Here is a 230686-nt window from a genome sequence, read left to right as displayed (position 1 = left end):
TCGTGTGAAGGATAGCTGACTCGTCCGCTTGATGTATCCATCATTGGACAAGGTGACGAGAACATCCTCGGCATTTACGATGACCTCAAGGTTCACCTTGATTTCCTCGACTTCCCCCTGCACGACTGAACGGCGATCAATTCCATATCGATCACGAATATCCGTCAGTTCCTTCTTAATTACCTTCATCAGCTTCTTGCTGCTCTCCAGAATCGAACGAAGGTCGGCAACCTTCTTGCGAATATCCTCTAATTCCTTCATCAATGAAGTCAATTCCAGATTCGTCAAGCGGTACAGTTGCAATGTCAAGATCGCATCAGCTTGACGTTCGGAGAAGCCAAATTGTTCAATCAAGTTATGTTGTGCATCCTGACGATTCTTCGAAGCTTTGATAGTCGCGATAACCGCATCTAATATATCAAGCGCCTTGACCAAGCCCTCCAACACATGTGCGCGGTCTTCTGCCTTCGACAAGTCATATTGGGTACGATTCGTGACAACTTCCTTCTGGTGTTCAATGTAGGCTTGGAGCATAGGCAAAATGCCCATTTGCATCGGAGCCTTGTTCACGATCGCTACCATGTTGAAGTTATAGGTCACTTGCAAGTCGGTCTTCTTGAACAAATAGTTCAAAATGCCGTTCGCATCCGCGTCCTTCTTCAGCTCAACGACGATACGCATCCCTTCGCGTCCACTTTCATCACGAACCTCTGCAATACCGTCTACTTTCTTCTCTAATCGGATGTTCTCCATTGCGGTAACGAGACGCGACTTCACGACCTGATACGGGATTTCGGTAACGACGATCTGCTGACGACCTCCGCGCATCTCCTCAATATCCGTCTTCGCGCGAATGTAAATGCGGCCCTTACCCGAACGATATGCATCGCGAATGCCTTCCGCACCCATGATGATTCCGCCTGTAGGGAAATCCGGACCTTGCACAATGTTAATAATCTCATCCAGATCAATCTCGGGCTTGTCGATCATGGCGATGCATGCCTCAATCACTTCCCGCAAATTATGTGTGGGGATTTCCGTTGCAAAGCCGGACGAAATCCCGCTAACACCATTTACGAGCAAGTTCGGGAAGCGCGAAGGCAGTACAACAGGCTCTTCTTCCGTATTATCAAAATTTGGACGGAACGGAACGGTGTCTTTCTCAATATCCCGAAGCAGCTCCATAGCAATGGAGGACAATCTGGCTTCTGTATAACGCATTGCAGCTGCTGGATCATCATCGATTGACCCCCAGTTGCCGTGACCGTCAATCAGGACATGCCCCATCTTCCATGGCTGCGCCATGCGCACCATGCCGTCATATATTGAAGAATCCCCGTGCGGGTGGTAATTACCCATGACGTCCCCGACCGTCTTGGCCGACTTACGGTATGGCTTTTCCGGTGTGTTGCCGGATTCATACATTGCATACAAGATGCGTCGCTGTACCGGCTTGAGACCGTCCCTGACATCGGGTATCGCACGATCTTGAATGATATATTTGGAATAGCGCCCGAACCGGTCGCCAACCACGTCTTCCAAGAACGCGGGTTTGAATTGTTCCGATACGCTCATGTGTCTCTCACCTTTCTATTCCTCGAACTCCGCAAAGTCAACGTTCTCTACGATCCAGCGCTTACGCGGCTCCACCTTGTCGCCCATTAATGTCGTCACACGGCGCTCTGCCTTGGCAGCGTCATCGATCTGCACCTGCAGCAGTGTTCTCGTCTCCGGATCCATCGTCGTTTCCCACAGTTGATCGGGATTCATTTCGCCAAGACCCTTATAGCGTTGAATTTCAGCGCTTTGTCCGAACTGCTTCACGTAGCTGGCAAGCTGCTCGTCCGTCCAAGCATAGCGAACCGTCGAGTGCTTGCCCTTCTTATGCGATATCTTATAGAGCGGAGGCTGTGCAATATATACCTTGCCCTTATCAATAAGCTGACGCATATAACGATAGAAGAACGTGAGCAGCAGCACCTGAATATGCGCACCGTCAGTATCGGCATCTGTCATAATAATGATCTTCGCGTAGTTGCTCTCATCCGCATCGAAGTCGGAGCCTACCCCTGCTCCGATTGCATGGATAATTGTCCGATATTCATCATTCTTCAAGATGTCGGCCAGCTTGGCCTTCTCCGGGTTCATCGGCTTTCCCTTCAGCGGCAGGATTGCCTGCGTCTTGGAATCGCGCCCTTGCTTCGCAGAACCGCCCGCCGAGTCCCCTTCGACGATAAAGAGCTCATTGCGTGTATAATCCTTAGACTGCGCTGGTGTCAGCTTGCCGTTAAGGTTTGAGCTCTCGCTGCGCTTCTTGCCTGAGCGCACATCCTCTCTCGCCTTACGTGCCGCTTCACGCGCCCTTGACGCCTGAATGGCCTTCTTGACTAACATCTGCGCAATTTGTGGGTTCTCCTCCAGGAAAATGCTCATATGCTCTGCTACGATTGTATCTACAGCACCCCTAGCCATGGCACTACCAAGCTGATCCTTCGTCTGACCGACAAATTCCACATCGGACATCTTCACATTAATGACCGACATCATGCCTTCCCGTAGGTCGTTGCCGTCTAGGTTTTTATCCTTTTCCTTCAACAAGCTGTTCTTGCGCGCATATTCATTCATCACACGCGTGTAGGCTGTCTTGAAGCCTGTCTCATGCGTACCGCCGCCACGAGTTGGGATCGAGTTTACAAACGATACGATTGTCTCCGTATACCCATCGTTATATTGAAGTGCAATCTCAACCTCAACATCATCCTTCTCAGCAGTGAAATGAATCACTTCATGCAGCACGTTTTTATCTTCATTTAAAAAGCGTACAAACTCGCTTGCTCCGCCTTCATAAAGGAAAGTTTCTTCCTTCCCTGTCCGCTCATCTTTCAATGTGACCCGTAAGCCAGAGTTCAAAAATGCAATCTCCTGCAATCGTTCAGCAAGATTGTCATAATTCAAATGAATATTGCCATGGAATACCTTCGCATCCGGCTTGAACGTTACCTTCGTGCCTGTGCGATTCGTATTACCGACAATCTCCAGCCCCGTTACCGGTTCGCCGACATGCTCTTTGCCTTTCTTATCCGTCCATGTCTCAAAGCGCATGCGATGAATCTTGCCGTCTCGACAAATCTCCACCTCAAGCCATTCCGATAACGCATTCGTGACTGAAGCGCCAACGCCGTGCAGACCGCCAGATTTCTTATAGCCTGCACCACCGAACTTACCACCCGCATGCAAGATCGTATAGACGACCTGCGGGGTCGGTACCCCTGTCTTATGCATACCTGTCGGAATTCCTCGTCCATTGTCTCGAACGGTGACCGACTGGTCCTTGTGAATTGTCACATCAATCTGAGAGCAAAATTTGGCGAGATGCTCGTCGACAGCGTTGTCTACGATTTCCCATACCAGATGATGCAGCCCCGAGGAGCTTGTACTGCCAATATACATCCCTGGCCGTTTGCGTACCGCGACAAGCCCTTCGAGCACTTGAATGTCGTCAGCCCCATACTCAGAATTGCGGTTGCCAGATGCCCCCCCATTCTCAGGCGACTGTCCGAACATATCGACTTGCTCGACCATTCATGCTCCTCCTTCAAAAATACATGTAGTGCATAATCAATAATCATGCGCGTTCCATACCATAATACGTGCTTCATACCAAATGCGTACTTCATAAATAAAATGCTACCTTATTAGCGTTCCAGCCTTCGTTGGCAAAAGAAAATCTGCCGCTGCCGGACGAGAGGAACAACAAAATGCCCCATTACTTATATCGTCCGGATGCAAACAGATGTTTCGCATTCTTGTATATTTTAATTCAAGATGTCCTGTTTCGTAAAGACACGGAATGCAATGAATAGGGAAATAATGCCCCATACACTTAATACAGCAAGCGAGAACGGCAAGCTCATCCCTTCTACAGGGGCCGGTGTACCCGCCATATAGTCCGTCAATTTCAAGTTAATCATGAACAGATATTTGGCAGTCGGCCAAGAAGAGGCCATATTATACAAGATGGTACCTGCAATCAGGGTTGCCATTAAGGTTACAATACTTGCTGCTGTGCTCCGGACGAGCACAGATATCATAAACCCAAGTGCTGCGACTACGATGCTGGAGAACCAGATAAGGCCACATTGCATAAGCAAGTACAGCCATGAGGGAAGCGTATGTACGGCATTGAAATCCACGTTCGTGCCCGCTACCGAGAATCCGGTAAATATCGGAAAAGACCAGCCTCCATACCCGAAGACCGCCCCTGAAATCAAATAAGCAAGCAGTGCTGTCATCACGACAATGATTCCGGTAAACATCATCAGGACAATCCATTTGCTCATTAACACCTTCCACCTGCGAACCGGCCTAGTCAGCAGCATCTTGATCGTGCCGGTAGACCGCTCCGATGAAACGATGTCCGAAGCAATCGCCATAACAAGCAGCGGAATGAACAGAGTTACTGCATTGTCCATAAAAGTACGGGTAAATGTCACCCCGTTCGGCTCACTCGGATTCACATCATGGTCCAAATAATATTGCAGCTGCTGCAGCATAATGAGCCGATACTTCTTCCACTCTTCGGGTATTCGGTCGCTTCCGAGCGAATTTTGAATATCGGTGATGCGCTGCTGCAACTCCAGTCTCCAGTCCTCTTTGAACTTCTCCCTACTATTTTCCGCCATCTTCATTTGCGCATATGTGAAGACAGGAATTAACACGATCAATATGAGCATGATGACATAAAATCGTTTTTTCTTCAACACTTTTAATGTCTCATTGTGGATAAGCGGCAGCAAGCTACTCAATGCGTTCACCCTCCGTTAATTCTAGAAATAGCTGTTCTAGGGTAGGCATAATATGCTGGATTCCTTCGATTTGGATGCCGGCATCCATCATCTTGCGATTCAGTTCTGGAATGATGTCCGGTGCAGTTTCCGTTACGATTGCGTAGTCAGGTATCCCGATCAAGGTGGACTCGTCAATCGGCGCTGTCTCTCGGCTATAGATTGTAACCCCGTCGTTTTCTGCTAACAGCTCCATAGCCCGCTCCGCAGGCTGTGCCTGCCATACTACAAACTGATTGCGTCCCGTAAGCAGCTGTTCGACATCATCTACAGCAAGCACTTCACCATGGCTGATAATCGCAACGCGATCACACATTAGTTGAATTTCACTTAACAAGTGACTCGAGACGAACACAGCCATACCACTGTCAGCCAGCGTACGGATAAATGATCGCAGCTCCTTAATGCCGAGTGGATCCAATCCATTCGTGGGTTCATCCAGAATGAGCAGCTTCGGTTCAGCAAGCAAAGCTTGCGCGATCCCAAGCCGTTGTCTCATCCCTAACGAATAGGTCTTCACTTTATCATGAATTCGATTCGACAACCCAACGATCTCGACAACTTCTTGAATGCGTTCTTGACCAATGCCGCTTACCATCCGCGCGAAATGTTCTAAATTTTCCCATCCTGTCAGAAAGTTATACATTTCCGGGTTCTCTACAATACAGCCAACATGCCGCAGGGCCCGCTCCGGATCTCGATTCACATCCAGACCACATACTTGAATCCGGCCTGAAGTGGGAGTAATCAAGTCCACCAGCATTCGAATAGTCGTTGTCTTGCCAGACCCATTCGGCCCGAGGAAGCCAAAAATTTCGCCTGCTCGAACCTCGAAAGTTACATCCTTGATAATCAGCTTAGAGCCTATTTTCTTCTTCACATGTTCTACTGATAATATAACTTCCTTCGCATGCTCCATCACTAAGCCACCTCCTGGCCGTCCTCTAGTGTCCTTCTATTATTGAATGCTCTGCACAATCCGCTTCGCAATGGCATCATATCCGTCTCCATTAGGATGAAAATGATCAGAAGATAAATATTTGCTGCTGTTCCGCTGGAACAAATCGTAGGTTGGAACCATCATCATATTCTTGTCCTTATTGATAAACGCATAAGCTGAATCGTTCCATTTCTGAACGACGGCATTTCCTATTTCACGCATCGCCTGCAGATCCGAGAATGGATTATACAGTCCTACATAGATGATAAGCGCATCCGGGTTCCATTTACGCAGTTGAGTCAGCACCTGTTTCAAGTGGACAATGCCAGCATCCACCTTGGCTATGAGTGTATCGAGCTGCATTTCCTTGGCGCTCATCTGTTCCGATTGAGCACCTTGGAATAAGTCATTGCCGCCAATCGTTAGTAGGATGACATTCGCTTGCTTCAATACATAACCCGCACTATCCTTCTCTATTCGTTCCACAAGCTGATCTGCACGAAGCCCGTTCACTGCCAGATTGTTCAGAAGCGTAACCGGCTTCTCCTTGCTCTTCTCAAGCGTACTCAACACACGTCGTACATATCCTTGTCCCGTCCCGTCGCCAGTACCTCTTGTCAAAGAATCCCCAAGAGCAGCGATCCGTATCTCTTGCTCCGAGTGAGTGGCGGTATCTGTTGTCGGTGAAGTCTTCACCCCAGGCGCATCCGCAAACGGAACAGAAGCAGGATAGATAATATCCGCAATTCCAAGTCCGAAGCCAACGAGCAAGAGCAGCGTACATCCCACGCCACATGAAGCAATCCATAACCATTGCCGCGATGCCGTTTTACGACTCATCCTAGTCCTCCTGTCTCAATCCCTGAACTCTGTTCTCCCTTTACATTACCTGTTCAGGTTCCTATTTGCAAACTGAGTCATCTGTTACCACGTTCCCTGGCAACAAGGGAGGCGACCGATCAATTCGGCCGCCTCTTTCATCAATTTCCTATACGATTGTACAAAACACAGAAGCAATTACAAACAGCAGAATCGCTCTATCGCTACACGCGGTGCGACTACATGTACTTATACTGAGCCGCTACTAGATTGTAATAAGTACCACGCAGGTTCATCAATTGATCATGCGTACCTTGTTCCTGAATAACCCCATGATCAAGCACAACGATATTGTCACAATTGCGAATCGTAGACAACCTGTGCGCAATAATGAAGGAGGTTCTACCCTGCAGCAACGTCTTCAATGCTTCTTGAATTTTCAATTCGGTCTCGGTATCAATACTTGCAGTCGCTTCATCAAGAATCAATATTCTAGGGTTTGCAAGCAAGGCACGTGCGAACGAGATAAGCTGACGCTGACCCATGGACAGCACATTCCCGCGTTCCTCGACCTCAGTGTCATAGCCATCTTTCATACTTGCAATGAAGTCATGCGCATACACGGCCCGTGCTGCCGCTTCTACCTCCGCATCCGTTGCATCGAGTCGACCGAAGCGAATATTATCTCGTATCGTCCCGGAGAAGATGAAGGTATCTTGCAATACAATACCAACCTGCGACCTCAGACTTTCAATTGTAACTTGCTTAATATCATGACCGTCAATAGTGACACGGCCTTCTGTCGTATCGTAAAATCGGCACAACAAATTGATAATCGTGCTCTTACCGGAACCTGTGTGTCCGACTAACGCGATGGACTCGCCTGCCTTGGCTGATAATGAAATGCCTTTCAACGCGGGACGTCCCTTCTCGTATTCGAACATTATGTTCTCGAATTCCACATCGCCATGGATTGGTGGAAGCACTTTTGATTTCGCTGTATCCTCAATAGATGGCTGTTCATCCATAAATTCAAAGATGCGTTCCGAAGAAGCCATAGCAATTAGCATTTGCGAATACATTTGCCCCAAGCGATTAATAGGTTCCCAGAAGTTCCCGATGTACTGAGCAAATGCGAATAGTACCCCAACTGTAATCACATGGCTCTGAATCAAATAGGAACCGTACATGAATAGAATAAATGCACCTACAGCACTTGTTATCTCGATAACAGGGCCGAACGATTGGTTCATGGCAGAAGCGCGATCCCAAGACTTCTTATTCACATTGTTCATATGATCGAAGAATTCCATGTTCTGCTTTTCTTGTGTATACGCTTGAGTGACACGAACGCCTTGGATCGCCTCGTTCAAGTGAGAATTAATCCGCGATTGCTTCATGCGGACGTCCTGCCAAGCGAAGCGGATCTTCTTCCGCAGCTTCGTCGACACTAAGAACATGATTGGAACCGTAATCATAACTGCCAGTGCAAGCTGAACATTTAAGAACAAGAGGATAATGATAATACCTGCCAGCTGCATGCAATCAATTAGAGTGTTGACAGCACCGTTCGTGAACAGTTCCTGCAAGGAGTTGACGTCGTTCGTCACGCGCACTAGCACGGAACCAGCTGGACGTTTGTCATAGAAATGGAATGACAGCTTCTGAATGTGCTTGAACAGATCCCCTCGCAAATCATGAATAATGCGCTGGCCAATCACATTCATAAATTTGATGCGGAACGCATTGGCGCCCCACTGCACAATATAAAGTCCAAACACCGTTCCCGCGATCATATACAGCATATGCAGCGATGGGTTTCCGTCAGCGGGCTGTATCGCATGGTCAATGGCATAGCTGATGAGAAATGGGATTGCCAGTTTCGTAAGCGTACCCAGAACCATCATTACCAACAATACCGGCAGCAGTTGGCGTTTATACGGCTTCATGTACACCAGCAGGCGACGCATCTGAGCCCAGTTGAACGGCTTTTCTATTGCTTCATCATCTTGATAGACGAATCGGGAACGCTTACGTTCTGCGTTCTCCGCAGCTGTGTTCTCGTCTTCATTCGCCGGGCTCGCCGCCGTGGATGCTGCTGTGAATCGTGCTCCACTCATACTCTCACCTGCTCTCTGTTCGACGTTCCATCGGTGGTAGAATCCATCTGATCTTCTGACTCAAACTTATCAGCATACTGAATACGATATACATCTTGATAGGTACCCGGCACCTCAATCAATTGCTCATGAGTACCTCTCTGCGCGATGCTCCCTTGATCCAATACCAGAATCTCATCTGCATGCCGCAGCGACGAGATACGGTGTGCGATTATAAATACCGTACGTCCACGCATAACCTCTTGGAAGCCAGCCTGAATCGCATGTTCAGTATCCATGTCAACGGCACTTGTTGCGTCATCCAAAATCAAAATCTTCGGATCCTTCAGCAGCGCGCGGGCAATCGCAATCCGCTGCTTCTGACCGCCTGAGAGTCCCATACCGCGTTCGCCCACAATCGTATCATAGCCAAGCGGCAGCTCCATAATGAAGTCGTGTGCTTGCGCAAGCTTCGCTGCTCGAACCACTTCTTCTTCGGTCACATCATCTCGTCCGTAAGCAATGTTGTTATAGATCGAAGATGAGAACAGGAATGTCTCTTGGAATACGGTAGCCATCTGACTGCGGAGACTCTTCACATCCAAGTCTCGAATATCATGACCATCCAGCATAATGCTACCTGACTTCACATCATACGCGCGCATGAGCAGTTGAATAATTGTTGACTTGCCCGCTCCTGTACCGCCAAGCAATCCAATCACCTTCCCAGGTGTTGCGTCTAGCGTAATGTGGCTAAGAGCGTTTACATCACCTTCATAGCGGAAGGTAACATCTTTGAATTGAACATGTCCCTTAACTTCTTCATCATTCAATACAACCGCACGATCATTGTTCGCAATGTCAATTGGGGTATCCAGCAGTTCCAGCACACGCTCTCCAGATGCCTTCGATTGCGTATAGTTATTGATATGGAAGCCAATTCCCCACATCGGGCCAATGATGTACCAGATCATACTGAAGAAGGCAACTAATTCACCAAGCGACAGCTCTTTGTTAATGACCTTCGTTCCGCCAAGCGCAAGCAGCATGACCACACAGCAGCAAGCAAGAAGTTCCATCACAGGGAAGTATCGTCCCCATAGTGTCGCAGCATGAATTTGATTTTCCTTATACGCTTCAGACCGTATAGAGAATTTATCAACTTCATGGCTTTCACGCGCGAAAGATTTGACTGTACGAACGCCCGTAATATTCTCCTGTACTGCCGTTGTCAGGCGGCTGAAGGCGACGCGCATTTCGCGGAAGGCCGGATGTATCTTAGATTCGAACCGAAGCGCGACTAGAATCAACAGCGGTATTGGGATAAGCGTTGTTAGCGTTAACTTCCAATCAATTGAGAACATCATTCCAGCGCCAAAAAGAACCATCAGCACCATATTCAAAATTTGTGCGAAGCCGAACCCAACAAAGTTGCGTATCCCTTCAAGATCTGCAGTCAAGCGGGACATCAAATCCCCTGTTCTTGCCTTGTCATAGTAGCGGAATGAAAGGAATTGCAGCTTGCGATAGCAGGCATTTCTCATTTCGTAGGCAACATAGTTGCCTAGACGACCGCCAAAATAGCCGTGTAAAAATGTGAGGGTGCCTTTGATGCTGACAACGACGACCACCGTCAATGACAGCCAAGGCACCCAATCGAATCGTTCTTTTGCTATGACGTCGTCAATCAAGATGCGCAGCATATTGGGATACACCAATCCGAGCGCTGTTGCCGCCATCAAGCAAAGTATAGATACGAATAGGTAGCCTTTTTTCGGCCAGTAAAAAGTGCTTAGCCGCTTGAAGACGTTCATGATTTCTCCTCCCCTTTTCTACGTTCTCGTGAGATGTAATGCAGTTTATCATCATGAAAACACAACAGCAAAACGCCAATTTCATCATAATGCCGTTTGTGCCCGATTTTTCCGAGCTTTGCAGTAACATATCCATTCATTTCTTTTAAATCGTCTGATTTACTGACTTGTCGTTCATTATTCAACAAAGAACGCTTACCGAGCATATGCCCAGTAAGCGTTTGAACGCAATTTATACGGTTTTGATATCGATTCCGCGTGAATTCATCTCTTGACTTGGATGCTTTTATGAATCTGTCGAAATAACCTCTTCCAAAGCACTAATCACAGCTTGAAGCAATTCTTCATCCACTTTTGCATGCAGCGCATTGTTCAATCTTTCCATATACAGATCCAACGCGTCTGACAGCTCCTTGTAGGACTTTTGAATGACCTTATTATAGTGAGTGAGGATATGTTCGATAAATTGTTCCCGATGAGCTTCTGTTACCCGCTTAACCGCCTGCATCGCCTGCAGCTCCAGCGCCTGTCTAAGTTCGCTGCGACCGCTGCCTTCGAAAAAGGCCTTACTATTGCGGAAATAACCACGAATCCACCGCGTTGTTACATTCGGCAAGTCCAGCTCACCTGATACCTCTGGCGTTGGCCAAGCCCCCATATCCACATCAGCCGGTGAGTATCCGGGCAGCTGCTCCGTTATGGCTTGCTGCAGACGATTGTGATAGCTCATCACCATCTTCTTGGCCCCTTGCTCCATCCGCAATGAGGTCGCATACAGTTCATTCGCAAGCTCTTTGCTAAATAGGCGAATCCATTCCACATAACAGCGCTGCAGCGCACTATCTATATCCCGATCATCTCTGCGCAGGGAAGCCGGATTGAAGGCGTGAGAGAACATATCACCGAAGCGGAATTGCAATCGTTGACCCACATGGTAGAGCAATTCATCTGCTTCCTGCTGGAATAGGCTTGATTCATCTCGCTCCAGCCACTCCGTGCAGCTGCGACGCGCTTGTTCGGCCAATGCTTGATAACGAATGACTTCCCGTTCACGCTCTGCTGCATCGGCATGTGAGGCATCCCACATCGCCTTCAGCTGTCTTGCTGCCCTATCCAGACTATTGTGAGCCGAATGAATACTGAGCTGAGTCAGCTCATTGCCTGCAAACTCTAGGAATGACTGCTCAAACTCACCAATACCCGACGTTCTAATCTTGTCCTTCTGTGCTTGCTGCTTGCCCTCCAATGCCTGCAAGCTCGAAATCGGAAATAGCCGCGGACTGCGCACACCGAATTCGCGCAGACGATCCTCCACATAATCCAGTACACTTGACAGCTCTTCAGGTGAGGCAGCAAGGTCAGATGCATTGACCACAAAGAACATTTTATCAAGCTCAAAGGCATCCTTCACCCGGCCCAGCTGCGTAAGGAACTGTCGATCAGCTTGGGAGAAGGCATGGTTATAGTACGTCACGAACAATATGATATCCGCCTGCTTCATGTATTCAAATGCAACACCCGTGTGCCTCGCGTTAATAGAATCCGCACCCGGAGTATCTACGAATACGAAGCCTTGTCTCGTAAGCTCACTGTCTATGAACAAATCAATGCGCTCTACGAACGCTGATCTTGATTCATCACTCACAAATAAGCGATACTGTGCCTCATCAACCATTAGCTCCTGACCTAATAGGCCTCGAGCCTCATCTATCCCACGATCCACAGCCTGAATGAATCGATAATATGGCCGCCCAGACGGATGAATTGTCTCTGGACGAATTCGCGCAAGCGAATGGAGCACTTCATCCATATCCATGGTGGATGCATTAGGCTCGCCCAAGGTCTCTAGCGCATAGCGAAGGTCATCAAGCAGCTTCGCTTCGCGCTTCATTGTTACGCGAGCCGTGCCATGCGGATGCTCATCTGTCGCTGCCTCGATCGTATTAATTGCGGCTGTTGTCGGGTTGGGTGATACTGGCAGTGCATCTTGCCCGATAAGGGCGTTCGCGAACGATGATTTGCCTGCACTGAACGCACCGAACAAGGCAACCGTAAAGCGATTCTCGTCAAGCCGCTTCGCCTTCTCCCGCATCTCTGCTGCGAGCATCTGCATCGATTCCAGCCGTTCAAGCACGCCTGCTGCTTGCTCCAGCTTCTGAGCTGTATGGATTAGCTTGCCCCGAACTTGGCTAGGAGCAGCAGCCTCTGACCGCTGTTCTGTTCCACTAGGAGCTGACCCATGATCAGTAGTGAGATTGCGCTCAGAGTCTTTTGCAAAAGATTGATCTTGGGCATGTCTATCCAGATTGCCGCTTGTCCCGAGCCCATCAGCCTCTGTAGACAACTCCAACCATGATTCAACGATTGCTTGCTTATCTGAACGTCTCTGCTGTACGTGATCAATTATGCCACTCTCGGCTGGAGCATTGCGAACGCGTTCCTGGTTCCTGGCCTCTGCAGCATGCTGCTGGCCTACTACCTTCTCCTTGCTGTTTGCTTGCTGCTTCAAGCTGTGAATATCGGGAAGAAGACCCATCCAGCCACATTCCAGCTTATCAGCAGGCAGCCATAATTGTATGGCTTGAACCAATTCCGATTCGATCCCTGTAGTAGCTTGTAGTCGATTCTCCACTTCCGAGAATTCGAGGGAGAGCTCGCTCATGGAAGCAAGCTTAGATTCTGCCCGCGTAAGCTCTTCACGATATTGACGGAGCTTGATCTCTAGTAATGGCTCTGCCACTGTCAAAGCGGCTCTACGCAGCATCGCGCGTGCTTCATCAGCTATTGATCTGCAATAATTCAAGGTATACTCAGGTGAACCGCTCGCTCCCTCTGACACCGAATCAGCAAGCCAGGAATCACCTAGATCAGGCATGGCTTGCTCCATCGCAGCCGATGCTTCCTGCTCGTTTGCTCCTACCTCTTCAGCCAGCGAGCGAATCATTTGGATGAGATGAACCTCAACATTTGCCCGCAACCCTTCCTTCCAGATGGATGTGAAGGACTGCAGTCGTTGCGTGCGTTCATTGTCTGTCTTCGCACTGGAGAATAAGAAACCGACCTTGAAGCCAGGCTTGCGGGATTCTAAATATCGCTGCGCCTGTTCACGCATTACTGCAGGCGTAACATTCGCATTACTAAGCAGCTGTTGCACTTTCTTCTGGAACGATGCATTTACTTCCTGCTCCTGGGCTGTAAGCTCTGCAATGCGCTGTTCCGTTAGATGCAGCTGTTCCTTCCAAGCAGCCAAAGAGGCTTCGTCGCCTATACGTTCCACTAGCTGTTCACGTTTACTTACAAACGGCTCCTTTAAAACCTTTGCATGGGCAGACACGAGCTCACGTGCCGCACGTAAGATACCATATCGAACGAGCGGCAGCCGTTCTCTCGCCGTCTGACGAACATAGGCTTCTAATGCATTCCATTCATTCAATGGATGTTCTGGCTGCCTTACAGAGATGTAGAATACGCCTTCGGGCTTCAACTGCCATGCATCAAGTGCACTTCGGACATCGCTCTGATACGATTCGAAGGTAAGCTCCTGCTCCCTGTGCTTGTCGATTTGATTCACAATCCAGATAAGCGGCTTACCTGCATCTGCAACCTCCTTCGCGAATGCGAAGTTCGTCTCCGACTGGACGTGATTATAGTCCGTCACATAGAACACAATGTCAGCCAGATGCATGGCTTCCTCCGTAGCTGCTCGATGTGCCGCATCTGTAGAATCTACTCCGGGTGTATCCAGCAGAGCAACGCCTTGCTTCATCCAATCAATTTCATCAAAAAGAACGACACGTTCTATACCAGCACCATCACGGCACACATCATCCAGCTGCTCGAATTGCACAGGCTCTTCAAGAACCGTTCCATCTTGTTCAGATCTGCGTAGAACCCGCGCCTGACGCTCTCCGTAGCGGAGCGTAACCACGTTCGCACTCGTTGGAATCGGACTCGACGGAAGCAGCTGCTTGCCGCATAATGCATTAATTACACTTGACTTGCCTGCCGAAAAGTGTCCACAAAACGTGACCATCACAATCGCTTCTTGCCACTTCTTCGCAAGCTCAATCATCTTCTCGGCGTGCTGCACATCTCCCCTATGCCGCATCTGATCCGCTGTATGCTTCAGCCATTTTCCGAGTTCATCGCTATCTCTTTCCACAATGGCCGAATTGGTGTGCAACCTCGCATTCATCTTCTCCATTCACGTCTCCCTCACCGCTTTTATCCTAACGGAACACGAATTGTCATTTTTGCGCATAGAAAAAACCGAGTAATCGGCTTCCTCTTTTTGCCTTATACTCGGTTTCTAGTGTACCATATTTTGCTGTTCGGGGAGAATGATTTCGAATTGTTCTCCGCGCTGTAAAATAGTAATGCCTGAATCTTTCACGCGCATTACGACAACATCACGTTTTTGACGCATACGTTCTACATACTGATCAGGAACTTGTCCAGCTGCATATACCGTAACGCCATCAATCTCACGTTCTTCATCCTCTTGCATAGGTGTTTGCATAATCTTTTCATAAATATTAGAGAATTGTTCAAAATCATTCGTGTATACCGAAATACATTTCATCACGACCGACTCCCATCCACGTTCTTATAGTTTCCAGTCTTTCTAGGTTTGGTCGCTTTCATACGTATTTTACCCTCTCGACAGCTATCTAACAGCGGACAAATGTCACATTTGGGGGATTGCGCTTTGCAATGATAACGTCCAAAAAAGATTAACCGGTGATGCGTATCTGTCCATTCCTCACGGGGAATTTTACGCATCAGCTTTTTCTCCACTTCCAACACACTATCGTCTTCGTTGGCAAGTCGCAAGCGCTTGGAGACGCGCTCGACATGTGTGTCCACTGCCATTGCAGGAACACCGAAGGCGTTGGATACGACCACATTGGCCGTCTTTCTGCCGACACCTGGAAGCTCTGTTAGCTGAGCATGCTCTCTTGGTACTTCACCCTCATATTTATCTATGAGCATGCGGCATAGTTTTTGAATATTTTTGGCCTTGTTGCGGAATAAGCCAATGCGCCGAATATCTGACTCCAGCTCTTCAAGCGGAACTGCTAGATAGTCTTCCGGTGTTTTATATTTCTGGAACAGCGTAGCTGTTACTTTGTTCACCGTCTCGTCCGTGCACTGCGCTGACAACAGGACTGCAATTGTCAATTCGAACGGATTGGCGTGAGTCAACTCGCAATGCGCGTCAGGGTACATTTGACCAATCGTATCGAGGATATGTCGGACGCGGGCACTTGTTGCCATCTGGAAGTCACCTCACCTTTCTATCCATTCTGCTTGACTATTCACATCTAAAAACCGTCTCACCCGCTAAGGTGAGACGGTTCGAAGTGAACCTAATCGTAGTTTAAGACACTTTCTCGATTTCAACAACCTGATCCTTAATGATATACAACATAATATCGGTATCTTCTTTAATGGAAGACAGGCTGATTTTCTCGCCCTTCGAATGAATAGATGCATTCGGATGAACTTTGAATATATAATTGTTTTCAGCCATCGTGCGCTTTACATACAATTCATTTGTATTTGAATTATAGCGCCAGAAGCTGCGCTTCATTCCGCTGACCAGCTTCACAGCTGAAAGATCGCTTGTGTCCTTGCGTACCTCTACGCGGTCTCCTTCTTTCAAAGCGCTCAAATTCGAAGTAGAAGAAGAATTATCAACCTGAATTTGCGCGTTCTTGCCTACTTGGTGCACAGATAAGGAGCCAGCATTGTCGCGTACTCGAATTGTTCCGTTGTTTGTATCCACAGACTCTACTCGGCCATAAGTAACTTGAACTTGACGCACTTCCACGATAGAACGTCCGTCCATTACAACGTTGACATAGTCATTATCCTTCAAGTCTGCAATCTTGATCTCTTTATTATTCAGATCATAGATCTTGGCATTTCCCACATAAAAGTCCTCAACCTTCGAGTCGCTCGAGCGCAGACGAAGGCGATACCCCGACGCATCCCGATACGCGATATCGAATTGTAGCGTTTGCCGAACAGCGAGAGACGATAGTGTGGATTGATCATCCGTGAAGTAGGCAACTATTGTATCACCATTATTCACATCATTCAAGGTCACATTGTTTTTCCCATACTTTTCTACGCTTAGCTCAGTCCCCTTATAAGGCAATGTTACCGTTTGTCCGTTCGCAAGCTTCATCGTCACTGTCTTCGCGGTAGAGCTTGCATAGACGAATGTTCCTTCGAATTTGTTGACGAGCTGCACCAGAAGCGCGTTTTTGGCCGTATGTTGCACATTCACCTTGCGTTTGCCATCCTTAAGCTGATTTGCGATATCCTCAAGTCCAACCTTGGAGCCGTTATTCTCAAAGCGAGTCTCGTATGTGAGCTTAAAGACGTGAGGTTCTTTGCGCTCGTCAGTTACCATTAACAGTTTGTTCGTTTTATCAAAATCTACAACTGTAGCTCCAATTATCATTTCCGCCTTGCGGTTCATTACTTTGATGTTGGCAACCTGATCCTCGCTGTTCATGGCCAGCTCGACGCGATCTCCGTATTCTCCTGCGACAATATCGTCGAACGTTGGATTGTTCATTCCGTCAATTTCAATCTTTACATCACGAGCAAGCAGCTTCGCCACGAGTTCATTGTTTTCTTTTCGGATCGTGATGCTCGTTTTCGTCGCACCTTTTTCGTACAGCGTACCAGAAATCGTAACTTGTTGGGCATTTGTCAATTCGATTTCCGTTACGACGCTATTTTTCACCGTATAATTGACGCTGTCATTTTCCTTGATACTGCTTAGACCGGATAACAATTGATCCTTATACCGAACGTATGCTCCCTCCAAAACCGTGTAGGTTTCACTCTCACCTTGTTCGTTCTTGATCGTCACGGAACGGTTTCTCACATCAATAGAAGTAATAGTACCTTTGGCCGATTTGTTGACAGGCCCAGACTTTACTTGAACCTCAATAATTTTGCGTTCATTCGTAAACGTTTCACGCTTGATGACAAGCTCACTGTCCGCCATCAGCTTAGAAGGATCGATCGTGTTGCCGCTGGCATCCTTGAATACAGTCGCGCTGTTGTCGTACACAATATCAGACAATGCATCAGTGCCATCCTTCGTGAAATACAGCTTCTTCTCTGAAGGCGCAACATACCTCAGCTTAACCGTTGAAGTTTCCACCTTCGGTTCAGCGTCTAATAATTCAACATATGCCGCGCTTCCCGATTGTCCAGCGACACGGATTTTCATGTATAGGCCAATATCGGAGGCATTGATCGCCTGCTCGCTGTCATTTTTGTAGTACATCGTGTTTTTATCGCGGCGGAAGGTTGCTGTCTTGCCCTCTTCCGTATACAAGCGAATCTCTTGATCCGTTAGGCTCATCACATAACCGAATGATTCGAATGCGTGCTTTACCTTAGATACTTTTTCTCCGCGACTGAAGAATGTTGCAAGCTGCGCGCGCGTTACTTTGCCTTGCGGCTCGAATTTGTTGCCGCTCATTCCCGTAGTCAATTCCAGATCAACAGCAGTGTTGACATATCCTAATGCAGACGCGCTAATCTTGCTATTATCGGCAAATGTCGTCTTCTTGTTCTTTGCACGCTCTGCATCTGCTTGTTTTCCTACAGCACGAACCAAAATTTTCGTCACCCATTCACGGGTTGCCTTTTGATCGCCCCATGCTTGCTTCGGATCCGGCTTCGCCATTTCTTCTTCTTTTTCCAACAGCCCTTTTTGGAATGCCAGAACAATATACGGCTTGAAGAAATTCCCGACCTTAAAATCAGCAGGTAGTGCTACGGAATCTGCAGCATTCAATTCACCCTCTAGTCCCATATAGCGAATTGCCATTGTGATGGCTTCCTGCTGCGTTACATCGTCACCAGGACGGAACTTGCCGTTATTCCCCTTTAAAATATCCAATGCTGCAAGCTTATGTATATGTTTCTCTGCCCAATAACCAAGCTTAACATCGCTGAATATCGGACTTGTACTCGAAGTTGATGTAACTTGATTTGTCTTTGTAGCGGTATTTGATTCAGCTGCCATCGCGAATTGCATAGACGTCAGCATCATGGATACGGCCAATAATGCACTTGTTAATGCTCGCGCTTTGCGCACACACGGTTTAGAATTTATTTGCATGATGCATCCCCTTCCACATATATTTCTTCGTAAGATGTTCTTTTTCGACAAGAACAGGGGCAATTCCTGCCCCTGTTCTTGAATAATTGTTGGTATTATTTTGTTCAATTACATGATTCGTGCAGATCTCTATGGACGCTTGATTGGATGTTTCAACGTAACATGGCCCATCAAGCTTTCATCTGACTTTCCATCTACCAGAATATCAATTGCCTTTACTTCATCGAATTGGAACAGCGTTTTAGTAAGAGCATCCAATGCAAAAGCCTCTCCGCCTGCTCCAAGATGACCCTCTTCCGGAATATGAATGTCAATGACTAGCGTTCCCTTATCCATTTTCACAGATTTGAAGTCGATCTTTTCCCACAACGGAATATCTTTATCATTGTCAGATGTCTTCAACGCTGAAAGTGCAGCTTCATATTTCTCGTCATCATTAGAGAACTGGATCATCTTCTTATACGACTTCAATTCCATCAGCTGATCATCAGAGACAAATACGTCAAGCGACTTTTCTTGCTTGTCAGACTTCGTTCCTTGACCTCTGTCAGTTGTTGGCTGCTCAGGCTTCGTTGTCTCGTCTGACGGCTTTTCCTCGTTCGGCTGCTCTGTTGTCGGCTGCTCCGTCGTAGGTTGTTCAGCTGTTGGCTGCTCAGATTGAGTAGCTCCATTTGTTGTCGGTTTAGCACCGCACGCACTTATAATTGTAATGGATAGAACTGCGGCAGCAAGTGCCCACCATTTTCGTGTCTTCATGAAGCACGACCTCCTTTACATCGTTCATAACGCAACAGATCGTCAAAGGTTGCATTTTTTATGGAATCAGGATACGCCCAAATATTCTTTAATCCCTTTGACAATGTTCTCCGCAACGCGCCATTGGAACTGGTCGTCATACATTTTTGGTTCGTCATTCGTGCTCGTCAAAAAGCCTATTTCGAGCAGAGCCGACGGCATCTTCGTTTCCCGAACGACATGGAGATCTCCAAATTTGATACCCCGATCCTTCAATTGCGTTCCATTCAATAAATTTTTGTGCAACGTCTTGGCAAATGCTTCGCTGCTCTTGTGATAATAGAACGTCTCCGTACCTGTTACGGAAGGGCTATTTTTCGCGCTGTTTCCATGTATCGATACGAATATATCCGCACCAATTTTGTTCGCAAGCGATGAACGATCCGATAATTCAGGGAATGAGTCGTCTTCGCGCGTCATAACAAGATTGATCTTATCTTCTTTACGAAGCAGTTCTCCGACTTTCAAGGAAAGTGACAAAGTAAAGTCCTTTTCCGTCTTCTTCGTCAAGCTAAGCGCACCGGAGTCCTTGCCTCCATGGCCTGCATCAATCACAACGGTATAAGTACCATTTGGTTTGTTTGGCGTTACAGGTGGTTTCGTTGTTCCGCCATTGCCGTTCCCATCGTCATTTCCACTCTTTTGATTCAGCGAAATGGTCGTCAAACCTTGATCATTCAGTGTGACTTCACCATTCAACGGGTAGTTCAAATCAATAACGAAGCGCGCTGTATTCGGCTTATCGCTGAACATTGCAAAGCGAATGCGCTGAACATCTGGGTAATCTGATACTACATATTCCCCTTGTCCATCTTTATTGAAACTATATTTTTCATAGAACTCGTCCGAGAACACTGCATTCGGCAAATCAATAACTACCCGGTTAGGGCTGTCCATCGTCATAATGCTCGGTCTTACATTACGATCTAAAGCAATATGTAATTGATTATTGTCAAAAGAAAAGTTCGTAACGACTGAAGTATTGTTATCTGGCTTTGCTTGGTCTCCACCATTACTGCCATTATCTCCATTGCCGTTGTCCGGCTTTGTCGGCTTGTCCTCATTGCCTTTATCAGGTGTTGGGGGCGTTACTTCGTCGGAAGTGAACATGTACACGGATTTGGTTGAGTTGTCCCAATCCACTTTCAACCCCATATTCTCCCCGATAAAACGAAGTGGGACTAGTGTAGTTTCGCCTTTAATAACCGGTGGTGCAACAAGTGTAACACTCTTGTTGTCAACTGTCGCCGTCTTCTGATTGACGGTGAGATTCATGCTTCTGCTATTATCATTTATAGCTACCGTCTTCGCCTTCTGATTCCAATCAACCTTATAACCCAACTCTTCAGAAACGACGCGAATCGGGACCATGACCGAATTGTTCAGCATCAAAATGTTCTCTGGCATCGCCAAAGAATTTCCATTCAAGTACAAGCTCGTATTAGGTGCAGCTTGTCCCAGCGTAGGAAACACTAAACACAACAGCATTAATAGCAATCCAACCGCAAATTTTTGTTTTTTCTGCATCTTCACCTCTACATCCTTTCGTCATGTTCCGCACTATTCTATTTGTCTATTAAGAACGGACGTATTATTAGACGTATAAAAAGTACAAAAGTTGCGTAGTTTCTACATTTTTTGGCTAAAATAAACCTGCTAAAATATCCCTTGTTTTCACTGTAAATCACCTACTCCCACATGGCAAGACAAAAATTGCGCATTTGAACATAAATATTGACAGGATATGTAACAACAACAAAAAGACCGTTCTCTATTTCGCACCTGATCATACAAAAAGTGCAAATAGAAAATGGTCTACCCTCTCTAAAAATATCAACTTCTAGTAGCAGAAATAATTAAGAACATGGGTCTGCGCAGTTCATCAGTCATCCCGGGTATTTCTCGCAGCATTTTCTCAGATGGAGTCGGCTCCTTCACTGCATGTATCGTAAATCCCGCATCAATCAAGTTACTCATATACGTAGCAAACGTTCGATGATACTTAACGACATCCTCCGTTAAGAAGGCCGTTTCACGCTTCCCTTCATCCTGATAGCCATCCACTGCCCAATGGAGGATATTCCCTTGCTCATCGTACACCCAATCTTGTTCATTGCGCGAAGTGAAGATCGGATGCTCCACCGAGAACAGAAACACGCCCCCTGGTTTTAAGCTGTGATAGACTTTGTCACAAATCGTATCGAACGACTCAATACAATGAAAGGCTAGCGAACTAATCACCACATCAAATTGCTCATCAGCAAACTGAATGTCTTCAAATCCCTGGAACGCCGAAGCGAATCCAGGGATTGTAATACCTTCTATTGTCAACGGTGCTTATACGACTGGGTAAGCGACACGCCCCGCATTCGCAGCTTCGTATGCAGTAATTGCATCTTCATGCTTCAGCGTCAATCCGATATCATCGAGACCTTGCAGCAAAAATTGGCGACGGTGCTCATCCAGATCGAAAGTGTAGTTCAATCCGTACTCATCCGTAATTGTCTTCTCTTCCAAATTCACGTCCAGACGATAGCCGTCCTTCTCCGCTGCACGACGGAATAGTTCATCAACTTGCTCTTCTGACAGCTTAATAGGAAGAATACCATTCTTGAAGCAGTTATTGTAGAAAATATCTGCGAATGATGGAGCAATAACACAGCGGAAGCCATAATCAAGAATCGCCCATGGTGCATGCTCACGTGAAGAACCGCAACCGAAATTCGCACGGGACAGTAATACGGAAGCTCCTTCATATTGCGGCTGGTTTAAGGTGAAGGAAGGAATAACGTTGCCCGCCTCGTCGAATCTCCACTCGTAGAACAAGAACTGGCCGAATCCGCTCCGTTCAATACGCTTCAAAAATTGCTTGGGAATGATTGCATCTGTATCCACGTTGACCCGATCAACTGGGGCAACAAGACCGTTCAATGATGTAAATGGTTGCATGATTCGTTCCTCCCTTAGTTCAATACTTCCGCTTTGATTTCCCAGTTGCGCACATCAACGAAATGACCCTTGATTGCCGCTGCTGCTGCCATTGCTGGCGATACCAAATGCGTACGTCCACCGCGGCCTTGACGTCCTTCGAAGTTACGGTTGGAAGTCGAAGCACATCGTTGTCCTGGCTGGAGCACATCCGGGTTCATGGCAAGGCACATACTGCATCCAGCATCACGCCATTCGAAGCCCGCTTCCACGAATACTTGATCCAAGCCTTCTTTCTCCGCCTGAAGCTTAACCCGACCAGAGCCTGGAACAACGATAGCCGTTACCTTATCGCTCACCTTGTAGCCTCTAGCTATCTCAGCCGCTGCACGCAAATCCTCGATACGGCCATTTGTACATGAGCCGATAAATACATAGTCGACAGCAATTTCAGTCATCGGCGTACCAGGTGTCAGATCCATATATTCAAGTGCTTTCTCAGCAGCTTTACGTTCATTTTCGGTTGTAAAATCAGCAGGGTTCGGTACATTCGACGTAATATCGGTACCCATACCTGGGCTCGTTCCCCAAGTCACCTGTGGGATAAGCTGATCCATATCCACTTCAACAACAACATCATAAGCAGCGCCCTCATCGGTTACATAGCTCTTCCACTCTGCAACAGCAGCATCGAAAGCTTCGCCTTGAGGCACATACTGACGATCACGCAAGTATTGGAATGTTGTCTCGTCTGGTGCGATTAGACCAGCACGTGCACCCGCTTCAATGGACATATTGCATACAGTCATTCTCTCTTCCATCGTCAATTCGCGGATGGATTCGCCTGTGTATTCAATGACATACCCAGTTGCAAAATCAGTGCCGTTCTGCGCAATGAAGCCCAAGATCATATCCTTCGCAGTAACGCCTGGCTTGCGCTTGCCAACGAAGCGCACTTCCATCGTCTTCGACTTCGCTTGCTGCAAGCATTGTGTAGCCATGACATGCTCAACTTCGCTTGTGCCAATTCCGAACGCAAGGGCGCCGAATGCACCGTGCGTCGACGTATGGCTGTCCCCACAGACAATTGTCTTCCCTGGATGAGTAAGACCAAGCTCAGGCCCCATAACGTGCACCACGCCTTGATCAATGCTGTCCAGGTCGAACAGCGTAACACCAAAGTCTGCACAGTTCTGTGATAATGTATCGATCTGCTGCTTCGAGATTGGATCTGTTATGTTGAACCGATCCTTCGTCGGTACATTATGATCCATTGTTGCAAATGTAAGGTCCGGACGTCTTACCTTGCGGCCGCTCAAGCGCAATCCTTCAAAAGCTTGCGGGGATGTTACCTCGTGCACCAAATGCAAATCAATGTATAAAATGCTTGGTTTGCCTTCTTCTTGCACGATGACGTGCCGATCCCAAATCTTCTCGTACATGGTCTTCTTTATCGTCATTTCCTTCACCTCTCCGCGATTTTACGCTTCTCTCTCTATTTCTCTTGCCACCAAATATAGCATTTCTTTCTTCATTGATCCAAGATATAATATCTATAATTACAATAGGTTTAACCTATAAGTTATACAGAGAAAGGATGAACGGACATGGAATTTAGACAGCTGCTCTATGCCGTCCAAATTGCACAGGAGAGGAACTTCTCCCGGGCTGCTGAGAAGCTGCACATCGCACAGCCTTCATTAAGCCAGCAGTTGTCGAAGCTAGAGAAGGAAATTGGCGTCCTCTTATTTCAACGAACGACCAATTCAGTGGAACTCACACATGCAGGAGAGGTATTCGTCGACCGCGCACAAAAGATGCTCGATGCGATGGAACAGCTGAAGAACGAAATGGCCGATATCAGCCAGACGAAGAGAGGAAAGGTGGTTATCGGGACAATGCCGATTACGGGATCCCATATCCTCCCCCATGTCCTTCCTCAATTCCATGAACGCTATCCAGCCATCGATCTGGTACTCGTAGAGGATACTTCGACGTCCAACCTGGAGCGAATGACGGCCCAAGGCAAGAATGATCTATGCCTGCTATCTCTGCCCTTAACGGATGATTCTCTTACCTATCGACCTGTCGTGGAAGAGGAGATTCTGCTGGCAATCCCCCCTCAGCATTCTCTTGCCAAGCAGCATTGCAAATGTTCTGAGCCAAGTCCGGTGTCCTTATCAGACCTCCGAGACGAGCCCTTCATTCTCTTGAAGCGTGGTCAAGGATTCCGGCAAATTACCGTACAATTGTGCCAGGAAGCCGGTTTTACCCCGAATGTCGTATTCGAGAGCACGAACATTGAGACCGTCCAGTCTCTCGTAGCAGCTGGTATGGGGGTTGCCTTAGTTCCTTCATTTATTGCGACTGCTCCTCGAAGCGAATTTGTTCCGTTATATCTTCCGCTGACAGGAAGACCTTCCCGTACGCTTGTTATCGCGTATCGTGAAGGCCGCTATATGTCCCATGCGGCAGAAGCCTTCATGCAGACACTGCAAGATACGATCACAGCCCGCTTCGGCTCGCGAGTTCGCGCCGGAGGAACGATGAATCAACCTAAGAAGTCTGAATGAGATCGTATCTCTATGTACGAATCAGCTCATCGATTCGCATTATGGCAATCCTGCAACCGCAACAGGGAATTGACCTAATGCAGCAGCGCGTCCAAACAATACTCGTGCTGCTGCCCGCATATTACTATCCGTTAGCCCATAAATCGCATAGCCGATTGGAATGTTAGCCAAAGCCTGAGCATCATAGGGAAGTCCTGCTGCAACGACTGCAACAGGCTTCTTCATTTGGTCAAGCTGAGCTACCAACTTGTTAAACAGTTTGGTTCTACGAGGCTGTCGGTATACATCGTTCGTCACGATAACGATGGCATCTGCGGCTCTGATTGCATCGGTCAATCCTGTATCTTCAAGCTTACTCACTCGAACGTCAATCTCAGCCGAACGCACCTTGTTGCGATTAGCTGCTGCATGAGCTTCCTTCTCCTCCGCCCCAACATCTCGTCTTCCCTTCACCTCAGCTACTAATGCACGCTGCATCGCTTCCAAGCTGGCGCTATCATGACCGACCAGAAGTACTTGGTTCATACTGGATGTAATCAGCTCACTGGGCTGATTAGCAATAGAATCTGTCCCCCAACGTGTAACAGCCTGTTCCGCTATGCGCTTCATTAATCCCTGCGCCTGATTGGAAGCAATAAATGATTGGGCTTTCCCAATCGCTTGTTCCACATTTAATTGAGAAGCCTGCTTTGCATTCGTCACCTTATACTTCAACTTTAAGTGCAAGATGCGACGCACACTCTCATCAATGCGCTGCTCGGTCAATGTCCCCTCTTCTATCGCTTTATGAATCGCAGATATTGCCTGATGCGGCTTAGGGGGCATCAAGAGCACATCTGCACCTGCTTGGATGGACATTACAGCAGCTTCATCCGAACCAAAATGATCCGCAATCGCCTTCATATTCAATGCATCCGTAATAATGGCCCCCTGAAAATGCAATTGATCACGTAAAATATCTGTAAGGACACGGGAAGATAGTGTAGCTGGAATCGTGATGAGTGAGCCATCTTTTTGAGAGGAGGTTGTCTTCGGCTCAAGTTGAGGAACCTGAATGTGAGCGGACATAATCATATCCACTCCTTCTTCAATGGCTGCCTTGAAGGGCAACCATTCTACTTGCTCGAACCGCTTCAAGTCATGAGTCAACTGAGGTAGTCCCACATGCGAATCAGTACGTGTCGAGCCGTGCCCAGGGAAGTGTTTCACAATGGCTGGCATGCCGCTATAATGTGCTCCCTGTACATAGGCGCGTACGTACGCAGACACCTGTTTAGGCTCAGAGCCAAATGAGCGAAGTCCGATGACGGGATTGTGCGGATCATCATTTACATCAGCAACAGGGGCAAAATTTAGGTTGAAGGAGAGCAACTGCATGAGGCTGCCCGTTTCAATAGCCGTTTCCTTCGCAAGCTGGGGTTGTCCAGTCGCAGCAATCGCCATATTTCCATTCCAATCGCCAGTGAACAGGATACGATTTACTACTCCCCCCTCCTGATCTACGCCAATCCAGAGTGGGATACGGGATGATCGGAGCATTTGGACATTGTCTTCAACCGTTTGCCCCACAGTCTTGATGTCATCTTTGAATAAAATAACGCCTCCAGGAGCCAGTTCATGAAGGATATTCGACAGCGCTTGGTTAGGCTTCTCAGCAGTAAGCGCAGATAAGTGAACCAAAAACATTTGGCCAATTTTCTCGTCTAAGGTGAGTGCTTGCAGCCATTTTTCCACTTGAATGTTGTCTTCTGCAGAGCCGTTTACAATTTTCTGGTCAAATGAAGAATCCGAACCCTTCAATTGGATCGCATCCGTACCGTTTTGATGAAGGACTCTACCATCACCATCTATACCCAGCACCCAATCTACCACATGAGCGCCATATCCAGACCAGACTAGAAGGAGCACACCTATTGTACATCCAATAATGAGAAAAAGAAGACGTGCTTGACGACGTTTACGAGATGTGTCTGCCCGCTTATGCCGCTCTTTTCTCGACATCATACACGATCAAGCAATGGAGCAGAACCATAGGAAGCCGTAGCAGATTGATAAAGCGATTCTCTACGATCAGCGAACACAGGAATTCGCCCCCGCACCTCCTGTACGAGCGACAGAGAGATCGGTGCCTGCACAAATGCCTCCTGTTCCCCTGATGAAGCAAGTGTATCCCCCCATGGATCAATAATTGCCGAATGTCCGAAGAAAGCTGTCTCTTGTCCGGAAGCCCCCTTGCTCGTACCGACTCGATTGCAGGCTACCACATACATTTGATTTTCAATGGCTCTCGCAGTCAACAGCGTCTTCCAATGATGAAGCCGTGGATGCGGCCACTCAGCTGGAACAAATAGAACTTCTGTACCTTGGAGCGCCATTGTTCGGGTCCATTCCGGGAAACGGAGATCATAACAAATAATAACCCCACACTTCACACCATCTAGGGTAAACGTCCCGAGCGCATTTCCGGAAGATAAATAAACATGTTCATCCATCAACTGGAACAAATGAACCTTGTCATAGGCGCCAACAATGTCGCCGTTACGATCTGCTGCATACACCCGGTTGTAGATCTGGTCGCCTTCACGAACCGATACGGAACCACCTACAATGTTTACACCATATCGTGCAGCAAGCATCGTGAGCATTTGCTTCGTCTGCTGTCCATTTACATCTGCTATTTCGTGAATCCGCTCAAGTGCATAACCTGTATTCCACATTTCTGGAAGCACAATGACGTCCGGCTTCGAATCTCTCTCCATTGCTTTGCCGATCCATTGAATAACGTTCTCCATATTTTTGTCCGGTTCGCCGATTGCAACATCCATTTGAATCGCACACACATTCCATAATTGTTCCATCGTATACACTCCTTCTCTCGGCTTTCAGCATGCATTTGTTCTTCGGTAGCACTTTCTACCATCCATCATACCTTTTCATGGATTGGAGTCAAGATGGGTACGTTAAGGAAGCAAGCGGAATCAAAAATAAACAACGAATAATCACCCACCGCGGTCTCGAAAGGATGAAAAGTAGCATGCGCAATCGTTGTATGGTCAAATGGGTCGTAGCTATTGCTCTCTTACTTGTATGCAGCACAAGTACACTGATGACGAATTCTGTATCCGCATGGGCACCGGGTGAAGGCAGCGATTCGGCTGCAAGTCCTCCGATCCAACTGTTCGATATTAAGGCACAACGGATTGTGAAGACGTTCCCTAACAGCAAGGAGTTCCAAGCAGTCGCTGCTTCTTGGCTCAAGTCGATAACCGGACTGTCCCCTCAGCTCACGATTGGGCATCAATGTGGATATATCGTACGTATCCCATTAACATCAGTGGCTGATGTGGTTCTTCCAAGAGAGACGGTGCAGATAAAAGACGTATTTCTTATCTATTGCCCAGATAAAGATCCGCTGCTGCTCGTATTCTCGAAGGAACGCAAGCCCTATTTGCTACGAATAAATTTAGATGTCAAACCATTTATGCAGCAGCTATTGACAACAGAACCGACAGGAAAGGCTGAAAAATCGAGCGGATAAGTTGTATTTAAAGAAAAACCGTATGTAAGCTACGGAAATCGATGAAAAAAAAGGGTATACACTTCAGTGGAAACATGCTAAATTATCGTTATTATTTTGATAACCGATAACGAATCCGGGTGCTGGAGTGGATAAGACATGTTAGAAGAAACATACCGTTCTATCTCGATCAAGCCGGCCGCACGCATGAACCGGCTTCCGAAGCAATTCTTTGCCCAGCTTGTGCAGCGGACGAACGCTCGCATCGCTGACGGTCATGATGTCATCAATCTTGGTCAGGGCAATCCTGACTTGCCAACTGCTCCTCATATTGTGACTGCGCTGCAGGAAGCAGCAACTGACCCAATCAATCATAAATACCCTCCATTCAGTGGACATCGCTACTTGAAGGAAGCGATAGCCAAGCGGTATAAGGAAGACTATAATGTGGATCTCGATCCCGATACAGAAGTAGCCGTATTGTTCGGAGGCAAGACGGGACTCGTTGAAATCAGTCAAATTCTGCTTAACGCAGGCGACGTCTGCCTCGTTCCAGATCCAGGCTATCCTGATTATTGGTCTGGCGTTGCCCTTGCTGGTGCTGACATGGTCATGATGCCATTGTTGGAAGAAAATCAATTCCTTCCAGATTATGAACGGATTACGAAGCAGCAGCTAGAACGGGCTAAGCTAATGTTCCTGAACTATCCGAACAATCCAACGGCAGCGACTGCAAGTTCTGATTTCTATGCGGACACCGTGCAATTTGCAGCGAAGCATAATATCGTCGTTGCCAGTGATTTCGCATATGGATCGATTGGATTTGATGGAAAACGGCCTGTGAGCTTCTTACAGACGCCTGGTGCGAAGGAAGTCGGTATCGAATTCTACACGATGTCCAAGACTTACAACATGGCCGGGTGGCGAGTTGCATTTGCTGTTGGCAATAAAGAGCTTATCCGCCTAATCAATCTGATGCAGGATCACATGTATGTTAGCCTATTCGGTGCTGTTCAGGCTGCCGCTGCCGCCGCATTGACCGGTTCGCAGCAACCAGTTCATGAACTGTGTGCGACATATGAACAGCGCAGGAATGTATTCTTCAAGGAGCTTCATCGCATTGGCTGGGAGGCCGTTCCATCGGCAGGATCCTTCTTCGCTTGGCTCCCAGTTCCTAAAAATTACAACTCTGCCCAATTCGCAGATTTACTACTGGAGCGTGCCAATGTTGTCACCGCGCCAGGCATCGGATTTGGTAAGCATGGAGAGGGCTACGTCCGGGTCGGACTGCTCGCGCCAGAGGCGCGATTATGCGAAGCTGCCGAGCGAATAGGAAGACTATCGCTATTCTAAGCTAGATTAGTGCAATGATGCTGTCTCGGTTTATAATCGGGCTTATCAACAATTTCATTGTGTTTCTAACTAAAGGAATCTTCTGTCACCTCCCTTTATACAGGGTTCGCCTTCTTTACTCCATTGGAATCACATGGTATTCTATTCGTAATACACTCATTGCTCTCATGGAGCAGCGGGTGCCAGAGTGAATACCCTTATCGTGATGACAGGACCAGTACGTAATGAAGGTCGCGTTCAGAGAGCGGAATGCCATAGGCTGCAAGCATCCGCCGCAGAGCCATTACAGAACCTATCCTTGAGCGGTCAGCATAAGCGTTACGCGTGAAGCTGAACGGCTGCCTCCGTTATAGGCGATCAAGTGGGATGGTTTCTGCATGATCATGAATCTGCGATCAACGCAGTTCAGGTATATGCTCTAGGAACCCTCAATGAAGGTGGTACCGCGGAAGTGTGACTTTCGTCCTTTAGAGGACGAGGGTCTTTTTTTATACCCATAATCCGTTTTCGCGACATCACTGTTCGGCATTCCCTTGATCCATTCACATCATCGTATTACAATCTGGCACCGGCAAATCGTGAGATGTATGATACTTATACTCATGAGAGTCAAAGAATCAGGAAGTGAATGAATGATGGAACAGTGTCAACGAATTGTAGTGAAAATTGGAAGCAGCTCGCTTACCTCTGAGCATGGCGGCTTAAATCGAGAACATATTGAATTCTACGTACGCGAGCTCGTCTCTCTTATGGAACGTGGTGCACATGTCGTGCTCGTCACCTCAGGTGCCGTTGCAGCCGGATTTCGACATATTGGATATATGACTCGTCCGAAGCTTCTCCATGAGAAGCAGGCTGCTGCTGCAGTCGGTCAGGCGCTGCTAATGCAGGCCTACCAAGAACAATTCCAGAAGTACAGCATTCCTTCAGCACAGCTGCTGTTAACTCGGCCAGACTTCGCCAATCGCAAGCGCGGCCATAATGCCCAGATGACAATGGAGGAACTGCTGAAGCAGCGTGTCGTCCCTATTATTAATGAGAATGACACCGTATCCGTTGAGGAACTCAAGTTTGGTGATAACGATACGCTCTCAGCACTGGTTGCGAATCTTGTTCATGCTGATCGGCTAGTGATTATTACGGATACGGACGGGTTGTATACGGCAGATCCCCGTTCCAATCCGAATGCGAAGCGGTTCGACAGAGTCGAGGAAATTAACGAGGAAATTTACGCATATGCTGGAGGAGCCGGCTCATCTGTCGGTACGGGCGGCATGCGTTCGAAGCTAGATGCAGCACGTATCGCCATGCGGGGTGGTGTGCCTGCCTTTGTTGGCCGAGTCAATGAGCCAGGTGATTTGCTCCTTGCTGTGGACGGTATTGGCAAGGGTACCTATTTCGATACTCACCTGCACGCATTGCCGATGAAGAAGCAATGGCTTGGCTTCCACTCTACCCCACATGGACAAATTATTGTCGATGAAGGCGCTGAACGGGCATTGATATCACGAGGATCAAGTCTGCTGCCTGCTGGTATTCGAGGAGTCGAAGGCGACTTCCACCCTGGAGATGTGGTTGAGGTGTCTGGTGAGGACGGACGTGTGATTGGCAGAGGCATCGTCAATTACGAAGCCGATCAATTAAAGATTGCAGCGGGCTGGTCTACGGATGAGGTTCTCAATCGCATCGAGGTTCCGCGCATTGAAGTGATACATCGAGATGAATGGGTCACACTACGATCATAGAGGGAGGCATGTACGATGAGTGAAGTACTTTCCAAGGCTACGTTAGCGAAAGAAGCAGCCGCAGTCATGAACCGACTGACAACCGATCAGAAGAATGAAGCATTATTGAGAATGGCGGATCTGCTTGTCCAACATGCAGATTCGATTATTGAAGCAAACGCAAAAGATCTAGAACGAGGGAAGCAGCAGGGAACATCAGATTCTCTATTGGATCGCCTTGCACTAAATGAGGCAAGAATTGAAGATATGGCAGAAGGATTGCGCCAGATCGCCGAACTGACAGATCCTGTTGGAGATGTTCTTGAGAAAATTGACCGTCCCAACGGCTTGCATATTGAGAAAATCCGTGTGCCACTAGGTGTAATTGGCATGATCTATGAAGCGCGTCCGAATGTCACCGTGGATGCGGCTGGCCTGTGTCTTAAGACAGGCAATGCGGTCGTACTGCGCGGAGGCTCTTCTGCGCTGGAATCTAACAAGCGCATTGTCGCTGTGCTGCATGAAGCGCTGAAGCTCACTTCTGTTCCAGTTGAAGCCTTGCAGCTAATCGAAGATGCGGATCGTGCTTCTGTTGACGAGATGTTGAAATGTAACGGCTTGCTGGATGTCGTCATTCCGCGCGGTGGCGCATCGCTCATTCAGAATGTCGTTCAAAATGCAACTGTACCCGTTATCGAGACCGGGGCAGGAATTTGTCACACCTATATTGACCAGTCCGCTGATCCGGAGATGGCCGAAGCAATTGCATTCAACGCGAAAGTGCAGCGCCCTTCCGTATGCAACTCTATGGAGACTCTGCTCGTACACGAGCAGTTTGCCGAGCGCCATCTGACAGGATTGCTTGAAGGATTTGACACACATCGTGTTGAACTGCGAGGCTGCGAGCGAACAATCGCCTATGCGCCATGGGCTAAGAAAGCATCCGAACAAGATTATGCAACAGAATATAACGACTATGTACTGAACGTGCGCGTCATTGACTCGCTTGATGAAGCACTTGAGCATATCGCTCACTATGGCACGAAGCACTCCGAATGTATCGTGACCGAGAACAAAGACCGTGCCAGCCGTTTCTTAAGGGAAGTTGATGCTGCTGCTGTCTACCATAATGCATCAACGCGGTTCACAGATGGGTTTGAATTCGGATTTGGTGCTGAGATCGGCATTAGCACACAGAAACTACACGCAAGAGGTCCAATGGGCCTACCTGCCCTAACGTCCACGAAGTATCGGATATATGGCAAAGGCCAAATTCGCGAGTAACATCGCACGCCAGTGCTATTTTCCATTTAAGTGTTGGCAAGAAGGGAGAGGAATGGACATCATGAATGAAATAAAAACACAAGAGAAGGACACATTCCGGTCTCTTCACTTTAGTATTTTCGGTGCAGGGTCTATTGCCGAAGCGATCGTTAGAGGAGTACTTGCGAAGCAGCTGACTGAGCCTTCGCAAATCTCCATGATCAATCGCAGCAATAACGAACGGCTTCTGCAGTTGAAGCGAAAGTATGGCGTCACGATAGAGCTCTCATCAGAAGGCAAACAGCAGCTCTTGCAGGAAGCAGATGTCATTGTATTGTGCATGAAGCCGAAGGATGCCGCAGGAGCACTTCATGAGTTGAAGCCGCTTCTCCGCTCCGGAACGCTTATCATTTCTGTGATTGCTGGTCTATCGCTTCATGCCATTGAGCATATTCTTGGTCCAGTTGCCGCTGTTCGAACCATGCCGAACACATCGAGCACGATTGGTCTCGGTGCGACTGCAATCTGCTGTTCGGATGCGGTCAATGACACACAGCGCGCCATCGCGATGGCGATGTTCGAAGCAGTCGGCATCGCAGTTGAAGTTGAAGAGCAGCACATGAATATCGTGACCGGATTATCTGGCAGCGGCCCTGCTTATTTGTACTACGTCATGGAAGCGATGATACAAGCAGCTGTAGATGGGGGACTTACAAAAGAGGATGCGCGGGATTTAACCGTTCAGACTGTTCTAGGTGCGGCTGAAATGGTACGGCTAACACAGGAAGAACCTGCTGAGCTGCGCCGCAAGGTGACCTCCCCTGGCGGCACGACACAAGCTGCAATAGACGTCATGAATACCCATCATGTAGGCAGAACCATCGTTTCTGCTGTGCACCGCGCTGCAGGACGATCTCAGGAAATGGAACACCAAATTGGGAGGGAAATCGAATGAAAGATCACTGCGTCGCCACCTATCGGCTGTTCGATGATCGTGCAGACTTTCATAAGAAGGCCGAAGGAATTGCCGTTGGATTGACGGTCGGGAGCTGGACCGAGCTCCCTGAGGCGAGAAAGGCCGAGATGTCGAAGCATCTCGGCAAGGTAATCTCGATTGAGGAACATCCATCAGATGTCCTTGGGGAGCGCTACGCGGATATTGCAATTGCTTATCCGGACATTAACTTTAGCCCTGACATTCCTGCCCTGCTCGTTACGGCCTTTGGAAAGCTGTCCATGGATGGTCGGATTAAACTTCTGGATATTGATTTTTCCGATGCATTTACAGCTTCATTTCAAGGACCTAAGTATGGAATCGATGGAGTTCGCGAACTGCTGGACGTCCATGACCGCCCACTGTTAATGAGCATTTTCAAGTCTGTCATCGGTCATAATCTAGCAGCTTTGAAGGAGCAGTTTTACCAGCAAGCACTTGGCGGAGTTGATTTGATCAAGGATGACGAGATTTTATTTGAAAATCCCCTCACACCGATCGACATGCGTGTCCGCGCATGTATGGAAGCTGCCGCTCGTGCCGAACAAGTGACGGGCAAGAAATTGCTATATGCCGTAAACTTAACAGGGTCTACGTTCTCCCTTCGTGAACAAGCACTCCGTGCAATCGAAGCTGGAGCAAATGCCCTGCTCTTCAACGTATTAAGCTACGGGTACGATGTCCTGCATGGATTGAGCCAAGATCCTGATATTACAGTTCCAATCGCCGCTCATCCTGCACTTGCCGGTGCCTACTACCCAGCGAGGGAGCATGGAATTGCCGCCCCACTTCTGCTTGGCAAACTCATGCGATTAGCTGGTGCTGATCTCGTACTCTTCCCATCCCCATATGGTTCGGTCACAATGCCGAAAGAAGAGACGCAAGGGATCCGTCACGCTCTTACCAGTGTAAATAATTCATTTGGAGCGATACATAAGAGAAGCTTCCCTGTGCCTTCCGCGGGTATACATCCTGGCTTGGTTCCGTTTATTATTCAAGATTTTGGCAACGATGTTGTCGTCAATGCAGGAGGCGGTATTCACGGCCATCCAATGGGAACAGCTTCAGGCGGACACGCATTTGTCGATGCCATTGATGCCGTCTTGAAGGGTGACACCTTAGAAGCAAGAGCCGCAATCTCTGAACCATTGGCTGCCGCAATTGGATTGTGGGGTGTGAAGAAGTGAGCATCGAGAAGAAGCTTCGAGTTGTCTTTTGTGATTTCGACGGAACGATAACTGAAAATGATAACATCGTCTCGATTATTAGATATTTCGAGCCGCCTGGATGGGACAAAATCGTACAGGACGTCATCCATGAACGCAAGTCGATTCGTCAAGGGGTCGGGGAAATGTTCGCCTTGCTCCCTTCTTCATTGCAAGAAGAGGTTATTCAATACGCCGTAACACAGGCACGTATTCGCCCTGGTTTCGAGCAATTTGTTCAGTTCTGCCAAGCAGAAGGGATCGAATTATATATTACAAGCGGCGGCATCGATTTCTTCGTGTATCCGCTGCTGAAGCCTTATCAAATACCTGCCGACAACATCTATTGCAATGGCAGTGACTTTCGTGGTGATAAGATTCAGATTACATGGCCGCATTATTGTCAGCCGCCATGTACGAATGATTGCGGGATGTGCAAAACAACTATCGTGCGCCGCTTCCCTAAGGATCAGTATGAGCGTATTGTCATTGGCGACAGCGTCACTGATTTTACTGCAGCCAAATTAGCTGATTTCGTGTTTGCCAGAGCTCAATTAATCGAACGATGCGATGAGCTTCAGCTTCCATATGCGCCGTTCCAGACGTTTTATGATATTATTGAACATTTGAGTCATTCCAATACACATATAACTCATCCGTAGATCGGCTGAGGAAGTGGAAAAGTGAAGGGAGCCAACCTATAGAATGAATACGCATACGCTCACTTTAGAGCAGAAGCAGTGGGCACTTGCCGAGCTGCGAACAATCAAAGAGCAATTTGCCAGCCGCCACTGGTTCCCAGGAACAAGCGGTAACCTCTCCGTTCGTGTTGGTGACATCCAGGAAGAACACTTCCAATTTGCCATCACAGCCAGCGGCAAAGACAAATCGATCCATACTCCCGAAGATTTCCTGTTCGTCGATGAGAATGGCCGTGCAACGGAAGCCACTCATCTCAAACCTAGTGCCGAGACCTTAATTCATTGTGAAATCTATCGACTCACTGGATGTGGTGCCATCTTCCACGTACATACGGTATTCAACACGATCGTATCTGATTTATATGGAGATCGTGGTGCTGTACCCGTCGAAGGCGTGGAATTAATTAAAGCGTTTAATATTTGGGAGGAAGACGCAAAAATTCACATCCCTGTTGTACCTAACTACGCTGATATCCCCCGTATCGTACCCTGTGTTACAGCGTCTCTTGACCCCTGTATTCCGGGTATTCTTCTGCGAAAGCACGGTATATATGCTTGGGGTGCCAATGCCTTTGAGGCCAAACGTCATCTGGAGGCATTCGAATTTTTGTTCGAATATGTATACCGCAAACAAGCACTTCATCAATAAATTCTAGCTATTGTTCCATAAAACTGATAAGGCCCTCAGTCACAATAGACAGAGGGCTTTTAAAATTCATGTGTAGGAATGACAACTCCTATATGCAAGGAAACCACATATCCCAATAGGGTTGATACGTTGGAAATAAATCCAGCGTATCTGGTTGATAACCACGATAATGACGCATGTAGCCCGCTAAATATGAAAAGGATGAGGAATGTGGCCCAATAAAATAAGGAGCATGAATACATACGAGCCAATCGACCAAAGCTTGTTCCTCTAGACATAAGGAATCAAATTTCTGCTTCAGATTTGGGCTCCCTTCTAACACTATTTTTTTATTATAAATCATAATATCCCCGTTTTTTTCCTGTATCCCTTTTGCTATCGCTGCATACTCTTCATCCAATAAACCGGATGCTAAATATATGGCTGATACCTTTTGCTTAGCCTCCATACAAGCATAAATACAGTGAAGCTGACTTTCCGCATAATGTTCTAGGCCCATACTTTTTATATCGGAAATTAGCAATAAATCTTTTTCAATTCTTAGATGAGCCGCTATCCACTGATGCTTCTCGGACATGGAAGCGATAATGAAATTAGATAATTCTACGATGTGCTTAGCGAAAGGAAAGGCATTGGCAATGAACAATCCGCTATTTTTATTTTCGATTTCTGACATCTGCCGGATCGGGTACCTTTTACAGATAACCGCTTGATTACGTACTTCTGCTTGTACTTCTTCAGCGCGTTTCACATCAATCTGTCGACTTGACAGTAATTTCCGCAAAACATGTACATCAACGAAGCAATCGATTGCTATGCTTCGAAAATACGGAGTAACATCAAAATCAATCGAGGTTCTCGTTTGAACATTCTGTAAAAGGATTCCTGTAGGAGAGCCCTCGTTCGCATGATATAGTGCTTCACCAACAGCACGAAAAACGGACATTAACTGATTGCAAAGTCCTTCTGATCCTTCTGCACTATTTTGAAAATAAATCATGCGTTGTTCCTCCATAGCGATCTAACAAAACTCACATATAAGCTGAATGAGAGCTCCAGATTGAATATATCGTCGTTTCGAATAACTAAAGGAAAGTCAACAAATAAAGGTAAAGATCCAGATAAGAACAATATATGTAGAGGCTAAATCAAATGAGAAGTAAAAGGCGGAGATTTTTTAAACATTTCCATATCAAGGTCAATATCAAGCTATCAGTGTTCGTCCATTGATACATGATCGTAGAACCAGAACCGAATAAGATTATTATCTGAGATTGCCGCCGAAACACCATTACAGCCTCTCTGCAGCAACCTCAAAATTATTTTCCCATGCAAACTTACAGGAGCTCATACCTCATCTTCCACTAGAACGGAATTTCTGTGTATAAGCCTTCGCATCTTCAATCGAACGAACGCGGTTGCGGCTCCATTCCAGCAGGATGCGATCCACATAACGGAAGTGCACCTTGCCTGCAAAGACGGCTTCCTTCAACGCCAATAAGATCAGTTCCTCTGGATAGTGATCCTGGTCAATCCACCCAGCTATCGTCTCACATTCCATTGGTGAAAGAGGACGACCGAATTCCTTCTCGAATATATTGAACAGATTCGGCTGATCCGAATCCGTTAAGGCAGATGATTGTCTGAGTCGCTGACGTTCCGTTCGTATCTCTTCCGTCACGATCACAGCCATTTTCTCCCATAATCCAGTCAGATTATAACGCTCATATTGAATATCCGTAGCCGCATCGATCTCCTCATCAATGCTGATAAAGCCATCTTTCAACAGGCGCTGAAGTGATTTGATCACAAGTTCTGGAGCTGTTCCCATTCGTTCCTGCAGCTCATCAATCGTCGGAAAGTCCTTCATTTCCTGCTGCTTAAAGCCTATAAGCTGAATGAGCAGCATAGCCTCCGTATCGTTCAGCTTCAACTGTCGATAACAGCGCAGCAGATGGTACGGCACACTGATGCTGCCTGATTGCATGCCTAGCGCCATCCCTTTAGCAAAGGTGCGAAAAGCGTCTCCACTCATACAATAAATCCCCTCTCCGCTTCACTACCCCTCTATTGTCTCATACGAACGGCTATTTGATAAGCACTAAATTGGCAACGTTTTCAAACAGTAGAAATAGGGCTTTGTCACTAGTGAAAAAAACGCCCCGCATCGCTGTTGCGATACGGGACGATCTTCATAATCTGTAAATCCAAGCAATATGCTTATGGGTACAAGCGATACAGCAAGCGAGGGAACGGAATTGTCTCACGGACATGATCCAACCCACAGATCCAAGCTACTGTACGTTCCAACCCGAGTCCAAATCCGGAATGTGGAACTGTACCGTATTTGCGCAAGTCCATATACCATTGGTACGCTTCTGGAGACAGTTCATGCTCCTTGAAGCGTTCTTCCATTAAGGCAGGATCATCAATACGCTGAGATCCACCAATGATCTCTCCGTAACCTTCTGGAGCGATCATATCCGCACACAGAACAACTTCTGGACGGTTCGGATCCGGTTTCATGTAGAACGCCTTGATGTTCGTTGGATAATGCGTGATGAATACAGGCGTCTCATACTTCTCAGCGATTGCCGTTTCATGCGGTGCACCGAAGTCCTCACCCCAAGGAATATCGTATCCTTGCTCTTGCAAGAATTTGATTGCTTCATCATACGTAATGCGTGGGAATGGCGCTACACATTTCTCCAGCTTGGAAGTGTCGCGGCCAAGCGTCTCCAGCTCTGGACGGCAGTTCTTCAGTACAGATTGTACGATATGCGATACGAATTGCTCCTGTACCTTCAGGTTCTGTTCATGATCGACGAACGCCATTTCCGGCTCGATCATCCAGAACTCGATCAGGTGACGGCGCGTCTTCGACTTCTCAGCACGGAACGTCGGTCCGAACGAGTATACCTTACCGAGTGCCATAGCAGCAGCTTCCATGTACAACTGACCACTCTGTGTCAAGAATGCATCTTCTTCGAAGTATTTGGTATGGAACAACTCTGTCGTCCCTTCACAAGAAGAAGGCGTCAGGATCGGAGGATCCACCAGTGTGAAGCCCTTCTCATCGAAGAATTGCTGTACCGCGCGAATGATTTCTCCACGGATCGTCAAGATGGCATGCTGCTTCGGTGCACGCAGCCACAAATGACGGTGATCCATCAAGAAATCAACACCGTGTTCCTTCGGTGTAATTGGATAATTCTCTGTAATCTGAATGATTTCCACATTCGTTACAGTCATTTCAAAACCAGACTTGGAACGTGGCTCTTCACGAACTGTCCCGGTTACATACAAGGAACTCTCTTGTGTTAAGCTCTTCGCCGCTTCCCAGACTTCCTCCGGCACTTCACTTTTCACTACAACACCCTGGATAAATCCAGTACCGTCACGCAGCTGCAGGAATTGAATCTTGCCACTGGAACGCTTGTTGTGCAGCCAGCACCCCATGCGGACTTCTTCGCCCACATGACGGCTAACTTCGCGGATGACACAAGTCGTCGTCATCGATCGCTCTCTCCCTTACGCATTAATTATTTCGATTCTTGTACAAGGCGGTAAGTATCCCGTGCAATCATAAGCTCCTCGTTCGTAGGAACGACAAGAACTTGAACCTTGGAATTCGGAGTCGAAATGAGACGCGGTTCTTTCGAACGAATCTTATTCAGCTCCGGATCAATTTCAACGCCCAAGAACGTCAGCTTCTCGCATGTTGCTTCACGGATTACGATGGAGTTCTCACCCACACCTGCCGTAAATACGATCACATCTACGCCGTCCATCGCTGCAGCATATGAACCGATGTACTTGCGCAGGCGATATACATACATTTCGAATGCCAAAGTAGCATTTGGTTCGCCCTCAGCCATTGCATCCGTAATTTCACGCATGTCGCTGGACAAGCCAGAGATTGCAAGCAAGCCGCTATGCTTGTTCAACATGGAGTTGACTTCGTTGACCGTCAAGTCTTCCTTCATCATTGTGAATGGTACGACAGCTGGATCCAAGTCACCGCTGCGCGTACCCATCATCAAGCCTTCAAGCGGAGTCATCCCCATCGAAGTATCGATCGATTTGCCGCCTTCAACCGCTGTCAAGCTGCCGCCATTACCGATATGGCAAGTAATGATCTTCAAGTCTTCGAGCGGGCGTCCAACAACTTCAGCCGCACGTTGGCTTACATAGTTGTGGGAAGTCCCGTGGAAGCCGTAGCGACGAACTTTGTGCTTCTTATAGAGCACCTTCGGGATCGCATACATGTATGCCTTCTTAGGCATCGTTTGATGGAAAGCAGTATCGAATACAACTGCTTGCGGTACGTCCGGCAAGTTCGTTTCTACTGCCTTAATTCCCATCATGTGAGCAGGGTTATGCAGTGGAGCCAAATCGAACAGACGACGGATTTCCGCTTTGACTTCGGAGTCAACCAATACGGAATTGCTGAACGATTCACCGCCGTGAACGACACGGTGTCCAACAGCTTCAATCTCATTGATCGTCTTAACTACGCCAACCTTAGCATCTGTCAGCTTGTCCAATACTTTACGAATCGCAATCGTATGGTCAAGAATTTCGCTTACTTCTGTAATTTCATCCGTGTGATGCGGTTCGTGAATGAGAATGGAGGAATCCATTCCGATACGTTCTACACGGCCTGCTGCCAGTACCGATTCGTCCTGCATATCATACAGCTGATATTTAAGTGAGGAGCTGCCTGCATTGATTACGAGTATTTTCATAGTCTATCCCCATCCTTATCATACTTGAAAAATCCGACGCCCGATTTCACGCCGAGGTGGCCTGCGCGCACCATTTTTTTCAGCAATACGGACGGACGATATTTAATATCGCCGAACTCGCGGAACATGCGCTCCAACGCTGCAAGTATGGAATCCAAGCCGAAACGGTCAGCCATTTCAAGCGGCCCGTATTGGAAATTATATCCGATTCTCATCGCGCTGTCGATATCTTCTGCAGAAGCGACGCCTTCTTGCAATTCATGCAATGCCTCATTGATGAGAAGGCAGATCATGCGTGAAGTCACAAAGCCTGGCGACTCATATACCATGATGCCTTTCTTTTGCACAACTTCTTCAACGAAACGTTTTGTTTCATTGAAAGTAGTGTCAGAAGTTTTCAACCCGCGGATAATTTCCACGAGATCGACTTTGGAGACCGGATGAATAAAGTGCATGCCAATAACACGCTCAGGATACTTCGTTGAGCTTGCCATTTCTGTCAAGGACAGTGTTGATGTGTTGCTCGCCAAGATAATGCTGCTTGGACATACGCGATCCAGTTCAGCGAAGACCAATTTCTTCGCTTCCAGATCTTCAGATATTGTTTCAATTACCATATCGCATGCACTTAGTTCCGCCAGATGCGTCACTTTATGTATGCGCGAAAGAATTAATTTTTTTTCGGCCTGTGTGATTGCCCATTTTTCAAGCTGCTTATCCAGGCTCGTTTCAATCATTTCATACGCGTGATCCAGCTTCTCCGGCGATTGCTCCACCAACAGCACGTCCAAGCCTTTGACAGCAAGCATTTCTGCAATGCCTTGGCCCATTGTACCGCCGCCGATGACGCCGATCTTTTTGAAAAACATGGTTTCTTCCACCTTTCCTGTTGCTATGCTCTGCATAGTGTACCCGAGATGATGGTTTCGTTATCAGTGCATAGGTACCTCACCTTATCTTATCATGAATATGAGAGCAAAAAAGAAAAACCAGCGTGAAATCACGCTGGTAATTGTTTCTTGTCACATAACAGACACCGGAACGTATCTCCGTTCACCAATTCCTCTTCCAACAGACGCTGCAAACATCGCTCAAAAGCATCTCGGTGCTGTTCCAACAATTCACGCGTTCGATAGGTCAAATCTACCATAATCGTCTGCGTTTCTTTTGTCAAGACATCTGGTGAGAGATGTTTCAAACGTACAATGCCGAGATCCGTCAATCCTGCATTCACCATCGTCTCTACAATGTTGAGTGCTTGATCGAAGTCCCCCTGTGAGCCCGTACTACGGTTGCCGTAGAACAACTCCTCTGCTACCGATCCGCCCAGCGCAATGATGATTTGCTCCTCAAGAAACGGCTTTGTATACAGGTAGCGATCTCCCTGTGGTTGATGTCGAACATAGCCTAATGCTTGGCCGCGAGGGCTTAACGCAACTTGAGATACGCTTCCCGGCCGGACAAGCTCTGCGGCTATCGCATGTCCAAGTTCATGAATCGCCACCCGGCGTCGTTCTTCCTCATTCGTCTCTCGATCACTCTTCTCTCCCATTAACGTCTTATCAATCGCAAGCGAGAGATGCTCCATCGTAATCGCCTCTTGCTCCTGACGCATTGCATAAATAGCCGCCTCATTCAGGACGCTCTCTAATTGAGCGCCTGAGAAGCCGAACGTTTCTTCTGCGATTTGCTCCAGACTTACTTCTTCCGCCAGTGGCTTATTCGTAGCATGCAGCTCCAAAATATGCTTGCGTCCCTTCTTATCCGGCATATCTACTTGGATATGACGATCAAAACGGCCTGGGCGCAGCAATGCACTGTCCAGCATCTCTTTACGGTTCGTGGCCGCCATTACCAGAATACGCGGTGACTCATCTGCGTACAGTCCATCCATCTCCGTCAACAGCTGGTTGAGCGTTTGATCATACTCTTTTTGTTGCCCACCTTCACGCTTGCCGCCGATCACATCAATTTCATCAATGAAGATAACTGCATTTTGTTTTTTCTCTTTCTCTGCACGCTGTCTTGCTTCCTTGAACAGCTCTCGTACACGTCCCGCTCCGACACCGACATACATCTCAACAAACTCACTGCCTGACACACCAATAAATATCGCGTCTGCATAATGAGCAGATGCTTTCGCCATTAACGTTTTCCCCGTTCCTGGGGGGCCAGTTAACAATATCCCTTTCATTGGACGAATCCCGAATTTACGAATGTCATCTGGCCGTACCAGAAAATCAAGAGCTTCAATCAATTCATTCTTGGCTCTATCCTGCCCGCCAATACGCTCGAAGCTCATTTCACTAATCTGATTATTGCCTGACTTCGCACGCCCTGACGAACGCGCCAAGCCAGCTTGTCCTCTGCGATTTACAAACAGCAGAAGAGCACTAATCGCGGCAACTGCCGCGATGACCGGCCATATATTAACTCCAAGATAACTGACAAATAATATTGCTGGGATTACGATCCCTAATGCCAATTCCCAACTACGAACGGATTGCCGTTGCTTTTTCATTAGGCCATACCCCCACAGGCGATGCTTGCAAAGGAAGCAATACGGTCTTGCTTCCTTTCTCATCCTTGAGTTGAATATACACATATCGTGAATCCATTTCAGTTTGGATCTGAATACCTGGATTTTGCTGTTGCAGTTCCTTCAACCTAACAGGAATATCGCTGTATTTCTGATGTACCATTGCATCTGCAATGTCAAACATTGCACGTGACCATAACTTATCGATAAGCGGCGTGCTCTCATCATTCAAGTATTCCAATTGTACTTTTTTCCCGCTCGAATTCTGTTGCAGCTCGTCCGACACTCTTTCAATCAGGCTGCTAATATTGGTGCCATCCTTGCTCTTCAGTTTCACTTGCAGCGCATCAGGATACCATTGAACATCATACTGCGTAATTTCAGCATGCTGCTTCAATACTCGTTCCACAGGCTGCTTCACGAAATTATGTTCATACAGTGTCCAACCTCCAAATAGTACAACAGCTGTCGTGACCATAATGAGCAAAGTAGGCATGATTCGAATCTTTTTCGCCATGCTGAAACCTCCTGTTGCAAATATATATCAATACCCCTAGTAATCTCTTTCTGATATATCAAGAGTATATCACATATGTCACTTCAACTATGGATGTAATGTGTACCATGATTGCCATCGAAATGGAGTTACTCCAATACAAAAAGCGCTGCTGCTTCGTATAGCGTACAATATGTACGTCATATGCAAAGCAGCAGCGCCGCAAAATCGCCTATTAATCGTTATTGGCTAACATTGAATACGTTATTTATTAGGCAGCGTATAGACATCCCCTATTGAGGAACCATTCGCAAATGAATAGAAATGATAGAAGTAATGAACAACCCCTTGTTCATCCTTGCGTTTGACCAATGCCTGCCATACATATTGATCATCCTTAAATGCTGGCGTAATGCGGATTACATCCGCATCTGGATATTGGGCTTCTATCTGGGCTTGAATCGTCTCTTTAGAGGTTGATTCCGCCATAGGAGTTACCTTATCAGGGAGTACCCACACGGTCTGCTCCTTACCATGTTCGTCAGTTCCCCGCACCATGTATACGACTTGATCCCATACACCCTTCTCCACTTCTGTCACATTTACGAGCTTCACTGCTTCATTCGCCCGCTTTATTATTTCCGCTTCCTTGACCCGTTCGTCCTTATTGATGTATTGCACATACTGATAAGTGGCGAAGAACAATCCGACTAGAAATAAGAGAACGAGTACCGGAATCAACCACTTCCAATGCGACCTCCGGCGTACGCGTCTTCTCTGCATGAATTCTCCTCCTGCCTATCTTGCCAGCAAGCCATCAAAGCATTGCTGCGCCTCGCGAAGGATTCGTTCTTCATCCATCGTCAAACATTCCCCATTCTTCACAACCTGCTTGCCGTCAACCCATACATGCTTGACATCTTTCGCAGACGCTGAATATACCATGTGGGATACCAAGTCGGTATGTGGCAGGAAATGAGGCTGATCAATATCTACCGCAACGAAGTCAGCCTTCATGCCTACTTCAAGCGCTCCAATATCGTCAAGACGAATGGTCTGCGCGCCATAGATCGTACCCATGCGCAGCGCCTCTGCAGCAGGAACTGCAGTTGGATCGCCGGACACCCCTTTATGAATCAAGGCCGTAAGGCGAATTTCTTCGAACATATCCAGATTGTTGTTGCTTGCTGCACCGTCCGTACCCAAGGATACAACAACACCCGCACGCAGCATCTCAGGAACACGAGCGACACCGCTCGCAAGCTTAAGGTTGCTTCCTGGATTGTGGGATACCGCAACTTGATACTTCGCAAGCGTCTCAATCTCTTCGTCCGTCAAATGAACAGCATGCGCAACGAAGGAAGGACGGGAGAAGAATCCGAGCTTCTCCAAATGCGCAACCGGACGCATTCCATAATCCTTCACATTCTGTTCAACTTCTGCCTTTGTCTCTGACATATGCGTGTGCAATGGCAAATCCAGATCATGAGCAGCCTGTACGAAGCTCTCAATAAAGGCTGGAGGACAAGTATACGGAGCATGCGGCGCCATAATCGTACGAATGCGGCCATCTGCCTTCCCATTCCAATCCTTCGCGAATTGAATCGCCTCGTTCAGCTTCTCGCGCTGTACATCCTCTGGGCATAAGCCAATCGCACCGCGCATAAGCGATGCACGGATACCGGATTGCTCACATACCTTCGCTACTTCGTCCATGTAGTCATACATATCTACGAAGGTTGTTGTACCGCCCTTCAGCATTTCGATCACAGACAGAGCTGTTCCCCAATAGACATCATTGGCCGTGAACTTGCCTTCCATTGGCCACATTTTCTCCTGCAGCCATGTCTGAAGCGCCAAGTCATCCCCATACCCACGAAGCAGAGACATTGCAGCATGCCCGTGTGTATTAATAAGGCCTGGAATGAAGAATAGACCTTTGCCATCGATGATTTCAGCATCAGCTGCTGCATATTGCTCTGGCAGCTCCGATCCAATATGAACGATGCGATCATTCTCAACAACCATGAACCCATGGAATGAGGACTGCTTCGCAGTTGGAGACAAATCGGCGAACATGCCGTTTTTAATAATGATTCGGTGTGTCATTCGGCGGGTACTTCCTTTCCATTATCAGATAAATAATAGGCCAAACTGAACAAATCCGTTGTAAAATCGGCAGTATGCACACGGATATTCGAAGGAACCCTCAAAATGACAGGCGCAAAGTTCAAGATCGCTTCTACTCCCGCCTCTACAAATTGATCAGCTACATACTGAGCTTCTGTAGCAGGAACCGTGATAATCCCGATACGGATTTGCTTCTCGCGTACCGTCGTAATTAGGTCAGACATCGGCTGAACTTTCAGGTTATTTATCTCGGTATTGATTTTGGATTCCTGTGCATCGAACACTGCAACGATCTTCATATTATCTTTCAAGTATACGGTGTAGTTACAGAGTGCGTGACCTAATTTACCTGCACCGACCAATCCAACATGGATAACTTGATCCAGTTTCAAAATATGTCTGATTTGTTGAATCAAATACGATACATCATACCCAATGCCCTTGCGGCCGAAGTCGCCGAAATACGCTAGATCCTTCCGAATTTGCGCAGGATTCAAGTTCAGCTTCTGTCCCAAATCTTGAGAAGAAACTGTGAGCACTTCTCGCTGCTTCAATTCCAATAGATGACGTAAATACACGGGTAATCGCCGAACGACAGCTTCTGATATCTTTAGTGCTTTCATTCTGAACAAGCCCCTCTCATCGCTCTCCAATACCTCTTTGATTATGGTCTAGCCACGTATCAATACGTGGTACAAGTTGTTCTGTTGCCATATGCTCCATTTTTGGGCCAGGCAGCGAGTAAAGAAAATGTTTGCCGTAGCTTGTCTCTATTACACGAGTGTCATAAATGATGACAATTCCCTTATCCTGCGTCGTACGCACAAGGCGGCCGAATCCTTGCTTGAAGCGAATTACAGCCTGTGGGACGGAATATTTGCGGAATGGATTCTGATTCATCCGCTTCAGCCGATCGCACTTCGCTTCCACGAGTGGATGATTCGGTGGCTGGAATGGCAGTCGTACAATCGCAAGACATGTCAACGCATCTCCTGGAATATCAACGCCTTCCCAGAAGCTGCTCGTTCCTAGCAGGACTGAATTCGGCTGATCTCGGAATCGGCGTGTCAGCTTGCTTCGGTTGCCGCTGTCAATCCCTTGTCCCAGCACTTGAATGCCATGCAGGCTAAGCGCCTCCTTCAGCGGTTCATACACATCCCGCAGCATGCGGTATGACGTGAATAAGACAAGCATACGTCCTTCTGTTACCTTGGCTACATCAGCCAAGGACTGCATCAGCGTCGAGTTAAACTTGGCATCTGATGCTCCCTTCACACTAGGGAAGTCACGCGGGATGACAACAAGTGCTTGTTCCCGGTAGTTGAACGGCGACGGAAGTATGACCGTATTTAGACGACCATCCCGCTGCGCATCCTTCAAGCCAAGTTGTTCAGCTACGAATTGGAATGATTTATCAACGGACAATGTAGCCGAAGTTAAGATTACGCTCTTCTTCGGCTCGAAGAAGTATCGCTTCAGCGCTTCGCTTACATCGACAGGGACCGCATACATTTGCATTGATTTATGCTTGTATTGGAGATTGCCTTCCATCCAGTACACGGTATCCGCATCCTTGCCTTGCATAAATTCACGGAATTCATCGCGAAGCTGCCCTATGTCCTTGAATAAACCTGTCACATCAGCCGTGACGCCCTGCACTTCATCATCATCATAATCCTTCCATTCATTGACGAGCTTCTCCCCCGAACGAACAATATCACTTAAACGCGTGTGAATATCGCCTTCGAGCTCCGATACGGAGCTCCATCCATCAGGACGATTGCCAGATGGCAGCCGGAGAACAGCTTGCCCGCCTTCCGCCTGCCCCGCTTCATTCATGGAAGGAAGCATTTGATAGAGCAGCTCATGCAGCCGATCCCATTGATCCTTAACATCGACAAGCTGTGTTAACAGCTTCTCGATCCCTTCAGCCCATACGAGCGCTTTTTCATTGCCTGACAAGCGAAGACGCTGCTGCAGCAATACAAGCGCACCATTCTTGCTGTCTTTGAACAATTGGGTCAGCGGATGAATGAGTGAAAAATATTGCAAGTGAATGCCTAAATGTTTGCCTGCCGTTTCTTCGAAGTGATGTGCTTCGTCTACGACAAGCTGCTCGTATGCGGGGAGCAAACGATGCTCCGCAATTACGTCCGTAAACAATAGGGAATGATTCGTTATAATAATGTCCGATAAATTCGCATCATTCTTCGCCCGGTGGTAGAAGCACCGACGGAACCAAGGACATGCGCGATTCAGACAGGAATCACTATCACTGGCAACGGTATCCCAGAAGTCTGCACCCTTATGAACGAAATGCAGTTCTTCGTCATCTCCATGCTCCGTCTGACTGAGCCACACCAGCATTTGGGCAGCTGTCAAACTATCATCGCGTGCATGTACATACTCTCTATTACTTATTTTATGTTCAAATTTTCTCAAACACAAATAGTGACTGCGGCCTTTTAATACGGATGCCTTAAATGGAACCGGCACAATCTTCTCCAAGAGCGGCAAATCACGCTGTCTCAGCTGTTCTTGCAGATTGATTGTGTGAGTGCTAACAATCACTTTGCTCTCTTGAGAAACACTCTGATATATGGATGGCAGCAAGTACCCAAGCGACTTGCCGGTACCAGTACCTGCTTCGATTAGCAGGTGATGTTCTTGTTCGAAGCACTCCATCACTTCATTGAACATCTGCTCCTGCGATTCGCGCGGCTCATAATTATCCAAACGGCTTGCCAGATTCGTCTTAACCTGATCTAGGAACTGAGCGAAGGTTACTCCCTTAAGTGGGTTCTCTGCTGAAGAATCACGCGGCGCCTCCGTCTCTGTCCAATCCGCTTGCTTCAACGTCAATTGGCGGAACGGATGATACCCTTCTTCTTCTGTCCAATCAGACACCTCGCGCTCCTGAAGCTTCTCTGCAAGCAGCCATTTCAAATCCCGCTCCTCTTGATCGCCAAACACATCAACGACGCGCTGTAGCGTCAATAACGGAAGCTGGTCAATCGCTTCTAAGCAGCGAATAAATATATCTGCTGTCGCCCTCGCATCACTATCTGCTTGGTGCGGGCGATCATGAACAATCCCCATTTCATGTGACACAGATCCAAGCTGGAAGGAAGGCAGCGATGGAAAGAGGATGCGAAGCAGTTCAATTGTATCTAATATACGACCTGTGAACGGCAAATATCCTGTCTGTTCCAGAGCCCTGCATAGGAATTGATAATCGAAGGCAACATTATGGCCGACCAGTACGACATCCCCTAGCAAAGGGACAAGCCCCGTCATGGCATCATCAATATCCGGAGCATCCTTCACATCTTCCCCGGTAATGCCAGTGAGCTGCGATATAAATTCCGGTATGGGAACAGTTGGCCGCACAAGCGTATGATATTCGCGTTCTATCTTCAAATCATGGCCAAGAATAACCAAACCAATTTGAATTATTTCATCGTTCGGCTGACTGCCGGTCGTCTCAAAATCCAAAACAGCAAATCTCATCTCAATAGCTTTCCTCTCACAATTTCTGTTCTTAGCATAACAGATGTTCAGGCGTTTGGAAATGACTAGAGGGAAACATCTGTGCGTATTTTTTCCACACAGTCGTTCCCCTCCGATGTCATGAATCATTGATATTACTTGCATGTTATTGGATATGCATCATGTGCTCGCCGCCGAGTTCAAAATGACCGCTTTTGGACTGGCATACCTTCAAATTCATAATCGGTTCCGGCAGAGCTGGATCCCATTCATGCGCCTTCAGGAAGCATGCTTCTGCCTGTGCAAACTGATGCTGCTTCGCATGAATGCAGCCAAGCGCATTGCAGGCAATGGCCTTCATGCTGTTGTTGTCAGTCAAAGGTATGATAAGTTGAAAATGATGTCCTGCTTCCTGACAATTCCCTAAATGCAAGTGCGACATCGCCAAATACGCGCGCACCTCGATATTCTCTGGCTGAATCTTAGCCGCCTGTTCCAAAAACATAACTGCTTCCTTATACATCATGAGCAAATAATACCCCTGACCCCGCTGATAGGGATCCCCATAGTCCGGAATAGCTATTTTGCTCTCCTTCACTGGGCATGGCTGTACGGGTACTGAGCTTCCCTTGCCTGCTTTGGGCCTTAACAATGACAGACGCTCTTCAAAGCGCAGCCATTCCTCCACAATATGGTCACTCATGGAGCGAAGCAGCGACACTTGATGATCGAGTTCCTGTTTTTGCTTTCCCTTCGCATGCGGGTATTGAGCAATCACTTCATCCAACAGTTCATTCATGGTCTCGAATACATGTTGCAGCACGATTCCATCCCACCTTCACAAGTGTTGCGTATCGTTGTCTTATCGGCTCACGTTCATTGTGTGTCTCACAGCTAAGTTTCATTCGGTGCTCCAACGATTCCCGTGCGCTGGCTTCCGTTGTCAGCGAAGCAGAGCAGCAATACGTCCTGCATGGTAGCGCAAGCAAGCAATTCGGCCATAAATCATGCCCCTAATCGAAATGCATTAACGAATGGTTGAATGCTCTTCTGTTAGATTCATTACTTCAACAGGCTTGTTATCTCCATCAACAAAAACAATATTCGGCTTGTATTGACGTGCCTCTTCATTCGTCATGGATGCGTAAGAAATAATAATGACATTGTCCCCTGGTTGTACCAATCGAGCTGCCGCACCATTCAAGCAAATCACCCCTGAATGCTTAGGCCCTGGAATCACGTAAGTTTCTAAGCGAGCTCCATTATAATTGTTTACGATCTGAACTTTTTCATTCGCCCAAATATCAGCCAGCTCCATTAAATGCTCATCGATCGTAATACTGCCAACATAGTTCAGATTTGCTTCTGTCACCGTAGCACGGTGAATTTTGGATTTCATCATTTCGCGCATCATTTAGTTCACCCTACTCTCCATGAGTTAACATACGATTATCAATTAATCTTGTCCGACCGAATTTGACTGCAAGTGCAATCAAAATATTGGTGTTTCGCTGATTTAGCGACATCTCCGGCGCCAGTGGCTCCAAATCTGGGAAGCTCAATACTTCAACATAGTCGATGTCTGCCAGCGGCTGCTGTGATATCATATCCTTCATCTTCTGCTGAAGCATTGGGGCTGTCAGCTGCGGATTCTCTTCAAGCCAGACGTCAACTTGACGCAGTGAGCGGGATAGTACGAGCGCTTGCGCCCGTTCTCCCTCAGACAAATACACATTGCGCGAGCTCATTGCCAGACCATCTGCTTCGCGTACAATCGGACATGGAACAATCTCAACTGGGAAATTCAAGTCCTCCACCATACGCTGAATGACAGCAACCTGCTGTGCATCCTTCATACCGAAGAAGGCTTGATCTGGCTGCACGAGGTGGAACAGCTTCGTAACAACGGTTGTCACACCGTCAAAGTGAACCGGACGCGTAGCACCACACAGCGGACTTGTAATGTCATCCACATGCACTTTGGTTTTGGTAGGTGTAGGATACATCATGTCCGGTGTTGGCATGAATACGATATCCGCACCATGCTTCTTCGCTACCGCCAGATCCCGTTCTTCGTCACGAGGGTACTTCTCATAATCTTCGTTCGGCCCGAACTGTATCGGATTGACGAATATACTTAGGACTACAATATCGCATTGACTGCGAGCCTTGCTTAACAAGCTCGCATGCCCATCATGCAAATACCCCATCGTCGGAACGAAGCCAATGGTTGGGTCTCCGTCCGGACGTCTATGTTCAAGCTTCATGCGACGCAGCGCGTCTCTCAGCTCTTGTATGGAATGTACTGTGATCATGGTGTCTGCACCTTCCCACTTCCGTATAATTGTCCTACCAATTCCTCATCTGCAGCGAATACATGCTCCTGGGCTGGGAATGTGCGCTGCTTCACTTCTTCTACATAAGAAGCAAACGCTTCACGAATGGTCGTTCCTACATCCGCATATGTTTTTACGAACCGCTTAGGACGATAGTCTGCATCATATCGTACGATATCATGGAATACGAGCACCTGCCCATCACATTTGACACCGGCTCCGATTCCGATTGTCGGAATCTCTAGCCGTTCTGAGATATATGCAGCCACCTCATCCGTCACAAGTTCTAGTACAACACCGAAGGCTCCCGCCTCCTGCAGTGCTAGGGCATCTTCAAGCAATCGCTGTGCATCTTCCATCGTCTTGCCTTGGATTCGATAGCCTCCAATTTGATGTACCGATTGCGGTGTCAAGCCGATATGTCCGAGTACCGGCACACCTGCCTGCACACAAGCCTTGACCATAGGTGCAATCTCCGCTCCGCCTTCCATTTTCACAGCTGTTGCGTGTCCTTCTTGCATAATGCGGCGAACCCCATTCAGCGTCTCAGCCACCGTGCTGTGGTAAGTCATGAATGGCATATCAGTCACAATAAACGTGTTCGGCGCTCCCCGGCGCACTGCGCGGGAGTGGTATACCATATCATCGATCGTAACCGGCAATGTAGAATCATAGCCTAGCACGACATTGCCCAAGGAATCACCGACGAGGATAATATCGACGCCCGCTTCCTCTGCCAATCGAGCAGTAGGATAATCATAGGCTGTCACCATGGCAATGGGTTCGTTTTGTTTTTTCATCGTTTTCATTTTGACAATACTTAGCGGCTGCTTCGGTTTGTTCATTCTTTCTTCATCTCCTTCAACGTCTCTTTGGCGCATTTCAACACAATCTTCCATCATCTCTCTTACCTTATAGTGTTGTTGTGCGCATTTTTCTTAGTGTGTGCAAAACAAAAAACCTTTTAGCATTTCCACTAAAAGGGTCCATAAGAAAAAAAGAGGTCGCAAGCGGACGTCCTTCTGTCTCGGTCCCTTCGGCTCAGAGCAGAAACGTGCTACACGTTCGTCAAGGAATATGCACTTAACTTCAATCTTCCTTGCTGTGTGTGGCCGGTGCGGTTCCGTGAGGATACCGCCAAGCCGACACTTATTATACCAGAGTTTATTCCTACTTACATCACGTAAAGTGTACATCCCCGGAAAAAATTTTCCGGTAACAACCATCCTCGCCCAGCACGATAAGCGCTCCGGAGTCATCAAGTCCCTGTGCAACCCCAGATACAATTCCGTTCGGGGTCGTCACCGACAGACTGCGTCCAATGGTTACGCTTTGCGCTTCCCATAGCGTACGGATCGGTGCAAATCCTTGCTCAACATACAGCTTGTATAGCTGCTCTAATTCAAATAAGCACTCTGCAAGCAGTGAGGCACGATCAATTTCCTTACCCGAAGCAATTTTGAGCGATGTCACTTTAGACCTCAACTCCTCTGGGTAGTCATGCTCTTCCAAATTTACACTGATGCCAATCCCCGCAATAACATGAACAAGTCGCTCATCCTCAGCTGAAGATTCTGTCAGTATTCCGCATACTTTTTTATCTTCATACAAAATATCATTGGGCCACTTTATTCCTAAATCCACGTCCGTCATACGCTTCATTGCGCGGCATAGCGCAACTGCGGAAAGCAGTGTCAACTGCGGCGTGAATTGTAGCGGAATTTGCGGGCGGAGGATCAGGCTCATCCATATTCCCTTGCCTGCGGGAGAGTGAAAGCTTTTTCCCTGTCTACCTCTCCCCCCTGTCTGTTCCTCCGCGATTATGACCGCACCGTCTGCTGCTCCTTCCAGTGCCCACACAGCCGCTTCGTTCTGCGTCGATTCCGTACGGGCAATGATACGAAGCTGGTGACCCAGCTTGCTCGTCTTCAGTTTCTCAAGCAGAGACAATTCATCCAGCTGCGTTGGCATTTGAACGAGTCGATAGCCCAGCTTCGGCACAGCTTCGAATTCGTAGCCCTTCGAACGAAGACGATTGATTTGCTTCCACACGGCGGTACGTGATATATCAAGTCTCCGGCTAATCTCTTCACCGGATATAAACTCTCCTGGATGCTCTTTGAACCATGCTAGTAATTGGTCACTCATTGTTCATTCCACGCTTTCCTTACATAGTCAAGCAGAGCCTCGCGCTCATTTGCAAGTTCCCCTAATGCTACGGAGAGCCATACCTGCTCCAAGCATTGGCGTAGCCATGGCCCTGCCATCCGTTCTGTGGCTTGCAACACATCCGAGCCCGTCAGGGCAATATCTCGCAAGTCCCGGACGGGAATGTCCTCCAGCCAAGCCTCGCCGTGCTGGAGGAACGGCTGCATTGCAGCCGCATACTCGCGCGCCGCCCCAACGCCCAGTAGGGCGCGGCGGCACGCGAGTGCATCGCGGAGACCTTGTTCGCCGACAGCGAACAGGGTCTCCGCGAAGGTGCGGCGCCACGCGTCCAAGGCGCCGCTATCTTCCCCGGCCGCGGCCAAGGCGGCAGTACCGCCAGCCGCGAGCCGGGCGTCCGCGCGCAGGACGGCCAGCATGGCGTCCTGCTGCGCGCCCGAGCAGCGCAGCGCCTGCACAATGCGCTGCGCCTCCGCTTCGTCTACCTCATGCCCAAGCAGCAGCAGCGCCATGCGCTTCTCGGCCGTATCCACCTGGCCGAGCGCGCACAGCAGCGGCTGCCACCGGGCACAATCGGTCAACGCAAGTGCTCCCAGCGGCTCCTTCGTATGACCCAGGAGACCGCTGCGTACGAGCAGCCCCCATCCGCGCGCCGGATTCGGTCCTGATGTAAGCTTCCACAGCTCGTCCCGCACGCGTTCCATCGCAACGAACGCGAGCGTCTCCCTATTGACCCGCAGCGCCTTCCAAGTCGACTTGGCGAACACGCCGCCAAGCAAAGACGCAAAGCGCACACCCCGCATCATTCGCAGCGCATCCTCGCGGAAACGCTCCTCGGCTGTGCCGACACAACGAATGATGAGCCTTCTTAGATCGGCTTGTCCACCAAATGGATCATGAATGCACCCGTTCACATCCTTAGCCATCGCATTAATCGTGAAGTCCCGTCTTCTTAGATCCTCATCTAGATCATCAATAAATTCGACTTCCTCTGGCCGACGGTGCCCCTCATACGCCGCTTCCTTGCGAAAGGTGGTCACCTCATAGGTATTCTGCGGCATCACAACAGTTACCGTCCCATGCTGCAGCCCTGTTGGAATCACCTTTGGAAACAAAGCCACTACCTGTTCTGGGTGGGCGGATGTCGCGATATCCACATCATAGATCGGCCGCCCGATCAGCGGATCGCGGACACAGCCCCCAACCATATAAGCACTGAACCCCGCTTCCAGGAGACAGTTCATCACTTGTTCCGCTTCCCGGAACAGCGAGTTATCGGTCAAGCCGCCCCTGCTTCCATATTCATCGCCCATCGTCAGGTCTCCTCCCATCAATACATACAAGAGCGCGCAACGGAGTTGGCCATTGCGCGCATTCGACGTGTGGTTGTATTGGGTACGGTGTACAGCAGATCATCCTCAGCACACCGGCTTTGGATCCAACGCTTCCTTCCCAAGCACACGATAATAAATTTGTTCATATTGCCACGTAATGAGATCGTTGCAGAATACATGTCGTGCCCGATGCAGACATGCCTCATGCATTTTCTGCGACAATTGCGAATCAGACAGCAGTCGAATCGCATAATTGGCCATCGCCGCTGTATCTCCTGTTGGCGCTAAAAAACCCGTCTCTCCATGGCTCACCAGCTCTGGTATGCCCCCTGCTTCGGAGCCGATCGTAGGTACTCCGCAAGCCATTGCTTCCAGGGCCACTAACCCGAAGCTCTCCTTCTCGGATGGGAGCAGCAGCACATCTGCCAGCGAAATCACCTGTGCGATTTCATCCTGCTTGCCGAGGAAATGTACCCGATCTTCCAGTCCTAACTCTCGGATGCGGCACTGAACCTTCGGCATGTCAGGCCCTTCTCCGACGAAGACGAGGCGTGACGGAACTTGCTCCTGAACCTGATTAAAAATATCCACCACATCACTCACCCGCTTAACAGGGCGGAAGTTCGAGATATGCATCAATATTTTCTCATTCGGATAGGCGAAGTCGGCACGGAATTGAGCAACTTCCCTTGGATAGTACACGCGCTTATCAACAAAATTGTACGTAAGATCAATCGGACGTGTAATATCAAGCAATTCTCTTGTTTCTTTAATTAAATCATTCGATACAGCCGTAACCGCATCACTCTCATTAATGGCGAAGCGAATCATATCCTTAAGCGATTCGTCCTGAGCCAATACCGTTATATCGGTTCCATGCAGGGTAGTGACTACCTTCAGCCCTGGGTGGGCCATTTGCTTTGCCAAATAAGCGCATACCGCATGCGGAACCGCATAATGAACATGCAGCAAGTCAAGCTGTTGCATATTTGCCACTTGTGCCATCTTGCTTGCCAGAGATAAATCGTAAGGAGGATAACGAAAGACATAATAATCGTTAACATCGACCTCGTGATAATGAATATTCTTCTGAAAGCTTGCACCTAAGCGAAACGGAATATTATGTGTAATAAAATGAACCTGATGTCCCCGCTCAGCCAATAGCTTGCCAAGCTCCGTCGCCACAACACCAGAGCCACCGAGCGACGGATAACACGTAATGCCGATTTTAAGACCTTCGTTCATAGCTGTCCCCCCCTTTTCGCCATTCCCTCACACGGATCACTATAAAGGTTGTTCAAAAAGTCCGCTTTTGATCACGAAGTAAATCATGAAGTGGACTCGGCATCGAATCTTGAATTCAGCCGAGCCTAAGCAGATGCTTACGAAGTATGTTTCCTGCGGAAACATCCCAGGTGCTCATGTACCCAAAACGTACGCTCCGCTCCTCAGGCCCTAGCTTCATCCAACTGAAGCGTTTTGAAAAAACGCACATCGGAAGCATATGCTTCGGTGCTGAAAACCGGCCTTTTTGAACACGCACTACAAGAAAAGAGATACCGCAAAAGGGCCTTTCACGACAAACCCTTCCGCATACTCAAATCCGCGAGTCTGACCAAGCAGCGAATCTCGTGCAGCAACCCGCTCCACATAATTCTGATTCAATGGAGTTGCGACGAAGTCATTGTCGCCATCTGGCTTCATAAACTGAGAGCGATATGCTTGAAGCGACTTCCGCTTCTGATCATATACATCAGACACATCAACCAGAACTTGAGAAGCAGCAACATCATTAATAAAATAATAATAGACTTGCTCAACCGTATGCGCAGGCAGCTCTGGCATATAACGCCGCAGCTTTGCATTGAACACTGCCTCCTGAACAATGCGGCTGCAGGCAATATGATCAGGATGGCGATCCTCCCAGTAAGGCATGAAGACAATACGAGGACGATGATTACGAATAGCGGTTACCACCGCATCGATATGCTCCTTGCTTACCTGTAAACCGCGATCAGGAAAGCACAAATTACCGCGTGCCGAGAGCCGCAAGATTTCTCCTGCTTCCCTCGCTTCCTCTCTGCGCAGCTCTACCGTACCATTCGAGGACATCTCCGCTTCAGTCAAATCGCAAATGCCGACACGATACCCTTCCTTCGTATGCTTGGCAATCGTGCCCGCCATGCCGATCTCGACATCATCAGGATGCGCTCCGAATGCAAGAATGTCGAGAGTATTCATCATTCTTCCGTTCCCGGCTTATATTTATGTGTCAGTTCACGCCATGCGAAGTCGCCGCGTTCAAGCGCCTTAACAAGAATTTCTGCTGTCGCAATATTCGTTGCAACTGGAATGCCCTGCACGTCGCATAGGCGAAGAAGAGCAATAATATCCGGCTCGTGAGGCTGAGCCATTAATGGATCGCGCAAGAAGATAATAAAGTCCATTTCATTTTGCGCAACAAGTGCGCCGATCTGCTGATCGCCGCCGAGCGGGCCAGACTGGAAGCGATGAATATCCAGGCTTGTCTGCTCCATAATGCGCAGCCCTGTCGTACCCGTTGAATATAATTTATGACCTTGGAACACTTTTTCATATGCGATAACAAAATTAACGATTTCATCTTTTTTGCGATCATGTGCAATAAATGCGATATTTAGCATGTCTATCCCTCCGTTGTGTGTCCCCTGCTCACATTCATTTCGAGCTATCTAAAATACAAATGCATACAGCATTAAGCGAAATCGAAGTCAATTGATCAGTCATCAAGCAGGTGCTCGAAGCCGTATACCAATTGCTCCAGATTCATTACCTTCTTGACTGCCATATTCACACCCGGCATATACCCTGAACGCTCATAGGAGTCGTGACGGATTTTAAGAGATTGCCCATAGCCCCCGAAGATAACTTCCTGCTGAGCAAAGACCCCTGGCAAGCGAACACTATGAATACGGAATCCGTTGTAATATCCGCCGCGGGAACCTTCGATCTTCTCTTCTTCATTCGGATTGCCTTGGCGATGTTCCGCTCTTACCTGAGAGATTAATTCTGCTGTCTTTACAGCAGTTCCAGAAGGAGCATCAAGCTTCTGATCTCCGTGATATTCAATGATCTCGAGATCTGGGAAATACTTGGCCGCTTGCTGTGCAAATTGCATCATAAGAATGGCCCCAATAGAGAAATTCGGCGCAATCAGACCACCAAGCTTCTTCTCTTGGCAAAGTTGCGTCAATTGCTCAATCTCTTCCGGCTGGAAGCCTGTTGCCCCAATAACAGGGCGAACTCCATACTCAATTGCAAGCATCGTATTCTTCATTACGGCCTGCGGGATCGAGAAATCAACCATGACATCTGCTTCTACCTTCTGCAGTGTCTCTTCAACATCTGCTGTAGTTGTAACACCGCATGCAGGTAGTCCTACTAGCGTGCCCGCATCGACAGCGCCCGCTGACGGTGCAATTGCTGCAACCAGTTCCAAGGACTCGTCCTGCAGTACCATTTTCACAACTTCTCTTCCCATGCGTCCGCTTGCACCCGAGACGGCTACGCGAATTCGTTCCATTTTATGTCCCCCCAACTGCTCCAATAACGATATGTTTTTTTCGATTATGATTCGTTTGATGTCTGTTCATCAATCCGTGTCCATCGATTCGCGTCACGTGTATTGAACTTGTGCATGCAGGCATCATGAGCCTTCGTCAAGTCGATACCGAGCGAGTTCGAGAAGCACAACAGAATGAACAATATATCTCCAAGCTCCATCTCAATGGAGTTGTCTTCTTCTGAAGCCTTCTTCGGCTTCTCCCCATAGCGATGATTCACTTCACGCGCCAATTCCCCTACTTCTTCAGACAATCGGGCAAGCATCGCAAGGGGGCTGAAGTAGCCTTCCTTAAACTGTGATATGTAGTCATCAACTTCCTGCTGCATTTGCGCGAGTGGCTTGCTGCGCAGGGAAGTGAGGAAAGACTTCATCTCTGGATTTGTCATACGATCCCCTTCTTTATTCATGCAAAAGTGGTTTGAAATAAATGAAATCTGCTCCCTATATTGAGGGTAACGAATTCGTTACTTTCTGCTACTATGTTATCGTATCACCGTCTGGAAAACAAATGCTTTTTATCTGCTTCGTAATCCGATATACTAATGAACGAATTAGCATCTTCCTGCCTAAAGGAGCCTGAATACTTGTGAAATCGACCATTGTTCAACGCATTTGGAATACGTTTCTCCCGATAACGGTTGGAACCGCGATTTTTGCATTTGGATTAATTTACTTCATCATGCCTAACCAGTTGATGGAAGGCGGCGTTACAGGAATTACCGTTCTATTGAATTATGCAGCAGGTATTCATCCATCAATCTCTACGCTAGTTTTGAACATCCCACTGTTCATCATCGGATGGAGAGCACTTGGCATGAAGCAGCTGGCACTTAGTTTTTACGGTGTTCTTAACCTCACATTCTTCCTATGGTTGTTCGAGCGTGCGGTCTCCATGCATTGGATTTTACCATTTCAAACTTCGAATGACTTCATTTTGGCCACCTTGTACGCTGGCGTTACCGTAGGAACAGGACTCGGTATTGTCTTTCGATTCGGCGGTACTACAGGTGGCGTCGACATCATCGCCCGGATTGCGAACCGTAAATTCGGTATCAGCATGGGGCAATTCATCCTTATCCTCGATATATTCATCATAGGGGCTGCTTTGTTCTATATTCCGAAGGAAAAAATTCTATATACGCTCGTTGCTGTATTCATTTCCTCTAAAGTCATCGATTTTATTCAAGAGGGAGCATATGCAGCCAAAGCATTCACCGTTGTCTCTGATCATTCGCAGGAGATTGCGGATGCGATTACAAAAGAAATGGAACGCGGGGTCACACTTATTCCAGCAGTAGGAGCATATTCCCGCTCCCAGAAGCAAATGGTGTACTGTGTCGTTAGCCGCACAGAAATTCGCCGCTTCAAAACGATCGTAAAAACAATCGATCCACGGGCATTTATTGTTGTGAACGATGTTCATGATGTGCTTGGTGAAGGATTTCGAGAGGAGTAAGTAAAAGAAGCTCTGCCTTCGCGAACGCTGGGAATTCCCATCCCACTGCTTGCACAGCGTTCTACTGAAATCATATTTTAGCCCCAAATAAACAGACCTCGAAGCAAGCCTGCTGTCGCTGGCCTATATCGAGGTCTACTGTAAGATAGGCATTCATAAAAGAATGAAGAATTCGCCCATCCCATCCTTCATTCTATTTTTCAATCCTTGCCTGTCCGAACGAGATACTGATAAAACTGACTTCTACCTCTTACTGTTGCGGAAGTTCCCTGGACGAATAGCATATTGTTCATAGCGATACTTCTGAAAACCTACATAAGCCAACATCATGCATACGATAAAGGCCAGCATAAAAATCCATTGAAACGGCATCGGTGAATAAGCAAGCGGCCCTAATGTCGGATTCGCCTTACTCGAACCAAATAACTGGATCAGCACCGAGTCTCCATATTTATTTAATGCCTGATTTGCTTCCTTAGGACTGTGTTTTCCCATTATTGACTCACGGATAAGCTGGCTTAACGACTCCATCATCTCAATCGTCTGCACATCTCGCTGGATGGTCGCAGCAGGACGAATCCGATCAATATGTTCCAACCAGCGGTTGGCATAGGGAATCCATTCTCTCTTATTATCCGTAGCAAGCAATCGTGCCATATCATCACGCAGCACCTGCTCGTATTGAAGCCACATCGGTTGCTTCGGATTGGTTAATGCATCCGTAGCAAGGCGCAATCTGGCCGATGCACTCATCAATTCCTCTTGCTTCAATTGAATGGAAGGCAATATCCGCTTCACTTGTACGATTGCATCGCTAAGTGCACGCACACCTTCAACACTTGTCGCATCATTAAATGTTGTCTCCGTGAACAGCTTCCCCATAGCCTGAACCGCTTGTTGTATCTTCTCGATCTCTCCTGCAACGCTCGCCCGATAAATCTGTTCTGCATACTGATCTAGCTGCTTCCACTTCTCGCTCGCCGTCTGACCCGGTTCAGCAGCAAGTCGAGATCCCGCATATGTAAAATCGGGCAGTCCTAGGAATACGAGCATACATATCACAACCATTACCGCACGCATGTACATCCCTCCCCCATCATCGTATGGGAGGATGTCCACATTTAGAACAAAGCTTACTTCGGTAAATTCGTTCGTTGGTCTCGATAGCGCATTGCTAGCCAAGTCATAACGACACTAATCCCTGTCCATGTAAAAGTAAAAATACACACTGCAGACAGTTCATTTGCCAGTGTATTCGGAAGCCATGGGTATACCCCCGCACTGTAATCAACGGTATCATTAAGCCACGTCCAACACGCAGCCAGCGTTAGTGCTGCACTGCCAAATGCAAATAAGCGGACAAATAACAGCCCTTCAACCGCCATCGCCAAATGTGAACCGATTAGCATCCAATCCTGCCACACCATTGGGGAGCCCAAATAAGCTCCAGCTACTATCATGACGCATGCCCAAATCCCATATTTAATCGACGTAACAACGCCTAACGCTTCAATAATACGTTTTGCAATCGTGCCAAATATGGTTCGAGGCTGCGGACGAAACAGCAAAAATCCAATACTGATCGTAAAGAATAGACTTGCCGTAGGACTATCTGGAACGAAAATCAATTGCCAAGCAGGGTTGTGCTCCCACGTGTAGATTAACTGATTTTTATACCAATAGTAACCATAAATCGTTCCAAGAAGATTGCTCCAAAATAATAACCATAATACCCATCGCTGCGAAAGAAAACGTGTGCTGATCAATGATAACAAGTTCATATTTGCTCCAGTTCCATTTCTTTAAGATATCGTCTATTCACTATCATACAAAATGTAAGATTTCAAAACAAACCAAAATGAGAAAGAAGACCTGACTGCTCGAATGCAATCAGGTCTGTAACGTTTGGATCTATTGTTTTGCTGCCTTCTGCTTCGAGAGCCAGTCGGCAATATGTTCGATATCTTGGTCATTCAGGCCTTCCTTCTTGGCTGCTTCCACCATAGAAGGCATTCCGCCTTTACCATCCTTAATGACCGTTAAGATCTCATCCTTGCTGAGCTTGTCACCAATGCCAACGAGGGCAGGGCCCGCAGCACCCTTCATATCAACTGCGTGACAGCTTAAGCAGCCAACCTTCTTCATGTTCGCAAATGCCGGATCGTCCTTTTCAACGATGGCGATGCCTTTGCTTGGTTTTGGCTGGTTAGAAGCCTCACCCTTCTCAGCAGCCTCACGTGCCTTTTCCTCACGCTCGACATGCTCTGGTATCATATTCTTCTCAGCCATCTCGGCCTCATAGTGAACCCAAGCGACTCTTGTCAAATATACACATGCGATCAATGTCAAAATCATCATTGAGGATGCGATTGGGCGGCGATAGAATCTGCGTTCCTTCCCTGTATCAAGGAATGGGGCAAGCAGCAGGCCTCCGAATGCAAGACCAGGGACTAACACCGTACCAATAACAACATAACTGCCTGATGCATATGGATACTTCAAGAATTGATAGAGAAATAAGAAATACCAGTCTGGAATCGGAACGAACGCCGCGTTATTCGGGTTCGCCGGATAACCGAGCGGTGCAGCTTCCGAGATCGTTAATACTAGAAAAGCGACCAGTGCCACACAGCCAACCATCCACTCTTTCAACAAGAAGTTTGGAATGAAGGCTTCGGATTTCCCCGGAAATGAGGTGTAATCCGGTTGTTTGATTGTGGTTGTTCTCTTCTTAACACGAGAGTCGCCAACAAAGACGACTTTTTCTTCTTTGGAATTCCCATGTGCCATCTCGTTTCCTCCTCCCTTATAGCGGTCCCGAAATGCCTTGGCGTCTAATCATGAAGAAATGCGCTCCAAGCAAGGCAAGAAGTGCCCCTGGCAGGAAGAACACATGAATCGCGAAGAATCGCGTCAATGTCTGCGCCCCGACGACCGTTCCGCCCTGCAGCAATTCTTTCAAATACGGACCGATATATGGTACGGTATCCGCGATCTCCATGCCGACCTTAGTTGCAAAGTAAGCTTTGTTGTCCCAAGGCAGCAAATATCCCGTGAAACCGAGTCCTAGCATGACGAAGAAGATAAGCATGCCGACTACCCAGTTCATCTCGCGTGGGGCCTTATAGGAACCAGTAAAGAATACACGGAGCGTATGTAATAACATCATAACGATTACTAAACTTGCTCCCCAGTGGTGCATACCGCGAACAATTTGTCCGAAAGCAACCTTCGTCTGCAAATATTCGACACTGTAGTATGCGTTCACAATATCAGGGACATAATACATGGTCAGGAACATGCCTGACAGAATTTGAATGACTGTAATAAAAAACGTCAAGCCACCGAAACAGTACACGAACGCAGAAAAATGGTGTGCAGGGTTAACATGCTCAGGCACCTCATGATCCGCCACATCGCGCCACATCGGCGTTATATCCAGACGTTCGTCAATCCAGTTATAAACACCTTTAAACATCTGTTATTTACGCCTCCTCGTTATTGCACGTGTTGGTTCGCAATGATATCGCCCAAATATACAAAGCCATCCTTAACCTGCACTTTGTATTCGTCGAGCGGTGCACGAGCAACTGCTAACTGCTTGCCTTCTTTCGTATAGTGCGCACCATGGCACGGGCAGAAATATTGATCCTTGTATGCCGGATTCTTATTCCAGTCAACCGTACATCCTAAGTGCTTACACACCGGAGACAATGCAAATATATTGCCTTCCTTATCCTTGCTTATCCATGCCGTGAGCGTTGGAGTACTCTCATACCAGCCATCGACTTGCTTGATTTCGAAGGTAAATTCAGTAGGAGATTCTGAAATCTTGCTCAATTCAGCAACCTTAATGTAATCGCCTTCTGACTTCTTCTGAAGCAACGGATCAACTGCAAACCGGACCATCGGCAGAGTAGGACCAACAAACATGAATGCACTTGCCCCACCCAGCGTGTATGTAAGAAATTGTCGACGGGACATTTCTTTTCGCTGCTTTTGAGGTGGATGCTCGTTATTCTGCGGTTTACTCATATACTGTCTAACCCCCCTTTACACAACCGTTCTGAGAGCTTGCTATGACGATAATCACATTCTAACTAGGACATCACTATAATATCCCAGCACTATGAAAGCGTCAAGAATTTACCAATATAATTACCAGAATGAACCTTTTTCTTATGTAAAATGTTTGAATATTGTCACATTTATCCTTGAGTTTGTGTGACGCTCCACATATTTTGCACACATATCTTCATCGCAGAACGTACTTGCCCAGCCTCTTCTTCCATCAGCTCAGCTGGAGTAATGACTAAATCCGCGGCCGGAAGCTTGTCTGAAGTAAGCGGCAGTTGTGCCGATACGACGACAATATACGCAAATCCCTGGCGTCGGAGTCTGGTGCACAATCCATTCAATAGCCTCAGCTCATCATCATCAAGCTGCTCAGATACGAAATGGTATGCAGGATAGGTTACCGTTCTTCCTCGGAAAGGTATCTCAATGCCATCCAGCCAGTCGCGCAGCTTCTCCAGACGATACCCAGCTTCGACTGGGGATTCAGTCCCGTTCAGCCCTGTAACTGGCAATATGCACGTGTCCAGATACGGCCCCCATTCTTCCCATTGTTCTTCGGTCAGTTCACTGAATTTCACGACGTCTCCCCCATCTTTTTCCTTGTCATTACTCCCCATTATACTGAAATGAACAAAAAAATGAAGAACCGCAAAATTGCGCTCTTCATTCATAACGATTTGTAAGGCATCCTTTTGGACAAGTTCTTAGAAGCTACTGCAATGTTTTCAATTCGTCCGTCAAGGTTCGGAACGAGGATTCATCCCCTGTTGCGAGTGCTTTGTCGATTTGTTCATATATTTTTTCCGTACGGTATTTCCGTATGGCATCGTCCCATATCATCTCCGCTGTTAAACTTAACATCGCCTCATACGATACCTTCATTTTATCCATAGGATACACCTCCAACCAACACGATTAAGAGATCCTATATTCCTTTCCTTTCACCACATAGTTCTGAGTTGTCCGTTTCATTCGCTCTACATCTTCATCTGTCAGTTCGCGTATGACTTTTGCGGGTGAACCTAGAGAAAGAGTATAGGCCGGTACTTTTTTATTTTCTGTTACGACAGAACCTGCTCCTATTAAAGCATATTCACCAATGTCAGCGCCGTTCAGTACAATAGCCCCCATGCCAATCAATGTACCGTTGCCTATCCGGCAGCCATGTATAATTGCACCGTGGCCTACCGATACATCATCTTCAACGATTAGCGGCTGATTGGCATTCACATGTCCGATAACACCATCCTGGATATTCGCTCGCTTGCCAATCCGTATGGGTGCCATGTCTCCACGAAGCACCGCATTGAACCACACACTGGATTCAGCGCCAATCGTCACGTCTCCAATCAGCTTAGCGCCTTCTGCCACATATACGGAAGCATCAACAACTGGCAATATGCCTTGATAAGGTATGTACATTCGATAACATCCTCCCGATCGACCATTCCCACATCGCTCTAGCTGCAAATTCACTAGGCATAGGAAATTTTTGGCCCCATCGTATCAATGAGAATGCTTCTTGTCAACATCTAGCTGAATTTTGTCCTCATGCGCGACATAAACACTATCAATAATAAGCTGCCCTCTGCGAGTCGTCTGTATGACCGAACCATACTGCTCATCTTCACCGAATCGAATGACGCCTAGATGAACCAGCATCATAATAATTCGCTGTCTGAATACGGCCTGTGACGAATCAAAGAAGAATGGCCGCACGAACGGGAGTAGAGCCCGCTCCAAGGAATCTAACGTTGTCCACTGCTTGGTACATAACTGAATCCAATGCACGATGGATAACAAATTCGGAATCGCATTCTTGTACAGCTTCAACCAAAATCGATACAACGAAGCAGACGACTCTATCCCCCCGTTAGCAATACGCTCAATCCCCTTCGGTGTACAGCTTAACCGTCCATCGCCCTCCTCCAGCCACCCTTGATAAAAGGCGTAGTCATATAAAAGCGACATACGGTTCGGATAATCATGGAATCTTCTCCCGTATCCAAATCTCCATTCACCACGGGCAATAGGGGCTTCTTGTACGCCAAAGTAATCGAGAAGCTGCTGCTGCGTTTTTTTGTACATAACACCTTCCGCATTCAGCAATACATTTCCGTCCACGATGAATTTCAGAAGCTGTAACACGTCCTCCGCCATTCTTCCATCTTCATCCCGATAAGAGGAAGGGGTATCCGTTTCTGTCAAATGCATCGCGAATGACTGCCTGAGTACATCAATTAATCTCATCTTCAAATCGCTCGGCACTTGGAACAAATACTTGGTTTGATGCGAGCAGCCATTGAACAGCCATCCACTATGCTTAAATTTAGATATCGTTTCACGTGGATGCGGCATTGACGTCACCGCCTGCTGTTCAGCACCAGCATGTTCTAAATCGAACTTTGTCTGCTGCACTCGAGCGATCAATTCCTCCAAGCTAAATGAAGCACGCTTATCAAACAAAATGGAGTTAAGGAACCTAAGCTCTTCAAGCGTCATCTCGTTCACATGCTGTTCGAACACATCCCTTCTGCCTAACACTGACAGAATGGACTGAATCAGCTCGTGCTTGGAATGTTCATTGCAGACGCACCCATAACGCTGAGCAATTCGAGTTAGTTGATTAATATCCGCGTAACTGAGCATATCCGCTAAATTCATGCATGACCTCCGTTTCCGTCAGACGTAATGTGCCGAATCCTCGATGTCCATTACTCATTATTGGAATATTTATCACATTTATTCACATTGTCGTAGAAAACATCGAATATTATATAACGGGGAGATTCTCCTCATAGCCCTTAGGCATTTGATCATGCAAACACAAAAAAGCAGTTCGCTTCACTTCACGTGAAGTCGAACTGCTTATTATGATAGCTTTCATTATCGCGGTTTCGCTGTCAGATCCAGATGGCGAATATGCTCCATGCAATTATAGAGCAGCGGATACCAGCCTTCCGAACGTTTTTCTAATATTGAGTAGGATAAGTTCCCAATGTGTCCTTGTCTGTCGCTTCCAAATAGAGCAATGTACAATTGAGCCAGCCAGCTCCCATGAGTGACTACTAAGAGATTAGATCCCATATGCTGATTCGCGATATGCTCTAGCGTTTGAACTGCGCGGTACTGAAGTTCTTCATCTTTTTCCTGGCCGAGATCCATCTTACGCCACCCTGAACCCCAGCGCTGCTCTCGCTCTTCCGGCGTCGTGCCCTCTACGAGACCATAGGCTCGCTCACGCAGACCCTCTGCGGGTGACAGTAATGGAATTTGGAGTGCATCTGCCAGAATCGATGCAGTCTCTTCTGCTCGCTGTAATCCGCTGGATATGACATAATCGAATGGTGCAGTCTCTTGGACGAGGCGCTCTGCCAGCAGCCTTGCCTGTTCACGACCTGTTACATTCAACGGTATATCCGTCTGTCCTTGTATTTTCCCCTGCGCATTCCAATCGGTTAACCCATGGCGTACCAAACCAATATGTTGTTTCATTGTTACTCCTTCTTAGTCATCCGTTATTGACGCACTCGTGTCAACCAGTTCAACAGCAGTAATGCAAACGTCACCCCAAACAATGACAATGCAATCCAATAATGAGGAATCGTTGGAACAACCCGCAATATTGTCGGTTCACTTACATTGCTTGCAACCGGCAATTCAATATCAAATGCATCAAGGCCAGAATGATCACTGCCTGCCAACGCAGTCGGCAGTATCCCACTAACTGCATGAATATTAGACTGTTCATTGCGAATAAGAAGGAAAACAAGAGCACAGAGGAACATGGCCATACAAAAAGCGATTATCCCCGCAATCACTTGACGTGAGCGCAGGGATAACGCATGAGAACGTCTATGTACAGGCATCAGCCAATCTTGTTCCTCATATATGCGATCCATAACGCGACTCGCTGCTGAGCTGCTCGCTTGTTCCGCATCAAGCTCCAACTCAACTTCATCTTCCATCCAATCCATGCTCGCAGACCATACTGCGAACTGCTCCGCACACGCTTCGCATCCTTCCAGATGTCGATCGATAGCTTCACGTTGCGGATCGTCAATAGGCATATCGACATAATCCGATATCCATTCGAGCGCTTCCGCACATTTCATGTTAGTTCATCCCTTCAAGACCAGGCTCCCTTATGTATGGTTCTAACTGGATCTTTACACTAGCTCGAGCCCGGAACAACAACGATTTAACCGAACTTACGGTTTGCCCTAATACTTGGGCAATTTCTTGATAGTCCAGTTGGTCGTATTCTCGAAGAATGAGAGCGGAGCGTTGTTTGTCAGGCAACTTGCTGATTGCCTCACGCACCAATTCTACCTTCTCATGCCGCAGCAATGCATATTCAGGCGCCGCTTCCTTCGGCGCTTCCGGAACGATTCCTTGCTCTTCATCAAGTGATACTTGAATGCTTCTCTGCTTACGAAGTTCGCTTAACACGGTGTTGCGCGCAATCGTATACAGCCAAGTCGAGAAAGAGGCATCTGATTCCCTGAACGTATGCAGGCTTCGGTATGCCTTGTAAAATGTCTCTGCACACAAATCTTCTGCCAACAGCTCCAACTGGGAATTTTTCAACATATGATAAATAAATGATAGCAATTTGCGTTGATAACGATTCATCAATTCCGCGAAACAGTCTGTGTTGCCGTCCTTGATCTCACGGATGATTTGGGAATCGGTCATGGATTCAAGTCCTCCTTGCTTTCCATATCCATCCCGATGCGCTACCTGAATGGTTATACTCTTGAAGTTAAAAAAAGTTGCGAATCGGAGAAAAATGTTATAAAAGCCTCTATAGGCCTAATGATACGTACTATGGGTATGATCTGTGCCATGAAAACATGACACTCAAGCTTTATCATTTCAAGTCGTATTTTAGCATAATAAAGTCGAAAATTGCTTAAAAATTTTTTAAGATTCAGATTTCATAAAAAAATCACCCCCTCAGGAGTGATTCAAGCCAGCCTTACAACGCCGTATTCCGCTGTTTCATCGATTGATAAGTCATACTAACAAAAATGATACAAGCTATTGCAATTACGAGTAATGAAATAAATTGAGAAGTCGAGAGCATGCCGACACTTCCACGAATAATATCACCACGGTAGAATTCGATGATAAATCGGCCAAGACTGTAGAGCAGCAGATACAGACTCGCAATGACACCAGCCGTCTTACTGCGCTTCGCTGCATAAAGTAAAAGGAAAAAGAGCGCAAAACTAAATCCACTTTCCATGAGCTGTGTAGGAATCAGTTTCACACCATTAGGCGCGATTTCGGATTCGTGAAACGTAATGCCGAACCATCCATTTGTCTCCTCTCCATAGCAGCACCCTGCCAAAAAGCATCCGATTCTGCCAAAGCCCTGTGCCAAGGCAATGGAAGGAACAAACAGATCAAGATGCTCCATGAAGGACAGACCCTTCACCTTACAATACACAAAGCCTGCAAGCACGCCTCCAATAATCCCGCCATAGACGACGAACCCCGATGACAAATCCCATATCATCTCGGGATGATCAATGAGATTATTGCCTTGGGTTATCCAGAATAAGAGCTTAGCTCCCATAAACCCGCCAAGCAGCCCCCAGAGCGTAATCGAAGATATATGGGAGCGCTCTATGCGCTTCTTCTCTGCTCGCCTAACCAATACTTGATATGCAGTAAAAATTCCAATTGCAATCATTAGTCCATATCCATATATGGTGATTGGGCCAATATGGAGCAGATCATTCTTCATCGCAACCCTCTTCCTTTCCCCTTCATTCAAGCATATTTGTTGAGACAGACATACATGTTATATCAGTGATGCTGCTCCCACTGCATTACTGGTACTTTTACACAATTATAGAGAGCCGAACACCTACCTGTCAAAAACCTAAACGAAGCTGTTTTCCAGCTGTTTATCCTTAGTTCATACCTTACTGCTCGCAGGACGCTTAGCGCCAATTCCATTTCAATACAAAAAAAATACCACTCCGATTGGAGTGGCTGCACACTTGTGCAATTCTATTGGATAGGAGTGGAGAGAAACCATACTGTACTGCTATTATAATGTATACGTTTTCATGACGTCAATAGGTTTTCGTAAAAAATTTTCTTCAATTCACAAATTTTTCCGTTAGATGAATATTTCATAACCTTTCGATTTTAACAGCTCCCTCGCACGATCCCAGTCATCCTGCTGCCGGAACGATAATCGGAGCACACCTGGCACATCTTCACGACTTTCAATAATTTGAACATTGCTCAAGTTAATGTGATGATTTCCCAACTCTGTCGCAATGCTGCCAATAATACCCGGATGGTCAGGAACATTCACGTACAGTTCATAAAGCGATTGAATAACACCTTTGCGGCGTTCCGGCATGCGACTGCGGAACTCGCCAGCCACAGTGAACTGCTGGATAATCCCTTCACCATCCTGACGCTGTAACATATCAATAAATCGTTCCGTAGATGCTTTCCAGTCCTGAAGTAAATGGAGAACAACATCCCTATTGTTAATCAAAATATCTCTCCAGATGACTGGATCGCTTGATGCAATGCGGGTAATATCCCGGAACCCGCCGGCAGCGAGCAGTTCGTACAGCTCATTGCTCTCATTATAGGATCGTACTTGATTAACCAATGCTACAGCCACTACATGCGGCAAATGGCTGATTGCGCCAACCACTTCATCATGTTCCTCTGGATTCATCCGAATAATGTGCGCTTTCGTATAGCGGAGCAGAGATACAAGTCTGCTGTATGCTTCTTCATCCGCCGAATCGTCAGGAGTGAGCACGTAGTAAGCATTTTCGAACAACAATGTCGTTGCCGCTTCAACCCCTGAACGCTCCGAGCCTGCCATTGGATGCCCGCCTATAAAATGCACATCGTCCCATGAAAGAGAACGTGCGCAGCGTGCGACCGAAGCCTTGGTACTCCCCACATCAGTTACGATACAGCCTGCCTTAAGCGGTAAATTCCGCAAATCACTCAGCATCGATTCCAGCATTCCAACCGGACAGCATACGAATATGTAGTCCGCATCCTCTACCGCTTCGTGCAAGGAAGTCGTCGCTTCGTCTACAACGCCGCGCTGCACATACTTCTCTGTTGAAGACGGGCTCGGAGAGTAACCAACTACATGCATGCCAGGTCTATTTTTGAAACAGAGGGCGAGGGAGCCTCCGATTAGTCCCACGCCCAATATAGCTATCTTAGTTCTCATGAAGTCACCTTAATCTCGGCCAGCGCTTCTTCCAAGGCTTGAATCATTGCCTCATTTTCTTCTTGGCTGCCAATTGTAATACGTAAATGATTTGGGTATTTATGATGCCCCGCACGCGCTATAACGCCACGACGCAGGAGCGCGTTAAAGACTTCAAATGCAGAAAAGCCTACGTCAACCATAATGAAGTTGCCGTGAGCCGGGAAGCTCTCCAAATTCATACGCGCAAATTGCTGCTCTACATATTGAATGCCCGCTGCATTCTTCTGTCTGCAATCTTCAATGAACCCTTGGTCTTGAACGGCAGCCAATGCTGCTGCTTGTGCGAAGCGAGTCGTATTGAACGGTTCACGCACTTGATTAATCGTACGGATCACGTCAGCATGTCCAACCCCGTAGCCGATACGTAGGGACGCAAGTCCATAAATTTTCGAGAACGTGCGCAAGGACACGACATTGGGATAACGACGAACCAGATCTAATCCATCACGGAAGGAAGGATCTGTCACGTACTCACAGTAAGCTTCATCCAATACAACCATGACATTTGCAGGCACTTGTGCAACAAACTGCTCCAATTCTTCCGCACTTACGATTGTGCCTGTCGGATTGTTCGGATTGCAGATCCATACGATCTTCGTCCGCTCGTTTACGGCAGCAAGCATTGCTTCCAGATCATGCGCTCCTTCTTTCAAAGGAATCTCTACTGTGACAGCCCCTTCAATCTCTGCATTATGCTTGTATTGAGGAAACGTCTGATCTGCGATGACAATCTCATCACCTGGAATCAGGTACGCACGGCATATCATTAATATAACTTCATCGGAACCTGCGCCGAAAATCAATTGATTGTGCTCAACGCTCAAGTGTGCCGCAACAGCATCTGTCAGTGCTCTAGCCGCTCCATCGGGATAAATGCTCGTATTGTTCACTTCATTCAATATTGCTTGCTTCGCATGCTCAGAGGATCCGAACGGATTCTCGTTGGAAGCCAGCTTGATAATACAATCCAAGCCAAGCTCCCGCTTCACTTCATCAACAGATTTGCCTGGCTGGTATACAGGCAGGTGTACAACACTGTTCTTCGGCTGCATATGGGTACCACCTTTCTCATCTACATAGATCATTGCAAAAAAATTAATGTTTTAATTGTCGCACAAAATCACAAATTTGCAAGATCCCTTCTTCAGATGAATCAGGATGCTCCAGAAGCGGCAGAGCTTCTTCAATGCGCCTTACAATGGCACTACCTACAATCACACCGTCGCAGCGTTTCGCAAAATGCTTCACATGCTCTGCTGTAGAAATGCCGAATCCGATCGCAATAGGAAGCTCTGTACTGCGTCGCACCAGTTCAATAAACGCATCTACTTGTGAGTCGAAAGTGTCTCTTACACCCGTAACGCCAAGCGAGGATACACAATAGATAAAGCCTCTTCCTTCTGCCACAATGGAGCTAACCCGAGATTCCGAAGTCGGCGCAACGAGTGGAATGAGATGAATGCCCATTCGGTCAGCAGCTTCACGGACTTCATGACTCTCTTCATAGGGCAGATCAGGAATGATTATGCCGCTAATTCCGGCATCCCTAGCCTGGTGTAAGAAGCTGTCCTGTCCAAATTGCAGCACTGGATTATAATAAGTAAACAATACATAAGGAATTTGTGCACCTTGTTTCCTAGCCTGAGCTGCAATGCGCAGTCCATCAGCGATCGATACATGATTGCGCAACGCGCGTGCCGATGCTCGCTCAATAACCGGACCGTCAGCCAGCGGATCGGAATACGGTATGCCAAGTTCAATAATGTCTGCACCGGCTTGCTCCATCTGCAGAAGAAGCCGAAGAGTGATTTCACAGGTTGGATCACCTAGCGTTATAAATGGCATCAATGCGGACTTGCCCTGTTCTTGTAAAGTACGGAATGTATCATCCAGTAAATTGCGGCTCGCTAGTGTCTGACTCATAGCAGTTCCTCCCCCAATCTCTCCATAATGGTGGCAACGTCTTTGTCCCCACGGCCTGACAAGCAAATCACAATTAGATCATCCTTATTCATGCCAGGTGCTGATTTGATCGCCTGCGCAATCGCGTGTGACGATTCCAGTGCGGGTATAATGCCTTCTGTACGGGTAAGAAGCTGCAGCGCATCCATGGCTTCATCATCTGTAATAGGCACATACGATGCTCGTTCCGAATATTTCAAATAGGCATGTTCTGGCCCTACTCCCGGATAATCCAATCCAGCGGAGATGGAATGTGCCGGCTGAACTTGACCAAACTGATCTTGAAGCAGATAGCTCATCGATCCTTGGAATACCCCTGGTGTCCCAAGTGTCATCGTAGCCGCATGATAAGGGGTATCAATTCCTTTGCCTGCTGCCTCAACCCCAAGAAGTTGAACCGACTCATCCTGCAAAAACGGATAGAACATCCCCATAGAATTGCTCCCTCCGCCAACAGCAGCGATCAGCAGATTCGGCAAACGTCCTTCTAATTCAAGGATTTGCTTGCGTGTCTCATCTCCAATAATTCGTTGGAAATCCCGCACAATCATCGGATACGGATGCGGCCCCACAACGGAGCCGAGAATGTAGAATGTGTCCTGCACATTGCTGACCCAGTAACGCAGCGTTTCATTCCCTGCATCCTTCAACGTTCTTGTACCTGACATCACAGGCACAACCTCTGCACCGAGCAGCTTCATACGGAACACATTCAGGCTTTGACGCTTCATGTCCTCTTCACCCATAAATACTTTGCACTCCATGCCCAGCAGCGCTGCTACTGTTGCGGTGGCAACACCATGCTGTCCCGCCCCTGTCTCAGCAATCACCTTCGTCTTGCCCATACGCTTGGCTAATAATGCTTGACCGATGGTGTTGTTGATTTTATGGGCACCGGTGTGGTTCAAATCCTCACGCTTCAAATAAATCTTGGCTCCGCCCAGCTTCGCAGTAAACCGCTCTGCATAATAAAGTGAAGTAGGTCGCCCTGAGTACTGAGTCAGCAGCTTGATCAATTCTGCTTGAAATTCTGGATCCTTCACATGTGTACGATAAGCCTCTTCCAGTTCCAGAAGCGCACTCATCAATGTCTCGGGCACAAAACGGCCCCCAAATGGTCCGAATCTGCCTTTTTCGTCTGGTAGAACCGTTGTCGCTGCTGCTGTTGCTGTTGCTGTCGCACTACTCTTTTCCATGCTCATTTCCCCTCACCCTTTCGATAAACTCCTCAACCTTGGATATATCTTTTACTCCATTTGTTTCAACACCACTCGATACATCAACGCCATCTATATCGTACTCTCTCACAACTAAACCGACATTATCAGCAGACAATCCGCCAGCAATATAGAGAGGGAGCCTTAATGAAGCCAATTGGTCTGCATAAGATGGTATTACTGTCCAGTCGAACACTTTGCCAGAACCACCGCCCTGAATCGGACAATGTGTATCTAGCAGGATAACATCTGCATATTGGACATCCAACTCATATGCCGCCGCAGCTGCTGCTATAGACTGGCGAGGTTGGCGCTCGTCATCACGAATGATAGGAACCGTCCTCCATATTTGAACATCATAGTGATCCTTTATCCATTTCAACAATGCCGTATCGCCCTTCCCATGGAGCTGAACACTTGTTAGCGGCACTTCATCCAGCACTTGCTTCAGCTCTTCACGAGTTGGATTCGCGAACACACCTACAAGGTCTGGAAGTGCTTCTCCTTCCTCCCTCAGCTTCAACAGCCACTGCTTAACGTGAGACGGCTGCACCTGTCTTCGACTCGGTGCGAAGACAAATCCAATATGATCTGGTCTCAGCTTGACAATTCGACGTGTCATCACGAGATCCGTTAGGCCGCATATTTTCACTTTCGTTGCACGAGCAGCACATGAACGTGGACTCGCTGTAGATGACGCTTGTTCCCTCGATGCTTCAACTTCCATAATCTTCTTCACTCCTTACGTCTGTCTACGAAGCAGTGTTCGAATTTAGAAGACCGCTCATCAAGTGCTCTACTGCATCCTTTACATTGTCTCGTCTCATGAAATGTTCCCCTACCAGCACCGCATCGACATGCAGCTCATCCATGCGACGGAGATGCTCCGGAAGATGGATACCGCTCTCGCTGACTAAGATACAATCTGACGGAGCCAAATGACGAATACGATGGGTCTGCTCGATATCGGTCTCGAACGTATGCAAGTTTCGATTGTTGATGCCGACTAACTTAATTCCTTCAATTCTGACTACACGCTCCATTTCAACTTCATCATGGACTTCCACGAGAACGTCCATGCCAAGTTGTCTAGCTGTTCCGTGCAGATGCTGCAATTGGTCGTCACTCAAAATCGCTGCGATCAGCAGGATTGCATCCGCACCTATTAATCTTGCTTCAAGCACTTGAAGCTCATCGATAATAAATTCCTTCCGCAAAATCGGCAGTTCTGTCAGTGCTCGCACCTGCTGCAGAATGTCATTGCCGCCTTGAAAATATACGCGATCTGTAAGTACAGACAATGCATCAGCACCTGCCGCCTCATATCCAGCTGCAATCTCTGCGGGATTGAAATGCTCGCGAATCAGCCCTTTGGATGGCGATGCCTTCTTTACTTCAGCAATCAAGGCAACCGAACGGTTCTTATTTACGGTAAGTGCCCCAATGAAGGAGCGGCAAGGTGAGAGCGCTGCTGCCTCTAGAATTGCCTCATTCCGATTCATCACTCGTCTGAGCGCTTGTATCTCTTCTTCCTTCGTTCGTACAATCCGTTCAAGAAACATGACTTAGCCCTCCTGTTGCTGCGATCCATTGCTCCAGCTTCTGATTCGCCAGCCCATTATCGATTGCATCAGCTGCAATCCGCACGCCTTCTGCAATGGAGCTCGATTGTCCCGCAACGTAAATACATGCGCCCGCATTTGCAAGAACAATATCGCGATGTGCGCCTTGCTCTCCGCAAAGCAGACCTCTTATAATTTGCGCGTTCGTTGCGGCGTCTCCACCCAGCACACTAGTCAACGGCTGCGTGTGTAGACCAAGTGTTTCCGGTGTAATGGTATATGTGAATACTTCTCCATTTTTCAGTTCACTAACTTGAGTTGGTGCCGACAGGCTGATCTCATCCAATCCATCTTCGCTCGCAACAACGAGCGCACGCTTCAACCCCAATTCACGTAATACAGATGCGATAATACCCGTCTTGGTGCGATCATAGATCCCAAGGACTTGTCGATCAGCTCCCGCTGGATTCGTCAACGGGCCAAGCATGTTGAATACGGTGCGTATCCCTAGTTCCTTGCGTGGTGCAGCCGCATGTTTCATTGCAGGATGATAGACTTGCGCGAACATAAAGCAGATGCCGATTCGTTCCAAACACTGTGCAGCTTCCTCGCTCGTCAGCTGAATATTTACACCCAGCGCCTCCAGTACATCCGCACTCCCCGAGCGACTGGAAGCCGATCGGTTGCCATGCTTCGCAACCCGCACGGATGCGGATGAGGCGATGATGGCAGCAACTGTGGAGACATTCAACTTATGAATGCCCGATCCGCCTGTTCCACATGTATCAAGCAGGCGCTCATGCGAAGTGACCACTTGATGGGCGCGGCTGCGCATCGCTTCAGCAAAGCCCGCAATCTCATCAACTGTCTCCCCCTTCAAACGTAGACCTGCAAGCAGTGCTCCAATCTGAGCCGAAGTCGCATGGCCATCCATAACATCTGCCATTACATCCCTCGCTTCTGAGCGGCTTAAGTGATGCCCTGACAGCACTTGAGCAAGCGCCTCCTTCATGAGTGCACTTCCGATTACAAGTTGGCTCGTCATCCTAAATTCCTCCCTTCGGCGACGGGAATCGAAGCAGCCCGTTCTTCCGTTCCGATATAATAGTCCCAGTTCGCCGGCATCATCGAAGTATAGGATGCCGCGTATCCAGCCGTACTTCCCTCAGCTGCGTTCGTTAGCTTGCTCTCATTGACACTGTCCTCTTGCCCTTCAGCGTCACCTTCGCGGCTGAACATCTCTTCTGTCATCCGAATCGCCAGCAGCAGTGCTTTCGCCTTGTTAATCGTTTCTTCGTATTCCATCTCCGGAACCGAATCCCATACAACACCAGCACCTGCCTGTACGTAAGCATGGCCTCCTCGGAAAATAATTGTACGTATCGTAATACAGGAATCCATATTCCCATTGAATCCTAAATATCCGATAGCGCCCCCATATATCCCACGTGACTCTTCTTCCAACTCTGCAATAATCTCCATTGCACGAAGCTTCGGCGCTCCGGACAATGTACCTGCTGGCAAGCAGGAGAGGAAGGCATCGAAGAAATCCTTGTTCTTGCGAAGCTTGCCAGAAACGTTCGATACGATATGCATGACATGGGAATAACGCTCAACATTCATGTACGTATCACAGCGCACGCTGCCGAACTCGCATACGCGGCCGAGATCATTCCGCCCGAGATCAACAAGCATCACATGCTCGGCCCGCTCTTTCTCATCCTGCATCAGATCTGCTTCCAGCGCTGCATCTGCTTCAGCAGTGACGCCCCGTGGTCTTGTTCCCGCAATCGGCCGCGTCTCTACCCGCTCGTCTTTAATGCGCACAAGCATCTCTGGAGAAGTGCCAACAATCATGTCGTCCTCTGTCTTGAGCACATACATATACGGGGAAGGATTCGTCATTCTCAGCACCCGATACACATCAAGCGGGTCTGCTTGTGTCTGCCGTTCGAAGCGCTGTGACAGCACCACTTGAAAGATATCTCCTGACCGAATATATTCCTTGGATCGATTCACCTTCGCAACGAATGATTCCTTCGTCTCCGAGGATCGAACCCCCTGCAGTACCTCTTCAGCCGCAGATGCTGTTGTTGCTTGCTGTACCGGTCGGGTGTTGCTCACTAGAGGTGCTGTCAGCTTCATTTGCAGGCTGCGCAGTTTCTTTCTCGCTTGCTCGTAGCGATGCCGTATCACATCTGCCGAACTTCCTGGTTCCACATGAATGTTCACAATAAACTGCATTTGCTGCTTCATATGATCGAAGGCAACAAGCTGATCGCAGAACATAAATCGGATGTCGTCCATTTGCAGCGTGTCGTACTTATGACGCGGCAGGCGTTCATACTGCTGAACCAAATCGTAGCCGAAGCAGCCAATTGCCCCTCCTGTCATTGGAGGAAGTCCATCTAGCGCAGGGCTTCTATATTTATGCATCAATTGCTTCATCATCTCGATTGGGCGCTCTCGCACCTCGGTGATATGGCCATGCTCTATCTTCCGCAATCGTCCACTCTTCCCTTGAAGGAGCAAGAACGGATCCGTTCCGATAAAGGAATAGCGGGCCCATTGGACGCCACCCTCCACACTCTCCAACAAAAAAGCATATGGTTCATTGCGCAATCTTTGAAATAATCGAATTGGGGTTTCGGTATCAGCCATCATCGTCTCGGCAACAGGTATGACATTATACTGCCGGGCGAGATGGATTACTTCGTCCAATTGGGGATACATCGCTTTCCACTCCTTTCAACTTCGTTATGCAGCCGTTACGACGATTACATACCGCGTGATGAACGAGAGCGTCTACCAACCATTTCTTATTCACTTGTTTACGCTTGTTGCAGTGCCTTATCGGAATCAGGCGAATCACGAATGAAAGGCACTACTGAAAAATAACGTGTACGAATAAAAAAAGCCTCTGCGCAAGGCAGAGGCTTGTTGGTATACGATGAAATTGTGGATGAGTAATTCAATTCATGAGGATATGGATCGCCTTATATAAGGCCCCCCATTGTGCCGCTGCAATAAATCAATGTACAGCAAATACAATAGGCGCTAGCCTATATAGACATGATGTCCATATTCTATCTCGTCTCAGCTCAACTCATCTCAATCTCAAACTCAACTCTGCTCAACTATGCTGATATCAATATAACCGGAAATGTCGGCTTCGTCAATCCAGCAAACTAAATTTCAGACATAAACGATCTTCAGACTGGGTTTCCCACATCTCTATTTACTAGACAAATCAGGTCTCAGAGCTATCGCCTCATTCAAGTAGACATGGCGAATCTCGTGCTGCTCCTTGTCCGTGTTGATCGTTACCATTAGGCGGATGCACAATGGCAGACTGCCCTTCACTGGAATTTCAATGGCACACATGAGTGGCACTAGATCCCAGCCTTCCATGGCACGTATCGCACGTGCTGGAAAAGTAGCATTCAAATCCTCTGTCATCGTGATCCAAATATTTGCGATCTGTTCAGGTTGAACCGTATTTTGGGCAACTATCTCCTGGAGCAGCTTCGTAGTCGCATGCAGAATCTCTTCTGCATCATTGCGGGTTACTGTAGTCGCTCCGCGAATTCCTCTTGCATACATGGTCACGCCTTCTCTCCTTTCAACTCCTCGATGATATCTCGTACTAGGCTGACCGGTACATCCTTGCGAATTTCTACATGTCCGATTGCAGTAGGCACAATAAATACGGTGTGCCCTTCCTTAAATTTCTTGTCATGCATCATGGCTTGAATAATATCATCCGAATTCATATGCTGTGGCACTGCCACCGGCAGGCCGTATTTCGTCAATATCGCTTCTGTTCGAACAGCAATCTGCTTATCTTCACCCAATCGCTCTGCAAGACGCGCAGAACCAACCATTCCAATTGAGATGGCTTCGCCATGCAGCAATTCTCCGTAGCCGGCAACCGCCTCTAGAGCATGGCCAATCGTATGTCCCAAATTCAATATCGCTCTTAGATCATGCTCACGTTCATCCTGAGAGACGACCTGCGCTTTAATCGCGCAGCCCTTAAGCAGTCCATACGTGAGTGCTTCCTCATCCTTAGCCAGCAAGCGTTCAGCTTGTGCTTCGCACCATGCTGTAAACTCTTCATCCCAGATAAGGCCATGCTTAATCATTTCAGCCAGTCCTGCGCGGACTTCCCGATCAGGAAGCGTAAGCAAGGTCGCTGTATCGTACAGCACCATTTCTGGTTGATGGAAAGCCCCGATAATATTCTTGGCGAACGGATGGTTAACCGCAACCTTGCCACCGACACTGCTGTCATGAGCCAATATCGTCGTAGGCACCTGAATGAAGCGAATTCCTCGCATGTAAGTTGCCGCCACATAACCTGCCAAATCCCCGACTACGCCACCGCCGAGGGCGACGATGGAAGAATGGCGATCACAGCCCGCATCAAGTACTGCAGTGATGCACTGTTCGTACACCTGCAGCGACTTGGAGGATTCACCAGCTGCTACTACAAAGGAAGAAACCTGATAGCCAGCCTCACGCAGTGCTGCTTCCGTGCGCTCTAAATATAGCGGAGCCACATGATCATCCGTGATGATCACAATTGGACTGCGAGTGGGAATGCTGCGCATTTGAAATGCCTCACCGATTCGACCGAGAAGACCACTGCCAATCCAAATTGGATAAGAGCGTTCTCCTAGTTCAACAGTAAGCTCTGCTGCATCTAAAGTGAGATTCTTGCTCATGACGTTCCCCCCTTTTAATATCGGGACACTTGTTCCAAATAGTGCTCATAGTTGGCGCGGATCTCTTCCATCGAATCGCCGCCGAACTTCTCCAGGAACGCCTTCGCAACTTCCCAAGCGACTACATGCTCCATGACAACACTCGCAGCCGGCACTGCACACGCATCTGAGCGTTCCACTTGTGCAGTGAACGGCTCCTTCGTATCGATATCAACACTGCGCAATGGCTTATAAAGGGTCGGAATAGGTTTCATAACCCCACGCACGACGATTGGCATTCCGTTCGTCATACCGCCTTCGAAACCGCCAAGTCGGTTGCTAGCTCGTGTATATCCCGTTTCCTCGCTATATAGAATTTCATCATGAACTTGTGATCCGCGCAGTTGACCTGCCTCGAAGCCAATACCGATCTCAACACCTTTGAAAGCATTGATCGACATCACTGCTTGCGCAATGCGTCCATCCAGCTTGCGATCATATTGCACATGGCTCCCAAGTCCAACCGGCAGTCCCTCCACGATACACTCGACAATACCGCCGATCGAGTCGCCTTCGCCTTTGATTTGATCGATGTACGCTTCCATCTTCTTCTCCGTATCGGTATCGACCACACGAACAGAAGAAGCCTCCGTACGTTCAATAATCTCGTCAACTGACAAATTGTGATCAGGAGCTTCGATTTCACCAATGCGAATAACTTGTCCTGCAATCTTGACGCCGAATGCTGCAAGGAACTGGCGCGCTACTGCACCCACAGCTACGCGAGCAGCTGTCTCCCTAGCGCTTGAACGTTCCAGTACATTGCGCAGATCCTTCAATTGATATTTCAAGCCTCCGTTCAGATCCGCATGACCTGGACGCGGGCGATGAACACGTCGCTTCTCTTCATCTGTCCCTTCAATCGGCTCCACATTCATAATATTCGTCCAATGCTTCCAATCGTTGTTCTCCACTACAATAGCAATTGGAGCACCTGTCGTACGTCCATGACGCACACCGCCGACGATCGTTGCTGTATCTTTCTCAATTTGCATACGTCTGCCGCGGCCATACCCCTTCTGGCGGCGATGAAGTTGGAAATTGAGTTGCTCGAAATCAATAACCATGTTGCTAGGCATCCCTTCAACAATGGCAGTTAGCTGCGGTCCGTGTGTTTCTCCTGCAGTCAAATAACGTAGACTCACAAGTTGCTCCCCCTTTAACTGTGATGCTGTAAATGGCTAAAACCCTTAACTTTTTTCTCATTATAGTATAGGAGGCAACGTTTGACAAGAAAACAAAACGCGCCCTTGCCGCTTTGTTTCAAGCATTAGGGCGCATCTTTCGTTATCGACGTGTAGTCTGTCTATGTTCAATTTAGCCATTCGATGGTATGTAATTCCAGTATGACTGAAATAGTCGAATACACTCTTTAAGTTCGAACAGCTATAATTTTCGATAAAAGAACGTCTCCATCGTTTCAAGCTGATACTGTTGTGGATTGAATATTTGCTCTGTGCTTCCGACGAACAATACCCCACCCGGCTTAAGCGCATTGGCAAACTTTCGATACAACTCATGCTTCGCTTCTTCCGTAAAGTAAATCATCACATTACGGCAAATAATCAAATCATGCTGAGTAGCAAAAGTATCGGTTAATAAGTTCTGCTTGCGGAATCGAATCGATTTCTTCAAGCGATCAATGATATGAAAACTGTTCGACTGCTGCATAAAGTACTTTGACTTGAATGATGGGGGAACGTCTTTCAAAGAGCGCTCAATATAGGAAGCTTGCTGTGCTCTTGCAAGTGCATTCTCGTCAATATCCGTAGCAGAGAGTTCTGTCCGATCAAGCAAGCTCATATCATCGAGAATCATCGCTAGTGTGTAAGGCTCCTCACCTGTCGAGCAAGCGGCACTCCAGCACTTCAGCTGGCGCGTTCGCTGCGACAGCTCTGGAAGCACACGAGTGCGCAGGGTATCCCAACGCAGCGGATTACGCCAAAATTCAGATACATTGATCGTCATGCGATCCAGCATTTCATCAAATAACGAAGAATTAGCACTCATCGCCTTGGCATAGGAGGCAAATGTCGAGTAGCCATTCTTCATTCGTAACGTAGACAAGCGTCTACGCATCTGGGTCTCCTTATACTGTGATAAATCGATGCCTGTAGTTGATCGGAAATATTGGACAAAATCCGCATAATCTTGATCATCTCCATGATCCACGGCTGTCCCTTGGCCGAATCCATTAGCAGCAGGGAAAATGGTGGCTGCATCCCATAAGGTCGTCTTGCGCTCTGACAATTGTGCTCACACCTTCTAAGTTCGTATATATGCTGCAACTGAGTTCCTGATCGACAACAAGCATAGCCCAAGATCGCTCAGCAACACCGCAACATAAAAAAACACGGTCGAATATTACTATTCGCCGCGTTCTTCCATAGTCCTGCCCTATGTAAGCTCTTACATCAGAAATCAAAAAAATAATTATTATGTTTCTGCGTGTGTGAGCCGCGCTCATGGCTGCCGATTAAATCCATGGCTCCAATGCCCGCTCGTAACGAAATGAATCCACTTCTGAGAATAAGTTTGCGATTTCACGTTCAGCACTCTCTGGTGAATCCGAACCGTGAACCACATTGAAGTTCGTATGACTTGCATAATCTCCGCGTATCGTCCCTGGTGCAGCTTCAGTCACTTTCGTCTTGCCGATCATCAAGCGTGACAAGCTGATAACATCGTCACCTTCCCATATCATAGCGAATACTGGACCAGAGGTAATAAAGTCGACCAGTTCGCCAAAGAAAGGCTTTTGTGCATGTTCTGCATAATGATGTTCAGCTTGTTCACGCGAGACTTGCATCAATTTTCCAGCTACAAGTTTAAAGCCCTTCCGCTCAAAGCGACCTACTATATCTCCTATGAGGCCTCTTTGTACTCCGTCAGGTTTGACCATGATGAATGTGCGTTCCATACGATCACTCCTACTCAAATGTGAAGTCGTCCAACACACGCATTATACCAGATTTTTCTTCAAATGGCACTCGATTTTTTCACCATAGTTCAAATCAATGATTACGATTCGCAATAAAGTAAGCAATATCGCGCAGATTGCGGCGAGCACGGATGTTAGGCAGATGCTCTAATACCGCAAGCGCCTTCTCGATATACCGATTTGCTATCTCTTCAGCCCGCTTAATACCATCACTTTGGCGAATCATATCGAGCGCAGCAGATACATCTGTATCTCCATTTCGCTCACGGATACGTTCAATTTCACGAAGAAGAGACTCGCGAAGCTCCGTGTCCTGCAGCGCAAATATTACTGGAAGCGTCAAATTCCCTTGACGAATATCATTCCCTGGCGGCTTGCCTATTTGCTCTTCAGTACCGGTTAAGTCAAGCACATCATCTCGAATTTGAAATGCCATGCCCACATTGTAGCCAAAGCGATACAGCGCATAACCAATCTTCGGCTCTGCATGTGCGGCAATCGCCCCCAACTGACAGCTAATCGCAATCAGCAACGCTGTCTTTCGACGGATCCGAAGCATATATTGACGGATCGTCTGCTTTGTATTGAAGAAGTCACGAATTTGCTCCATTTCACCGATGCACATTTCAACCATTGCTTTGGAAAATATGCGATGAATCTCTGGCTGCTTCAATTCTGTAGCTACAACCAGCGCTTGGCCATACATATAATCGCCGGCATACATAGCAACGCGATTATCCCATTTGGCCTTAACTGTCAGTTGCCCTCTCCGAGTTTCAGCGTCATCAATGACATCATCATGCACGAGTGAGGCCATATGAATTAATTCCAGGGGAACAGCAACGCGCTTCAACTGTTCTATATCGTATGTACCGAATTTCCCTGCAAGCAGAACGAATACCGGACGTATTCGCTTCCCGCCCGCCTTCAGCAGATGCAGCGACGCTTCCGTAAGGAGCTCGTGATCGGAGCGGATGTTCCGCTCCAATTCACGTTCAATATACGCTACATCTTGTTTCATTGTCGCATAAATGTCCCACAGTTTCATGCCTTCACCTAACCAACTGTATTTTCCGACCCAAGTTCCAAGTGAACCTCAAGATCAATAAGTCCCAACTCAAATGCAATTTAAAAATACAGACACGAAAAGATAAAAGATCGGCCACATGTTTGTGTTATCCATTCGGCCGATCCGAATCTTCGGCAGTCTGTACTTCCGAATTCCCCCACCTTGTAAACAACTGGTGATCGATATCCATGCAGTCCAACACCTTGCCGACAAGGAAATTAATGATGTCATCCAGAGTCTGCGGATGATAATAAAATGCAGGCATCGCCGGCACAATACGTACACCCATTTTCGCAAGCTTCAGCATATTTTCCAAATGAATCGCATGCATCGGCGTCTCGCGCGGAACGATTAGAAGCGGACGGCCTTCCTTCATCATAACGTCAGCAGCTCGCCCCATCAAATTATCGGAAGCGCCGTGTGCAATCGATGATAAGGTTCCCATGGAGCACGGCATGATCACCATGCCGTGCACCCGAAATGAACCGCTTGCTATGCTTGCCCCAATATCCTGGTTCGGATGATACGTAACCCGATCCGCCAAATCGCCGAATGCCAGCTCAATCGCTTGCTGACGCTTCGTAACATTCCATCCGAGTTCTTCCTTTAGTACGCGCCATCCAGCATCTGATACGATGAGATGAACCTCATAATCGGCTTCCAACAGACATTGAATCAATCGGACACCGTATATAGCACCACTTGCCCCTGTAATACCAACTACGTAATGCTTGCGAGATGCAGCACTCATTACTTCATCACCACCATGTCAATAAGCGTGAAGCAAAATACAACGATGCTGAGCACACCGTTCATCGTGAAGAAGGCTGTATTCAGCTTGCTCAAATCGTACGGCTTCACAAGCATATGCTCATAAATAAGCAGGGCACTTGCAATAACCGTACCTATGATATACCACCAGCTTAATTGAGTTAAAAATAATAGCAGTATAAATCCAAACGCTGTAGCAATATGGAAGCCTCTTGCAATCCAGAGTGACTTCGCAATTCCGAAACGTACCGGAATCGACTTCAAGCCTTCCTTCTTATCGAACTCATAATCCTGGCATGCATAAATAATATCGAACCCGGTAGTCCAAAACGCAACGGTTAAATAAAAGGTGAGAGCTGCCCAATCGATTCCATTCGTTACAGCCACCCATCCTCCGAGCGGTGCCAATGCAATCGTAAGTCCCAGCACAACGTGGCATAGCCATGTGAAGCGCTTGGTAAACGAATAAAATACTAACATAAAGACGGCAACCGGAAGCAAGTATACAGATAATGGCTCCAGATTTGCCGCTGCCCAAAATAAAAGACCGAACGACACGGCCGTAAATAACAGTACTTCTCCTGCCTTCAGCAATCCTGCGGGTATTGCTCGATTTGCAGTTCTTGGGTTCTTCGCGTCGATGGCAGCGTCAATTAACCGATTGAGCGCCATTGCCGCGCTTCGAGCTCCGAACATCGCCATGAGGATCCATCCCCATTCAGGGAGCGTTGGGAAGCGTTGATGAACAACCATTCCTCCCAGCAGTGCGCCCATAAACGCAAATGGAAGAGCAAATATTGTATGCTCGAACTTAATCATTTCTAAGAAGATACGTACTTTTTTAAGCATGACCATTCCCCTTCGTCCCGATGTGAAGAGCGGCAATGCCACCGAAGAACGAATACGCTTGTACGCGATCAAGTCCATTAACTCTAAACATCTGTTCTAGCTCCTTGCGGCCCGGGAACGTAACAAGCGACTCTGGAAGCCACTTATACTGCTCATACCGCTTCGCAATCAGCTTGCCAAGCAATGGCAGCACATGGCGGAAGTAGAAATAATAAATGCCCTTGAACGGCTGCCATGTTGGCTTGCTCAGTTCAAGACACACAACTTGTCCACCCGGCTTGACCACTCTGCGCATTTCACGAATGACTTGCTCAAAATCCGGAACATTGCGCAAACCGAAACCAATCGTCACATAGTCAAAGCTGTTGTCGGGGAATGGAAGCTCCATTGCATTTCCTTCAACAAGCTCAATTTGGCTGTGCAGGCCTGTTTGATCCACCTTCTTCTGACCTACCGCCAGCATATTCGAACTGAAGTCCAGCCCTGTAATCTTGCCTGTGCCGCTCGCTTGCGCCAACTGAATCGTCCAGTCACAAGTTCCACAGCACAGATCAAGCGCTGTCTCCCCCTGCTTCATGTCCATCTTGCGCATCGTGAAGTTGCGCCAAGCCTTGTGACGCCTGAAGCTCAGTATATCATTCATAATATCGTACTTCGGAGCTATGCTCTGAAATACTTCTTGAACATAATGTTCTTTGGTCTTGCCAGTCTTAGGCGAATGTGTCTCCACGATCTGTCACCTATTCCTTTCTTCGCCGAACGTATCGTCGATCTATTGGAGGTTGAACGCTCACTATCATTTACAGACGAGGTAAGGCAAGAAATGTGTCAAGACGTTGTCTGGTGCTCTCATCAAGCGGCAATGTCACCGCTAGCGTATGCAATTTATCCCGTGATACACGAACTTGATAAGCCAGCTGCTCCCTCACCTCATACTTGGACATGAGCGCATTCCAGAGCATCTCGTCAACCAATTTCTGCTTCAATTTTCTTCGTTCCTCATCTGTGCCTTGCTGCCATACATGCCAGTAAGACCAGCTGCCTTCGAATCGTTCGAAATGATCCGCTCGCTCTTGTTCTCTTTCTAGTACTTCGAGCTCTGTCAACGAATCAAGCAGTTCCTCCCATGTGGAGATGTCTTCTTGATTCATCTGAGCGTTGAAGGACTGGAACAACGACTTCTTCAGCGTAACGCTCGCCCGCAAATATTCTTCTGCGGTCATTGTCCAATGCTTCATCTTGTCCACCATCGTCATCTTCAGACGATTAATATCGCATACGGATTGGCTCAAAGCCCTTACCGTATCAATCTGACCTTGCTGCGCAAGCAGGTTATAGAAGCGACTGCTGAAATAGTCTCCAGCTAATACCTTCAGCTGCCTTGAACGCAAGTTGCGGTCGTTATGCTGCACCGCTGCCAGTTCAATCGTATCATGCGTGTCTAATCCAACCTGCACGAGCGATGTAACTAGCGCAAATAATTCACTATGTTCCGCTATTGGCTTACTGCGGTTTAAAAAGGCGAACATCAGCTCCACTCTTGCGTTAGGAAACGCAGGCAGTTCCGTGTGCGCCTGGATCATGTCATGTTCAACATACCGCTTAGCCAATTGCGAGATATGATAACCATTCATCTGCTGCCTCCGACTGTACCGGTTAGTCATCCTTACGGATGTCGCAATCTAAATCATTATAGCATATGTTTAAAGTGATAGGACAACATTTCTTCGTTCTCCTATTTCTTATGACCAAGACCCTTACTCTCATCTGACTGCCGGAAACTGACGCTCCCAGTGCGGTGTATAAATAATCCGCCATGCCTCTTCAAGCTCCTTCGGCATTGTTCCTTTCGATTTCTGGAGAAGCTTCAAACTTTCCACGTCTACTTGAGAACGCTGCGCATCCATACCAAGCAATACATATCTCTTTTTAGCCATGTCATCCTGTATAACGACACGAAGCTGCAGACGTTCGACATTGCTTGTTTGTATGAAGGCGAAGCGAAGAAGCTCATGGATATCATGATAAATAATTTCTGGATGGACAATCGTTGCAGCCACTTTTACATCAATCACCAGTTTATCTGACTCCCAAGTAACCCGACTAAACTTCAATTGAAGTGGAAGCTCTGATAAATAATCCACGATCTCCTCGGAAGTGAGCTTGACCATGCGTGGTGAAGGGGTAAATACAGCCACATCTTTATTGGCGTCCGGCTTCTGCTCACCCAGTGAATACAATAGCCCTAATCCTAGCGGAAGCATAATCGTAACGCAAAGCACGATGACCAGAGTTCTATAGCGATGCATATTCTTCATTCTGAACCTTGCACCTCCACATATTGTAGATCAAGTCAACACTCCAGATAACAGACAGTGTCGACGTTCCAGAGTATGTCCATACCTCATGTCTATAATGAAAAAAAGCAGGCTATGCCTGCTTCCCTCATGAAAACAAAAAATTTCATTCCTATTCGTCTGTATCGGTATGAATTACACCGTGTTTTGTCATAACAACTGCTTTGCCGCGAATTTTAATTGCGGACGTATGATCCGTGAACTGGGCGACAAGCACTTCATTCTTGTCCAGCTTCTCCGTATGATGAAACTTCGTATCTGTTCCGCGTGTCAGACCGATCACCTGAACTCCCTGATCTTTGGCCTTTATTACGATAAAGTCATTTTGTGTTTCCAACTGCTTGACCTCCTTGCATATGTATTGGCTTCCTTGCAGCGTCAACCATGTGAATCACCATTCTTCGGGCATACTACTAGTGTAGCACGTTTCATCTAAAAGGAGCTAATGCGATGCACCCAGCACATTTACAATCTAACCAGCTACAGCTGCTTCAGCAGTGGGAAGAGCAATTAAGTCAAGTAAGTGGTCAGCGTATTGTACTGGTCGCCTACAGCGGCAGTGCACAGAGCACTAGAGCAGCTAAGAGTAATCTAGAGTATCCTACTCCACAACTTCCCCTCTGAAAAGGAGCAGAAGCCGCGACATTCATGTCGCGGCTTCTACCTCACTTGCGTTCTCCTATTAGACAAAAGTATGTAAGTTCACTTATTTGATGCCATCTTTAAGTGCTTTGCCTGGTTTGAACGCAGGGATTTTGCTTGCAGGAATTTCAATCTCCTCGCCCGTTTGCGGGTTACGGCCTTTGCGTGCGGAACGTTCGCGCACTTCAAAGTTACCGAAGCCTACCAATTGGACTTTGTCGCCGTTCTGAAGTGCAGTCGATATCGCTTCGAATACAGCATCAACTACTTTCGTCACATCTTTCTTCGACAATTCCGTAGCCTCAGCCACTTCAGTTACCAATTCAGATTTATTCATTCTGTTCACCTCCTGATTCAAGTATGCATCGTTATCCATTTTCTTTACTGTTTCTCTAGAATTTATACCTTATCATCAGCAAAACAGTTCAATACGATATCCAATCTGCTTCCAAATGGGTTCACAGAACAAATTTATAGTAATATACCGTTGTTACAAATGCAAGTAGGGACTGAAGAACAACGATAAGCTTATGTGTTTCCCCTACTGTTTATCTGATATTCCCTTCACTCTATCTTCAACATCTTGCAGCCTGCCACCAGCTGAAGCATAGAACAATAACTGCTCTTCCGAAGCCTCTCCTCGCTCAAATAGCCGCACCATTTCCCCGTCATACATAACAACAATGCGGTCGCCAACCATTGACGCTTCATACATGTCGCTAGTGAAGTAAATGATTCCTCTTCCTTCCTCTGACAATTGTCCAATGATGCGGAAAATCTCATTTTTCGCACCGACATCGATCCCATTCATAGGTTCATCTAAGACAAATACATGCGCATCAGTGCCAAGCCATTTCCCTATGGCAACCTTCTGCTGGTTGCCTCCACTTAAATGTCTCACTTTCTGCTTCACAGAAGCGGTCTTGATATTAAGCCGCTCGATCACGCTCTCTGCTGACAGCCGCTCTCGCGTGGTTGATACGAAACCCGCTGTGCAGTACTTTGGCAATGTAGAGATACATAAATTGCTCTGTAACGACTCATCCATAAATAAGCTATATTTGCGTCGCTCCTCGGGAACAAGCACGATGCCCGCACGAATCGCATCACGAATAGAACGCGGCTGAAGCACTTCTCCATTCAACGTTATCTCTCCACCATCGCACAGCTCCGCCCCTCCAAGAATCCGAGCCAGCTTCGTCTTCCCTGCTCCTATCAGCCCCACAAATACAAGAATTTCCCCGCGTCTCAATTCGAAGTTTACATTTTTAAGCTTCTGTCCGCAAGAGATTCCCTTCACAGTAAGCAGAACCTCTTCACGAACAGAGGAATGTACACCGGGTTCTTCTTCTATGGTTTTATCCAGCATATATTGAATTGCTTCCTTGGGGCAAATATCAGAGATTAGCGAACTGTGAACCAATTCACCGTCACGCAAGATAGAGATACGATCACAATGATGAAACACTTCAGCCAGGCGATGAGTAATAAATAGAACGATAACTCCTTGATCTCGAAGTGTATGCATAATCGTAAATAACCGCTCTGACTCCTCAAAGCTAAGGGATGCAGTTGGTTCGTCAAATATGACAATCTTAGCTTCATTCAATAATATTCGCGATATAAGCACCATCTGCTTCTCCGCTAATGTGCACTCCTCCATACGCAGCGAAGGCGAGATCGACAGGCCGATAGCATCCATGATGCTCTCAGCCCTCTTCTTCAGATGTGCAGGGCGAATCCAGCAAGAACTTCTCCCCATGCTAAAGTCATCCATCATAATATTCTCTGCTACTGTAAGCTTGGGAACAAGTGCCACATCTACCTCTTGATATACACAATGAATTCCCTGTTTCTTCGCATCAGCAGGTGAATGAATTGATAATTGCTCGCTTCCTAACTGGATGACTCCGACATCGGATCGGCATGCGCCTGACAATATATTCATCAACGTACTCTTCCCCGCTCCATTAGAGCCAACAAGAGCGTGAATTTCTCCGCTAGATGCAGTAAAGTTGACTTGCTTCAGAACAGATAGCCCGTTATACGATTTTGTAATTCCAAGCATGTACAAATTTGAATCCGCTTCAAATTGACAATCGCCTGCCGCTTCCGTATCGGAGACATGCGCGGAACGTAAGTTTGATACTCCTTGCGTTTTCCATACGCTGCTCATCTCTATCCCGCCTCTTAACTTTACTGATCCATTCGATTTCTCCATGACGAATAAATCCCACTTTTTACCGTTACCGGCATTATTCTTAAATATACCCGCTTCCTTCGAGTCTGTAAATTGATTTAGCAATAAAAGATCGATGAATTTTTACAGGAACATACAAAAAGCCTAAGTGGCTAATCCAATCTGGAATAGCGACTTAGGCTTCCTTGCAATCCGATTACAATATGATGGCGATTAATCCACCTGAGCCTTCGTTGATGATCCGACCCAATGTCTCTTGAAGCTTGTAGCGAGCGTTGTCTGGCATCATGGCGATTTTGCCTTGTATGCCTTCGCGAACGATGGAATGCAGGGATCTGCCGAAAATATCAGATTCCCAAATCTTCGTTGGATCGTTTTCAAAGTCCTGCATCAAGTAGCGCATCAGCTCTTCGCTCTGCTTCTCCGTTCCGATAATCGGAGCGAATTCCGATTCAACATCGACACGAATCATATGAATGGAAGGAGCAGTTGCTTTGAGCCGTACCCCGAAGCGTGAGCCTTGTCTAATCAGCTCAGGCTCATCGAGAGCCATTTCGTTCAAGGTAGGCGCTGCAATGCCATAGCCAGTTGTCTTCACCATTTCAAGCGCATCCGCGAATCGGTCATATTCCCGCTTCGCATGTGCGAATTCCTGCATCAACTGAAGCAAGTGATCCTTGCCTCGTATTTCTACCCCGACCACTTCCATCAGAATTTGGTCGTACAATTCGTCCGGCGCGTACAAATCAATCTCAGCAACACCTTGACCCATGTCCATGCCGCTCAAACCAGCTCGGGCAATAAAGTCGTACTCCATAAATTGCTGCACAACACGATCAACATCCCGCAGGCGTCTAATATCTTTGACTGTATCCCGTACCGACGACTCATAGCTGGAGCGCAGCCAATGAGTATCGTTCAGAACCATAACCCAGCTCGGAAGATTCACGTTGACTTCATGTACTGGGAATTCATACAGAACTTCACGAAGAACGCCCATTACATCTTCTTCGCCCATCGTCGCTGCACTGAGCGCCATTACTGGGATGTCATATTTAATCTGCAGCTCATTGCGGAGTGCAATCGTCTCATCACTGCGAGGCTTCGTCGAGTTAATAATCAGTACGAATGGCTTGCCAACTTCCTTTAACTCTTGAATGACGCGCTCCTCGGATTCGATATACGAGCTTCGAGGAATCTCAGCAATCGTACCATCAGTCGTCACAACAACGCCCAATGTGGAGTGCTCTTGAATGACTTTGCGTGTCCCGATTTCGGCCGCTTCCTGGAATGGAATCGGCTCCTCGAACCACGGCGTATTAATCATGCGCGGGCCATTCTCATCCTCGTAGCCTTTGGCTCCGGTTACCGCATAGCCAACACAATCCACTAGACGAACGTTAACATCCAAGCCTTCCGCTACTTTAATTTGAACTGCATTATTCGGAACGAATTTGGGTTCGGTCGTCATAATGGTCTTACCTGCTGCGCTTTGCGGCAATTCGTCAACTGCGCGAATGCGGTCGGATTCATTCGTGATATTAGGCAATACGACCGTTTCCATAAATCGTTTGATGAACGTCGATTTCCCTGTGCGGACCGCACCGACGACCCCGAGGTAAATATCCCCGCCGGTACGCTCGGCTATGTCCTTAAAAATGTCCACTTTCTCCAATTGATATCCCCTCCTCAAATTTTTCCGACGGACTACGAGACAACATTCGCCTCTCGCCCTTCAGAAACGATTGGCACCGTTGCTAGGATTGAGCTGTTGCCGTTGTCGCCAGTGTTCGCCGCCGAGATTTCACGTCGTACAAGGGCATTTCGACGCAACTCGTACATGCTTTTGGACTAGTAACATCTTATTTGCTAGATGGCATAAATATGCCCCTCACACAAAACATTTTTCGTAAATGATTCAGTTCTAGTAGATAGTGATGCTCATCCGTGAGTGACCCCCCACTTGGGCACGAACGCAAAAGGTCGTATCAACAAACGCCTTCCAAATCAGATATATGAAGTTAGAAATGAAGTATGACATTATCTTGCATATCGATGAGTAAATCGTCTTTTCTATTTCTGTACCAACCTGTCATCCATGTTCGCATGCAAAAAAGACCAGTCGAACATATCGACCGGCCTTCCTTTCATTCCATTTGTCTATTTGGAAGTCTCTTCTTGAGGTACAGGCGCACCGTTGCTCCATTTGTACGCGACTGACTTCACCGGCACAAAGAAGGAGGCATCCGCAAGCATGGGCCTCAGATCCTTCTCTTGACCTGTAGGCTGCTTCCCAGAGGTTTCCACAAGCTGCATAATATCCTGCGCATAATCTGCGTATACCCTTCCTTGCTCATCCATCATGAACGACAGTACACTTCGGCTGAACGGACTTCGAACTTCTACAGGCTGTATGCCTATCAGCTTCTCATCAATTCGATAGAATCCAGGATATACTTCCTCCTGCTTCGGCAACGCACCCTTAGCCCGTATATGCGCATCAACAGCACGAGCAAGATCATTGACCCGCTGTGAAGTAAGTAAATCCATCACCTTCACTTTCGGAATCGTCTCTTCATCAATAATCAGATACACACCCGAGCCACCTGATTCAAATGCACTCCCGGGAATTGCGCTAAGCAGATCTTTTCGCTTGAGCAATTCAAAGTTCACACGGAACTTCTCATATCGTGGAACACTCTCATCGCTGCTTACTAGCGGAAGCAGACCTGTATCCTTCTGATACTGATCCACAGCATTTTGGACAAGAAGTACGCCCTCACGAACCGATTGTTGGCTTTCCTTGCGCATCTCCTTCGGATATAAGCATCCTTGAAGTGTCATGCTCATGATAACGAATAGCACGATACAACAGATTTGTCTCCCCGACCTCAACTACTTCTCCTCCTCAGTCACAATCACAATTCCACACTTGAAGATAGAGCTGTTCATTCTATTCTGGCATTACCACAAGCTGTCATCTTCCTGTTCCGCTAGCTTGCGTCGAATAATGGCTTTCAGAGGATCTTCTGGGACTTCCACCGTAACCGTACCTGGATTCCCTGTCAGCAGTGTCTGGCACGATAAACGAAGCCCAGTTGCTGAATGGATACCTAGCTTGCTGCTCTCTGCTAAAGTGGGCTCTCCAATTAGTCCTTCTTTATCCGCTGATACCTGTACTTTACACATCAAGCAGCCCGCCTTCCCGCTGCATCTTGTGCGTATCGGAACACCTGCGCGTTGCGCGGCATCCAATAACGACATCGAGCGCTTAGCCCCCCATACCTTGCCAGAAGGCTCGAACCGCACGTTTGTCCCCATACTAGCCAGCCCCTTTCCTCAACGTTGGTAGGGCTACATGCGACTCCACCTTTATTTACAACAAATCATTTACATTAGACAAATAAAAAAGACATCATTTTCGGACACCTTTCATTCACGATGGAACGTATATACGCAGGTTCCGAGCAATTTGCCAATACCGTATTCATAGCAGCAATATGCTGCTCAGGAGCAGCATTGATTACCTGTGCGATCGAAGCTGTACGATCTTCCCGCTGACGCAATATATTGAAGACCAATTCATGAGCTAGCGGCATTAACGCGATGCGAAATCTGTCAATATTATAGATGATGCGATGATTCCATAAGGCATCACGAATGATTGTGTTGTATTGGCATTGCGGTGTAGTCACAATGAATTGACCAACCAATTCAATGGGAACTCCGCATATTTGATAATGACTTAATAAGGAATGATAAGTACTCGTTGCATTCCATTCGGGCGCATCGGTTGCATATGGATTCCATTGCTCCTGTAGATGCTTTGCATCGGGCTCATCCGCATAGATATCCACATCACGAGGCTCCCGGCCAAGCGGTACCCCTTGTAGAACTAATCCACAGCTCCCACCTAGCATCCAGTGCTTCATATCGTTGTTCGCTGATGCTACTAATTGTTCAATTGTCCCCATTATTGGTTCGGATAATGATATCATGCCATTTGCTCCATTCACATTTGAATCCATACTGCATTATTCAGGCTGCCAGTCACCAGTCAGACCTATGATCAAAAATACGGCTTGTGAACTGCACGAATGAAGCCATCCGCTTCTGCAACGACCTGACAAGAGAGCCGATAACCCTGCTCGAATTCTTCTTCCTCCATACGGTTCCACTCTGCATCAGTCACTTCGGATACATATTCTTGTCCTTCTTCGATTAAGCAGCGACATCTCGCACATGTTCCGCGCGTGCAAGCATAATTCCAATCTACTCCAGATTCCTTTGCGGCATCCAGCAGAGTAGTACCTACAGGTACAGATATACTCGCTTGCTTCGTCTTGCCTCTGAATAGGATGTCCACCATCCTCAATCACACTCCTTCGACCGTCTTATCGTCAATGACGATATGTATTGAGTAAAGTGTTAATTACGCCTACAAGATGGAGAAAAATCCATATACCATACCTGCAAGCAGCATAATGAACGCAATAAGCGAAAGAATACCTCGTACCCAGCCTCTCGTCTTACTTCTGGCAAAAGCAATGAGCAGTGCAGAAAAGGCCATTAGGCCTATTCCTATAAAGGATACCCACATTTTTGTCATACTGTCCATTTTCCCGATTCTCCCATTCGTTCAAACTGCTCTCATTATACCATTCGATGAAATAGAAGAGAAACGTTTTGCACGAACATGCACAAAAAAACGACACAATCAGCTACTCGCTGTCGTGTCGTCTTCTTTTTACATCATATCGATTGTGCCTGCTACTTCTTCATCAACTTCATCAATGCTTCCAGGTTGTTTGCGTTAACTCCGCTCTTCTTCACGGTGCTGACAATGTCATTTATTGTCGACTCTGAGACAGGTAGTTTGGCCATTGAAGCAACTTGCTTAATCAACTGCCGCAACTGCGCCTCATTCTGCATCGTCGAAGGCTTCACCGTACCTGCAAGCTTCTTGATTTGATTCTCCGTTATGTTCTTGCCAGACTTCTTATTGATTGCATTCAATGCATCCTTCGGAAATTTATTCGACATATCGCCCCTCCTCGGGTCTGTACTCTATACAGTGTATGTCGACGAATAAATGAAGGTGATAAGGATACTAGCCAATAATAGAGTCCGTGCAAGCCCATCAATATCTAGGATGACCAATCCGATGTGGCCACTTCTTCAATTTCGTTCTTACGAACTCGACCCATTAAGCATTCAACTGCTGTCTTTGGATCACGAGATTCGAATAATACTCGATATAACTGCTCTGTAATCGGCATTTGGACGTCATATCGATCAGCCAAGAAATGAGCCGCCTTCGTTGTACGGATACCTTCAACGACCATCCCCATATGAGCCAACACCTCATCAACCGCCATACCTTGACCTATCAGCGAGCCAGCTCTCCAGTTCCGGCTATGTCTGCTCGTACAAGTTACAACTAGATCGCCAACGCCCGCAAGGCCGGCAAATGTCATCGCATTCGCTCCCATCACAACTCCGAGCCGAGCAATCTCAGCCAAGCCGCGTGTTAATAAAGCAGCCTTGCCATTATCTCCGAACTCCAGTCCATCGGATAAGCCTGCGCCTAATGCAATTATATTTTTGAGCGCTCCTGCAAGTTCCACACCAATCACATCTGGATTGGTATAGACACGAAAGAAGGATTCGTTCATAAATAAATCCTGTGCTTGTTCAGCAGCCTTCGTACTGGTTGATGCAACGACTACCGTTGTTGGACATTGCTTCACAACCTCTTCGGCATGGCTCGGACCTGACAGCACAGCTATTCGATCTGAGCTGCATCCAAGCTCCTCTACAAGCACCTCTGACATGCGCTTTAACGTTTCGGTTTCAAATCCCTTCGTCGCATGTACGACAACCATCTCGTCCGTTAAATACGGCTTCATCATTCCCGCAACTTGGCGCATCGCAGCAGATGGTGCTACAACAACGCAAGCCTTCGCACCGCTCATAGCCTCTTCGACGGAATTGGTTGCCCGAATGCCGGGATGCAAGGTAACGTTCGGCAGATATTTCCCGTTCGTATGCACCGTATTGATCTCTTCTGCCTGCTGTTCATTTCTCGTCCATAGATACACATCGTGTCCATTATGGGCGAGAACCTCGCTTAGGGCAGTCCCCCAGCTTCCGGCTACGAATACAGCAACTTTAACGGACACGGGACACGCCCCCTTTGCTCGCGCCAAGCCGGTTCTCAGTCCCTTGAACCAGCTTAACGATATTGCTCCGATGACGATAGAATGCAAATAGGCATAACAGCAAACTGCCCCAGAAAATGCTCCAATCATATTGGAATACCAAAATAAATATCGGAGTCAGTCCAGCAAAAAGCAATGATCCTAACGAAACATAACGTTTCCAAGCAATTGAAGCAATCGCGATAATGCCAGCACATAGGGCTGGCCAAAAAGCTAGAACGGCCAGCACCCCAATTGTGGTAGCAATCCCCTTCCCCCCGCGGAAGCGAAAATAAACGGGCCAGTTATGACCAACGATGGCTGCAATCCCGCTTAGCACCATGACCCATGTGTAATCCGATAGCAAATACCCCATAAGAACGGCTACCATTCCTTTGGCCGCATCAAGCAGGAGAACCCCAGCCGCTGGCCCTTTGCCTAATACGCGCAACGTATTGGTCGCGCCCGCATTACCGCTCCCGTGTTGACGGATATCAATACCACGAAGCCACTTTCCAATCAGAAGACTAAAGCTGACTGAACCAAGAAGGTAACTCGCTACAATTGCGATAATAGATAGCGTCAATTCCGCTCGCTCCTAACTTTCGTCGGATTTCCGGCGTGTGAATATCCGGATCGGTGTCCCTTCAAAGTCGAACGCTGCACGGATACGATTATCTAAATATCGCTCATAGGAGAAGTGCATCAGTTCAGGATCATTAACGAATACGACAATCGTTGGCGGTTTAACCGCAACTTGCGTCGCATAATTGATTCTGAGACGTCTTCCCTTATCCGTTGGCGGCGGATTATAGGCGACTGCATCAGTTACAACGTCATTTAACAAATGTGTTGGAATGCGTTTGGCATGCTGCTGAGCAACATGCTGTACGACAGGAAGCAGTTTATGTAAACGCTGCTTAGTCTTCGCAGACAAGAACACAATCGGTGCGTACGTCATAAATAAGAAATGGTCGCGAATCTTGGTTTCGAATTGCTGCATAGTCTTATCATCTTTATTAACGATATCCCATTTATTGACGACGAACAGCACCGCCTTGCCTGCCTCATGCGCATAGCCTGCAATATGCTTGTCTTGTTCAATAATGCCTTCTTCACCATTAATGACGACGAGTACGACATCTGCTCGCTCGATTGCCTTCATCGAACGCATGACACTGTACTTTTCAGTCGTCTCATATACCTTGCCACGCTTGCGCATACCCGCCGTATCGATGAGCACGAACCTCTGATCGTCCTTCTCGAACGGTGTATCGATTGCATCGCGTGTTGTCCCCGCTACATCACTGACGATAACGCGCTCTTCGCCGAGTATTGCGTTAACCAGAGAAGACTTACCTACGTTCGGTCGGCCGATCAAGGCTACCTTAATGACATCTTCATCATATTCTTCATCCGATAAATCCGGGAGATTATTTACGACTTCATCCAGCAAATCACCAATCCCTGTACCGTGAGATCCTGAAATCGGAACTGGATCCCCAAAGCCAAGGCTGTAGAATTCATAAATGTCATCCATACGACTCATGTTGTCGACTTTATTTACCGCTAGAACAATCGGCTTGCCTGAGCGGAATAACATCTGTGCCACTTCTTCATCCGCTTGCGTTACGCCGGACTTCGCTTCGCACATAAATACAATTACATCTGCTTCCTCTATCGCAAGCTCCGCTTGCACGCGGATGGAACGCAGCATTTCATCTTCACCATAAACTTCGATTCCGCCTGTGTCGATAATATTGAACGGCTTGCCAATCCACTCTCCCGTTCCGTATATACGGTCACGAGTTACACCAGGCTTGTCCTCCACTATAGCCAATCGGTCGCCGATGATTCGGTTGAAAATGGTGGACTTGCCGACATTCGGCCGCCCGACAATGGCAACAATGGGTTTTGCCATGCAGTTCACTCCTTCATATTTTGCAACTATACACGTACATCATCATATCAAAAAAAGCGGGTCTTGGCTAACGTAAATGGTTGAAATACTCGAAGAAAGCGCATTCCCCACTATTGTTCGGAGCCAAGAAACCCTTTCAAAAACCGTTCTTTCATCCACACCATCATAATTGACATCAAACGAACAAGCAGAAACGACAGCCACCATACATCCTGAACTTGCCCTTCTCCAGCAGTGATTAACGTATGCAGACGCAGATGAATGAGAACTTCTCCTAAGGTTAACCCAAGTGTCAAAATGATCCATTGCAGCTGCCAATTCGTTGTAAACAACAGGATATAGCACGAGAAGATGCCTGATATCAGCCAAATGTTTGTTTGAGAATTCGACATTTGCATGGAAAATCGGCTTAATAGCTCGAGCCACATCCAAATTGCAGCTAGCATGGCGACATGGCCGCATACGGCAATGAGCTTGCCACCTGACTGTTGCCCAAGGAAAAATACAGCCAACACCATCCATAGCACCCATGCACCATTTATTTGATTGCCGTATGACAACGCTATCGTCCAATTGTGAAGAAGCAGCCAGCTAAGTCCGACAATAATCACCTGTGACCGCGTAACAGCCGCGAATAGGGGCGTACGCCAACCGCTTGCTATCAAGATTGCAAAGCAAACCCACACCGCTACTGATAACACACCTGATGAAGTCATCGAGACCGCGCCCCCTTCCTTGTCTGATGCTATTATTTGATGCACAGTACAAAAATAAACGGCAGACTCTAAAGAGTCCGCCGTTATTTGCATTTATGAATAGATTAGTTTTTGAACTTATTCAACATATCGCCAAAACGCTCAGCAAGCGTAACGCTCATTGCTTGGTTCGTAAGGGATACATTTGGGTTGTTCAATTCTTCTTTTACTTTTTTCTCAGCCTTCGGTGCTGGTGCTGCAGGAGCTTCTTCTGTTTCCTTGATGCTGAGGCTTACTCTCTTATCAGCAGGGTTGAAATCAAGCACTTTTACTTGTACAGATTGACCTTGCTTCAATACTTCGTAAGGTGTAGCAACGTGACGATGAGCGATTTGGGAAACGTGAACCAAACCTTCTACGCCAGGAGCCACTTCAACGAATGCACCAAAATCAACCAAACGCTTCACTTCACCCGTCAGGATATCGCCTGTCTTGATGTTGTTGCCCGCTTGTTCCCAAGGGCCTGGTTGAGTTGCTTTCATGCTTAGGCTGATTTTGCCGTTGGCAGGATCAACCTTCAGTACTTTTACTTTTACCTTTTGACCTTCGGATACAACATCAGAAGGCTTCTCAACATGGCTCCATGCCAATTCAGACACATGAACAAGTCCATCAACACCGCCAACATCAACGAATGCACCAAATTGAGTCAAGCGTTGAACTGTTCCTTCGAGCTCTTGGCCTTCAGTCAAGCCTTCCATAACGCGAATTTTATTAGCTTCAAATTCCGCTTCCAATACATCCTTTTGAGAGAGGATAAGCTTGTTGTTCTCGCGGTCAATTTCTTTTACTTTCACGCGGAGCGTACGGCCTTTGTATTCGCTGAAATCTTCAACGAAATGACGTTCAACCATGGATGCAGGGATGAATGCACGAACGCCAACATCAGCTACAACGCCGCCTTTTACAACATCAGCGACTGTTACTTCGAACACATCCTGTGCTTCAAAGTGCTTCTGCATGTCGTCCCAAGCCTGTTCGCTGTCAACTTGACGCTTGGACAGAACAAGACGTTCCTTCTCATCGTCAATGCTAACAACCTTGCATTCAACTTCTTGGCCCACTTCAACCACATCTGCAGCATTGTCAACCGATACCGCAGTTAGCTCGCGTACAGGAATGATGCCATCGTATTTATAGCCAATGCTTACTACTGCTTGATTGTCATCGATTTTGACGATTGTGCCTTTTACGGTGTCACCTTTCTTCAAGGAAACGATGTTCTCCAACGCTTCTTGGCTTGCCGTTTCGGCAGTTTCGTTAACTTTTGTTTCTTCAGACATGTGAAATACCTCCTCGATTGAACCCCATTTATTCAAAACCCGCTCCACGAATGAAGCAGAGTTCCTTACCAACTATTGGTCACTGCATACCAGAAAAATAATACCTGTAGTATCATACCATCGAAGCAAAAACATGCATGAATTACGATGCAGCCTTTTCCTCAAGTATAATGCGATGGATATGCTCCATAATGCGTTCAGTCGCTAGCTCAAGTGCGCCGCTTCCATGCTCCAATAAGTCAGACATATCAATCGGCGGACCATATACGACCTTCGTCTTGCGGAACAGCTTATATTCCCCAATTACGGCAACAGGAACAACGGCAGCCCCGCTCTTCAAGGCAATCATCGCTGCACCTTTCTTCGCTGCGACAGCACCATCTGTATTGCGTGTGCCTTCCGGGAAGATCCCCATAATGTCTCCGTCGCGAAGCAGGTTAAAAGCAGTTCGGATGGTTTCTTTGCCCACTCCGCCGCGCTTAACCGGAAAGGCTCCGAGACCGTTTATAATCTTACCCAGCACGGGGACGTCGAATAGTTCAGCCTTCGCCATAAAACGAACCTTACGATCCAACATAATCCCGATTGCTGGAGGGTCTAATAAGCTTATATGATTGGAGCAGAGGACTACACCGCCCTCTTTAGGAACGTAATCCTTCCTCTTCGCTTCAAGTCGGAACAAGAACCGGTATAATACTCGAAGCAATGCTCTTGCAAACGTATAGAACATAATTGTTACAGCTCACCAACTCTTTTGTAAATTAGCACGCTCAACGATCGTCGAAACAACATCAGCAATTGCCATTCCTGTCGTATCAAGCAGAACGGCATCTTCAGCTTGACGAAGTGGGGACACCTCACGCGTCTCATCCTGACGATCCCGATCCGCAATCTCTTGGATAAACGTCTCAAGAGAAGCGTTCTCCTTGTCCTTCCATTCTGCATAACGTCTGCGGGCTCGTTCCTCCACAGAGGCTGTGATGAACCACTTCAATTCTGCATCAGGAAGTACATGTGTACCGATGTCTCGTCCATCCATAACGACACCTTTGCGTGTTGCCATTTGACGCTGCATATGTACTAACTGCTCACGAACGACTTGGGATTTGGCATAATCAGATGCCAAGCGGCTGATCTCAGACGTACGAATTGCATCCGTAACATCTTCACCATTCAAAATAACAAATTGCCGCTCGCCTTCCGGCTTCAGTTCCAAGGTGACTCGTTTCAGTTCTTCAGAGAGCGCTGCTGCCTCATCGGGTTGAATGCCAGCTCGTGACATGTGAAGAGATATCGCCCGGTACATCGCACCGGTATCTATGTATACATACCCAAGCTCTTGCGCAACTAGGCGTGCAACCGTACTCTTACCAGCTCCCGCAGGCCCGTCGATGGCAATATTTATGTGATGTCTGCTGTGATCTGACTGTGTCAACGGGGCTGACTCCCTTCGTAGAAAAACATTTCATGCACCATTCAAGAAAAAAGCAGGCGTTGCCTGCGACGTGAAAATTATACCACACATAGAATAGGGATGCAAAAAGGGAATCGCAGTCACCTCTTCTGCAAGCCTCTATCGAATGATAGATTCTCTTCCTCAAAAAAAGGCTGAAAAGGAACCCCTTCCAGCCTATCCACAGGCGATACCCACGGTCGAAACGTATCAACAAGCAGTAAGGATTGGGCGGCTACAACACAGAGTACGAACCATAATAACGAGCGAACTAGCCATTTCGATAATAAGCCGCATAGCTCAGGATGTGTGATATGTTTTGAATAAGTGCGCCATGCTATTTTACGGTTTGGTTTCTTCTTCAATCGTCTGTGCATAAGAAGTCACCCCTTCGTTTTGGAAGTAGTATGGCAACCCTGCAATCAAGCTATGCACAGTTTCAACACATATGTATGTTATTTCCGTAAATCCAACTGCCGTTCAAAACAATAACGAATCAGTTTCTGCTGTTCTACATTCGCAATCTGGTCAAACTTAAGCATGATTAACTGGCGCTCATCATTGAGAGGCTGAACACGAACAATCTGCCCAGTAAAGAAAACATGCTCGATAGTACCGCTGCGGAACGGTACTGCAACCCAGCTTTGGATGATTTGTGATTCGCGCAGCCCCCATTTGGACTCGGTAACAAAGGAGAGGCCACCACCGCTAATATCCTCTGTCAATGCTAGAAATTTCACACCATCCAACGTACTGATTGCCATCTCCAACGACGCTTGTACACGCAAATAGTTGCGTCTCTGCATTCGTGATACCCAATGGGGCTCAGGCTTCCGAATTGACATCATCGGAATGGTTTCATTGCGCCTGCCCATTACCTGTGTACGAAAATGCCACTTTACCCCATCTGATTGCGAGAAGTAGACATTCAGCTCCTCTCCATTGGAGAACAAGCCGTATTTACCCGTCTGTTCCGACAGCGGGATTTCCATCCAGATCAGCTGTTCATTTATCTCCGTTACTCTCGCCTTATAGGCAAACCCGTCCACTTCTTCCCGAACTGGCTGCACGTACAAGGTGTCACTGACATTCGGTAACATATGCTTCCCCTCCATGAAGATTATACCATGATACCAATATGCCAAAAAGAAAAAGGTTCCAATTCCCTTGCTAGGAATTGGAACCTTTATTTAGCCTTCATTTATGATTTGAGAAGCTTCATCTCTTCAATCTGTTCTTCTGTTCCATTGTCGGCATTAATGTACACACGGTAAGCACCGCCATTAATTTTGCCTCCGAACTCATAACAGAGCACTTCTTCAGACAGATCATTTTTAATAAGCGACATGCGGTCATACAGAACGTCCATGTCAGGATTCAGCATTGCTTGCGCCTCTTTTTTGCCCAACTTCGGCTTGCCAACCTTGCGCTCCTTGCCTTCATAGACGAAATCAGCTGCCTGCAGCCCGGTAACTTCGCCATTGTCCAATGCTACGCGAGCTGTCACCTGCTGCGGATATAGATATACGCCATCAGCAACCGGAACTAGTGTAAGACTGCCTGTATTATTATACTCATCATAACGAACTGCAGCCATGTCAGGATAGTCATTCTTCTTCAGGAATCGCTTCGCTGACTCTTCGGCTTGCGCCATCGTCAACTTTTTCTTGCCAACGGGACGCGTGTCCATATATGACATCAGAAAGCCTTGTTTCGTGTAGTCCAAAGTGAGTGCACTGCCATCGTTCTTATATTTCGTGAAGACGGTATACGACTCATATTCGGTACCTTTGCCGTTCTTTCTAACTTGAACGGGTTCATTTGGCTTCTTAATTAGGAATTTCTCTGCTTTTTCTTTAATTTGCTGCTCTGATAGTGGATTTCCCTTCAGCATCTTCACGGAGCGCTTCGTATACACGCTTGATATAGAAGGTCCCCAGTTCAGCTCTGGGTACTCGCTAACCTTTTTATCCACCGTTTTGAAGCCGTCGATAATTGTATTATCCATCGTCTTCTTCTCGGAGGCCATTGCCGTCTCAACATCCATCCAGCGCAAACTTTGACTGATGACTTTATTCTGAACCTTCTGCAAGTCTTGTGAGATTTGAGCAGCATTCTGGTGCAGTGTCTTCAGAATTTTCACCTCATCATCACTAAGAGGCTGCTTCGTCATATCTCTTACAGCAGCTCGATATGAGAAGTTTGAGATCCGTGATAAGAAGTCTTCTGTCTTGTTAAATGGCAGCAGCGTCAACGGCAGCTGATTAATTTCATTTTGCGCCTGGCTTGTAATTCTCCATACATTCACAAGGCCTTTGCGGTGCATCGCTTGCGATTTGGAGTTAACTGCAAGTGTCTGTCCCAGTTCAGAATGCAGTTTATCAACATGATACGTCAAATCATGAAAGGCACGCTGATATTGGTTCTCTGCCTTAATCAATATAGAGTTCTTCTCTTGATGCTCTTGATATCCCCATACAATCGCCCCAATAAATAAGAGCGCAAAAATCGGAAACATCACTGCACTTAATCGTTTATACATGGTACAAACGTCTCCCTTCACAGCTACTTATACATCATAGTGATGTTAGTTTGCTGGATATCAGGGAGGTTTATGCATCGATTCCCATTATTGCACTCTTATTACGATACTTATATTGGCTCTTCATCAATATGAAATGCATCTCGATTATCACAGATGCATTGTTTGAAGCCCGTTTCAATTCGACCCTTTTCCCGTTTGCCACGTAGAATGAATTTTTCGCCGCAGCATTGGCAGCGAATGGTTACCTTCACCCTCACATGAGCCCTCCTTGCTACCATGTACTGCGCCCGTTCGTGCGGTGCACAACTTGAGCATGTACATATAGCATTCCCATTATTGCTCCATATTAACCTCATCTTCCGGATTCATTAATCGGAGCGGAGATCGGGCATTGGCACGACGTACTTTCCCCATGCCGTAATACCAGAGAAACAGCATCAGCGGCACGATGAACCACAGCCAGTAACGGGTGGACATCATTAGGATAAGATCATACACTCCATGCCAGAACAACGGTAATCCAATCGAGTACATTAAATATTTACGTGATCGACCGCCAAGGAATTTTGCCTTTCCCATGTAATAGCCCATGATGACACCAAATAAGGCATGTCCGGATACAGGCAGCAAGGCACGCATGAGCATTTGAGAGAATGACGTCTGATTAAGCCATGCGTACATGACATTCTCTATGGTCGCAAATCCGAGCGACACCGCAACTGCATACAGAATCCCATCATAGTGTTCATCGAACTCTACATGATTGTAAATCATGTGGTACAGCACGAACCATTTGACAAATTCCTCTACACCGGACGAGATTAGAAAAGAATACACATACGGATTGTTTCCCCACCACAACACAAGGCCATGTTGAATAATCATGATTGGGAATACAATAAGAAACCCCAGTAGAAAGACACGAATGACCATATGAATCGGTTCATAGTCATATCGATCCTTCAAGTAGAAATATGCCAGCAATGCAATTCCTGGAGCGATTGCTGCTGTAAGCAAAGGCAATATAGGCGTCGAAGCTTCACCAGATTGTGCCGCCATCTGAGAAGTGTCTGCGACTAGCATGCCGATAGCAGTTAGCAAAGTCACCTTCACATCCTCCTTTGGCGGCTATACATAAAAATTATGATCATTTGGATAACAGTAAGTATACCATACGTTTGCAATGTACGCTTACCCTGTCGAATGCTAGGGAATAATGATGGTTTCAAATGAAGATATCGAAACGGGCAGTGTCCAAATCATTGGAAAATGCATATATTGGTTGACGTAGCCATCTGCTGGAAAAACACGAAACAGGGAGCCCGAATTTTTCACTTGCCATGAAAAATCTCAAGCCCCCCTGTTCACGGACGCATATTAAACTGTCCTACGCGCGACGCGGACTGAAATGTGTACAAGTAACGTCGATGGCATCCTCTGCAATGATACACTTCCCATACTCCTCCAGAACAGCTGTCGTCACTGACGCCGCTTCTCCATACTCAGCCATGATTGCAATGAAGGCTTGCAATCGCTGAGGATCCGTATTTGCCGGCTCCGCATGGAAAATCCACTGTCCATTATATTGGTAGAGCGCACCTGGTACGGTAAAATTGCCATGAACCGTATGTGCCGCCTCGATGAAGTCTTCAAAATCTCGAAATGCGAATACGATCGTATCGCTCTCCTCAAGCGTTACTTCCATTTCATATACATCATCCAACTCGTCATCCTCAATGCCGTCACCATGACCTGAAGCATGGTTCCACTGCGTTCGCGTTACGATAACTACCATACCTTGTGCAGGCATTGCGAATACTTCTACGGCTAATGGTCCCGTCGCATCAAATCCGAGTTCGGTATACGCCTGATCCATCATTTCCGCGAACAGTTCCTGCAGCTTAGACATTTCCCGCCACAGATCGTCGCGTTTGATCCCGCGCTCAGACAAATCGTCGAACGTAAGGAAAATTCGAATCTTGTCTTGACTGATACGTTCGATCTTCATGACAGGACCCTCCTTTGCAACTTCGGTTATAACAGATTATGAAGCAACATATAATATGTGCTGAAAATGGTTCTATGTAATTCATGTTATCATTTCTTGTATGGATTTGCACTACATAAAATAGTTGTCAGAGAGTAAATGTACCAAACATTGAAGAAGCTGCCGAAGAAATTCGGCAGCTTTTAAGATAAAATTTCCTCAGCTATCAGTGAGTGGACTGTTGTTCTTCGAACGGCTTGCTGCGTGGAGCAGCTTGCGTTTTGGAAACGCTAGATACTGTTGTAGTAGACGTTTCTGTTTTCACAGCTGACAAATCGGATGGCGTCGGAGCCAGCCCATTTTCACGCAAAATCGCATCCACCTTGCGCTTCACTTCTGGATCGCGCTCAATCAGTTCCTTGACGCGATCCAAGCTGAATGAGTCCGACTTAGATGCCTCTTTGGACAACTTCTTCATGTCAAGCAAGGAAGCAATATCCGGCATATTGGACGTCGTCACATCCATAACCTTATCCTTCGCTTTGCCAACCACATCCTGGACGACATTGCCTGCAACATGCAATTTAGATTGCAAATTAGCCAGCGAACGTCTGTCAGCCAAGTACATACCAGCCAGAACGCCAATGGCTGCACCAGAAATGAACGATGTCACTTTCACTGTTGTTCCCTCCTTCAATTCGTTAGGATCAATTGTAGTGTGAGCGCAACTGTATCGAACCATCCGGTAAAAAATCAGGAAATCTGGCCATCAATGCCCGAACGAAGCGTAATAAAATGTGCCTCAGGCTTACATAATAAACGAAAAGGAACATGCGAGGTGCCGAACCCCTTCGTGATAAACAATGTTGTAGAACCTTGTCCAAGAAAATTATGCCAGCCACATAGATATTTGCGGTAAAACTTAGAGGTGCGAAGCGGCCCGTATCCAGGCAGGTAAATTTGCCCTCCGTGCGTATGTCCTGACAATACGAGATCAATCCCTTGCAGCTCAGCCTTGCGCAAGGACAGCGGATCATGTGTTAGAACAATGGTACAGCTAGGCTCTTGTTCTGGCTCACTCATAGCAAGCTTCACATTCGTTCGCTTCGAGCTATAGTCATCCCAACCAACAAGCCATATAAATTGACCATTCTGCTCCAACCGCATTGCTTCATTGTCCAGCACCTTAACACCTAGCTGATTCAGCTTATCATCTAACTCCCGAACATCGGCCTTATAATCATGATTGCCATGTACAGCCGTCACAGGCCCTAATTGGCGCAGCTTCGCTATATTCTCCACACTGGATTCCAGATGAGCACCTTGATCAGTCATATCCCCACCGACAAGAAACAAAGAAGCCTGTTGATGACCCAAAATCTGCTCAATATGTCTGACAGTCAATTGCCTTCGATGAAAGTCACTTATAAAAAACAAGCGGACCCCGTCGAATGTCGACGGCAACCGCTTCAGCACCACTTCTTCTTCTGTAATTGTAAACCCCCGTGCTTCCCATAACATATAAACAACAAGCATTCCGGCTGCTGCCAGCAAGCCTGCAATGACAGTAAAAGCAACCATCATCGATTACCCCTCCAGCCCCAGCTTATGACGACCCCAAAATAGTAGTCCAATTAACAATCCTACAAATAATAAAAATAGAAAATTATAAAACCATTTTGTCAGTCTAACATAACTCGACGGAAATAACTTCTTGCGTGACGGCAATGAACGATCATCCATATCTTCATCTGATGCGGAGATATTCTCTGCAAGATGAAGCAGCTGTTCTTCCGATATCGCATGGTTGCTGTCTTGTTGCTCCGTATGTGTGTCTTTCTTCGATGAATTTTCTCTCAATGAACGTAAAGCATCTAGTGCCGGGCTATGTAGGTCTGGCTCTTGCTTGCGAGAGAACCCTCGAAATAAAGGGTGTGGGTGATTCTCGCTCATACTTCCCTCCGAAATCGTATAATGAGTCCCATAATGAGATCAATGATAAAATGTGCTAGTATAGGAGCCCACAGGGTTCCTGTCCACTCATAAATAGTACCCAAAGCAAAGCTAATTAGAAACACCATTCCAGTTGGTAACCAATGGCGCAAATAACGTACATGGATAGCTGCGAAAATAATACTCGTCCAATATGCACCAAATGCGTGCTGTATTGCCCCGCGAAAGAGCATCTCCTCACATACGCCAACGATAAAAGAGATAGCAATTATATGCCATATTGGACGATTGCGGAAGAGCTTTTCATTCACCCCACCGTCGTCCGTCATATCATCAGGAGCAAATCTAGAAACCGCGATGTCAACAACAATAACTAGAGCAGCCAATCCCGTTCCAAGCCATACCCATGACAGATTCGAGGTCTGTGTAGTTAGCAATAAGAAAGGATTTCTGCCTTGAAGCCAAATCCACACCAAACCGAGAATCAGTGTGATTCCCTGTGTTACATACAAATTAAGAAGAAGCACCTTATCATCTAACTGTTGTATGTCTACTTGTCGAGATTTGAAATCATTCCATTTCTGTTTCATTACATCCCTGCCTAACGAGTTAGCAATCCATATTATATCCCTCAATAGATGCATCATATCAGATTGAAGATGGTTCATTCAAGTTGAGGAATCTGCAAAATCTGCGATTGTATTGCCTAATGCGACACTGCCTTCTAAAATAAATGCACTTCACACGAAAGGAGACCGTTTTTTTTGCCTGCATCTATGCATTTCAATTGCACCTTCTATTTCGATGACGATCTGAGAGAGGTTCCGCACTCCCTCTCTGATATGTGTAATGCCATTGCTTATATAAAAGAACAGACCCAATCTGATCAGCAGAATCAAGAGGAATTAGGAAGACAATACGGAATGCTGGGTGTTTACAGCCGAATTGTCGGCAATTACGCGGACAGCATTACGTACTTAACTTCCGCAATCTCTATTCATTCTGCAATGAACAATGCTAAGCAGGTGTGGATCAATAAGCTCCGTCTCGCTCATACCTATCAATGGATGCGTGACTTCCACACATCGAACCGCATGTTCGACGATCTATTGGAACATGCGATTTCGAACGATCAACATTTCAATTTGCTTGACTTTCTCTATCAACATTATGGTAAAAATCTATATGACCAATACAAGTACGAATCAGCTCTCCCTTGGTTTGAAAAAGCATTAAAAATCCGAACAAAGTCCGAAAACGAAGAACTGATCCATTCTTCCCAAATCGCAATAGACGCCTGTATAAAACATATTCTTAAGGAATCCGGCAAATCATAATAATCCGTACAATTTACAAATATTCTACAGTTATGTTCGTATAAAAATCTATTGACACCCTAACATTTGCATGGTACATTAAGTAAAATTTCATGAGTCAAACGGTGAAGGAAACGAACATTCAGTGAAGCCTGCAGAGAGCCGATGGTCGGTGCGAATCGGTGGCGGATTGACTTGTTCCAGCGTTCCGGAGTTGTTGCGTCGAACCCTGATGGCAGTAGGCGTAACCGAATCGAACCCGTTAACGTTCGGCGTCTAGCATAGACGCGTAAGGCTGCTTGTGCGAATAAGCAGCGAATTAGGGTGGCACCACGAAGATGGAACTCTCGTCCCTTACTACGGTCGTAGTATGTGGACGGGAGTTTTTTGCTATATTCTGGATACATAACCAAGGCCTCATTTCAACAGCAAGATAACGGCATTGCCGTTTCTAATACAATATATAGCTATGCTCAGGAGGGAGAATTCCATGTTCAAAGTATTAGTATCAGACCCGATTAGCGATTTCGGGATTCAGAAGCTTGTTGACGCAGAGGATATTACAGTCGTGAAGCAAACAGGGTTGTCGGAGGACGAGCTGGTTGGCATTATCGCAGATTATGATGCTCTGCTCGTTCGCAGTCAGACTCGCGTTACAGCACGCGTCATGGAAGCAGGTAAGAATCTTAAAGTTGTGGGCCGTGCGGGAGTCGGTGTAGACAACATTGATCTGCAAGCAGCCACACAGCACGGAATTATCGTAATCAATGCTCCTGATGGGAATACGATTACAACTTGTGAGCATGCTTTTGCCATGATGATGGCATTATCTCGTCATATCCCTCAGGCTTATGCAAAGACAATCAATGGAGTATGGGATCGCAAGACTTTCCTAGGTGTCGAGCTGATGAACAAGACCCTTGGTGTTCTTGGTATGGGTCGTATCGGCAGCGAGGTTGCCAAGAGAGCGAAGGCATTTGGCATGGACATCATCGGATATGATCCATTCATGACAGAAGAGCGTGCTGAAAAATTAGGGGTTAAACTTGGCACAGTTGATGAGATTATTCGCGCAGCCGATTTCCTGACGGTTCATACACCATTGACGCCTGAGACGAAGCATATGATTGCTCGTCCACAATTCGAGGTCATGAAACGCGGTATGCGCATTATTAACTGCGCACGCGGTGGAATTATCGATGAAATGGCACTTGTCGAAGCAATCGATGAAGGCATTGTGGCAGGAGCCGCATTCGATGTATTCGAGGTTGAACCTCCACAACCGGATCACCCATTCTTGAGTCATCCGAAAATTATCGTCACACCTCACCTTGGCGCATCCACTGTTGAGGCGCAAGAGAACGTGGCTGTCGATGTTTCGGAGCAGGTGCTGCATATTCTACGCAATGAACCGTTCAAGAATGCAGTTAACATGCCGCCGGTTGCGCCGGCTGTATTGAATAAAATCCAACCTTACTTCACACTTGCGGAGAAGCTGGGGCAATTCGCTTCACAAATGACAAAGAGCCCAATTCTTGAAATCCTTGTTAACTACTCTGGTGATCTGGCTGAGGTCGATACGCAAACTATTACGAGACATATCGTGAAAGGCGTTCTCACCCAGCATTTTGGCTCAGATGTGAACATCGTCAACTCTGTTCACCTTGCCAAAACGCGCGATATTCATATTATCGTTCAGCAATCCCACGTTGCCAAAGGGTTTACAAATCTGTTGTCCGTAACTTTGAAGACGAACACAGAAGAACGACTCGTAGCTGGTACATTGTTGAACGGATATGGGGAACGTATCGTACAAATTGACAAGTACCCTGTAGACCTCTCGCCAGAAGGGCATCTGCTATTAATTTCGCATGATGATAAGCCTGGCGTAATTGGAATTGTCGGTACACTACTTGGATCAAATGGTGTTAACATCGCAACCATGCAAGTTGGTCGGAAAATTGTCGGAGGGTCTGCCATCATGGTGCTTTCCGTCGACAAAGCCATTCCAGAAGAGGTAATCGCAAAACTGAAAGAAACTACAGACATTAAAAAAGCCAAAGAAATTGTGCTGTAAACCGAACTTATCCTTCATCAGCTCGTGGAGTAGTGGAAACTGTTCCACGAGCATCAAGATTAATCGGAAAATTGTGCCCTCGTCTGACACATATTCCAATCGTCATTCTACAAAAAAACACCCTATTGCCGATGAACTGCGCAATAGGGTGTTTTGTGTCATATACTGGTTTGTGTTGGCTGTACGGGTAGAGCAATGGAGAATGTAGTTCCCTTCCCTAATATGCTGTCAACTCGGATATGACCCTGATGTGCTTCGATAATATTTTTGACAATCGCTAGACCTAGTCCTGTGCCGCCTGAAGGGCCGCGTTTGCGCGCCTTATCAGCCTTATAGAATCGTTCGAACACATACGGGACATCCTCTGACGGAATACCCTGACCATGATCCTCAATGTGAATCCACAACCACTCATTGTCCGTACGTTCCGTCCGAATATGAATCGGTTGTCCTTCAGAGGAGTGGCGTAGTGCATTGTCCAGCAAATTCGTCAACACTTGCTCTAACCGATCTTCATCCGCTTCAGGAAGAATTGGATCCATCGCATGAAGTTTCATTTCAATCGGTATATTACGTTCCTTCGCAAGTACTGTGAATTTACGATAGACTCGGGAAGCAAGTTCGTGAACATCCGTCTCTGCTTTGTGCATTGGCAGATGGCCCGCCTCCATGCGAGCTAGGTCGAGCAGATCCTTCACCAGCCTTCCCATACGCAAGGACTCGTCATGAATAACCTGAACAAGCTCTCTGCGTTCCTCTGGCGAAGCAGCTATATCATCCAATAATGCCTCACTATATCCTTGAAGCATGGACAGTGGCGTACGAATCTCGTGCGATACATTCGCGACGAAGTCTTTGCGCAGCTTCTCCAGCTGCACTTCTTCGGTCACATCCCGCAATACGGCTACGGCACCGCGTACGCGGCTGTCTGCATGCAGAGGCCCCATCACAACAGACCAAACCTGCTGCTTCACATGAACACGGGTCGTAACCTCCCGAGCTTCAGAAATAACGGTATGAAAAATGAGTCTTAACGGCTCCGGCACTCCGGATGCACCTGTCATATCTTCATCGATCGCCCAATCCATTCCATTCCAGCGGCTCATGACTGTTTCACCATGCGGGTTCGCGAGCAGCACCTGTCCCGATGCATCAAAGGTAATAACAGCATCCGTCATACTGCGCAAAATACTCGCTAGATGCTCCTTCTCATGCTGCAAATCCAAAATAGTGGAGTTCAGTTCCTCCGCCATATGATTAAACGTCTGGGACAACTCCCCGATTTCATCAGAGGAGCGAAGTGTTACTCGTGTGGAGTAATCGCCTTGACGAATCGTATCGGCCGCTTGCTTCAGCTTACGAAGCGGTTGCGTAATCTTCGTAAATAAGAAGAACGCAAAGAAAGTTGTAAGTGAAAATCCAATAATTCCTGTATATACGAACAACTGCTTGATATCGTTCGGATGCGCGAAATTGCTGTCAATGTAATGCAGCAAATACAGACCTAAAATGATAAGTACAAAAGCAACTAGACCAATAATGGTCATCCACAACTTGCCGACAATGCTTCGCCAAAATTTCACGTTATTTTGGCACCTCGAGCTTGTAGCCGACACCCCATACCGTAGTAATCATAGTAGCTGCTTCTGGCGAGACCTTATTCAACTTCTCACGCAGGCGCTTCACATGCGTATCTACAGTACGAAGGTCTCCAAAGAACTCGTAATTCCATACATCCTTCAGCAGCTCTTCTCTTGAGAACACCTTGTCCGGAGATACCGCCAAATAATGCAGCAGTTCATATTCCTTAGGCGTCAAGCTAATCTCTTGGCCCCCTGCTGTCACACGATGTGCATCATGTTCAATAATGAGATGCGGGAATACAATGTTGTTGCTCGCCTTCGGATCGCTTGTCAAAAAGGCTGTAGCCGAAGATCGTCTCAGGACTGCCTTCACCCGGTAGATGACCTCGCGCGGACTGAAGGGCTTGACAACATAATCATCTGCACCAACTTCGAAGCCCTGCACTCGGTTAATCTCTTCCCCCTTGGCTGTCAGCATTATGACTGGCGTCGCCTTCACTTGTCTTAAGCGCGTGCATACTTCTACACCGTCGATGCCTGGCAGCATCAAGTCAAGAAGAATGAGGTCATACTCTTCACTTACAGCCATTCGCAGCGCTGCTTCTCCATCTTCCGCCTCTTCAATTTCAAAACCTTCTTTTTCAAGGTACATTTTCAACAGTCGGCGTATCCGCTCTTCATCATCGACGATCAAGATTCGATTCACTTGCTCGGACATGTATGACTCCCCTTTCCACCATAAAAGAAAACCTCAAGCGAAGCCAAGTGCGGCTGCAATTGATGAGGTTGGTAGCTCTAGCTGTAATATAAGCAGGCAACTCGCAGGATGCTCCTCTCGCCGTCGCCTTGATACTTGGCTCTATTATAGCAAAAATGTGAACGACTGGGGTACTCCTTGTTCGTAATCCCAGTCGTTTCATCTTTTTGCCATTTGTTAACCTTTATTTTTATACCCCTGAGTAGGAATGCAGGCCTGATATCACCAAGTTCACCCCAACAAGTGTGAACATGACGATGATAAATCCAATTACCGACATCCAAGAAGACTTAGTTCCCTGCCAGCTGCGTGCTAGACGCAAGTGCAGGTAAGCGCTGTACGCAAGCCAAGTCACAAGCGCCCATACTTCCTTCGGATCCCAGCCCCAAAATCTTGACCATGCAACCTGGGCCCAGATCATTGCAAAAATAAGTGCGCCTAACGTAAAGATTGGGAATCCTATCGCAATTGAGCGATAGCTAATCTCATCCACAGTATCTGGATCAATCCCATGGAACAAGGGTTGGAGGGCCTTCGCGATTGGCTTGCGCAGCAGCAAGCGAATTAATCCGTACAAGATCAGTCCTGCGATGACCGACCATACTACCGTATTCAGCTTCCGACCCGCTTGAACTCCCTTCATCCAGCCCGGTGCTTCCATTAACGGCAGCTTCATGCCTAGGAAAGAGGGTAGTGATTGCAAGGTAGCTTCATCACTTAAATGCGGAGCCACAAGCGGCGGCATTGTATAGGTGACCATCTCCAAGCCTGTCTCGATCTCCCCTCCGGTCTTGACCGTTTCAACTTTCTGTCCTATAACCACCTCATAGCTTGCAGCACGAAAACTGTATACGACCACGATAAAGCCGATGAATACAACGATGCAGCCCATTGTGAACTCAAGCCAGCGCTGCGGCTTGCGCGAACTTCCAGCATCCCAACGGACGGTTCGCAATAAGTAGAGCAGTCCTGCAACAAAGGCTACCGCAAAGAAAGCATAGCTAAGTGCCGACATCGTCACATGAAGCTTCAGCCATACCGAGTTCAGCTGTGGAATAAGCGGCTGTACCTCGCTTGGAAAGACCGATGCATACGCCATCATCAAGAAGGCGAGCGGTACAGCAAGGAGCCCTAATACAGTGCTTCGATAAATAAGGTATACAACGATAAATGCACCGATAATCATCATCGACAAAAATGACATGAACTCATACATATTGCTGACAGGGATATGCCCAGCGTATGCCCAGCGCAATCCGAAATAAACGATCTGGCTAATAAATCCAAGTATCGTTACACCAAATGAAATTGCTCCCCATCTGCGTTCGAAGCGAACGGGATCGCGAGTTTTCATCTTCCGGCCAGCAACAGTCACGACGTACAAAATAAAGGAAAGACAAAACAAGAAAAACGCGATAATATATGCGTCCTGACTCCATTGCAAAGTCACGCCTTATTCCCCCCACGATCGATCGATTTGGCATCTACTTCTACGTGAACAGCTCCGAGTGCACCAGCCACCTCATTCCGAATTCCATACCAGTTCTTATTCGTATGGGCACCGAGCAGCAAGCGATTGCCGTCGATTCGAAGCCATATGCGGCGATGCTGCCAATAGAAGCCCATGACTAGACCGATCATACTGATACCAGCCCCAATCCAGATGAGCGGCAGCGCCGTCTCCTTACGCACGGTCATATAACTGATTGAATTCGTATAGATGATATCTTTCATGGATTCTAATCCGATGCGAAGATTGGGCATCGAGCCAGACCCTAAGCTCTCTCTCAGCTTGGCATTAATGTCATCCTGATGAAATTGATCTTTGTCCTTAGGCAGCGCGAAATACAAGTAAGGCAAGCCTTCACTTGGGAGATTCGGCCCCTTAATCAAGAAGCTGAATGCAGGTGCGTTCGGGTTTTGCGATTTTGTAGTCAGTTCTCCGTTTTTTCCAATTGCAAAATCCAAGTATTTCCCTGTCAGTTTCAGTGAATATGGACCAGCTTGAAACTCCGTAGCCGTATTCTGCACCCGAAGTTCAAACTTGCCGTATACCTCTCCTGTGTCCACATTGCTAAGTACAGGGCTTACCGCAACGAGACGCGATTCAAAGTCGCTCTGATAGACCATGAGCCCTTCATATTCAAGCGGTGAATTCAACTGTATATTGTGCCGAGCTACCTGTTCAAGCACAGGCTTCACACGCGCATCACCACACTTGTCCACACACTTGAACAGTGTCGCCTTCGTCTCGAACAGCTTCGGTATGACACGCCCTTCCTTCACGAACTGCTCAGGCATATCTTCCTTGCCGTAATATTCAACTGTAAATTTATCATTCTGCAAATAATAGGGAGTTCCAGGTATTTCACGGGCTTCTCCTTGCGGAAAGCCGTCATAATAATCGTAATGCCAGCCTGGGATGCTGCGTGCAAGTATAGCAAGCAAGAAGAGAATAAGTCCGATATGGTTGATGTACGGCCCCCAGCGGCTGAACCGGTTCTTCTCAGCTAATAGCGCCTCATTACCCTTAATAACTCGGTAGCCTTTCTTCTTGAGTACGTTCGACATGTTATCCAGCCAAGCTTCAGCATCTTGGTTTATTGATCCTTCATAGACAATCCGCTGTCTCGAAATAAACTGGACATGCTTACGTATCTTCTGCCGATGTAATGCACGATATAACGGAAGTACACGATCAATGCTGCAAATGACCAGTGAGGCGCCGATCATGACAAGCAATGTAATGAACCACCAGGATTCGTATGTATGAGACAAGCCAAGCATATAATAGATTTGTCCCAATGTACCGTACGTGCTCTTATAATATTGTGTCGGGTCTATGCTGAGAAATGAGCTTTCCTGTGGGTAGATGGTGCCGAGTGACGCACCAATTAATGTAATGACGATAAGAATAACCGCCACTTTTACTGAGGAGAAGAAATTCCAAATGCGATCAATCCATGACGGACTTGCCTTCTGTGACTTACGCGCAACCCCGTCATAACGCATTTCCAGTACGGAATCCACCTCATCCCCTTCAAATAGCGGCTTGCCGCAGGCCTCGCACAATACAGTTCCTACTGCATTCTGATGGCCGCATTCGCACTTCGTATTCTCAAACCGCACAGCCTAGTCCTCCTCCCCTTCAAGCCCTATTCTTTCGCCATTTGTTCCAAATAGGACTCTAGCTGGCTTGTAGTGACTTCCCCAGTATGAATAGCATGGACTTTGCCATCAGGCTTGATGAAGAATGTGGTCGGCAATGGACGGACACCGAAGGCTTTGGTTACACTCTTATTTGAATCGAGCAGCATCGTGAAATGAACATTTACCGCTTTCATATAATTGTCCACAACGATCGCATCTTCTCCATAGTTGATGCCGACGACTTCCACGTTGCGATCCTTCCAATCATCTGCTGCCTTCTGCAAGGTAGGCATCTCCCGCTCACACGGTTCGCACCAGGAGCCCCAGAAATTAAGCACCAGGGACTTTCCCTTGTAATCACTCAACTGCACAGTATCGCCCTTCAGCGTATGAAGCGACACATCTGGTATGCGGCTGCCAACCTCAGGGTATGTAGGCTTACTGTACGCATTGCTAATTGCAATCCCGCCAAGTATCGCAATGACAGCTAGTATGAGAATCTGGACTGTCTTGTTTCTCTTGCCCAATATCATCGCCCCTTCTTGATGTGGTTCAATTGATATAGATTGAACACTTGCTTTCTATGACATATTTCACATTCGGACGACATAAATGCAACAATTGCATTACACCATCCACGACTATTATAATTCATAGATTAGCGGACATATCTTCCTCAATATGAAAATTATGTGTCACCATATACTGGGCGGGGTGCAATAAAAGCGATTTACTGCTCTATCCGATTTTACGTATGCATGGTACGGTTGGATTTCATCTCCATACGGAGTTCGTTGACTTCCGACTTCGTCAGCACACGGTGTTTGCCACGGGGAATCCCTTGCAGCGTAATATTGCCGAACTTCACACGCTTCAGCTTGGTGACAGGATGGCCAATCACCTCGAACATGCGGCGAACTTGACGATTGCGACCCTCATGGATCGTTATACTGATGGTTGCAGTATTGCTCTCCAAGTCAACATCATGGTATTCCACCGCTGCTGGCTGAGTCATACCATCCTCAAGTTTAACCCCTTTTCTCAGTTGCTCCAGCTTATCCCCATGAGGTACGCCTTTCACGGTTGCATGATAGGTCTTCTCCACATGATGGCGCGGATGCATGAGCATATTGGCTAACTCACCATCATTTGTAAACAGCAGCAGCCCCTCTGTTTCATAATCGAGGCGTCCTACCGGATATACTCGTGCCTTTACACCCTTCATGAAATCCATGACTGTCTTGCGGCCTTCTGGATCTGATGTACTTGTAATAACGCCTTTTGGCTTATGGAAGGCTAATACTATTTTGTCGGACTTAACCGATATCGTTCTCCCACTAACAGTAATCACATCGCTTGACGGATCTGCCTTTACGCCTAGAGTTGTTACGACTTCTCCGTTAACTTCTACCTTACCTGCCTTAATAAGCTCTTCACACTTTCGACGCGATGCGACGCCCGCGTTCGCCAAAATCTTCTGTAAACGTTCTTCCATGAATGTCTGTCACCTCAAACTATTAGTATCCTCATTGAAGAGAAAAGCCCGCTGCCAAGAGGGCGCGAGCTTGTCATTAACTTACATTATTCAAGCTATTATGATATTACCCTGTAATGAAACCAAATACAAGGAAACAGACGACAATTGCTGCAATAAATCCGACCAAATCAGAGAATAGGCCAACTTTTAGTGCATACCGGCCTTTCTTAATCCCAACAGCGCCGAAATATACGGTCAACACATAGATCGTTGTATCAGTGCTCCCCTGTATCGTTGAAGCAATTCTTCCAATCATGGAATCAGGCCCGTACATCTTAATCAGATCGGTAGTAAAGGCAAGAGAGCCAGCTCCTGTAATGGGCCGCAAGAAAGCGAGCGGCATCACCTCACCAGGAATGCCTATCCAATCGAGTATCGGACGCAGCAGCCCCACCATCCAATCCATCGCACCAGATGCACGGAATACACTGATCGCAACCATCATGCCTACTAAGGTTGGAATGATGTTGATTGAAGTTTGGAATCCATCCTTCGCCCCTTCAACGAAGGTCTCATATACGGGCACACGCCGAAAATAGGCAAACAGCGGAATAAAAACGATAATGGCCGGTATGGCCCATGCGGATATAGAGGAAACAAATGCATACATAACCGGACCATCCTTTCTACTTCATTTCGAGGCTGGAAGTAAGGTCATGATGCCATAATCATCAAATCATTGTTCAACTAGCCGGTGTATGATATCCCGCTCCCTGAGATTCCGTATACCGCCCTTTGTCAGACTTTAATTGTTGCGGGGGCGGACGCTTCGCATCCTTTCTTCGGTACCATCGATCCGCGAAGATCGCTGCAAATGTTGCTACAATGGTCGCAAGCAGCGTAGTACCTACAATCTCGGCAGGATTAGCAGAGTTGAAATTCATCCTTATCGCAATCAATGTTGTTGGGATTAGGGTTATACTTGACGTATTGATTGCAAGCAGCGTACACATGGCAGGTGTAGCCGTATCTTTATTCGGATTTAATTTCTGGAGCTCCTGCATAGCTCTTATCCCCATCGGTGTAGCTGCATTGCCTAGCCCAAGCAAATTCGCGCTCATATTCGACATAATGAAGCCGAGAGCAGGATGGTTGCGAGGTACATCGGGAAACAAATACCTGACGACTGGACCAAGAGCCTTGGCAAGCCGCTTCAGCAGCCCTGCATCCTCTGCAATCCGCATGATCCCTAGCCAGAACACCATCACACTGATGAGTCCAAAGCTTACAGATACTCCTGTCTTCGCTCCCTCGAACACGGCTTCCGTCACTACGTCAATCTTTCCCTGAGCGGCAGCAGCGATGAATCCCACAAGCAGCATGAACATCCATATCGCATTTACAATGACAACCGTCTCCCTTCCCATGGGCGATCAAGCTGCGCCAAATAGTCTGCCTGTTACACGTTTTAGTACCAGCATCCATTCACTGAGTACGTTGCCGCTCTTACTTTCTCTTGGAACTGCAGAAGTGTGTTCGGCTGAACCACCTCGAGTTGGCGCAGATTCGTCTGGAGAAATTCTTCGAACATCTACACTGGCTATCGGTTCATTGTCCACATACATCGTCAAGCGTCCCTGATGACCTAACCTTGCTTCGAGACTACCGTTAGCCGGTACGACGAGCTTGGCAGACAATTTCGATTGCTCCCCATATCCAAGCGGATACGTCAGCGATCTAGAAGCTTCGAATGGCTGACCCTCAATATGTTGGCCTTCCTCTACAATCTTCGCTTGCGGAAACGCTTGAAAGCCGTAATCGAGCATCCTTCTATGGTCTTCCCAATCTCTGGAGTCATTCAGCGTTACAGCAACAAGCTGCTGGCCATTCCGTGTGGCAGAACTGACTAGACACCGCAATGCACCTTTCGTGTAACCTGTCTTCACACCATCTGCTCCTTCATACAAGTGAAGCATTTTATTCTTATTGCCCCACACATAATCCCAATTGTCGATTGTATTAGGCGCCTTCTTCGTACGGGTGCGCACGATTTCACGGAAGGTTGCATTATGCAGTGCATATGCTGATATACGAGCTAGATCTTCCGCAGTCGTATAGTGACCCTTCTGATCCAAACCATGAGGATTGCGGAACTGGGTATGCTCCAACCCGAGCAGCTTCGCCTTCTCATTCATTAAGTGGACGAAGCCTTCTTCCGAGCCTCCAACGTGCTCAGCAATCGCCACCGCAGCATCGTTGCCTGAACGAAGCATAAGGCCATACAACAAATGGTTGAGACTCATCTCTTCTCCAAGTCTCAAGTAAATGGAGGAGCCTTCCTTGCCTACAGCACGAGAAGTCGCCTTTACTTTATCCTCCAGCCGGCCATGCTCAATTGCCACAATCGCGGTCATCACTTTCGTCGTACTCGCCATTGGAAGCTCCTGCTTCCCGTTATGGCTGTACAGCACTCTTCCAGATGCTACATCTATTAAGGCTGCTGCTCTTGCCGCAGTAGATGGAGGCGCCATTCGAGCCGAAGCAGTTGCATTCGATGGCTCAACCTGCAGCGGGACAGACCATTCCTGTACAGCCTCACGCTGTGTGCGACTTGTGTCCACGGATGGATCAGCTGACGCGGCACGTCCATACAAATCATATGCCAGAACCGAGCCCAACAGTGCACACAACGCAATCATCTTTCCAACTTGTCCTACGTATGGATGCTTGCTCATACGTTCCTCCTTAATCTGTATACCGGTCAAGTTGTTCCATATGTATGCTTGTTCGAGACCGAGTATGTCCATCACTTACGATTACTTAAGCAAGCAGGAGTTGTTCTAATGAAAAATAGCGTCAAGCTCCCGTTGACTGCATCGCCATTTTACCGGCAATAACGGCAGCAACAATCAAGCCTGACGCCATATTCCTACCGATCCGATATAATAATATCCTCGGCCGTCGTTGATTCCTGCTTCTTGAACATCGAACTGATTTGATCCAGCACATTAGGTGCGGCATCAATAATTTTCTCCAGCAAATGCGTCTGATTGTCGAGCGACACGACATCAATGCCCCGCCTGCCAACGACGAGAAAGGCAATCGGTGTTATGTAGACGCCACCGCCGCTACCTCCTCCAAATGGCTTAGAACCATAGGCATAGGCTGCAGGAACTGTACGGGCCTCACCACGTTCTGAGGCTGGTCTGTCATGTCTGTCGTGCCTGTCGTGTCTCTCATCCAACCGGAAGTCGCTGCCTCCTGCCGCAAAGCCAAATGCAACACGGCTTATCGGCAAAATGACACTGCCGTCAGGTGTTTGGACAGGATCGCCCACGATTGCATTTACATCTACCATAGCCTTAATATTGTTAAAGGCTGCATGCATTAAGCCCTCGATAGGATGTTCCGCCATGTTCGTATTCCTCCTTCTGCGCGAACGATGCGAATAATCAACTTGATTACAGCAGTTATAGCGTGCACGATGCGAATTTTGGTTATACAAACGATCCTAGTGGAAAAAAAAGGGGTGTGAAATTGCGGATTCACTTCCATCTGAGGATGTCTTCGAAATCGAATATGGTGAGACAATGCTCCTACCAGCATGCTCTTCACTGACCATGATGCCCCTGTCAATAGACAAGCTGTTGCTGGATTAAGCAGTCCAATCTCCGTATCCCAAGTAAACATGCTGCACTGTACCCGCTGGAGAGTTTCTTTGAGCCATAGAATGATGCAACGCGTATGACGTAGAAGTCGCCGCACGTTGTGCTTATATCTCTCTATCAATTTTTTATCGACCTGAGTTTCATCTCGACTTGCATGACCTGTTCCGACATTATCCTTAGCTTTTACATGCAGGTGAACCCCTGTTTCCATGTTAATAAATCGAATGGATCGCCATTCATATTTCCAACGAAGCAGTCCATAGCATGCCCGAATCAATAGAACAACTCGCTCATGTTTTCCTGATTTGTGAATGATGATTTTGCACTCAATGGACGAAAAGACAATGAGGGCAAGCAAGACAACTACTATCCCTCCAGCAATCGCCCATCCTATCATGTCATGCGCCTCCATTTCCTAAACTATCCGTATTATGGCCTTTTATCCAAACTAGCATGCACGAGGAGCATAATTCCGAGTGACCTTACCAAATAAAAAAACCCGGCAGCTCGTATTATCGCATACGAAGCTGACGGGCAAGCATTAGAACATATTGATGCTCCTCGTTCAAGCAAGTTTCTTTGAATGTTAGGGACAAGCGCCTCTTTACAGCATCAGCTTGGAATGATCAATAGATTGACCAGGCAAAAGTTCCAGTCCTTGAATTCCAAGCTCCTGTAACTTCGTCACAAATGCTGCCCCATCCTGTTGAATAGGAGGAAATGTATTGTAGTGCACGGGGATGACAACTTTAGCCTGTACCCACTGCGCAGCTAGCAATGCATCTTCCGGGTCCATCGTGAAGAAGCTGCCAATTGGCAAGAAGGCGATATCTGGCTTGTAGCGATCGCCAATGAGCTTCATATCGCTGAACAATGCAGTGTCTCCGGCATGATAAATCGTTAGCCCTTCTGTTTGCAGGACAATCCCTGCAGGGTTGCCCATATAAATATCCTGACCATTGACTGTAACGGAGGAACTGTGCAGGGCAGGCACTAGCGCAACCGATCCAAATTCGAATGGAGCTGGTCCACCTAGGTTCATGCCTATAGCTTGCGCACCTTGCGATTCCATGTAGTTCGTAAGCTCTACCATGCCAATAATAGGCGCATTGCAGCGCTTGGAGATGGATACCGCATCACCAATATGATCGCCATGTCCATGTGTGAGCAGCACATAGTCCGCATGAATCTCTTCTGAGCGTGTGACTGCTGCAGGGTTGCCAGTCAAGAAAGGATCAATGATAATACTATGCTGTTCGGTAACAAGCTGAATGCAGGAATGACCGTGGAAATGAATGTTCAAAGCAGTTCCTCCTCATATTTGCATATTCAACAGCTTCATACGCAGAAGTTCTTATCGTATCTCTTCCTCGTGCTCATGTTGAACTCCTGCTTCCAATTGTTCTTCAACTTCCTTCACGTCTTCAATCGTCAATTGGCGTCCATCTAACTTCTCGAACAAGAGCTGCGTTTCCTCTTCTAACCCATCCATTTGTTCAAAAGCAGAGGAATCCGGCAGTTCTTTAATTGTTGCTAATCCGAAATAATCTAAGAATGATTTCGTTGTGCCATACAAAATCGGCCTTCCGATCGCTTCTGCTCGTCCAACTTCTTCGATCAAACCCTTGTTCGTTAGCGTCTGAATCGCACGATCCGATTTTACGCCGCGGATTTCTTCGATCTCAACACGGGTAATCGGCTGTCGATAGGCAACGATAGACAAGGTCTCTAGGGCTGCTTGCGACAGAGAAGAACGCGATGGCGAATATGCCATCTTCTCAAAATACGGGGCATGTTCTGGCAATGTAGCTAGCTCGTACATCCCTGCGATTGCAACAATTTGCAGACCACGTTTCGAGCGCTCGAAGTCCGCGCGCAGATCGTTCATCGCTTCCTCTATAACCTCTGGGCGCTGTTCTGTAATTTCTGAGATTTGCTTAATGTTCAAGCCTTCATCTCCAGCCATAAACAACAACCCCTCAATAATCGACTTCAGCATCTGAAAGTCCATCTTCCGTGTCCACCTCCCCACTCCATTGAATCACGATGTCCTCAAAGAGGCTATCCTGGTAGCAGCGAACTTGCTTCATCTTCATCAGCTCCAGCAGCGCGAGAAAGGAAACGACAATTTCCGAACGCGTGAGATGCTCGCTAAGCAAGTTAGAGAACATCATCTTACCTCCCTTGCCAAATGGACGCAGCGTGTCGATAATGCTCTTAATCCGATCCTTCACCGATATTTCATCCCGGTGAATTGTTGCGACCTGCATTCTGCGCGACGCTTTGCTAAGTGCCTTGCGGAATGCTGCGATCAAGTCTGTGACATGTAATCCATCCACTGGATTATCAGGAGCTGTTGGCATAAATGGCGTTAAGTCCTCTGGTTCCTTGGAAAAAATCATGCTTCGTTCTGTCTCGCGTTCCCGGAGATGCTCCGCAATTCCCTTGTACTTTCGGTATTCGATCAACTTGCGTATAAGCTCTGCCCGCGGATCAGGCTCATCATCCACATAATCTTCATAGTCGTCCCATTCCATGACCGGAGGCTTGGGAAGCAGCTGCTGTGATTTCATGGACAGCAACGTTGCCGCCATAACGAGAAACTCGCTCGTAATCTCCAGCTCCAATTCCTGCATGTTGTGCAAATATTCCATATATTGATCGGTAATCTCACTAATCGATATATCTTGAATATTAATTTCCGCTTGGTCGATTAAATGCAGGAGCAAATCGAGCGGTCCTTCAAACTGTTCCAGCTTATACGTTACGGTCACCCCGTGATAACCTCCTGAGCAATAAAAACAAATGTAGCGCCCTTGCAAAAAGGGCACTACATTAAATAAGCACTATTTTAACTGATTCGTCAAGTTCGCCATTTCAATTGCAGTAGACGCAGCTTCCCAACCCTTGTTGCCTGCCTTCGTTCCTGCACGTTCAATTGCCTGCTCGATGGAGTCTGTTGTCAGCACTCCGAATATGGTCGGAACCCCTGTCTTCATATTCACTTGCGCAACGCCTTTAGCCGCTTCACTGCACACATAATCGAAATGCGGAGTGGAGCCGCGAATAACTGCGCCAAGTGTGATCACGGCATCATATTTCCCGCTCTCCGCCATTTTCTGCGCAATAAGTGGAATTTCAAATGCACCCGGAACCCAGGCAATATCTACCTCTTCATCTTTAACCCCGTGGCGCTTCAGCGCATCAAGTGCTCCCGAAACAAGCTTGCTGACAATAAATTCATTGAATCGACCAGCAACAATTCCATATTTTAATCCTTCGGAAACTAAGTGTCCTTCAAATACATGTGGCATAAGTAAAGTCCTCCTCTGTGATAAATAACTGAATCATAACGATAAGGTTATCGCACGCTTGCGGTACTTCATTTCCTTCAGGGCTTATCTGCGTGCTTGTTCATCCTGTTCAATATCGTCGAATACGAGCATATGCCCGAGCTTCGCAGCCTTCGTATGCAAATATTTTGTGTTGTCTTCATTCTCCTGCATTTGGATCGGGACGCGCTCAACGACCTCCAGACCATAGCCTTCCAACCCTTTAATTTTGCGAGGATTATTTGTAAGAAGGCGAATTTGACATATGCCGAGATCTTTCAAGATTTGAGCTCCAATGCCGTAATCCCGCAGATCCGCTGGGAATCCAAGCTCCAAGTTGGCATCCACCGTGTCTAGCCCTTGCTCCTGAAGCTTATAAGCTTTGAGCTTATTAATAAGTCCAATCCCGCGGCCTTCCTGGCGCATATAGAGCAGGACGCCATTGCCTTCCTTGTCTATTTGTGAAAGCGCAGCGGCGAATTGAGGGCCACAGTCACAGCGATGTGAATGAAATACATCCCCGGTTAAGCATTCCGAATGAACGCGAACAAGAACTGGCTGAGTTCCATCAATGTCGCCCTTCACTAAGGCAACATGTTCCTTATTGTCTACACCATTCGTATAGGCAATAGCTCGGAATATGCCGAAGTCAGTAGGCATGTTCACCTCGACCTCACGTTGAACCAGCTTCTCCTTCTCATTACGGTAATGAATGAGATCCTTGATGCTGATGAGCTTCAAGTCCCATTGCCCCTTCAGTTCCATCAAGTCGGGCAGTCTAGCCATCGTGCCATCTTCCTTAATCACTTCGCAGATGACACTAGCAGGTGCAGATCCGCTTAACCGGGCGAGATCAACCGCTGCTTCCGTATGCCCTGCACGGCGCAACACACCACCACTCTTCGCTATTAACGGGAAGATATGACCCGGGCGGCGGAAATCTTCTGCCTTGGCGTCCGCATCCAGCATCTTCTGGATCGTTAGTGAGCGTTCGTGCGCTGAAATGCCAGTAGTCGTATCTACGTGATCAATGGATACGGTAAATGCCGTACCGTGATTGTCCGTATTGTGTGCAACCATTGGGTGAAGCTCAAGCTCCTCGGCACGCTCCTGCGTAATAGGTACGCATACCAATCCTCGGCCTTCTGTAATCATGAAGTTAATAACTTCCGGTGTTGCCTTGTCGGCTAACGCGATAAAGTCGCCTTCATTTTCCCGATCTTCGTCATCAACCACAATGATGACCTTGCCCTGCTTCAAATCTGCAATTGCGTCTTCTATCGAATCAAAGTGAAATGCTTCCTTCATGTTGTTCCTCCCCTTTCACCATTACATAAAACCATGCTCTGCCAAAAACGCTGCATTAAGACCTCCAGAACCAGAACGATCCGAATCCTTTGTCTCGTTCTCCGGCCCTGATCTACCATACCGGAGCAAATGATCCACATACTTGCCAAGCACATCACATTCAATGTTGACGGTATCACCCGGCTGCTTGCGCTGAAGAGCGGTTTGCGCCAACGTATGTGGAATAATCGATACGGCAAACTCTCCATGCTCTGCTCGTGTTAGGGTTAAGCTGATGCCGTCAATGGTGACAGAACCTTGTGGAATCATATATTTCGCCATCTCAGGCCGACTCGCCCGACATTCGATGACAACAGCATTCGCATCTCTTGTTCGTCCCACAATCGTTGCAAGACCATCTACATGTCCTTGTACAATATGACCGCCGAATCGTCCGCCTGCTGTCATTGCACGCTCTAGATTGACCGGATCGCCCGGCCTTAAATCCTTCAAATTCGTATGGCGGAACGTCTGCGGCATCACATCCGCCATGAAGGAGCTGCCATCATAGGACGTTGAGGTCAGACAAACACCATTGACGGCGATGCTATCCCCCAGCTTCATGCCTTCTAGAACCTTAGATGCTCGGATATGAAGCACCATCGCCTCGCCCCGATTCATCACAGACTGCAGTGAGCCCACTTCTTCAATGAGTCCGGTGAACATTGCTATGCTCCTCCTTTATGCTGAAATGAGTCAAATTCTCCACCTCACGCTTGCCGAACGGATATCCAGTGATGCAGATATTATCTCCGAGCTTCTCAACCTCCACATGCTGAAGCCGGTATGCATCCTGCATCCGCTCTACACCTTCAAACACAAAACTACCAGGCGCATGCTGACCGCCGACGACAATCGGAGCCATAAATATTGCAACTTTGTCGACCAGCTTCTTCTCTAGCATCGCCCCATTCAATCGACCTCCACCTTCAAGGAGTATGGATCCGATCTCATGTTGGCCGCACCATTCCATCATCTGCTGAAGGTCTACCTTCTCGCTTTCTCCGCACTCGAAGACCTCTACGCCTCGGGACACCAATTCACGCCGCTTCTCCCCGCTTGCCCGTGCAGTTGTGAAGATGCAGGTTCGTGCAGCTTGATCGGTTACGACCTTGGCGTCCATAGGGATCCGAAGCTTCGAGTCTACAATCAATCGCACTGGGTTTACCCCAGGGACTGACAGACGTGTTGTCAGCGATGGATCATCCGCAAGCACAGTGCCTATGCCTACCATAATCGCTTGATGACGGTGCCTCATCGAATGAACGAGTTCACGACTTCGCTCATTCGAGATCCACTTGCTGTCACCAGTCGAAGTGGCGATCTTGCCGTCCAGCGTACTTGCTGTCTTGAGGGTAACGAACGGAATGCCGGTCGTAATATGCTTAGCGAACATTTCAATCAGTGCGAGACCTCTCTCCCGAAGCACATCCAACGTTATCCCAATTCCATGATCCTTCAGTAGAGCAATTCCTCTCCCTGCAACCGCTGGATTCGGATCGACGCAAGCGATCACGACACGGGCGATTCCCGCTTCAATCAATCGCAGGCTGCAAGGCGGTGTTCTCCCATAGTGGCTGCATGGCTCAAGGGTCACATACGCAGTCGCTCCTCTGGCCGCTTCACCAGCCATCTGTAAAGCATGGACTTCCGCATGGCCTTCACCACGCCTCAAATGAGCTCCAAGACCGACGATTCGTCCCTCGTTCACAATGACACAGCCAACTGCAGGGTTCACATCGGTCTGTCCAAGCACCTGCTCTGCCATGTTCACAGCGAGCTGCATGTACAGTTCATCATTGATAACAGCAGACATTGGGTATCCTCCTTTCCACAAACAGATCAAGGCTAACGCAAAAAAGCCCTTCGGATCCTCCGAAGGGCATGATTGATTGAGCTTACAGGTATGTACTTAATTTCACAATAGTCGAACATAAGCATAATTTCCATTTGTATATGACAAATAAAACCGACAACAAGGATGTTCTCAGCAAACTGCATCGATTTCGCATATGTCAAATACGACGATAGATGAATAGAAAACCTCGCGCTTACGCAGGTATTCGCCGTCCATTTCGCCTGGAATGCTCATGAAATTGTGAAAATAAGAACTTGAAAGAACTAATTATCGAGTTCTTCTCTCCTGACGCCCCTTCTCCCATCCAGACTATACTGTCGGCTCTGGAGTTGCACCAGATCCACCGTGTGGACGAATCCACCCGGGTCACGGACTAAGAACACCTTGCACACGCAAGAATAGGTTCATCACCGCCGGTCGGGAATTTCACCCTGCCCTGAAGGTCTGTCATTCGTATTGCTATAAAATTAGTTTCTAAGATGTTGCACTTAGAAGTGTACCACCTGACCTGGTAAAATGCAACTTGTGTCGCTTCACCGCATGGAACCATTCAGATGCGTTCAAATAAAAAAGACGTGCAGCAGCCAAGCTGCATACACGCCTTCCCTCAATTATTTCTATTCTTCCACGATGGTAACTTGCTTCATCTTGTCGCCTTGCTTAACAGCATCTACATGCTCCATGCCCTCTACAATTTTGCCAAATACCGTATGCACGCCATCCAAGTGAGGGAATGCATCGTAAGTGATGTAGAATTGGGAACCGCCTGTATCCTTGCCGGCATGCGCCATCGCAAGTACACCACGCTCATGCTTGTGCGGGTTGCCTTTTGTCTCACATTTGATTGTGTAGCCTGGGCCGCCTGTACCTGTTCCGTGCGGGCAACCGCCTTGCGCTACAAAGCCCGGAATAACACGGTGGAATGTCAAGCCGTTATAGAAACCTTCGTTGGACAGCTTCTCAAAGTTTGCAACGGTACCTGGTGCCTCTTGCTCATGGAGCTGGATTTTCACCGTGCCGCCTTTTTCCAATTCAATCAATGCATATTTGCTCATCATGTATCGTCTCCTTCCATATGTACAATGCTCACGCTTGCTCATCCGATTATACGTTATTTCTTAACAAAAAGAAAACACCCGATTTCTGCCTCATCGTTATGCCACGACAAGACAGAAGATTGGGTGTTGTATTAATTTCCATATATGGTGTAACTTCGGATGTGAAATTCAACTGCTGCCGTGGAGCTTGCAATCGTCACATCCCGTACTATTTCAGCGCTGGCTCGTTGCGTAGACGAGCTGGAATGCAGTCATTGCGCACGATATCTTCATGCGACTCACGACGTACAACAATATCCGCTTCCCCCTTGTGCACGAACACGACAGCTGGTCTTGGAATACGGTTATAGTTGCTTGCCATCGAATAATTGTACGCACCTGTGCAGGACACAGCCAACAGATCGCCCTGCTGGACGGCAGGAAGCACAGCATCCCAAATCAGCATATCGCCGCTTTCGCAGCATTTTCCTGCTATCGACACTGTCTCCGTGGACTCATTAGTCGAACGGTTAGCAAGCAGTGCCTCATAACGAGACTCATACAGCGCTGGTCGAGGGTTGTCGGTCATCCCTCCATCAACAGCTACATATTTGCGCACTCCTGGAATATCCTTCACAGAGCCAACTGTATACAGTGTTGTTCCCGCTTCTCCAACAATACTGCGGCCTGGCTCTACCCAAATTTCAGGCAAACATTCTCCGATGTCAGCAAAATGCTGCTTTACAGCATCTGTAATGGCCTTTACATAATCGCGAACATGCAGAGGCGTATCCCCTTCTACATAGCGGATGCCGAAACCGCCGCCCAAGTTCACAACCCGGAATGCGATCCCTAGCTGTTCCTTCACCCCACGAGCAAATTGTGCAACGCGTTCAACCGCCATTTGGAATCCTTCAGTTTCGAAGATTTGAGATCCGATATGCGAGTGGATGCCCAGCAGCTCCAAATGAGTTGCATCCGCCGCATGACGCACAGCCTCAAGCGCCGTACCATTGCCGATGTCAAAGCCAAACTTCGAATCCGTCTGACCTGTCGAAATGTATTCATGCGTATGTGCCTCAACACCCGGTGTAACGCGGAGCAGCACAGGTACGGACTGATTGCGTTCTTGGCAAATCGCATTCAACAGCTTCAGCTCCGTGAAATTATCAACAACAAAGCAGCCGATGCGGGCATCAAGCGCCATTTCGATCTCCTCGGGCGTCTTATTATTCCCATGGAAGTGGATTCGCTGGGCCGGGAATCCAGCCTGCAAGGCTGTATACAATTCCCCTTCCGATACAACATCTAGCGACAGCCCCTCTTGGTCGACTAACCGGCACATTGCCGTTGTACAGAATGCTTTGCTTGCATATGCAACTTGAAAGGTTAACCCAGACTCACGAAATGCTTCCATGTATTGTCCACAGCGTTCTCTGACTAATGCTTCGTCAAAAATATAAAGCGGAGTACCAAATTGCTGCTTCAATTCGGTTACATCGCAACCGCCAATTTCTAAATGTCCATTCCCATTAATCTTGCTCGTTCCGTGTAAGTACATCGTCATTTCTCCCCACTCCCACTCGATCTTCTATGTCTATCCCCTCATGTTGTTCCAATTGTTGGTGAAAATATTACATCGAGTATATCAGCTTATTCGATCTTGAAAGAATGGATTTTTCCGTCCATCATTTGCATTATAGAGGTTGTCAAGGGACAAACACATTGCCTTCCAAACGTTGAAGCTATCGCTTCGTTCTTGGCGGCATCTTTGTATTATCTCGCGTCTGATTCAAGCTAGGGCGCGTCTTTATCAGCAAGAATGGCTGTCGCACGATGATATTGTACATCGCTTTGGCATTGAACGGAATGAACGGCCATAAGTATGATGCATTGTACGAGCGATGCAGGGTCAGCCAGAGCAGCCAAACGGTTGTACCAATGACGAGTCCGGGAACTCTGAATAGCGCAACCGAAACAAGCAGCACGAGCCTCACGATTCGATTGGCCAGCGCCAGCTCATAGCTCGGTGTCGCAAACATCCCTACGGCAGCAACAGCCATGTACAAAATAACCTCATTGACGAACACTCCTGTTTTGACCGCTATGTCACCTACGAGTATCGCAGCTAGCAAGCCCAATGCTATCGCAAGCGGCGACGGAGTATGAACAGCCGCCATTCGCATGAGATCCACGCCGAGCTCTGCGATGAGGAACTGGAAAATGAGCGGTATCTTCCCTGTCTCCTGCGGTCCAATAATTTGTAGGGCGGCAGGCTTTAATCCCGGCTCGATAACGAGCAGCAGCCACAATGGGAGAATGAAGAGCGATGCAAAAATACCGATGAAGCGCACACTCCGCAAATAGGTTCCCATAAATGCAGTTTGTCGATTCTCTTCTGCATGCTGACATAAGTCGAAAAACGTCGTCGGTAAAATGATGACAGATGGAGATGTGTCGACAAATATGACAATGCTGCCATCCATCAAATGGGAAGCGACAACATCTGGACGTTCCGAGTATCGTACTAGCGGATAAGGGTTCCACGCCTTATTGATAATCGCCTCCTCCAGTTGCTTGTCGGCCAGTGGCAGACCATCCACATTCACCGCTTTTATTTTATTACGAACCGACTCCACTTGACGCTTGTCAGCAATATCATCTATATAGGCAATACACACATCGGTACGGGTACGCCGTCCCACCTGCACCATTTCATACATAAGCCCCGGATCACGCAAGCGGCGTCGGACAAGGGTAACGTTCGTAAGCAGTGTCTCGCCGAATCCGTCACGTGCACCCCGAACCACCCGCTCGAGCGACGGTTCTTCAAGACCCCGCACAGGGAAAGTCTTGCAGTCCACAATAATCGCACTTGATTCATGATCAATAAAGAAAGCGCTGCTGCCAGCGAGCACTTTATTAATGACGCTGCTTAACTTATTCTCCCGCTCTACTTGAACATGAGGGATATAGCGTTCGAACAAGGATTTGAGTGCGTTCGGCGACATTTCTTCCTTATCCAAGTATGACATTCGGGACAAGATTAACGTCATCACTTCGTCCTTAGCAAAACCATTCACATAGAACAGACCTACCCGCCGCTCGCCGAAGACCATCTCGCGCAGCACGATATCGAACGACTCCCCAAGTCCAACTACCTGTTGCAGCGTTCGTTTCGTCTCGTCCAGCTTCTTGGAGATTTCGTCCTTGTCCTGCCAATAGATGATGGACTCTTCTATCGTATCGGACTTCTCACGCTGCTTTTTTCTGTCATGCAAGCTGCCTTGCTCAGATGCATGCTGATGATTGCCCCCATCCTCAGACTGCTCTTTCGGTGATTTCGAATGAGGAGGGGAAAGTACGTCCTTTTGCGACGATTCTTGTTCAGTTTGCTGCTCTGTCATTGGGCAATATCCTCCTTCTTATTGAATCTCCATATCTTGGCATATCCTTCATTGCGAGATTCTCATCATTCACACAGAAATTTCAATGCGGGTATTTAAAACAGTCGAACCAAGATCCAAGAACCTTGCCAATTACCATTGCGGTCAGTAGATGAGGGAGCGCATGTGTCATACCAAGCCGTTTCGCCAATATCGGAAAAACATTCAATACCTCCGTCAGCGCTGCAGCCAAGAGTCCCACGAATACCCCATCCAGCAGTCCGATGAATGGAGAGAACCATCCCGCATAGAAGAATCGGATACTCCATAAATCTGTTACGGTAAAGAACAGCGTGCCCGCAATAATGGCGTATTCAAACCAATACGAACAGTGGAAGGAGCGAGTAAGCTGTGCTAGCCGTGGAAGCATGTCAAGCACGACAAATAATGCCACCATCGCGCCCCCAACCGTAATCCCGCCAGCGATTCCCGCGAACGATGCCAGCAGCTGTGCAAGACCATACAGCCAAGTCTCAGTCACGCTTCAAATCCTCCTTGCGCAATCGCTTGTATTCCTCGGTTATCATGTACTGGTTCAAGTTTTCCTGATATAGGAACATCTCAACTTCAAGCGGTGTCGGCTCTTCATTGAACTTCTTGCGGAAAAAGTGATTAAAAAATACGACCATCCCAAGACCGATGCCAATGGAATAACAGGCTTGGAACCAAAATGGATTCGCATCCTTCCGACCCGTAAGCATTTCTACAATTCGTTTATGTACAGGGAGCATGCTTACATCGGCGTGAAAGTTCATGATCGCGAGGCCTGAACCGAAGAACAGCAGCAGCCAGACAAGAACAATTAGGGCGATATTTGGCTTCTTCACCTGCGTCACAACCTCAACTAATGTATGCGGCTGGCCGAAGCATTCTATGGTCATTCTCGGACACAGTTCCTTAATTGCCCTCGTAATGTGCATCATGTCAATCAATATCATGTTGCCGTCGCTTGTCTTTGGTTCCTTCAGCACAAGCTCTCTTAATTTCGTGTACCATGCATCGTCTGCAATGACCTCAGCTACATCCTTAAGTCGAATCGGATGATCTGGCTTGACCGAAGATTGCTTGCGCAGCCGGATATAGCAGGTACTGCCGGAATCAGGCAACTCATCCAAAGTCGCCATGTTCATCCCCCTCCTTCCTCCATAGTGTTAGTATGGTTGAATAGACAGCAAAAAAACCGCAAGGACATCTCCCTGCGGTTTGCTCCTCATACCCTCTCTGGCTCACTGAGCGATCTGGGCTTTGATGGATTGCAATATTTTCTTCTCCAGCCGTGACACTTGCACCTGCGATATTCCGAGGCGACTGGCAACCTCAGATTGCGTCTGATCCCGATAGTACCGCAAATAGACAATAAGCTGCTCCCGTTCACTCAAGCCTTCTATCGCTTCATTCAGCGCAAGCTTATCAAACCATTTGTCCTGCGTATCATCGGCAATTTGATCCATTAACGTAATTGGATCACCATCATTTTCGAATACCGTCTCATGAATGGATGTCGGTGGTTTATTCGCTTCTTGTGCGAACACAACATCCTCCGGTGATACCCCAAGCTCCGCTGCAACTTCCTTAATCGTTGGAAGCCGATTGAGCCGCTTGGACAACTCATCCTTCGTCTTGCGAACTTTGTTCGCCATCTCCTTCAGTGATCGACTCACCTTCAGCGTTCCATCATCACGCAGAAAACGCTGAATTTCACCGATGATCATCGGCACTGCGTAAGTCGAGAACTTCACGTCATATGATAAATCGAATTTATCAACAGATTTCAGCAATCCGATGCAACCAATCTGGAACAAATCATCTGGATCATATCCTCGATTCATAAAGCGCTGAACGACGGACCAGACAAGGCGTATGTTGCAATTGACAAGTGTTTCTCTCGCTAACGAGTCACCTGTCTGACTGAGTGCAATCAGACGCTTCACTTCCGCGTCATCCAAATAATTGGGCGACGACTGCTTCAAATCAGCTTCCATGGCTTCAACCCCTAATTATAGAGCGCTTTTTTCGATTCAATCCGCTTCTTCATGCGGATGCTCGTACCCACGCCCAGTTCGGTAGTTACTTCGCATTCATCCATGAAGTTCTCCATGATCGTGAAGCCCATGCCAGAGCGTTCCATGTCCGGCTTCGACGTATACAGCGGCTGTCTTGCAAGCTCAAGATCCTCAATGCCTCGTCCATTGTCTGATACGGTCAGCATAATCTCCTCACCGGAAATAACCGCTGAAATCGTAACCATCCCAGTAGGATCATTATCATATCCGTGGATGATACAATTCGTCACTGCCTCAGAGATTACGGTCTTCATATCTGTCAGCTCGTCCATTGTCGGATCCAGCTGCGATACAAAGGCTGCAACAGCCACACGGGCAAATGCTTCATTCTCGGAACGACTGGAAAATTGCAGCGTCATTACGTTCGTGTCTGATTGTACACTCATGATACGACCTCCAACCCATTAAGCGCTTTGCGCTCATTATCGTAAACATGCACAATTTTAAACAAGCCAGACAATTCGAACAGACGTCGTACCGCGGGATTCATATCGCATACCGCCATTTTTCCGCCTCGTCCCTTGATCTGCTTGTATCTTCCTAGAATGACCCCCAAACCCGAACTGTCCATAAACGTCAAATCACGAAGGCTTAGCACGACATGGTTCACTTGCTTGCGTTGAATCGCTTCGTCGAGCTGAATTCGTACGTACTCAGACGTATGATGATCCAGTTCCCCTCTCAGACGGGTAATCAATACGTTGCGCTGGTGTTCCAATTCCACCTGCAGATTCATGGCGCTTCACTCTCCTCCCCATGATGCCGATACAGTTCGTCAATGGGATAACCAATTCCTGCCTGACGACAAAACTAGAAGCTGCACGCCGTTAATTGACAAAAAACAACTTGCCGCACGTACGTTTAAAGAGTGTCCACCAGCCAGCTTTCGCAATTTCCTCGGTGGATTCGACAGGATATTCACGAACCTTCTTATCTCCCTGATAAACGACAAGTTTCCCAAGCGACTGACCCGCCGCTACTGGAGCCTTTACAGATTTCGGACCTTCCAGTTCGAAGCGAAGATTGTCAGTGCCCTCGCCTTTTTTGAGTAAAACATGATATGGACGCTGAGCCTTTAGCTCAATATTCTCGACCATCCCTTTCTCCACACGAATATCGCCAATCTTATCTCCGCTTTTCAGCAGCGGAACATTCGTATACTGAGCGAAGGCATAATCGAACATTTGCGTGACTTCTGCATTGCGTGTCTTCGTATTCGGCTCGCCAAGCACAACAGCTACCACACGCATATTATCCCGTTTCGCTGTCGCAGACAGGCAATAACGAGCTTCTGAAGTAAAGCCTGTTTTCAACCCATCTGCACCTTGGTAGAACCGTACAAGCTTATTCGTATTGACAAGCCAAAATTTCTTGCTGGTGTTCTGTCGCAAATAATCCTCATATGCACCTGTAAATTTCGTTACATACGGATATTTCAACAACGCTTGCGACATCAAGGCAATATCATGCGCTGACGTATAATGATTCTCAGCAGGGAGGCCATTGCAATTTACAAAATGTGTATCCTTCATGCCAAGCTCTGCAGCCTTATCGTTCATCATTTGTACGAACGCCTTCTCGGAGCCGCCGATCTTCTCAGCCATCGCAACCGATGCATCATTGCCTGAGGCCATTGCGATTCCCTTCATCATTTCCTCAACCGTCATCTCTTCGCCCGGTTCCAGAAAGATTTGCGATCCGCCCATAGACGCGGCATACTCGCTTGTTGCCACCTTGTCCGTCATCTTCAGCTTTCCTTTGTCAATGGCTTCCATGACAAGCAGCATCGTCATAATTTTCGTAATACTCGCTGGCGGAAGCCGATCGTGGCTATTTTTCTCGAAAATCACCGTTCCCGTGTCCGCATCCATAAGCACCGCTGAGCGCGCGTTATCCGCCAATTGGGCTTCCGGCGCAGCAGAGGATGTTGCTTGGCTTGGCGTTTCTGAATTTGTCCAAGGCGGCAAGTCTGCCCGTGCATAAGATGCGTTCGCCGAAGAAGGCAATATACAAGCGGCAGCGAATAAAAAGCTAAGGCTAGCACACAGCCATTTGTTCACAGATTGTCCCCTCCTATCTAAATAGCGTACATTCTGAGCGCATTAAATGCGCAGGATGCACTTTCTATCCAGTGTTACCTTTCAGAAGCAAAATATTCCACTCTTATCGAAAGATAGAGCAGATCTTGGAAGGTTTATCATGTCATGATGTCGAAAAAATTTGGGAAATAAATTTATGCCTATGAAAATGAAATGCAGTACACAACGAGAGAGGATGACATCATGCTTCAGTCGCAATTTGAACACAAAATGATCTCGCGGGGGTTGAATTTCCCGAATTTTGATTTTACTAAGGATAACCTTGATCGCATCTGTATCGGGCTGCATCTGGGCTATTCAGAGGAACAGCTAATGAAGGAGCTCTCTATTTCGCAAGCACAGTGGGAGAAGAGCATCGATCTGCTCTATGGTGAAGGTCTCGCCAAAAAAGTAGAGGGGCGATATGTTCCGACATTTCCGGTCATCTCACATGAGGCGGGGCAACAGTTCTACCAGCTTAGCATCGCAATCGGAAATGACATCGTATCTCTAATCAATCACAACGCGAATCGAATCCAGCAAGAGACTTTCAAGATCCCGGCATTGCACAATTTTGAATTTGCTGATCTCTCCCTATTTATAATGAGCGATGTATTATTAGATTTCGTGCAAATCGACTATGTGGAACAGTTATTCCTCAAGTCGACAGACCGTCTCGCAATGGAAAGAACTATTACTATGGTTTGTTGGAAAAACATGCTGATCAGCAGCTAGAGCCGTTCGGAATTTACGGAAACCACTGTGTTCCTATCGGTTCGGCGTACTATTGCGCGTATGGGAATAACAGATACAATCAGCCTCTTCTTCCCCTGTTCAGCAAGGAACAGGTATGTACTTTATTTGGCCCTGAATTATCAGAAAATAAGGCTGCAATTCCAACGATAATCGATCACATTATTCAAAGCTCATCTGGCAACGGTTCGATTGACAGTGAGATACGAAAGGGTTTGAAGCAGTTACATTTGTGGAAGAACGGCAAGCTGATGATCCCTGTACTGAACAACGAGGAATATCAAGCACTGCATCGCATTGCCAATCTTATTACGGCGGATTTGATCAGACTGTTCGAGGATTATCGTTCTATGCTAGTTCAAGCGTATCACGCCTCTCCTTTCGCTGAAGAAACTTCCTTCGAGGAGTATTTTATTTGGTATTATCATTTTTTATATACTTATGTGACTAACCAGCTCATCGAATTGAACGTTATACAATTGCCTTCTTCGAATGGACTCGCTCATTTTATATTGCTGGAACCATAAGATAAGGCCGCTGCTGCTGCCCGATCAACGGACAGCCATGCAGCGGCCTTTTTTCACATAATAGGTTCCCTTTACATCACAGGGATAATCCCGATAACAAGCTTAAGGAATTGGTCTCGAACGAGCTCTGCCGTCTCCATGACCTCATCGTGCGACAATGGCTGATCCAGAATGCCCGCCGCCATGTTGCTGATGCAGGAAATACCGAGCACTTCCATGCCTGCATGTTGTGCAACAATTACTTCGGATACCGTCGACATCCCTACAGCGTCGCCACCTAGCACACGAAGCATGCGGATTTCCGCAGGCGTCTCGTAGTTCGGGCCAAGAAAGCCGACATATACACCTTCCTGCAGTTCAACACCCTGCGAAGCTGCAACGTCCTTCGCCTTCTGGCGAAGCTGCGGGCTGTATGCCTGAGACATATCCGGGAAGCGTACCCCGAGACGGCTGTCGTTCGCACCAATCAGCGGATTGCGCCCAGTCATGTTCAAATGATCGGAAATGATCATCAGATCCCCAGGCTTATAGGAAGTGTTGATCCCGCCTGCCGCATTCGTTACGAGCAACTTGGATACGCCAATCGCCTTCATAACGCGAACCGGGAATGCGGTCAGCTCTGGTCCATATCCTTCGTACATATGGAAGCGGCCCTTCATCATCGCTACCGTACGACCTGCGATCTTGCCGATCAGAAGCTCGCCCGCATGGCCTTCTACAGTCGATACAGGGAAATGCGGAATGTCCCCGTATGCAATCGTTACAGGCTGTTCCACCAAATCTGCCAGCACACCTAGTCCAGATCCCAAAATCAAACCTACTTCAGGCGTATCACTGATCTTAGATTGGATATAAGTCGCTGCCTCTTGAATATGATCGTGTGTAATTGTGTTGCTCATCTTATTTCCCCCATTCATCATTGTCCGATCAGAATCGATCGGTTGTAACATCGTCTTCATCATGCTTTTCAAAATGTGTTGTTCCCCATTGTTGCCCATACCCTTTACAGTTCATGCAAAAAGCTAGTGCCTACTTGAGGTTGGCCTGCTCGGAAATTATCTGCGATCGTAGCACCCAAATCCGCATATGTGGTACGAACCCCAAGTGATTGCCCCGCATGCAGGGAAGGGCTGTACAGCAGAAGTGGAACATACTCCCTCGTATGATCGGTACCCGTATGTGTCGGATCATTGCCATGATCTGCCGTAATGACTAATAAATCATCCGGCCCGATTCTATCCATCATCTTAGGTAGGGCGGCGTCGAACTCCTCCAATGCCTTCGCATACCCTGCCGGATCACGGCGATGTCCGTACAATGAATCGAAATCCACTAAGTTGACGAACAGCAGCCCTTCAAATGATTGATCTAGCAACTCGATCGTCGTGTCGATGCCATGTGCATTGCTCTTGGTTGGATAAGAAGCACTTATCCCTTCTCCCGAGAAGATATCATTAATTTTCCCCACCGAAATAACATCCTTGCCTGCCTGCTGCAGCAGGTTGAGCACGGTATTTGCCGGGGGCTTGATTGCATAATCATGGCGATTCGGCGTTCTTGTGAAGGCACCAGGCTTGCCAACATAAGGCCGTGCGATAACACGGCCGACAGTGTGCGGTTCACACAATGTCAGCTTCCGGGCGATCTCACAAGCACGATATAGCTCATCAAGTGGAATAATATCTTCATGCGCAGCAATTTGGAACACGCTGTCCGCAGATGTGTATACGATCCACGATCCAGTCGCCATCTGTTCCTCACCATACTCGTCAAGGATTTCGGTGCCTGATGCTGGCTTGTTGGCCAACACTTTGCGGCCCGTTTCTTGCTCGAATGCTTCAATCAGCTCTTGTGGGAATCCATTTGGATACGTATTGAAAGGTGAAGTAATGCGAAGACCCATCAGTTCCCAGTGACCGGTCATCGTATCTTTGCCGACTGAAATCTCCGCCATCTTGCCATATACGCCTTCTGGGCACTCTGCAGCCTTCAAGCTGCCAAGATCGGCGATATTGCCTAAGCCAAGGCGCTGTAAATTCGAAATTTTAATACTCGGTTTATGCTCTATGATATGTCCCAAGGTATGTGTACCCGCATCGCCAAATTGCGAAGCATCCGGCAGTTCCCCAATGCCAACACTGTCCAGAACAATAACTGCAATGCGTCCAAATTGCTTGCTCTCTCTATCCACGGTTACCACTCCTTCTCTTTCTTCGTCTTAGATTATGTTAAGGAGATTTGAACCATACTCCCGCTATTTCTTCTTCGCTCTTGGATGGGCGGAGGTATATACGTCCTTCATACTTGACTTTCTCATATGCTCCACATACCGCTGTGTGGTCGCAAGCTCTGCATGCCCGAGCATTTCTTGCACTGCCCGCACATCCGCGCCATTCGATAACATATGAACAGCGAACGAGTGCCGCAGCGTATGGGGCGCAATGGGAAAGGATAACTCCAACTCTTCTGCATATTTTTTGATCATTTTCCAGAAGCCTTGCCGTGACATCCTTTGTCCACGCACATTGACAAAGAGCGCATTATGCTCTGTAATCTCCAATCCATCAGCCTGTGAAGAGGAGGATAATAATTGAGGGCGTGCATCGTTCAAGTATCGTTCCAACGCTTCAACCGCAACCTGTCCGAGAGGCACAACACGCTCCTTGCCGCTCATGCAGCGCAGAAACCCCAGCTTAGGCTGAACATCCTCCATATTAAGCGACATAAGCTCCGACACTCGAACCCCTGTCGCATATAAAGTCTCCAGCATCGCCCGATCACGAATCCCTAACGGATTGCTCTCGTCAGGTAATGCCAGCAACCGCTCTGTATCTTGCAATGACAAGATCTCTGGCGCTTTGGAAGATGCCTTCGGGCGCTCTACTTCATAGGATGGATCCAGCTTCAAATTTCCTTCACGGATACAGAAATGGAAAAAGGATCGCAGTGAGGCCGCAATGCGCGCAATACTCGAGGCTGCACGTCCATCCCGCTTCAATTGATACATATAATGATTCACATGATACGCACGAATGTCGTCCACCATGCTCACATTGTCGGCGACTGATGCGATGAACATCTGTATATCACGCATATAGGCTTCTCGCGTATTCGAGGACACTCGCCGTTCATGTATTAAATAATCTCGGTATGCTTCCACCTGTTGTTCGATTAAGCCTGCCATCGTACTATACTCCTTACCTTGCGACTTTCACATCTGCAAATCTAAGCAACTGCTCTACAATAATTCAACAACACGAGTGTAAATCCCTTCCCTTGTCCGAACAGTTCGCTACTCGCCCAACCAATAGTACAACCGCAATCGTTCTGTGAACGTCATATGCTCTCTATCCAAGCCATCCTCCCAGCGGAAGACCTTAACTGCCTTGCCATGTGGCTCGCGGTACTTGTCCACTGGATAAATCCAGTCACTGACGGCCCCCATAATATAAGCAACCGCATAGGTCATCATGAGGAATAACGCCATAAACTTGATTCGTCTTAATAGAGCTCGCAAAGGCACTATCACACTGCTCATCCCCTTCCGCTGGGCAAGTTCGACTCTCCTGTAACATATGATGCCAAGCCTTAGGATATGCGGTTCTCTCCGTATTCCCTTTTGAAATTCGCTGCTAAAACATTTCACCGTTCTATATTTGTCTCATACGATACAACAAGGCATTCCATTCCACTAGTCTAAGAAGTTGCACAAATTCGTTTCGAACTGGAGGGCTAGCAAGCATGCGCACCTTATCACGCATGTTGAAGGCGGCTGTAAGCAGCCGTCCTCATCGTAAAGCTGTACGTAAAATGATCATTTTAAAAGACGAAAAAAGCTACAATGCATGCATACTCGAACTCAAAAAATTTGGCATTACCCCAGTAAAACAAGTAGGTTCAGCTAACATGCTGTGCTGTCATATGGACGGCAACCATCATGCCTTGCAGCGATTAAGGAAGCACCCCAGCGTCCGCAGAATTGAAACGGATGCGAGAGTAAGGGCACATATTTATCCCTTATCGTACTATCCTGCTAGTCAGATCCTGAATTCTGTTACAGCAGAACCTACTTCCAGCAAGCAAATTCCGTGGGGCGTCAAGCGTATACAGGCTCCAGAAGTATGGAAATCATCCCAGGGGAAGAGCATAAAGGTAGCCGTAGTCGACACAGGGATATCGGCTCATCCTGATCTCAATATTGCGGGTGGTGTGAACACGATTCGCAAGGGAGGTTCCTATAGAGACGATAATGGTCATGGAACACATGTAGCCGGGATTGTTGCTGCACTTGGAAACAGTGGTATGCAGTATGGCGTTGCCCCAGAGGTCATTCTGTATGCTGTAAAGGTACTGGATCAGTCTGGTGACGGATATGTGTCAGATATTGTGGAAGGGTTGGAATGGTGCATACGCAATAACATGGATGTCATCAATATGAGCTTAGGACTGAATGGCACCAGTGCATCGCTGCGCTCTATGGTCAAACGTGCTCATCGCAAGGGCATCGTGATCGTGTCCTCAGCTGGAAATGAAGGAAGAAACAGCGGTAAAATCGATCAGCCTGCCAGCTACCCGGAAGTCATCGCAGTAGCCGCCACTGACAAAAACAATCGCATTGCATCATTTAGCAGCCGCGGACGCGGAATTGATGTTGCTGCGCCCGGCAGCGATATTGTATCCACAAGCAATAAACAAGGATTCATCACAAATTCAGGAACATCTATGGCTGCCCCGCATGTATCAGGTACAGCTGCATTGCTGCTTGCTCACAACCGCAAGGTAAAACCTTCCCTTATTCGCAAGCTGCTCATGGATACTGCGAGGCCTCTGAACGGCTACTCTCGCCATTCACAAGGATCTGGCCTTATTCAAGCAGACCGCGCCTTCTCTTCACTCTCTATTGCCGCTCAGCAAGAAGCAGAAGCCAGCGAGGGTTTCGAATCAGCGCATTCGACTCCAGCCATCCCTATTCAGGCTGCAGCCGCTTCCCGACACAAACACAGGTCAAAGGTGCTGGTAATTCGTCGCCGCAATCGTCAACGTGCCGTCCGTCATTCTCAAGCTGTTGTCCCGCGGCATTCCTCCATCGGCGCCAAAAGCACCTCTGCCGCTCATCGCAAACGGCAAGTGCAGCGAAGAAGAAGGGTATCTACGAATCCTTCAATTATGTAATTGCTCAAGCAATAAAGCCTCGGCAGTCCTGCCGAGGCTTCCTCATCATATCCATCTTCATTCGCTGCTATCGACCTGCTGTCATAGCGTAGCGCCATTTCAATTCCCTGTTAAATGCTTGCGGTTATTCCGCCTGCTCTTCTGCTTGCTTCTCCCGACAATTCTTACAAATGCCTTGGAAATCCAAACGATGATCTACGACAGAAAATTGAAATTCTCGCTCCAAGCGCTCTTCCAATGGCCCAAGCCAATCCTCACGGATTTCTTGCATAGAGCCGCATTGGACACATATCAAATGGTGATGATGGTGCTTATTCGTATCACCGCGCAAATCATATCGTGCAACGCCATCGCCGAAGTTCATCTTCTCCACGACATGCAGCTCACTTAACAGTTCCAATGTACGATATACGGTGGCAAGACCGATTTCAGGCGCTTTCTCTTTCACGAGCATGAATACGTCCTCAGCACTAAGATGATCTTCTTCATTCTCGAGCAGGACGCGCACGGTTGCCTCGCGCTGTGGTGTCAGCTTGTACCCTTGGGATTGAAGTTGCTGCTTAATCTTCTCAATCCGCGCTTCCAATGGTCTCCCCCCTTGCCTGCCATCCACGTTTCATTTGTATCACTTCTATATATTATAGGGGGAGAACGCAAGCAGTGTCAAATGAATTGCACAAAGTCAATATTCTTGGTGTTGTCTATTCCTGATCACGTTGTCAATATTGGCACAACCCATCTCATTAGAAGAGGTGACACCCAAGTTGCAACAGCTGCAACTCCTGCCATTCCTACTAAGGATACAGATTGCAGTGTCATGAAGCGCTGCAGAGGCTCACGCAAGGATTGCATCCTAGGAACGAACAATCGATTTTTCAGAATATGCATGGCAAATACCATAGACGCAACGCTTGCAATCATCAGAAAAGGAATCGCAATAATATTATGCGGGGCGACTGATACTAATGCGAATAATACGCCTTTCCATGCATACTGACTGATGAGTGTCCCCACCGAGAATCCGATAAACACACCCTTCGCAAATACAAGTGCAAGCACAAGCGGAAATCCGATTATAGATATGCCAAGCAATGCAATTAATGCAATCCATTTGACGTAGAACATCGTCGAGTTCAAAAACGTCTCTCCACTATTCCCCACCTGATTAGAAGCAGCAGACTCTTGTCCCATTGTGGACACAAACTGACTCACATGGTTCCCGATATCCTGCTGTTGTTCCAATGTCAGTGCATTCACGAGCAAGGAACCAAATACAACGCCGACGAGGAAGAGAACGGACACGAAAATATATAAATGGAGCTGAGAGCGAAAAGAGTGAGCAATAGGCTTCATGGATGATGCCCCTTTCGAATAAGTTGAAGCGACGAATATCTCGTCCATCCAGCTTATGCTCATGCTCGTCCCTTTATGATTCGAACTATTCTCCTGTAATTACTTTGCCGTATGTGCCTCCGCCGCCGCTTTGTAGAGACAGCTGTCCGCTCCTAGCGAGCACAATAAGTTCTGCTGTAGCTTGTCCAACCACTTGCTTGAGTTCCTCCTCCGTTGCATGGTGCAGTACGTTCATCTCCGTTCCGAAATGCTCCAGCAGCTTGGCAAGCGTTCGCTTCCCTACACCAGGGATGAATTCAAGCGGAATCTGCATGCAATATGGTGGGCGATAAGCTGGAATCTCCGATTGTTCGCGATCTGCGATAGAACGTATCCGCTCAGATACACCACTGATGAACTTCGTTGAACCACATTCTGGACATCTTGGCTGTACCTGATTCGCGTGGGTATCTGTGATTTCTACGGAAGCAGTACTGTCTATAACGTGGCCACATTTCGCACAAGAAGTGCGATGATATTTACCAAGCCGCGGATTAAGACCATAATTGGCTGTAACCCCGCGTCCAGCTTCCCTACGCAAGGCCATTGCCCACTCCTTGAATGTTGGTGAAGCCATGACAAGTGCATTGTACTCCCTTGCAATTTTACTTAGTGAATGTGCATCTGAATTCGTCAGCAATGTAAATCGATCCAACTCAGAGATACATCCCGCCATTTCCGTATCAGCACTTAAGCCCAACTCCACAGCATCTATAATCTCCAGATCGAGCACATCTGCCATTCTGTCAGCACAGTTCCCATATATACTTTTAAAAGGTGTGAACACATGCGCAGGAACGAACAATCCGCCATATGCCGCAGTTTCTTCCTGCAGTGCTCGCCCTGGCAAGTACACACGCTGGGACGATAAACTCATGTTGGTGACATGAGGGGATAGCCAATTCGAGAATCGTTCCATTGCATGGATATTCGGCAAATAACACAGCACATGTGCAATGCCATATCCTTCTTCACGAATTTCGAGCTCGGTTCCTAGAAATATCGTGGTGTTCTTATACCGGATACCGCCATCCTGAAGTTCCTCCATCTCGCCTTTATCAAGAAGCGTTGCGATATCCCGCAGTACACCCGGCGCATGCGCATCAATGATGCCAATCAGATGAACCCCTTTGTGTTCGGAAGCTTCATGTGCTATTGCCTCGAAGGTCAAGTTGCGGCTCGCGCTGATTTTCACAGGCTGTCCTTCCGAGGTACTGCCTATATGAATATGGAAGTCACCATACATGGTATGCAACTCTTCATGCTGTCCACTTCTTGCTGCATTCTCCATTCGGTTATACCGGCCACTTTCCTGTTAGTTTGTAAATTTGCCATGCATACATCGCATTGATAGTCTTCGCATCGCTAATTCGCCCTGCGCGCATCGCAGCAAATGCTTCCTCTAGCGTCATCGCATCTACTTCCAAAAATTCATCTTCGTCCGTATGTGCTTCGCCGGCTATCAATTGATCTGCTGCGTACAAATGAATGATTTCATCCGCAAAACCAGGCGATGTATAGAATGAGCCTAATGGAATGAGATGATCTGTACGATAGCCTGTCTCCTCCGCAAGCTCACGCATTGCAGCTACGATTGGCTCTTCACCCGGATCAAGCTTGCCTGCTGGAATCTCAACCTGATTGCGCCCAAGAGGCTTGCGATACTGTTCAACAACAAGCATTTTATCCTCTTTGATCGCTAATACCGCAACAGCCCCTGGATGACGGACAATTTCCCTTGTTGCAGTCGAACCGTTAGGAAGCGTAACCGTATCTACCTGAAGCTTAATGATCTTCCCATCAAAAATAGGCTTCGTCTCTATTGTAACTTCTTCTAAGGGATTGCTTGCCCGTTCAGAACCTCGTTGCTCATTCATATATTCGTGCTCCTTTATGTACATATTTCCGTTCCGCTGAACATACCCATTATATCATTACGGCTTGTCCGATTCGATCCGGGAGTGATGAATGGATGCAACGCATATATCAAGCACAGGAAATGCTGTTAGTAGGCAAGAAGCAAGAAGTAATCGTCGAACTGCGTCGTCTCATGATGCGCCATGGTGGAAACACTCCACTGTCTCAGATATTGGACAACCAACCCGCCACTCGCAAATTATCGAGCAAATAGCTTACCTCTTGGCGGCTTCCGCTGTTCTGTCCTTACCATGCTTAATCCCCCTGCATCTTATGCACAATCGAACCGTTTCAAAACAATTAAGCCCTTGTTCATGAATGGTATCGAACAAGGGCTTCTCCTATGCAGCACAACTGCTGAGTATGATAATCATTTCATTCATTTCCTGCAATAATCATTCAGAAGCAAGCTGCATGTTTATTGCGTGCATTATACTTGTGCAGCTTGTTGAATAATCGCGACTACCAATTCACTCGTCTTCACCAGGTCGGATACGTGAATACGCTCCTTCGTCGTATGGATGTCCAAGTATCCTACTGCCAAGTTAACCGTAGGTACACCCATGCCGTTGAAGATATTTGCATCACTGCCGCCGCCTGAATGGAACAAGCGCGTCGTTGCGCCAATACTCTCAATAGCACGCTTAGCGAGCTGCACAACTTCATCTTTCTCTGTGAATTGGAATGCAGGGTACACGATGTCACTGTGGAACTCGGCTCTTGCTCCACATTCCTCTGCAGCACTCTCGAGCGCTTCCTTCATTGCCTTCACTTGAGCTTCAACCTTATGCTGTACGATACTGCGTGCTTCCGCATGCAGCTTCACATAGTCGCATACAATGTTCGTCGCTCCACCGCCTTCGAATTTGCCGATGTTCGCAGTCGTTTCGTGGTCAACACGTCCAAGCGGCATACGGGAGATCGCTTTGCTGGCAACTTGAATTGCACTGATGCCATCTTCCGGATTCACACCTGCATGCGCGGACTTACCGAACACTTCCATTGTAATTTTCGCTTGCGTAGGAGCCGCAACTGCAATTGCTCCAATCTCACCATTTGAGTCCAGCGCATAACCGAAGTCAGCCTGCAAGTGGCTGCTGTCCATTGCACGAGCACCTACAAGGCCGGATTCCTCACCTACTGTAATGATAAACTGGATCGAACCGTGTGGTGTATTCGATTCTTGAATGAGTCGGATCGCTTCGAACATAGCAGCAAGGCCTGCCTTGTCGTCTGATCCAAGAATCGTCGTACCGTCACTGCGGATATATCCATCTTCGCCAAGCTGCGGCTTAATGCCATTGCCCGGTGTAACAGTATCCATATGGGAGGTGAAGAACAAACGCTTTGCGCTCTCTTGACCTTCTGTTGCTGGCCAGTTCACAATCAGGTTTCCTGCTCCATGTCCCGTTGCAGACATTGTATCATCTTCCGTTACTTGGAGGCCAAGTGCCTCGAACTGCTGTTTCAACGCATCACAGATCGCACGTTCGTTTTTCGTCTCACTATCAATTTGAACCAATTCCATAAAGTGCTTTACAAGTCTTTCCTGTTGAACCATATCTCTTTCCTCCAAACGTTTATTTAAGGTACAATAGAGAATAACTCATGATCTTATTGATGAAAGGAGTTCTCTGTTCTTATGCAATCCAAACGATGGTTTAAAATCATTATATATGTCATGCTCGCCGCGATGCTCGCATCCACCGTGCTTGTGATTGTCGAGCCATTTATATATGGCTAGTGCTTCAAGCTGATCCATGCTAGGGGTACCTAGCTGCATCTCATCTTGCAACCACATAAGCAGAGCAGCTACGGGACAAGCCATGCGAGCAATCGCATGGCTTGAACTTATTGCGGCCTCCTAAACCAACAGCGAAGTGTCAAGCTTGGCCGCTTCGAATCCGAAAACATGAATAAGATGAGGCAGCAGCAATTGGCCTACTTGCTCCACTGTGAAGGTTTGACCTGTGCAATCCTCCAGTGATGTTACCCCATACTCGCTAATTCCACACGGAATAATGCCTGAGAACCCTTCATGCTGGATGCCGCTCTTCACATTGAGTGCAAAGCCATGGCTGGTTACGAAGCCACGACGGCGTCTGCATTTATTGAATTTCACACCTATCGCAGCTATCTTAACATTGCCAACCCACACACCGGTATACTCTGGCTTGCGGCTTCCGATTACACCGAATGTCGCAAGAAATTGAATAATCGCTTCTTCCAATGATCGCAAATACCCGTGAAGATCAAGCTGTGGCCCATCCAATAGCACTAACGGATAACCAACCAGCTGTCCTGGACCGTGATATGTAATATCCCCGCCACGATCAATCTCGTACAGTGCAATTCCTTGTCTCTCCAGTTCTTCCTTGCTTAGCAGCAAATGCTCCGGGTGGCGCTGTGAACCGATTGTATACGTAGGAGGGTGCTCCAATAGCAGCAGCGTATCTTCTCTCGTACCACCATCAATGGCGTGAACGAGTTCCTTCTGCATATCCCATGCTGCGCCATAATCGACACGCCCCATATGGGTTACACGAAGAGCCTTATCCGCTTTGTTCCATTCATTATTCATTGTCATCACGCTTTCTTCCGTCGATTCGTGCTAATTCTATTTTAATACACTTTCGTGTCCAATGAGAAGCTTTCGAGATTTTCTTTCACGCGTTGTAAAAATCTACCGCAAATTACGCCATCTAATATCCGGTGATCCAACGACAGACACATATTCGCCATCGAGCGGACGGCAATCATGTCATTAATCACAACAGGCTTCTTCACGATCGATTCAAAGGTAAGAATGGCAGCCTGCGGATAATTAATGATCGGATAAGACAGGATGGAGCCGAACGACCCCGTATTATTCACGGTAAATGTCCCACCCTGCATATCATTCGGAGACAAAGTTCCCTCTCTTGTCTTCCGTGCCAGCTCATCAATCTCTCGTGCCAACCCTGCAATGTTCTTCTGATCAGCCTTCTTAATGACAGGCGTTAATACAGAATCTTCTGTACCTACAGCCAAAGACAAGTTTATGTCGCGCTTCACGATAATCTTATCGACAGCCCACACCGAGTTCATAATCGGATAATCCTTGATCGCATTGACGATCGCCTTCAGCACGAATGCCAAATAAGTCAGGTTAATGCCTTCCTTGCGCTTGAATTCATCCTTAATCTTGTTGCGAAGCTGTACAAGATTCGTAACGTCGACTTCAATTGTCGTCCAAGCATGCGGAATTTCAGAGACGCTCTGGCGCATACGCGTTGCGATAGTATGCCGAATCGGTGTGACGTCAATGAAGGTCTCTCCATTGCCAGCTTGTGTTCTTCCTTCTATTTCAATCGAAGGAATGCGCGGCGTTTCTGTAAGATGAAGTCCGGTGTTGCGCACATGCCCGCTTGCATGCTGCACCGCACTTGGTTGCGGGGCTGCACTTGCTCCACCAGCTATTTCTATACCAGTCGATGAGGCTGGTGCATTGCCAGCTGTAGCAGCACTTGATGGTGTTACTACGGTTTCTCCACCAGCTTCAATTGCAGCCATTACATCTTTGCGTGTAATGCGGCCGCCCAATCCAGAACCAGCCACTCGCTGCAAATCAATTCCGTGCTCCTGCGCAAGTCGCTGCACGGCGGGTGAATACCGATTGCGCATATCCTGCCCCGTTTGATTTACTGAAGCATCCGCTGAATGGCCCTGATTCTGCTCAGAGGCACCTGCAGCTGACGATGGCACAGATGCAGCAGCTTGTGACTGAACACGGCAGATCACCGTGCCTACCGCAACGGTTTCGCCTTCATGCGCCACAATTTCTTGCATAATGCCTGCTTCTGTTGCCGGCAATTCAGCTACGACCTTATCTGTAATCACTTCACAAATCGGTTCATACGCATCAAAGGTCTCCCCTGGACGTTTCAGCCATTTGCCGATAGTCGCCTGTACAAGGGATTCTGCCAACTGCGGCATCAATACTTCTGTTCCCTGATTTGAAGACATCGTTTTCACACTCCCGTTCTGTACGGTCGAAGGAGAAGTTCCGTCATAAGCTGTGCCATGTCTCTCTCCTCCTTCATACCGTCTGCCATTCGATTAGAAGATCGCCAATTGGCGCATCGCTTCCTTCACTTTGTCCTTATTCAGCATGAAGAATTTCTCCATCGGAGGACTATAAGGCATTGCAGGCACATCCGGTCCGCACAGACGTTGAATCGGCGCATCGAGATCATAGAGCAGCTCTTCTGCAATGATTGCCGCTACCTCTGCCCCGACGCCGCCAGTCTTGTTGTCCTCATGAATAATCAGCACTTTGCCGGTCTTCGAGACAGCTTCAAGTATCGCTGTTCGATCAAGCGGTTGAATCGTACGCAAGTCCAGTACATGTGCGCTGATGCCTTCCTTCGCCAATTCTTCCGCAGCTTGCAATGCATAATGGACTGGCAAACTGTAAGCAATAACTGTTATATCCGTTCCTTCACGAACCACTTTCGCTTCACCAATCGGTACTACGTAGTCCTCAACTGGAACCTCTCCCAAGATCATTCGGTAGCACTTCTTATTCTCGAAGAAGATAACCGGATCAGGATCACGAACTGCCGCCTTCAGCAGGCCCTTGGCATCATATGCCGTTGCAGGAGCAACTATCTTTAGACCTGGTGTCCCGAAGAATACAGATTCCGGGCATTGTGAATGGTACAACCCCCCTGCAACACCACCGCCAATTGGGGCGCGTATCACAAGTGGACAGGTCCAGTCATTGTTTGAACGATATCTAATCTTAGCGGCCTCACTAATGATTTGGTTCGTTGCTGGGAACATGAAGTCTGAATACTGCATCTCAGCAATTGGCTTCATTCCTACCATTGCAGCTCCAATTGCAACGCCGGCAATGGCCGACTCTGCAAGCGGGGTATCTAACGATCTAGCTTCGCCAAATTGTTCATACAGCCCCTTGGTTGTTGTGAAGACGCCACCTTTGACCCCGACATCCTCACCGAGCACGAATACATTGCTGTCTCGTTCCATCTCTTCCTTCATTGCAAGTCGAATTGCGTCAATATACTCTATTACTGCCATGTTCCCTGACCCTCCTCCGCGTAGACATGCTTCAGTGCTTCTTCCCCTTGCGGGAACGGCGCCTGTTCACCATATGCGGTTGCGTCATCGAGCACAGCTTTCAGTTCAGTGCGCAGAGCTGCATCTTCATCTTCAGACCAGATGCCGCATTCAATCAGATAGGCCTTGAATCGAGGAAGACCATCCTTATTCCGGTGCTCCTCCACTTCTTCCTTCGTACGATATACCATGTCATTATCCGCAGTTGAATGGGGAGACAAGCGATACATGACTGCTTCTACCAACGTAGGCCCCTCACCTCGGACAGCACGTTCACGCGCTTCCTTCATAACCCGATACACTTCTAACACATCACAGCCATCAACCTGAACCCCTGGGAAGCCATAACCCAAAGCCCGATCACATACGCGACCTGCAATTTGCTTCGCAATCGGAACAGAGATGGCATATTGATTGTTCTCTACCATAATGATGGTTGGCAGCTTATGAACTCCTGCGAAGTTGCAGCCCTCATGGAAATCTCCCTGGTTGCTGGAACCTTCTCCAAGCGTCACAAATGATACAGAATCTTCATTGCGCATCTTCGCTGCCAGAGCTATGCCTACCGCATGTGGAACCTGTGTCGTTACCGGACTAGAGCCGGTTACGATACGCAGCCGCTTGCAGCCGAAATGACCTGGCATTTGGCGCCCACCGCTGTTCGGATCGCCCGCTTTGCCGAACAAGGCGAGCATTAGTTCACGTACAGTCATACCAACCGACATGACAAATCCATAATCTCGGTAATAAGGCAGGAAGTAATCTTTCTGATGATCGAGCGCAAAAGCCGCGCCAATTTGCGCTGCTTCTTGGCCTATGCCTGATACGTGAAAGTTGATTTTACCGGCACGCTGCAGCAGCAGCGCACGTTCATCGTACATGCGTGCAAGAAGCATCATGCGGTACATTTCCTGTGCCTGCTTATGGGTTAGGCCAAGCTCTTCATGTCTCGTCTGCTGACGAGTCGTCATATCTGGTGTCATGGAGTCATCCTCCTTTATTATCGCAAAAATCGTTCTTCGACCCTTGTACAGAGAAGCTTCATAGCTATCCTGCACACAAGTCAATGAACAGTGGTCAGTAATCTAATACCAGGTACTAAGACTAGAGTCTAAAAACTATTATACTCTGAACATTCCCAAAAGAAAACGTCAGACTATTCTCATCCCCTTATAGATTCAACGCATGACCATCAACAGCAAGCATTGCCTCGCCCATAATCTCGCTTAATGAAGGATGCGGATGAATAACTTCGCCTACTTCCCATGGTGTTGCATCAAGCCATTGTGCAACTGCTGCCTCGCCTATCAGTTCCGTAGCATGAGGCCCGACAATGTGAACCCCAAGTAAATCATTGGTATCCGCATTTGCAATTATTTTCACGAATCCTGTCGTATCACCCTGTACAATTGCCTTGCCTATTGCTTGAAACGGAACTTTGCTCGTCTTAATCGAATATCCCGCTTCAACTGCTTCCTTCTCCGTCCAACCGATGGATGCCGTTTCTGGCGCTGTATAGATGCAGCGAGGTATACGGTGGGAATCGATCCCCGAATCTGCCTCGCCACATATGTGGCGAACTGCAAGTATTCCTTCTGCAGATGCTGCATGAGCAAGCTGTAATCCCCCAACAACATCGCCAATCGCATATATATGAGACTCATTTGTTTGCATAAATTCGTTAACGATAATTCGACCATTGCCGAATTCAATGCCCGCATTTTCCAGCCCAATGTTCTCGATATTGGCCTGCCTTCCAATACATACGAGCAGCTTGTCTGCATTTATGTCCATCGCTTGTCCGTTCGAGACAATCTCGAGCTTCACTTCTCCTGTGTCCGGATCTATCTGAACCTTCTCCGGTTCAACAATTGCTTGTGTATGTATTCGCGCACCACGCTTCGCCAATTGACGCTGAAGTTCGGTTGAGACGTCCTTATCTTCCTGTGGAACAAGATGAGCAGCAGACTCAATGACATTCACTTCAACACCGAAGTCTGTCAGCATGGAAGCCCATTCTACCCCAATGACTCCGCCCCCTAGAATCGCCACTCGCTTCGGCAGCTCTGTCCATTCCAGCGCCTCATCAGTCGTAACAACAGATGGGTGATCTACTGGAAGTCCCGGCAAAATGCGCGGACGTGATCCTGTTGCAATGATGACATGGTTCGGCACGATTGTGATCGCTTCTCCCTCTTCACATTCTACCGCGACTGAGCCGCTTCTCGGTGAAAAGATGGAAGGACCCATAATCCGTCCCACTCCATGAATGACTTCAATTTTGTGCTTCTTCATCAGAAATTGCACACCTTTATGAAGCTGATCTACAACCTTCTGCTTGCGAGCCTGAACCCGATCAAAGCGCAGCTTCCGTCCCTCAATCTCGATGCCGAAGGATGCGGCTTCTCCTGCCTGACGGTATATTTCAGCACTCCGAAGCAGAGCCTTGCTTGGGATGCATCCTCGATGCAAGCATGTTCCCCCCAGCTTCTCACGCTCAATGACAGCGACTGACTTGCCAGCCTGGGCTGCTGCAATTGCAGCGATATAACCTCCAGTTCCTCCACCCAGAATCGCAACATCTACTTGTTTTGTCATGCAAGCAACTCTCCTTTCGCGTTCATTTCCAATGGTTCTATTGTACTCTCTTTTCTTTGCGCAGCAAACATGACAACTGTCATCCTATTGGTTCTTAAGGAGAGGAAACATTAGACAAGTATGCGCAATCAAGGTAATATGAAGCTAACTTACATGACGTGAGCAGGTGAAGATCATAATGAAGCAAACACATGTTATCACTCGATTTATTGCGGTTCTGCTTCTGGTTATTCCAGGGGTAACCGCGACAAGCGGATTTCTGCTTATGAAAAATGCTGTGTTCGATTATGTGGTCGACCATGGCAATGATAAGCTGTCTGCTCCCGCATTCCAATGGCTGCCCTTCACCGCTGGTCTGCTTCTGTTCATTATTGGCGTGGGTTTCATAGGGGGATGGATATTTTATCGCGACCGCAAGCGCAACTACGTAGCGGCACGTTTCCGTGCAAAAAAAAGCCCCAAGCCACAATCCTTCCGTCCTAGTGCGGATGGCTCAGTAGAAGGCAAAGAGTAAGCCTAGATAAGTGTTGCTGGCGCATTAGGAGTAGACCTTCTGGTCAAATGATATTGTTTCGTACTGCATTTATTACCAATTTACTCTCGCATCCCGATTTAAATGAACGAAATTCCAAGAAGAAGGGCCTCTATGATCACAAATGTTGTGATGATTAGAGGCCCTTATTATTTGTAGTTATTCTTCTTTCTTCGCCAGCTTCTCCTTCAGACGAGCCAGCTCTTGATCAACCAAGTCGCGAGCATTGTTCGAACGTGCTGACCCTGTTGCCTGCGGAGCCTGCATAACCTGATTTTCAGGTGTCTCATCTGAATGCACTTCATGTCTGGATGGTACTGAGGTTGTCACGTCATCAACAACCAGCTCTTTGTTCAGGATGTCATCGTAGTTTGGTATAGAAGTGATTTCAGGCTCATTACCAACTGATTCATCCTGCGTAGAAGGAGCATAATGTTCATCTGCCATCTCTCGCCTCATTCGTTCTGGGATGGTAATCACATTACGAGTTCGGCTTATTTTTTCGTAAAATAGACGCTTATCTTTCTTGAAAAGATGCAGCATGAGGTGCAGGAAGAGTAAACCGTTGAAACCAAGCCACGCAATCACTACCAATATCATAACCAGCGAATCCATAGCCTCGTTGAACTTCAATACGTATCCAAGTACGTAATTGATGCCACCCACACCGAAATACAATAGACCGTATCGCTTCAGCAAACCGACAAATGTAATTCTGCAAAGGGAATCCTCTGCATCGTCCTGAACCAAGTGGATACGTGTTACCCATTTGCCGAAGGTTTTCCCATCCGTAAACGTTGGTATGAGTATAAAGTAAACGAAAATACCTGCTGCCAAATACAAGAAATTGAATTCACTCAGCTGGAAATTGCTATAGTTGTCTCCATATGCAATCGTACGGTATACAATGTATATGCAACCCATGATAATCGATAGCAATGTCATATCCAGCCACACCGCGATTCCTCTGCGAATGAATCCAACAGGCTTCTTGGCCAGATCTACATTATCATCGAGCTGGTGTGAACGAGGCAGTAAGTATGTGAATACTGGTGCCAGCAAAAATCCGATGCAGCCCCCTAGTGTATTCAATATCAAGTCATCCACATCGAACAACCGATATGGACAATCGTAGAACCCGTACAAGCCTGTTCGTTGCGTAATCTCAAAAAATAAAGAGACTAAAAATGCAATAACCGTCGTCTGCAAGAACGATCGTTGAAAATAGTAGCGCATATATACGCCAATCGGCAGAGTCAGCACCACATTGAATGCTGCCTGGAAAAAGGCTCTTTCCTTCAGCAGCTGCACATAGGTCGTTGGATGCGACCATTCAACACTAGACTCCTTCATAATATCGCGAACGAATTGGAATGGGCGCAGCTGCTCAAATACTGCACCTGCCCGATCCACACAATTGTGCACATTTTGCGGCAGCGGCAATATCACCAAGTAATAAGCAGAAATGAAATAGAGCAGCATGGAATAAAGCACCAAAGCGCGAACCTTATTGACATACCCGTATTTGCGATATTGCACGATTAAAAAAGGAAGCGTCAAGAGTAATGCTGCTATCGGGAACGTAAGAAAAGCAAATTTAATTGGAAATAGATACGCGTTCATCTGTAACCCTCTTTATCACTGTAGTCGCATTCGTAACTTTATCGATTAGACGATCAAAAGTCAACGAAATACACTGTATTTGCCACATTACATTTTTGTAAGCCAGTATTTTGGATGATTTACTGCCAGATTAGGCCGGACTGTTGGAACCTTTCCCCCTCATCCTGATTACAATAATCATGATAAAATACCGTGTTACCAAGGAGAATGAGCATGGCCGATGAAGATGAAAATAAACGACTGATACTTCTCATTGTGGTCATAGTTCTGTTCGTTGCCTATGCGTTTGGGATCATTCAAGGAACGGGGGCAGCTCCAGCAGAGACAATTGGAGAGTAATCTGATAAGAGGGTGAGTGGCTGTGTCCTTTTCAAAAAATAATAATAAAAAATCAAGTGGAAATGGAAACGGAAACTCTAAAAATAATAATAAGAAAAAAGCCAACTGCCCTAAACTAAGCATTGACCAAATTGCAGTTATTGCTGCATTATTAACCAATTCTCTGCAGGTTCAATCTGTTCTTGTCGATCGCGATCAAGCCGTTGAGGTATTGCTGGTTGGCTCTCTTCGCAAGAAAACCCAAATGGATAACCTGCTTAATCAAATAAGCGAGCTGTCTGTTGGTGATTTCCTAGAAAGTTTAAAACGATTTGGTGAATAGGGTTGTATTTCGCATTCGTAGACGTGGACAAGTTCGGGGGTTAAAGGAATGGATGTTGCCTTGACTCGATCTGTAACGATAAGAAAAGTGGGTTAGAGAAAATATAATTCTCTAACCCTCTCCTATCATAGTAGTTAATCTCTGGTCAAAATTAACTTCTTATCACTCTACCCAGGAACCGCTTTACCGGTCCATATGGCGTATCAAGCATTTCATAGAAGCTGACCGTGACAGGATAACTCAAGCCAAGCATATCAATGTTCTCAAAAATGATGTTCTGTTCTCCTTCCCTCAAGAGTGGCTCCTCAACAAGTGAGAACAGCTTGGATCCAAGCATCCGTCCGCTATGATCGGTTAGCTCCAGTTTGATTTTCGATAAGTTCGGCTCACTCATTACCTGCTTCGCCCGAATAATATTTAGTTTCAGTCTTAAGGCATACGAAGACGATTGAACCATGTCAGCTCCGCCCCGCAACCAGCTTCCGCCCCAATCATTAATTTTCAATTGGAATGGATACATATCAAACAGCAAGTCTCCAGTATTATCGTAACTCGTCTTGAAACGGAACGTATCCACAATGAAAGGATAGGTTTGTTCTTCTCGGTTGTCGACAACATGCAGCAGTAACTCCGGTTCCTTCGAGCCATCAGGGATCACGAACATGTGAGATTCAACTACAGCAGCGCTTGGAAGCAGTGATTTCTTATCCGTCTTGGCACCAAGTCGTTCCCCTCCAAATCGAGATCCATCCTTATCTTCCAGTTCGAATTGATAGGATGGGATCGTGATTGAGGAACTGCTCTTATTCTCGAATTTGAAACGGAGAAGAAGTGCTCTGAATCCTGCTTCCTTGTTCTCTAACAGCGTCTCTTCTTCCATTGAGACATTCAAGCCCTCTGGAAATAAATCCGTACTATCGCTGAAATTCAGCTTATCCCGCAGCTTATAATCGGTCGGTACAACCTGACTCGTTCCTCGATTCGGAATGTTAATATATAATCGCCCTACTTGATAGGTTGCAGCCTTGGTCGGATCGGCCGCCCCAGGAGGCAGGAACGATTCCGAGGTTAATAGCTTCAATCCTGTCAGCACCGTATTCGCACCTGTCTCTACAGCGTATCGCAGCGTTGCGCCCTCACCCGGCATGAGCGATTCAGGAGCCTTGCCCAGTTTTGTAGACTGATACAGATCGTTGTTCGACCATGCCGTCAATTTGATGTCTGGGACATTCTCGCGTATATTGTTCCTGTTTACGACACGGAAAGTGACCACATGAACCGTCTCCAGCTTTTGTTTGAACCGCTCGGCCACTTGCGCTGGCTTGCCTGAACTCTTCATGATGCTTACAGGCGTATACGTAAGCATTGATGAATCCGACAATGCTTGCAGTTGGAAGGATTGCCCCCATTCCTTAATCAAGGCGGGATCGGTAATTGGAGTATAGTCATTTTCCCATGCTGGCTGCACGACATCCATTACCGCAACGACTGTTTCCTTTTTCGGATATACCTCCCGATTAACTTCCTTCCAAATAAATCGTACAGGAGCCGCCATGTCATCTTCGACGACATGACTCATTAACCTCCACTCCACCACTTCGCCCTGAGACAGAACACGAGCACTGTTCTCGCTAGATATCATCGCATATTCCTTTTTGTTATCCATCAGTACATATAATTCATAATCAGGAAGACGGAGCTTTTTGCTAGAATTATTTTTGATTTTCATGGTGGCAGCAACTTGTTTCCCTTTGTCCGTTACGCTATTAATCACATTGGTTAGGTCAATCTGTAATCCAAACCTATTCTTCCAGTAGTCCTGAGCCTTCGGTATCTGCTTCTGAACTGGCTTCGCTTTCGCTGCGCTGGCAGGATGCGTAGTTTGATTAGCAGTATTAGCTGACTTGCTCCCATCTGTGGCAGCAGCGAGCGCCTCTGTCGGAAGAGTCCCAATGATTATTCCGCATAGAGCGGCAAAAGCCACGACCTGAATTGTTTTCTGTTTCAAATCTTGTCAACTCCTCTACTTCGCAAGCCGCACCTGTTGTTTGTCCTTCAGTTGGTGCTGGCCTGAGATAATAATGGATTCTCCATCCTGCAATCCTTCAATTACCGGATATATCGCATCCTCCAATGTGCCAAGTGTGACAGAGCGCTTAATCGCCGTACCATTTTGATAGATGAACACAAATGCAGAGCCTTGTTCACGTACGACAGCAGTTGCTGGTACGACAGGAACCTTGCGTTCATTCTCCCCAGCAAGAATGACCTGAACCTTCATCCCCGCCTTTAATTCAAGCTTGGCATTATCCACTAACAGCTCCACAGCATACGTACGTGTGTCCATATCCATAACTGCGGATAAATAGGTAATAGAGCCCTCATACTTTTTTTCTGGCTTGCCAGACACATAGAAAGGCAACTTCTTCTTACCATGAAGCAGAGAAAGCATGTCTTCGGTCACTTTCCCCTGTACGCGAACGGTGTGGACATTGGCAACGCGTCCGATCTTCGTGCCTGGAGCCACATTCATTCCAGCAAGCACAGTCCATTCTGTCAAGACGCCATCGGTAGGAGCCTTGATTTCAGCTTCTGCAATCGCAAATTGCGCCTCTTTCAATTGAAACTCTGCTGCCGAGATTTGATCCTCTGCACCTACATCCTCTGCAAGTCTTTCCGCTGTATCCAGCTTCATTTTCAACACTTGCAAATCAAACTTTGTATTTTTAAGTTGCAGCTCAGACTGTTCTACAGAAGCTTTTTCTACAGTGCCTTCATCATAGCCGTTTTTAAGCTTATTCAACGCCTTTGTTTGCTCTTCGATTTGCTCTTCCATCTTCGTTATGGACATTCGCGTTTCCGAATTGTTCACACGTTTCGTCTCATGTGAAGTTTCCAGCAGTTTATTGGCATTCTGCAACGCCTGCTCTGCTCGCTGCTTTTGAGAAAGAATACGCGACACATCCGTCCGAGCGATCACTTCTCCGCGCTTCACACGATCTCCGCGCTTCTTCTCCACTGCCACAATTTCTCCGCTACCCTTAGCTACGATGTCTATCGTCACTGACGGCGCAATATCAGCGACGATCTCAGGTGCGGCCCCCATGATCTGTTTGGTCACAACGGTCGTCTTAACCTCTGCAACTGTAGATTGCGAATGTTGTTCGCTTGTCGCTTCGGGACCATTCACTTGATCCGACGCAGAGCACCCAGCCACTCCCACAGCCGCTCCCGCAAGCATCAACATAAGCAGTATTTTCATGCTTCGTAAATGGGATTGATTCATGATGAGGTCTCCTTCCCTTCTGTTAGCGGCGCTGCTCCATTCCCTTGTTGATCAAGAAACTGGTTCTTGTTTCTTTTACGCCGAGCTATCATATCATACATAATTGGAACAACCACAAGCGTTAATAATGTGGATACCGTCAAGCCGCCAATTACAACAACCGCCAATCCGCGGGATATAAGCGTACCGTGGCCGAATCCAAATGCAAGTGGAAGCAGCGCCATAATGGTTGCTCCTGCCGTCATGATGATAGGCCGCAAACGGGATATACCCGCTTCTATCAACGCACTCCTTACATCCTGTCCGGCTTCTCGCAGCTGCTGCGCCTTATCGATATACACAATGGCATTCGTCACTACAATGCCGATCAACATCATGAAACCGATTAAGGAGGTAATATTAATCGATTCATTCGTAACAATCAAACCAAGCACACCGCCTATAGCTGCAAACGGCAGGGAAAACATAATTGCAAATGGAGCAGTCGCATTGCCGAACGTAAGTACCATAATCAAGTACACGACAAACACTGCCGCAGCCATTGCTATGAATAACTGTCCAAAGCTGTCTCCAATATCTGCACTTATGCCCGACACGGATCGTCCAACCCCGTCTGGCAGCTGGATCAGATCTAAGGAGGCTGCTACTTGTGCACTAATGCCGCCTTTGTTCTGTCCATTTAATTTCGCCGTAACATTGATGACCTGTTTCTGATTGTCTCGCTTAATGGAAGCTGGGGACTTCACTCGTTTAATCGTAGCGATATCCGCAACTGAAATGGTTTCCTGAGTCGGTGTTCTCAGTTGAATCTGCCCAACCGCGCTCAGATCACCACTCAACCCCTTCTCCGTCTCTACTACCGTGGACAACAGACCTTCTTGGTACCGATACTCGCCAATCTTATCTTGGAACAGCCACGTCTGCAGTGTGCCCTGGACGATAGCAGGTGTTAGTCCGAATTGTCTCGCTTTCCGCAGATCGACATCGATCACCACTTCAGAGGAAGCTTCGCTTAACGAATCTTTGATCTCCGACAACTCAGGGAATTTGATCATTTCTTGCTTGATAATTGCCGCTGCCTCTCTTAGCTGAACTGCATCTTCACCAGACAACACATATACAAAATCCGGCGCTGCACTGGTGTCCCCTGTCAATGTCCGTGTATCCAGCTCCGATCCAGCGGGAATATATGCTTCCAGCTTGGCTTTATATTCACGTCTTACTTGCTCCACATTAGCCTCTTCATTTACTTCCGTATAGATTTGGGCCATGTATGGCATCGCATTCGGATCGCCTGCGTACCCGACCAGCGTCTCAATGAACGTGAACAGCGGCTTATTCTGTGCGTCTTTAGCAGCGCGAAGCTCCGCTTCCATCTCCTTCATCACATTATCTGTCGCCTTCAAGGAATTCTCATAAGGAAGCTTAATGGTGAAGAAGAACTGACGCGGCGGTGTCCCTTCTGGCATTAAGGTAAAGGCAAGCTGTGGGACAAGCGCAACCATTGTGACGATAAACAACAGAATTGAGATGAACAATGTCTTGATCCGATGATTGAGGGACCACACTAAGAGCTTGCGATAGCCGGTCGTAATTCTGGATGGCTTGTGCTCTCCAGCATCATGTCCCTTCACATTAGCCTGCTTCAGTACGAGCAGCTTCGCCAGCATCGGGATAACAGTCAGGGCCACGAGCAGTGATGCCATCAAAGCACAGGCCAATGTAATTGCGAAAGGACGGAACAGCTGCCCCGCTGCTCCACTGATCATGCCGATCGGTGCAAATACGCCCACTGTTGTTAACGTAGATGACGTAATTGCATTGGCTACTTCCTTCGTCGCCAGCGCGATAACGGATTCATTCCGTTCCTCAGCCCGATACAGCTTGGCATATATATTCTCAATGACGACAATACTGTCGTCGACCACACGGCCTATCGCAATAAACATGCCGCCGAGCGTCATAATATTAAGGGAGATATCCATCCATTTCATCAGCAATAGGGCAATAAGCACGGAGAGTGGAATGGATATGAGCACGATTAAGGTCATTCGCATATTTCTCAGAAAAACCAGAATCATGAGAGAGGCAAGCAGTGCACCAACTAATCCCTCCCGGACAAGCCCGCCAATGGATTGCTTCACTTCGTCAGCATAATTGTAGACCTTCTTGAAGGTTACACCTGCAAGTTCTGATTCCCACTTGCTCATCAAACGATCGGCACCTGTAGAGAATTCAACCGCGTTAGCTCCGTTCGCCTTATATAGCAAAATACCGATAGCCGGCTGATCATCCAGCCTCGCGATGAACTTGGATTCCGAGATCTCAGTGATCTTCCCGAGCTCCGTCAATCGGATCGTATCCCCCTGAGGAGATTGCACAGCAATTTCCTCTAGTTGCTTGACACTAGTTAATCCGTTGTTCATGCGGGCAAGCAGCGTATTCCCCTCCAATTCCACTGTTCCTGCCGGACCTGATGCCAAAGCGTTGCGGACGGCTTCTGATACCTGAGCAGGCGTTAACCCATAGGATCGAAGCCTATCTGGAAGGAGTCCTATACTCAGATGTGTACTTCGATCACCGATCACGTCCATATGATCCAAGCCTCGTAATGCTTGAAATCCCGGCTTAATCGTCTTGGTGAAATGCTCCTCTAATTGAGATTGCGTTACCCCCTCTTTCCCATATACCGCTAAATAGTAGGAAGGGATGGAGGCTACCCCAAATGTGGATACACGCGGTCGTTCTACACCCGATGGGAACGCTATTTCTTGGATCAAGCTTTCTATATCCGCCTTCTTCCGATCAGTATCCACCCCTTCTTCAAACCTGATAAGAATGGACGCTGTTTGGTCACTGGATGTGGAAGATATCGACTTGATTCTTTCCATGCCGGAGAGCTTCTTCTCAATCGGTTTCGTAACCTGTTCCACTACGTCCTGAGGGGGTGCTGCATATTGTGCAGTCACCAATACATACGGGATGGAAACGTCTGGCATGTTGTCTATTTTCAAGCCCGTCGACGCATAGATACCTCCCCCGAACAGCATTGCTACGATAATGAACACCGCAGCCACATTCTTCATTGAAAATCGAATCAACGAATTCATAATGTGTGTCTCTTCCTCCTCCTTAACGTCTCCGCGTCCCCTTGCGATAGCTTGAGATATACGCTAACAAGGAAATATGAACGGAGTATGAACTCAGGAACATTTTTACAATAATGTTCTGCAAATTTGTGGATAAAAAAACCATAACCGCGGTTTTCCTTTGGCTATGGTCCCATTCGTTCTCTTATATATAAATTTCATGATTGCAATTCCTTACATCGCATTAGGCGATCGCAGTCTAATCGTCACCGTCGTTCCTTCCCCAGTACGGCTCGCAATTGTGACTGTCCCTTGATGGAGCGCTATGACTTTATTGACAATTGCCAGTCCCAAACCACTTCCATTTCCATCTCTACGCCTTGACCGATCAACTTTATAAAACCGCTCAAATACCCGAGTTAGCTCTTGATCAGGGATACCTATCCCGGTATCGGTAATCGTCACTTGCGTCCACCCTGTCGGCTGGTTCGTTAACGAAATGGTAATTGTCCCATTGTTCGGCGTAAACTTCATGCTGTTGCCGATTATATTCATCCAAACATGGCTAAGCAGATCTTCGTCCGCGACAATCGTTATAGGAGTCAACTGCAAATCCATATGCAGCGTCTTGTCTTTCCATTGCGGCTCGCAGGCTACTACAATTCTCCGAAGCTGCTCATCGAGCGCGTAAGCTCTCATGTTCATCGGATGATGATCCGACTCCAGAGAGGCCAGCTGGAGCAGGTTATCGCTTACCCGAGATAATCGCTCACTTTCCGTTAAAATAATGTGCAGATATCTCTCCCGCTGCTGTTCCGGAATGACATTCGATTTTAGAGCTTTAGTGAATCCTATGATTGAGGTTAGAGGGGACTGGATCTCATGCGATACATTGGAGACGAAATCCTGCCTCATCTGCTCAAGCTGGTTCAGCTCTTTAGCCATTTGATTGAAGCTATTCGCCAGCTCGCCAATCTCATCTCTTCTCCTCATGCGCAGCTCTGCCGAGAAATCCCCTTTTGCCATCTTCCTCGTAGCTGCAGTCATTCGCTTAACCGGCAATACAACAAATCGGGCAGCGATCAGGAAACATAAGCTGCCAACAACAAGCACGACGACGAGAACCATTGTAATAAATCGGCCGATTACATCCAAACCACTAATCGACATTTGCAAAAATAAAGCCTGACGCTCGTTACCGATCTGTATAGGGATCCCGATAATCGGCTCTTGTTCATCATTGTCCGCAATTGCACGAATCCGCTCCCCTTCTAGCACCTTCTTCAGCTGTTCTGCCTTAATGGGGTAACCTGCCCGTTCTTTCGCATTGTGGTGAATAACAGTGTCTCCATCACTATTCAATATCCGAACCTCATACATCGTAAGTGCCTTCAACGACATCACATAATCCTTAAATTGAGATGCTGACATCGAAGTACGCAGACGAGCCAAGTCATCACCAAGATTCATCAATTGACGGTACGACACTTCTTCCATTTCCTTCTGAAACAACAACCCCGACACAGAAAAGGCGGCAATAATGCCGATAATAATTGCTAATATGAACGTAAGCACCACTTGAACGTACAGGGTCTTAATCATGACATACCTCAATTCGATATCCGAGGCTGCGAGCAGTCACAATATTAAAGATCTCCGAGTAGTTGGAAAATCGTTCACGGAGCCGCTTAATATGTACGTCAACGGTTCGGTCGTCCCCTGTATAGTCCATCCCCCATATATCCTGTATGAGCTGTTCCCTCGTTAAGATCTGCCCAGGGCAACTCGCAAGCTTAAACAAGAGTTCAAATTCCTTCAGTGGCAGTGTAATGACAGAGTCGTCATCCTCCATCATTACTTTATAACTGCTTCGATCCAAGCGCAGCGGGCCAAGCTGCACAACCTGCGAGAATGCAATTCGGTAACGCCGAAGCAGTGCTTTGACGCGCATTACCAGCTCCACTGGATCGAATGGCTTCGTTATATAATCGTCCGTTCCCAATTGGAATCCTCTTACCTTCTGCCCGGGCTCCCCTTTGGCTGTAGCCATAAGGATAGGCAAATCAGGATGTGAACGGCGCAGCTCCTCGCACAGCTCCCACCCATCCATATTCGGCATCATTATATCTAAAATGACAAGATCGACTCGCTCCGCATCCATGTACCGTAGCGCCTCCACCCCATCCCGTGCTTCAATAACGTGAAATCCTTCTGCTCGGAGATATAATCCTATCAGTTCCACTATATTTTCATCGTCGTCTGCGACCAATATCGTTCTCATGTGCAGGGTTTCTCCTTTGGTTTGGAACATTTTTCAATAAGTTAATTGTAATATATCACCATCCCATCTTCCATCATTACCTTAAAATCTATCAAAAAAAATAAGCGTCTCCCTGTACGGTCGACACTTATTCTCTCTTACGATTGTGCTTTATTGTAAATTATAATGATTTTTTTATTTCAATATGACTTTATGTATTTTAAACTAACCAATTAATTTCTTCTTTTGGGCATCGAATTCCTCTTGACTTATAACGCCCTCATCCTTCAATTGAGAAAGCTTGCGAAGCTCATCAGCCACTAATACTGTAGACGTTGGCTCTATTACAGTTGTAGTCCCTGTCGACTTTACGGTCTCATTTGGCTTAACGGAGTCTAATCCACGTTTCATTAACACATTAATTAGCTGATGACATTGATATGCCTCTTCAAAAGCCCTTTTATATTCAGATTCATTCTCAAGAAGCCCATAACCATCGTTAAGAAATTTAATTTTATACACGGGTTGATACATATCATCTACTATGATGCTCAACTCAATTTTTTTGATACGTCTATTACATCTATAGCCTAGTAAAGAGTGTCCCCCTCCATTATCATGACCACAGTGATCTCTATGCATCGTTGAGATATTGTTCTCATCAAGAAGCAATTCAGACTTTACGATATCTCGGTAGTTGTATATTTGAGGTCTAAAACTGTTTTTATGGCAGAAGCATATTTGTTGTTGTTTTTCATCAACGAGTAATGACATTTCTGCGCCCACCGATTCGAAATGATGAGAAGCTTTAAATTCAGGTGCCCGATTTAATACTGTAGTTGTAATAGTGCGATTATTATCGATTTCCGCTGCTTCAAGCTGCCTCCATTTAAATCTGCTAAAAATAGGTATTAGCACAGAAGCAAAAGTTATTACATAAAAAGAAAAAGGAACATCATGATGATTACCGAAAAAAAGCAATAATAGACAAACTATTGATATTGGCAATGTGAAGATGAAAGTAAATTTAAGTAAACCTACCAAGACTCTCTCCCCTTCTTACAATCTCTATGCTGATATTTGATTTTAATACTATTGCATGTTATGCATCAACATTCAATGATAATCAAGGTAAATCTAACAAAATAAGGGGGTTTCGGAGAAAATAATGAATCATCTTCGATCTAATTTTACTATATTATGTTTATTCCCCATATAATAGATGATATAACAAGAATAAATAAGCGCCATCCGATTAGGATCGACGCTTATTTATTGATAGTGCTCCGCTATTTATTTTGATGTTTACCGTTAAATACAACGAAAAAATAAAATCTCGCCGCAAAATCCACAGCAATGATTCCTAAGAAACCTTATGCTCGATTCTCAGCTTATCAGCGACCATCGCGATGAACTCGGAGTTAGTTGGCTTCGACTTACTGATGTTGATTGTGTAGCCAAATAGACGGCTAATGCTGTCGATGTTGCCGCGAGTCCATGCAACTTCAATCGCATGGCGGATCGCGCGCTCAACGCGGCTGGGTGTCGTTTTGTACTTCTCCGCGATCGCTGGATACAGCGTTTTCGTGATGGAGCCCAAAATTTCGATATTGTTGTACACCATCGTGATTGCTTCGCGCAAGTACTGGTACCCCTTAATATGCGCAGGAACACCGATTTCATGTATGATAGACGTGATATTCGCGTCTAAGTTTTTGGATTTGCCAAGCGGTACGACATTCGACTTCGATACAGATGATGTCATTAAGTTACTAGCAGATCCTCCAGTTACCGAAGCATTGGATGCAACACCTGCCAGCTGTCTAATACGATTCGCCAAAATGTCCATATCGAAAGGCTTCAATATGTAATAGGATGCGCCAAGTTGAACCGCACGTTGCGTAATGCTCTCTTGGCCGAAGGCTGTGAGCATAATGATCTTCGGTTGCGGGGACAAGTCCATATTGCGCAAGCGCTCAAGTACACCCAAACCATCCAAATGAGGCATAATAATATCGAGAATGAGCACGTCAGGCACCGCTCTCGTCTGCTCAAGGAATTGGAGCACCTCTTCGCCATTATAGGCAACACCAGTAACGACCATGTCGTCTTGTTCGGATAAGAAATCAGCCAACAAATTTGTAAATTCTCTGTTGTCGTCCGCTAACAATATTTCGATCTTTTGCAACTTGGGATCCTCCCTTGTCAAAGTTTCGCACACGATAGTAACCGGTTTGGTGTTTATCGCTTCCAGATCATGTTATTCGACATCAAAGATGAAATTCCTTCTGTCGAAAACTTTTTTTCTTTATTTTTTAAAATTTTTCTATTATAATTAATGATTTGTCCAACGATCCAACAGATTTCGTATTCATTCGTATCGATTCGACATATCCTGAAGATTGATGCGATCGTCGTGATGTAAAAGAAAAAGAAGGATCACGTTGAACGTGAACCTTCCCTTGTTCATTCATTGACTGAGGTGAAGCCAGGACAACACCAGCATCCTGCAGCATCCATTCGATAAAGCATCCATAGCCTGAGCTTGGATCATTGACGAACACATGCGTAACTGCACCAATCAATTTGCCATCTTGAATAATCGGACTGCCGCTCATCCCTTGCACAATGCCTCCGGTTTTTTGCAGCAGCCGCGGATCTGTTATGCGGATAACCATCCCTTTGGTTGCAGGTGCTGATTGCTTCGTAACATGGACGACTTCAATCTTGTATCGTTCCACTTGTTGACCATTCACCACGGTCAGCATTTCGGCAGGTCCCACCTTAACCTCTTCGCGGAATGCAACAGGAATCGGTTCTTTATATACACTATGTTCTGGATTAGATACCATCTTACCAAAAATGCCAAATGGCGTATTGCGTTCGATATTGCCTAAAACACGGCTTTCCTTCACAAATTGAGCACGTTTTTCACCTGGTTCTCCATTTTGACTTTTCGAAATGGAAGTTACATGGGACTGGACAATTTCACCTTGCCCCACCACGATCGGAGTCTGCGTGTCCATATCCGTAATGATATGTCCAAGCGCCCCATACACTCCTTGGTCTGGAGCATAGAACGTCAAAGTTCCTACTCCGGCTGCTGAATCTCGGATGTACAAGCCTAGCCGCCACGTTTTGTCCTCCTGATCGTACGCGGGGGTCAACTGAGCTTTCACTTCAGTATCGCCGCGCCGAATTACAAGATCAAGTGGACGTTTGTTCTCGCCAGCCTGCTTCACGATATCCGCAACCTTGCTTACATCATTCAATCGATTTCCGTTCATACTCGTAATGAGATCACCAAGGCGAACACCTGCTTCTTCACCTGGAGATACTTTGCGTTCTCCCTCAACCTTCACAAGATGATGGCCGACAACAAGGATGCCTGCTGATTTGACTTTGACGCCAATCGTTTGGCCTCCGGGAATGACACGCAAATTCGGAACTACATTCACTTTCAATGTCTTGAGTGGAATGCCTCCGAACAGCTTCAATTTCAGCTCTGCTTGACCAGATTGGGCTGACTGTAATGAAATTGGACGATTCGGTGATAATTGGAATGTAGGTCGATTCTCGCCGTTCACACGCAAAATATCCGGTCGATCTACCGTCGCTGAAGCCTGAACAGGCATCACGAGATCAAGCTTCGTTTGCTGTCCTTCAAATAACCTCAGTTGATTCGGCAGCGCCGCATACGTGCGAAAGGTTGCTGTTGTAGTGCTTAAGCATACAAGAATGACGAGCATTAGGCCAAGCAGTCGTTTGACGTTGGGGTTCAAAGGTGGTCACACTCCTTTGTTAGACGGAAGCTTGACGAAAAGAGACGTGCCCATTTCGTAACTTTAAGGTATCCCCGGCCCCTACGTTTTATAAGTGAAAATGATTCCTAAATCCCTTAGAATTACGCACCTTTTTGACGTTCAGCCAATTCAAGCATTTCTTGTGCATGATGCATAGTCGCTTCCGTTACTTCCACCCCGCCTAGCATGCGAGCAAGCTCGATAATACGGCCTTCATCCTCCAATTCATGTACCTGAGTAGAAGTCCGTTCATCTCGAACCTGCTTCTCGATGTAGTATTGGTGGTCAGCCATGCAAGCAACCTGTGGAAGATGAGTAATAGCGAATACTTGTCCACTCCGAGACACTTCAGCAAGCTTCTCAGCAATGGCTTGAGCGGCCCGGCCACTTACGCCAGTATCCACTTCGTCAAATACGAGCACTGGGATTCGATCAACTTCGGCAAAGATTGTCTTCATGGCAAGCATGATACGTGACAGCTCACCGCCAGATGCGATCTTATGGAGCGGACGCAATGGTTCTCCAGGGTTCGGTGAAATAAGGAACTCTGCATCATCCCATCCGTTCTTCGTGAAGCGAACAGATACACCGTCGACCTCATGCCCGCCTTGTCCATCCTGCAATCGATCCAAACGGACATCGAGCCGAGTACGTTCCATATGAAGATGCTGCAGTTCCGCTTCAATTCGCTTCGTCAATTCCAGTGATAACTCTCGGCGAGCATCACTCAGGGCTTGCGCTCGCTTAGCGAGCTTACCCAGACGTTCTTGTGTCTCTGCTTCGAGCTTCAATATGCGTTCATCCTTATGTTCCAGCTTGTCAGCTTCATCTTCAATCTTGGCTAAATATTCAAGCATCTCCTCAACAGTTGAGCCATACTTGCGCTTCAATGAAGTCAGCTGATCCAGTCGATCCTCAATTTGTTCAAGGCGTTCCGGATTGAACTCGATATTCTCACGGTAATCGCGGAGCTGGTAAGCCGCATCTTCCAGTTGATAATACGCATTTTGCATTTGCTCAATTATAGGCTGAAACTTAACTGCGTCGTACATGAGCACATCTTCAAGTTTGGAAATTGCGACACTAACGGAATCCATTGCACCTTGGCCATACAAGCGTTCATAAGATACATTTACATGATCCATAAGCTGCTCCGCATTGGCTAGTTTGCGCTTTTCTTCCGTTAATGATTCATCCTCACCAATTTTCAACTGTGCATTGCGCAGCTCCTCAATCTGGAACCGGTACAGATCAAGCATCTGGTAGGCTTGCTGACTCGTTTCCTTCAATTGATTCAATTCATGCTGCAGCGCCATGAAGCATCCGTAATCATCACGATATTTCCGCTTAAGTACAGCAACCTCTTCCCCGCCATAAGCATCGAGCCAGTCCAAGTGACGCTCAACCTTGAGAAGGGATTGGTGCTCATGCTGCCCATGAATATTTATGAGCAGCTCACCGATTTCGCGCAGCATCGTCAACGTAACCATTTGACCATTGATCCGGCACATGCTCTTGCCCTGCGCGGTCAATTCCCTGCGAATAATGAGGAGCTCTTCACTGCTTCCCTGAATCCCTAAGCGGGAAAGCGCCTCCCATACCGGATGATCAATGGCAAGATCGAACGAAGCCTCGACTTCCGCGCGATCACAGCCATATCGAACAAAATCTGCTGATCCCCTTGCTCCTCCGATAAGACCTAACGCATCAATAATGATCGACTTGCCCGCGCCCGTTTCCCCCGTTAAGACATGAAATCCACGGTGAAACCGCAGCTGTACCGATTCAATAACCGCCAAATTGCGGATAGATATAGCTACTAGCAAGAAGAACCCCTCCCGGAAGAACACTTATGAAATGTAACTCATCACTTGATCAACAACACTCTGACTCAATTCTTTGGTACGGCAAATGATCAAGATTGTATCATCACCGCATACCGTGCCCATAATTTCAGGCCATTCAATCGAGTCCATCAATACAGCGATCGCATTTGCTGTACCTGGTAGACACTTCATGACTACTAAGTTCTCAGCGCTGTCTACACTGACGAAGTTATCAAGAAGTGACCGCTTTAACTTCTGTGCAGGATTGAAGCGCTGATCGATTGGGAGTGAATATTTATATCGGCCATTGTCCATTGGCACCTTAATGAGATGCAATTCTTTCATATCCCGAGATACAGTTGCTTGAGTAACATGGAACCCTGCATTGCGCAATGAATCCACCAGCTCGTCTTGCGTCTCAATATCGTTATTCATTACGATTTCTCGGATTTTAATATGTCGTTGTCCTTTCATGCATGCCCTCCATACTGTCTACACCATAATTCCATGACTTATTATTTGCTTATTGCGATAACTTTCATATTGCATTGTTCGCTTGCCATTCTTTCATACCTACGCCTAATCTTGCAAGGGTCAAGCTTCTGCTTCCCCAAACTCCATATGAAGCATGCGAATTCGCCGCTCTGCCATATCAACGACAAGCAGCCCATCACATTCAGGATATGCCGCGAAGTAAGCTCCCCAATGTCTGCGAATTGCACTGGCGCTCCAATCGAGCTGCATCCGTTCGCGTACGATACGAACAATATACCATTGTTCGCCCCGTTTGACGACCATATCAATCCACAATTTCGTGGACTCTAGCTCTTCTCCGTTCATCTGAATCTGAATTGGCACAAAATACTTGCCGCCAATGATCTCGTAACCCGCTGACTCAAGCAATGCGACAATCTCTTCATCCTGCGGATATCTCTCGGATAAGCACACATTCTCCATCGCTTCAGGTGTTCGCATATAATGTCGTATTGCATATCCAATCCATACAGCCAAACCAATTCCGATCAATCCCATGATCCAACGATCACCCATCGAAATTCACCCCTGGTTCGCAGCCTATGCGCATATAGATTTGATTAGATACGTGCTATGGTGCAAAAGAAACTCATCCGACGGATGCTTGTCCCGGATGAGTTTCTTCTACAGCATGTTCCATTGCCAGCTAGGATCGGAACGTAGTATGTGCCTCTCTCACGATGTCAGCGATCAGATCGCGTGATACATGCGGCACTTCTTCTTCCGTAAGTTCAGGCACATTCCAGTACGCTAGAAATTCAATATTGCCCTCTCCGCCCGTTATTGGAGAGTACGTTAACCCTTCCAATTGGAAACCGATCGAGGCAGCAAAATCAAGAATCTCTCTCAACACCTGCTCATGTGTACTTGCTTCACGAACAATTCCCGATTTGCCAACCTTCTCACGCCCTGCTTCGAATTGAGGCTTAATCAGTGCAACTACCCGTCCAGGCTTAGCCAGCAATCGCGCAAGTGGTGGTAGGATCAGTTTCAAGGAAATAAAAGAAACATCAATAGAAGCTGTATCCGGTACCGGTCCTACTAAATCCCCTGGCTCCGTATATCGGAAATTCGTTCTCTCCATGACGATTACCCGATCATCATTGCGCAAAGACCAGTCAAGCTGGTTGTAGCCGACATCTACCGCATACACCTTCTGTGCACCATTTTGCAATGCGCAATCGGTAAATCCCCCAGTAGATGCTCCAATATCAAGCATTACAGCGTCCTGCATGTTCAATCCGAATTGCTGGATCGCCTTCTCCAGCTTAAGTCCGCCGCGGCTCACATAAGGATGAACCGCTCCCTTCACGGTAATTGCAGCATCACGCGGTACTTTCATGCCAGCCTTTTCAATTCGTTCCGCATTTGCAAGCACAAGGCCTGCCATAATGGCAGCCTTGGCCTTCTCTCTACTCGTATAATACCCCTGCTCGACGAGCAGGACATCAATTCGTTCCTTCGGTATAGACATTCTGTACTCCCGTCTCATTCCATTCATTCATCAATGCGAACATAATTAAGCCCGAGTCAACCGATTATTGCCGCCTGTTGCGAATAACATCGAATGAACTTCTTTCACAACCCGTTCAGGCGTTAAGCCAACTTCATTCCGCTGTTCCTTAATGCTACCATGTTCGACGAAGCAATCAGGAACCCCAATTGGCTTCACTCTCATATCGTAAACGCCATGGTTAGCATACCATTCCAGTACAGCACTACCTAAACCTCCGATTGCCGAGCTTTCTTCCAACACGATTACCGGAATGCGATCCTTCCCTAGCTGATGCAGCATCTCGTCATCAAGCGGCTTAACAAATCTCGCATTAATCACTCGAATACGAATGCCTTCTTTTCGCAACAACTCTGCTGCTTCCTCTGCAACCTGCACCATCGGACCGATAGCCAGAACAGCCGCTGAATCTCCATTCCGAACGGTTTCCCACGTTCCTATTGGAATCGGGCTCAATTCGGTGTCCATTGGTACCCCTACAACCGCATTACGCGGATAGCGAACGGCAATCGGGCCTGCGTCATAATCAACAGCCGTCTTCATCATATGACGAAGCTCATTCTCGTCCTTCGGCATCATAATGACCATATTAGGGATATGACGCAAGAATGGTATATCATATACCCCTTGATGCGTCTCCCCATCTGGGCCTACGAAGCCCGCTCGGTCAATTGCAAAGATGACATTAGCTTGTTGACGGCAAATATCATGTACAACCTGATCGTACGCTCGCTGCAGGAAGGTTGAATATACCGCAAATACAGGCTTCATTCCTTCCATAGCCATAGCAGCGCACATCGTTGCTGCATGCTGCTCTGCGATACCTACATCAATCATCCGGTTCGGATACAGCTTCTCGAACTTCAAGAGTCCTGATCCGCCTGGCATTGCAGGTGTTACTGCCACGATTCGCTCGTCTTGCTCAGCGAGCTCAATGAGCACATCACTGAAGATATCGGTGTAATTCGGCGTGCCCACTGATTTAAGGGGCTGGCCGGATTCAATCTTATAAGGTGTTGCTCCATGCCATTTATGGGAATCGGCTTCAGCTGGTGAATATCCTTTCCCTTTGCGGGTTACAACATGGACGAGAACCGGTCCATCGATACGGTCTGCCTGCTGGAAAATGTCCAGGAGCTTATCAATATCATGACCGTCTACAGGGCCAAAATATTTCAAGCCGAATTCTTCGAACAGCATGCCGGAGACGACTAGGTATTTCAGTCCGTCCTTCACGCGTTCTGCCGTTTTAGCCAGCTTACCGCCAATAGCCGGAATTTTTTTGAGCAGCTGTTCAACTTCTTCTTTGGCTTTTTTATAGTTGCGGTCAGAGCGAATTTTACACAAATAATTATGTAATGCTCCTACATTTGGCGCAATGGACATTTCGTTGTCATTCAGCACAACCATCAACTTGCGCTTTTCATGCCCGATATGGTTCAATGCTTCCAGCGCCATACCGCCTGTGAGCGCACCGTCTCCAATGATTGCGACTACCCGATTATCCTGACCTTGCAGGTCACGGGACAATGCCATCCCCATTGCGGCGGACAAAGACGTACTGCTGTGTCCGGCTTCCCATACATCGTGTTCGCTCTCTGCACGCTTCACAAAGCCGCATAAACCTTTATATTGGCGCAATGTATCGAACTGATCCTTGCGTCCTGTTAATATTTTGTGAACGTAGGCTTGATGGCCAACGTCGTATAACATTTTGTCCTTCGGGCTGTCATAGTAATAATGCAGGGCAAGCGTTAGCTCAACAATCCCCAAGTTAGATGCTAGATGACCTCCGGTCACTGCCAGCTTTTCAATTAAGAATTGACGAATTTCGGCCGCTAGCGGCTCCAGTTGCTCCTTAGGCAACTGCTTCAAGTCGCTAGGTTGATTAATCTGTTCGAGCAGCACGGGATTTCCCTCGCTTTCGTTGTTTCGATTTGCTGCGTTTCAACGGTGAAGAATGAAATATTGAACTTCGTCTCCAACACGTAGAAACACTTCCCAATTAGCAGGACGATCGGAGTGGCGTAATAAATAGCAAAGGATTTTCCGAGTGCCTTCCCGCCAACCGTCAATGCTGATACGAGTCCTGTGAAGACAACGCTCGTTACCGTCTTCATTACTGCGGAGTCAGCATCCATCGAATATAACAAGTTCGTAACGACTATTGCTGTGGCCGACCCACTGATTACTCCAGTCATATCGCCGTTCACGTCATTACAGAAATTGGAGAATCGGTCTGCGTTACGAACGATTGCGATCGCCTGCTTCGCGCCAGCAACCTTCTCAGAAGCCATGGCGTGAAAAGGTGTCTCCTTCGCTGCCGCTGCAGATAACCCCATCATATCAAAAAACACTCCGATGAGCACGAGTAGGAGCACGATCACCATCCCGATGCCCCAGCCTACTCCCTCCAGCATCGAAGTCGATACGACGGAAAAAATAGCAGCTAGAGCAAATGTGACGATGAAAATAAATACGCTCCACCGAACGGAATGTTTGAAAGAGAATTTCATTGTATGTGATGTTCCATCCTTTATGTGTTAGAACTGTCTGATCAGTTACGTAAAGTTAAGAGTGGCAACTTCTAAAGTAAACGCTGTGGCTTAGGTCAAGTAGGTTTTCCCAGATGCTCGCCTCCTCGTCGCCGAGCAGGCCGTTTCCAATTAAGAGCGCCTTGACGTTGTCGCCAATCGCCAGACTGAATTACCACTTAGTCCACACTATAATCCTTAAGAAGCTTCACGCCAGTGAACAGTCTAGGAGTTTTCCTCGGGCAGCCCTGAACCAACCCTTAGCCTCTTTTGCAAGCCAGATTTCATACGGCATACGATTCATGCGTTCTTTGGCCGTGCCCTTTAGCGAATTTTTAGGCCCGCCTTCAGCGTTGGTAGGCCGACTAGAATACTGCACCACTCTACGCAAGGCCTATTATATCATAAACAGTGCCTAAATACTCGCCAATTAATGGTCTCGCTTCATCAAATAATCTGCCATGCCAACCAATAGCTCAGGTTTTTGGAACCCTGCATTCGCAATTGCAGCCTTCGCTTCCTCAGTCAAGCGTTCCACTTCCTGTTTCGATTCTTCAAGGCCGATGAAGTACGGATAAGTAACCTTCCCGCTCTTCTCATCGCTTCCCTTCGGCTTACCCAGCATGGCTTCATCTCCGATGACATCCAAAATATCATCTTGAATTTGAAAGGCGAGCCCAAGCTTATAACCATAGGTCGTCAGCGCTTGCAGCTGCTGTTCCGATGCGCCACCAATCCGCCCGCCTGCGCGAAGGGAGCATACAATAAGATCACTTGTCTTATGCAGATGGATGTATTCCAGCTGATCCAACGTCGTAATCCCTTGCTCACCGAGCATGTCAGCAGCCTGCCCGCCGACCATCCCGTTCATCCCTGCATACTCTGCCAATTCCTCTACAATAGACAAGGATACCTCAGCTGCAACACCATGCTGGCGTGTGCTCTGCACAATACAGTGGAAAGCCTGCGTCAACAGACCGTCTCCAGCGAGAATTGCCATGGCCTCACCATAGATTTTATGATTGGTCGGCTTGCCACGGCGTAGATCATCATTGTCCATTGCAGGCAGATCATCATGTACCAATGAGTACGTATGAATCATCTCGATGGCACATGCAACCGGCTCCGCTGCTCGTGTGTTGCCCCCTAAGCTATCACAGGCCATTAACACACATACTGGCCGCAGCCGCTTGCCGCCTGCCATTAACGAATAATGCATCGATTGTGTTAGCGGCTCAGGAGTATTGCGCTTGCTGTCCAGCATCTTCGGCAGTATCGATTCAATCCGAGTTGCCTGCTGCTTCACATAATCGGCAAATACTCCGGCCGATTGATAATTAATCAATCGAATCACCCGTCTCCTCTGTTGCATACGGCTGACGCTTCCATTCGCCGTTCTGCTCGGTTACCATCTCTATCTTGCGTTCAACTTGTTCCAGCTTCTCTGAACAAAGCTTAGAGAGCATCATTCCTTCTTGGAACAACTCAATTGATTGTTCAAGAGGAGCGTCTCCGCTTTCTAGTTTGGCAACGATCTCTTCCAACTTATCCATCGCCGCCTCGAAGCTTAATTGTTTAATAGTCTCTTTATTTTCCATGAGAGTTATTCACGCTCTCCTTTCATCGACCATACATGACAATCCAATTGGCCATCCGATAATTTCACCCGCACTACGTCTCCAAGCTGCACTTCTTCGATCGAGCGGATCAGCTTCGCCTCCTGTTCATCATACACAAGACTATACCCTCTTGACATAATCTTAAGTGGGCTAAGCGCGTCCAGCTGTCTAATCATCCCAGCTGCCTCCATCCGCTTCTGCTTCGTGATAGCAGCCATCGACTGAACGAGTTGATGCTGATTGCCATCCAACCGCTTGCGTGCAGCACGCACTTGATGTACTGGCGTCTGTTCACGCAATCGACCACGCAGTTCCTTCCATCGCTGTGAAGATTGGCCTTGGATCAACTGCAACCGGTACGTTAACTGCTCCTGCAGGCGCGCAACCTTATCCGCATGCTTCATCATTAACTGTTCAGGCTTGCGGAACACGGCAGATTGCTGTGCCCGAAGCAACCGTTCCTGGTTCTGATTCAAGAGACGATTCATTGCCGATTGCAGCCTGCGATTTACATGTGTAAGATGCTGCCTGAGCTCTTCCCTGTTCGCGACCGCTAATTCGGCCGCTGCCGTAGGTGTAGGAGCTCGAAGATCGGCTACGAAGTCCGAAATCGTAAAGTCAGTCTCATGTCCAACCGCTGAGATGATCGGGATCGTCGATGCAGCGATTGCTCGCGCAACCACTTCTTCATTGAATGCCCATAGTTCTTCTAGCGATCCTCCGCCGCGGCCCACAATCAGCACGTCCACCTCGCCGCTGCGGTTCATCGCCTCGATCGCCTGAGCAATCGATCCTGCCGCTTGTGTTCCTTGTACTAATACGGGGTATAGCAATACCGCAACACCGGGCTGACGGCGGCGCAGCGTAATGAGGATATCCCGTACAGCAGCACCTGTCGGCGAAGTAATGACGCCGATTGCAGCAGGATAACGCGGGATACTTCGCTTGCGTTCCTGCCCGAACAATCCCTCCGCGTTCAATCTCTCCTTCAACTGTTCGAAGGCCATGAACAGACTTCCAATTCCATCAGGCTGCATATGCAGCGCATAGAACTGGTATTGACCATCCCGTTCATACACCGTAATATTGCCGCGAGCAATGACCTTCGTTCCTTCCTTCGGACGAAAAGCCAGCTTTTGATTGTGCGAAGCAAACATAATCGTACGTATACGGCTATCAGAATCCTTCAATGTGAAATACATATGCCCGCTTGAATGATGTGTGAAGTTCGATATTTCTCCACGAAGCCATACATCCTGAAGCCTCGGATCGCCTTCCATCTTCATGCGGATGTAGCGGTTCACTTCTTTAATTGATAATATTCGTGCATCGTCGGACACATTGTCTGCCCCCTTTCGTTCCCAATGACAGACAGCGCACAACTATTCGTTGTGCGCAATGTGATGTATTCGTTTGGCGGCCTTGAGTGTATTGAACATGAGCATTGTAATTGTCATTGGTCCTACACCGCCTGGTACAGGTGTAATCGGGCCGCAAATTTCCTTCACGTCCTCAAAGTCAACATCTCCAGCCAGCTTACCGTTCTCAAGGCGGTTCATGCCCACATCGATAATGACTGCACCTGGCTTAATATAAGAACGATCCACGAAGTTAGCGCGACCAATCGCAACAACCAAAATGTCTGCCTGTTTTGTAATCTCCTTCATATTGACAGTCCGAGAATGGCACATCGTAACTGTTGCATTCTCACGTTGGAGAAGGAGAGATATTGGTTTGCCTACAATGTTGCTTCGCCCAATAACAACAGCGTGCTTGCCAGCAACGTCAATCTGGTTGCGTTTCAGCATTTCCATAATGCCTGCTGGCGTACAAGGCAATAAAGAGTCATCCCCGATGACCATATTACCGACACTGACAGGATGGAATCCATCCACATCCTTCTCAACGGCAATTGCATCGATGACAGCCTTCTCATCAATATGCTTCGGCAGCGGAAGCTGCACAAGAATTCCGTGAATGGAAGGTTCTTCATTCAAGCGATGAACAAGAGCCAGCAGCTCTTCCTGAGACGTATTTGCCGGAAGACGATGTACTTCCGAATTGAAGCCCAGCTCCAAGCATGTCTTATGCTTGCTGTTCACATATACTTGCGAAGCAGCGTCTTCACCAACGAGAACGACAGCCAGCCCTGGCTGTATCCCTTTGTCCTTCAGCCCAGCGGTCTCCGCCGTAATCTCCTCACGAATTGTACGAGATAATGCCTTACCATCCAATAAAGTTGCTGTTATCATTCTCTGCGCCTCCATCCGAATACTCGACATTGTCATCCAAGCTGAACTTACTTCTATTCTTCTGTTGTCTCTTCCTTTGCAGCTTCCGTAGTAGAAGCTCCGTCCATATCACGCATCATCTGCCCTAGAACTCCATTGACGAATTTTCCGGACTCGTCCGTACCAAAGTGCTTCGCCAAATTGATGGCCTCATTGATCGCTACTTTAGGAGGGACATCATCGCGATATTTCATTTCGTACGTAGCCAGACGAAGGATCTGTCTATCCACTCTGGACAAACGCTCAACGTGCCACCCTTTCAAATAACGTGCCAGAAACTCGTCGATCTCAACGTGATGCTCCCATGTAGCTCGTACCCATTCCAATACATGAGCATGCATGGCTTCCGCATGCTCATGCTTAACACCTATTTCATTGTCTTGTGCAGATTCTTGCACAATCATAGCAACAGCCTGATGTGGCGTTACCTCTGTCATTTCAAGCTGATACAAACTTTGAATAGCCATTTCTCTGGCGATGCGTCTTTTCATGATTTATCCTCCTGCATGTAAAGCATCCGACATGTCGAATTCGTATTCCTTCAATTCACTAGCGCATGCACTCTACTGTTCATTAAGGCAATTGCCAACGTTACTACGATCTTAAGCACTTCGATGCATCTACTTACGATTTATTTGTGAAAAAAATCCTATGAAGCTCCCCGATTCCCTTCCGTCGGCCAGAACCGGCGGTCAAGCAGTCGTTCGGAGCGTCCATAGGACTACTTCAACCTTCTCCAACGTTCAGACATCCACATTCCAATTCGCTGAAATGGGAACAAGGGGCCTAATTTCAGATCCCGCTGTCTGCCGATTGCAAATCCGATGAATACAAGAAGTGCAAAAAATAGCATATCCCAAAAACCAACAATTAGATACAAGATGCCAAAAAAAATGCCCGCCGTGACGCCAAGTAGACGTCCGCCGTGACTCTCCCATATTTCCTTCCACATCGGACAGCTCACCACCTATTCAACGCGCGCTTTAAAGGTTTGCGTCTGCACAATATTTGCAACGTATACCGAAACGTAAGAAACCGGTATTCCGGTAATTTCCTGCACATAATCGCGAACCTGGCGTTGAACATCCTCCGTCATGCTTTGTATCGCCGTCTCCCCGTCCACAACGGTGCGAATCGTGATATCGAGCCCTGATTCATTGGTGCGGATTCGTGCCTTTAAGTCCTTAACACCACGGACGCGCGACGCTGCCTTCAACGCTACGTTCTCGATCGTTTCTATCGATATCTTAATATCACCAATATCGGTGCGTTGATCAATCGATGACATTGACTTCCGCTCACGACGGATAGAAACGTAAACGAAGCGGACGCTAAGCAATAAAATAACGGCCGCAACCGATATTACTGTTGTTTGCAGCCATAGAGGCTGAGTTGGATCAAGCCGCTCGGGAATGAAGCCTAGTGCAGCTAAAATGGCTGCTACCGATAACGAACCAATGACCAAACTATACACAAACAACAACAGTCTGTCTACAATTCTGCTCACGCTTGACGATCCTCCTCATGGAATGGCAGTAAACCCCCTGCCACCAGGAGGGGGTTTACTGCCATCATTATTTCACTCGCGTAGATACTTCCGTTTCTTCCGGTTTCTCTTGCGATTTAAAATGCACGTCATGCACATGCACGTTCACTTCAACAACATGAAGACCTGTCATCATCTCAATGGAGCGCTTTACGTTCTGCTGAATCTCATCAGCAATCACAGGAATGCGACGACCATATTCTACGATGATGTTCACATCTACTGCAGCTTCACGTTGTCCAACTTCAACCTTAACGCCTTTGGACAAGTTCTTACGGCCAAGTAATTCAGCAATACCGCCTGCAAAGCCACCGCTCATACCCGCTACACCTTCTACTTCAATAGTAGCTAGACCAGCGATCACTGCAATCACGTCAGGAGCAATCTGAATATTGCCAAGATCAGTACGCTCAAATTCCGGAATAATCGTCTGATTCATCCGTTACACACTCCTCATTATTTTTTGAAAAGAGGCAGTTCTTGTCCGTCATAATCATAACTATAGCATTTGTCTATTTTTATGACAAATTACTCATGATGACGTTCTAGACTTCATGCTCTTCCAGGAACTTAATATCGAAATCCCCTTGCTCGAACTTCGGATGCCGCAGCAACCGTTGATGGAACGGAATTGTTGTATGAATACCTTCTATCGCGAACTCCGCAAGTGCACGCTTCATACGTTCAATCGCTTGTTCGCGAGTAGGAGCCCACACGATCAGCTTCGCAATCATGGAATCATAGTGTGGAGAAATCACACAACCTGGATATGCTGCGCTATCCACACGTACACCCGCTCCTCCCGGAGGCAAATAGAATTGAATTTGCCCTGCGGAAGGCATAAAGTTGCGATCAGGGTCTTCTGCGTTAACACGGCACTCAATCGCCCATCCATTAAGCTGAACATCCTCTTGTCGGAACGATAATGGATTGCCTTCCGCTACATGGATCATCTCTTGAATAAGGTCAATTCCAGTTATCATCTCGGTAACAGGATGTTCAACCTGAATACGAGTATTCATCTCCATGAAGTAGAAATTGCCGTCTGGACCGAACAGAAACTCCAAAGTACCTGCACCCGAGTAGTCAACAGCGAGTGCTGCGCGTACAGCTGCCTCGCCCATCTTCATACGAATATCTGGCGTCAGCACTGGACAAGGAGCTTCCTCAACCAGCTTCTGACGTCTGCGCTGCACGGAGCAGTCACGTTCGCCTAGATAAGCTGCATTACCATGCTTGTCTGCGATAATTTGGATTTCAACATGCTTCATGCCCGTCAAATACTTCTCCAAATAAACGCCGGCATTACCGAAGGCTCTCTCCGCTTCCTGTTGTGCTGTCGTAATTTGCTTGACCAGCATCTCTTCATCATCCGCAATTCGGATCCCTTTGCCACCGCCGCCGGCAGTTGCCTTAATGATGACAGGATAACCGATATCGCGTGCGATCATAAGAGCTTCTTCGATATTCTCAACGAGACCGTCGGAACCAGGAATGACAGGAACTCCTGCATCCTTCATCGTCTGCTTCGCTACAGCCTTGTCTCCCATACGCTCAATCGCATCGGAAGAAGGACCAATGAATGTAATGCCGCATGACTCGCAAATATCAGCAAAGTCAGCATTCTCCGCCAAAAAACCATAGCCAGGATGTACTGCATCACATTCTGTCAATGTAGCAACACTCATTATATTCGTAAAGTTCAAGTAACTGTCCTTGGAAGATGTAGGGCCAATACAGTACGCTTCATCTGCAAGTCGTACATGAAGTGAATCACGATCGGCTTCCGAGTAGACTGCAACCGTTGCAATTCCAAGTTCTCGGCAAGCACGAATGATACGAACAGCGATTTCACCACGGTTAGCAATTAGAATCTTCTGAAATTTCAATGTTTTAAACCTCCTTGGCTTTACATCTGTTCGGGATGATAGCATCCACTAATCCAGCTTCACCAAGAATAAAGGCTGGCCGAACTCAACCAACTGGCCATTTTCTACAAGAATCTCAACAATTTCGCCTTTGACTTCAGCTAAGAGTTCATTCATCAGCTTCATCGCTTCCAAAATACATACGACCGATTTCTCGTTAATTTTATCTCCCGTATTCACAAATGGAGGCGTGTCTGGTGAAGAAGCACGATAGAATGTACCTACCATCGGAGACACAATCTTATGCAATCCCGCCTGCTCCTTCGTGTCGGCAACAACATCTACTGCTGGCTGTGCAGGAGCTGTCTCAACTGCAGCTGCTGGCTGTGCAGGTACAGTTGGAACCGGGGTATATGTAGGCTGTGCAGGTGCTGGCTGAACACTAATGACTTCAGTCTTGCCGGGCTTGCGAATGGAAAGACGATAACCTTCGTTCTCGATTTCCAATTCCTGCACGGAAGTTTGGTCCAACAGCTTGATCAGTTCTTTGATTTCGCCAATCTTGAACAACATGTTTCACTCCTCGTGACAATTGATAAGTCTCTTATAGCAAGGTAGTTTCATACTGCAAATACATGTCCAAAAAGGGAGCGGTATTCCGCAACAGAGATCCGCAAGGACGCTCAGCGCATGCTGTCTATGCAGAATATAATACCGAATCTGTTCAGCAGTGCGCACAAGTAGCTGTTAAGCTGCATGCATAGCAGAGTGCCGTGTTGCCGCAGAAGAAATGACATATTCGATGCGACAATCCTTGTGATTTGAATGCTAGATTCCATGCTGAGAGACCTTCCGTTGCTTTCTCAAAAATAAGCTGTCTTTTTGAACAACCTTCAAAAAAGGACAATCTACAGACGTTAGTATTATAACATAATCGTTCCAAATGGAAAGAGCCCAGTTTGCAACTGGGCTAGATTCGAGTACATTCGCTATTCACTGACATATTCTACAACAATCTTATCTTGTGTCACATTCAAGTCCTTCATGACTTTATCTACTATTTCAACAGCATCTTTGGCTTCAAGCTTATTGCTCTGCACAAGCACTTGATATTTATCATTATCCTGTGTGATGACTGCACTCTGATACTGCTTCTGCAGCTCCGTTTCCAGGTTTGATAATTTCGTCTCATGCTCTTCCAGCTTGCCCATTTCGTCATGGACTGCAGCAGTCTTCTCACTGCTGGTTGAGTTCAGGTCACTCATGAGTTTCTCCATCTCTTGCTGATACTTCTCTGCACGCTGCATTTGCAGTTCTTCAATAGAGCTCCGCTTCATAACACCTTCTGCTTCAACTTTGTCCAGCATCGCCTTCTCTTGGTCTTCCTTCGCAGCAGCGCTAGTCTCATTTCCAGCATTCTTGGCTTCATCGTCCTTGCCAGTGCTTGTCGCAGAAGGATTGGTCCCGTCACTCTTGCTGCTGTTCTCCTTAGCTTCGGATGCAGCGTCTTTGCCATTGACGCTTGGATCAGCACCATGCCCTGTAGATACCTCAGTGACTTTGATTTCTGGCAATTGCCCAACTTCTGTTGCATCACCTTTCAATGTCTGTTCTGAACGTACATTGTCTACCGTTTGCTTCGCTGGAGCTGTTGTGTCCTCCGTGAACAAATAATATGCGGACAATACGACCATCAAGCTCAGCATAGACACTAACCATATCGTCTGTCTTTTCGTATTCATTCTTCATTACCTCCTAATGTTCATTCAGTTTCTCGTTCAAGCTTACCTATTGAGCAATCTTGCGTGGAACGACCGATATCCGATAAGCCGGTACATTCAAGCCTTTCTCGACAGCATCGACGACCATCTTCTTCACCGTCGCATTCTCTGCCCCTTTCGCAACGACTATGACTCCCCGCACCTTCGGCTTAATGCGCTTTGTCACGATTGGAGCTTGATTTCCCGAGGATTCCAGCGTCACGATTTGACCATCGCGCGTATATTGGGTAGTGTGCCGCTTGCCGCCGTTCGAATCTGTCTCTTCGGTCTGCTGCTGATTGTCCTTGAAGTTGCGCTGAACAATCAGTTCCTCTGTAGAGTCGATCGTGACAAGCACATCAACTTGTCCGACGCCGACAATTCCCTCCAGAATGCCTTTGACGCGTGCTTCAAATGACTGCTCAATGGACTCGAATACATTCGATGAAGCCTTATCAGATGAATTCTTGGTTTCCATCGAGTCAAAGGCCCCGACAGCCGGCGGCTCTTTGTCTGCGCTGCCTTTGCCCCCGAACCACCCTCCGCCGCTTCCCTGAGGCTGGAACGAGCCGAACAATATGAGCGCTGCGCCGACAAGACCGAGCAGGAGCAGCCAGCGGAACGAACGGACGCGCTTGGAATCGTTGCTGCCTTTTCCGATCCACGTTTCAATCTGCTGCAACCATTTCGCCAACATGATCGACTCCTTCGTTATCGAATGGACTTGTCTTACTTGTCCTATTTCACCTATATGCTCCCGTATATAAAATATGCTTGTTTTTTCATGATTTTCACCTGCTTGAGCGCATGACCAAAGGATGGCTGTCCTACAGCTTTGGTTCAGCTCGTTTCCACTCCACCTTGATTTGCTCCGCGTTCACAATCCAAGAGGTCATCAGTGAGCGTATCGCTTGACTCGTAACCTTGCTGCGATACTGTTCGACCTCTTCCCCCAGCTGTTCAGTGTATCCTGCTACTGGGATTTCCTTCGATCGCTGAGACTCCCCCGTCTCCTGGCCCTCTTGTCCAATCAAGCCTGATTGAATCTGTACTTGATGAACCGGCTTCACAGCCTCCACTGTGCCGTCAGTTTTAACGAAATCTATAGAATCGGTTTCGCTCACAGCAGCCTGTCCGGCAGAAAGAGCAAGCTCTATCCGTTCAATGATTGGTTCCCCCTTCGCATTGCGGGTAAGCTTGACTTGCAACTGCTCCACTTGTACCTGTTCCTCCGAGATGTTCCTCTTCGTACCGTTGGCATTTTGAACACTGTGACGAAAGGCAAGCGCAAGCTGTTCCTTCATCTGACTGCCAATTTCCGCTTCTGCAAGCCGCAGCGCACTGCCTTCCTGCTCACGGGCTAGCAACTCTCCTTGTCTTCGGATTTCGTTTACGCTCGTTGACTGATTTCGCTCTGCGGTTAACGTGGATGACAACGTAGAGCTCCATTCGCTTGCTAATTGATCTGCCAGTCTTGCATCGAACAGCTTAAGGACAGGTGATAATAAGGTTAGTAAAATAATTAAGCTAAGCATTAGCTTGACGTATCGCTGCATCGAGCGATTGGGCAGAAGCAGATCAATGAACGTTGCCAGTAAAATTATCATGATGATCTCTTTCATCCATTGACTTAACCAGCTCATTTCGTTCACTCCATTTCATCCGCGCGGCCTAGCGCATCATAACCGTCACATTCCCTGCCGTAATGAGAATCGTAATTGCTAGAAAGAACATGAGACCGACCGCAGCTAGAGCCGCAAACACATAGATCATGCTCTTGCCGATCGTCTTCAGGCACCCAAGCACAGGGGAATCTCCTAACGGCTGCATAATGGCTGCCGAGGCGTTATAGATTAATGCAAGCGTCAATATTTTGATTGCCGGGAAGGCACATAAAAACAGCAAAATAATGACACCTGACAACCCAACCGCATTTTTTACGAGCAGCGATGCCGAAATGACGGTATCCGTTGCATCTGAGAATGCGCGTCCAATTACAGGAACGAAATTGCCGGTTATATACTTGGCTGTTCGAATAGATACCCCATCAGTGACTGAGCTCGTAGCTCCTTGCACGGAGATCACGCCCAGAAAGATCGTTAACAGAACACCTAGCAATCCCACACTGATGCTCCGCATCAAGTTCGCCAGTTGAGTCACCTTGTATTTGTCAGATATGGAACTGACAATATGCAGAATTGCTGAGAAGAATAAAAGCGGAAATACACCGACATAGATCAGTGTTCCGACCAAATGAACCATAAAGATGATGAGCGGATGCATGACTGTAACGGTCACAACATTCCCCATTGAAGCCAGCAGGGTTAGAAGCAAGGGCACCATCGCCATCATAAAGTTAATCATGCTTGATATTGCTTCCTTGGCGAAGCCGATTGCGATCTGGAAGCTGTTAATAGCCAGAATAATGATGACCATGTAAGAAATCGTGTAGGCAATTTTGCTGACTGTGTTGCGCTCGAAGGCGGTCTGCAGCGTTTCCAGCACCATGCTGAATACGACGAGTATGACAATCGTGACAATTAACTTGCCGTTCATAAACACTTCTTGCAGCATAAATTTCCCGATAGCCTTGAACACATTGCTGACTGTCAGCTTCTCACCGCCAGGAAGCAGCAAATCAACAAAATCTGGCATGGCATCTTTAGGAAAGTAGCCCCCATACTTGACGAGCAGATCATTCCAGTAGCGCTCCACTTCGCTCGTCTGTAATCGCTTCGTCTGCTGCTCGATCCATGCTTCTGTTGCGGCGGGTCTTGCGGGCGCTTCTTCTTGCAGCTGCTGCGGCTGTGTCACCTGCTTGTCTCCTATCGCAGGAGCAGCGAATGCCGTACCCACACTAGCGAACAACACGCACAGCAGCAACAGGAGCCATACCCGCTTCCTATAGACCATGTTCCAATGCCGTTCTTGCAATTGAATTCGGTTCATTCGCACTCCACCTTACCTCACGTTAAGCAGGAAGAAGCTTCATTACAGTCTCGATAATGACGCTTATGATCGGGATAGCCAGTACCATAATCAGCACCTTCCCGGCAAGTTCAATCTTAGATGCAATCCCATCCTGTCCTGCATCCCGAACAATTTGAGCGCCGAACTCCGCGATGTAGGCGATGCCAATCATTTTCAATATCGTCTTCAAATAAATGGGCTGAATTCCCGAGCGATCGGCCAAGTCCTCCAGCACTTGAATGACGACTTCGATCTTCCCAATCAAGAATAGAAAAATGGCGATTCCAGCAAAGGTTGAAATGATAAACGCAAACATCGGCTTCTGCTCTTTGACAACCAATACTAGAATGGTCGCCAAAAGTCCGAGTCCTACAACTTGAATGATTTCCACGAAATCACCTGACCTGTATACCTACCGTTATTTTATTGAAACAAGAAGATGGTTTTAATCTCTTGGAATAAGTGATCCAGCAAGCGAACGACCATGAACAAGACCACAACAAAGCCGATGACCGTCACCCAATGAGCCATATCTTCCTTTCCCATTTGCTTCAGCACGGTGTGAATCATCGCGATGATAATACCGATTCCGGCAATTTGAAAAATGGCGCTGACATCTACATTCATCTTCTGGCACCTCAATACATCAAAATTACAACGAGCAAACCAGCTAGCACACCAAGACTGCGAGTCATTTTGCCATAGCGGCTATGATCTTCCCGAGCGCTCCACTCCTCTTGCTCCAGCTGCTTAATCGCAAGCTTGATATGCTTGCTCTGATCCTCTCGATCACTAATTCCAAGCGTAAACCCAAGTTCCTTAATAATTCGGAGGTCTTCCTTCGTTAGCGAGGTATTGCTGCCATATCGTTCCCACGCTTGCTCCCAAGCTTCCCTTGCCGTAAATGATTGTGCTGCGGAATGTTCCATTGCTTGTGATGCGCTGAGGAATATATCGCGCAGTACAGGGGGCATTTGCTGTGCAATATCGTGAAATGCTGCCGATAGCGGGGTGTGCCCGTATATTATTGCGGTTTCCAATCGAGCCAGTGCATGGTGCAGCAGCCGAAGCTGCTTCGGTCTCGCCGCATATGCAGCTGCTTGTACCCACCCTATCCCCGCCGTAGCCGCAACGAGAATTGCTGCTCCTAGCAATTTATACGTGGTACCCACCTCCTCCCTGCACATTCGCTACGATGCTGGACTGAAGTGCTCGCAGCTTGCCGTCGTACACCTTCCTCTGCCACTGTCTAGCTGTCCTCCGCAGCGTAACAACCCGAGTAAATCCCCCTCCATCAAGCAAGGATGCCATTCCAGGACGTCGAATCACATCCTCTGCGTCCGATCCATGAACAGATGCGATCATCCTTACGCCAGCATGTATGGCCTCTCGCATCGCCTCGTAATCTTCTTCTCTTCCGAATTCATCCACAACAAGCACATCGGGAGACATAGAACGAATAAACATCATTAATCCTTCTGCCTTCGGGCACCCATCTATAACATCTGTTCGATAGCCAAGATGGTAACTAGGCACTCCCTTCGTACAACCGGCAATTTCAGAACGCTCATCTACAATGCCTACCTTAAGCGCCTTCCAGAGTGCCTGAGGATGATTCCAGCAGCCAGAGGAGATAGCCCGAGCCATATCTCGCAGCAGGGTTGTCTTCCCATGCTGTGGAGGGGATACGACAAGTGTGCTATGGATTGTCCGATGCTTGAAATCAAGCAGTTGTGGAATAATGTCGTCGGCTATGCCCATTACTTCTCGGGCAATACGCAAGTTGAAGCCCGTTATATCCCGAAGATGGCTAACCCTTCCTTGCGTCAGCACAGTCCGACCCGCTAGTCCAATTCGATGTCCACCAGCTACCGTAATGAACCCACGCCGAAGCTCTTCCTCCATCGTATACAGCGAATGATTCGTTACATAGTCAAGCAATTGAAGGCTATCTTCGCGGTTGGGACGATAGGCTGTATCAGGCTTATCAGTCAATGTGCCTTCCCTAGTCACAAAATAAAATTCCCCCGCTGCACTGACTTCTAGCGGGCGCTCTTGTCGGATTCTCACTTCTTCCAATTCACCTAAGATGCGTTCAGGCAAGTGCAGCAAGATAGAACGAAGCGCGGGAGGCAGCACCGCTGACCAGCTGTATACATTCATCTCTCCCATCCTCCTTGGGTCATCCTCATTATTTTAAGGGAAATAAGGTGCTACCTTGTGTATCCCATATGTATGACCCTTGTCCGGCAAATATGCACCTCGGTGGGACTAGTACCGATTGATCCCTATACCCCCGTCCACTACTTCTTCAAAATGCCGATAAGCAAGCATGTAACACCAGCAACAATCCAGGCAATCTTCGTCCAGTTCAACTTGTCTGCTATGCCTATCAGCCCAATTGTGGTCGTTGTAATAAGCACGAGCGGCCCTACAAGAGCGAGCAATGAATTAACGGCAAGCGCCTTCTCGGTATCATTTACTTTCAACATAATGAGGGCTACAGCAATCTCCAGAGATCCAGACAGAATGCGAAGTCCCGCCATACTCGCGACGAATTTATCAATCGTCACCGTTCTCCCCTCCTGTACACAATCATGAATTGGAAACATCAAGCGATCCAAGTGAACGCAGCCTGTACAATACGCATATTGACACATTGTATGCAGGACAAGACTTGTTTAGAGCAGCAGATCGCGAGAATCTGGCAGATAGACGCTGCTCATGCAGGCAACTAGGCACCTGTCAGGTGAGGTATGCATATATTGACCTCATAGTGTGACTATCTTCATGAGATGAGGGAGATTGTAAACCATGAGCTTCACTGACAACCAAGTTGGCTGTTGGCCGAGTCGATTAATTGATCCAAGCGGAATACGTACTGCGAAGCCGCGTACCACGGGAATGACGATGGTCATGGACAAAGGAATGGGAATGAGCGAATTTACGGATATGCTGGAGCTCGCTCACGAGCACATCGACGTCATTAAGCTGGGGTTTGGAACCTCTGCCGTTACGCCTCTTTCTCTGCTTAGCACCAAGCTGGAAGCCGCAGCACGTCATGATGTTATTGTCATTCCTGGAGGTACGTTTTTAGAAATTGCTGTCGCGCAAGGCATGGTGGATGCTTTTTTTCATATGATGAGAGTGACTGGTTTTACGGGAGTTGAGGTGTCGGACGGCACAATCACATTAACCCGCAAGGAGCGGAATGCGCTCATCCGCCGCGCTAGCGAGGAAGGACTGCTTGTTTGTACAGAGTATGGCAAGAAGGATAATTCAACACCATTTGTTCTCTCCGATATCGTAGAGACCTTTACAGAAGATCTTGCTCACGGAGCCGAATGGATGACACTTGAGGGAAGAGAATCTGGTGTGGGGGTTGGCGTGTATGATTGCAGCGGCAGTTGTGATACTTCATTGGTCAATCGTATTGTCTCCGCAGTGCATACGCCTAACCGACTGATGTGGGAAGCTCCACACAAGGAGCAGCAGGTTGAAATCTTGCGAACAGTTGGTTTGCAGGCGAATATCGGCAACGTATCCCCACATGACATTATTGCCTTCGAAGCACTCCGCAGAGGACTGCGTTCAGATACAATGAGCGCCATGGTTCAATCTCAATACATGATCTAATTGTTCGATACACGTAACCAGAAATATAAAAAAAAAGGGGGGGGAACCAACATGCATATCGATGTCATTCTTAGCGTAAACGAGGCACGAGCAATAGATTTGACACATCGCACGGTGATTGTCATCGACGTACTTCGTGCAACAAGCACGATCATCACTGCCCTTCATTATGGCGCTTCCGGCGTCATTCCCGTTGAGACGGTATCCCAAGCCAAACAAATTGCCAAAGATGAGGATGTATTAGCTGGGGAACGCTACTGCAAGAAAATATCAGGATTCGACGCAGGGAACTCCCCTTATGAATACATGTCGAACAGCATAGAAGGCAAGCGAATCGTGCTAACAACTTCAAATGGTACGCGTGCCATCCAGAAAGCATTGAAAGCAGACTATATATTAGCCGGAGCAATCATTAATGCGCAAGCTACTGCACATGCTGCATGCAAACTGCGCAAGGATGTGGCATTGCTCTGTTCAGGCGCACAAGATGAATTCGCCTTCGAGGACGGCCTATGCGCCGGACTTATAATTGCGGAGCTGCAGCGCTGTATGGGTAATGCAAACGAACTAACCATGAATGATGTCGGATATACCGTTCACAGCTCCTATCAGTATTATGCGAATCGCATTCCAGAAGCGCTTCAACAATGTTCGGGCGGCAAGAAACTATGCAAGCTTGGCTTCGCAAAAGATGTAGAGTTCTGTGCAACGGTCAATACGTATTCACTCGTCCCCATTCTTACAGACAACCACACGATGAAGCCGTTTATATCATCATAAACGTCACAATTACGAGCAAGGCGCCAGACGGTCTATGTTCTAAAGCAGAGGGGCTTGTTCATACATTGAAAATGACTACAGCATATCAGCACGATGGTATGAACAACTCTCTCTTGAGGAGCATGATACATGAATGGTGAATTTGTACTCGTTACGCTCATACTCATAGGTCTCGTTAGCCGATCTCCAATTATTACGACTGCCGCATGTATTTTGCTAATCGTTAAGCTTGTCCATTTAGAGCGCTATCTTCCCACCATTGAACGTCGGGGATTGGAGTTCGGATTATTATTTCTTACCATTGCCGTGCTTGTTCCCTTTGCGGCAGAGCGAATCACTACCCACGATCTATGGTCAGCCCTATCTTCCTGGCCGGGTATGATGGCACTTGCGGGCGGTGCTATTGCCACCTCTATGAATGGCAAGGGACTGGAGCTATTAAAAAACGATCCGCAAATGATTGTCGGCCTAGTGGCTGGGTCAATCATCGGGATCGTTCTACTGCGCGGCATTCCGGTAGGGCCATTAATGGCCGCCGGTATAACCGCACTATTATTGCAAATAAGCAGGTGGATTATTGATAAGTTCTAAAATATGCAGTCCATCCATTATCTACGGTCTTGAGGACCGCCTACGAATGCTGTTTCCATTGTGTCCAAGCCATAGCCTGTATGAAGAGCTCGGATAATATCATGCAGGTTATCAGCTGCCACAACACAGGAAACTTTAATTTCAGAGGTGCTCACCATTTTAATGCTGACTCCCGTCCGGGAGATGATGTCGAACATTTTAGCAGCAACACCCGGATGGCTAACCATACCAGCCCCTACGATCGAAATTTTCACCAAATCTCGCTCCGATGTAACTTCACGGTATGGAACCTCACCGCGAATGTTCTCAATAACGGATACTGCTCGCTCACAATCAGCAAGTGCTGTCGTGAAGGAGAAGTCTGCCTCACCGTTTAATACACCGCTCTGTACAATAATATCTACATCTATATGTTCATTTGCAAGCGCTCCGAATACCTTCGCCAATACTCCCGGCAAATCAGCGACGCCCAAAATGCTAATACGCGCTACATTCTTATCATATGCGATGCCACTAACGACTACACCCTGTTCCATTGTAGCTTCCTCCTTCACGATTGTCCCCTCATTGTAGTTAAAGCTGGATCGAACAACAAGACACACTGAATTGTGCTTGGCGTATTCTACTGCACGCGGGTGCAGTACGGCTGCCCCTAGGTGAGCCAGCTCCAGCATTTCGTCATAGGATATTTCCTTCAGCTTCCGGGCACAGTTTACGATTCGAGGATCTGTAGAGTATATGCCGTCAACATCCGTATAAATCTCACATACATCCGCCTGAATAGCAGCAGCCAGCGCAACGGCTGTCGTATCCGAGCCTCCACGGCCTAATGTTGTTATTTCTCCGACTTCCGACATCCCCTGGAATCCAGCCACAATTACAATCTGACCTTCCTGCAGTGCATTCTTCACCCGTTCAGACTGTATGTCGACAATACGTGCCCTGCCGTATGTACCGTCTGTTCGGAAACCAGCCTGCCATCCGGTCATAGACATCGCCTGGTGACCAAGCTGATGGATGGCCATGGATAACAGAGCTACCGAGATTTGCTCGCCTGTCGTGAGCAGCATATCCATTTCACGCGCAGGAGGATTCTCATTCAAGCTTTTCGATTGATCGATTAATTCGTCCGTCGTGTCTCCCATTGCTGATACAACAACAACACACTTGTGGCCTTCTTGTTTTTTTTCTACGATTCGTTTGGCAACCCGCTTCATTCTCTCAATATCTCCTACTGAGCTGCCTCCGAACTTCATGACGTATAGTGCCACACTGACTCACTCCCACCCTATGAACTAGAAATGCTTGCACTTTCTTTTAATAGCATATTATAGCACAATTTTACCAATGCGGTACGTTAAATTATAAAAGCCCCGAATGCACAGGGCACTCAGGGCTTATTAAAAATCTTATTCAATAATTAGGCACGAGAAATGTACTTGCCTTCGCGTGTATCGATAAGCAGTACATCGCCTTCGTTAATGAAGAGTGGCACTTGAACGTTCAAGCCAGTTTCCACTGTTGCGTTCTTCGTTGCACCTTGAGCCGTGTTGCCTTTAACCCCTGGCTCTGTCTCAACTACCTTAAGCTCAACGTTGTTCGGCATGTTGATACCAAGGATTTCACCTTTATAGCTTACGATGTTAACGATCATGTTGTCCTTCAAGAAGTTCAATTCCCATTCCAATTGGCTCTTGTCCAAGGAGAATTGGTCGTAGGACTCATTGTCCATGAATGTATACTCTTCACCACTGTTGTACAGGTATTGTACTTCGCGGTTATCGATTTGCGCACGGCCGATTGTTTCACCTGCACGGAACGTCTTCTCCGTAACGTTGCCGTTACGCAAGTTTTTCAATTTGGAGCGTACGAACGCAGCACCTTTACCTGGCTTAACGTGTTGGAAATCCAAGACTGTAAAGATATCTCCATCTACTTCTACCGTCAAACCTGTTTTAAAATCGTTTACTGAAATCACTCTAAATTCCCTCCTACATGCATGGCAACCCCGATTAACCGTAATGAAATGCGTTCGATGCTCAGTGTACCGGTTAGATATCTACTGAACTGCGCCCGTCACTACATGTCTAATACGAGCAGTTGTTTCGTTGATTGTGTTATTATTTCAATCCCGTCTTCCGTAATCACAATATCGTCTTCGATACGTACACCGCCGAATCCTGGAATATAGATACCAGGCTCCACCGTAACGGTCATACCGGGAGTTAACACCGTATCGCTTCCGAATGCCAATCTTGGATTTTCATGAACTTCCATACCCAAACCATGTCCGGTGCTGTGACCGAAATGGTCACCATATCCGTAACCCTTAATGATGTCACGAGTTAAGGCATCTGCCTCGCGTCCAGTCATCCCCGGACGAATATGTTGAATTGCATTCATCTGTGCTTCAAGAACAATGTTATAAATTTCATGATGCTTGTCAGTCGGCTTACCCAGTACTACCGTACGTGTAATGTCTGAGCAATACCCATTATACAAAGCACCGAAGTCAAGCTTAATGAACTCGTTGCCTTGGATGATGCGATCACTTGCAACACCATGCGGCAATGCGGATCGTTCGCCAGATGCAACAATCGTATCGAAGGAGCTCGATGTTGCTCCATTCTTACGCATGAAGAATTCCATCTCAAGCGCAATATCCTTCTCGGATACGCCTGGCTTGAGGAAGTTAAGAATGTGGCTGAATGTACGATCCGCAAGCTGAGCAGCATCGCGCATAATCGCCAATTCTCCCTCATCCTTAATCATGCGAAGATCTTCGATCAGCCCAGATACAGGTACAAGTTCGATGCCTTCGAGCTGTCCTTGATATCCTGTATAAGTTGCGAATGCGACGTGATCCTGTTCGAACCCTAGACGACTAATATGCATATCAGACAGAAGCTGCTTCAGCGTATCTGTCATCTTCGCGCCGTGTTCAACAACGTCATAATCAACAGCTTGCTGCGGCGCCTGTGTCATATAACGGAAATCCGTCAGCAGCACTGCGCGGTCTTGCGTAATCAGCACATAGCCGGATGAACCTGTAAATCCTGTCATGTAACGACGGTTCACCGCACTTGTGATGAACATGGCTTCCAAGCCTTTCATCCCCATTGCTTCTCTTAAACGAGTCAAACGTGATTGGCTCATCTTCTCATCATCTCCCGACTTTGCATTGTTCCGTCACCCTTGAGATTGACCTTCTGCCCGTTGTGAGGACACATACTGATGCAGTGCAGACAATCCCAACTCATAGCTTAATGCTCCGAATCCCGCAATTTGTCCTACCACTACAGGAGCGGTTACAGACACATGCCGGAACTCTTCCCGCTTATGTATGTTGGACATATGAACTTCCACTGTCGGAATGCGAACTGCACTTAATGCATCTCGCAATGCATAGCTGTAATGCGTAAGTGCTCCCGGATTAATGACAATACCGTCGCATGTCCCATATGCCTCATGGATACGGTCTATGAGCGCTCCTTCATGATTGCTCTGGTAGCATTCCATTGAAACGCCCCAAGATGCAGCCATCTCTGTAAGCCGTGCTTCAATCGCAGCCAACGATTCGCTCCCGTAGACACCAGGCTCGCGAATGCCGAGCATATTCAAGTTCGGTCCGTTCAATAACAAGTAACAAGCCATGATGATTCCACCTCTCAAGCGTACCGTCAACAGACGAATCCTCACGTATTTTAACATACGATGCAGAAAATGAGAAGCGTCAATACAGCAAACCCCGCATGACATCGCGCATTTAGCTACATGATCGGTTTAGGCTTGCGTCGCTCTGGGTATTCATGCGCCTCTTCCCCAGAATCACTTCTTGCTGCTGAATGAACAACTCCTTCGCTGGGTACACGGTCAGGCCCTCTATTTCCTGACTTCCCAGATCCCTGTCCTCCACCGCTGGCATAGCCCGATCCCCCCTTCATTTTGAGACGCTCTGCCTCATCGGGTTCACGCTCCTGTTCATTATTGAACTCCGTTGCTACCGTATAGCCGATGAATAATCCCCAGACAAGCATGATACATGATTCTGTCCATATCGTGTTCCATGTTGTCCTCCATACTGGATGCACGAGACCAAGCATAGGCCCGGGTGCAACATATAATAGAACCCACCATACTATCCCATATAGAATTCCAGGGTACGGACCAGGTACTTTCCGTAGGAAAAGTGTATATAGTATGGAAGCTGCGATTGAAAATAAAATGAATGCGCCCCATCCTACTAGCTGGCCTTGGGTAGTGATCAAATATTTATGCGGGTAAAAAGGTTCCGCAATCATCCCAGGGATCACCGAAGTAAAGTGGAAAGTATACGCGAGCCAGCGTATCCCGCCCCATATCAGCCCGGCAAAAAAACCGATTTGCACAGAAAACGATAATGGGTCAGTAGGATTCTTCTTACGCTCCGCCCTTGCTTGCCTTTCATTCATTGCCATTCCTCCCAATTGTGATCATCTCAACGTGTATGTAGTATGCTCCAACCTAGGCGGATTACAATCATGGTGTGGAAAACGCCAGCAAAATTCGCTACAATAAAATTATTATTATTTCAAAATCGTGAAGTGCCTCTTACTTGAGGCACCTTCGGTACACACGCAAAGCGGAATGCATTCAAGATGGGGATGGTGAAGTAATTGTCAGATCAGAAATCCATTTACGGTGGACAGGCCGTAATTGAAGGCGTAATGTTCGGCGGCAAGCACGTCAATGTGACGGCTGTCCGTCGCAAAGATAAATCCATTACGTTCTACGAAGTACCAAAGAAAGATAAAGCATGGGTTGCCAAGCTAAAAAGAATCCCGCTGCTCCGAGGGATTGTTGGCATATTCGATGCCAGTGCTAAGGGATATCAGCACTTAAACTACGCTGCAGAGAAATACGCAGAGGATGAAGAAGGAATTGAAGCTGCTGAGGCAGGCAAAGACTCCAAATGGAACCTTGCGATGATCGTCGGGGTAGCGGTAGTCGGAATTTTATCGCTTATCTTTAGTAAAATTATTTTCACAACCGTTCCAGTTGTCATTGAAGAACTCATTTTCGGGTCGGCCTTCAATAATATCGTGATCCATACTGTCGTTGAAGGCGTCATTAAAATTGCGTTCCTTCTCGGGTATTTGTGGCTAATTTCCAAGACTCCTATTGTCAAGCGTCTGTTCCAATATCATGGCGCTGAGCATAAGGTAATTACCGCATATGAAGCCGGCGTAGATCTAACGGTACAGAACGTACAGAAGTTCAGCACGCTGCATTATCGCTGCGGCAGTAGTTTTATTATTTTGTCCGTCATCGTTGGAGTCGTTATTTACTCCTTTATCCCATATGATAATTTATGGGAACGCATTTATCCAAGGCTCCTGTTGATTCCGGTCGTCATGGGCGTATCCTACGAGTTCCTGCGATTAACGAATGCCCTGCGGAATGTGCCTGTGCTTCGCTGGCTTGGGTATCCTGGACTGTGGCTGCAACTGCTCACAACGAAGGAACCTACAGATGATCAGGTGGAAGTGTCGATTGCTTCCTTCAATCGCATGTGTGAGCTTGATCGCGAATTACAGCCTAAACAGGCTGTATCCTAATTCTACATCAATACTATGACAAGAAGGGAATGATGACGATGGCTCGACTGCCGCGATGGTTTATGCTCCTCATGGCTGTGTTGGTTGGAATCGGAATCGTTAGCAGCTTCACTCGAGATCCTATATCCATTCTAATTCCCGTCGCCATCATTGCCGTTGTATTCCTCGTCTATCGATTTGGGCCGAAGAAGAGCGTCAAGGTGAAGGTCTCACCTCGTACGGAGGCGAAGCTGAAAGCAGCACGTGCGTCTCAAGCTAAGAAGCGCATACGACCTCGATCACAAGCAAAACTTACGGTCATTGAGGGCAACAAGGCTAAGGATGAGAACAGACAACAGACTAAATAAAGAAAACAGCGCGAAGATGAGTTTCCTTCATCCAAGCGCTGTTTTTTGGTTATATCTTCGTCTTCCCGCAACAAAGCACCTTATACATCTTCTCATAAGCGTCCCTCGTCCACTGTTCGAAGAAGGCGTTACCCGCTTTCTCGCCTGACTCATATAATGCCATGCTCTGCTCAACGGTTAAATCAAAGTCAGTTGTTCCGATACCCAGTGTAGGGATCTTGATCGTACGGAAGCGGTTCTGCTTATCGATATAGCGCTGGTCATGTGCCGAGATCATGGTGGATACCATGGCCTGAAGCATCGTGATGAGACCCGTAATCTGATGGGGCTGGCCAGACTGATTTCCTACCATTTGAAAACCGATCGTTGGAATCAGACGATTCGATCGCGGGTCAACCTCGTCATCGAATAGCCATAGCGGGAAATTGGAGAGCATCCCACCATCCACAATATAGGAGAATTGATCAGCAAACTTCTTCGTTCGACCATTCTTCACCTCGAATGGGGCTCGTAATATCACCGGATCGAAGAAGTAAGGAATGCTTGTGCTCATCCGTATTGCCTTGCTCACGTGAAATGATGCTGGGTCTATCCCGTAGTTCGCAATGTCGTCAGGGAGAACCATCAGCCTCCCATTCGTAATATCCGAGGCAATGATTCTTAGCTGTTCCTTCTTCAAATCCCCAAACGTGCGAATCCCTTTCTTCAACAGGCAATCATGCACCCATTTCTCCAGTGCTACACCTGAATATAGCCCCTTTTTCCACATCAGCCGCATGGCTGGCCCTATCCATTTAATCTGGAAAATTGGAGCACGCTGTAAGAAGGATGAGAAAGGCATTTCTAATATGAGCCGCTCCATCTCTTCGGCAGTATAGCCAGCGGCAAGAAATGAGGCTACAATCGAACCCGATGAAGTGCCTGCGACACGGTTGAATGTCATCCCGTGCTGCTCGGCTGAATGGACTGCACCAACTAACGATATCCCCTTGACTCCCCCGCCTTCGAATACCGCATTGATACGCACGGGATACCCCTCCTCGCACACATACTGCTTCTTCTTGTATGTATGCTCATGCAGGAGAGGATATGAATGTATGAAAGGTATAATTTCTGATTATGGCTTTCTTCTATTTTTCCTCGTAATACTGTTGAAGTTTATCGGATACCTGCTTCGTATTTCTTACCAGATCAGCAGCGCTGAAGAATATACTGCCCGCTACCGCATCAATTCGCGAATTGAACTCCAACTGCTTAATGAGTACATCTGCACTGTTCCAGTCCGTTTCATTTGCATCCGCAAGCTTATAGGCAGCGTGTCCAATAAATAGTTCCACCCCAGTGCCTGCCGTTTCTTTGACCCACCAATTCACTAACGTGTCGTAGGACGCAGCCTTGTGGCCGATGTGCCAATACACTTGAGGTGCAATATAATCGATCCAATGATTCTTGATCCATGTTCTTGTATCTGCATACAGATTGTCATAGCTGCTAAGTCCCGCCTTCGTTGCTGATCCGGTTGGATCTGCGCTGGAGTTGCGCCATACTCCGAACGGACTTATACCAAATTGTACATTCGGCTTCGCCGACTTAATCTGCTTGTACAGGGATTCAACGAACTCATTCACATTATTTCTACGCCAATCTCCCTTGTTATTGAACACCTTGTTGTAGCGTTCATATGTATCATTATCCTTAAATGATTCCTTGTCTTCGCCATATGGATAGAAGTAATCGTCCAGATGCACGCCATCGATATCATAGTTATTGACAACTTCCATGATGGAATCAAGCACAAACTGACGAGCTTCTGGGACGCCTGGATTATAGATAAGCTTGTTCTGGTGCTTTACAACCCAGTCTGGATGCTCCTTCGCGGGATGACCATTAACCAGCTTGGATACATCTCCTTGTACACTTACACGGTAAGGGTTAAACCATGCATGGAACTGCATGCCGCGCTTATGTGTCTCTTCTACCATGAATTTCAATGGGTCATATCCTGGATCCTTGCCTTGCGTTCCTGTCAGCCATTCCGACCAAGGAAGCAGCTTCGAAGGATAGAAGGCATCTGAAGTTGGGCGCACCTGCACGAATACAGCGTTGATTCCTGCCTTTTGGAGCTTGTCCAGCATGCTTGTATACTGCTGCTTCTGACGTTCCGCATTGAAGCCTGACTTCTTCGGATCCTGCGGCCAATCAATATTGTAGACGGTCGATATCCACGTTCCTCTCATCGATTCCGCATGGATCGCTTCGCCATCTTCAGGGGCTGCTTCGCCACCCTCAGAGACAATTGTTATAATACGCTCTCGCTGATTCCAGTCCACCTTCAATCCAACACTTTCACTGATGAAGCGAAGCGGAACCATCGTTCGTCCACCACGCATGGAGGCAGATACGTCAAGCTGCACATGTTGCCCATCCACTTCCGCATTGCTGTCGCCAATTGTCAAGCGAATGGTATGTCCATCCTTCTGGAACTCAACCTGGCGATTCGCCTGATCCCAACCTACAGTTGCACCAGTAGCTTCCCCTACTGCTCGGAATGGCAGCATCGTCACATTCTTGCCTGGCACCAAATAAGGAGCTACATCCGTTTGAAGCTGCTTATTGTTCATCAATATTCGAATGTCATTGCTGGCCGCATTCCCCATCTGCGGCATAAGTGTACTTAGCATAACAGCAGCAAATGTGCCGAGAAGTACTTTTTTCGCGTGATTCATCATTCTTTTTTCCATCTCCCTTGTCCATGTTGAACGAGAAAATGAGTCAATATCATTTCCCCTCAACTATTAGACGCAAAAAATAAAACATCTGTTTCGCAAAAAACAGATGTTTTACGATTCATTATCCAATTCACTGCGCAAATCACGAAGCGCTTGCAGGCGCTGAGGGTCTCTGCGGAAGTATTCAACAAGTGTTTCGATGCATGTAATCGAGTTCCAGCTTAGGTGATGCTCGATACCTTCTACGTCTGTATAAATATGCTCGTCGGCTACACCGATCAAGGTTAAGAAGTCTTCGAGCAGCTGATGGCGATCCACCAATCGCTTGCCGATCTTCTTCCCCTTGCTAGTCAGCACGAGCCCGCGATATTTCTCATAAATAAGATAATCGTCCTTATCGAGCTTCTGAATCATCTTCGTCACAGAAGAAGGGTGCACTTCCAATCCTTCTGCGATATCGGATACGCGAGCATATCCTTTCTCGTCAATCAGTTTATAGATACGTTCCAAATAGTCTTCCATGCTTGGTGTAGGCATCAAGCGTCCCTCATTTCCTTCCACGTTACACGACTTGTCCAAAAGTGCTTCCTGCTTCAATATGTTCCTCATTTCACATCAATAAAGATTACTTTCCCTTAGCGGGAAATGAAGCATGCATATTCATATACGGAAATAATCGTGTATCTTTAAGTTTACATGGTTTCGAGATCAAGTTCAACCTTAGACCTGTTTTGCTCGACATTTACCATAGCTGCGATATGTGGAAATTCATAGAAAGACCGCTCCATCTATGAAATTAGACGGCAGCGGTCACGGTAGATATGATTTAATTATGTAGGTTCTGTCAGTTATGTCAGTCTTCTCATCCACTCCGGGGTAATCTGCTGCAGCCAAATATTCAGCTGACTCAAATGATCGGTGAACAAGAGTATCCCCATCACGATCATAATTGCCCCGCCTACCTTCATCATGACGCCCGAATATTTCGTAAGCCATCGAGTTGAGCCAATGAAGAAGGATAGAATAAAGAATGGCAAACCAAAACCAATACAATAGGCGGTAATCATTAACATTCCTGTGCTTGGCTCAGATGCACTTAATGAAATGATGGCAGTCAAAATTGGGCCAATGCAAGGCGACCAGCCTGCGGAGAAGCCCATCCCGAACAAAAAGGAGCCTAAGTATCCGCTCTTCTGTCCAAAATCCAGCTTCCGTTCCTTCATTAAGAGTTGAGGCTTGAATACACCGATGAGCACAAGCCCCATAATGAGAATGAAAATAGCCGAAATCTGACGAATCAAATCTCGATATTCAGCCAAGTAAGAACCGAGCAGAGTAGCACCCAGACCAAGTGTATAGAACACAACACTGATCCCTAAAATGAAAAACAACGTGTGAGTCATTGTGCGCCATCTAACCTCGCGCTTATTCTGCTTATCCTTTAATTGACTCACCGACATCCCCGTAATGATCGAAATGTAAGATGGATATAACGGCAAACAGCATGGAGATATAAAGGATACAAATCCCGCCCAGAAAGCTATCCACACCGTAATATGACCCAACCGCTTCGCCTCCCCGTATTAGTCGATTGCCCTAACAGGAAGAAGATGGGCGCTGTATCACACCCGAATTCCTCTTCTTGCTATCAATGTCAATATTAACACGGCAATGAGCAATAGGACAATCGTAGCCCCTGGCGCCAAATTCCAAATCCCTGCGGTCAGCAGCCCGCCAACGACAGCAGCTTCGGCTACAAGCACTGATACGATAACTGACTGCTTGAATCCCTTGGCTACAAACAGACTAATGGCTACTGGAATCGTTAATAAGGCCGAGACGAGAAGTGCGCCTACAATTTTGATGGCTGCACTAATTACGAGCGCGGTCAGCACCGTGACGGCAATATTAAGCATTCGTACCGGAAGGCCATTTACCGCAGCTGCATCTTCATCAAAGGTAAGCAAAAACATTTCCTTGAAGAAGAGGAGCAGAAATACGACAACGATAAGGGTTACAACCCCAACTACGATCAAGTCAGTGCCATTCAGAGTATAAATACTTCCGAACAAATAATTGTTCACATTCGCACTAAAGTTCATTCCTAGCGTAAAAAAGAGCGATGCCAGCGCAACACCGCCTGACATGATGACAGCAATGGAGAGCTCAGCGTACGTTTTGTAAGCTTTGCGAAGCTTCTCAATCGCAATCGCACCCACAAGCGCGAATACAAGCCCCATGGCCAGCGGATACACGCCGAGCAGAAACCCAAGTGCTACCCCAGCGATTGTCACATGCGCGAGGGTATCCCCTATCATGGACAACCGACGCAGCACAAGAAACATTCCCATAAGCGGGCCTATGGCGCCAATTAATAATCCCCCGATCAATGCGCGTATAAAAAAATCAGATTGTATGATGTCCAGCAATGACAACGTCCCCTTTAATTCAATTCCATGCAGAGCAAGGAGCAGTCTTCCTTAGAGTATACCGTGCGATAGATCCGGCTCTGAACATTGCACATTGTGCGAATGCCTCACGTAGAAGTTCAGCTTGCCGCATGTCCCCTTCGGATCACAGCCAAGCCATGAATTCACAAGATCCATATCATGAGAAACCATAATGAAGGTCATATGGTGATGTTCATGCAGATGCTGCAGCAGGTTGAAGAAATCGTTTTGCGTTTCCGTATCGATCCCAACTGTAGGCTCATCCAATATGAGCAGTTCAGGCTTGTTCACCATCGCTCGCGCTAGAAATACCCGCTGCTGCTGCCCCCCCGATAACTGCCCAATGCGCTTATCCGCCAAGTCCTCAACCCGCATCACACGCATCGCATCATGGCATTGATTGATTTCCTCCTGCTTCAGCCGTCGGAACATTCGCCGGCGATTGTACATGCCGGATTGTACGACCTCCATCACAGTCGCCGGAAATAATGGATTAAAGGAGTTCTTCTGCGGCACATACCCAATCCGATCCCATTCCTTGAACCGATTGATCGGCGTTCCAAACAGTTTAATTTGCCCTGAGGTGGGCTTCAGCAAACCGACCATCAGTCGCAGGAGCGTCGTCTTGCCAGCGCCATTCGTGCCGATAACACCTACAAAATCCCGCTCATATACGGTGAAGTTGACATCGCGCAGAACCGTCTGTCCTTCATAGCTAAAGCCAACATCCTCTATTGAAATCACCTGGTTATGGCAGGTGTCCGTCATATTCATCATTGTGCTCATTGTGCCCTCTCTCTTCCTTGCACGAACCGTCCAGCCGTGCAACTCTCGGTAACGGACATTGATCCGTTCCTCATTTATTGTAGCGCGACAAGGAGATTTTGCAAATTGCGTTCCATGAGCGTTACGTAATTGTCCCCTTGATCTGCTTGCTGCTTCGTTAAGCCTTCAAGCGGGTTCAATACAAGTGTGCTCACACCCGCTTCACCAGCCAGTGTATTCGCTAATTGATCCGATACAAGCTCCTCAAAGAATACGTACTTTAACCCCTTCTCCTTCACCAGCTTCGAGAGCTTCACCAAATCTTGCGCTCTTGGTTCGGCATCAGGCGTAATGCCCATAATTGCATGCTGCGTCAATCCATAATCCTGGCACAAGTATCCAAATGCATGATGGGATACCACTATCTCACGCTGCTTCAGCGAGCTTAGCTTCTCCGTATATAACTTATCTACGGATTCAATCTTCGACTTTAGCTGCTTATAATTAGCTTCATATTCACCCTTATGCGCACCATCGGCTTGAACGAGTGCATCCTTAACATTGCTTGCCATCGTCAAAGCGGATTTTGGACTCACCCACGTGTGCGGATCTGTGCTGCCATGTTCATGTTCATGCGCATGTTCGGAAGTATCGCCTTCTCCTTCGTGATGCTCGTGCTCGCTTCCATCTGCCTCAATGAGGGGAATGCCCTTGCTTACCTCAATTGTCTTCACATTAGACGAGGAATCCAAGCCTTTCAAAAAATCGTCCAGCCATGTTTCGAAGCCTGCACCATTGACGAGCAACAGCTGGGCATTCGATGCATTATGCAGGTCACGGCTTTTTGGTGTCCAATCGTGTGGCTCAATCCCAGTTGGAATGAGATTGATGGTATTTACATGTTCGCCGCCAATTTGTTCTGTTAAAAATGCAATCGGATAAAAGCTCGTGACAACATTCAGTTTCCCTTCTACAATACCGGATTGAGAACCTTGTGTACATCCTGCCAACACCAATGCGAAGCAGCACAGGGTCAACAAGGAATGACGCAATCTTCTATATTTACTTCTCAGCTTCATATGAATAACTCCTTCTGCGCAAATTATGTAGTTACGCATGTTAATTTTCTGTAATTCGTAATGATTACTATTAAGATTATAAAAAGGCTTTTCTCCCTTGTCAATCCTAACTTTTCTGCCATTCCAATTTCCTGCTTGCATACTCATTGGAAGCAGATGTGACAAAATTGTAAGGCACTCTCTATCATGTTACTCTTTGACATCATTGATAGACGATACTAATATGATAGAGTGCCTATCCTACCGCTAGGCTCAAAACCATATACAAAAGAAATTAAGGAGTGAATGATTTGGATTGGATCGAATGGCTGAAGTATGCCGTGCTTGGATTGGTGCAGGGTTTCACTGAACCAATACCGGTATCGTCAAGCGGGCATTTGGTTATTGCTGAGCGATTATTCGGATTACATATCGAAGGTCTCGGCTTTGAGGTGCTCGTCAACTTTGCCTCCTTGCTAGCTATTTTGCTCATTTATCGTAAAGATATCGTACGGCTTACCGTAAATACGTTCCGCTTCCTGTTCACACGCGCTCAGGATGCAAAAGACGACTTCATGTTCGTAATTTATTTAATTCTCGCTACGATTCCAGCAGGGATTATCGGAGTGGTGTTCAAGGATACGATTGCAGATGTGTTCAAAGGTGTTAAAATTATCGGAGCAACACTGCTCGTGACTGCACTAGCTCTCTGGCTGATACGCAACTTGCGCGGCCGCAAGGGAGACAAAGATCTGTCATTTGGCGAGACGTTCATCGTTGGTCTAGCGCAAGCGGTTGCGCTCATTCCAGGCATTAGCCGTTCCGGTTCAACAATCGTTGCTGCGATGGCACTGGGATGGAAGCAGGAAACTGCCCTTCGCTTCTCCTTCTTCTTGTACATTCCGGTCAGCCTAGGAAGCATGATTCTTGAAGGGAAGGACATGATCAAAGACCCGACACTGGGGCAAATGATGATTCCATACTTGCTTGCCTTCGTATGCTCCTTCGTTGCATCCTACTTCGCTTTGAAATGGTTCATGGGCATTATGGCACGCGGCAATCTAAAATGGTTCTCGCTCTATTGTGTATTTGCAGGACTGTTCGTCCTATTCTTCGTGAATTAATGACGTTCAACAAATAAAGGCCGGAATCGTTTAGATCCCGGCCTTTTTCTATGGCAATTCATATCCTAATCATCCACATATGCCTGCCACCTATTTATTTCGTTCAAACCTCTGTTACTTCACAATTGCACCATTCGGCATGCTGTCTGGAACTGTAGCAACCGTCAATTGACCGTCCTTCGAAGCAGCCAAAATCATACCTTGGGACAAGACACCCCGCAGCTTCACTGGCTTCAGATTCGCTACACAGATTACTTTGCGTCCGATAAGCTCTTCTGGCTTATAATATTGAGCGATTCCAGATACAACCTGACGCTGTTCATAGCCCATATCCAATTCCAATCGCAACAGCTTATCTGCTTTAGGAACAGGTTCACAATGTGTGACTTGTGCAACGCGCAGCTCTACCTTCGCAAACTCATCAATTGCGATTTCTTCTTTGGCATCCTCCGGCTTCGCCGACCCTGTCTCAGCCGCAGCAGCACTGTTGTCTGCTTTAGCTTGGGCAGGTGCTTCTTCAGCTGCTGGCTCTGCCTTCTTACCTCCGTTCATTGCTTCAGCGATGATTTGCACCTCTTCTGCTACTTCCAGACGAGGGAAGATCGGGTCACCCTTCACGACCTTGGTTCCGTTCGGAATGGCTCCGAATGTGCGAACAGATTCCCAAGACGTAATCGTTCCCGCTTCAATACCAAGCTGAGCCCATACCTTCGCTGGGGCTTGGGTCAAGAACGGCTGCAGCAGAATGGAGGAAATACGCAGGCTCTCTGCCAAATGCGCCATAACAGAAGCCAATTCTGCACGCTTGGATTCATCCTTCGCAAGTGCCCAAGGCTGTGTCTCATCAATGTATTTGTTCGTACGGCTGATGAACTGCCAGATGGCAGTCAGAGCTACGGAGAATTCCATCTCTTCCATAGCTGCTTCCACTTTATCCACTGTCTGTGCAGCGAAGGCTGCTATTTCACCATCGAATGCCGTAACTTGGCCTGCATATGCGGGAATCTCGCCGTCGAAGTATTTCTCGATCATTGCAACGGTGCGGTTCAACAGGTTGCCAAGATCGTTCGCCAAATCAAAGTTAATGCGCTCTACGAAGCCTTCCGGCGTAAACGTACCATCTGATCCGAATGGCACCTCGCGCAGCAAGTAGTAACGAAGCGCGTCCAATCCGTAACGATCAATCAGCATAACAGGATCGACAACATTGCCTTTGGACTTCGACATTTTGCCGTCCTTCATCAGCAGCCAGCCGTGTCCGAACACTTTCTTCGGAAGCGGAAGATCAAGCGCCATCAGCATAATCGGCCAGTAAATCGTATGGAAACGAATGATCTCTTTCCCAACCAAATGAACATCCGCTGGCCAATACTTCTTGTACAATTCATCATTGTCCGAGCCATATCCTAGAGCGGAAATGTAGTTGGACAGTGCATCAATCCATACATAAACAACATGCTTCGGATCGTTCTTCACCTTCACGCCCCAATCGAAGGACGTACGGGAAACGGCGAGGTCTTCCAAGCCTGGCTTAATGAAGTTGTTAATCATTTCATTTTTACGGGATTCTGGCTGAATGAACTCTGGGTTCGCTTCATAGAATTCCAACAGTCGATCCGCATATTTGCTCATGCGGAAGAAGTAGCTCTCTTCCTTAACCAGTTCCACAGAACGGCCGCAATCCGGGCAGTTGCCATTCTCGAGCTGGCGTTCTGTGAAGAACGATTCGCACGGTGTACAATACCAGCCTTCATACGTCCCCTTGTAAATGTCTCCTTGCTGAACCAAGCGGTCGAAAATCGTCTGAACCACATTCTTATGACGCTCTTCAGTTGTGCGAATAAAGTCATCATAAGTGATATCCAGCTTGTTCCACAGCTCCTTAATCCCACTGACAATGTTGTCAACGAACTGCTGTGGAGTTACCCCTGCGTCCTTCGCCTTGCGTTCGATCTTCTGACCATGCTCGTCTGTACCCGTCAAGTAGCGAACATCAAAACCGCGCAAACGCTTATAGCGTGCCATTGCGTCCCCTGCTACTGTTGTGTACGCATGACCGATATGCAGCTTGTCGCTTGGATAGTAGATCGGCGTTGTGATGTAAAATGTGTTGCGTTGTTGACTCATTGTTCGTTCATCCTCCTCAGCATATGCCTCTTCATGCAGCAAATCCGATGTTGTCTTTCTTGCACTTCACTAGAGTTTCAATCAAAGCTTCGACAAAAGCTTCAATAAACAGAAAAAGCCCCCGCCCAATTTGGGACGAGAGCTGTATCTCACGTGGTACCACCCAATTTCCCACCTGCATACATATCGACAGGCGGCTTCATTGTGACCGGTATGTAGCCGATCAAGCATTCGTTAACGGGAATGATGCGCCAACAGCTTACGGTAGAGCCTGCTTCACGCAGCTCAATCACTCGCTCACCATCAGTTCCTCCCGGACCATGTTCGGAAGAGCATCCATACCGGTTCCCAGCAATACCGGCTCTCTGAAATGGCTTCTCAGCTTACTTATCCGTTCCTCGGAGATATCGATTTCCAATTATGTGCATCCAACAACTACCCTCAAATATAAATCAGGAACTGTCCCTCTGTCAAGGACGCTTCGGAGGTACCTTGTCTACGCCTCCAGGGTGAAATGGATGGCACTTGGCAATTCGCTTCATCGTCAGCCATGTGCCCTTCACAGGCCCATGGACTTCCAATGCTTCCATTGCATAAGTGGAACATGTCGGATAGAAGCGGCACGTAGGCGGTTTGAGCGGTGATATCCATTTGCGGTAGACTCGAACTGGTGCCTGTGCCATCCTTGTTCCTAGGCTCCGTTGAACTTGACGTTGGTCATCTTCACGCTTAGGAATGTCCTCACTTGAGGAACTGCATCGCTTGCCTTCTTCCTCCGTCATATCCCAGTTCCACCTGTATTATGGTTAGGTACAGAAGTTGAATTATCCTTATCTGTGCATGTAGAGCAGTATCCAAACACTTCGAATTTATGTTGAACGACCTGAAATTGATCAGGTACATCGGTCTGCGACATCGGGCAGAAATGGATCGGATACGTCTTCTCACACTGCAAACATATCATGTGATGGTGATGATGCCCATCTGCACAAGTTACGCGGAACTTGACTCCATCCTCGAACACTACCTGCTCAAGAACGCCTAGATCGAACATGATTCGCAAATTGCGGTATACCGTGTCGAAGCTCAAGCCGGAATAGCGCTTCCCCATAAATTCGTATACATCCTTAGGTGTTAAATATCCATTCGTGTCAGCGAACAGCTTCGCCAAGGTTCGACGCTGATCCGTAATTCTCATCCCTGAATCAGCCATTTTCTCTATAATTTGTTCTGTCTTCAGCATCGAAGTCCCTCCTCTATGATGTGGAACCCGTCACTACTATAATGCGCTATTACTAGCTGTAAAGTCAAACCCGAAGTATAGAAAAAGGACTGCCCCTATTCTATTGGAATAGGGACAGCCCCTCTCAAAAAAATGATTCAATTTATAATAAAAGATCAGTGCTATGAACTAAGACTTCGCCTTCGGAAGTGGCATAAATGTGAAATTGACCGGTAAGCTGCTGCCTGCTGCAGGAGAGAATAAAATCTCAACCTTTTCTTCATAATCTCCTGTACGATAGACTACACTTGATTCATTCGAACCTTTTAGCAATCCCTGATTCGGCGTATTTACAGCCTTACCATTTACTAATATTGCACCCGTATATGATCCTGCGCGCGAATTGAAGGCAATAAGTGTGTTAGGCGCGACCTTGTTCAGGTGGATACGATACAATACCCCATAATTGCCCGCATTTAGACGATCTTCAAACGTCATCATGTCGGAGCCGGTAATGTACTTATCGCTACTGTTATCTGCGATTAACAGGCGTTCTTCCTTAGTGCCAACTGTTTCGTCCACCGTGAACACACGATCGGCATTTTCGAATGTACCACGAATATGCTTCCCGTCAATCGGCAACTGAGGCAAATTCGCGAATTCTTTTAACACATCCTTCTTTGCATCCAGTGCAACGATCGTATATTCAAGCGTACTATCTCCGTAGAAATCCGAATATAACGTAAACACATCTCTTGGTTTGAATGTTGGATTGCTCAATTCTGGTACTACAATTTTCGTTTCATTCGGCTTCAACTTTGTTTCCGTTGCTTTGCCATCCTCAAATGATTGGAAATAACGAACTGTCGCCTTCATCCCTGTATCTTGCGGACTGGGACTAGGCCCTGCAAAGCCTTGATGCTGTATAGTCAAGGTAGCCGGATCATCGGATACGTTCGTGACCAAAATGTAAAACTTCATATTATAATTGGTCGAATTCAAATGGTGTGCAAAAATCCGCGCTCCGCCTGCAACACGATCTTGATATAGGATCCCATCTTTCAATACTTCTTCTGGACTGTTCGCGCGGTACAATGCACGGCGTTCTTCGGTCACTTTTGGTTTGATTTCCTTATAACCAAGAATAGACCCAGCGTCTACTTGATATTTATCCCCTTGTGGTGTGAACAATTTATTAAAATCATCGAACGTGTACAGCACTTCATCCGTTACGGAGATCGTTTGGCTTACTTCAGCCGTAAGGCCGTACTTGTTCTTCACTTTGAGCGTAATTGTCTTCTCGCCCGGCTCGAAGAATGCCGGTTGCTTGTTCACCCACTCGCGTTTCAATTCCGTATCTTCTTCATCCGTACTCAAATCGTCATATTTAATCGGTTCACCCATTTTATATGTCGTTTTATCCGTACGGAAGCTTGCTACTGGCGGTGTATGCGGTCTTGTAACCGTAATTGTCTGGGAATACGGATCACTCCACTCCCCATCCTCATCACGTACGCGCAGTGTAATCGTATATGTGCCTGGCTCGTCATAGATTTCTTGATTCCCGTCCCAATCTACTTCAACAATCTGACGGCCACGTGGATGCGTGGATTGATCTGTGAATGTAACACGAGTCTCTCCTGCAATAATGTCTTTCTGATCAACTTTAAACTTCGCAATTGGCTTAGCACTAAGCTGAATGATGATGCGCTTCGACGCTTGTTCCCACTTATATGGAATTGCCATTGCATCCATCGCGGATGTAACTGGAACCATGAATACGCTATTTGAAATATAAGAAGCGCCCTTCATTTTTGTAGAGACACCGTTTACCCGATAGTCTGTACTTCCCATTTTGTAACGAAGTTCTTTGTCACCGTTCTTGATGATCGTTTCCTTCGTCTTGTTATCAAAGTCCAGCTTGAATCCAAAGCGATCTATCAGTGAACGAATTGCGATATAGGAAACGCCCTTCTTGACCGTAATCGGCTGTGGAGATGTGTATTCAATCCCATCTTGATAGATCTTATTGCTGTCTGCAATTAGGACAACAACATTCTTGTCATATTCCCCAGGTAGAACGGATTGAACACGTGCCTGCGAAACTTGCTTGTTGTCTTGCTGCTTCTCTTCCTGATTGCTGCTGTCTTCCGCAGTATTTGAAGACTTATCCGTTTCGACTGTACCACTTACCTCAGTATTCGTCGTCCCCTCTGCAGCGAACACAGGTACTACTGTGAACAATTGCACTGCGGCTACACAGGCAACGAAAAGCTTTTTCCAAGATTTCATAGTAAATGTCCTACTCCTCATCCATCGTTTATATTTCGAAATGTTAATACAATGTGTAGATTGAACATAGTTATAGACGCATTACTAGGTAAAAAGTTTCTATTTTTTCATTCTTTTTTTAAGGAATATTAAATGAAAGTCAATATTTACATTTCATTTTCTGAAATCATTGTGATTTTACATTTTCTTCATATCCAAAAAAAGACCTGCACCGATCGCTCGGTACAGGTCTCGAGATGAGTTCTATTGCTGTTTCGCGTAAGAAGCACTGTGCCCAAATGGGTATTGCTCCGAAATCGTAACCGGCAGTTTGCCCTTCGGCTCCTGCAGGCCGAGCAGCACATTCCCCAGAGCTTTCATTGCAGCAGGGCGGTTCTCATAGCAACACAAGTACGTAGGTGCATCAGAGAATTGATTCAGATCATATGGATTGCGAGTCGATGCAACAATGACGCGTGTATTGCTGCGTGCTAACAATGCATTCACCACATCAACCTGTCCTTGATGCAGCTTCGATACTGGATTGTAAGTCAGGATCACAATCTGAATATATCCTTCTGTGCTTGCCAAAATTTCTTCCACTTCAACGGAATCTGGATCATTGTTAATCCGGAGCAGCTCCACATCGTTCATATGTGGTTGCAGTGCAGATGCCAACGTATATTCCTGTACGATGAGATCATCGACCTCTGAACGAGTACGCACTTGAGGCCAGATCACAAGCGTTTTCGCGCTGCGATCAAGCGGAAGTGCACCAGCCTCATCCTTAACAAGCGTCGTACTGTCCTCGAACATACGATCAACCAATGCCTTAGATTCAGGCGTAGCGAAATATGAAGTGAAATCCTCTGGAACTTCTGTCTCTTCGCCCATATGACGCTTATTTTTCAAGGTAATGATACGATCGATGGATTCGTCGATGCGCGATTCAGCGATGCGACCGGTACGAACAGCTTCGCACAGCGCTTGAATCGATGCAACTTGCTCTTCATACGTATGGCTGACTAGCAAAATATCAGCACCGGCTTCAACTGCGCGCACCGCACCTTCAGCCACACCAACTTCCTTCGAAATTGCATGCATTTCCAAGCAATCTGTTACGATCAAGCCATCATAGCCCATACGGTGGCGGAGCAGCTTCGTAAGCACATTATGGGACAACGTAGCTGGGATGGAATCCGGCTCAAATGCAGGGAAAATGACATGCGCCGTCATAATGCAATCCACGCCCTCTTGAATCGCACGCGCAAATGGAGCAAGCTCAACTGCAACCAATCGTTCCTCATCATGCGGTACAGTGGCTAGGCCGTGATGAGAGTCGACAGCCGTGTCGCCATGTCCTGGGAAATGCTTCGCTGTTGCAGCCACATTCGCCTCTTGCAGGCCGCGAATTTGTGCAGTTCCAAGTTCAGCTACCAGATCAGGACGTTCACTGTATGAACGAACTCCGATTACAGGATTCTCCGGATTGTTGTTCACATCCAAGCTCGGTGCAAAGTTCATGTTAATGCCAAGACGGAGCATCTCTTCTCCGCAAATACGTGCAGCCTCATAAGCATGCTCAGCACTGCGCGTAGCTCCAATTGTCATATTGCCTGGGATCAGCGTAATATCCTCCCAGTCGATCCGTGCCACCATACCGCCTTCTTGGTCAATACTAATGAAGAGCGGGATATTCGTCTGTTCTCCGGAAATCTCTTGCAAATGATGAGATAACGCACTTACTTGCTCTTTGCTCACCACGTTGCGTTTGAAATAAATAATGCCTCCAACGTGGTGCTCCTTAATCAAGGAACGGATATTATCGTTTACCTCTGTCGTTGCGAATCCACACATCACCATTTGGCCAATTTTTTGCTCAAGCGTCAGTTGAAGTTTACTCATCTCACTCATCCCATCCTCTTCATATCGTGAATTCTTGATGTGATTCATTTAAGCGTTATCATTTTCCCGTCTGAACGGCATCCTCGCGATATTCCGTCGGCTTCTTGCCTGTGTACTTCTGGAATACCTTGGAGAAGTACCGTCTTTCTGAATATCCAACAAGCGCACCAATCTGTGTAATGCTCTTGTCTGTTGTGCGGAGCAATGACATCGCCAGCTCCATTCGCTGACGCGTCACGTATTCAACAAACGTTTCCCCGAAATGATTCTTAAACAACAAACTGAAATAACTGCAGCTGATTCCTAAGTAATCAGCCATTTCCTCGACGCCGATATCTGAGCCTAAATTGCGGTGAATATAGTCTTTGGCTGATATCATCAGGAGCTCGCTCGACTTCTTGTTCATCGCGTGTTCCTTCGTATGATCGACTAACTCCATAATCGCACACATTAAGTCCTTGACGCCCATCATATGCTGAAGCTTATTCCACACCGCTTCTTCTTCTTGTGGTGTAACTAGTTCCCACTCTCTCATCTCACGAATCAAGTGAATGATGACATAATGAAGGAACGTCTCCGCACGAACGATGGACTGCTCAGACATATACATCAGGCTGGATTGCAAGGCATGCATTCCGTCATCGACCTTAGAGCGATCATTCTGCTTCATCCCCGCCACGATATCTTCGACTAACTGCCACTGTGAGACAGAGGCCGCCTGTCTTGCTACTGAGCCTTCATCGACAGATACGAGCTGTTCATCATCGGTATGCAAAATAAGAGTACGCTGCAGGCGTTTGTACGTATGTGCCAAGCTCATGAGAGGGATCGGCCCATTATCCCATGCAAGGCTTACGGTCATCTTCACATGGCCTCGAACCGCCTGCTGAATTTCCTGTGCCCAGCGTGCCATATCGACCGAAGTAACCTCATGCTGGTCACGATAGCATTGAAGAAGTACACACCACTCCCCTTCACGCATTTGCAATACGGCATATTTATTCCAATCATCCACAATGGCATCCTGCAGCACGTTGCGAACTGCGAAATTCCACAGCTTGCGCTCATTGTCACTCCAAGAGGCGCTTTGCTGTGCATAGCCATCCAAGTCAACGAGCAGCAGCGAGTAAGCCAGCTTGTCAATCGGCTGCTCTTCATCGACCATGAAGGCCGCAAGTGCGCCAGTGGAGAATCCCATAAGAACATCGAACATCATCTTCTCGTAAGCGAGACTAATCATGCGCCCCCAGCGCCTTTCCGTCAGCTTCTTCTCTAGTTGACGGGTGCGTACAAGATCAGCAAGCTTCTTCACGGTCAATTCCAGCTCATCGTAGTTAATCGGCTTCAATACATAATCACGAACACCGTGCTGCATTGCTATTCGAGCATATTCGAATTCCTGATAGCCGGTCAGCATCATAACCTCAGCTTCACAACCCATTTTACGAATTTCTCGCAGAAAGTCCATACCGTCCATAACGGGCATACGAATATCACACAAAATGATGTCTGGCTCGTGCTGCCGCACCATTTCCAGCCCTTCCACACCATTGCGAGCTGTGCCTACCAATTCAACATTCAGCTCATCCCACGGGATGACCAGCTTCAAGTTGTTCAAAATCGGTACCTCATCATCAATGAGCAATGCCTTCACACTCATAACGTATCACCCTGTTCGTATTTCGGTATCACACACTGAATCATCGTTCCCATCTGTGAAGCGGAACAGATGAACAATCCATAACCAGGACCATATCGAATGCGCAAGCGATCTGCTACACTGCGAACTCCGAGTCCCCTACGTTCCGTATTGTACGACTCTTCTTCCTGCGGCAGAACCGATTTTTGCTCATCAGAGAGCATATATTGGAACTTTCTTAATTGTTCATTCGACATGCCCATCCCATTATCCTCTACCCGAATGAGAATGCGATCTTCATCCTCAAATGCGGTAATGCGGATCCATCCTGTGTGCTCAATTCCATCAAATCCGTGTTGGATTGAGTTCTCAACAAGCGGCTGCAGGGTCAGCTTCATCACCTTGCAGTGCATGATGTGCTCCGGCACGTCAATTTCGAAGTTGAACAGCTCCTCAAATCGAAACTTTTGAATTTCAAGATAGCTCTTCAAATATTCAAGTTCTTCGCGAAGCGTAATTTCCTCTTTATCCTGAATGCTAATGCGTAAAATATTGCCGAGGCGATAAACCATCTGGCTAACTTTTCGCCCTTCATTTTGAATAGCCAGCACATTAATCGATTCAAGTGTATTAAATAAAAAGTGAGGCTTAATTTGAGCTTCCAGCACTCTCATTTCCGCCTTATTCTTCTGCTGCTGCTCATTCTTCACTTGATCAATAAGGCCAGACACACGCTCCATGAGACTATTGAATCCGTGTGAGAGCATCCTTAACTCATCTCTGCCCTCTTCATCAACACGGGCGTTCAGATCTCCATCCTCAACCCTGCGCATAAATCGAACGATGCGCGTAATGTTGCGCGTTATTCGGTTCGTAAACAACAGGTTGAACAGCAGCGCTCCAAGGATGCAGAGGAATAAGATGGTAGACACCCATTTCAGAAATACGACCATCTCCTTCGAGAGAGAGCTCCAGTCGCGCACGGAAATCAAATACCAGCCGTAATCACTCATGGGGTGGTACGTGATCACACTTTCGCGTTCCCCGAATTTGTCCTTGTAGCTTACATATGTATTTTCGAACTTGATCGGCTTCGAAGCATAATCAGCGATCATATGGCCAGCGAGCTGCTTCGAGTTGTCGTATAGAATCTGTCCATCACGATTGACGATAAAGAACTTCGTATTCTCCATCTGATCAGCCGTATAAAACTTGTTAAAGAACGTGTCGAGATCCCAGTTCTTAATCTGGATGATCGATATTCCAATTGGCCTCATCGTCGATAGATCCTTCACAACTCGAATCTGGGTAAAGACCTGCTCGGAGCCCGTCAGTTCTGGAAATTCATTTGGCCCGACCCATAACGGAACCCCGTTCAAGTCCATGACTTTCTTAAATACAGGATGCTTTTTGAATTCATGAAAAGGCATTTCCTTGAAGTTGTCTTTAGAAAATATTGGGATAATCCCTTCTCTTTGTGCATATGGGCTGAAATTGTACAAAAAGGCATAACTAATCGCAGGATGGTTGAACAGCAGCTTGCGGAAATTTTGCTGGCGTTCGTTCATCCGGATATAGTCCGTGCCTTTTAGCGTATCATCAACTTGCTTTCCGACTGGCCGCCCCTGTTCATCCACGAAGTAAAGCTTTCCATTATCGTCATATCTGACGACGCTTGAGCTTACCATATCGTGTTCGTAAGGATTAGGCGATACCAACGCCTTCTGGAAGACGTTATTCGCAATGCCTGTGTCGGATACTTTATTGATTTCATCGAATATGTAGCCGATGCTGTGGCTCATGGCCCGCATCGAGAATTGCGCTTGCTCACTATATTTCTTCTCTAGCAAATTAAATGTAATCACAAATGTAATCGTTCCAAGTAAAAGCAAAGGGATAATGATAAGCAAAATAAATCCACTAAACATCTTAAATCGTAAATTCATTGTGCACATTACCCCTTTACTCTCTCTCTAGTCATCTATGAATATATTAACACGTAAGAGCTTACATTTCATGCAGAAACTATGAAAAGATTAGCCCTTAACCCCGCCTGCTGTGAGACCCTCAATAATTTTCTCTTGCAGGATTGCGTAGATGACCATAACAGGTACGACACTGTATACGATACCAGCCGCCATCTGCGCGTAGTTCGTGTTATACGTATCACGGAAGCCGACCATACCGACCGGAAGTGTACGCAAGTTGTCTGTTGAGATAAAGAAGTTTGCGAGCAAGAATTCATTCCAGTTGCCGAGGAAGTTGACAATGAATACGGTCACGAGCGCTGGTACCGTCAACGGCAAGATGACTTTGAAGAAAATGCCTGGTGCCTTCAAGCCGTCAATTACAGCTGCTTCCTCAATCTCAGACGGGAGACTTCGCATAAATGCCGCCAAGATAATAATCGTAAATGGTATTGCCCCTGCCGTGTAAGGAACATATAGGGCCCAGTGCTTATCGAGCATGTTCAAGTTCTTCAAGATGCCGTAAATCGGAAGCAGCAATGCATTGCCCGGAATGAGCAAGCCTAGCAAAATAAACTGGAACACTGCTGCACTCATCTTCTTATAGCGCATACGTGTAATCGCAAAGGATGCAAGAGACGCGATGAGAATCGTAGACACGGATGCTGCAAGTGAAATGTACAAGCTATTTACGAAATAAGTGCTAATTTTGGCATTGACCCAAGCTTTCACATAGTTATCCCAAGCAAATTCTGTCGGCAAACCGAATGGATTCGCTGCAATGGCTCCGTTGTCTGTCTTTACCGATGAGAACAAGACGAACAGGAATGGGAATAGAATAACCGCCAAATACAACAGTAGGAAAATATGAGGGGTGCCCTTTTTCAGCTGTTTCATCATTAGTATTCAATCCTTTCCGTTCTACGCGCAATAAGTACTTGGTAAAGCACAGTAACGATGAGCGTGAACACGAAGATAAGGACTGCGATGCTGTTCCCATAGCCATATTTGAAGCTTGTAATCGAGTGCTTGATCATATAAGTTGCCATAACATCGGTTGCCCCTGCCGGGCCGCCCTTGGTCATAACGATGACGATATCTGCCGCCTTCATTGCACCTGCGATCGATAGCATAATAACCACGGAGATGATCGGCATAATAAGCGGAATCGTAATGCGCATCGCACGTTGAACGCCAGTTGCGCCATCAATCATAGCTGCTTCGTCAAGATCTTTCGGAATCGCTAGAATTGCAGCCAACACCATAACAATGTAGAAACCGGTCCACTGCCAAGCGTTCGTAATCAAGATCGAAATCATTGCCGTTTTCTTGTCTGCCAGCCACATAAGCGGATCGATACCGAACAAACCTAACAGCTTGTTAAGAAGCCCTGTGTCCGGATCGTAAATGAAGCCCCACAAAATACCGATGACGGCCGTGGACATAACAGACGGCATGAATACTGCTGTCTTGTACAATCCTTTCAAACGCTTGACATTGGAGATGAGCAGTGAGAAGAAAATGATTAACGGGACTTGGACTAACAAGGAGAACAAAATAAAGTATCCATTGTTCTTCACTGATTCCCAAAAGTCTGGCTTACTCATCACATTGAGATAGTTGTCAAAGCCAATAAATGTAACGTCCTTCGATATTCCGTTCCAACTCGTAAAGCTGTAGTAAATCGCATTGATTACCGGGTATATAAAGAATGCGATGAACAAAACGAGCGTAGGAAGCAAAAATAACACATATGTTAAGGGGTTTCTTAATGCTTTGTTCATATGATTTCCCTCCGTCCGTCCCACATCGTAATCATACTGGTTGACTGCTGCTCAGGATGATAAATGAGCACCACCCCCCGATACGGACAGGTGGTGCTCCTTGTGGTCAAGCTTGCTTTTTATTTATCTTATTTCGATGCTGCGTTCGCTTCTTCTTGTACTTTTTGCACGGCATCCAGAGCCGCTTGCGGTTCAGCTTCGCCGCTAATCATTTTTTGGAGCTGTTGACCGAGTGCCGTATTCACATCCGCTTGAACGAGTGCATCAAATGCAGGCCATGTGAATTTCACGTCTTTCATTTGAGCCATGATCGCTTGCAGCAAGTCGTTTCCTTGGGAAGCTTCGTCCAGCTTCGCTTGGTCAACCTTCATTGCAGGGATAACGCCATCTTCCTTCAAGCCGCGTACTTGCATGTCTTCGTTATACAAGTTCTTGATGAACGCTTTTACCGCTTCCATCTTGCGTGGATCTTCAGCAATCTTGGAAGAGAATGCATATCCGTTGTTGGAGTCGAACATTACGCTGTACCCGTCGCCTTCTTTAGCTGGAGGCATCAGGAAGAAACCAGCTTTGTTATGCAATTTACCGGATTGTGTTGCATCAGCGAATACGGAAGATGCCCAAGATCCATCGAACATCATAACTGCTTCACCATTTACCAACTGTGTACGTTGTGTTGCATAATCAAGACCAAGCTCGCCTTTTTTGAAGTAGCCTTTCTTGATCCAATCTGAGTGCTTCGCAAATGCTTCTACCATTTTTGGATCGTTCCACTTCGTTGTTCCTTTCGCAAATCCGGAAGTAATATCCGCACCGCCGAAGTAGGACCACAACGTGTTTGTTGTCATCAATGGCACCCAAGCATCCTTGGAACCAATTGCGAATGGAATTTTGCCGTCAGCCTTTACTTTTTCAGCGATTGCTTCAAGCTCAGCCAATGTTTTTGGAATTTGAATTCCTTTTTCAGCGAAATAGTCTTTGTTATAGAAGTAACCTTCAATAGAAGCACCGATTGGTAAACCGTAGATCTTGTCTTCTACTGTCCATTGTGCAAGAGATTGGAACTTGTCCTTCAATCCAAGCTCATCCAGAATCGGAGCTACATCAAGTATAAGTCCATTCTCCGCGTACAATTTCACGTCTGGGTTACCGAAGGCATCAAAGATATCTGGAGGAGATCCGCTTCCCATTTCTGCACGAAGCTTCTCTTTGCGGTTAACCTCAGAGTCAACACCGTCAAGCTTAATTGTTAGACCTGGAACTTCGGATTCTGTCTTCTTCACAACATCTTGCAAGATAGCGAAGCGGTTTTTCTTCGAATCGCCTAGCTGCGTATGACGAAGTGTAAGCTCAAATGGTTCAACCTTTTTATCTTCACCAGCTTGGTTCGCTGGCTTCTCAGAACCACTCTCTGACTTCGATCCGCATCCTGTAAGCGCTGTCGTTGCGATGAACAGAAGTGTCAGAATCATTACCAATCCTTTTTTCATGTAAGGACCCTCCCGTATGTTTTTGTCTGTTGGTAAGATCTTGATGTTGTTTAGTACGCTTTTATTATAATTCGACAATGTCCTTCCTGTAAGGACGACATTTTAACTATTGGGGGATAAAATCCTCTAACGAATGAGGGATAAAATAAAACAGCGATCAAAACCTCGGTTTGAGGATTTGACCGCCAATTTATGAAACACCTAGCATATCTGCTTGTCTAGTAACTTCCCAATTTTACTCACGCAATACAATTTTTGTAAAGCAGGTGAATGAATATGAGCTATTGCATTTGCATCCTCTATTTAATTCCCTCTTGTGAAATTGTACAGCCTATCATACAGTTCACGTATGCTCGGATTCGTGCTGCTCGCTGCATCGCGCAGAACCGGCCCGCTTCCTTTATAATACGCAGTAAAGCCTTTCCCTGCGAATCCATATTGATAGCCTGCGTTCATATATTCATTGAATCGGCTCCGGAACGTATTATCCGTTAGCATACGATTGTCGAACTCGACTTCAACACCCATGCCATATCGTTTGGCGGTTTGAATCCCATCTACAAGACGATCAATTGATAAATCTTCAAAAAAGTAGTTCGGCTGGTACGTCGCTGCATCGAATCCTGCGTCCTTCCATATAAAACTCTTATAGGTCAAGGAATGAGGGATCCAGAACGATTTTAGCCCTCTTGCATGAACATCAGAGTTCATCATCCGCAGGAAGTCTGGGGCTGACTTGGACCAGCTAATCTCTTCATCCACCCAGTACATGCCAACCAGTTCAAGGTTGGAGTAGTTGTTCGCATTCCAGCGGTTTTGTACCTCTTGCAGCCACCATCTGACTGCCTTCTGGCGTGTCGCCAAGGCTTTCTCTATGCCCACGCTGGCTTCACTAAAATTCTCGGTAATGCCGTCACCGTCAATATCACCGAAATTCGTCGTGTTTTCTCCCGGATTTGGGAGCATCATGACAACCTTCGTTTTGTGATTCGGCTGTCCGAGTTGGATTCCTACTTCCTTCGTTGCCTCATTCAATTGCTTCAAGTCACCTTGAGCGCCAAATGTTTTATCGAGGTACCATTGCCAATCCGACAAGAGGGAATTCGATCCGAAATCACGACCTGCCGGAGATTGGAGACCCAGCATCAACACACCATCAAAGAACCAATCCTGAACCTGTCCGGCTTGATTCACATAACCAATTTCCGGAATCAGACTGTCTTTTGTCCACGCCGGAACGTCAGGGTAATATCCATTGTAGACAAGCGATAAATTACGAATTCCAGCAGTGTCGACGCCCGGGTACTGGAATTCGAACGGTTTCATATTCACGACAACTGCTCCGTCAGCCTTGCCGTCAGTCCCCATAATTTCAATCTCATCAATAAATGTCCAGGCTTTCGGATGCATAGAGAACACGACCTTAACATAGCGTGCATAGGCCATCGTAGCACCTTGTCCTCCGCCTGCAACCCCATCCTTGCTGCCATCCCATACATAGGTTTGATCAATCGGAGGGCCATTCGTCCAGCCACGTTCCGTTGCTTTGTGCCCGACAATTCCCCAATTCATATTATCATCTGATACATATATAGATACGCTCAATGGAAACAAGATCGCAGAACCCGGCCAATCTTGAAGGAAGTGCGCCCTAACACTTGCTATCGATTTCCGTTGACCAAAGTCAAACGTGACTTCCCGCGCCTTCTTCTTAATGTGCCCGACCCACGCTGGATCCGTCACATTCGCAGCACCCTTAACGCCATTAGTTAGCTTGTTGCCTGTATCCGGATAATTCGATTCCGGCGCTTCCGACCAAGTGTAGGTAGAGCTCGGTGCAAGATTGCGGAGCTGTGGTGCCGCTTGGGCATTCGGCATGTTCGGAATAATCGACAATATCAGCATCATACTAAGGACAAGTGCTGTCATCTTTATCTTCATAATCAATATCCCTCCTATATACGTTCATTTTCGAAGAATACGGCCCGAATCATCTAATGATTAAGCTGCAATCATACCTCCTCTATGCAAAAATTTATCCAAGAAAGCTGTTCCCTCATGATGCCTGATGCCCTTTCTATGTTGAACCAGTAGCTAGAAGCGTCTCTTCACCTACCAGTTATGAGGATAAGAAAATGCATTTCTACAGCATATATTCCTGCAAAAAAAAGATCCCTCGATGATAGCGCTTCCATTTTAAGTTGTGTGATTTCCTTTTTTTTCATCCTTAAAGCGCATTATAGTTTTTTCCTTCCATTTTAGAAATAGTTCTTTCCGATCATTTTATACACAATATTATTGAATACACGTTCTAAGTGAACACTCTTTCATCTATTGCAACAAAAAAAAGAGATGACCTCTTCCCTGCTAGGCAAGTCATCTCTCTTCCTATATAAATAGATATGAAATACACTATACGCTCGTCTGCCCGCGGCCCTTCTCAATAAGCGCATAAGCACGCTCCACCTCTTCTGCAGTCGGGGAAGGAATCCCTTCAAGCGGATACTTCTCACCTAGCTGTTCCCACTTGTATACGCCCATTTGATGGTACGGCAGGATTTCGAATTTCTCAACACCTTGCAGTGTACCGATAAAACGACCCAGTTCAAGCAAGTCCTCTTCATTGTCGTTAATCGTCGGTACGAATACGTGTCGAATCCACATTTTCTTGCCATGCTCAGATAACCAACGCGCCGTATCCAGCGTACGTGCATTCGGCACACCTGTAAGGGCAATATGCTTCTCGTTGTTAATATGCTTAATATCCAGCAATACTAGATCCGTAACATTCATCAATTCTTCCAGCTTCGCTACTTCGTTGAAACCGTTCGAATCCAGGGTTGTATGCAGATCCCAGCGCTGCTTCACTTCACGGAATAGCTCTCTAACGAATGCAGCTTGCAGCGTTGGCTCCCCGCCCGATACGGTCAAACCGCCGCCAGAGCTGCGGTAATAAGGCAAGTAAGGTTCAATTTCAGCAAGTACTTCCTCAAGCGTCATTTCTTTGCCGTCACCTAAGCTCCATGTATCGCGGTTATGGCAATATTGGCATTTGAGCGCGCACCCCTGCATGAATAAAATAAATCGTATGCCAGGCCCATCAACGGTACCGAATGTTTCTAACGAGTGAATACGTCCGATCATCTCTATCACTTTCCTCTCCAGCCCATTACAACCTGCTTACATGACAAGAGGGGCGCTCCCTCCCTGCCATTGACCGAAAGGTACTAGGCATGTGGTGTAGTTGCGCCCCTTTACTTATCAAATATCGAGTATATCCTTTACATTGCTCAACTTACTTCGATTTCAACCGTACAGAAGGTTCTTACATCGAACCATGGAATGTGCGGTTGATTACATCCAATTGCTGCTCGCGAGTCAGTTTGATGAAGTTAACTGCATAACCCGATACGCGAATTGTCAATTGAGGGTAGTTCTCTGGATGTTCCATCGCGTCCATCAGCTGTTCACGGTCGAACACGTTAACGTTCAAATGGTGCGCATTGCTGCCGAAGTATCCATCCATCATCGATACGAGATTGGATTTGCGAACATCAAGTTCTTTACCAAGCGCCTTAGGCACGATAGAGAATGTATTCGAGATTCCATCCAAGCTGTGCTCATATGGAAGCTTCGCTACCGAGCTAAGCGATGCGAGCGCACCCTTCTTATCGCGGCCATGCATTGGGTTCGCGCCTGGAGCGAATGGTTCGCCAGCTTTACGTCCGTCAGGAGTTGTACCTGTCTTCTTACCGTACACAACGTTCGACGTAATTGTCAGTACCGATTGTGTTGGCAATGCATTACGATAAGCTTTATGCTTGCGAATCATGTTCATGAACGATTCAACCAGCTCTACAGCGATGCTGTCTACGCGATCATCGTTGTTACCGTAGCAAGGATATTCGCCTTCGATTTGGAAGTCAACTGCGATGCCTTCTTCGTTGCGAATCGGTGTTACTTTAGCATATTTGATTGCACTCAGGGAGTCAGCTGCTACCGACAAGCCGGCAATACCGCAAGCCATTGTGCGCAAGATTTCTTTATCATGCAGCGCCATCTCAATGCGCTCATAGCAATATTTATCGTGCATGAAGTGAATCACGTTCAGTGTGTTCATGTACAACTTCGCGAGCCATTCCATCATCTGCTTGAAGCGTTTCACGACTTCGTCGTAGTTCAATACATCGCTAGTGATTGGAGGAAGCTCTGGACCTACTTGCAAGCCAAGCTTCTCATCTTTACCGCCGTTGATGGCGTACAGCAAGCATTTCGCCAAGTTGGCGCGAGCGCCGAAGAACTGCATTTGCTTACCGATGCGCATTGCGGATACGCAACATGCGATACCGTAGTCGTCGCCGTAGATTGGACGCATCAGGTCGTCATTTTCATATTGAATGGAGCTTGTTTCAATCGATACTTTCGCACAATACTTCTTGAACGCTTCAGGAAGCTTTGTCGACCACAATACAGTCAAGTTAGGCTCTGGAGCAGGTCCCAAGTTGTACAAGGAATGCAAGAAGCGGAAGCTGTTCTTCGTTACACGTGTTGTACCGTCAGAAGCCATACCACCGATCGATTCTGTTACCCAAGTTGGGTCACCGCTGAACAGGTCGTTGTAAGCAGGTGTGCGCAAGAATTTAACGATACGCAATTTCATAATGAAATGGTCAACCAATTCTTGAGCTTCTTGCTCTGTCAAAGTACCTTCTTGAATATCGCGTTCCACATACACATCGAGGAACGAGGATACACGACCAAGGGACATTGCTGCACCGTTCTGTTCTTTGATGGCTGCCAAGTAACCGAAGTATACCCATTGGAACGCCTCTTGTGCGTTGACAGCTGGTTTCGAAATGTCCATACCGTGCATTGCAGCCATTTCTTTCAATTCAGCGAGTGCGCGAATTTGTTCTGAAATTTCTTCACGGTCACGGATAGTAACTTCATCCATTGCATCCAGCTCAAGATTATTCAGATCGTTTTTCTTTTGTTTAATCAAGAAGTCTATACCGTACAGCGCTACACGGCGGTAGTCACCGATGATGCGGCCGCGGCCGTAAGCATCTGGCAAGCCTGTGATAATACCAGCTTTACGCGCCATGCGCATGTCGGATGTATAAGCATCGAATACGCCTTGGTTGTGTGTTTTGCGAATGTCTGTGAAAATTTTGATAACATCTTCCGGCATTTCGAAGCCGTATGCTTTACAAGCATCGATCATCATCTTAATACCGCCAAATGGTTGAATGGAGCGGCGGAACGGAGCATCCGTTTGTACACCTACTACTTTTTCTTTTTCTTTATCTAAATATCCCGGTTTGTGCGATACGATCGTTGAAGGCGTGTTAACATCAACATCCCATACACCACCGCGTTCACGTTCTTCTTTGGAGAGCTGGCTCACGATATCCCATAGATCCTTCGTGTTTTGCGTTGGACCTGCCAAGAATGCTTCATCGCCCAAGTAAGGCTTGATGTGTCCGTCCAAGAAGTTCGGGACATCCACGTGAGTTTGCCATTTGCCTGCTTTGAATCCACGCCAAGAATTCATTTCATTTGTTTCTGTCATGTTCTTTTCCATCACCGACATCGTAATCCCTCCATACATGTTTGTTTTTCTGTATGTGTTGTAATCGAATTGAAAGCACACACCCAGCAAGATGTTCTCGTTCCCATTTCACATTGCTTGTGATGATTTTCACGAAAAAGGCTGCAAGGCGGTTATCTTATCTTTCGCATTCGTTCGATAGCTGCCTTTTCGTAATGCCGAGTGAGGCTATGCAGCAAGTTTTTTAGAGGCGAATTCTGAACCTTTTTCGTTCCTCCCTTGCTACGCCTTCATTGTACCTCTTTTCACACTTTCAATTATGTGATATTTATCACAATATAAGCTAGACAAATGATTTTTTTCACATCATATAATTCAAAATGTTGTAATCTCCACTGCTGCCCTGCTTTTTGCAAGTGCTTAGCACTCGTTTACCGCTTTATAAGCAATGAGTTCAGTTGTTGATAAACAGCAAAGACAGCGGGGAAGATCTCCCCCACTGCCCTGCTATCGTATCATTCTTGCTTATTCAAATCGTCCATAGAATGCGTTCCGATATACATCAGCCAACTCTGTTACGAGTGGAAGCTTCGGATTCGCTGTTGTACATTGGTCTTCAAAGGCGCGGTCTGCCAAGTAATCAACATTGGATTCGAAGTCCTTGGCATCGAAGCCAATTGCTTGGAACGATTCTGGAATACCCAGTTCGCGGTTCAATTCCCGAATTGCGTTGATAAGGCTGTTCACGCCCTCTTCCGTTGTACGGCATGGAAGACCGAGGATGCGTGCAATTTCCGCGTAGCGCTCATCTGCTA

At 47.2% G+C, this 230686-nt stretch carries 231 protein-coding genes, 2 pseudogenes and 1 riboswitch (2 of these 234 running past the window's edge); of the genes and pseudogenes, 30 read left to right on the top strand and 203 right to left on the bottom strand.

Features of this window, described 5'->3' with window-relative positions:
- From gyrA to leuC, 17 genes and pseudogenes are all read right to left on the bottom strand, one after another.
- Positions 1 to 1575: the 5' portion of a DNA gyrase subunit A gene (gene gyrA, locus PBN151_RS05535; RefSeq protein ID WP_072728022.1), read on the bottom strand. 873 nt of this gene lie to the left of the window's left edge; 1575 of the gene's 2448 nt are visible here — the first part of the coding sequence; it begins with the start codon at positions 1573 to 1575; its stop codon lies beyond the left edge, outside the window.
- Between the two features lie 15 nt (positions 1576 to 1590).
- Positions 1591 to 3582 carry a DNA topoisomerase IV subunit B gene (gene parE, locus PBN151_RS05530; RefSeq protein WP_065291624.1) on the bottom strand — a complete coding sequence of 664 codons (1992 nt, stop codon included), beginning with the start codon at positions 3580 to 3582 and terminating at the stop codon, positions 1591 to 1593.
- A 233-nt stretch (positions 3583 to 3815) separates the two neighbouring features.
- A complete protein-coding gene (locus tag PBN151_RS05525; RefSeq protein WP_021254615.1) occupies positions 3816 to 4805 on the bottom strand; it encodes an ABC transporter permease in 990 nt (329 codons plus the stop codon).
- The gene (locus tag PBN151_RS05520) at positions 4798 to 5763 is read right to left on the bottom strand and encodes an ABC transporter ATP-binding protein (RefSeq protein ID WP_072728019.1); all 966 of its coding nucleotides are present in this window, start codon (positions 5761 to 5763) and stop codon (positions 4798 to 4800) included. The genes PBN151_RS05525 and PBN151_RS05520 overlap by 8 nt, the downstream gene beginning before the upstream one ends.
- Before the next feature lie 39 nt (positions 5764 to 5802).
- Positions 5803 to 6624: a GDSL-type esterase/lipase family protein gene (locus tag PBN151_RS05515; protein WP_072728017.1), complete on the bottom strand. Its 822-nt coding sequence runs from the start codon at positions 6622 to 6624 to the stop codon at positions 5803 to 5805.
- Positions 6625 to 6842: 218 nt separating this feature from the next.
- Positions 6843 to 8723: an ABC transporter ATP-binding protein gene (locus tag PBN151_RS05510; protein WP_072728015.1), complete on the bottom strand. Its 1881-nt coding sequence runs from the start codon at positions 8721 to 8723 to the stop codon at positions 6843 to 6845.
- Complete coding sequence (locus PBN151_RS05505; protein ID WP_072728013.1) at positions 8720 to 10516, bottom strand: ABC transporter ATP-binding protein; 1797 nt, start codon at positions 10514 to 10516, stop codon at positions 8720 to 8722. Before PBN151_RS05505 ends, PBN151_RS05510 begins: the two co-directional genes overlap by 4 nt.
- The gene (locus tag PBN151_RS31755) at positions 10513 to 10722 is read right to left on the bottom strand and encodes a hypothetical protein (RefSeq protein ID WP_227774415.1); all 210 of its coding nucleotides are present in this window, start codon (positions 10720 to 10722) and stop codon (positions 10513 to 10515) included. The genes PBN151_RS05505 and PBN151_RS31755 overlap by 4 nt, the downstream gene beginning before the upstream one ends.
- An 80-nt stretch (positions 10723 to 10802) precedes the next feature.
- Positions 10803 to 14678 (bottom strand): dynamin family protein, encoded by a 3876-nt coding sequence (locus PBN151_RS05500; protein WP_227774413.1) that lies wholly within the window; start codon positions 14676 to 14678, stop codon positions 10803 to 10805.
- Between the two features lie 147 nt (positions 14679 to 14825).
- A complete protein-coding gene (locus PBN151_RS05495; RefSeq protein ID WP_021254621.1) occupies positions 14826 to 15098 on the bottom strand; it encodes a hypothetical protein in 273 nt (90 codons plus the stop codon).
- Positions 15098 to 15793, bottom strand: a complete 696-nt coding sequence (gene nth / locus PBN151_RS05490; protein ID WP_021254622.1) for an endonuclease III — start codon at positions 15791 to 15793, stop codon at positions 15098 to 15100. Before nth ends, PBN151_RS05495 begins: the two co-directional genes overlap by 1 nt.
- A 103-nt stretch (positions 15794 to 15896) precedes the next feature.
- Positions 15897 to 18647 carry an S-layer homology domain-containing protein gene (locus PBN151_RS05485; protein WP_227774411.1) on the bottom strand — a complete coding sequence of 917 codons (2751 nt, stop codon included), beginning with the start codon at positions 18645 to 18647 and terminating at the stop codon, positions 15897 to 15899.
- Positions 18648 to 18800: 153 nt separating this feature from the next.
- Positions 18801 to 19427 (bottom strand): GerMN domain-containing protein, encoded by a 627-nt coding sequence (locus PBN151_RS05480; protein WP_072728010.1) that lies wholly within the window; start codon positions 19425 to 19427, stop codon positions 18801 to 18803.
- 66 nt (positions 19428 to 19493) lie between these two features.
- Positions 19494 to 20993 carry an N-acetylmuramoyl-L-alanine amidase family protein gene (locus PBN151_RS05475; RefSeq protein WP_072728009.1) on the bottom strand — a complete coding sequence of 500 codons (1500 nt, stop codon included), beginning with the start codon at positions 20991 to 20993 and terminating at the stop codon, positions 19494 to 19496.
- A 306-nt stretch (positions 20994 to 21299) separates the two neighbouring features.
- Positions 21300 to 21743: pseudogene (locus PBN151_RS05470) on the bottom strand (methyltransferase domain-containing protein); the annotation flags it as partial.
- A 60-nt stretch (positions 21744 to 21803) separates the two neighbouring features.
- Positions 21804 to 22415, bottom strand: a complete 612-nt coding sequence (leuD, locus tag PBN151_RS05465) for a 3-isopropylmalate dehydratase small subunit (protein ID WP_065291634.1) — start codon at positions 22413 to 22415, stop codon at positions 21804 to 21806.
- A 14-nt stretch (positions 22416 to 22429) separates the two neighbouring features.
- On the bottom strand, positions 22430 to 23854 hold the full coding sequence (gene leuC / locus PBN151_RS05460) for a 3-isopropylmalate dehydratase large subunit (RefSeq protein ID WP_072728008.1): 1425 nt from the start codon (positions 23852 to 23854) through the stop codon (positions 22430 to 22432).
- Between the two features lie 147 nt (positions 23855 to 24001).
- Here leuC and PBN151_RS05455 point away from each other — a divergent pair, with 147 nt between their 5' ends.
- Positions 24002 to 24967, top strand: a complete 966-nt coding sequence (locus tag PBN151_RS05455) for a LysR family transcriptional regulator (protein WP_072728007.1) — start codon at positions 24002 to 24004, stop codon at positions 24965 to 24967.
- 39 nt (positions 24968 to 25006) lie between these two features.
- On the opposite strand, the gene PBN151_RS05450 is transcribed toward PBN151_RS05455, so the two are convergent.
- Together PBN151_RS05450 and PBN151_RS05445 are read right to left on the bottom strand one after the other, a co-directional pair.
- On the bottom strand, positions 25007 to 26971 hold the full coding sequence (locus PBN151_RS05450; protein WP_083544951.1) for a glycoside hydrolase family 3 protein: 1965 nt from the start codon (positions 26969 to 26971) through the stop codon (positions 25007 to 25009).
- Positions 26968 to 27825 (bottom strand): carbon-nitrogen family hydrolase, encoded by an 858-nt coding sequence (locus PBN151_RS05445; RefSeq protein WP_072728005.1) that lies wholly within the window; start codon positions 27823 to 27825, stop codon positions 26968 to 26970. Before PBN151_RS05445 ends, PBN151_RS05450 begins: the two co-directional genes overlap by 4 nt.
- A 176-nt stretch (positions 27826 to 28001) precedes the next feature.
- On the opposite strand from PBN151_RS05445, the gene PBN151_RS05440 reads away from it, so the two are divergent.
- The 8 genes from PBN151_RS05440 to mtnB all read left to right on the top strand — a co-directional run bounded on the left by PBN151_RS05440 (position 28002) and on the right by mtnB (position 36373).
- Complete coding sequence (locus PBN151_RS05440) at positions 28002 to 28505, top strand: type IV secretion system protein VirB6 (protein ID WP_175560612.1); 504 nt, start codon at positions 28002 to 28004, stop codon at positions 28503 to 28505.
- A 138-nt stretch (positions 28506 to 28643) separates the two neighbouring features.
- Positions 28644 to 29837: a pyridoxal phosphate-dependent aminotransferase gene (locus PBN151_RS05435; protein ID WP_072728004.1), complete on the top strand. Its 1194-nt coding sequence runs from the start codon at positions 28644 to 28646 to the stop codon at positions 29835 to 29837.
- Positions 29838 to 30472: 635 nt separating this feature from the next.
- A complete protein-coding gene (gene proB, locus PBN151_RS05430; RefSeq protein WP_072728505.1) occupies positions 30473 to 31582 on the top strand; it encodes a glutamate 5-kinase in 1110 nt (369 codons plus the stop codon).
- A gap of 15 nt (positions 31583 to 31597) precedes the next feature.
- Entirely contained in the window at positions 31598 to 32845 is a 1248-nt protein-coding gene (locus PBN151_RS05425) for a glutamate-5-semialdehyde dehydrogenase (protein ID WP_072728003.1), read from the top strand.
- 61 nt (positions 32846 to 32906) lie between these two features.
- Positions 32907 to 33779, top strand: coding sequence for a pyrroline-5-carboxylate reductase (gene proC / locus PBN151_RS05420; RefSeq protein ID WP_072728504.1), 873 nt, complete (start codon positions 32907 to 32909; stop codon positions 33777 to 33779).
- Positions 33776 to 35005: a 2,3-diketo-5-methylthiopentyl-1-phosphate enolase gene (locus PBN151_RS05415; protein ID WP_072728001.1), complete on the top strand. Its 1230-nt coding sequence runs from the start codon at positions 33776 to 33778 to the stop codon at positions 35003 to 35005. Before proC ends, PBN151_RS05415 begins: the two co-directional genes overlap by 4 nt.
- 2 nt (positions 35006 to 35007) lie before the next feature.
- Positions 35008 to 35685: a 2-hydroxy-3-keto-5-methylthiopentenyl-1-phosphate phosphatase gene (locus PBN151_RS05410; RefSeq protein ID WP_072728503.1), complete on the top strand. Its 678-nt coding sequence runs from the start codon at positions 35008 to 35010 to the stop codon at positions 35683 to 35685.
- 43 nt (positions 35686 to 35728) lie between these two features.
- Positions 35729 to 36373 (top strand): methylthioribulose 1-phosphate dehydratase, encoded by a 645-nt coding sequence (gene mtnB, locus PBN151_RS05405; protein WP_072727999.1) that lies wholly within the window; start codon positions 35729 to 35731, stop codon positions 36371 to 36373.
- 88 nt (positions 36374 to 36461) lie between these two features.
- On the opposite strand, the gene PBN151_RS05400 is transcribed toward mtnB, so the two are convergent.
- The 22 genes from PBN151_RS05400 to PBN151_RS05295 form a co-directional block, all read right to left on the bottom strand.
- Positions 36462 to 37373 carry an O-fucosyltransferase family protein gene (locus tag PBN151_RS05400; RefSeq protein ID WP_072727996.1) on the bottom strand — a complete coding sequence of 304 codons (912 nt, stop codon included), beginning with the start codon at positions 37371 to 37373 and terminating at the stop codon, positions 36462 to 36464.
- Positions 37374 to 37727: 354 nt separating this feature from the next.
- Positions 37728 to 38408: a DnaD domain-containing protein gene (locus tag PBN151_RS05395; RefSeq protein WP_072727994.1), complete on the bottom strand. Its 681-nt coding sequence runs from the start codon at positions 38406 to 38408 to the stop codon at positions 37728 to 37730.
- Positions 38409 to 38593: 185 nt separating this feature from the next.
- Positions 38594 to 39889: an asparagine--tRNA ligase gene (asnS, locus tag PBN151_RS05390; protein WP_021259164.1), complete on the bottom strand. Its 1296-nt coding sequence runs from the start codon at positions 39887 to 39889 to the stop codon at positions 38594 to 38596.
- Between the two features lie 26 nt (positions 39890 to 39915).
- Positions 39916 to 41121 carry an acetate kinase gene (locus PBN151_RS05385; RefSeq protein ID WP_072727991.1) on the bottom strand — a complete coding sequence of 402 codons (1206 nt, stop codon included), beginning with the start codon at positions 41119 to 41121 and terminating at the stop codon, positions 39916 to 39918.
- Positions 41118 to 41990 carry a 3-hydroxyacyl-CoA dehydrogenase family protein gene (locus PBN151_RS05380; RefSeq protein ID WP_021254644.1) on the bottom strand — a complete coding sequence of 291 codons (873 nt, stop codon included), beginning with the start codon at positions 41988 to 41990 and terminating at the stop codon, positions 41118 to 41120. Before PBN151_RS05380 ends, PBN151_RS05385 begins: the two co-directional genes overlap by 4 nt.
- A gap of 131 nt (positions 41991 to 42121) precedes the next feature.
- The gene (locus PBN151_RS05375; protein ID WP_021254645.1) at positions 42122 to 43642 is read right to left on the bottom strand and encodes an AAA family ATPase; all 1521 of its coding nucleotides are present in this window, start codon (positions 43640 to 43642) and stop codon (positions 42122 to 42124) included.
- Positions 43614 to 44177: a quinolinate synthase gene (locus PBN151_RS05370; protein ID WP_072727989.1), complete on the bottom strand. Its 564-nt coding sequence runs from the start codon at positions 44175 to 44177 to the stop codon at positions 43614 to 43616. The genes PBN151_RS05375 and PBN151_RS05370 overlap by 29 nt, the downstream gene beginning before the upstream one ends.
- A 243-nt stretch (positions 44178 to 44420) precedes the next feature.
- Positions 44421 to 44939: a hypothetical protein gene (locus PBN151_RS05365; RefSeq protein ID WP_021254647.1), complete on the bottom strand. Its 519-nt coding sequence runs from the start codon at positions 44937 to 44939 to the stop codon at positions 44421 to 44423.
- Between the two features lie 15 nt (positions 44940 to 44954).
- Entirely contained in the window at positions 44955 to 46265 is a 1311-nt protein-coding gene (locus PBN151_RS05360) for an amidohydrolase (protein WP_072727986.1), read from the bottom strand.
- Positions 46262 to 46909 (bottom strand): redox-sensing transcriptional repressor Rex, encoded by a 648-nt coding sequence (locus PBN151_RS05355; RefSeq protein ID WP_021254649.1) that lies wholly within the window; start codon positions 46907 to 46909, stop codon positions 46262 to 46264. Before PBN151_RS05355 ends, PBN151_RS05360 begins: the two co-directional genes overlap by 4 nt.
- 16 nt (positions 46910 to 46925) lie before the next feature.
- The gene (gene dinG, locus PBN151_RS05350; protein ID WP_072727984.1) at positions 46926 to 49796 is read right to left on the bottom strand and encodes an ATP-dependent DNA helicase DinG; all 2871 of its coding nucleotides are present in this window, start codon (positions 49794 to 49796) and stop codon (positions 46926 to 46928) included.
- A 145-nt stretch (positions 49797 to 49941) separates the two neighbouring features.
- Entirely contained in the window at positions 49942 to 50598 is a 657-nt protein-coding gene (locus PBN151_RS05345) for a tetratricopeptide repeat protein (protein WP_021254651.1), read from the bottom strand.
- A 204-nt stretch (positions 50599 to 50802) separates the two neighbouring features.
- On the bottom strand, positions 50803 to 51189 hold the full coding sequence (gene panD, locus PBN151_RS05340) for an aspartate 1-decarboxylase (protein ID WP_021254652.1): 387 nt from the start codon (positions 51187 to 51189) through the stop codon (positions 50803 to 50805).
- A gap of 10 nt (positions 51190 to 51199) precedes the next feature.
- Positions 51200 to 52090 carry a pantoate--beta-alanine ligase gene (panC, locus tag PBN151_RS05335; protein WP_072727982.1) on the bottom strand — a complete coding sequence of 297 codons (891 nt, stop codon included), beginning with the start codon at positions 52088 to 52090 and terminating at the stop codon, positions 51200 to 51202.
- Entirely contained in the window at positions 52087 to 52956 is an 870-nt protein-coding gene (panB, locus tag PBN151_RS05330; protein WP_072728502.1) for a 3-methyl-2-oxobutanoate hydroxymethyltransferase, read from the bottom strand. Before panB ends, panC begins: the two co-directional genes overlap by 4 nt.
- A 334-nt stretch (positions 52957 to 53290) precedes the next feature.
- The gene (locus PBN151_RS05325; protein ID WP_072727979.1) at positions 53291 to 54259 is read right to left on the bottom strand and encodes a biotin--[acetyl-CoA-carboxylase] ligase; all 969 of its coding nucleotides are present in this window, start codon (positions 54257 to 54259) and stop codon (positions 53291 to 53293) included.
- Positions 54256 to 55590 carry a CCA tRNA nucleotidyltransferase gene (locus PBN151_RS05320; protein WP_072727977.1) on the bottom strand — a complete coding sequence of 445 codons (1335 nt, stop codon included), beginning with the start codon at positions 55588 to 55590 and terminating at the stop codon, positions 54256 to 54258. Before PBN151_RS05320 ends, PBN151_RS05325 begins: the two co-directional genes overlap by 4 nt.
- A gap of 105 nt (positions 55591 to 55695) precedes the next feature.
- A complete protein-coding gene (gene bshA / locus PBN151_RS05315) occupies positions 55696 to 56856 on the bottom strand; it encodes an N-acetyl-alpha-D-glucosaminyl L-malate synthase BshA (RefSeq protein ID WP_044355307.1) in 1161 nt (386 codons plus the stop codon).
- 297 nt (positions 56857 to 57153) lie between these two features.
- On the bottom strand, positions 57154 to 57855 hold the full coding sequence (gene bshB1 / locus PBN151_RS05310; RefSeq protein ID WP_370510403.1) for a bacillithiol biosynthesis deacetylase BshB1: 702 nt from the start codon (positions 57853 to 57855) through the stop codon (positions 57154 to 57156).
- Positions 57852 to 58274: a methylglyoxal synthase gene (locus PBN151_RS05305; protein WP_021254659.1), complete on the bottom strand. Its 423-nt coding sequence runs from the start codon at positions 58272 to 58274 to the stop codon at positions 57852 to 57854. The genes bshB1 and PBN151_RS05305 overlap by 4 nt, the downstream gene beginning before the upstream one ends.
- A 95-nt stretch (positions 58275 to 58369) precedes the next feature.
- Positions 58370 to 59173, bottom strand: a complete 804-nt coding sequence (dapB, locus tag PBN151_RS05300) for a 4-hydroxy-tetrahydrodipicolinate reductase (protein WP_072727976.1) — start codon at positions 59171 to 59173, stop codon at positions 58370 to 58372.
- 44 nt (positions 59174 to 59217) lie between these two features.
- Entirely contained in the window at positions 59218 to 59601 is a 384-nt protein-coding gene (locus PBN151_RS05295; protein ID WP_021254661.1) for a MazG nucleotide pyrophosphohydrolase domain-containing protein, read from the bottom strand.
- Positions 59602 to 59801: 200 nt separating this feature from the next.
- On the opposite strand from PBN151_RS05295, the gene PBN151_RS05290 reads away from it, so the two are divergent.
- Positions 59802 to 60671 (top strand): YitT family protein, encoded by an 870-nt coding sequence (locus PBN151_RS05290; RefSeq protein WP_072727974.1) that lies wholly within the window; start codon positions 59802 to 59804, stop codon positions 60669 to 60671.
- 243 nt (positions 60672 to 60914) lie between these two features.
- On the opposite strand, the gene PBN151_RS05285 is transcribed toward PBN151_RS05290, so the two are convergent.
- The 33 genes from PBN151_RS05285 to mtrB all read right to left on the bottom strand — a co-directional run bounded on the left by PBN151_RS05285 (position 60915) and on the right by mtrB (position 89852).
- Positions 60915 to 61751 carry a sporulation protein YpjB gene (locus tag PBN151_RS05285; protein WP_227774409.1) on the bottom strand — a complete coding sequence of 279 codons (837 nt, stop codon included), beginning with the start codon at positions 61749 to 61751 and terminating at the stop codon, positions 60915 to 60917.
- Between the two features lie 53 nt (positions 61752 to 61804).
- Positions 61805 to 62452 carry a DUF1405 domain-containing protein gene (locus PBN151_RS05280; RefSeq protein WP_072727972.1) on the bottom strand — a complete coding sequence of 216 codons (648 nt, stop codon included), beginning with the start codon at positions 62450 to 62452 and terminating at the stop codon, positions 61805 to 61807.
- 130 nt (positions 62453 to 62582) lie between these two features.
- Positions 62583 to 63461, bottom strand: a complete 879-nt coding sequence (locus PBN151_RS05275) for a menaquinol-cytochrome c reductase cytochrome b/c subunit (RefSeq protein WP_065290863.1) — start codon at positions 63459 to 63461, stop codon at positions 62583 to 62585.
- Positions 63462 to 63477: 16 nt separating this feature from the next.
- Complete coding sequence (gene qcrB, locus PBN151_RS05270) at positions 63478 to 64149, bottom strand: menaquinol-cytochrome c reductase cytochrome b subunit (RefSeq protein ID WP_005546984.1); 672 nt, start codon at positions 64147 to 64149, stop codon at positions 63478 to 63480.
- Positions 64150 to 64169: 20 nt separating this feature from the next.
- Positions 64170 to 64706 (bottom strand): Rieske (2Fe-2S) protein, encoded by a 537-nt coding sequence (locus tag PBN151_RS05265; protein WP_072727970.1) that lies wholly within the window; start codon positions 64704 to 64706, stop codon positions 64170 to 64172.
- Between the two features lie 173 nt (positions 64707 to 64879).
- Positions 64880 to 65326, bottom strand: a complete 447-nt coding sequence (locus PBN151_RS05260; protein ID WP_072728499.1) for a DUF2487 family protein — start codon at positions 65324 to 65326, stop codon at positions 64880 to 64882.
- 133 nt (positions 65327 to 65459) lie between these two features.
- Positions 65460 to 65639: an IDEAL domain-containing protein gene (locus PBN151_RS05255; RefSeq protein WP_021254668.1), complete on the bottom strand. Its 180-nt coding sequence runs from the start codon at positions 65637 to 65639 to the stop codon at positions 65460 to 65462.
- A gap of 24 nt (positions 65640 to 65663) precedes the next feature.
- A complete protein-coding gene (locus PBN151_RS05250; protein ID WP_021254669.1) occupies positions 65664 to 66170 on the bottom strand; it encodes a gamma carbonic anhydrase family protein in 507 nt (168 codons plus the stop codon).
- An 84-nt stretch (positions 66171 to 66254) separates the two neighbouring features.
- Positions 66255 to 67412, bottom strand: coding sequence for a hypothetical protein (locus PBN151_RS05245; RefSeq protein WP_072727968.1), 1158 nt, complete (start codon positions 67410 to 67412; stop codon positions 66255 to 66257).
- Positions 67413 to 67634: 222 nt separating this feature from the next.
- Positions 67635 to 68243 carry a histidine phosphatase family protein gene (locus PBN151_RS05240; RefSeq protein ID WP_072727966.1) on the bottom strand — a complete coding sequence of 203 codons (609 nt, stop codon included), beginning with the start codon at positions 68241 to 68243 and terminating at the stop codon, positions 67635 to 67637.
- A gap of 23 nt (positions 68244 to 68266) precedes the next feature.
- Positions 68267 to 68863: an anti-sigma factor family protein gene (locus PBN151_RS05235; protein WP_021254672.1), complete on the bottom strand. Its 597-nt coding sequence runs from the start codon at positions 68861 to 68863 to the stop codon at positions 68267 to 68269.
- Position 68864: 1 nt separating this feature from the next.
- Positions 68865 to 69446 carry an RNA polymerase sigma factor gene (locus PBN151_RS05230; RefSeq protein WP_021254673.1) on the bottom strand — a complete coding sequence of 194 codons (582 nt, stop codon included), beginning with the start codon at positions 69444 to 69446 and terminating at the stop codon, positions 68865 to 68867.
- 283 nt (positions 69447 to 69729) lie between these two features.
- On the bottom strand, positions 69730 to 70503 hold the full coding sequence (locus PBN151_RS05225; RefSeq protein WP_072727964.1) for a prolipoprotein diacylglyceryl transferase: 774 nt from the start codon (positions 70501 to 70503) through the stop codon (positions 69730 to 69732).
- A gap of 381 nt (positions 70504 to 70884) precedes the next feature.
- Positions 70885 to 71979: a prephenate dehydrogenase gene (locus tag PBN151_RS05220; protein ID WP_028533095.1), complete on the bottom strand. Its 1095-nt coding sequence runs from the start codon at positions 71977 to 71979 to the stop codon at positions 70885 to 70887.
- Positions 71976 to 73073 (bottom strand): histidinol-phosphate transaminase, encoded by a 1098-nt coding sequence (hisC, locus tag PBN151_RS05215; RefSeq protein WP_072727962.1) that lies wholly within the window; start codon positions 73071 to 73073, stop codon positions 71976 to 71978. Before hisC ends, PBN151_RS05220 begins: the two co-directional genes overlap by 4 nt.
- A 43-nt stretch (positions 73074 to 73116) precedes the next feature.
- Positions 73117 to 73944 carry a tryptophan synthase subunit alpha gene (gene trpA / locus PBN151_RS05210; RefSeq protein ID WP_072727960.1) on the bottom strand — a complete coding sequence of 276 codons (828 nt, stop codon included), beginning with the start codon at positions 73942 to 73944 and terminating at the stop codon, positions 73117 to 73119.
- Positions 73941 to 75179, bottom strand: coding sequence for a tryptophan synthase subunit beta (gene trpB / locus PBN151_RS05205; protein ID WP_072727958.1), 1239 nt, complete (start codon positions 75177 to 75179; stop codon positions 73941 to 73943). Before trpB ends, trpA begins: the two co-directional genes overlap by 4 nt.
- A complete protein-coding gene (locus tag PBN151_RS05200; protein ID WP_072727957.1) occupies positions 75166 to 75927 on the bottom strand; it encodes a phosphoribosylanthranilate isomerase in 762 nt (253 codons plus the stop codon). Before PBN151_RS05200 ends, trpB begins: the two co-directional genes overlap by 14 nt.
- Positions 75928 to 75952: 25 nt before the next feature.
- Complete coding sequence (gene trpC, locus PBN151_RS05195; protein WP_072727955.1) at positions 75953 to 76762, bottom strand: indole-3-glycerol phosphate synthase TrpC; 810 nt, start codon at positions 76760 to 76762, stop codon at positions 75953 to 75955.
- A complete protein-coding gene (gene trpD, locus PBN151_RS05190) occupies positions 76752 to 77774 on the bottom strand; it encodes an anthranilate phosphoribosyltransferase (protein ID WP_370510406.1) in 1023 nt (340 codons plus the stop codon). Before trpD ends, trpC begins: the two co-directional genes overlap by 11 nt.
- Positions 77775 to 77803: 29 nt before the next feature.
- On the bottom strand, positions 77804 to 79495 hold the full coding sequence (gene trpE, locus PBN151_RS05185) for an anthranilate synthase component I (protein ID WP_072727952.1): 1692 nt from the start codon (positions 79493 to 79495) through the stop codon (positions 77804 to 77806).
- Positions 79496 to 79996: 501 nt separating this feature from the next.
- A complete protein-coding gene (gene aroH / locus PBN151_RS05180; protein WP_021254683.1) occupies positions 79997 to 80365 on the bottom strand; it encodes a chorismate mutase in 369 nt (122 codons plus the stop codon).
- Between the two features lie 2 nt (positions 80366 to 80367).
- A complete protein-coding gene (aroB, locus tag PBN151_RS05175) occupies positions 80368 to 81489 on the bottom strand; it encodes a 3-dehydroquinate synthase (protein WP_072727951.1) in 1122 nt (373 codons plus the stop codon).
- A 14-nt stretch (positions 81490 to 81503) separates the two neighbouring features.
- Positions 81504 to 82673: a chorismate synthase gene (aroC, locus tag PBN151_RS05170; RefSeq protein ID WP_072727949.1), complete on the bottom strand. Its 1170-nt coding sequence runs from the start codon at positions 82671 to 82673 to the stop codon at positions 81504 to 81506.
- Between the two features lie 241 nt (positions 82674 to 82914).
- A complete protein-coding gene (locus PBN151_RS05165; RefSeq protein WP_275936809.1) occupies positions 82915 to 83739 on the bottom strand; it encodes a CheR family methyltransferase in 825 nt (274 codons plus the stop codon).
- 265 nt (positions 83740 to 84004) lie between these two features.
- On the bottom strand, positions 84005 to 84448 hold the full coding sequence (gene ndk / locus PBN151_RS05160) for a nucleoside-diphosphate kinase (protein WP_021254687.1): 444 nt from the start codon (positions 84446 to 84448) through the stop codon (positions 84005 to 84007).
- Between the two features lie 94 nt (positions 84449 to 84542).
- Complete coding sequence (hepT, locus tag PBN151_RS05155) at positions 84543 to 85517, bottom strand: heptaprenyl diphosphate synthase component II (protein ID WP_072727947.1); 975 nt, start codon at positions 85515 to 85517, stop codon at positions 84543 to 84545.
- A gap of 127 nt (positions 85518 to 85644) precedes the next feature.
- Entirely contained in the window at positions 85645 to 86289 is a 645-nt protein-coding gene (locus PBN151_RS05150; protein WP_072727945.1) for a UbiX family flavin prenyltransferase, read from the bottom strand.
- The gene (locus tag PBN151_RS05145) at positions 86289 to 87158 is read right to left on the bottom strand and encodes a UbiA-like polyprenyltransferase (RefSeq protein WP_021254690.1); all 870 of its coding nucleotides are present in this window, start codon (positions 87156 to 87158) and stop codon (positions 86289 to 86291) included. Before PBN151_RS05145 ends, PBN151_RS05150 begins: the two co-directional genes overlap by 1 nt.
- A complete protein-coding gene (locus PBN151_RS05140; RefSeq protein ID WP_021254691.1) occupies positions 87151 to 87888 on the bottom strand; it encodes a demethylmenaquinone methyltransferase in 738 nt (245 codons plus the stop codon). The genes PBN151_RS05145 and PBN151_RS05140 overlap by 8 nt, the downstream gene beginning before the upstream one ends.
- Positions 87889 to 87958: 70 nt before the next feature.
- The gene (locus PBN151_RS05135; protein ID WP_227774407.1) at positions 87959 to 88822 is read right to left on the bottom strand and encodes a heptaprenyl diphosphate synthase component 1; all 864 of its coding nucleotides are present in this window, start codon (positions 88820 to 88822) and stop codon (positions 87959 to 87961) included.
- Positions 88823 to 88921: 99 nt separating this feature from the next.
- Positions 88922 to 89476, bottom strand: a complete 555-nt coding sequence (locus PBN151_RS05130; protein ID WP_072727943.1) for a hypothetical protein — start codon at positions 89474 to 89476, stop codon at positions 88922 to 88924.
- Positions 89477 to 89627: 151 nt separating this feature from the next.
- A complete protein-coding gene (gene mtrB / locus PBN151_RS05125; RefSeq protein ID WP_021254694.1) occupies positions 89628 to 89852 on the bottom strand; it encodes a trp RNA-binding attenuation protein MtrB in 225 nt (74 codons plus the stop codon).
- 113 nt (positions 89853 to 89965) lie between these two features.
- Here mtrB and PBN151_RS31000 point away from each other — a divergent pair, with 113 nt between their 5' ends.
- Positions 89966 to 90139 carry a hypothetical protein gene (locus PBN151_RS31000; RefSeq protein ID WP_175560611.1) on the top strand — a complete coding sequence of 58 codons (174 nt, stop codon included), beginning with the start codon at positions 89966 to 89968 and terminating at the stop codon, positions 90137 to 90139.
- 82 nt (positions 90140 to 90221) lie between these two features.
- Here PBN151_RS31000 and PBN151_RS05120 read toward each other — a convergent pair whose 3' ends face one another.
- The 26 genes from PBN151_RS05120 to PBN151_RS05000 form a co-directional block, all read right to left on the bottom strand.
- Entirely contained in the window at positions 90222 to 90494 is a 273-nt protein-coding gene (locus tag PBN151_RS05120) for an HU family DNA-binding protein (RefSeq protein ID WP_021254695.1), read from the bottom strand.
- A gap of 204 nt (positions 90495 to 90698) precedes the next feature.
- Positions 90699 to 92462 (bottom strand): sugar ABC transporter ATP-binding protein, encoded by a 1764-nt coding sequence (locus tag PBN151_RS05115; protein ID WP_370510402.1) that lies wholly within the window; start codon positions 92460 to 92462, stop codon positions 90699 to 90701.
- A 91-nt stretch (positions 92463 to 92553) separates the two neighbouring features.
- A complete protein-coding gene (gene spoIVA / locus PBN151_RS05110; protein WP_021252893.1) occupies positions 92554 to 94032 on the bottom strand; it encodes a stage IV sporulation protein A in 1479 nt (492 codons plus the stop codon).
- Between the two features lie 32 nt (positions 94033 to 94064).
- Positions 94065 to 94199 (bottom strand): hypothetical protein, encoded by a 135-nt coding sequence (locus tag PBN151_RS32245; RefSeq protein WP_265332076.1) that lies wholly within the window; start codon positions 94197 to 94199, stop codon positions 94065 to 94067.
- Positions 94200 to 94517: 318 nt separating this feature from the next.
- A complete protein-coding gene (locus tag PBN151_RS05105) occupies positions 94518 to 95222 on the bottom strand; it encodes a DUF3939 domain-containing protein (RefSeq protein ID WP_227774405.1) in 705 nt (234 codons plus the stop codon).
- A gap of 99 nt (positions 95223 to 95321) precedes the next feature.
- Positions 95322 to 95678, bottom strand: coding sequence for a 2Fe-2S iron-sulfur cluster-binding protein (locus tag PBN151_RS05100; RefSeq protein ID WP_065290846.1), 357 nt, complete (start codon positions 95676 to 95678; stop codon positions 95322 to 95324).
- 74 nt (positions 95679 to 95752) lie between these two features.
- Positions 95753 to 96385 (bottom strand): nucleotidyltransferase family protein, encoded by a 633-nt coding sequence (locus tag PBN151_RS05095; RefSeq protein WP_227774403.1) that lies wholly within the window; start codon positions 96383 to 96385, stop codon positions 95753 to 95755.
- A gap of 41 nt (positions 96386 to 96426) precedes the next feature.
- Positions 96427 to 96726 (bottom strand): 2Fe-2S iron-sulfur cluster-binding protein, encoded by a 300-nt coding sequence (locus tag PBN151_RS05090; RefSeq protein WP_072727938.1) that lies wholly within the window; start codon positions 96724 to 96726, stop codon positions 96427 to 96429.
- A 69-nt stretch (positions 96727 to 96795) separates the two neighbouring features.
- Positions 96796 to 96975, bottom strand: coding sequence for a DUF2768 family protein (locus tag PBN151_RS05085; protein ID WP_065290844.1), 180 nt, complete (start codon positions 96973 to 96975; stop codon positions 96796 to 96798).
- A 152-nt stretch (positions 96976 to 97127) separates the two neighbouring features.
- The gene (locus tag PBN151_RS05080) at positions 97128 to 97400 is read right to left on the bottom strand and encodes a stage VI sporulation protein F (RefSeq protein WP_021252899.1); all 273 of its coding nucleotides are present in this window, start codon (positions 97398 to 97400) and stop codon (positions 97128 to 97130) included.
- 104 nt (positions 97401 to 97504) lie between these two features.
- Entirely contained in the window at positions 97505 to 98539 is a 1035-nt protein-coding gene (locus PBN151_RS05075; protein ID WP_021252900.1) for an NAD(P)H-dependent glycerol-3-phosphate dehydrogenase, read from the bottom strand.
- Positions 98529 to 99143 carry a glycerol-3-phosphate 1-O-acyltransferase PlsY gene (plsY, locus tag PBN151_RS05070; protein WP_072727937.1) on the bottom strand — a complete coding sequence of 205 codons (615 nt, stop codon included), beginning with the start codon at positions 99141 to 99143 and terminating at the stop codon, positions 98529 to 98531. The genes PBN151_RS05075 and plsY overlap by 11 nt, the downstream gene beginning before the upstream one ends.
- Before the next feature lie 12 nt (positions 99144 to 99155).
- On the bottom strand, positions 99156 to 100478 hold the full coding sequence (gene der / locus PBN151_RS05065; protein WP_021252902.1) for a ribosome biogenesis GTPase Der: 1323 nt from the start codon (positions 100476 to 100478) through the stop codon (positions 99156 to 99158).
- Between the two features lie 110 nt (positions 100479 to 100588).
- A complete protein-coding gene (locus PBN151_RS05060; RefSeq protein ID WP_072727936.1) occupies positions 100589 to 101194 on the bottom strand; it encodes a hypothetical protein in 606 nt (201 codons plus the stop codon).
- A 104-nt stretch (positions 101195 to 101298) separates the two neighbouring features.
- On the bottom strand, positions 101299 to 102516 hold the full coding sequence (rpsA, locus tag PBN151_RS05055; protein ID WP_065290841.1) for a 30S ribosomal protein S1: 1218 nt from the start codon (positions 102514 to 102516) through the stop codon (positions 101299 to 101301).
- 142 nt (positions 102517 to 102658) lie between these two features.
- A complete protein-coding gene (locus PBN151_RS05050; RefSeq protein ID WP_021259221.1) occupies positions 102659 to 103246 on the bottom strand; it encodes a lysophospholipid acyltransferase family protein in 588 nt (195 codons plus the stop codon).
- Between the two features lie 12 nt (positions 103247 to 103258).
- A complete protein-coding gene (gene cmk / locus PBN151_RS05045; RefSeq protein ID WP_065290839.1) occupies positions 103259 to 103951 on the bottom strand; it encodes a (d)CMP kinase in 693 nt (230 codons plus the stop codon).
- Between the two features lie 119 nt (positions 103952 to 104070).
- Positions 104071 to 104346, bottom strand: coding sequence for a hypothetical protein (locus PBN151_RS05040; protein WP_072727935.1), 276 nt, complete (start codon positions 104344 to 104346; stop codon positions 104071 to 104073).
- A 78-nt stretch (positions 104347 to 104424) separates the two neighbouring features.
- Positions 104425 to 105069, bottom strand: coding sequence for a flagellar brake protein (locus PBN151_RS05035; RefSeq protein WP_072727934.1), 645 nt, complete (start codon positions 105067 to 105069; stop codon positions 104425 to 104427).
- Positions 105070 to 105170: 101 nt separating this feature from the next.
- Positions 105171 to 106511, bottom strand: coding sequence for a germination protein YpeB (ypeB, locus tag PBN151_RS05030; protein ID WP_072727933.1), 1341 nt, complete (start codon positions 106509 to 106511; stop codon positions 105171 to 105173).
- Positions 106512 to 106847: 336 nt separating this feature from the next.
- Positions 106848 to 107573, bottom strand: coding sequence for a glutamic-type intramembrane protease PrsW (gene prsW / locus PBN151_RS05025; protein WP_051249867.1), 726 nt, complete (start codon positions 107571 to 107573; stop codon positions 106848 to 106850).
- 328 nt (positions 107574 to 107901) lie between these two features.
- On the bottom strand, positions 107902 to 108522 hold the full coding sequence (locus PBN151_RS05020; RefSeq protein WP_021252911.1) for a genetic competence negative regulator: 621 nt from the start codon (positions 108520 to 108522) through the stop codon (positions 107902 to 107904).
- A 205-nt stretch (positions 108523 to 108727) separates the two neighbouring features.
- Positions 108728 to 109180 (bottom strand): DNA-directed RNA polymerase, encoded by a 453-nt coding sequence (locus PBN151_RS05015; RefSeq protein WP_072727932.1) that lies wholly within the window; start codon positions 109178 to 109180, stop codon positions 108728 to 108730.
- Between the two features lie 74 nt (positions 109181 to 109254).
- Entirely contained in the window at positions 109255 to 110085 is an 831-nt protein-coding gene (locus tag PBN151_RS05010) for a metallophosphoesterase (protein WP_227774401.1), read from the bottom strand.
- A gap of 3 nt (positions 110086 to 110088) precedes the next feature.
- Positions 110089 to 110454, bottom strand: a complete 366-nt coding sequence (locus PBN151_RS05005) for a hypothetical protein (RefSeq protein WP_021252914.1) — start codon at positions 110452 to 110454, stop codon at positions 110089 to 110091.
- On the bottom strand, positions 110451 to 111044 hold the full coding sequence (locus PBN151_RS05000; RefSeq protein WP_072728495.1) for a type II CAAX endopeptidase family protein: 594 nt from the start codon (positions 111042 to 111044) through the stop codon (positions 110451 to 110453). Before PBN151_RS05000 ends, PBN151_RS05005 begins: the two co-directional genes overlap by 4 nt.
- A 174-nt stretch (positions 111045 to 111218) precedes the next feature.
- Between PBN151_RS05000 and PBN151_RS04995 the strand changes: the two genes are divergently transcribed.
- The 3 genes from PBN151_RS04995 (at position 111219) to serA (ending at position 113847) form a co-directional block, all read left to right on the top strand.
- The gene (locus tag PBN151_RS04995) at positions 111219 to 111791 is read left to right on the top strand and encodes a tetratricopeptide repeat protein (protein WP_083544931.1); all 573 of its coding nucleotides are present in this window, start codon (positions 111219 to 111221) and stop codon (positions 111789 to 111791) included.
- 124 nt (positions 111792 to 111915) lie between these two features.
- Entirely contained in the window at positions 111916 to 112050 is a 135-nt protein-coding gene (locus tag PBN151_RS32630) for a hypothetical protein (RefSeq protein ID WP_436971853.1), read from the top strand.
- A 210-nt stretch (positions 112051 to 112260) separates the two neighbouring features.
- Complete coding sequence (gene serA, locus PBN151_RS04990; RefSeq protein WP_072727931.1) at positions 112261 to 113847, top strand: phosphoglycerate dehydrogenase; 1587 nt, start codon at positions 112261 to 112263, stop codon at positions 113845 to 113847.
- 158 nt (positions 113848 to 114005) lie between these two features.
- Here the strand turns inward: serA and PBN151_RS04985 are convergent, their stop codons facing one another.
- The 27 genes from PBN151_RS04985 to PBN151_RS04855 all read right to left on the bottom strand — a co-directional run bounded on the left by PBN151_RS04985 (position 114006) and on the right by PBN151_RS04855 (position 139625).
- The gene (locus tag PBN151_RS04985) at positions 114006 to 115430 is read right to left on the bottom strand and encodes a sensor histidine kinase (RefSeq protein WP_072727930.1); all 1425 of its coding nucleotides are present in this window, start codon (positions 115428 to 115430) and stop codon (positions 114006 to 114008) included.
- A gap of 1 nt (position 115431) precedes the next feature.
- Positions 115432 to 116148 (bottom strand): response regulator transcription factor, encoded by a 717-nt coding sequence (locus tag PBN151_RS04980; protein ID WP_021259234.1) that lies wholly within the window; start codon positions 116146 to 116148, stop codon positions 115432 to 115434.
- Between the two features lie 229 nt (positions 116149 to 116377).
- Entirely contained in the window at positions 116378 to 117637 is a 1260-nt protein-coding gene (gene ccsA, locus PBN151_RS04975; RefSeq protein ID WP_021252919.1) for a cytochrome c biogenesis protein CcsA, read from the bottom strand.
- Positions 117634 to 119316 carry a cytochrome c biogenesis protein ResB gene (resB, locus tag PBN151_RS04970; RefSeq protein WP_072727929.1) on the bottom strand — a complete coding sequence of 561 codons (1683 nt, stop codon included), beginning with the start codon at positions 119314 to 119316 and terminating at the stop codon, positions 117634 to 117636. Before resB ends, ccsA begins: the two co-directional genes overlap by 4 nt.
- A gap of 26 nt (positions 119317 to 119342) precedes the next feature.
- Complete coding sequence (locus PBN151_RS04965) at positions 119343 to 119870, bottom strand: redoxin domain-containing protein (RefSeq protein WP_227774399.1); 528 nt, start codon at positions 119868 to 119870, stop codon at positions 119343 to 119345.
- Positions 119871 to 120085: 215 nt separating this feature from the next.
- Positions 120086 to 120832, bottom strand: a complete 747-nt coding sequence (locus tag PBN151_RS04960; protein WP_072727928.1) for a pseudouridine synthase — start codon at positions 120830 to 120832, stop codon at positions 120086 to 120088.
- A gap of 106 nt (positions 120833 to 120938) precedes the next feature.
- Positions 120939 to 121484 (bottom strand): spore maturation protein, encoded by a 546-nt coding sequence (locus PBN151_RS04955; RefSeq protein WP_021252923.1) that lies wholly within the window; start codon positions 121482 to 121484, stop codon positions 120939 to 120941.
- A gap of 73 nt (positions 121485 to 121557) precedes the next feature.
- Positions 121558 to 122220 (bottom strand): nucleoside recognition domain-containing protein, encoded by a 663-nt coding sequence (locus tag PBN151_RS04950; protein WP_072728493.1) that lies wholly within the window; start codon positions 122218 to 122220, stop codon positions 121558 to 121560.
- A gap of 27 nt (positions 122221 to 122247) precedes the next feature.
- Complete coding sequence (locus PBN151_RS04945; protein ID WP_072727927.1) at positions 122248 to 123549, bottom strand: D-alanyl-D-alanine carboxypeptidase family protein; 1302 nt, start codon at positions 123547 to 123549, stop codon at positions 122248 to 122250.
- A gap of 194 nt (positions 123550 to 123743) precedes the next feature.
- Positions 123744 to 124229, bottom strand: coding sequence for a GerW family sporulation protein (gene ytfJ, locus PBN151_RS04940; RefSeq protein ID WP_021252926.1), 486 nt, complete (start codon positions 124227 to 124229; stop codon positions 123744 to 123746).
- Positions 124202 to 124879, bottom strand: a complete 678-nt coding sequence (locus PBN151_RS04935; RefSeq protein ID WP_021252927.1) for a DUF2953 domain-containing protein — start codon at positions 124877 to 124879, stop codon at positions 124202 to 124204. Before PBN151_RS04935 ends, ytfJ begins: the two co-directional genes overlap by 28 nt.
- A gap of 207 nt (positions 124880 to 125086) precedes the next feature.
- On the bottom strand, positions 125087 to 125785 hold the full coding sequence (locus PBN151_RS04930; RefSeq protein ID WP_072727926.1) for a metal-dependent hydrolase: 699 nt from the start codon (positions 125783 to 125785) through the stop codon (positions 125087 to 125089).
- A gap of 51 nt (positions 125786 to 125836) precedes the next feature.
- Complete coding sequence (gene scpB, locus PBN151_RS04925; RefSeq protein WP_072727925.1) at positions 125837 to 126493, bottom strand: SMC-Scp complex subunit ScpB; 657 nt, start codon at positions 126491 to 126493, stop codon at positions 125837 to 125839.
- Positions 126462 to 127256, bottom strand: a complete 795-nt coding sequence (locus tag PBN151_RS04920; protein WP_072727924.1) for a segregation and condensation protein A — start codon at positions 127254 to 127256, stop codon at positions 126462 to 126464. Before PBN151_RS04920 ends, scpB begins: the two co-directional genes overlap by 32 nt.
- Positions 127257 to 127328: 72 nt before the next feature.
- On the bottom strand, positions 127329 to 127796 hold the full coding sequence (ribH, locus tag PBN151_RS04915) for a 6,7-dimethyl-8-ribityllumazine synthase (protein WP_021252931.1): 468 nt from the start codon (positions 127794 to 127796) through the stop codon (positions 127329 to 127331).
- Between the two features lie 84 nt (positions 127797 to 127880).
- Complete coding sequence (locus PBN151_RS04910; RefSeq protein ID WP_072727923.1) at positions 127881 to 129122, bottom strand: bifunctional 3,4-dihydroxy-2-butanone-4-phosphate synthase/GTP cyclohydrolase II; 1242 nt, start codon at positions 129120 to 129122, stop codon at positions 127881 to 127883.
- 21 nt (positions 129123 to 129143) lie between these two features.
- Positions 129144 to 129827, bottom strand: coding sequence for a riboflavin synthase (gene ribE / locus PBN151_RS04905; RefSeq protein WP_072727922.1), 684 nt, complete (start codon positions 129825 to 129827; stop codon positions 129144 to 129146).
- A complete protein-coding gene (gene ribD / locus PBN151_RS04900) occupies positions 129808 to 130977 on the bottom strand; it encodes a bifunctional diaminohydroxyphosphoribosylaminopyrimidine deaminase/5-amino-6-(5-phosphoribosylamino)uracil reductase RibD (protein ID WP_072727921.1) in 1170 nt (389 codons plus the stop codon). Before ribD ends, ribE begins: the two co-directional genes overlap by 20 nt.
- Before the next feature lie 330 nt (positions 130978 to 131307).
- Positions 131308 to 131467: riboswitch (FMN riboswitch) on the bottom strand.
- Between the two features lie 169 nt (positions 131468 to 131636).
- Complete coding sequence (locus tag PBN151_RS04895) at positions 131637 to 132074, bottom strand: peptidylprolyl isomerase (RefSeq protein WP_021252935.1); 438 nt, start codon at positions 132072 to 132074, stop codon at positions 131637 to 131639.
- A gap of 211 nt (positions 132075 to 132285) precedes the next feature.
- A complete protein-coding gene (lysA, locus tag PBN151_RS04890; protein ID WP_072728492.1) occupies positions 132286 to 133617 on the bottom strand; it encodes a diaminopimelate decarboxylase in 1332 nt (443 codons plus the stop codon).
- Between the two features lie 184 nt (positions 133618 to 133801).
- Positions 133802 to 135463: a spore germination protein gene (locus PBN151_RS04885; RefSeq protein WP_072727920.1), complete on the bottom strand. Its 1662-nt coding sequence runs from the start codon at positions 135461 to 135463 to the stop codon at positions 133802 to 133804.
- Positions 135464 to 135545: 82 nt separating this feature from the next.
- Positions 135546 to 135983 (bottom strand): stage V sporulation protein AB, encoded by a 438-nt coding sequence (locus tag PBN151_RS04880; protein ID WP_021252938.1) that lies wholly within the window; start codon positions 135981 to 135983, stop codon positions 135546 to 135548.
- Positions 135976 to 136626 carry a stage V sporulation protein AA gene (locus tag PBN151_RS04875; RefSeq protein WP_065290824.1) on the bottom strand — a complete coding sequence of 217 codons (651 nt, stop codon included), beginning with the start codon at positions 136624 to 136626 and terminating at the stop codon, positions 135976 to 135978. The genes PBN151_RS04880 and PBN151_RS04875 overlap by 8 nt, the downstream gene beginning before the upstream one ends.
- Positions 136627 to 136728: 102 nt before the next feature.
- On the bottom strand, positions 136729 to 137484 hold the full coding sequence (gene sigF / locus PBN151_RS04870; RefSeq protein WP_021252940.1) for an RNA polymerase sporulation sigma factor SigF: 756 nt from the start codon (positions 137482 to 137484) through the stop codon (positions 136729 to 136731).
- Positions 137485 to 137495: 11 nt separating this feature from the next.
- Entirely contained in the window at positions 137496 to 137951 is a 456-nt protein-coding gene (gene spoIIAB / locus PBN151_RS04865; RefSeq protein ID WP_021252941.1) for an anti-sigma F factor, read from the bottom strand.
- Positions 137948 to 138301: an anti-sigma F factor antagonist gene (gene spoIIAA, locus PBN151_RS04860; RefSeq protein WP_021252942.1), complete on the bottom strand. Its 354-nt coding sequence runs from the start codon at positions 138299 to 138301 to the stop codon at positions 137948 to 137950. The genes spoIIAB and spoIIAA overlap by 4 nt, the downstream gene beginning before the upstream one ends.
- Before the next feature lie 91 nt (positions 138302 to 138392).
- Positions 138393 to 139625, bottom strand: coding sequence for a D-alanyl-D-alanine carboxypeptidase family protein (locus tag PBN151_RS04855; protein WP_072727919.1), 1233 nt, complete (start codon positions 139623 to 139625; stop codon positions 138393 to 138395).
- A 192-nt stretch (positions 139626 to 139817) separates the two neighbouring features.
- Here PBN151_RS04855 and PBN151_RS04850 point away from each other — a divergent pair, with 192 nt between their 5' ends.
- Positions 139818 to 140378, top strand: a complete 561-nt coding sequence (locus PBN151_RS04850; RefSeq protein WP_227774398.1) for a hypothetical protein — start codon at positions 139818 to 139820, stop codon at positions 140376 to 140378.
- A complete protein-coding gene (locus PBN151_RS04845; RefSeq protein WP_072727917.1) occupies positions 140348 to 140923 on the top strand; it encodes a hypothetical protein in 576 nt (191 codons plus the stop codon). Before PBN151_RS04850 ends, PBN151_RS04845 begins: the two co-directional genes overlap by 31 nt.
- A 71-nt stretch (positions 140924 to 140994) precedes the next feature.
- On the opposite strand, the gene PBN151_RS04840 is transcribed toward PBN151_RS04845, so the two are convergent.
- The 4 genes from PBN151_RS04840 to PBN151_RS04825 form a co-directional block, all read right to left on the bottom strand.
- Entirely contained in the window at positions 140995 to 141822 is an 828-nt protein-coding gene (locus PBN151_RS04840) for a purine-nucleoside phosphorylase (RefSeq protein ID WP_028533120.1), read from the bottom strand.
- A 104-nt stretch (positions 141823 to 141926) separates the two neighbouring features.
- Positions 141927 to 143114: a phosphopentomutase gene (locus PBN151_RS04835; RefSeq protein WP_072727916.1), complete on the bottom strand. Its 1188-nt coding sequence runs from the start codon at positions 143112 to 143114 to the stop codon at positions 141927 to 141929.
- A gap of 63 nt (positions 143115 to 143177) precedes the next feature.
- On the bottom strand, positions 143178 to 144107 hold the full coding sequence (locus tag PBN151_RS04830; protein ID WP_072727915.1) for a tyrosine recombinase: 930 nt from the start codon (positions 144105 to 144107) through the stop codon (positions 143178 to 143180).
- A gap of 108 nt (positions 144108 to 144215) precedes the next feature.
- A complete protein-coding gene (locus PBN151_RS04825) occupies positions 144216 to 144461 on the bottom strand; it encodes a DUF4227 family protein (RefSeq protein ID WP_227774397.1) in 246 nt (81 codons plus the stop codon).
- Positions 144462 to 144664: 203 nt separating this feature from the next.
- On the opposite strand from PBN151_RS04825, the gene PBN151_RS04820 reads away from it, so the two are divergent.
- Positions 144665 to 146095 (top strand): S8 family peptidase, encoded by a 1431-nt coding sequence (locus PBN151_RS04820; protein WP_072727914.1) that lies wholly within the window; start codon positions 144665 to 144667, stop codon positions 146093 to 146095.
- Positions 146096 to 146219: 124 nt separating this feature from the next.
- Here the strand turns inward: PBN151_RS04820 and fur are convergent, their stop codons facing one another.
- From fur to PBN151_RS04800, 4 genes are all read right to left on the bottom strand, one after another.
- The gene (gene fur / locus PBN151_RS04815) at positions 146220 to 146681 is read right to left on the bottom strand and encodes a ferric iron uptake transcriptional regulator (protein ID WP_065290817.1); all 462 of its coding nucleotides are present in this window, start codon (positions 146679 to 146681) and stop codon (positions 146220 to 146222) included.
- 125 nt (positions 146682 to 146806) lie between these two features.
- Positions 146807 to 147448 (bottom strand): stage II sporulation protein M, encoded by a 642-nt coding sequence (gene spoIIM / locus PBN151_RS04810; protein WP_072728491.1) that lies wholly within the window; start codon positions 147446 to 147448, stop codon positions 146807 to 146809.
- A gap of 85 nt (positions 147449 to 147533) precedes the next feature.
- Complete coding sequence (locus tag PBN151_RS04805; protein WP_072727913.1) at positions 147534 to 148778, bottom strand: endonuclease Q family protein; 1245 nt, start codon at positions 148776 to 148778, stop codon at positions 147534 to 147536.
- Between the two features lie 4 nt (positions 148779 to 148782).
- Positions 148783 to 149364, bottom strand: a complete 582-nt coding sequence (locus PBN151_RS04800) for an NUDIX domain-containing protein (protein WP_065290815.1) — start codon at positions 149362 to 149364, stop codon at positions 148783 to 148785.
- A 95-nt stretch (positions 149365 to 149459) separates the two neighbouring features.
- Here PBN151_RS04800 and PBN151_RS30995 point away from each other — a divergent pair, with 95 nt between their 5' ends.
- Complete coding sequence (locus tag PBN151_RS30995; RefSeq protein ID WP_174810645.1) at positions 149460 to 149618, top strand: hypothetical protein; 159 nt, start codon at positions 149460 to 149462, stop codon at positions 149616 to 149618.
- Positions 149619 to 149834: 216 nt separating this feature from the next.
- On the opposite strand, the gene PBN151_RS04795 is transcribed toward PBN151_RS30995, so the two are convergent.
- Positions 149835 to 150965 carry a M20/M25/M40 family metallo-hydrolase gene (locus tag PBN151_RS04795; RefSeq protein WP_072727912.1) on the bottom strand — a complete coding sequence of 377 codons (1131 nt, stop codon included), beginning with the start codon at positions 150963 to 150965 and terminating at the stop codon, positions 149835 to 149837.
- Positions 150966 to 151046: 81 nt separating this feature from the next.
- Between PBN151_RS04795 and prli42 the strand changes: the two genes are divergently transcribed.
- Positions 151047 to 151148: a stressosome-associated protein Prli42 gene (gene prli42, locus PBN151_RS30615; RefSeq protein WP_005546772.1), complete on the top strand. Its 102-nt coding sequence runs from the start codon at positions 151047 to 151049 to the stop codon at positions 151146 to 151148.
- 120 nt (positions 151149 to 151268) lie between these two features.
- Here the strand turns inward: prli42 and lipB are convergent, their stop codons facing one another.
- The 5 genes from lipB to lpdA form a co-directional block, all read right to left on the bottom strand.
- Positions 151269 to 151985, bottom strand: coding sequence for a lipoyl(octanoyl) transferase LipB (gene lipB / locus PBN151_RS04790; RefSeq protein WP_036590568.1), 717 nt, complete (start codon positions 151983 to 151985; stop codon positions 151269 to 151271).
- Between the two features lie 41 nt (positions 151986 to 152026).
- Entirely contained in the window at positions 152027 to 153409 is a 1383-nt protein-coding gene (locus tag PBN151_RS04785) for a dihydrolipoamide acetyltransferase family protein (RefSeq protein WP_072727911.1), read from the bottom strand.
- A 93-nt stretch (positions 153410 to 153502) separates the two neighbouring features.
- The gene (locus PBN151_RS04780) at positions 153503 to 154486 is read right to left on the bottom strand and encodes an alpha-ketoacid dehydrogenase subunit beta (RefSeq protein WP_072727910.1); all 984 of its coding nucleotides are present in this window, start codon (positions 154484 to 154486) and stop codon (positions 153503 to 153505) included.
- Positions 154477 to 155508 (bottom strand): thiamine pyrophosphate-dependent dehydrogenase E1 component subunit alpha, encoded by a 1032-nt coding sequence (locus tag PBN151_RS04775; protein ID WP_072727909.1) that lies wholly within the window; start codon positions 155506 to 155508, stop codon positions 154477 to 154479. The genes PBN151_RS04780 and PBN151_RS04775 overlap by 10 nt, the downstream gene beginning before the upstream one ends.
- Positions 155509 to 155695: 187 nt before the next feature.
- Positions 155696 to 157123 carry a dihydrolipoyl dehydrogenase gene (lpdA, locus tag PBN151_RS04770; RefSeq protein ID WP_072727908.1) on the bottom strand — a complete coding sequence of 476 codons (1428 nt, stop codon included), beginning with the start codon at positions 157121 to 157123 and terminating at the stop codon, positions 155696 to 155698.
- Positions 157124 to 157301: 178 nt separating this feature from the next.
- Here lpdA and PBN151_RS04765 point away from each other — a divergent pair, with 178 nt between their 5' ends.
- Positions 157302 to 157637, top strand: coding sequence for a DUF2627 domain-containing protein (locus tag PBN151_RS04765; protein WP_072727907.1), 336 nt, complete (start codon positions 157302 to 157304; stop codon positions 157635 to 157637).
- A gap of 486 nt (positions 157638 to 158123) precedes the next feature.
- Here PBN151_RS04765 and PBN151_RS04760 read toward each other — a convergent pair.
- Positions 158124 to 159278: pseudogene (locus PBN151_RS04760) on the bottom strand (VanZ family protein); the annotation flags it as partial.
- A 213-nt stretch (positions 159279 to 159491) separates the two neighbouring features.
- Here PBN151_RS04760 and PBN151_RS32240 point away from each other — a divergent pair.
- Together PBN151_RS32240 and PBN151_RS04755 are read left to right on the top strand one after the other, a co-directional pair.
- Positions 159492 to 159617, top strand: a complete 126-nt coding sequence (locus PBN151_RS32240) for a hypothetical protein (RefSeq protein ID WP_265332074.1) — start codon at positions 159492 to 159494, stop codon at positions 159615 to 159617.
- 22 nt (positions 159618 to 159639) lie between these two features.
- Positions 159640 to 159939 carry a hypothetical protein gene (locus tag PBN151_RS04755; protein WP_021252961.1) on the top strand — a complete coding sequence of 100 codons (300 nt, stop codon included), beginning with the start codon at positions 159640 to 159642 and terminating at the stop codon, positions 159937 to 159939.
- A gap of 151 nt (positions 159940 to 160090) precedes the next feature.
- Here PBN151_RS04755 and PBN151_RS04750 read toward each other — a convergent pair whose 3' ends face one another.
- The 24 genes from PBN151_RS04750 to accB all read right to left on the bottom strand — a co-directional run bounded on the left by PBN151_RS04750 (position 160091) and on the right by accB (position 186678).
- Positions 160091 to 161947 (bottom strand): DUF4352 domain-containing protein, encoded by a 1857-nt coding sequence (locus PBN151_RS04750; protein ID WP_072727905.1) that lies wholly within the window; start codon positions 161945 to 161947, stop codon positions 160091 to 160093.
- A gap of 15 nt (positions 161948 to 161962) precedes the next feature.
- The gene (locus PBN151_RS04745; RefSeq protein ID WP_072727904.1) at positions 161963 to 163225 is read right to left on the bottom strand and encodes an efflux RND transporter periplasmic adaptor subunit; all 1263 of its coding nucleotides are present in this window, start codon (positions 163223 to 163225) and stop codon (positions 161963 to 161965) included.
- The gene (locus tag PBN151_RS04740) at positions 163222 to 166335 is read right to left on the bottom strand and encodes an efflux RND transporter permease subunit (protein WP_072727903.1); all 3114 of its coding nucleotides are present in this window, start codon (positions 166333 to 166335) and stop codon (positions 163222 to 163224) included. Before PBN151_RS04740 ends, PBN151_RS04745 begins: the two co-directional genes overlap by 4 nt.
- 213 nt (positions 166336 to 166548) lie before the next feature.
- Positions 166549 to 167916 (bottom strand): sensor histidine kinase, encoded by a 1368-nt coding sequence (locus PBN151_RS04735; RefSeq protein WP_072727902.1) that lies wholly within the window; start codon positions 167914 to 167916, stop codon positions 166549 to 166551.
- Positions 167909 to 168595, bottom strand: coding sequence for a response regulator transcription factor (locus PBN151_RS04730; protein ID WP_083544929.1), 687 nt, complete (start codon positions 168593 to 168595; stop codon positions 167909 to 167911). The genes PBN151_RS04735 and PBN151_RS04730 overlap by 8 nt, the downstream gene beginning before the upstream one ends.
- Before the next feature lie 204 nt (positions 168596 to 168799).
- The gene (locus tag PBN151_RS04725) at positions 168800 to 169618 is read right to left on the bottom strand and encodes an SHOCT domain-containing protein (protein WP_072727901.1); all 819 of its coding nucleotides are present in this window, start codon (positions 169616 to 169618) and stop codon (positions 168800 to 168802) included.
- A 319-nt stretch (positions 169619 to 169937) separates the two neighbouring features.
- On the bottom strand, positions 169938 to 170762 hold the full coding sequence (gene spo0A / locus PBN151_RS04720) for a sporulation transcription factor Spo0A (protein WP_021252968.1): 825 nt from the start codon (positions 170760 to 170762) through the stop codon (positions 169938 to 169940).
- Between the two features lie 127 nt (positions 170763 to 170889).
- A complete protein-coding gene (gene spoIVB / locus PBN151_RS04715) occupies positions 170890 to 172356 on the bottom strand; it encodes a SpoIVB peptidase (RefSeq protein WP_072727900.1) in 1467 nt (488 codons plus the stop codon).
- 122 nt (positions 172357 to 172478) lie between these two features.
- Complete coding sequence (gene recN, locus PBN151_RS04710; RefSeq protein WP_072727899.1) at positions 172479 to 174203, bottom strand: DNA repair protein RecN; 1725 nt, start codon at positions 174201 to 174203, stop codon at positions 172479 to 172481.
- A 24-nt stretch (positions 174204 to 174227) separates the two neighbouring features.
- Positions 174228 to 174677: a transcriptional regulator AhrC/ArgR gene (gene ahrC / locus PBN151_RS04705; protein WP_005546729.1), complete on the bottom strand. Its 450-nt coding sequence runs from the start codon at positions 174675 to 174677 to the stop codon at positions 174228 to 174230.
- A 120-nt stretch (positions 174678 to 174797) separates the two neighbouring features.
- A complete protein-coding gene (locus PBN151_RS04700) occupies positions 174798 to 175253 on the bottom strand; it encodes a DNA-binding protein (RefSeq protein WP_072727898.1) in 456 nt (151 codons plus the stop codon).
- 130 nt (positions 175254 to 175383) lie between these two features.
- On the bottom strand, positions 175384 to 176211 hold the full coding sequence (locus PBN151_RS04695) for a TlyA family RNA methyltransferase (protein WP_065293212.1): 828 nt from the start codon (positions 176209 to 176211) through the stop codon (positions 175384 to 175386).
- A 45-nt stretch (positions 176212 to 176256) separates the two neighbouring features.
- A complete protein-coding gene (dxs, locus tag PBN151_RS04690) occupies positions 176257 to 178158 on the bottom strand; it encodes a 1-deoxy-D-xylulose-5-phosphate synthase (RefSeq protein WP_072727897.1) in 1902 nt (633 codons plus the stop codon).
- On the bottom strand, positions 178122 to 178766 hold the full coding sequence (locus tag PBN151_RS04685; protein WP_370510399.1) for a hypothetical protein: 645 nt from the start codon (positions 178764 to 178766) through the stop codon (positions 178122 to 178124). The genes dxs and PBN151_RS04685 overlap by 37 nt, the downstream gene beginning before the upstream one ends.
- Before the next feature lie 448 nt (positions 178767 to 179214).
- Positions 179215 to 180156 carry a polyprenyl synthetase family protein gene (locus PBN151_RS04680; RefSeq protein ID WP_072727896.1) on the bottom strand — a complete coding sequence of 314 codons (942 nt, stop codon included), beginning with the start codon at positions 180154 to 180156 and terminating at the stop codon, positions 179215 to 179217.
- Positions 180122 to 180382 carry an exodeoxyribonuclease VII small subunit gene (xseB, locus tag PBN151_RS04675; protein ID WP_072727895.1) on the bottom strand — a complete coding sequence of 87 codons (261 nt, stop codon included), beginning with the start codon at positions 180380 to 180382 and terminating at the stop codon, positions 180122 to 180124. Before xseB ends, PBN151_RS04680 begins: the two co-directional genes overlap by 35 nt.
- 5 nt (positions 180383 to 180387) lie before the next feature.
- Positions 180388 to 181743, bottom strand: a complete 1356-nt coding sequence (gene xseA / locus PBN151_RS04670; RefSeq protein WP_072727894.1) for an exodeoxyribonuclease VII large subunit — start codon at positions 181741 to 181743, stop codon at positions 180388 to 180390.
- Between the two features lie 42 nt (positions 181744 to 181785).
- The gene (folD, locus tag PBN151_RS04665; protein ID WP_021261775.1) at positions 181786 to 182655 is read right to left on the bottom strand and encodes a bifunctional methylenetetrahydrofolate dehydrogenase/methenyltetrahydrofolate cyclohydrolase FolD; all 870 of its coding nucleotides are present in this window, start codon (positions 182653 to 182655) and stop codon (positions 181786 to 181788) included.
- 53 nt (positions 182656 to 182708) lie between these two features.
- Positions 182709 to 183185 carry a transcription antitermination factor NusB gene (nusB, locus tag PBN151_RS04660; protein WP_072727893.1) on the bottom strand — a complete coding sequence of 159 codons (477 nt, stop codon included), beginning with the start codon at positions 183183 to 183185 and terminating at the stop codon, positions 182709 to 182711.
- Between the two features lie 230 nt (positions 183186 to 183415).
- A complete protein-coding gene (locus tag PBN151_RS04655) occupies positions 183416 to 183646 on the bottom strand; it encodes a DUF2273 domain-containing protein (protein ID WP_021252980.1) in 231 nt (76 codons plus the stop codon).
- Between the two features lie 15 nt (positions 183647 to 183661).
- A complete protein-coding gene (amaP, locus tag PBN151_RS04650; RefSeq protein ID WP_072727892.1) occupies positions 183662 to 184201 on the bottom strand; it encodes an alkaline shock response membrane anchor protein AmaP in 540 nt (179 codons plus the stop codon).
- A gap of 67 nt (positions 184202 to 184268) precedes the next feature.
- The gene (locus PBN151_RS04645; RefSeq protein WP_021252982.1) at positions 184269 to 184679 is read right to left on the bottom strand and encodes an Asp23/Gls24 family envelope stress response protein; all 411 of its coding nucleotides are present in this window, start codon (positions 184677 to 184679) and stop codon (positions 184269 to 184271) included.
- A gap of 106 nt (positions 184680 to 184785) precedes the next feature.
- Complete coding sequence (gene accC, locus PBN151_RS04640) at positions 184786 to 186129, bottom strand: acetyl-CoA carboxylase biotin carboxylase subunit (protein ID WP_021252983.1); 1344 nt, start codon at positions 186127 to 186129, stop codon at positions 184786 to 184788.
- A 48-nt stretch (positions 186130 to 186177) separates the two neighbouring features.
- Positions 186178 to 186678 carry an acetyl-CoA carboxylase biotin carboxyl carrier protein gene (gene accB, locus PBN151_RS04635; protein WP_028533131.1) on the bottom strand — a complete coding sequence of 167 codons (501 nt, stop codon included), beginning with the start codon at positions 186676 to 186678 and terminating at the stop codon, positions 186178 to 186180.
- Positions 186679 to 186743: 65 nt separating this feature from the next.
- Here accB and PBN151_RS32235 point away from each other — a divergent pair, with 65 nt between their 5' ends.
- Entirely contained in the window at positions 186744 to 186872 is a 129-nt protein-coding gene (locus PBN151_RS32235; protein WP_265332073.1) for a hypothetical protein, read from the top strand.
- A 225-nt stretch (positions 186873 to 187097) separates the two neighbouring features.
- On the opposite strand, the gene PBN151_RS04630 is transcribed toward PBN151_RS32235, so the two are convergent.
- The 9 genes from PBN151_RS04630 to PBN151_RS04590 form a co-directional block, all read right to left on the bottom strand.
- A complete protein-coding gene (locus tag PBN151_RS04630) occupies positions 187098 to 187850 on the bottom strand; it encodes a SpoIIIAH-like family protein (RefSeq protein WP_021252985.1) in 753 nt (250 codons plus the stop codon).
- Between the two features lie 46 nt (positions 187851 to 187896).
- Complete coding sequence (gene spoIIIAG / locus PBN151_RS04625; protein ID WP_072727891.1) at positions 187897 to 188565, bottom strand: stage III sporulation protein AG; 669 nt, start codon at positions 188563 to 188565, stop codon at positions 187897 to 187899.
- 130 nt (positions 188566 to 188695) lie between these two features.
- On the bottom strand, positions 188696 to 189511 hold the full coding sequence (gene spoIIIAF, locus PBN151_RS04620) for a stage III sporulation protein AF (protein ID WP_072727890.1): 816 nt from the start codon (positions 189509 to 189511) through the stop codon (positions 188696 to 188698).
- A 28-nt stretch (positions 189512 to 189539) separates the two neighbouring features.
- The gene (gene spoIIIAE / locus PBN151_RS04615; protein ID WP_072727889.1) at positions 189540 to 190817 is read right to left on the bottom strand and encodes a stage III sporulation protein AE; all 1278 of its coding nucleotides are present in this window, start codon (positions 190815 to 190817) and stop codon (positions 189540 to 189542) included.
- A gap of 22 nt (positions 190818 to 190839) precedes the next feature.
- Positions 190840 to 191229, bottom strand: coding sequence for a stage III sporulation protein AD (gene spoIIIAD, locus PBN151_RS04610; protein ID WP_021252989.1), 390 nt, complete (start codon positions 191227 to 191229; stop codon positions 190840 to 190842).
- A gap of 32 nt (positions 191230 to 191261) precedes the next feature.
- Positions 191262 to 191465: a stage III sporulation protein AC gene (spoIIIAC, locus tag PBN151_RS04605; protein ID WP_005546700.1), complete on the bottom strand. Its 204-nt coding sequence runs from the start codon at positions 191463 to 191465 to the stop codon at positions 191262 to 191264.
- Between the two features lie 11 nt (positions 191466 to 191476).
- Positions 191477 to 192010, bottom strand: a complete 534-nt coding sequence (gene spoIIIAB, locus PBN151_RS04600; RefSeq protein WP_227774393.1) for a stage III sporulation protein SpoIIIAB — start codon at positions 192008 to 192010, stop codon at positions 191477 to 191479.
- Complete coding sequence (gene spoIIIAA / locus PBN151_RS04595; RefSeq protein WP_072727887.1) at positions 191994 to 193001, bottom strand: stage III sporulation protein AA; 1008 nt, start codon at positions 192999 to 193001, stop codon at positions 191994 to 191996. The genes spoIIIAB and spoIIIAA overlap by 17 nt, the downstream gene beginning before the upstream one ends.
- Before the next feature lie 140 nt (positions 193002 to 193141).
- Positions 193142 to 193411 carry a YqhV family protein gene (locus PBN151_RS04590; RefSeq protein WP_021261786.1) on the bottom strand — a complete coding sequence of 90 codons (270 nt, stop codon included), beginning with the start codon at positions 193409 to 193411 and terminating at the stop codon, positions 193142 to 193144.
- Positions 193412 to 193435: 24 nt separating this feature from the next.
- Between PBN151_RS04590 and PBN151_RS30990 the strand changes: the two genes are divergently transcribed.
- The 4 genes from PBN151_RS30990 (at position 193436) to PBN151_RS04575 (ending at position 195845) form a co-directional block, all read left to right on the top strand.
- On the top strand, positions 193436 to 193576 hold the full coding sequence (locus PBN151_RS30990; RefSeq protein ID WP_175560604.1) for a hypothetical protein: 141 nt from the start codon (positions 193436 to 193438) through the stop codon (positions 193574 to 193576).
- Positions 193577 to 193652: 76 nt separating this feature from the next.
- A complete protein-coding gene (gene comA / locus PBN151_RS04585) occupies positions 193653 to 194474 on the top strand; it encodes a phosphosulfolactate synthase (RefSeq protein WP_072727886.1) in 822 nt (273 codons plus the stop codon).
- Between the two features lie 51 nt (positions 194475 to 194525).
- A complete protein-coding gene (locus PBN151_RS04580; protein WP_072727885.1) occupies positions 194526 to 195254 on the top strand; it encodes a 2-phosphosulfolactate phosphatase in 729 nt (242 codons plus the stop codon).
- Between the two features lie 129 nt (positions 195255 to 195383).
- A complete protein-coding gene (locus tag PBN151_RS04575; RefSeq protein ID WP_021252995.1) occupies positions 195384 to 195845 on the top strand; it encodes a DUF441 domain-containing protein in 462 nt (153 codons plus the stop codon).
- A 17-nt stretch (positions 195846 to 195862) separates the two neighbouring features.
- On the opposite strand, the gene PBN151_RS04570 is transcribed toward PBN151_RS04575, so the two are convergent.
- From PBN151_RS04570 to PBN151_RS04550, 5 genes are all read right to left on the bottom strand, one after another.
- Positions 195863 to 197116, bottom strand: coding sequence for an aspartate kinase (locus PBN151_RS04570; RefSeq protein WP_021252996.1), 1254 nt, complete (start codon positions 197114 to 197116; stop codon positions 195863 to 195865).
- 149 nt (positions 197117 to 197265) lie between these two features.
- Entirely contained in the window at positions 197266 to 197823 is a 558-nt protein-coding gene (efp, locus tag PBN151_RS04565; RefSeq protein ID WP_021252997.1) for an elongation factor P, read from the bottom strand.
- A gap of 101 nt (positions 197824 to 197924) precedes the next feature.
- Positions 197925 to 199001, bottom strand: coding sequence for a M24 family metallopeptidase (locus PBN151_RS04560; protein ID WP_021252998.1), 1077 nt, complete (start codon positions 198999 to 199001; stop codon positions 197925 to 197927).
- Between the two features lie 33 nt (positions 199002 to 199034).
- The gene (gene aroQ, locus PBN151_RS04555) at positions 199035 to 199499 is read right to left on the bottom strand and encodes a type II 3-dehydroquinate dehydratase (RefSeq protein ID WP_072727884.1); all 465 of its coding nucleotides are present in this window, start codon (positions 199497 to 199499) and stop codon (positions 199035 to 199037) included.
- 116 nt (positions 199500 to 199615) lie between these two features.
- Positions 199616 to 200296 (bottom strand): YqhR family membrane protein, encoded by a 681-nt coding sequence (locus PBN151_RS04550; RefSeq protein WP_072727883.1) that lies wholly within the window; start codon positions 200294 to 200296, stop codon positions 199616 to 199618.
- Positions 200297 to 200551: 255 nt separating this feature from the next.
- Between PBN151_RS04550 and PBN151_RS04545 the strand changes: the two genes are divergently transcribed.
- The gene (locus PBN151_RS04545; protein ID WP_051249871.1) at positions 200552 to 201442 is read left to right on the top strand and encodes a DUF1385 domain-containing protein; all 891 of its coding nucleotides are present in this window, start codon (positions 200552 to 200554) and stop codon (positions 201440 to 201442) included.
- A gap of 38 nt (positions 201443 to 201480) precedes the next feature.
- Positions 201481 to 201789, top strand: a complete 309-nt coding sequence (locus tag PBN151_RS04540) for a hypothetical protein (RefSeq protein ID WP_028533133.1) — start codon at positions 201481 to 201483, stop codon at positions 201787 to 201789.
- 49 nt (positions 201790 to 201838) lie between these two features.
- Here the strand turns inward: PBN151_RS04540 and PBN151_RS04535 are convergent, their stop codons facing one another.
- The 7 genes from PBN151_RS04535 to PBN151_RS04505 form a co-directional block, all read right to left on the bottom strand.
- The gene (locus tag PBN151_RS04535) at positions 201839 to 202816 is read right to left on the bottom strand and encodes a patatin-like phospholipase family protein (protein ID WP_072727882.1); all 978 of its coding nucleotides are present in this window, start codon (positions 202814 to 202816) and stop codon (positions 201839 to 201841) included.
- 103 nt (positions 202817 to 202919) lie between these two features.
- The gene (locus PBN151_RS04530; protein ID WP_227774390.1) at positions 202920 to 204518 is read right to left on the bottom strand and encodes a family 10 glycosylhydrolase; all 1599 of its coding nucleotides are present in this window, start codon (positions 204516 to 204518) and stop codon (positions 202920 to 202922) included.
- 111 nt (positions 204519 to 204629) lie between these two features.
- Complete coding sequence (gene mntR / locus PBN151_RS04525) at positions 204630 to 205055, bottom strand: transcriptional regulator MntR (protein ID WP_021253005.1); 426 nt, start codon at positions 205053 to 205055, stop codon at positions 204630 to 204632.
- 311 nt (positions 205056 to 205366) lie between these two features.
- Positions 205367 to 206083 (bottom strand): cytochrome c biogenesis CcdA family protein, encoded by a 717-nt coding sequence (locus PBN151_RS04520; RefSeq protein WP_021253006.1) that lies wholly within the window; start codon positions 206081 to 206083, stop codon positions 205367 to 205369.
- A gap of 57 nt (positions 206084 to 206140) precedes the next feature.
- The gene (locus PBN151_RS04515; RefSeq protein ID WP_021253007.1) at positions 206141 to 206947 is read right to left on the bottom strand and encodes a metal ABC transporter permease; all 807 of its coding nucleotides are present in this window, start codon (positions 206945 to 206947) and stop codon (positions 206141 to 206143) included.
- A 51-nt stretch (positions 206948 to 206998) separates the two neighbouring features.
- Positions 206999 to 207745 (bottom strand): metal ABC transporter ATP-binding protein, encoded by a 747-nt coding sequence (locus tag PBN151_RS04510; protein ID WP_083545037.1) that lies wholly within the window; start codon positions 207743 to 207745, stop codon positions 206999 to 207001.
- 83 nt (positions 207746 to 207828) lie between these two features.
- Positions 207829 to 208812, bottom strand: a complete 984-nt coding sequence (locus PBN151_RS04505) for a metal ABC transporter substrate-binding protein (protein ID WP_072727880.1) — start codon at positions 208810 to 208812, stop codon at positions 207829 to 207831.
- 290 nt (positions 208813 to 209102) lie between these two features.
- On the opposite strand from PBN151_RS04505, the gene PBN151_RS04500 reads away from it, so the two are divergent.
- The gene (locus PBN151_RS04500) at positions 209103 to 209915 is read left to right on the top strand and encodes an undecaprenyl-diphosphate phosphatase (protein ID WP_021261803.1); all 813 of its coding nucleotides are present in this window, start codon (positions 209103 to 209105) and stop codon (positions 209913 to 209915) included.
- A gap of 114 nt (positions 209916 to 210029) precedes the next feature.
- On the opposite strand, the gene metG is transcribed toward PBN151_RS04500, so the two are convergent.
- The 16 genes from metG to adhE all read right to left on the bottom strand — a co-directional run.
- Positions 210030 to 212042 carry a methionine--tRNA ligase gene (gene metG, locus PBN151_RS04495; RefSeq protein WP_072727879.1) on the bottom strand — a complete coding sequence of 671 codons (2013 nt, stop codon included), beginning with the start codon at positions 212040 to 212042 and terminating at the stop codon, positions 210030 to 210032.
- Positions 212043 to 212191: 149 nt separating this feature from the next.
- Complete coding sequence (locus PBN151_RS30985; RefSeq protein ID WP_156159919.1) at positions 212192 to 212335, bottom strand: hypothetical protein; 144 nt, start codon at positions 212333 to 212335, stop codon at positions 212192 to 212194.
- Positions 212332 to 212460 carry a hypothetical protein gene (locus PBN151_RS32230; RefSeq protein WP_265332072.1) on the bottom strand — a complete coding sequence of 43 codons (129 nt, stop codon included), beginning with the start codon at positions 212458 to 212460 and terminating at the stop codon, positions 212332 to 212334. Before PBN151_RS32230 ends, PBN151_RS30985 begins: the two co-directional genes overlap by 4 nt.
- A gap of 52 nt (positions 212461 to 212512) precedes the next feature.
- The gene (gene yidD, locus PBN151_RS04490) at positions 212513 to 212824 is read right to left on the bottom strand and encodes a membrane protein insertion efficiency factor YidD (protein ID WP_072727878.1); all 312 of its coding nucleotides are present in this window, start codon (positions 212822 to 212824) and stop codon (positions 212513 to 212515) included.
- On the bottom strand, positions 212821 to 213285 hold the full coding sequence (locus tag PBN151_RS04485; RefSeq protein ID WP_072727877.1) for a Fur family transcriptional regulator: 465 nt from the start codon (positions 213283 to 213285) through the stop codon (positions 212821 to 212823). The genes yidD and PBN151_RS04485 overlap by 4 nt, the downstream gene beginning before the upstream one ends.
- A 168-nt stretch (positions 213286 to 213453) precedes the next feature.
- Complete coding sequence (locus tag PBN151_RS04480; protein WP_072727876.1) at positions 213454 to 215556, bottom strand: stalk domain-containing protein; 2103 nt, start codon at positions 215554 to 215556, stop codon at positions 213454 to 213456.
- 243 nt (positions 215557 to 215799) lie between these two features.
- Positions 215800 to 217440 carry a beta-N-acetylhexosaminidase gene (nagZ, locus tag PBN151_RS04475; protein WP_083545034.1) on the bottom strand — a complete coding sequence of 547 codons (1641 nt, stop codon included), beginning with the start codon at positions 217438 to 217440 and terminating at the stop codon, positions 215800 to 215802.
- Between the two features lie 58 nt (positions 217441 to 217498).
- Positions 217499 to 219100, bottom strand: coding sequence for a response regulator (locus PBN151_RS04470; RefSeq protein ID WP_072727875.1), 1602 nt, complete (start codon positions 219098 to 219100; stop codon positions 217499 to 217501).
- Entirely contained in the window at positions 219097 to 221025 is a 1929-nt protein-coding gene (locus tag PBN151_RS04465) for a cache domain-containing sensor histidine kinase (protein WP_021253018.1), read from the bottom strand. The genes PBN151_RS04470 and PBN151_RS04465 overlap by 4 nt, the downstream gene beginning before the upstream one ends.
- Positions 221026 to 221115: 90 nt before the next feature.
- Positions 221116 to 221943, bottom strand: coding sequence for a carbohydrate ABC transporter permease (locus tag PBN151_RS04460; protein ID WP_036590578.1), 828 nt, complete (start codon positions 221941 to 221943; stop codon positions 221116 to 221118).
- 2 nt (positions 221944 to 221945) lie between these two features.
- The gene (locus PBN151_RS04455; protein WP_021253020.1) at positions 221946 to 222830 is read right to left on the bottom strand and encodes a carbohydrate ABC transporter permease; all 885 of its coding nucleotides are present in this window, start codon (positions 222828 to 222830) and stop codon (positions 221946 to 221948) included.
- Between the two features lie 128 nt (positions 222831 to 222958).
- Positions 222959 to 224320, bottom strand: coding sequence for an ABC transporter substrate-binding protein (locus PBN151_RS04450; RefSeq protein WP_072727874.1), 1362 nt, complete (start codon positions 224318 to 224320; stop codon positions 222959 to 222961).
- A 303-nt stretch (positions 224321 to 224623) separates the two neighbouring features.
- Positions 224624 to 226261: a DUF4855 domain-containing protein gene (locus PBN151_RS04445; protein WP_227774388.1), complete on the bottom strand. Its 1638-nt coding sequence runs from the start codon at positions 226259 to 226261 to the stop codon at positions 224624 to 224626.
- A gap of 471 nt (positions 226262 to 226732) precedes the next feature.
- A complete protein-coding gene (gene pflA / locus PBN151_RS04440; RefSeq protein WP_065291933.1) occupies positions 226733 to 227464 on the bottom strand; it encodes a pyruvate formate-lyase-activating protein in 732 nt (243 codons plus the stop codon).
- Between the two features lie 181 nt (positions 227465 to 227645).
- Entirely contained in the window at positions 227646 to 229913 is a 2268-nt protein-coding gene (pflB, locus tag PBN151_RS04435; RefSeq protein WP_072727873.1) for a formate C-acetyltransferase, read from the bottom strand.
- Between the two features lie 483 nt (positions 229914 to 230396).
- Positions 230397 to 230686, bottom strand: the 3' portion of a protein-coding gene (adhE, locus tag PBN151_RS04430) for a bifunctional acetaldehyde-CoA/alcohol dehydrogenase (protein WP_065291931.1). 2338 nt of this gene lie beyond the right edge of the window; 290 of the gene's 2628 nt are visible here — the last part of the coding sequence; the start codon falls outside the window, past its right edge; it ends in the stop codon at positions 230397 to 230399.

It is taken from the genome of Paenibacillus sp. NAIST15-1, assembly GCF_001894745.1.
Lineage (GTDB): Bacteria > Bacillota > Bacilli > Paenibacillales > Paenibacillaceae > Paenibacillus_B > Paenibacillus_B suaedae.
The sequence above is the reverse complement of the archived record's forward strand: the minus strand, read 5'-3'. Positions and strand labels throughout refer to the sequence as shown.

Bases quoted from the DNA above. Each gene is read 5' to 3' on its own strand.
- parE (WP_065291624.1), bottom strand. From the start codon at position 3,582: ATGGTCGAGCAAGTCGATATGTTCGGACAGTCGCCTGAGAATGGGGGG.
- PBN151_RS05520 (WP_072728019.1), bottom strand. From the start codon at position 5,763: ATGGAGCATGCGAAGGAAGTTATATTATCAGTAGAACATGTGAAGAAG.
- PBN151_RS05515 (WP_072728017.1), bottom strand. From the start codon at position 6,624: ATGAGTCGTAAAACGGCATCGCGGCAATGGTTATGGATTGCTTCATGT.
- PBN151_RS05510 (WP_072728015.1), bottom strand. From the start codon at position 8,723: ATGAGTGGAGCACGATTCACAGCAGCATCCACGGCGGCGAGCCCGGCG.
- PBN151_RS05505 (WP_072728013.1), bottom strand. From the start codon at position 10,516: ATGAACGTCTTCAAGCGGCTAAGCACTTTTTACTGGCCGAAAAAAGGC.
- PBN151_RS31755 (WP_227774415.1), bottom strand. From the start codon at position 10,722: ATGCTCGGTAAGCGTTCTTTGTTGAATAATGAACGACAAGTCAGTAAA.
- PBN151_RS05495 (WP_021254621.1), bottom strand. From the start codon at position 15,098: ATGAAATGTATTTCGGTATACACGAATGATTTTGAACAATTCTCTAAT.
- nth (WP_021254622.1), bottom strand. From the start codon at position 15,793: ATGGCAACAAGTGCCCGCGTCCGACATATCCTCGATACGATTGGTCAA.
- PBN151_RS05480 (WP_072728010.1), bottom strand. From the start codon at position 19,427: ATGAAGACACGAAAATGGTGGGCACTTGCTGCCGCAGTTCTATCCATT.
- PBN151_RS05475 (WP_072728009.1), bottom strand. From the start codon at position 20,993: ATGCAGAAAAAACAAAAATTTGCGGTTGGATTGCTATTAATGCTGTTG.
- leuD (WP_065291634.1), bottom strand. From the start codon at position 22,415: ATGCAACCATTTACATCATTGAACGGTCTTGTTGCCCCAGTTGATCGG.
- leuC (WP_072728008.1), bottom strand. From the start codon at position 23,854: ATGACGATAAAGAAGACCATGTACGAGAAGATTTGGGATCGGCACGTC.
- PBN151_RS05455 (WP_072728007.1), top strand. From the start codon at position 24,002: ATGGAATTTAGACAGCTGCTCTATGCCGTCCAAATTGCACAGGAGAGG.
- PBN151_RS05450 (WP_083544951.1), bottom strand. From the start codon at position 26,971: ATGATGTCGAGAAAAGAGCGGCATAAGCGGGCAGACACATCTCGTAAA.
- PBN151_RS05445 (WP_072728005.1), bottom strand. From the start codon at position 27,825: ATGGAACAATTATGGAATGTGTGTGCGATTCAAATGGATGTTGCAATC.
- PBN151_RS05440 (WP_175560612.1), top strand. From the start codon at position 28,002: ATGCGCAATCGTTGTATGGTCAAATGGGTCGTAGCTATTGCTCTCTTA.
- PBN151_RS05435 (WP_072728004.1), top strand. From the start codon at position 28,644: ATGTTAGAAGAAACATACCGTTCTATCTCGATCAAGCCGGCCGCACGC.
- proB (WP_072728505.1), top strand. From the start codon at position 30,473: ATGGAACAGTGTCAACGAATTGTAGTGAAAATTGGAAGCAGCTCGCTT.
- PBN151_RS05425 (WP_072728003.1), top strand. From the start codon at position 31,598: ATGAGTGAAGTACTTTCCAAGGCTACGTTAGCGAAAGAAGCAGCCGCA.
- proC (WP_072728504.1), top strand. From the start codon at position 32,907: ATGAATGAAATAAAAACACAAGAGAAGGACACATTCCGGTCTCTTCAC.
- PBN151_RS05415 (WP_072728001.1), top strand. From the start codon at position 33,776: ATGAAAGATCACTGCGTCGCCACCTATCGGCTGTTCGATGATCGTGCA.
- mtnB (WP_072727999.1), top strand. From the start codon at position 35,729: ATGAATACGCATACGCTCACTTTAGAGCAGAAGCAGTGGGCACTTGCC.
- PBN151_RS05400 (WP_072727996.1), bottom strand. From the start codon at position 37,373: ATGATTTATTTTCAAAATAGTGCAGAAGGATCAGAAGGACTTTGCAAT.
- PBN151_RS05395 (WP_072727994.1), bottom strand. From the start codon at position 38,408: ATGAGTGGAGACGCTTTTCGCACCTTTGCTAAAGGGATGGCGCTAGGC.
- asnS (WP_021259164.1), bottom strand. From the start codon at position 39,889: ATGACGACGACTTGTGTCATCCGCGAAGTTAGCCGTCATGTGGGCGAA.
- PBN151_RS05385 (WP_072727991.1), bottom strand. From the start codon at position 41,121: ATGAAAATACTCGTAATCAATGCAGGCAGCTCCTCACTTAAATATCAG.
- PBN151_RS05380 (WP_021254644.1), bottom strand. From the start codon at position 41,990: ATGTTTTTCAAAAAGATCGGCGTCATCGGCGGCGGTACAATGGGCCAA.
- PBN151_RS05375 (WP_021254645.1), bottom strand. From the start codon at position 43,642: ATGAAAAAGCAACGGCAATCCGTTCGTAGTTGGGAATTGGCATTAGGG.
- PBN151_RS05370 (WP_072727989.1), bottom strand. From the start codon at position 44,177: ATGGCGAAAAAGATTCGAATCATGCCTACTTTGCTCATTATGGTCACG.
- PBN151_RS05365 (WP_021254647.1), bottom strand. From the start codon at position 44,939: ATGCAGAGAAGACGCGTACGCCGGAGGTCGCATTGGAAGTGGTTGATT.
- PBN151_RS05360 (WP_072727986.1), bottom strand. From the start codon at position 46,265: ATGACACACCGAATCATTATTAAAAACGGCATGTTCGCCGATTTGTCT.
- PBN151_RS05355 (WP_021254649.1), bottom strand. From the start codon at position 46,909: ATGAAAGCACTAAAGATATCAGAAGCTGTCGTTCGGCGATTACCCGTG.
- dinG (WP_072727984.1), bottom strand. From the start codon at position 49,796: ATGAGATTTGCTGTTTTGGATTTTGAGACGACCGGCAGTCAGCCGAAC.
- panD (WP_021254652.1), bottom strand. From the start codon at position 51,189: ATGATGCGCGAAATGATGAAATCCAAAATTCACCGTGCTACGGTGACA.
- panC (WP_072727982.1), bottom strand. From the start codon at position 52,090: ATGATCACAGTACATTCCATACAAGAGCTGAGAGACGCGCTGCGTCGC.
- panB (WP_072728502.1), bottom strand. From the start codon at position 52,956: ATGAACAAACCGAAGCAGCCGCTAAGTATTGTCAAAATGAAAACGATG.
- PBN151_RS05325 (WP_072727979.1), bottom strand. From the start codon at position 54,259: ATGAGTGACCAATTACTAGCATGGTTCAAAGAGCATCCAGGAGAGTTT.
- PBN151_RS05320 (WP_072727977.1), bottom strand. From the start codon at position 55,590: ATGGGCGATGAATATGGAAGCAGGGGCGGCTTGACCGATAACTCGCTG.
- bshA (WP_044355307.1), bottom strand. From the start codon at position 56,856: ATGAACGAAGGTCTTAAAATCGGCATTACGTGTTATCCGTCGCTCGGT.
- bshB1 (WP_370510403.1), bottom strand. From the start codon at position 57,855: ATGATGAATACTCTCGACATTCTTGCATTCGGAGCGCATCCTGATGAT.
- PBN151_RS05305 (WP_021254659.1), bottom strand. From the start codon at position 58,274: ATGCTAAATATCGCATTTATTGCACATGATCGCAAAAAAGATGAAATC.
- dapB (WP_072727976.1), bottom strand. From the start codon at position 59,173: ATGGAACGAATTCGCGTAGCCGTCTCGGGTGCAAGCGGACGCATGGGA.
- PBN151_RS05295 (WP_021254661.1), bottom strand. From the start codon at position 59,601: ATGACAAATCCAGAGATGAAGTCTTTCCTCACTTCCCTGCGCAGCAAG.
- PBN151_RS05285 (WP_227774409.1), bottom strand. From the start codon at position 61,751: ATGCGTGCGGTAATGGTTGTGATATGTATGCTCGTATTCCTAGGACTG.
- PBN151_RS05280 (WP_072727972.1), bottom strand. From the start codon at position 62,452: ATGAACTTGTTATCATTGATCAGCACACGTTTTCTTTCGCAGCGATGG.
- PBN151_RS05275 (WP_065290863.1), bottom strand. From the start codon at position 63,461: ATGGCACATGGGAATTCCAAAGAAGAAAAAGTCGTCTTTGTTGGCGAC.
- qcrB (WP_005546984.1), bottom strand. From the start codon at position 64,149: ATGTTTAAAGGTGTTTATAACTGGATTGACGAACGTCTGGATATAACG.
- PBN151_RS05265 (WP_072727970.1), bottom strand. From the start codon at position 64,706: ATGAGTAAACCGCAGAATAACGAGCATCCACCTCAAAAGCAGCGAAAA.
- PBN151_RS05255 (WP_021254668.1), bottom strand. From the start codon at position 65,639: ATGGATAAAATGAAGGTATCGTATGAGGCGATGTTAAGTTTAACAGCG.
- PBN151_RS05250 (WP_021254669.1), bottom strand. From the start codon at position 66,170: ATGTACATACCTTATCAAGGCATATTGCCAGTTGTTGATGCTTCCGTA.
- PBN151_RS05245 (WP_072727968.1), bottom strand. From the start codon at position 67,412: ATGAATTTAGCGGATATGCTCAGTTACGCGGATATTAATCAACTAACT.
- PBN151_RS05240 (WP_072727966.1), bottom strand. From the start codon at position 68,243: ATGAAACAACATATTGGTTTGGTACGCCATGGGTTAACCGATTGGAAT.
- PBN151_RS05235 (WP_021254672.1), bottom strand. From the start codon at position 68,863: ATGAAATGTGCGGAAGCGCTCGAATGGATATCGGATTATGTCGATATG.
- PBN151_RS05230 (WP_021254673.1), bottom strand. From the start codon at position 69,446: ATGACCGATTCCCAAATCATCCGTGAGATCAAGGACGGCAACACAGAC.
- PBN151_RS05225 (WP_072727964.1), bottom strand. From the start codon at position 70,503: ATGAAGAATGATCTGCTCCATATTGGCCCAATCACCATATATGGATAT.
- PBN151_RS05220 (WP_028533095.1), bottom strand. From the start codon at position 71,979: ATGAGAACTAAGATAGCTATATTGGGCGTGGGACTAATCGGAGGCTCC.
- hisC (WP_072727962.1), bottom strand. From the start codon at position 73,073: ATGCAGCCGAAGAACAGTGTTGTACACCTGCCTGTATACCAGCCAGGC.
- trpA (WP_072727960.1), bottom strand. From the start codon at position 73,944: ATGAGTCAGACACTAGCGAGCCGCAATTTACTGGATGATACATTCCGT.
- trpB (WP_072727958.1), bottom strand. From the start codon at position 75,179: ATGGAAAAGAGTAGTGCGACAGCAACAGCAACAGCAGCAGCGACAACG.
- PBN151_RS05200 (WP_072727957.1), bottom strand. From the start codon at position 75,927: ATGGAAGTTGAAGCATCGAGGGAACAAGCGTCATCTACAGCGAGTCCA.
- trpC (WP_072727955.1), bottom strand. From the start codon at position 76,762: ATGTTTCTTGAACGGATTGTACGAACGAAGGAAGAAGAGATACAAGCG.
- trpD (WP_370510406.1), bottom strand. From the start codon at position 77,774: ATGAAGGAGGCGCTTGCTCAAGTGCTGTCAGGGCATCACTTAAGCCGC.
- trpE (WP_072727952.1), bottom strand. From the start codon at position 79,495: ATGTATCCCCAATTGGACGAAGTAATCCATCTCGCCCGGCAGTATAAT.
- aroH (WP_021254683.1), bottom strand. From the start codon at position 80,365: ATGTATGCAAGAGGAATTCGCGGAGCGACTACAGTAACCCGCAATGAT.
- aroB (WP_072727951.1), bottom strand. From the start codon at position 81,489: ATGAGCAAGAATCTCACTTTAGATGCAGCAGAGCTTACTGTTGAACTA.
- ndk (WP_021254687.1), bottom strand. From the start codon at position 84,448: ATGGAACGCACATTCATCATGGTCAAACCTGACGGAGTACAAAGAGGC.
- hepT (WP_072727947.1), bottom strand. From the start codon at position 85,517: ATGAAACTGTGGGACATTTATGCGACAATGAAACAAGATGTAGCGTAT.
- PBN151_RS05150 (WP_072727945.1), bottom strand. From the start codon at position 86,289: ATGAGTGCTGCATCTCGCAAGCATTACGTAGTTGGTATTACAGGGGCA.
- PBN151_RS05145 (WP_021254690.1), bottom strand. From the start codon at position 87,158: ATGCTTAAAAAAGTACGTATCTTCTTAGAAATGATTAAGTTCGAGCAT.
- PBN151_RS05135 (WP_227774407.1), bottom strand. From the start codon at position 88,822: ATGACTAACCGGTACAGTCGGAGGCAGCAGATGAATGGTTATCATATC.
- PBN151_RS05130 (WP_072727943.1), bottom strand. From the start codon at position 89,476: ATGAAGAATATGCATCGCTATAGAACTCTGGTCATCGTGCTTTGCGTT.
- PBN151_RS31000 (WP_175560611.1), top strand. From the start codon at position 89,966: ATGCACCCAGCACATTTACAATCTAACCAGCTACAGCTGCTTCAGCAG.
- PBN151_RS05120 (WP_021254695.1), bottom strand. From the start codon at position 90,494: ATGAATAAATCTGAATTGGTAACTGAAGTGGCTGAGGCTACGGAATTG.
- PBN151_RS32245 (WP_265332076.1), bottom strand. From the start codon at position 94,199: ATGTACGAGTTGCGTCGAAATGCCCTTGTACGACGTGAAATCTCGGCG.
- PBN151_RS05100 (WP_065290846.1), bottom strand. From the start codon at position 95,678: ATGGGGACAAACGTGCGGTTCGAGCCTTCTGGCAAGGTATGGGGGGCT.
- PBN151_RS05095 (WP_227774403.1), bottom strand. From the start codon at position 96,385: ATGGATTCAAATGTGAATGGAGCAAATGGCATGATATCATTATCCGAA.
- PBN151_RS05090 (WP_072727938.1), bottom strand. From the start codon at position 96,726: ATGGTGGACATCCTATTCAGAGGCAAGACGAAGCAAGCGAGTATATCT.
- PBN151_RS05085 (WP_065290844.1), bottom strand. From the start codon at position 96,975: ATGGACAGTATGACAAAAATGTGGGTATCCTTTATAGGAATAGGCCTA.
- PBN151_RS05080 (WP_021252899.1), bottom strand. From the start codon at position 97,400: ATGTCGAATAAATTTCCGAAGGATGCATTGAATGCAATCAATAAGAAG.
- der (WP_021252902.1), bottom strand. From the start codon at position 100,478: ATGGCAAAACCCATTGTTGCCATTGTCGGGCGGCCGAATGTCGGCAAG.
- PBN151_RS05060 (WP_072727936.1), bottom strand. From the start codon at position 101,194: ATGACTTCATCAGGTGTGTTATCAGTAGCGGTGTGGGTTTGCTTTGCA.
- rpsA (WP_065290841.1), bottom strand. From the start codon at position 102,516: ATGTCTGAAGAAACAAAAGTTAACGAAACTGCCGAAACGGCAAGCCAA.
- PBN151_RS05050 (WP_021259221.1), bottom strand. From the start codon at position 103,246: ATGTTCTATACGTTTGCAAGAGCATTGCTTCGAGTATTATACCGGTTC.
- PBN151_RS05040 (WP_072727935.1), bottom strand. From the start codon at position 104,346: ATGCACAGACGATTGAAGAAGAAACCAAACCGTAAAATAGCATGGCGC.
- PBN151_RS05035 (WP_072727934.1), bottom strand. From the start codon at position 105,069: ATGTTACCGAATGTCAGTGACACCTTGTACGTGCAGCCAGTTCGGGAA.
- ypeB (WP_072727933.1), bottom strand. From the start codon at position 106,511: ATGTATAAACGATTAAGTGCAGTGATGTTTCCGATTTTTGCGCTCTTA.
- prsW (WP_051249867.1), bottom strand. From the start codon at position 107,573: ATGGCGGCACAATCTGGTGAAGCTTCGACGCCTATATTGCCTTTGCTT.
- PBN151_RS05020 (WP_021252911.1), bottom strand. From the start codon at position 108,522: ATGAAGATCGAACGTATCAGTCAAGACAAGATTCGAATTTTCCTTACG.
- PBN151_RS05010 (WP_227774401.1), bottom strand. From the start codon at position 110,085: ATGATGGTTGCTTTTACTGTCATTGCAGGCTTGCTGGCAGCAGCCGGA.
- PBN151_RS05005 (WP_021252914.1), bottom strand. From the start codon at position 110,454: ATGAGCGAGAATCACCCACACCCTTTATTTCGAGGGTTCTCTCGCAAG.
- PBN151_RS05000 (WP_072728495.1), bottom strand. From the start codon at position 111,044: ATGAAACAGAAATGGAATGATTTCAAATCTCGACAAGTAGACATACAA.
- serA (WP_072727931.1), top strand. From the start codon at position 112,261: ATGTTCAAAGTATTAGTATCAGACCCGATTAGCGATTTCGGGATTCAG.
- PBN151_RS04980 (WP_021259234.1), bottom strand. From the start codon at position 116,148: ATGTCCGAGCAAGTGAATCGAATCTTGATCGTCGATGATGAAGAGCGG.
- PBN151_RS04965 (WP_227774399.1), bottom strand. From the start codon at position 119,870: ATGATATTGGGCAAGAGAAACAAGACAGTCCAGATTCTCATACTAGCT.
- PBN151_RS04960 (WP_072727928.1), bottom strand. From the start codon at position 120,832: ATGGAAGAACGTTTACAGAAGATTTTGGCGAACGCGGGCGTCGCATCG.
- PBN151_RS04955 (WP_021252923.1), bottom strand. From the start codon at position 121,484: ATGTATGCATTTGTTTCCTCTATATCCGCATGGGCCATACCGGCCATT.
- PBN151_RS04945 (WP_072727927.1), bottom strand. From the start codon at position 123,549: ATGAGCAAGCATCCATACGTAGGACAAGTTGGAAAGATGATTGCGTTG.
- ytfJ (WP_021252926.1), bottom strand. From the start codon at position 124,229: ATGGCGGAACATCCTATCGAGGGCTTAATGCATGCAGCCTTTAACAAT.
- PBN151_RS04935 (WP_021252927.1), bottom strand. From the start codon at position 124,879: ATGATAGGATGGGCGATTGCTGGAGGGATAGTAGTTGTCTTGCTTGCC.
- scpB (WP_072727925.1), bottom strand. From the start codon at position 126,493: ATGGACTTTCAGATGCTGAAGTCGATTATTGAGGGGTTGTTGTTTATG.
- ribH (WP_021252931.1), bottom strand. From the start codon at position 127,796: ATGCCACATGTATTTGAAGGACACTTAGTTTCCGAAGGATTAAAATAT.
- PBN151_RS04910 (WP_072727923.1), bottom strand. From the start codon at position 129,122: ATGAAGGAAGCATTTCACTTTGATTCGATAGAAGACGCAATTGCAGAT.
- ribE (WP_072727922.1), bottom strand. From the start codon at position 129,827: ATGTTCACCGGACTCATTGAAGAAGTGGGCTCACTGCAGTCTGTGATG.
- ribD (WP_072727921.1), bottom strand. From the start codon at position 130,977: ATGTCTGCTGTTATCAATGATGAACTGTACATGCAGCTCGCTGTGAAC.
- PBN151_RS04895 (WP_021252935.1), bottom strand. From the start codon at position 132,074: ATGAGCAAATATGCATTGATTGAATTGGAAAAAGGCGGCACGGTGAAA.
- lysA (WP_072728492.1), bottom strand. From the start codon at position 133,617: ATGTACTTACACGGAACGAGCAAGATTAATGGGAATGGACATTTAGAA.
- PBN151_RS04885 (WP_072727920.1), bottom strand. From the start codon at position 135,463: ATGACAGAGCAGCAAACTGAACAAGAATCGTCGCAAAAGGACGTACTT.
- PBN151_RS04875 (WP_065290824.1), bottom strand. From the start codon at position 136,626: ATGGCGACTTTGGATGAGTTGCCTGATTCCGGCAGTACCTGCTATATC.
- sigF (WP_021252940.1), bottom strand. From the start codon at position 137,484: ATGGAAGCTGATTTGAAGCAGTCGTCGCCCAATTATTTGGATGACGCG.
- spoIIAB (WP_021252941.1), bottom strand. From the start codon at position 137,951: ATGAGTGTACAATCAGACACGAACGTAATGACGCTGCAATTTTCCAGT.
- spoIIAA (WP_021252942.1), bottom strand. From the start codon at position 138,301: ATGAATCTGCAGGTGGAATTGGAACACCAGCGCAACGTATTGATTACC.
- PBN151_RS04850 (WP_227774398.1), top strand. From the start codon at position 139,818: ATGCAGTACACAACGAGAGAGGATGACATCATGCTTCAGTCGCAATTT.
- PBN151_RS04840 (WP_028533120.1), bottom strand. From the start codon at position 141,822: ATGAGCAACACAATTACACACGATCATATTCAAGAGGCAGCGACTTAT.
- PBN151_RS04830 (WP_072727915.1), bottom strand. From the start codon at position 144,107: ATGGCAGGCTTAATCGAACAACAGGTGGAAGCATACCGAGATTATTTA.
- PBN151_RS04825 (WP_227774397.1), bottom strand. From the start codon at position 144,461: ATGAGCAGTGTGATAGTGCCTTTGCGAGCTCTATTAAGACGAATCAAG.
- PBN151_RS04820 (WP_072727914.1), top strand. From the start codon at position 144,665: ATGCGCACCTTATCACGCATGTTGAAGGCGGCTGTAAGCAGCCGTCCT.
- spoIIM (WP_072728491.1), bottom strand. From the start codon at position 147,448: ATGAAGCCTATTGCTCACTCTTTTCGCTCTCAGCTCCATTTATATATT.
- PBN151_RS04805 (WP_072727913.1), bottom strand. From the start codon at position 148,778: ATGGAGAATGCAGCAAGAAGTGGACAGCATGAAGAGTTGCATACCATG.
- PBN151_RS04800 (WP_065290815.1), bottom strand. From the start codon at position 149,364: ATGAATGAGCAACGAGGTTCTGAACGGGCAAGCAATCCCTTAGAAGAA.
- PBN151_RS30995 (WP_174810645.1), top strand. From the start codon at position 149,460: ATGCAACGCATATATCAAGCACAGGAAATGCTGTTAGTAGGCAAGAAG.
- PBN151_RS04795 (WP_072727912.1), bottom strand. From the start codon at position 150,965: ATGGTTCAACAGGAAAGACTTGTAAAGCACTTTATGGAATTGGTTCAA.
- prli42 (WP_005546772.1), top strand. From the start codon at position 151,047: ATGCAATCCAAACGATGGTTTAAAATCATTATATATGTCATGCTCGCC.
- lipB (WP_036590568.1), bottom strand. From the start codon at position 151,985: ATGAATAATGAATGGAACAAAGCGGATAAGGCTCTTCGTGTAACCCAT.
- PBN151_RS04785 (WP_072727911.1), bottom strand. From the start codon at position 153,409: ATGTCTTCAAATCAGGGAACAGAAGTATTGATGCCGCAGTTGGCAGAA.
- PBN151_RS04780 (WP_072727910.1), bottom strand. From the start codon at position 154,486: ATGGCAGTAATAGAGTATATTGACGCAATTCGACTTGCAATGAAGGAA.
- PBN151_RS04775 (WP_072727909.1), bottom strand. From the start codon at position 155,508: ATGACACCAGATATGACGACTCGTCAGCAGACGAGACATGAAGAGCTT.
- lpdA (WP_072727908.1), bottom strand. From the start codon at position 157,123: ATGACAAAACAAGTAGATGTTGCGATTCTGGGTGGAGGAACTGGAGGT.
- PBN151_RS04765 (WP_072727907.1), top strand. From the start codon at position 157,302: ATGAAGCAAACACATGTTATCACTCGATTTATTGCGGTTCTGCTTCTG.
- PBN151_RS32240 (WP_265332074.1), top strand. From the start codon at position 159,492: ATGGCCGATGAAGATGAAAATAAACGACTGATACTTCTCATTGTGGTC.
- PBN151_RS04745 (WP_072727904.1), bottom strand. From the start codon at position 163,225: ATGAATCAATCCCATTTACGAAGCATGAAAATACTGCTTATGTTGATG.
- PBN151_RS04740 (WP_072727903.1), bottom strand. From the start codon at position 166,335: ATGAATTCGTTGATTCGATTTTCAATGAAGAATGTGGCTGCGGTGTTC.
- PBN151_RS04735 (WP_072727902.1), bottom strand. From the start codon at position 167,916: ATGATTAAGACCCTGTACGTTCAAGTGGTGCTTACGTTCATATTAGCA.
- PBN151_RS04730 (WP_083544929.1), bottom strand. From the start codon at position 168,595: ATGAGAACGATATTGGTCGCAGACGACGATGAAAATATAGTGGAACTG.
- ahrC (WP_005546729.1), bottom strand. From the start codon at position 174,677: ATGAAAGGACAACGACATATTAAAATCCGAGAAATCGTAATGAATAAC.
- PBN151_RS04700 (WP_072727898.1), bottom strand. From the start codon at position 175,253: ATGGGTGATCGTTGGATCATGGGATTGATCGGAATTGGTTTGGCTGTA.
- PBN151_RS04695 (WP_065293212.1), bottom strand. From the start codon at position 176,211: ATGTCTATACCGAAGGAACGAATTGATGTCCTGCTCGTCGAGCAGGGG.
- PBN151_RS04685 (WP_370510399.1), bottom strand. From the start codon at position 178,766: ATGAAATTCTCTTTCAAACATTCCGTTCGGTGGAGCGTATTTATTTTC.
- PBN151_RS04680 (WP_072727896.1), bottom strand. From the start codon at position 180,156: ATGCAACAGAGGAGACGGGTGATTCGATTGATTAATTATCAATCGGCC.
- xseB (WP_072727895.1), bottom strand. From the start codon at position 180,382: ATGGAAAATAAAGAGACTATTAAACAATTAAGCTTCGAGGCGGCGATG.
- folD (WP_021261775.1), bottom strand. From the start codon at position 182,655: ATGATAACAGCAACTTTATTGGATGGTAAGGCATTATCTCGTACAATT.
- nusB (WP_072727893.1), bottom strand. From the start codon at position 183,185: ATGAAAAGACGCATCGCCAGAGAAATGGCTATTCAAAGTTTGTATCAG.
- PBN151_RS04655 (WP_021252980.1), bottom strand. From the start codon at position 183,646: ATGTGGAAGGAAATATGGGAGAGTCACGGCGGACGTCTACTTGGCGTC.
- PBN151_RS04645 (WP_021252982.1), bottom strand. From the start codon at position 184,679: ATGAATCAGACGATTATTCCGGAATTTGAGCGTACTGATCTTGGCAAT.
- PBN151_RS32235 (WP_265332073.1), top strand. From the start codon at position 186,744: ATGTCCAAAAAGGGAGCGGTATTCCGCAACAGAGATCCGCAAGGACGC.
- PBN151_RS04630 (WP_021252985.1), bottom strand. From the start codon at position 187,850: ATGAATACGAAAAGACAGACGATATGGTTAGTGTCTATGCTGAGCTTG.
- spoIIIAG (WP_072727891.1), bottom strand. From the start codon at position 188,565: ATGTTGGCGAAATGGTTGCAGCAGATTGAAACGTGGATCGGAAAAGGC.
- spoIIIAF (WP_072727890.1), bottom strand. From the start codon at position 189,511: ATGAGCTGGTTAAGTCAATGGATGAAAGAGATCATCATGATAATTTTA.
- spoIIIAE (WP_072727889.1), bottom strand. From the start codon at position 190,817: ATGAACCGAATTCAATTGCAAGAACGGCATTGGAACATGGTCTATAGG.
- spoIIIAC (WP_005546700.1), bottom strand. From the start codon at position 191,465: ATGAATGTAGATGTCAGCGCCATTTTTCAAATTGCCGGAATCGGTATT.
- spoIIIAA (WP_072727887.1), bottom strand. From the start codon at position 193,001: ATGAATGTATACAGCTGGTCAGCGGTGCTGCCTCCCGCGCTTCGTTCT.
- PBN151_RS30990 (WP_175560604.1), top strand. From the start codon at position 193,436: ATGAATTGGAAACATCAAGCGATCCAAGTGAACGCAGCCTGTACAATA.
- comA (WP_072727886.1), top strand. From the start codon at position 193,653: ATGAGCTTCACTGACAACCAAGTTGGCTGTTGGCCGAGTCGATTAATT.
- PBN151_RS04580 (WP_072727885.1), top strand. From the start codon at position 194,526: ATGCATATCGATGTCATTCTTAGCGTAAACGAGGCACGAGCAATAGAT.
- PBN151_RS04575 (WP_021252995.1), top strand. From the start codon at position 195,384: ATGAATGGTGAATTTGTACTCGTTACGCTCATACTCATAGGTCTCGTT.
- PBN151_RS04560 (WP_021252998.1), bottom strand. From the start codon at position 199,001: ATGAGCCAATCACGTTTGACTCGTTTAAGAGAAGCAATGGGGATGAAA.
- aroQ (WP_072727884.1), bottom strand. From the start codon at position 199,499: ATGGCTTGTTACTTGTTATTGAACGGACCGAACTTGAATATGCTCGGC.
- PBN151_RS04550 (WP_072727883.1), bottom strand. From the start codon at position 200,296: ATGAATGAAAGGCAAGCAAGGGCGGAGCGTAAGAAGAATCCTACTGAC.
- PBN151_RS04545 (WP_051249871.1), top strand. From the start codon at position 200,552: ATGTTCGGCGGCAAGCACGTCAATGTGACGGCTGTCCGTCGCAAAGAT.
- PBN151_RS04540 (WP_028533133.1), top strand. From the start codon at position 201,481: ATGGCTCGACTGCCGCGATGGTTTATGCTCCTCATGGCTGTGTTGGTT.
- PBN151_RS04530 (WP_227774390.1), bottom strand. From the start codon at position 204,518: ATGATGAATCACGCGAAAAAAGTACTTCTCGGCACATTTGCTGCTGTT.
- mntR (WP_021253005.1), bottom strand. From the start codon at position 205,055: ATGCCTACACCAAGCATGGAAGACTATTTGGAACGTATCTATAAACTG.
- PBN151_RS04510 (WP_083545037.1), bottom strand. From the start codon at position 207,745: ATGATGAATATGACGGACACCTGCCATAACCAGGTGATTTCAATAGAG.
- PBN151_RS04505 (WP_072727880.1), bottom strand. From the start codon at position 208,812: ATGAAGCTGAGAAGTAAATATAGAAGATTGCGTCATTCCTTGTTGACC.
- metG (WP_072727879.1), bottom strand. From the start codon at position 212,042: ATGAGTCAACAACGCAACACATTTTACATCACAACGCCGATCTACTAT.
- yidD (WP_072727878.1), bottom strand. From the start codon at position 212,824: ATGACGGAGGAAGAAGGCAAGCGATGCAGTTCCTCAAGTGAGGACATT.
- PBN151_RS04485 (WP_072727877.1), bottom strand. From the start codon at position 213,285: ATGCTGAAGACAGAACAAATTATAGAGAAAATGGCTGATTCAGGGATG.
- PBN151_RS04480 (WP_072727876.1), bottom strand. From the start codon at position 215,556: ATGAAATCTTGGAAAAAGCTTTTCGTTGCCTGTGTAGCCGCAGTGCAA.
- nagZ (WP_083545034.1), bottom strand. From the start codon at position 217,440: ATGAGTAAACTTCAACTGACGCTTGAGCAAAAAATTGGCCAAATGGTG.
- PBN151_RS04470 (WP_072727875.1), bottom strand. From the start codon at position 219,100: ATGAGTGTGAAGGCATTGCTCATTGATGATGAGGTACCGATTTTGAAC.
- PBN151_RS04465 (WP_021253018.1), bottom strand. From the start codon at position 221,025: ATGAATTTACGATTTAAGATGTTTAGTGGATTTATTTTGCTTATCATT.
- PBN151_RS04460 (WP_036590578.1), bottom strand. From the start codon at position 221,943: ATGAAACAGCTGAAAAAGGGCACCCCTCATATTTTCCTACTGTTGTAT.
- PBN151_RS04455 (WP_021253020.1), bottom strand. From the start codon at position 222,830: ATGAACAAAGCATTAAGAAACCCCTTAACATATGTGTTATTTTTGCTT.
- PBN151_RS04450 (WP_072727874.1), bottom strand. From the start codon at position 224,320: ATGAAAAAAGGATTGGTAATGATTCTGACACTTCTGTTCATCGCAACG.
- PBN151_RS04445 (WP_227774388.1), bottom strand. From the start codon at position 226,261: ATGAAGATAAAGATGACAGCACTTGTCCTTAGTATGATGCTGATATTG.
- pflA (WP_065291933.1), bottom strand. From the start codon at position 227,464: ATGATCGGACGTATTCACTCGTTAGAAACATTCGGTACCGTTGATGGG.
- pflB (WP_072727873.1), bottom strand. From the start codon at position 229,913: ATGTCGGTGATGGAAAAGAACATGACAGAAACAAATGAAATGAATTCT.